This window comes from Sphingomonas sp. BK036 (assembly GCF_004216825.1).
Lineage (GTDB): Bacteria > Pseudomonadota > Alphaproteobacteria > Sphingomonadales > Sphingomonadaceae > Sphingomonas.
Genome location: NZ_SGXR01000003.1, coordinates 1307164 through 1483246, shown reverse-complemented (window position 1 = coordinate 1483246; position 176083 = coordinate 1307164). Strand labels below are relative to the sequence as shown.

Annotated in this window: 163 protein-coding genes and 6 tRNA genes (1 of these 169 cut by a window edge); 97 read left to right on the top strand and 72 right to left on the bottom strand. The window is 67.2% G+C overall.

Annotated features, from left to right (window positions below):
* The first annotated feature begins 260 nt into the window (after positions 1 to 260).
* The 9 genes from thiL (at position 261) to EV283_RS07045 (ending at position 9504) form a co-directional block, all read left to right on the top strand.
* On the top strand, positions 261 to 1154 hold the full coding sequence (gene thiL / locus EV283_RS07085; protein WP_130324029.1) for a thiamine-phosphate kinase: 894 nt from the start codon (positions 261 to 263) through the stop codon (positions 1152 to 1154).
* A gap of 91 nt (positions 1155 to 1245) precedes the next feature.
* Positions 1246 to 3402, top strand: a complete 2157-nt coding sequence (locus EV283_RS07080) for a sodium-translocating pyrophosphatase (protein WP_130323745.1) — start codon at positions 1246 to 1248, stop codon at positions 3400 to 3402.
* A 201-nt stretch (positions 3403 to 3603) separates the two neighbouring features.
* Positions 3604 to 5568: a S9 family peptidase gene (locus EV283_RS07075; RefSeq protein ID WP_242615824.1), complete on the top strand. Its 1965-nt coding sequence runs from the start codon at positions 3604 to 3606 to the stop codon at positions 5566 to 5568.
* 116 nt (positions 5569 to 5684) lie between these two features.
* The gene (locus EV283_RS07070; RefSeq protein WP_130323743.1) at positions 5685 to 7160 is read left to right on the top strand and encodes a DNA methyltransferase; all 1476 of its coding nucleotides are present in this window, start codon (positions 5685 to 5687) and stop codon (positions 7158 to 7160) included.
* A gap of 214 nt (positions 7161 to 7374) precedes the next feature.
* The gene (gene infA / locus EV283_RS07065; protein ID WP_031441079.1) at positions 7375 to 7593 is read left to right on the top strand and encodes a translation initiation factor IF-1; all 219 of its coding nucleotides are present in this window, start codon (positions 7375 to 7377) and stop codon (positions 7591 to 7593) included.
* 78 nt (positions 7594 to 7671) lie between these two features.
* A complete protein-coding gene (locus EV283_RS07060) occupies positions 7672 to 8238 on the top strand; it encodes a nucleoside triphosphate pyrophosphatase (protein WP_130323741.1) in 567 nt (188 codons plus the stop codon).
* Entirely contained in the window at positions 8231 to 9190 is a 960-nt protein-coding gene (locus EV283_RS07055; protein ID WP_130323739.1) for a ribonuclease, read from the top strand. Before EV283_RS07060 ends, EV283_RS07055 begins: the two co-directional genes overlap by 8 nt.
* A complete protein-coding gene (yacG, locus tag EV283_RS07050) occupies positions 9190 to 9375 on the top strand; it encodes a DNA gyrase inhibitor YacG (protein ID WP_130323737.1) in 186 nt (61 codons plus the stop codon). Before EV283_RS07055 ends, yacG begins: the two co-directional genes overlap by 1 nt.
* Positions 9376 to 9428: 53 nt before the next feature.
* Positions 9429 to 9504, top strand: a tRNA-Phe gene (locus EV283_RS07045).
* 350 nt (positions 9505 to 9854) lie between these two features.
* On the opposite strand, the gene EV283_RS07040 is transcribed toward EV283_RS07045, so the two are convergent.
* Positions 9855 to 9929 (bottom strand) — tRNA-Gly (locus EV283_RS07040).
* A 164-nt stretch (positions 9930 to 10093) separates the two neighbouring features.
* Between EV283_RS07040 and EV283_RS07035 the strand changes: the two genes are divergently transcribed.
* The 8 genes from EV283_RS07035 to EV283_RS07000 all read left to right on the top strand — a co-directional run bounded on the left by EV283_RS07035 (position 10094) and on the right by EV283_RS07000 (position 18804).
* A complete protein-coding gene (locus EV283_RS07035; protein WP_130323735.1) occupies positions 10094 to 10927 on the top strand; it encodes a hypothetical protein in 834 nt (277 codons plus the stop codon).
* Positions 10896 to 12365, top strand: coding sequence for a DNA polymerase Y family protein (locus EV283_RS07030; RefSeq protein ID WP_242615842.1), 1470 nt, complete (start codon positions 10896 to 10898; stop codon positions 12363 to 12365). The genes EV283_RS07035 and EV283_RS07030 overlap by 32 nt, the downstream gene beginning before the upstream one ends.
* Before the next feature lie 22 nt (positions 12366 to 12387).
* On the top strand, positions 12388 to 15903 hold the full coding sequence (locus tag EV283_RS07025) for an error-prone DNA polymerase (RefSeq protein ID WP_130323733.1): 3516 nt from the start codon (positions 12388 to 12390) through the stop codon (positions 15901 to 15903).
* Between the two features lie 391 nt (positions 15904 to 16294).
* Complete coding sequence (locus tag EV283_RS07020; RefSeq protein WP_130324023.1) at positions 16295 to 17191, top strand: tetratricopeptide repeat protein; 897 nt, start codon at positions 16295 to 16297, stop codon at positions 17189 to 17191.
* Positions 17188 to 17826, top strand: a complete 639-nt coding sequence (locus EV283_RS07015) for an LON peptidase substrate-binding domain-containing protein (protein ID WP_130323731.1) — start codon at positions 17188 to 17190, stop codon at positions 17824 to 17826. Before EV283_RS07020 ends, EV283_RS07015 begins: the two co-directional genes overlap by 4 nt.
* Positions 17823 to 18011 (top strand): hypothetical protein, encoded by a 189-nt coding sequence (locus EV283_RS07010; RefSeq protein WP_130323729.1) that lies wholly within the window; start codon positions 17823 to 17825, stop codon positions 18009 to 18011. Before EV283_RS07015 ends, EV283_RS07010 begins: the two co-directional genes overlap by 4 nt.
* A gap of 2 nt (positions 18012 to 18013) precedes the next feature.
* Positions 18014 to 18190, top strand: a complete 177-nt coding sequence (locus EV283_RS07005) for a Trm112 family protein (RefSeq protein WP_130323727.1) — start codon at positions 18014 to 18016, stop codon at positions 18188 to 18190.
* The gene (locus EV283_RS07000) at positions 18190 to 18804 is read left to right on the top strand and encodes a DUF2238 domain-containing protein (protein ID WP_130323725.1); all 615 of its coding nucleotides are present in this window, start codon (positions 18190 to 18192) and stop codon (positions 18802 to 18804) included. Before EV283_RS07005 ends, EV283_RS07000 begins: the two co-directional genes overlap by 1 nt.
* Here EV283_RS07000 and EV283_RS06995 read toward each other — a convergent pair.
* Entirely contained in the window at positions 18794 to 20008 is a 1215-nt protein-coding gene (locus tag EV283_RS06995; RefSeq protein WP_130323723.1) for a UbiH/UbiF/VisC/COQ6 family ubiquinone biosynthesis hydroxylase, read from the bottom strand. The two genes, EV283_RS07000 and EV283_RS06995, sit on opposite strands and share 11 nt — an antisense overlap.
* 166 nt (positions 20009 to 20174) lie before the next feature.
* On the opposite strand from EV283_RS06995, the gene EV283_RS06990 reads away from it, so the two are divergent.
* From EV283_RS06990 to EV283_RS06965, 6 genes are all read left to right on the top strand, one after another.
* Positions 20175 to 22487: a DNA translocase FtsK gene (locus tag EV283_RS06990; RefSeq protein ID WP_130323721.1), complete on the top strand. Its 2313-nt coding sequence runs from the start codon at positions 20175 to 20177 to the stop codon at positions 22485 to 22487.
* Between the two features lie 153 nt (positions 22488 to 22640).
* Complete coding sequence (locus EV283_RS06985) at positions 22641 to 24005, top strand: carbohydrate porin (RefSeq protein WP_242615823.1); 1365 nt, start codon at positions 22641 to 22643, stop codon at positions 24003 to 24005.
* A gap of 208 nt (positions 24006 to 24213) precedes the next feature.
* Positions 24214 to 24843: an outer membrane lipoprotein carrier protein LolA gene (locus tag EV283_RS06980; RefSeq protein ID WP_130323717.1), complete on the top strand. Its 630-nt coding sequence runs from the start codon at positions 24214 to 24216 to the stop codon at positions 24841 to 24843.
* Between the two features lie 348 nt (positions 24844 to 25191).
* On the top strand, positions 25192 to 25974 hold the full coding sequence (locus tag EV283_RS06975; protein WP_130323715.1) for an exodeoxyribonuclease III: 783 nt from the start codon (positions 25192 to 25194) through the stop codon (positions 25972 to 25974).
* Entirely contained in the window at positions 25971 to 27017 is a 1047-nt protein-coding gene (gene ribA, locus EV283_RS06970; RefSeq protein ID WP_130323713.1) for a GTP cyclohydrolase II, read from the top strand. The genes EV283_RS06975 and ribA overlap by 4 nt, the downstream gene beginning before the upstream one ends.
* 32 nt (positions 27018 to 27049) lie before the next feature.
* Positions 27050 to 27526 (top strand): YdcF family protein, encoded by a 477-nt coding sequence (locus tag EV283_RS06965; protein ID WP_165391703.1) that lies wholly within the window; start codon positions 27050 to 27052, stop codon positions 27524 to 27526.
* A 186-nt stretch (positions 27527 to 27712) separates the two neighbouring features.
* Here the strand turns inward: EV283_RS06965 and EV283_RS06960 are convergent, their stop codons facing one another.
* Together EV283_RS06960 and EV283_RS06955 are read right to left on the bottom strand one after the other, a co-directional pair.
* Positions 27713 to 28375 carry an HAD family phosphatase gene (locus tag EV283_RS06960; protein WP_130323709.1) on the bottom strand — a complete coding sequence of 221 codons (663 nt, stop codon included), beginning with the start codon at positions 28373 to 28375 and terminating at the stop codon, positions 27713 to 27715.
* Positions 28372 to 29046, bottom strand: coding sequence for a YggS family pyridoxal phosphate-dependent enzyme (locus EV283_RS06955; protein ID WP_130323707.1), 675 nt, complete (start codon positions 29044 to 29046; stop codon positions 28372 to 28374). The genes EV283_RS06960 and EV283_RS06955 overlap by 4 nt, the downstream gene beginning before the upstream one ends.
* 22 nt (positions 29047 to 29068) lie before the next feature.
* Between EV283_RS06955 and EV283_RS06950 the strand changes: the two genes are divergently transcribed.
* Positions 29069 to 29587 carry a thiamine phosphate synthase gene (locus EV283_RS06950; RefSeq protein ID WP_347400207.1) on the top strand — a complete coding sequence of 173 codons (519 nt, stop codon included), beginning with the start codon at positions 29069 to 29071 and terminating at the stop codon, positions 29585 to 29587.
* 214 nt (positions 29588 to 29801) lie between these two features.
* On the opposite strand, the gene EV283_RS06945 is transcribed toward EV283_RS06950, so the two are convergent.
* Positions 29802 to 30509: a hypothetical protein gene (locus tag EV283_RS06945; RefSeq protein WP_207223041.1), complete on the bottom strand. Its 708-nt coding sequence runs from the start codon at positions 30507 to 30509 to the stop codon at positions 29802 to 29804.
* A gap of 291 nt (positions 30510 to 30800) precedes the next feature.
* Here EV283_RS06945 and EV283_RS06935 point away from each other — a divergent pair, with 291 nt between their 5' ends.
* From EV283_RS06935 to holA, 4 genes are read left to right on the top strand one after another with little or no spacing between them, the layout of a single operon-like run.
* Positions 30801 to 31232, top strand: coding sequence for a DUF3576 domain-containing protein (locus EV283_RS06935; protein ID WP_056419732.1), 432 nt, complete (start codon positions 30801 to 30803; stop codon positions 31230 to 31232).
* Positions 31233 to 31242: 10 nt separating this feature from the next.
* On the top strand, positions 31243 to 33834 hold the full coding sequence (gene leuS, locus EV283_RS06930; RefSeq protein WP_130323703.1) for a leucine--tRNA ligase: 2592 nt from the start codon (positions 31243 to 31245) through the stop codon (positions 33832 to 33834).
* Positions 33831 to 34361 carry an LPS assembly lipoprotein LptE gene (gene lptE, locus EV283_RS06925; RefSeq protein WP_056419252.1) on the top strand — a complete coding sequence of 177 codons (531 nt, stop codon included), beginning with the start codon at positions 33831 to 33833 and terminating at the stop codon, positions 34359 to 34361. Before leuS ends, lptE begins: the two co-directional genes overlap by 4 nt.
* A complete protein-coding gene (holA, locus tag EV283_RS06920; RefSeq protein ID WP_130323701.1) occupies positions 34358 to 35377 on the top strand; it encodes a DNA polymerase III subunit delta in 1020 nt (339 codons plus the stop codon). Before lptE ends, holA begins: the two co-directional genes overlap by 4 nt.
* Positions 35378 to 35666: 289 nt before the next feature.
* On the opposite strand, the gene EV283_RS06915 is transcribed toward holA, so the two are convergent.
* From EV283_RS06915 to EV283_RS06890, 6 genes are read right to left on the bottom strand one after another with little or no spacing between them, the layout of a single operon-like run.
* A complete protein-coding gene (locus EV283_RS06915) occupies positions 35667 to 36566 on the bottom strand; it encodes a ParB/RepB/Spo0J family partition protein (RefSeq protein WP_056419246.1) in 900 nt (299 codons plus the stop codon).
* On the bottom strand, positions 36563 to 37345 hold the full coding sequence (locus tag EV283_RS06910) for an AAA family ATPase (RefSeq protein WP_130323699.1): 783 nt from the start codon (positions 37343 to 37345) through the stop codon (positions 36563 to 36565). Before EV283_RS06910 ends, EV283_RS06915 begins: the two co-directional genes overlap by 4 nt.
* The gene (gene rsmG / locus EV283_RS06905) at positions 37342 to 37962 is read right to left on the bottom strand and encodes a 16S rRNA (guanine(527)-N(7))-methyltransferase RsmG (RefSeq protein WP_130323697.1); all 621 of its coding nucleotides are present in this window, start codon (positions 37960 to 37962) and stop codon (positions 37342 to 37344) included. The genes EV283_RS06910 and rsmG overlap by 4 nt, the downstream gene beginning before the upstream one ends.
* The gene (mnmG, locus tag EV283_RS06900) at positions 37959 to 39794 is read right to left on the bottom strand and encodes a tRNA uridine-5-carboxymethylaminomethyl(34) synthesis enzyme MnmG (RefSeq protein ID WP_130323695.1); all 1836 of its coding nucleotides are present in this window, start codon (positions 39792 to 39794) and stop codon (positions 37959 to 37961) included. Before mnmG ends, rsmG begins: the two co-directional genes overlap by 4 nt.
* Positions 39795 to 39848: 54 nt before the next feature.
* Positions 39849 to 41126, bottom strand: coding sequence for a tRNA uridine-5-carboxymethylaminomethyl(34) synthesis GTPase MnmE (gene mnmE, locus EV283_RS06895; protein ID WP_130323693.1), 1278 nt, complete (start codon positions 41124 to 41126; stop codon positions 39849 to 39851).
* Between the two features lie 7 nt (positions 41127 to 41133).
* Positions 41134 to 41367 carry a DUF6489 family protein gene (locus tag EV283_RS06890; RefSeq protein WP_130323691.1) on the bottom strand — a complete coding sequence of 78 codons (234 nt, stop codon included), beginning with the start codon at positions 41365 to 41367 and terminating at the stop codon, positions 41134 to 41136.
* 14 nt (positions 41368 to 41381) lie between these two features.
* On the opposite strand from EV283_RS06890, the gene EV283_RS06885 reads away from it, so the two are divergent.
* The gene (locus EV283_RS06885; RefSeq protein ID WP_242615822.1) at positions 41382 to 41897 is read left to right on the top strand and encodes a methylated-DNA--[protein]-cysteine S-methyltransferase; all 516 of its coding nucleotides are present in this window, start codon (positions 41382 to 41384) and stop codon (positions 41895 to 41897) included.
* Complete coding sequence (locus tag EV283_RS06880; RefSeq protein WP_130323689.1) at positions 41894 to 42595, top strand: dienelactone hydrolase family protein; 702 nt, start codon at positions 41894 to 41896, stop codon at positions 42593 to 42595. The genes EV283_RS06885 and EV283_RS06880 overlap by 4 nt, the downstream gene beginning before the upstream one ends.
* 238 nt (positions 42596 to 42833) lie before the next feature.
* Here the strand turns inward: EV283_RS06880 and EV283_RS06875 are convergent, their stop codons facing one another.
* The 4 genes from EV283_RS06875 to hemE form a co-directional block, all read right to left on the bottom strand.
* Entirely contained in the window at positions 42834 to 43553 is a 720-nt protein-coding gene (locus EV283_RS06875; protein ID WP_207223058.1) for a TerC family protein, read from the bottom strand.
* A 230-nt stretch (positions 43554 to 43783) separates the two neighbouring features.
* Positions 43784 to 45040 carry a transcription termination factor Rho gene (rho, locus tag EV283_RS06870; protein ID WP_031395107.1) on the bottom strand — a complete coding sequence of 419 codons (1257 nt, stop codon included), beginning with the start codon at positions 45038 to 45040 and terminating at the stop codon, positions 43784 to 43786.
* 272 nt (positions 45041 to 45312) lie between these two features.
* Positions 45313 to 45774 (bottom strand): CopD family protein, encoded by a 462-nt coding sequence (locus EV283_RS06865; RefSeq protein ID WP_130323687.1) that lies wholly within the window; start codon positions 45772 to 45774, stop codon positions 45313 to 45315.
* A complete protein-coding gene (gene hemE, locus EV283_RS06860) occupies positions 45771 to 46820 on the bottom strand; it encodes a uroporphyrinogen decarboxylase (RefSeq protein WP_130323685.1) in 1050 nt (349 codons plus the stop codon). Before hemE ends, EV283_RS06865 begins: the two co-directional genes overlap by 4 nt.
* Positions 46821 to 47148: 328 nt before the next feature.
* Between hemE and EV283_RS06855 the strand changes: the two genes are divergently transcribed.
* From EV283_RS06855 to EV283_RS06805, 11 genes are all read left to right on the top strand, one after another.
* The gene (locus tag EV283_RS06855) at positions 47149 to 47964 is read left to right on the top strand and encodes a pyruvate, water dikinase regulatory protein (protein WP_130323683.1); all 816 of its coding nucleotides are present in this window, start codon (positions 47149 to 47151) and stop codon (positions 47962 to 47964) included.
* A complete protein-coding gene (locus EV283_RS06850; protein ID WP_130323681.1) occupies positions 47961 to 48551 on the top strand; it encodes a nucleoside triphosphate pyrophosphatase in 591 nt (196 codons plus the stop codon). The genes EV283_RS06855 and EV283_RS06850 overlap by 4 nt, the downstream gene beginning before the upstream one ends.
* A gap of 292 nt (positions 48552 to 48843) precedes the next feature.
* Positions 48844 to 49656, top strand: a complete 813-nt coding sequence (locus EV283_RS06845) for a shikimate dehydrogenase (protein ID WP_130323679.1) — start codon at positions 48844 to 48846, stop codon at positions 49654 to 49656.
* The gene (coaE, locus tag EV283_RS06840; protein WP_130323677.1) at positions 49653 to 50228 is read left to right on the top strand and encodes a dephospho-CoA kinase; all 576 of its coding nucleotides are present in this window, start codon (positions 49653 to 49655) and stop codon (positions 50226 to 50228) included. The genes EV283_RS06845 and coaE overlap by 4 nt, the downstream gene beginning before the upstream one ends.
* A 15-nt stretch (positions 50229 to 50243) precedes the next feature.
* Complete coding sequence (gene dnaQ, locus EV283_RS06835; protein WP_130323675.1) at positions 50244 to 50936, top strand: DNA polymerase III subunit epsilon; 693 nt, start codon at positions 50244 to 50246, stop codon at positions 50934 to 50936.
* Between the two features lie 61 nt (positions 50937 to 50997).
* Positions 50998 to 51615, top strand: a complete 618-nt coding sequence (gene raiA, locus EV283_RS06830) for a ribosome-associated translation inhibitor RaiA (protein ID WP_130323673.1) — start codon at positions 50998 to 51000, stop codon at positions 51613 to 51615.
* Between the two features lie 101 nt (positions 51616 to 51716).
* Positions 51717 to 52184 carry a PTS sugar transporter subunit IIA gene (locus tag EV283_RS06825; protein ID WP_130323671.1) on the top strand — a complete coding sequence of 156 codons (468 nt, stop codon included), beginning with the start codon at positions 51717 to 51719 and terminating at the stop codon, positions 52182 to 52184.
* Positions 52174 to 52635, top strand: coding sequence for a PaaI family thioesterase (locus EV283_RS06820; RefSeq protein ID WP_130323669.1), 462 nt, complete (start codon positions 52174 to 52176; stop codon positions 52633 to 52635). Before EV283_RS06825 ends, EV283_RS06820 begins: the two co-directional genes overlap by 11 nt.
* Positions 52632 to 52958 (top strand): DUF1491 family protein, encoded by a 327-nt coding sequence (locus EV283_RS06815; RefSeq protein ID WP_130323667.1) that lies wholly within the window; start codon positions 52632 to 52634, stop codon positions 52956 to 52958. The genes EV283_RS06820 and EV283_RS06815 overlap by 4 nt, the downstream gene beginning before the upstream one ends.
* 189 nt (positions 52959 to 53147) lie before the next feature.
* Positions 53148 to 53759 (top strand): cell wall hydrolase, encoded by a 612-nt coding sequence (locus tag EV283_RS06810; protein ID WP_242615819.1) that lies wholly within the window; start codon positions 53148 to 53150, stop codon positions 53757 to 53759.
* A 93-nt stretch (positions 53760 to 53852) separates the two neighbouring features.
* Entirely contained in the window at positions 53853 to 54362 is a 510-nt protein-coding gene (locus EV283_RS06805) for an MmcB family DNA repair protein (protein ID WP_130323663.1), read from the top strand.
* Between the two features lie 116 nt (positions 54363 to 54478).
* Here the strand turns inward: EV283_RS06805 and EV283_RS06800 are convergent, their stop codons facing one another.
* Complete coding sequence (locus EV283_RS06800) at positions 54479 to 55084, bottom strand: ankyrin repeat domain-containing protein (RefSeq protein WP_107956383.1); 606 nt, start codon at positions 55082 to 55084, stop codon at positions 54479 to 54481.
* A gap of 85 nt (positions 55085 to 55169) precedes the next feature.
* Between EV283_RS06800 and EV283_RS06795 the strand changes: the two genes are divergently transcribed.
* The 3 genes from EV283_RS06795 to EV283_RS06785 are packed head-to-tail and all read left to right on the top strand — an operon-like array spanning position 55170 to position 56884.
* A complete protein-coding gene (locus EV283_RS06795; protein WP_130324013.1) occupies positions 55170 to 55763 on the top strand; it encodes an SCO family protein in 594 nt (197 codons plus the stop codon).
* On the top strand, positions 55751 to 56194 hold the full coding sequence (locus EV283_RS06790; protein WP_130323661.1) for a YcgN family cysteine cluster protein: 444 nt from the start codon (positions 55751 to 55753) through the stop codon (positions 56192 to 56194). Before EV283_RS06795 ends, EV283_RS06790 begins: the two co-directional genes overlap by 13 nt.
* A gap of 15 nt (positions 56195 to 56209) precedes the next feature.
* Positions 56210 to 56884, top strand: a complete 675-nt coding sequence (locus tag EV283_RS06785) for a SprT family zinc-dependent metalloprotease (protein ID WP_130323659.1) — start codon at positions 56210 to 56212, stop codon at positions 56882 to 56884.
* On the opposite strand, the gene EV283_RS06780 is transcribed toward EV283_RS06785, so the two are convergent.
* The 6 genes from EV283_RS06780 to EV283_RS19090 form a co-directional block, all read right to left on the bottom strand.
* Positions 56860 to 59046, bottom strand: a complete 2187-nt coding sequence (locus EV283_RS06780) for a PBP1A family penicillin-binding protein (RefSeq protein ID WP_130323657.1) — start codon at positions 59044 to 59046, stop codon at positions 56860 to 56862. The genes EV283_RS06785 and EV283_RS06780 overlap by 25 nt on opposite strands.
* A 45-nt stretch (positions 59047 to 59091) precedes the next feature.
* Positions 59092 to 59502 carry a peptide-methionine (R)-S-oxide reductase MsrB gene (gene msrB, locus EV283_RS06775; protein ID WP_056419196.1) on the bottom strand — a complete coding sequence of 137 codons (411 nt, stop codon included), beginning with the start codon at positions 59500 to 59502 and terminating at the stop codon, positions 59092 to 59094.
* Positions 59503 to 59556: 54 nt separating this feature from the next.
* Entirely contained in the window at positions 59557 to 60645 is a 1089-nt protein-coding gene (locus EV283_RS06770; protein ID WP_130323655.1) for an FAD-dependent monooxygenase, read from the bottom strand.
* Positions 60624 to 61304, bottom strand: coding sequence for a methyltransferase domain-containing protein (locus tag EV283_RS06765; RefSeq protein WP_130323653.1), 681 nt, complete (start codon positions 61302 to 61304; stop codon positions 60624 to 60626). The genes EV283_RS06770 and EV283_RS06765 overlap by 22 nt, the downstream gene beginning before the upstream one ends.
* Positions 61301 to 62401, bottom strand: coding sequence for a type III polyketide synthase (locus tag EV283_RS06760; protein ID WP_130323651.1), 1101 nt, complete (start codon positions 62399 to 62401; stop codon positions 61301 to 61303). Before EV283_RS06760 ends, EV283_RS06765 begins: the two co-directional genes overlap by 4 nt.
* Positions 62402 to 62628: 227 nt before the next feature.
* Positions 62629 to 62790, bottom strand: coding sequence for a hypothetical protein (locus EV283_RS19090; protein ID WP_156359735.1), 162 nt, complete (start codon positions 62788 to 62790; stop codon positions 62629 to 62631).
* 412 nt (positions 62791 to 63202) lie between these two features.
* On the opposite strand from EV283_RS19090, the gene EV283_RS06755 reads away from it, so the two are divergent.
* From EV283_RS06755 to EV283_RS06730, 6 genes are all read left to right on the top strand, one after another.
* On the top strand, positions 63203 to 63664 hold the full coding sequence (locus EV283_RS06755) for a hypothetical protein (protein ID WP_130323649.1): 462 nt from the start codon (positions 63203 to 63205) through the stop codon (positions 63662 to 63664).
* A 232-nt stretch (positions 63665 to 63896) separates the two neighbouring features.
* Positions 63897 to 64910, top strand: coding sequence for a hypothetical protein (locus EV283_RS06750; protein ID WP_130323647.1), 1014 nt, complete (start codon positions 63897 to 63899; stop codon positions 64908 to 64910).
* Between the two features lie 11 nt (positions 64911 to 64921).
* Positions 64922 to 65395 (top strand): DUF11 domain-containing protein, encoded by a 474-nt coding sequence (locus EV283_RS06745; protein ID WP_130323645.1) that lies wholly within the window; start codon positions 64922 to 64924, stop codon positions 65393 to 65395.
* 89 nt (positions 65396 to 65484) lie between these two features.
* A complete protein-coding gene (locus EV283_RS06740) occupies positions 65485 to 66606 on the top strand; it encodes a hypothetical protein (protein ID WP_242615818.1) in 1122 nt (373 codons plus the stop codon).
* 70 nt (positions 66607 to 66676) lie between these two features.
* Positions 66677 to 71695 (top strand): DUF11 domain-containing protein, encoded by a 5019-nt coding sequence (locus EV283_RS06735; RefSeq protein ID WP_130323641.1) that lies wholly within the window; start codon positions 66677 to 66679, stop codon positions 71693 to 71695.
* Between the two features lie 19 nt (positions 71696 to 71714).
* Positions 71715 to 71942, top strand: coding sequence for a hypothetical protein (locus EV283_RS06730; RefSeq protein ID WP_056419170.1), 228 nt, complete (start codon positions 71715 to 71717; stop codon positions 71940 to 71942).
* Positions 71943 to 72284: 342 nt separating this feature from the next.
* Here EV283_RS06730 and EV283_RS19085 read toward each other — a convergent pair whose 3' ends face one another.
* Positions 72285 to 72437, bottom strand: a complete 153-nt coding sequence (locus tag EV283_RS19085; RefSeq protein WP_165391702.1) for a hypothetical protein — start codon at positions 72435 to 72437, stop codon at positions 72285 to 72287.
* Between the two features lie 71 nt (positions 72438 to 72508).
* Positions 72509 to 72595: transfer RNA gene (locus tag EV283_RS06725), tRNA-Leu, on the bottom strand.
* Positions 72596 to 72718: 123 nt separating this feature from the next.
* On the opposite strand from EV283_RS06725, the gene EV283_RS06720 reads away from it, so the two are divergent.
* The gene (locus EV283_RS06720) at positions 72719 to 74119 is read left to right on the top strand and encodes an MATE family efflux transporter (protein WP_242615817.1); all 1401 of its coding nucleotides are present in this window, start codon (positions 72719 to 72721) and stop codon (positions 74117 to 74119) included.
* Here the strand turns inward: EV283_RS06720 and EV283_RS06715 are convergent.
* Positions 74116 to 74958 carry an MJ0042-type zinc finger domain-containing protein gene (locus tag EV283_RS06715; RefSeq protein WP_130323639.1) on the bottom strand — a complete coding sequence of 281 codons (843 nt, stop codon included), beginning with the start codon at positions 74956 to 74958 and terminating at the stop codon, positions 74116 to 74118. The two genes, EV283_RS06720 and EV283_RS06715, sit on opposite strands and share 4 nt — an antisense overlap.
* 164 nt (positions 74959 to 75122) lie before the next feature.
* Here EV283_RS06715 and ftsE point away from each other — a divergent pair, with 164 nt between their 5' ends.
* From ftsE to EV283_RS06695, 4 genes are read left to right on the top strand one after another with little or no spacing between them, the layout of a single operon-like run.
* A complete protein-coding gene (gene ftsE / locus EV283_RS06710; protein WP_130323637.1) occupies positions 75123 to 75842 on the top strand; it encodes a cell division ATP-binding protein FtsE in 720 nt (239 codons plus the stop codon).
* Positions 75839 to 76735 (top strand): permease, encoded by an 897-nt coding sequence (locus EV283_RS06705; protein ID WP_130323635.1) that lies wholly within the window; start codon positions 75839 to 75841, stop codon positions 76733 to 76735. The genes ftsE and EV283_RS06705 overlap by 4 nt, the downstream gene beginning before the upstream one ends.
* The gene (locus EV283_RS06700) at positions 76732 to 77268 is read left to right on the top strand and encodes a YdcF family protein (protein ID WP_056419155.1); all 537 of its coding nucleotides are present in this window, start codon (positions 76732 to 76734) and stop codon (positions 77266 to 77268) included. Before EV283_RS06705 ends, EV283_RS06700 begins: the two co-directional genes overlap by 4 nt.
* Positions 77265 to 77945, top strand: a complete 681-nt coding sequence (locus tag EV283_RS06695; protein WP_130323633.1) for a lysophospholipid acyltransferase family protein — start codon at positions 77265 to 77267, stop codon at positions 77943 to 77945. Before EV283_RS06700 ends, EV283_RS06695 begins: the two co-directional genes overlap by 4 nt.
* A 116-nt stretch (positions 77946 to 78061) precedes the next feature.
* On the opposite strand, the gene EV283_RS06690 is transcribed toward EV283_RS06695, so the two are convergent.
* Both EV283_RS06690 and hisC read right to left on the bottom strand, forming a co-directional pair.
* Positions 78062 to 78970 carry a prephenate/arogenate dehydrogenase family protein gene (locus EV283_RS06690; RefSeq protein WP_130323631.1) on the bottom strand — a complete coding sequence of 303 codons (909 nt, stop codon included), beginning with the start codon at positions 78968 to 78970 and terminating at the stop codon, positions 78062 to 78064.
* Positions 78970 to 80079 carry a histidinol-phosphate transaminase gene (gene hisC, locus EV283_RS06685; RefSeq protein ID WP_130323629.1) on the bottom strand — a complete coding sequence of 370 codons (1110 nt, stop codon included), beginning with the start codon at positions 80077 to 80079 and terminating at the stop codon, positions 78970 to 78972. Before hisC ends, EV283_RS06690 begins: the two co-directional genes overlap by 1 nt.
* Before the next feature lie 266 nt (positions 80080 to 80345).
* Between hisC and EV283_RS06680 the strand changes: the two genes are divergently transcribed.
* From EV283_RS06680 to EV283_RS06665, 4 genes are all read left to right on the top strand, one after another.
* Entirely contained in the window at positions 80346 to 81485 is a 1140-nt protein-coding gene (locus tag EV283_RS06680) for a homoserine O-acetyltransferase (protein WP_130323627.1), read from the top strand.
* On the top strand, positions 81482 to 81916 hold the full coding sequence (locus EV283_RS06675; RefSeq protein ID WP_130323625.1) for a GNAT family N-acetyltransferase: 435 nt from the start codon (positions 81482 to 81484) through the stop codon (positions 81914 to 81916). The genes EV283_RS06680 and EV283_RS06675 overlap by 4 nt, the downstream gene beginning before the upstream one ends.
* Positions 81913 to 82500, top strand: a complete 588-nt coding sequence (gene metW, locus EV283_RS06670; RefSeq protein WP_130323623.1) for a methionine biosynthesis protein MetW — start codon at positions 81913 to 81915, stop codon at positions 82498 to 82500. The genes EV283_RS06675 and metW overlap by 4 nt, the downstream gene beginning before the upstream one ends.
* 97 nt (positions 82501 to 82597) lie before the next feature.
* Positions 82598 to 82978, top strand: a complete 381-nt coding sequence (locus EV283_RS06665) for a response regulator (RefSeq protein WP_056419138.1) — start codon at positions 82598 to 82600, stop codon at positions 82976 to 82978.
* On the opposite strand, the gene EV283_RS06660 is transcribed toward EV283_RS06665, so the two are convergent.
* The 6 genes from EV283_RS06660 to EV283_RS06635 form a co-directional block, all read right to left on the bottom strand.
* Positions 82975 to 84507: a PAS domain-containing protein gene (locus tag EV283_RS06660; protein ID WP_242615816.1), complete on the bottom strand. Its 1533-nt coding sequence runs from the start codon at positions 84505 to 84507 to the stop codon at positions 82975 to 82977. The genes EV283_RS06665 and EV283_RS06660 overlap by 4 nt on opposite strands.
* Positions 84508 to 84512: 5 nt before the next feature.
* Complete coding sequence (gene ssb, locus EV283_RS06655; protein ID WP_130323621.1) at positions 84513 to 85109, bottom strand: single-stranded DNA-binding protein; 597 nt, start codon at positions 85107 to 85109, stop codon at positions 84513 to 84515.
* Between the two features lie 8 nt (positions 85110 to 85117).
* Positions 85118 to 86992 carry a ferrous iron transporter B gene (locus tag EV283_RS06650; protein ID WP_130323619.1) on the bottom strand — a complete coding sequence of 625 codons (1875 nt, stop codon included), beginning with the start codon at positions 86990 to 86992 and terminating at the stop codon, positions 85118 to 85120.
* A gap of 9 nt (positions 86993 to 87001) precedes the next feature.
* Complete coding sequence (locus tag EV283_RS06645) at positions 87002 to 87277, bottom strand: FeoA family protein (protein WP_055874807.1); 276 nt, start codon at positions 87275 to 87277, stop codon at positions 87002 to 87004.
* Positions 87278 to 87450: 173 nt separating this feature from the next.
* A complete protein-coding gene (locus tag EV283_RS06640; protein ID WP_130323617.1) occupies positions 87451 to 88104 on the bottom strand; it encodes a COQ9 family protein in 654 nt (217 codons plus the stop codon).
* The gene (locus tag EV283_RS06635) at positions 88101 to 89057 is read right to left on the bottom strand and encodes a DMT family transporter (protein ID WP_242615815.1); all 957 of its coding nucleotides are present in this window, start codon (positions 89055 to 89057) and stop codon (positions 88101 to 88103) included. Before EV283_RS06635 ends, EV283_RS06640 begins: the two co-directional genes overlap by 4 nt.
* An 84-nt stretch (positions 89058 to 89141) precedes the next feature.
* Here EV283_RS06635 and EV283_RS06630 point away from each other — a divergent pair, with 84 nt between their 5' ends.
* Positions 89142 to 90230, top strand: a complete 1089-nt coding sequence (locus EV283_RS06630; protein WP_130323613.1) for an alkene reductase — start codon at positions 89142 to 89144, stop codon at positions 90228 to 90230.
* 248 nt (positions 90231 to 90478) lie between these two features.
* Positions 90479 to 90973 carry a hypothetical protein gene (locus EV283_RS06625; protein WP_242615814.1) on the top strand — a complete coding sequence of 165 codons (495 nt, stop codon included), beginning with the start codon at positions 90479 to 90481 and terminating at the stop codon, positions 90971 to 90973.
* A gap of 6 nt (positions 90974 to 90979) precedes the next feature.
* Here the strand turns inward: EV283_RS06625 and EV283_RS06620 are convergent, their stop codons facing one another.
* The 10 genes from EV283_RS06620 to EV283_RS06575 all read right to left on the bottom strand — a co-directional run bounded on the left by EV283_RS06620 (position 90980) and on the right by EV283_RS06575 (position 98893).
* On the bottom strand, positions 90980 to 91354 hold the full coding sequence (locus tag EV283_RS06620; protein WP_130323611.1) for a hypothetical protein: 375 nt from the start codon (positions 91352 to 91354) through the stop codon (positions 90980 to 90982).
* Between the two features lie 46 nt (positions 91355 to 91400).
* Positions 91401 to 92216: a DUF1206 domain-containing protein gene (locus EV283_RS06615; protein ID WP_165391701.1), complete on the bottom strand. Its 816-nt coding sequence runs from the start codon at positions 92214 to 92216 to the stop codon at positions 91401 to 91403.
* Positions 92217 to 92554: 338 nt separating this feature from the next.
* Positions 92555 to 92755, bottom strand: coding sequence for a DUF4169 family protein (locus EV283_RS06610; protein WP_130323607.1), 201 nt, complete (start codon positions 92753 to 92755; stop codon positions 92555 to 92557).
* Between the two features lie 9 nt (positions 92756 to 92764).
* The gene (gene ribH / locus EV283_RS06605) at positions 92765 to 93187 is read right to left on the bottom strand and encodes a 6,7-dimethyl-8-ribityllumazine synthase (protein ID WP_056419110.1); all 423 of its coding nucleotides are present in this window, start codon (positions 93185 to 93187) and stop codon (positions 92765 to 92767) included.
* The gene (ribB, locus tag EV283_RS06600) at positions 93187 to 94344 is read right to left on the bottom strand and encodes a 3,4-dihydroxy-2-butanone-4-phosphate synthase (protein WP_130323605.1); all 1158 of its coding nucleotides are present in this window, start codon (positions 94342 to 94344) and stop codon (positions 93187 to 93189) included. The genes ribH and ribB overlap by 1 nt, the downstream gene beginning before the upstream one ends.
* The gene (locus tag EV283_RS06595; RefSeq protein ID WP_130323603.1) at positions 94328 to 94939 is read right to left on the bottom strand and encodes a riboflavin synthase; all 612 of its coding nucleotides are present in this window, start codon (positions 94937 to 94939) and stop codon (positions 94328 to 94330) included. Before EV283_RS06595 ends, ribB begins: the two co-directional genes overlap by 17 nt.
* Positions 94939 to 96009 (bottom strand): bifunctional diaminohydroxyphosphoribosylaminopyrimidine deaminase/5-amino-6-(5-phosphoribosylamino)uracil reductase RibD, encoded by a 1071-nt coding sequence (ribD, locus tag EV283_RS06590; RefSeq protein ID WP_130323601.1) that lies wholly within the window; start codon positions 96007 to 96009, stop codon positions 94939 to 94941. Before ribD ends, EV283_RS06595 begins: the two co-directional genes overlap by 1 nt.
* A gap of 23 nt (positions 96010 to 96032) precedes the next feature.
* Positions 96033 to 96380: a hypothetical protein gene (locus tag EV283_RS06585; protein ID WP_056419098.1), complete on the bottom strand. Its 348-nt coding sequence runs from the start codon at positions 96378 to 96380 to the stop codon at positions 96033 to 96035.
* A 55-nt stretch (positions 96381 to 96435) separates the two neighbouring features.
* A complete protein-coding gene (locus EV283_RS06580) occupies positions 96436 to 97104 on the bottom strand; it encodes a TonB family protein (protein ID WP_130323599.1) in 669 nt (222 codons plus the stop codon).
* 463 nt (positions 97105 to 97567) lie between these two features.
* The gene (locus EV283_RS06575) at positions 97568 to 98893 is read right to left on the bottom strand and encodes a glutamate--tRNA ligase (protein WP_130323597.1); all 1326 of its coding nucleotides are present in this window, start codon (positions 98891 to 98893) and stop codon (positions 97568 to 97570) included.
* 161 nt (positions 98894 to 99054) lie between these two features.
* Between EV283_RS06575 and EV283_RS06570 the strand changes: the two genes are divergently transcribed.
* Complete coding sequence (locus tag EV283_RS06570; RefSeq protein WP_056419089.1) at positions 99055 to 99993, top strand: ribose-phosphate pyrophosphokinase; 939 nt, start codon at positions 99055 to 99057, stop codon at positions 99991 to 99993.
* 74 nt (positions 99994 to 100067) lie between these two features.
* On the opposite strand, the gene EV283_RS06565 is transcribed toward EV283_RS06570, so the two are convergent.
* Both EV283_RS06565 and EV283_RS06560 read right to left on the bottom strand, forming a co-directional pair.
* Positions 100068 to 100397 (bottom strand): PilZ domain-containing protein, encoded by a 330-nt coding sequence (locus tag EV283_RS06565; protein WP_056419086.1) that lies wholly within the window; start codon positions 100395 to 100397, stop codon positions 100068 to 100070.
* A 44-nt stretch (positions 100398 to 100441) separates the two neighbouring features.
* Positions 100442 to 100984 (bottom strand): sterol desaturase family protein, encoded by a 543-nt coding sequence (locus tag EV283_RS06560; protein WP_130323595.1) that lies wholly within the window; start codon positions 100982 to 100984, stop codon positions 100442 to 100444.
* A gap of 208 nt (positions 100985 to 101192) precedes the next feature.
* Here EV283_RS06560 and sucC point away from each other — a divergent pair, with 208 nt between their 5' ends.
* The 4 genes from sucC (at position 101193) to EV283_RS19550 (ending at position 105604) form a co-directional block, all read left to right on the top strand.
* On the top strand, positions 101193 to 102395 hold the full coding sequence (gene sucC, locus EV283_RS06555; protein WP_055874762.1) for an ADP-forming succinate--CoA ligase subunit beta: 1203 nt from the start codon (positions 101193 to 101195) through the stop codon (positions 102393 to 102395).
* Positions 102396 to 102639: 244 nt separating this feature from the next.
* On the top strand, positions 102640 to 103386 hold the full coding sequence (locus EV283_RS06550) for an electron transfer flavoprotein subunit beta/FixA family protein (RefSeq protein ID WP_056018387.1): 747 nt from the start codon (positions 102640 to 102642) through the stop codon (positions 103384 to 103386).
* Positions 103383 to 104312 carry an electron transfer flavoprotein subunit alpha/FixB family protein gene (locus EV283_RS06545; protein ID WP_130323593.1) on the top strand — a complete coding sequence of 310 codons (930 nt, stop codon included), beginning with the start codon at positions 103383 to 103385 and terminating at the stop codon, positions 104310 to 104312. Before EV283_RS06550 ends, EV283_RS06545 begins: the two co-directional genes overlap by 4 nt.
* A 533-nt stretch (positions 104313 to 104845) precedes the next feature.
* The gene (locus EV283_RS19550; protein ID WP_130323591.1) at positions 104846 to 105604 is read left to right on the top strand and encodes an energy transducer TonB; all 759 of its coding nucleotides are present in this window, start codon (positions 104846 to 104848) and stop codon (positions 105602 to 105604) included.
* Between the two features lie 9 nt (positions 105605 to 105613).
* On the opposite strand, the gene EV283_RS06535 is transcribed toward EV283_RS19550, so the two are convergent.
* Positions 105614 to 106705 (bottom strand): acyltransferase, encoded by a 1092-nt coding sequence (locus EV283_RS06535; protein WP_130324005.1) that lies wholly within the window; start codon positions 106703 to 106705, stop codon positions 105614 to 105616.
* A gap of 102 nt (positions 106706 to 106807) precedes the next feature.
* Between EV283_RS06535 and EV283_RS06530 the strand changes: the two genes are divergently transcribed.
* Positions 106808 to 108040: a dipeptidase gene (locus tag EV283_RS06530; RefSeq protein ID WP_130323589.1), complete on the top strand. Its 1233-nt coding sequence runs from the start codon at positions 106808 to 106810 to the stop codon at positions 108038 to 108040.
* A gap of 22 nt (positions 108041 to 108062) precedes the next feature.
* Here the strand turns inward: EV283_RS06530 and EV283_RS06525 are convergent, their stop codons facing one another.
* From EV283_RS06525 to EV283_RS06505, 5 genes are all read right to left on the bottom strand, one after another.
* Complete coding sequence (locus tag EV283_RS06525; RefSeq protein WP_242615812.1) at positions 108063 to 109295, bottom strand: MFS transporter; 1233 nt, start codon at positions 109293 to 109295, stop codon at positions 108063 to 108065.
* Entirely contained in the window at positions 109285 to 110289 is a 1005-nt protein-coding gene (locus EV283_RS06520; protein WP_130323587.1) for a histone deacetylase family protein, read from the bottom strand. The genes EV283_RS06525 and EV283_RS06520 overlap by 11 nt, the downstream gene beginning before the upstream one ends.
* Before the next feature lie 91 nt (positions 110290 to 110380).
* Positions 110381 to 110938: a 2'-5' RNA ligase family protein gene (locus EV283_RS06515; RefSeq protein ID WP_130323585.1), complete on the bottom strand. Its 558-nt coding sequence runs from the start codon at positions 110936 to 110938 to the stop codon at positions 110381 to 110383.
* A 216-nt stretch (positions 110939 to 111154) separates the two neighbouring features.
* Entirely contained in the window at positions 111155 to 112720 is a 1566-nt protein-coding gene (locus tag EV283_RS06510; protein ID WP_130323583.1) for a lysine--tRNA ligase, read from the bottom strand.
* Between the two features lie 57 nt (positions 112721 to 112777).
* The gene (locus EV283_RS06505) at positions 112778 to 113083 is read right to left on the bottom strand and encodes a hypothetical protein (protein WP_130323581.1); all 306 of its coding nucleotides are present in this window, start codon (positions 113081 to 113083) and stop codon (positions 112778 to 112780) included.
* A 333-nt stretch (positions 113084 to 113416) separates the two neighbouring features.
* Between EV283_RS06505 and EV283_RS06500 the strand changes: the two genes are divergently transcribed.
* Positions 113417 to 116116 (top strand): ATP-dependent DNA helicase, encoded by a 2700-nt coding sequence (locus EV283_RS06500; protein ID WP_130323579.1) that lies wholly within the window; start codon positions 113417 to 113419, stop codon positions 116114 to 116116.
* A gap of 8 nt (positions 116117 to 116124) precedes the next feature.
* The gene (locus tag EV283_RS06495; RefSeq protein ID WP_130323577.1) at positions 116125 to 116661 is read left to right on the top strand and encodes a histidine phosphatase family protein; all 537 of its coding nucleotides are present in this window, start codon (positions 116125 to 116127) and stop codon (positions 116659 to 116661) included.
* A gap of 40 nt (positions 116662 to 116701) precedes the next feature.
* Here EV283_RS06495 and EV283_RS06490 read toward each other — a convergent pair whose 3' ends face one another.
* From EV283_RS06490 to bamE, 6 genes are all read right to left on the bottom strand, one after another.
* Positions 116702 to 118372 (bottom strand): DUF87 domain-containing protein, encoded by a 1671-nt coding sequence (locus EV283_RS06490; protein WP_130323575.1) that lies wholly within the window; start codon positions 118370 to 118372, stop codon positions 116702 to 116704.
* A gap of 78 nt (positions 118373 to 118450) precedes the next feature.
* A complete protein-coding gene (locus tag EV283_RS06485; protein ID WP_056419693.1) occupies positions 118451 to 119170 on the bottom strand; it encodes a TIGR02186 family protein in 720 nt (239 codons plus the stop codon).
* 32 nt (positions 119171 to 119202) lie between these two features.
* A complete protein-coding gene (locus tag EV283_RS06480) occupies positions 119203 to 120117 on the bottom strand; it encodes a sulfite exporter TauE/SafE family protein (RefSeq protein WP_056419048.1) in 915 nt (304 codons plus the stop codon).
* 76 nt (positions 120118 to 120193) lie between these two features.
* Positions 120194 to 121138 (bottom strand): hypothetical protein, encoded by a 945-nt coding sequence (locus EV283_RS06475; protein ID WP_242615811.1) that lies wholly within the window; start codon positions 121136 to 121138, stop codon positions 120194 to 120196.
* Positions 121139 to 121185: 47 nt separating this feature from the next.
* The gene (locus EV283_RS06470; protein WP_130323571.1) at positions 121186 to 122646 is read right to left on the bottom strand and encodes a glycosyl transferase family protein; all 1461 of its coding nucleotides are present in this window, start codon (positions 122644 to 122646) and stop codon (positions 121186 to 121188) included.
* A 149-nt stretch (positions 122647 to 122795) separates the two neighbouring features.
* Positions 122796 to 123299 (bottom strand): outer membrane protein assembly factor BamE, encoded by a 504-nt coding sequence (bamE, locus tag EV283_RS06465; protein WP_056419040.1) that lies wholly within the window; start codon positions 123297 to 123299, stop codon positions 122796 to 122798.
* A gap of 133 nt (positions 123300 to 123432) precedes the next feature.
* On the opposite strand from bamE, the gene EV283_RS06460 reads away from it, so the two are divergent.
* Positions 123433 to 123939 carry a ubiquinol-cytochrome C chaperone family protein gene (locus tag EV283_RS06460; RefSeq protein WP_242615810.1) on the top strand — a complete coding sequence of 169 codons (507 nt, stop codon included), beginning with the start codon at positions 123433 to 123435 and terminating at the stop codon, positions 123937 to 123939.
* Positions 123936 to 124460 (top strand): DUF177 domain-containing protein, encoded by a 525-nt coding sequence (locus EV283_RS06455; protein ID WP_056419037.1) that lies wholly within the window; start codon positions 123936 to 123938, stop codon positions 124458 to 124460. Before EV283_RS06460 ends, EV283_RS06455 begins: the two co-directional genes overlap by 4 nt.
* Positions 124461 to 124493: 33 nt before the next feature.
* On the opposite strand, the gene EV283_RS06450 is transcribed toward EV283_RS06455, so the two are convergent.
* On the bottom strand, positions 124494 to 125966 hold the full coding sequence (locus EV283_RS06450) for a M23 family metallopeptidase (RefSeq protein ID WP_130323569.1): 1473 nt from the start codon (positions 125964 to 125966) through the stop codon (positions 124494 to 124496).
* A gap of 228 nt (positions 125967 to 126194) precedes the next feature.
* Positions 126195 to 126872, bottom strand: coding sequence for a DUF6445 family protein (locus tag EV283_RS06445; protein ID WP_130323567.1), 678 nt, complete (start codon positions 126870 to 126872; stop codon positions 126195 to 126197).
* 201 nt (positions 126873 to 127073) lie between these two features.
* Here EV283_RS06445 and EV283_RS06440 point away from each other — a divergent pair, with 201 nt between their 5' ends.
* The 5 genes from EV283_RS06440 to EV283_RS06420 all read left to right on the top strand — a co-directional run bounded on the left by EV283_RS06440 (position 127074) and on the right by EV283_RS06420 (position 136209).
* Complete coding sequence (locus EV283_RS06440; protein WP_130323565.1) at positions 127074 to 129899, top strand: pitrilysin family protein; 2826 nt, start codon at positions 127074 to 127076, stop codon at positions 129897 to 129899.
* Between the two features lie 29 nt (positions 129900 to 129928).
* Entirely contained in the window at positions 129929 to 130228 is a 300-nt protein-coding gene (locus EV283_RS06435) for a hypothetical protein (RefSeq protein ID WP_056419020.1), read from the top strand.
* A 273-nt stretch (positions 130229 to 130501) separates the two neighbouring features.
* Positions 130502 to 132415, top strand: a complete 1914-nt coding sequence (locus EV283_RS06430; RefSeq protein WP_347400205.1) for a CocE/NonD family hydrolase — start codon at positions 130502 to 130504, stop codon at positions 132413 to 132415.
* 138 nt (positions 132416 to 132553) lie between these two features.
* Positions 132554 to 135064, top strand: coding sequence for a DegT/DnrJ/EryC1/StrS family aminotransferase (locus tag EV283_RS06425; protein ID WP_130323562.1), 2511 nt, complete (start codon positions 132554 to 132556; stop codon positions 135062 to 135064).
* Between the two features lie 41 nt (positions 135065 to 135105).
* The gene (locus EV283_RS06420; RefSeq protein ID WP_242615809.1) at positions 135106 to 136209 is read left to right on the top strand and encodes a glycosyltransferase family 2 protein; all 1104 of its coding nucleotides are present in this window, start codon (positions 135106 to 135108) and stop codon (positions 136207 to 136209) included.
* A 22-nt stretch (positions 136210 to 136231) separates the two neighbouring features.
* On the opposite strand, the gene EV283_RS06415 is transcribed toward EV283_RS06420, so the two are convergent.
* Positions 136232 to 136936 carry a murein L,D-transpeptidase catalytic domain family protein gene (locus EV283_RS06415; RefSeq protein ID WP_056419014.1) on the bottom strand — a complete coding sequence of 235 codons (705 nt, stop codon included), beginning with the start codon at positions 136934 to 136936 and terminating at the stop codon, positions 136232 to 136234.
* A 202-nt stretch (positions 136937 to 137138) separates the two neighbouring features.
* On the opposite strand from EV283_RS06415, the gene EV283_RS06410 reads away from it, so the two are divergent.
* Positions 137139 to 137738 (top strand): L,D-transpeptidase family protein, encoded by a 600-nt coding sequence (locus tag EV283_RS06410; RefSeq protein ID WP_242615808.1) that lies wholly within the window; start codon positions 137139 to 137141, stop codon positions 137736 to 137738.
* A 32-nt stretch (positions 137739 to 137770) separates the two neighbouring features.
* On the opposite strand, the gene EV283_RS06405 is transcribed toward EV283_RS06410, so the two are convergent.
* Positions 137771 to 138397, bottom strand: coding sequence for an HAD-IA family hydrolase (locus tag EV283_RS06405; RefSeq protein ID WP_130323992.1), 627 nt, complete (start codon positions 138395 to 138397; stop codon positions 137771 to 137773).
* A 4-nt stretch (positions 138398 to 138401) separates the two neighbouring features.
* The gene (gene ykgO, locus EV283_RS06400; protein WP_003046794.1) at positions 138402 to 138527 is read right to left on the bottom strand and encodes a type B 50S ribosomal protein L36; all 126 of its coding nucleotides are present in this window, start codon (positions 138525 to 138527) and stop codon (positions 138402 to 138404) included.
* Between the two features lie 157 nt (positions 138528 to 138684).
* On the opposite strand from ykgO, the gene EV283_RS06395 reads away from it, so the two are divergent.
* The 5 genes from EV283_RS06395 (at position 138685) to EV283_RS06375 (ending at position 142979) form a co-directional block, all read left to right on the top strand.
* Positions 138685 to 139299, top strand: coding sequence for a DUF4136 domain-containing protein (locus tag EV283_RS06395; protein ID WP_056419010.1), 615 nt, complete (start codon positions 138685 to 138687; stop codon positions 139297 to 139299).
* An 11-nt stretch (positions 139300 to 139310) separates the two neighbouring features.
* A complete protein-coding gene (locus tag EV283_RS06390; RefSeq protein ID WP_130323990.1) occupies positions 139311 to 140429 on the top strand; it encodes a M14-type cytosolic carboxypeptidase in 1119 nt (372 codons plus the stop codon).
* Positions 140430 to 140579: 150 nt separating this feature from the next.
* Positions 140580 to 141266, top strand: coding sequence for a 2,3-diphosphoglycerate-dependent phosphoglycerate mutase (gene gpmA / locus EV283_RS06385; RefSeq protein ID WP_130323560.1), 687 nt, complete (start codon positions 140580 to 140582; stop codon positions 141264 to 141266).
* 178 nt (positions 141267 to 141444) lie between these two features.
* The gene (purE, locus tag EV283_RS06380) at positions 141445 to 141900 is read left to right on the top strand and encodes a 5-(carboxyamino)imidazole ribonucleotide mutase (RefSeq protein WP_056418995.1); all 456 of its coding nucleotides are present in this window, start codon (positions 141445 to 141447) and stop codon (positions 141898 to 141900) included.
* Positions 141901 to 141911: 11 nt separating this feature from the next.
* On the top strand, positions 141912 to 142979 hold the full coding sequence (locus EV283_RS06375; protein ID WP_130323558.1) for a 5-(carboxyamino)imidazole ribonucleotide synthase: 1068 nt from the start codon (positions 141912 to 141914) through the stop codon (positions 142977 to 142979).
* 260 nt (positions 142980 to 143239) lie between these two features.
* Here the strand turns inward: EV283_RS06375 and EV283_RS06370 are convergent.
* Positions 143240 to 143332, bottom strand: a tRNA-Ser gene (locus EV283_RS06370).
* A 237-nt stretch (positions 143333 to 143569) separates the two neighbouring features.
* On the opposite strand from EV283_RS06370, the gene EV283_RS06365 reads away from it, so the two are divergent.
* Complete coding sequence (locus tag EV283_RS06365) at positions 143570 to 144328, top strand: DUF1134 domain-containing protein (RefSeq protein ID WP_130323557.1); 759 nt, start codon at positions 143570 to 143572, stop codon at positions 144326 to 144328.
* A 294-nt stretch (positions 144329 to 144622) separates the two neighbouring features.
* Here the strand turns inward: EV283_RS06365 and EV283_RS06360 are convergent.
* Positions 144623 to 144709: transfer RNA gene (locus EV283_RS06360), tRNA-Leu, on the bottom strand.
* Positions 144710 to 144822: 113 nt separating this feature from the next.
* Between EV283_RS06360 and EV283_RS06355 the strand changes: the two genes are divergently transcribed.
* The 7 genes from EV283_RS06355 to EV283_RS06325 all read left to right on the top strand — a co-directional run bounded on the left by EV283_RS06355 (position 144823) and on the right by EV283_RS06325 (position 154672).
* Positions 144823 to 145785: a complex I NDUFA9 subunit family protein gene (locus EV283_RS06355; RefSeq protein WP_130323555.1), complete on the top strand. Its 963-nt coding sequence runs from the start codon at positions 144823 to 144825 to the stop codon at positions 145783 to 145785.
* Between the two features lie 37 nt (positions 145786 to 145822).
* Positions 145823 to 146632, top strand: a complete 810-nt coding sequence (locus EV283_RS06350; protein ID WP_130323553.1) for an undecaprenyl-diphosphate phosphatase — start codon at positions 145823 to 145825, stop codon at positions 146630 to 146632.
* 151 nt (positions 146633 to 146783) lie between these two features.
* A complete protein-coding gene (locus tag EV283_RS06345) occupies positions 146784 to 148226 on the top strand; it encodes an NAD(P)-dependent oxidoreductase (protein ID WP_130323551.1) in 1443 nt (480 codons plus the stop codon).
* Positions 148223 to 148804 carry a DUF2059 domain-containing protein gene (locus EV283_RS06340; RefSeq protein WP_165391700.1) on the top strand — a complete coding sequence of 194 codons (582 nt, stop codon included), beginning with the start codon at positions 148223 to 148225 and terminating at the stop codon, positions 148802 to 148804. The genes EV283_RS06345 and EV283_RS06340 overlap by 4 nt, the downstream gene beginning before the upstream one ends.
* A 2-nt stretch (positions 148805 to 148806) precedes the next feature.
* Entirely contained in the window at positions 148807 to 153321 is a 4515-nt protein-coding gene (gene gltB / locus EV283_RS06335; protein WP_130323547.1) for a glutamate synthase large subunit, read from the top strand.
* Between the two features lie 330 nt (positions 153322 to 153651).
* Positions 153652 to 154326 (top strand): glutathione S-transferase family protein, encoded by a 675-nt coding sequence (locus EV283_RS06330; protein WP_056418961.1) that lies wholly within the window; start codon positions 153652 to 153654, stop codon positions 154324 to 154326.
* 1 nt (position 154327) lies between these two features.
* The gene (locus EV283_RS06325; protein WP_130323545.1) at positions 154328 to 154672 is read left to right on the top strand and encodes a tRNA-binding protein; all 345 of its coding nucleotides are present in this window, start codon (positions 154328 to 154330) and stop codon (positions 154670 to 154672) included.
* A gap of 44 nt (positions 154673 to 154716) precedes the next feature.
* Here EV283_RS06325 and EV283_RS06320 read toward each other — a convergent pair whose 3' ends face one another.
* The gene (locus EV283_RS06320) at positions 154717 to 155391 is read right to left on the bottom strand and encodes an OmpA family protein (RefSeq protein ID WP_130323543.1); all 675 of its coding nucleotides are present in this window, start codon (positions 155389 to 155391) and stop codon (positions 154717 to 154719) included.
* A 196-nt stretch (positions 155392 to 155587) separates the two neighbouring features.
* On the opposite strand from EV283_RS06320, the gene EV283_RS06315 reads away from it, so the two are divergent.
* Entirely contained in the window at positions 155588 to 156889 is a 1302-nt protein-coding gene (locus EV283_RS06315; RefSeq protein ID WP_107956447.1) for a hemolysin family protein, read from the top strand.
* A 101-nt stretch (positions 156890 to 156990) separates the two neighbouring features.
* Here the strand turns inward: EV283_RS06315 and EV283_RS06310 are convergent, their stop codons facing one another.
* The 3 genes from EV283_RS06310 to purD form a co-directional block, all read right to left on the bottom strand.
* Positions 156991 to 158103 (bottom strand): VacJ family lipoprotein, encoded by a 1113-nt coding sequence (locus tag EV283_RS06310; protein ID WP_242615807.1) that lies wholly within the window; start codon positions 158101 to 158103, stop codon positions 156991 to 156993.
* A gap of 135 nt (positions 158104 to 158238) precedes the next feature.
* Positions 158239 to 158958 carry a hypothetical protein gene (locus tag EV283_RS06305; RefSeq protein WP_130323541.1) on the bottom strand — a complete coding sequence of 240 codons (720 nt, stop codon included), beginning with the start codon at positions 158956 to 158958 and terminating at the stop codon, positions 158239 to 158241.
* A gap of 97 nt (positions 158959 to 159055) precedes the next feature.
* Complete coding sequence (gene purD / locus EV283_RS06300; protein WP_130323539.1) at positions 159056 to 160321, bottom strand: phosphoribosylamine--glycine ligase; 1266 nt, start codon at positions 160319 to 160321, stop codon at positions 159056 to 159058.
* Between purD and xseA the strand changes: the two genes are divergently transcribed.
* The 4 genes from xseA to EV283_RS06280 all read left to right on the top strand — a co-directional run bounded on the left by xseA (position 160320) and on the right by EV283_RS06280 (position 166114).
* The gene (gene xseA / locus EV283_RS06295) at positions 160320 to 161744 is read left to right on the top strand and encodes an exodeoxyribonuclease VII large subunit (protein ID WP_130323537.1); all 1425 of its coding nucleotides are present in this window, start codon (positions 160320 to 160322) and stop codon (positions 161742 to 161744) included. The genes purD and xseA overlap by 2 nt on opposite strands.
* 12 nt (positions 161745 to 161756) lie before the next feature.
* A complete protein-coding gene (locus EV283_RS06290) occupies positions 161757 to 161957 on the top strand; it encodes a DUF2093 domain-containing protein (RefSeq protein WP_055881745.1) in 201 nt (66 codons plus the stop codon).
* Positions 161954 to 162793 (top strand): M23 family metallopeptidase, encoded by an 840-nt coding sequence (locus EV283_RS06285; protein ID WP_130323535.1) that lies wholly within the window; start codon positions 161954 to 161956, stop codon positions 162791 to 162793. The genes EV283_RS06290 and EV283_RS06285 overlap by 4 nt, the downstream gene beginning before the upstream one ends.
* A gap of 276 nt (positions 162794 to 163069) precedes the next feature.
* Complete coding sequence (locus EV283_RS06280; RefSeq protein ID WP_242615840.1) at positions 163070 to 166114, top strand: TonB-dependent receptor; 3045 nt, start codon at positions 163070 to 163072, stop codon at positions 166112 to 166114.
* A gap of 58 nt (positions 166115 to 166172) precedes the next feature.
* Here EV283_RS06280 and clpB read toward each other — a convergent pair whose 3' ends face one another.
* The 3 genes from clpB to EV283_RS06265 form a co-directional block, all read right to left on the bottom strand.
* Positions 166173 to 168752: an ATP-dependent chaperone ClpB gene (gene clpB / locus EV283_RS06275; RefSeq protein ID WP_130323533.1), complete on the bottom strand. Its 2580-nt coding sequence runs from the start codon at positions 168750 to 168752 to the stop codon at positions 166173 to 166175.
* A gap of 242 nt (positions 168753 to 168994) precedes the next feature.
* A tRNA-Thr gene (locus tag EV283_RS06270) sits at positions 168995 to 169069 on the bottom strand.
* A gap of 219 nt (positions 169070 to 169288) precedes the next feature.
* Positions 169289 to 171097 carry an aminopeptidase P family protein gene (locus EV283_RS06265; RefSeq protein WP_130323531.1) on the bottom strand — a complete coding sequence of 603 codons (1809 nt, stop codon included), beginning with the start codon at positions 171095 to 171097 and terminating at the stop codon, positions 169289 to 169291.
* Positions 171098 to 171527: 430 nt separating this feature from the next.
* Between EV283_RS06265 and EV283_RS06260 the strand changes: the two genes are divergently transcribed.
* Both EV283_RS06260 and EV283_RS06255 read left to right on the top strand, forming a co-directional pair.
* Complete coding sequence (locus EV283_RS06260) at positions 171528 to 173582, top strand: S9 family peptidase (protein WP_130323529.1); 2055 nt, start codon at positions 171528 to 171530, stop codon at positions 173580 to 173582.
* Positions 173579 to 173971, top strand: coding sequence for an acyl-CoA thioesterase (locus EV283_RS06255; protein WP_130323527.1), 393 nt, complete (start codon positions 173579 to 173581; stop codon positions 173969 to 173971). Before EV283_RS06260 ends, EV283_RS06255 begins: the two co-directional genes overlap by 4 nt.
* Positions 173972 to 174084: 113 nt before the next feature.
* Here EV283_RS06255 and ppc read toward each other — a convergent pair whose 3' ends face one another.
* Positions 174085 to 176083 carry the 3' portion of a phosphoenolpyruvate carboxylase gene (gene ppc, locus EV283_RS06250; RefSeq protein ID WP_130323525.1) on the bottom strand. 677 nt of this gene lie beyond the right edge of the window, so 1999 of the gene's 2676 nt are visible here — the last part of the coding sequence; its start codon lies beyond the right edge, outside the window — the gene reads right to left on this strand; it ends in the stop codon at positions 174085 to 174087.

Below are 176083 nucleotides of genomic sequence, written 5' to 3'. Positions count from 1 at the left end.
CCCGGCGGCGCCCCGCCTGCCGCGGCCGGCGGGGGGGGGCGGGGGGGGGGGGCGCTCCCCCCCCCCCCCCCCCCCCCCCCCCCCCCACCCCCCCCCCCCCCCCCCCCCCCCCCCCCCGGCCCCCCCCCCCCCCCCCCCGCCCCCCCCCCCCCCCGCCCCGGGGGGGGGGGGGGGGGGGGGGGGCGCCCCCGCCAAGCAGTGCGGCGCCTGGAACGGCCCCTCACCCCAGCCCTCTCCCCGGAGGGGAGAGGGAGCAGACCATGACCGAAGCCGAGTTCATTGCCGCGCTCCGCCGCCTCCCGCTCCACCCGGCGGCGCGTAGTCTCAACGACGACACCGCGCTGCTCGACGCAGGCCCGCTCGTCGTGACCACCGACACGCTGGTCGAAGGCGTGCATTTCCTGCCCAGGGACCCGCCGCAGGATGTCGCGTGGAAGCTGGTCGCGACCAATCTCTCCGACCTCGCCGCCAAGGGGGCGATCCCCGAAGGGATCCTCCTCAACTACCCCTTGCGCGACGACGCGTGGGACCGCGCCTTTCTCGACGGGCTCGCAGACATCCTCGCGGCCTTCGACACGCGGATCATCGGTGGCGATACCGTCACGCTGCCGCCGGGCGCGCCGCGCATCCTGACCGTCACCGCATTCGGCAGCGACGCCGCCGCGCCAGCGCGGGGCGGTGCGCGCGCCGGCGATGCGCTCTACGTCACCGGCACGATCGGCGACGCCGGCGCGGGCCTAGCCATCGCGCTCGGCGAGGATGGCCCACCCGAACTGCTGGCTGCGTACCGGCGCCCGCAGCCCCGCCTCGCCGATGGCCGCATCCTCGCGCCGCATGTCCACGCGATGATGGACGTGTCCGACGGCCTGCTGATCGACGCCGCGCGGATGGCGCGCGCAAGCGGGCTCGCGGTGGCGATCGACCTGGCCGCCGTGCCGTTGTCGCCGGCCTATCGTGCGGTCTCGGGCGACCGGATCGCGGCGGCGACTGCGGGCGACGATTATCAGCTCCTCTTCGCCGCGCCCGAAGAGTTCGTCACGGACGCGACGCGGATCGGCGCCTTCTCGACCGGCGCGGGCCTTACCCTCCACGACTCGGGCACGCCCGTCCCGCTCCCGGCAAGTCTAGGCTATGAGCACGCCCCGCGCGGATAACTTGCGCAATACCCCCGCACTGATAGGCTCCGGACATCGGGACTCGGCAAAGCCGAGACCGGAGGAGGAACTGAAAAAGGGATAGCGCCGTATGACGACCGTCTATTTGGCCATGATCTGCGGCGTCATCGCCGTCCTATATGGGTTCGTCACGAGTCGACAGGTGCTTGCCGCCTCCCCCGGCAATGAAAAGATGCAGGACATCGCCGCCGCCATCCAGGAGGGTGCGAAGGCCTATCTCGGACGCCAATATACCACGATCGCGATCGTCGGCGTCATCGTCGCGGCGATCCTTCTCTTCACGCTCGGCATGATCTCGACGATCGGCTTCGTCATCGGCGCGGTGCTGTCGGGCGTCGCGGGCTATGTCGGCATGAATATCTCGGTGCGCGCCAACGTGCGCACCGCCGAGGCCGCGCGCACGTCGCTGCAGGCCGGGCTGACGATGGCGTTCCGCTCGGGCGCGGTCACCGGCATGCTCGTGGCGGGGCTCGGGCTGCTCGCGATCAGCGCGTTCTTCTGGTATCTCACCGGTCCCGCAGGCCACGCCCCCAACGACCGGATCATCGTCGAGGCACTCACCGCGCTCGCGTTCGGTGCATCGCTGATCTCGATCTTCGCGCGGTTGGGCGGCGGCATCTTCACCAAGGCGGCGGACGTCGGCGCGGATCTGGTCGGCAAGGTCGAGGCCGGCATCCCCGAGGACGACCCCCGCAACCCCGCGGTCATCGCCGATAACGTCGGCGACAATGTCGGCGACTGCGCAGGCATGGCTGCCGATCTGTTCGAAACCTATGTCGTCACGCTTGGCGTCACGATGATCTCTATCGCATTGCTGATCCAGGAGAGCGGCGCCGAGCTGATGCGGCTGATGACTCTCCCGCTGCTCGTCGGCGGCGTGTGCATCGTCACCTCGATCATCGGCACGTACATGGTCCGCCTCGGCGGCGGCAGCATCATGGGCGCGCTCTACAAGGGCTTCTTCACCTCGACGGTCCTGTCGATCCCGGCAATCTATCTCGCCACGCAATATGTGCTCGGCGATCTCCACCGCGTGATCGGCGGCGCCGGCTTCCTCGATCCCGCCACCGACGACCTGACGACGCAGGCCGCGCCGTCGCTGACGCAGAGCTTCACCGGCATGGACCTGTTCTGGTCGATGATGATCGGGCTCGTCGTGACCGGGCTGATCGTGTGGATCACCGAATATTACACCGGCACCAACCACCGCCCGGTCCAGTCGATCGCCAAGGCGTCGGAGACGGGCCACGGCACCAACGTCATCCAGGGGCTCGCGATCAGCCTCGAATCGACCGCGCTGCCGACGCTCGTCATCGTAGTCGCGGTGATCGTCGCGTATCAGCTCGCCGGGATCATCGGCATCGCGTTTGCCGCCACGGCGATGCTCGCGCAGGCGGGGATGGTCGTCGCGCTCGATGCCTACGGCCCCGTCACCGACAATGCCGGAGGCATCGCCGAGATGGCGGGCCTGCCCGACGACGTCCGCCAGCGGACCGACGCGCTCGACGCGGTCGGCAACACCACCAAGGCCGTGACCAAGGGCTATGCGATCGGCTCGGCGGGGCTCGCCGCACTCGTGCTGTTCGGCGCGTACACGACCGATCTCGCGACCTACTTCCCCGACGTCACTGTCGATTTCAGCCTCAGCAATCCGTATGTCATCGTCGGGTTGCTGCTCGGCGCCTTGCTCCCGTATCTGTTCGGCGCGTTTGGGATGACCGCGGTTGGTCGTGCCGCCGGCGCGGTCGTCGAGGAGGTGCGCGAGCAGTTTCGCACCAACCCCGGCATCATGCTCGGCACCAGCCGCCCGAACTATGCGCGCACCGTCGATCTCGTGACGAAGGCGGCGATCCGCGAGATGATCGTGCCCTCGCTGCTGCCGGTGCTGTCGCCACTTGCGGTGTATTTCATCATCACCGCGGTCGCGGGGCAGGCTGCCGGCTTTGCCGCGCTCGGCGCGATGCTGCTCGGCGTGATCGTCTCCGGTCTGTTCGTCGCGATCTCGATGACCAGCGGCGGCGGGGCCTGGGACAATGCCAAGAAATATATCGAGGACGGCCATCACGGCGGCAAGGGATCCGAGGCACACAAGGCCGCGATCACCGGCGACACGGTTGGCGATCCCTACAAGGACACTGCCGGCCCTGCGGTGAACCCGATGATCAAGATCACGAACATCGTCGCCTTGCTGCTGCTCGCCGCTCTGGCTGGCGGCGCGGTCGGCTGACCCGCGTGACACGGGCCGGGCGCGGCCGGGGGGATCGATCCCTCGTGCCCCGCCCGTCACGTAAGAGCGGCGTAACCTCAGCCGAATTTGACGGGATCCTTGCAGCGCCGCGAGGCCATTCCACCTGCGCCTCTTGCCCCGGTGATCGAACGCGATAGTCTGCGCGATCGGTCGTCGGGGGATGGCCGGGGGGAGAGATTTATGACGTGGCGCATGTATACGCTGGCTGGCGTGCTCGTTCCGGCGATGATCGCCGCACAGACCGCAGTCCCTGCACCGACACGGGACATCGCTCCTTCCACCGCGCAGCCAACGCCTGCCGCAACGAACGCTCCCGTCCCGGTCGAAACCTTCGCCAAGCTCCCTGGCATCGAGAACCCGAAGATGTCACCCGATGGTACGCGGATCGCCGCCAAGATGGCGATCGGCGGTCAGCAGGTGCTCGTCGTCGCGCCGTTGTTCCCCGGCGGCAAGCTCGCGGCAGTCAAGGTCGGGGCAACCGTCGACATCAACTGGTGGCGCTGGGTCGGCGACGACTGGCTGGCGGTCGGTGTCGGCTCGCAGGATGTGCTGTACGGCGAGGACATCTATGTCACCCGCACGCTGGGCGTCAAAGCCGACATGACCAAGGTCAACCGGATCGACTGGACGCACTCCGGCGTCCGCGCCGATGAGGTCTTGTGGACGGCAAGCGACGGCACGCCGCGCATCCTGCTGTCCCGACAGACCGGCATCGAGAGCGAAAGCCAATGGTATCCGCAGGTCGCCGAGGTCGATCTGTCGACCGGCCGGACGAAGACCGTCGCCGGCGGCCAAAGCAACGTCTTCGACTGGTATGCCGATGGCGCGGGCGTCGTCCGGATGGGCTATCGCTACGACGACGATTCGCGAAAGAAAGCCTTGCTCTACCGCAGTACGAACCGCGATCCGTTCAAGGTGATCGCCTCCGCACGCGGCAGCCAGACCATCGTCATTCCCATGACCTTTCGCGCCGACGGCACCGCCATCGCAAGTGATGATTCGGGGGGGCGTGATGAACTCTATGAGGTTTCGCTGCCTGATCTGAAGCTCGGGAAGAAACTGTATGGCGCGGACGGCTATGACGTCGACGGGATCGTCGAGAACGCGACCGGCGACGATATCGACGGCATCACGGTCACCGATCGCTTCGGCCATACGATCTGGCTGAACCCGAAGCTGAAGGAGATCCAGGACGCGGTCGACAAGGCGGTCGGCACGCGGCGCGCGCGGATCGTCTCCTGGGATCGCACCCGGTCGAAATTCCTCGTCCAGGTCGGATCGCCGTCACAGGCCGGCGCGCTGTATTTCTACGATCCCGCCAACGGATCGATGCAGCGTTATGCCTGGCAGAACACCGATCTGAAGGGGCGCATGCTGTCGCCGGTGACGACGATCCGGTACAGGGCGCGCGACGGCGTCGAGATCGAGGCGCTGCTGACATTGCCGCGTGGCCACAGCCCCAAGAACCTGCCGCTGATCGTGCTGCCGCATGGCGGCCCGTTCGCGCGCGACTCCGAAGACTGGGACTGGTGGGCGCAATATCTGGCGGAGACCGGCTATGCGGTCGTCCAGCCCAATTATCGCGGATCCTCCGGCTACGGCACCATCTTCGCACGACGCGGCGAAGGACAATGGGGCCTTAAGATGCAGGACGATCTGAACGACGCGATTGTCGACCTTGCAAAGAAGGGCATCGCCGACCCGAAACGCGTCTGCATGGCCGGCGCCTCCTATGGCGGCTATGCGGCGATGCGCGCCGCGCAGCGCGACGGAGCGCTGTATCGTTGCGCCATCTCCTATGCCGGCGTGTCCGACCTGCAGGCGATGCAGCGCTACGACGGCAAGTTCCTGTACGGCAAAACGCGCGGCGACTGGCTGAAGAAGCAGGCGCCAGATTACCGCAGCGTCTCGCCGCGGTTCGGCGCCGCCGATTTCTCGATCCCGATCCTGATCCTCCACGGCCGGGAGGACAAGCGCGTCCCGGTGAAGCAATCGCGGATGATGGCCGCCGCACTGAAGGAGGCGGGCAAGCCCTATGACTATATCGAACAGCCGCTCGGCGACCATCATTTCACGCGCGCCGAAGACCGGCTGGAATTCCTGAAGGCGATGGGGGCGTTCCTGGCGAAGTATAATCCGGCGTAGCGACCACCCGGATCCAACGCGGCCACCGCCCCGGAAGCGCCAGTACGGAGCAAACCCATCGACGACGGATGCATCTCGCTTGGACGAACGCCGGTTTGCCCCGGCATCCTCCAGCAATGCGAAACCGGCCCGAAAACCATCTCTTCTACGGCGACAACCTCGCCGTCCTTCGCAAGGAGGTCGCCGACGAGAGCGTCGACCTGATCTATCTCGACCCGCCGTTCAATTCGAACGCCAATTACGGCATCCTGTTCAAGGAACCCGACGGCAAATCCTCCAACGCGCAGATCGAGGCGTTCGAGGATACCTGGCACTGGAACGAACGTGCCGAGGACGCCTTCGACCAGGTCCAGCGGAGCGGCAACACCAAAGCGTTCGACCTGCTGAACGCGATGCGCGGGTTCCTCGGCGACAACGACATGATGGCGTATCTGGCGATGATGGCGGTCCGCCTGCTCGAGTTGCACCGCGTGCTCAAACCGACCGGCAGCCTGTATCTCCACTGCGATCCGACCGCGAGCCACTATCTCAAGCTGCTGCTCGATGCGACGTTCGGGAAGCGCCATTTCCAGAACGAGATCATCTGGAGCTATCGACGCTGGCCCTCGGTATCGCACCGGTTCCAGCGGATGCATGATTGCCTGCTGTTCTACACGAAGCGCGAATCCGGCAATCTGTTCAACACGCTTACCGTGCCGCCCTCGCCGAGTTCGCAAAAGCGCTGGAAGGGCGCGCTGCAGAAGGTCACGTTCACCGCGGCCGGTGTCCGCAATCCGACGCAGGAATCGGGCGTTTCGCTGGGCGTCGCGATGAACGACGTCTGGGACATCCCGATCATCGCGCCGGTCTCCAAGGAGCGGCTGGGCTATCCCACGCAGAAACCGGTGGCGCTGCTCGAACGCATCATCGCGGCGTCGTCGAACGAGGGCGACGTGGTGCTCGATCCGTTCTGCGGGTGTGGCACTGCGGTGCACGCGGCGGAAAAACTCGGTCGGCAATGGATCGGAATCGACGTCACGCATCTCGCCATCTCGCTGATCGAGAAGCGGATGAAGGACGCGTTTCCCGCCGTCACCTTCACCGTCGAGGGCACGCCGAAGGATCTCGCCTCCGCCTACGACCTCGCGCTCAGGGACAAATACCAGTTCCAGTGGTGGGCGGTGTCGATGGTCGACGCGCTGCCGTTCGGCGGCCGGAAAAAGGGCGCGGACGGCGGGATCGACGGGCTGATCTATTTCAACGACCATGACGTCGCGTCGGGCAAGATGGTCACGCACCGCGCGATCGTGTCGGTAAAGGGGGGGCTCAACCCCGACACCGCGATGGTCGAGACGCTCGCCGCGACGATCGCGCGCGAAAAGGCGCCGATCGGCATCCTGATCATGAACGCCAAGCCGACGCGCGAGATGGAGCGCCGCGCCGCCGCGGTGGGGATCTACCGCGCGGGTGTCGACGAGACGTTTCCCAAGCTCCAGATCCTCACTCTCGCCGATCTGTTCCAGGGCCTGCGTCCGCGCATCCCCAATGTCGACCGCGCCGCCTTCCGTCGCGCCGCGCGGGAAGCGACCGTGTATCAGGCGAGCCTGTTGTGAGTGCGCCGGACTGTCGTGATCGCAATCGCGCCGTCATCCTGACGAAGGGTTGCATAGCGCGCCCTTGTTTCCCGCGTACCGGACGACGATATTTACAGTCCGATCAGCGGCCATGGGCATCGGGCCTGTGACCGTCCTTCGGCCGTGCTTTCCTTTTTCGCGAACCTGCGGTAAGGGCGCTCGTCCCGAAATTCCCCCAATTCAGAGATTATATTTGGCCAAGGAAGAACTGCTCGAGATGCGCGGCCGCGTGGTGGAACTCCTCCCCAACGCGATGTTCCGGGTTCAGCTCGAAAACGACCACGAGATTCTCGGTCACACCGCCGGCAAGATGCGCAAGAACCGCATCCGCGTGCTGGTCGGCGACGAGGTGCTGTGCGAACTCACGCCGTATGATCTGACCAAGGGTCGCATCACCTACCGCTTCAAATAAGCGCGTGGGTGCATCCGCACCCCTGCTTAGATCATAAGGCGCGTGCCCCGGCACGCACCGCTTCCTAACGAGGCACCAATGCTGGTCCTGGCCTCTTCCTCGCCCCGCCGCCGCAATCTGCTCGCGCGGCTCGGCGTTGTGCCGTCGCGCGTGGCATCCCCCGACATCGACGAGGCCCCGCGCAAGGCCGAACCACCCCGCGCCTATGCGCTGCGCCTGGCGGTCGAGAAGGCCTGCGCGGTCGCGCGCGCCGAGGGCGAGATCGTGCTCGCCGGCGATACGACGATCGCGCTCGGCAGCCGTATCCTGCCCCCCGCCGACACGGTGGAGATCCAGCGCGACCTGCTCGGCAAGCTGTCCGGCCGGCGTCACCACTGCCTGTCCGCGGTCTGCGTGATCGACGCGGCGGGCAAGGTGCGGACCCGGATTGCCGACACGGTCGTCGCGTTCAAGCCGCTCTCGGCCGCAGAGATCGACGCGTACATCGCGTGCGGCGAAGGGCTCGGCAAGGCTGGCGGCTATGCGATCCAGGGCCGCGCCGAGGCGTTCGTGCGCTTCCTGTCGGGCAGCCATTCGGGCGTCATCGGCCTGCCGCTGTTCGAAACGCGCGCGCTGTTGAAGACGGCTGGCGTCGCGCTTGCCTGACGCAGGGCCCGTGTGGCTCTACGAAGCCGGCATCGGCGAAGCGCGCGCTGCGCTGGTGCAGGACGACCAGATTATCGAAGCGGCGATCGAGCTCGAAGACGATAGCGCGCTGAAGGTCGGCCTCGTCGCCCGCGCGCGTCTTGTCGAACTGCTGCCGGGTCGGCGTGGCCGCGTGACGCTCGATGGCGGCGACGCGCTGATCAACCACCTTCCCCCCGGAATCACGCAAGGTGCCAGCCTGATCGTCGAGATCGTCCGCGAGGCACTGCCCGAATCCGGCCGCGCCAAGCTCGCCAAGGCGGTCCCGAGCGATTCCCCGCCCTGCCCTGCCCCCACGCTGTACGATCGCCTCGTGGCGACCGGCCTGCCCGTCCTCAGCCCGCGCGCGCACGAACCCGATGCGCTGGAGGCGGCGGGATGGTCAGAATTGCTCGACGAGGCGGTGAGCGGCGAGATCGTCTTTCCGCTCGGCGCGCTGCGTCTGTCGCCGACGCCGGCGATGACGCTGTTCGACGTGGACGGCGCGCCGCCGCTCGACGCGCTGGCGATCGCCGCCGCGCACGCGGTTGCGCGGGCGATTCGCCGGCACGGGATCGGCGGGTCGATCGGCATCGATTTCCCGACCATCGCCGGCAAGGCGCAACGCGGCGCCGTCGCCACCGCGATCGACGAATCGCTGCCACCCCCTTTCGAGCGCACCGCGATGAACGGCTTCGGCTTCCTGCAGATCGTTCGCCCGCGCCCGCGTGCGTCGATCCCCGAGATCCTGCGCGCCGATCCGGTCGGCGCCGCGGTGCGCGCGACGCTGCGTACGCTCGAGCGGACCCCGCCGACCGCGTCGCGCCGCCACACCCTGCCTGCCAGCGTCCACGCACGCCTCATGGCGCGCGCCGAGTGGCTGGCGGAACTCGCGCGCCGCACGGGCGTCGTCCACGAACTGGAGAGCGCCTGATGTCCACGACCGCCACGTCCGTTAAATGCCCGATCTGCGACCAGCCCGCGGTGCCTGAGTACAAGCCGTTCTGCTCGAGCCGGCACCGCGATCGCGATCTGTTGCAGTGGCTGGGCGAAGGCTATCGCATCCCCGGACGCGCAATCTCGCAAACGGGGCTGGACAGCGCCGAAGACGCCGACTAAACGCGCCCTTCCGATCGCAAGGTCGGACCCTCTTCCGGTTCCAGACCGGACGTGCCCGGATAGCTCAGTTGGTAGAGCATGCGACTGAAAATCGCAGTGTCGGCGGTTCGACCCCGTCTCCGGGCACCATTTTTCTTCTAGCGATTTGAATGGGCGACAGCCTCGCCGGGCAGCGCCCGAGCCAGAGGCTCGCACAGCCCCTCCCCGCGCATTCTCATTGGCCGCACTGCCAGCTCCTCGCAGTTCGCTTTGCGTGGCGCCCTATCTGCGAGTGTCGCTGACTTGCGGCGACACTGTCGGCTGGGAACGCGTCGCCAACACCAGGCATGCGGTCGATCGCGTCGAGATCATCGACGGCGAAACCATCACGTACGGAAGCCCGCAGGTCATGACTGAGAGATTGGAGATGTTTGTGGTGACACCACTACGCTAGCCATCCTCGGGATGGACAGTCAGCTTTCCCAATGAATTGGGAAAACTGGAGCGGGCGAAGGGATTCGAACCCTCGACCCCAACCTTGGCAAGGTTGTGCTCTACCCCTGAGCTACGCCCGCTCTGGCGCCTATGTCTCCGGTCTGAAGCGACACGGTGACTGGGTGAGGCGCGCTGTTAGCCCGGGGTTTCGGGATCGGCAAGCACCTTTTCGACTTTAATGTGAAATTCTGTCGAAACGAGATTCCGCTTGGAGTCTCGACCCATAGAACATTACAAGAACACCGTGAACGAGTCGTCCGCCCTGATCGCCCGCCTCAAGCGGATCGCCACGATGGGAATGCCGGTTCAGGCCGACGACCGGTCCGCCGATACTTGGCTGGCACAGGGTATGCCGCCCGCGCAACTGCACGAGGTTTTCGCAACGATGGACGATGCCGCCTGCGGTGCGGGGTTCGCGGTCGCCTGTGCGCTGGTGGGCGGTGCGGCGCCGGTGATGTGGCTGCGTACCGAGGCGAGCGAGCGCCAGGGCGGACGGCTGCATGCCGGCGGGCTGGTCGAGATCGGTCTCGACGTGTCGTCGCTGGTGCTCGGCGTGGTCGAGGACGAGGCGAGCCTGTTGCGCGCCGCCGCCGATGCCGCGCGGTGCCCCGGATTGGGGATGCTGCTGATCGAATCCTGGGGCCGGGCGCCCAAGATCGACCTGACCGCGACGCGGCGGCTGATGCTGGCGGCCGAGGCATCGGGCGTGACGATCCTGAGCCTGCGGATCGGTGCCGACCCGGTCCCGAGCGCGGCGGCGACTCGCTGGCAGGTCGGCGCGCTTCGCTCGCGGCCTCTGGAGGCCGATGCACCGGGCAAGCCTGCCTTCGATATCGAATTGCTGCGTCGACGCGGAGGCCAGGCCGGGCTTCGCTGGCGTGTGGAGTGGGACCGTGACACGTATATCTTCAACAAACTCGCTGCTGAAACCGCCGCCGGCGAAACCGCAGACGCCCCGCTCGCCGTCGTCCCGGTCGGAGCCGGGAATCCCGCGGCGCTATCTCGCGCTGGTGTTTCCGTGGCTGCCGATCGAGCGGCTGCGGACGATGCGGCCGCATCTGTTCGTCGGACGGGATGAGACCCCGGTCGCCTTTGTCGAGACGGTGGCGGGCGGGATCCGGCTGAAGGCACTCGACCGCGCGGCGGTGCGCGCGGGGCTGGAGCCGGGGCTGACGCTGGCGGATGCGCGCGCGCGCGTTCCCGAGCTCGAAGTCTATGACCATGATTCGCATGCCGATCACGAATGGCTCGAGCGACTGGCGGACGGGTGCCAGCGCTATACGCCCTCGGTCGCGCTCGATGCGCCCGACGGGCTGATCCTCGACATCGCCGGGTGCGTGCACGAGTTCGAGGGAGAGCGCCGGCTTGCCGCCGATCTCGAGGACCGGCTGGCGCGGCGCGGGCTGCTGGTACGCCACGCGTTCGGCGACACGCCTGATACGGCGCGCGCGCTGGCACGCTATGCCGGCGCCCCCGCCCCCGATGAAAAGCGCGCGGTCAAGCGGTTGCCGGTCGCCGCACTCGGGCTCGACGAGGATGCGACGACGGCGTTGTGCCGCGCCGGGCTGAAGACGGTGGGCGACGTGATGGCGCGGCCGCTGAGCGTGATCGCCGCGCGGTTCGGCGAGGAGGCGGCGATGATGATCCGCCGGCTCGACGGATCGGTGAAGGGGCCGATCGTCGCGCGGCGCACCGTGGCCAGGATCGGCGTCGAGCGCCGCTTTGCCGAACCGATCACGCGCACCGACTATGCGCTGGAGATACTGGCCGAACTGGCCGCCGAGGCGAACGTCCAGTTGACCGAGCGCCACGAGGGCGGCCGACGGTGGGAAGCGCGGCTGTTCCGGGCGGACGGCCTGGTCCAGCGGCTGCGGATCGAGACGGGCCAGCCGACGCGCGACGTGGCGCTGCTGATGCGGCTGTTCCGCGAGCGGATCGACAGCCTGGCCGATCCGCTCGATCCCGGGTTCGGCTACGACCTGCTCCGGCTCGACGTCGCGCTCGCCGAGACGCTCGATGCGTCGCAGTTGAAGCTGGAGGGCGGCGAGGCGCAGCGGGGCGATGTCGCGCAACTCGTCGACCAGCTCAGCACGCGGCTGGGCCGGACGCGCGTACGCCGGTTCTCGGCGCGCGACAGCCATATTCCCGAACAGGCCGAGTTGATGCTGCCGGCGGCCGAGACCCCTGCCCCGACCGCATGGATCACCCCCGAAAAGGGCGAGCCCCCGCTCCGCCCGATCTATCTGTTCGATCCGCCGCAGCCGATCGAATCGATGATGTCCGAGGTCCCCGACGGCCCGCCGCACCGCTTTCGCTGGCGCCGCACCGTCCACGACGTCGCGCATAGCGAGGGGCCGGAGCGGATCGCGGGCGAATGGTGGCGGCGCGAGGATATCCCGACGCGCGATTATTACCGCATCGAGGACCGGCGCGGCCGCCGCTTCTGGATCTTCCGCCACGGGCTGTATTCGGAGGTGGAGACGCCGCGCTGGTATCTCCACGGCCTGTTCGCGTGATGCGTATCGATCGCCTCGCACCATGACCCGCTTCGCCGAACTGGTCGCGGCGACCAATTTCTCGTTCCTCGACGGGGCCAGCGATGCGGGCGCGATGGTCGGCCGCGCGGTGGAGATCGGGCTCGGCGGGATCGGGATCGCCGACCGCAACACCGTGGCGGGCGTGGTCCGCGCGCATCAGGCGTTGAAGAAGGCGCGCGACGGTTTGCTGGGCATGGCGATGCCGCCGATCGACTTCCGACTCGTGGTCGGCGCGCGGCTCGTGTTCGCGGACGGCACGCCGGACATCGTCGCCTATCCCGCGACGCGACTCGGTTGGGGGCGGCTGACCCGGTTGCTGACGGTCGGCAATCGCCGGGCGGAGAAGGGCGGCTGCATCCTCGGGCTCGGCGACCTGATCGCGCATCACGCGGACATGATGCTGGTGGTGATGCCCGAGAGCAGCGCGCGCGGTGCGACGCCGGTGTCGCCGCTGCCGGAGGGCGACGCGCTGCCCGAACGACGCGAGCGCGATCTGCCGACGGTCCTCCAGGCGGTGAAGCGATTGGGGGCGGAGGCGGTGTGGCTCGGCGTGACGATGCCGCGCGGCGGGCGCGATCGGCGGCGGCTGGCGCGGCTAGGGCGGATCGCGGATGCGGCGGGCGTCCCCGTGCTGGCCACGACCGACGCGCTCTATGCCTATCCCGACGATCGCGACCTGCACGACGTCGTCACCTGCATCCGCGAGCGCACGACGATCCACAAGGCGGGGCGGCTGCTCGCGGCGAACGGCGAGCGGCATCTGAAACCCGAAGAGGAGATCGTGCGGCTGTTCCGCGATCGCCCCGACGCGGTGGCGCAGAGCGCGCGGTTACTCAACCGAATCGCCTTCACGCTCGACGACCTGCGCTACGAATATCCGCACGAGCCGGTGCCCGAGGGATGGACCGCGCAAGACTGGCTCGAGCATATCGTGCTCGAAGCGGCGCGCGCGAAATACCCCGACGGCATACCGGCGAAGATGCACAGCCTGCTCGCCGAGGAGTTTCCGCTGATCCGCGAGCGCAAATACGCCTATTATTTCCTGACGGTGCACGACATCGTCCGGTTCGCACGCGCGCAGGAGCCACCGATCCTGTGCCAGGGGCGCGGCTCCGCGGCCAATTCGGTGGTGTGCTACCTGCTCGGCGTCACGTCGGTCGATCCGATGAAATATGACCTGCTGTTCTCGCGGTTCGTGTCGAGCGAGCGCGACGAGCCACCGGATATCGACGTCGATTTCGAGCATGAGCGCCGCGAGGAGGTGATGCAGTATATCTATCGCCGCTATGGCCGCGAGCGCGCCGCGATCGCCGCGACCGTCATCCATTACCGGCCCAAGAGCACGGTGCGCGAGGTCGGCAAGGCGCTGGGCCTGACCGAAGACGTGACTCAGCGGCTGACGAGCACGGTGTGGGGGAGTTTCTCCAGCCGGTTCCAGGAACAGCGCTTTGCCGAAACCGGGTTCGACGTCGAAAACCCGGAGATCGCGCGGCTGCGCGGGATGGTCGACCGGCTGCTCGAATTTCCCCGCCATCTGTCGCAGCATGTCGGCGGGTTCGTGCTGACGCAGGGGCGGCTCGACGAGATGGTGCCGATCCACAACGGCGCGATGGACGACCGCACCTTCATCGAATGGGACAAGGACGATATCGACGCGCTCGGGCTGATGAAGGTCGACATCCTCGCGCTCGGGATGCTGACGTGTATCCGCAAGGCGTTCGACCTGATGCGCGAGCACGGCCACGGCGATCACCTGCTCGACACGATCGCGGTCGCCGAGGACCCGCGCGTCTACGACATGCTCTGCAAGGGCGACAGCATCGGCGTGTTCCAGGTCGAGAGCCGCGCGCAGATCAACATGCTGCCCAGGCTCAAACCGCGCGTGCTGTACGATCTGGTCGTGCAGGTCGCGATCGTCCGGCCGGGGCCGATCGAGGGCGACATGGTGCACCCCTATCTCAGGCGGCGCAGCAACAAGGAAAAGGTCGAATTCCCCTCGCCCGATCCCAAGTTCGGGCCGCCCGACGAGCTGCAGCAGCTGCTGCGCTTCACCTACGGCGTGCCGCTGTTCCAGGAACAGGCGATGAAGCTGGCGATCGTCGCGGCGGGGTTCACGCCGAACGAGGCGAACCAGCTCCGCAAGTCGATGGCGACGTTCCGCAAGGTGGGCGGCATGGACAATTTCCAGGCCAAGCTGGTCGGCGGGATGGTCGCGCGCGGCTATCAGGCGGAGTTTGCCGAGCGGTGCTTCAAGCAGATCGAGGGGTTCGGCTCGTACGGCTTCCCGGAGAGCCATGCGCTGTCGTTCGCGCGGCTGGTCTATGTGTCGTCGTGGATCAAATGCTTCCACCCTGCGGTGTTCTGCTGCGCGCTGCTCAATTCGCAGCCGATGGGGTTTTATGCGCCCGCGCAGCTGGTGCGCGATGCGGTGGAGCACGGCGTGGCCGTGCTGCCGGTCGATGTGAATGCGAGCGGGTGGGATAATATGCTCGAATCCTCCCCGGCACGGGGAGGGGGACCGCGCGAAGCGGGGTGGAGGGGGGCTTCCGCAGACGGATCGCTTGCGGCCGGGCCCGTTGCGGACGGTGCGTTTGCGTCTGCCACCCTTCCAGGCCGGACGGCCGCGGCGCCCCCCCTCCACCATCCTGCGGATGGTCCCCCTCCCCGTGCCGGGGAGGATTTGCGGCTTGGGTTCCGGCAGGTCGATGGGTTCCGCCAGGACTGGGCCGACGAGATCGTCCGCGTTCGGACCACGCCGTTCGCGAGCATCGAGGACCTCGCGCGCCGCGCGAACCTGCCACAGCGGGCGATGAACCTGCTCGCCGATGCCGACGCGTTCCGGTCGGTTGCCAAGCCGCGGCGCGAGGCGTTGTGGGACGTGCGCCGGACGCCGCCCAAGCAGCTCGCGCTGTTTGCCGCGGCGGAGGTGCCCGAACTCGGCGTGGAGCCCGACGCGCATCTGCCGGCGATGCCGCTGTCCGAACAGGTGGCGGCGGATTACCAGACGACGCGGCTGTCGTTGAAGGCGCATCCGATGAGCTTTCTGCGCGCGCGGTTCGCAGCGGAAGGCATCCTGTCGAGCGCGCAGGCCAACGCGACCAAGGACGGCCGGCGCGCGAAGGTGGCGGGCGTGGTGCTGGTCCGCCAGCGGCCGGGCAAGGGCAATGCGATCTTCGTGACGATCGAGGACGAGACCGGGATCACCAACGGGCTGATGTGGGCGCGCGATTTCGAGGCGAACCGGCGCGCGGTGATGGCGTCGCGGCTGGTGGTGCTGGAGGGCGTGATCCAGCGCAGCGAGGAAGGCGTCACGCACCTGATGACCGCGCGCGTGCAGGATCGCACGGAGATGCTGCGACTCCTGTCGGAGGATCACGCGGTCGACGCGCCGCTGTGTCGGTCGGACGAGGTGGTCCGCCCAGTGCTCGCGCGCAGCCCCGATCCGCGGGCCCAGCATCCGCGCGCGACCCACCCCCGCGATGTGCGCGTCCTGCCCAAGTCGCGCGACTTCCATTGAAGGCAGGGCCGGTGTTGCGCCCACCCCTCTACCGTCCCGCTGTCACTCCAGCGTAAGATAGGGCCTCATGGTGTGGCGCTCGTCACGTGCCACGTGACATACCCCAGCTTTCGCTGGGGTGACGGGTTTGGGACGGTGGATGCCGGCACGGCCTTCTGCCTCTTGTTCTCCTGCGAAGGCAGGAGCCCAGGGTTTCGGGCGCCGTACGCGGGTGGTCTGCTTGGCCCTGGATTCCTGCGTGCGCAGGAAAACGGTACGCCGCCTTTAGGATACCGGGACGGCCTGCGCCGTTTGTGGTGCATGGCGATCCGGCCTAAAGCTGGCATTCGCGGCATGCGCCCCCAAATAGCGCATCTGGATTATACGGGAGTTGAACTTGGCCACGCTTGGAATGTCCCCCGCAGAGAAGGACGCCGTCGAAGCGTTCCGTCGCGATGTCGTCGAACCGTCGATGACGAAGCTCGTGATCATCGATTTCTGGGCGGAATGGTGCGGGCCGTGCAAGGCGCTGACGCCGACGCTGGAAAAGGTCGCCGCGGATTATGCCGACAAGGGCGTCGTGTTGGCCAAGGTCGATACCGACAAGAACCAGTTCATCGCCGCGCAATTCCAGATCAAGTCGATCCCGACCGTCTATGCGATGTTCCAGGGGCAGCTGGTCGCCGACATGACCAGCGCGCGCACCGAGTCGCAGTTGCGCGTGCTGCTCGACCAGTTGCTCAAGCAGCTGCCGATCGAGGCCGAGCCGGCGGATCCGGCCGCCGATGTCGAGCCGCTGATCGCGATCGGCGAAGCGGCACTTGCCGCGGGTGACGGCGAGCGTGCGCTGGGGCTGTTCCGCGAGATCGCCGAGATCGCGCCCGAGCATCCGCAGGTCCATGCCGGCTTCGTCCGCGCGCTGGTCGCGACCGGGCAGCTCGACGAGGCGAGCGACTGGCTGGCGAACCTCGATCCGGCAATCGCCAAGGATCCGGCGATTCACCGCGCACAGGCGGCGCTCGCGCTCGCGCAGTCGGCGCCACCGGTTGCGGACCTGTCGCCGCTGCTCGCTGCGGTCGAGGCCAACCCCGACGACCTGAATGCCCGCTTCGCGCTCGCCAACGGCCAGATGGCGGCGAACGATCGCGATGCGGCGGCGGACACGTTCCTCGGCATCATCGCCACCGAGCGCGACTGGAACGAGGGCGCGGCACGCGCGCAGTTGCTCAAGCTGTTCGAGGTCGTCGGGCTCGAAGACCCCTGGGTCTCTGGACAGCGGCGGCGTCTGTCTGCGATCCTGTTCGGATGACCACCGAGTCGCCCCCCCGCGCCACCACGCGTCTGTCGATCTTCCCGCTGCCGGGGGCCTTGCTGTTCCCGGGCATGCACCTGCCGCTGCACATGTTCGAGCCGCGCTATCGGGCGATGATCAGCGATGCGATGGCGCGCGACCGGCGGATCGGGATGATCCAGCCGCGGGGCGGCCCGCATGACGATGCGGATGCGCTGTACGACATTGGCTGCGTCGGCAAGATCGCCGAGGTCGAGGCGCTCGACGACGGGCGGTACAATGTCGTGCTGGAGGGCATCGCACTGTTCCGGATCGTCCGCGAGCTCGACGTGACGACCGCGTTCCGGCAGGTCGAGGCGGAATTGCTGCCGTTGCCTGAGGATGACGCCTTGTCGCTAGGACGGCGGTCGTCGCTCGAGATGGAATCGCGCCGGTTCGCGGACATGCAGGGCTATGCGGTCGACTGGGATGCAGTCGGGCGGCTCGACGACGAGAGCCTGGTCAACGGCATCGCGCAGATCGCCCCGTTCGATTCGGCCGCCAAGCAGGCGTTGCTCGAGGCGCCGGACATCGAACACCGCGCCGAACTGATCATCCAGCTGATGCAGTTTTTCGGCCGTCACGACGGCGACGAATCGGTGACGTTGCAGTGAAGCCGCACCGCAAGGGGCGCGCGCATGGCGCCGCGATGATGATCGGGATGTTTTTCGCCAATCTCTTCGATCCGAAGAAGATCACGGCGATCGAGCACGTCGCCACGCAACGGCGGATCGGCAGCGAGAGCGGGCGTATCACGCGCGCCGCCGCCGCACCGCCGGCGCCCGGCAAGCTGGTTTGACGATGCTCGATCCCTGGCTGCTCGAGCGCCTGGTCTGCCCGATGACGCGCACACCGCTGCGCTATGACGAGGCCATGCAGGAGCTGGTGTCCGAGGCGGCGGGCCTTGCCTATCCGGTCCGCGACGGCGTTCCGGTGATGCTGGTTGAGGAAGCCCGACGGATCGACGCCCCCGCCTGATGCCTTCGGCCGATCGTCGGTTGCCGGTTCTCGGCGCGGTCTGGGGGATCGGCCTCGTCGCATCGGGCTGGGCACCGTTCGATCGCGCGACGTGGTGGATGGAGATCGCCCCCGTCCTAATCGCGTTCCCGGTGCTGGTCGGTCTCCGCCGCCGCTTCGTCTTCACCGACCTCGCGCTGCTGCTGATCGCGGTGCACGGCCTCGTGCTGATGCTGGGTGGCGCCTACACCTATGCGCGCGTGCCGATCGGGTTTGCGGTGCAGGACTGGCTGCATCTCGCGCGCAATCCCTATGATCGGTTCGGGCATCTGATGCAGGGATTCGTGCCCGCGATCGTCTTGCGCGAAGTGCTCGTGCGGAGCGGCGTGATCGCCGCGGGCCGGGTGCTGGCGATCACCGTGCTCGCCTACTGCCTGTCGGTCAGCGCGCTGTACGAGCTGATCGAGTTCGGGGCCGCGGTCGCGCTCGGCCAGGGCGCGGACGCGTTCCTCGGGACGCAGGGCGACCCCTGGGATACGCAATGGGACATGCTGATGTGCCTGATCGGAGCCGCGCTGGCGCTGATCCTGCTGTCACGGCCTCATGATCGGCAGATCGCCCGCCTCAGATCGTGAGGCCCTGCAACAGCTTGGGCAGATCGCCGCTTTCGCCGCGCGCCTCGGCCATGAACCGATCTTTCAGCGGCGGGATCGCGTTGACCGCGCTGATCCCGAAACGCCGCACCGCGCTGGCGGTCTTGCCCGGCAGGCCGAACAGGCGGGTGAGCGTGTCTGTCGCCGCCGCGGTCATGAACGTGTCGAGCCCGCGCCAGCGCTGGTAGCGCGCTAGCAGCGCCGCATCGCCGAGATCGAGGCCGAGGCGCTTGCCCTCGACCAGCACTTCGGTGAGCGTCGCGACGTCACGGAAACCGAGGTTGAGGCCCTGCCCCGCGATCGGGTGGATGCCATGGCCCGCGTCGCCGACCAAAGCGAGCCGCGTGTCGGTGATGCGCGCGGCGTGGTGGAAGCCGAGCGGGTAGGACGAGCGCGGCGTCGCCATCGACAACGTGCCGAGGAATCCGCCCATGCTCTTTTCCGCTTCGGCGAGGAATGCGCGGTCGCCGAGCTTCAACATGCCGGGGGCGTTCTTCGCGTCGACCGTCCAGACGATCGCGGAGCGGTGGCCGTCGGCGTCATCGGGAAGCGGGAGCAGCGCGAACGGGCCGCTCGCATAGAATATCTCGTAGGCGACGTCGTCGTGCGGGCGTTCGTGGTGGAACGCGGCGATGATCGCGGTGTGCTCGTACGACCAGCGCGCGATGGTGATCCCCGCGGCCTCGCGAGTCGGCGAGTTGCGGCCCTCCGCGGCGATCAGCAGCGGGGCGCGGATCACGGCGCCCGAGTCGAGCGTGACGGTCACGCCCGAGTCGGCGCGGTCGACCGACGTCGCGCGCGTCGTCATGCGCAGGTCGACATTGGCGGCTGCGGTCGCGGCATCGAACAGCGTGCGACGGATCAGCTTGTTCTCGTACATCGTGCCGAGCGCGCCATCGTCGGCGGCGGGGACGAAATCGAGCGCGCCGGGTTCGAGCCCGTCGCTGACTCGGATCTGGCGGATCGCACAGCCCTGCCCCGCCAGCGTCGCGCCGACGCCGATCGCGTCGAGCATCCGGTGGCTCGCGCTCGCCACCGCCGACGCGCGGCCGTCGAAACCGGGCGCCAGCGTCACCGCGGGGTCTGCCGGGTCGATCACGATCGTCGAGATGCCGTGCACGTCGAGCGCCACAGCGAGCGTCGCGCCGACCAGCCCGCCACCGAGGATGATTACATCTGTGTCCATGACGCCGCTCTATCCCGCCAGCCGGTCGCTGCCAACGCCGATCCGGGCGCGGTTTAACCCGTGTTGTCCGCGCGCGACCGCGCATTGCCGACGGGGTCGGCTTGACGTCCGACCAGCCCAGCGCGATGCACTAACCCTATTATAGTGATTCTGGAGAATACGGGTCATGGCCAGCCGCGCGCAGCCAGCCTTGTGGCGTGAGACGGTGAAAGCGGGTGCCGTCCGCAGCGGTGCGCTGATCGCGGCGATCGCGTTGTTCGTCGGCACGCTGCTGATGGCGCTGGCGCTGGCGAGCTATCACCCGAGCGACCCTGCGCTCAACACCGCGTCGGGCGGATCGCCGGCCAATCTGGTCGGGCCGCCGGGCGCGTGGTTCGCCGATATCGCGCTGACTCTGTTCGGCCCCGCGGTGGCGCTGCTGCTGCCGATCGGGCCGGTCCTCGGGCTGCGGCTGTGGCGCGACCTGCCGCTGGGCCACTGGGTGCGAATGCTGCGCGGCGCGGCGATCGGCGTCGCGCTGATGGCGAGCGCGCTGGCGTTCGTCTCTGGCTCGTCGGTGCTCGCGCTGCCGGCCGGATGGGGCGGCGTGATCGGGCTGTCGGTCGCGAGTGCGGTCCACTGGGCGCTCAGCTTTGTCGGCGAGCCGGTCGCCGAGCTCTGGTCCGCGCGCGCGATCGGGCTGGTCGCGGCGATCGCGGGTGCGATCGTCTGGGGCAAGAGCATCGAGATCGATCTCGGCGAGCGCAAATGGCGCTTCCCCCGCCGCAATCGCACCGAGGCGCTCGGCTATGACGGCTTTGCGGAGATCGACGAGGACGACGACGAGCCGCTGACCCTGACGCGCAAGCCGGTCGAGCCGCGCGCGCTTGCCGAGCCCGACCCGCGCCCTGCCCCCGTCATCGCCGATCGCCAGACTGCGCCGAGCCAGGCGAAACCCAAGGAGCGCCAGTCGTCGCTCGACCTGCGTGACAATTTCACGCTGCCCAGCCTCGACCTGCTGACTCCGTCACCGCCGAGCCAGGGCAATGTCGTCGACAAGGCAGGGCTCGAGCGCAATGCGCGGCTGCTCGAGAACGTGCTCGACGATTTCCACGTGAAGGGATCGATCATCGAGGTGCGGCCGGGCCCGGTCGTGACAATGTACGAGCTCGAGCCCGCGCCCGGCATCAAGGCGAGCCGCGTGATCGCGCTGGCCGACGATATCGCGCGCAACATGTCCGCGATTTCCGCGCGCGTCGCGGTGATCCCGGGGCGCAACGTGATCGGCATCGAGCTGCCGAACGCACGGCGCGAGGCGGTGTCCTTGCACGAACTCGTCGGCAGCCAGACGTTCGAGGACCAGTCGGCGCAGCTGCCGATCATCCTTGGCAAGAACATCGCGGGCGATTCGGTGATCGCCGATCTTGCGCCGATGCCGCATCTGCTGGTCGCGGGTACGACGGGCTCGGGTAAGTCGGTCGGCCTAAACAGCATGATCCTGTCGCTGCTGTACAAGCTGACGCCGAACCAGTGCCGGATGATCATGATCGATCCGAAGATGCTCGAGCTGAGCATGTACGACGACATCCCGCATCTGCTGTCGCCGGTCGTTACGGACCCTGCAAAGGCCGTCCGCGCACTGAAATGGGCGGTCGAGACGATGGAGGATCGCTATCGCCAGATGTCCTCGGTCGGCGTGCGCAGCCTTGCGGGCTTCAACGACAAGGTGCGCGGCGCGAAGGCCAAAGGGCAGCCGCTCGGGCGGAAGGTGCAGACGGGCTATCACCCGGATACCGGCGCGCCGATGTACGAGGAGGAGAAGCTCGAATACGACGTGTTGCCGCAGATCGTGGTGATCGTCGACGAGCTGGCCGACCTGATGATGACCGCGGGCAAGGAGGTCGAATTCCTCATCCAGCGGCTCGCGCAAAAGGCACGCGCGGCGGGCATTCACCTGATCATGGCGACGCAGCGGCCGTCGGTCGACGTCATCACCGGCGTCATCAAGGCGAACCTGCCGACGCGCATCAGCTTCCACGTCACCTCGAAGATCGATTCGCGTACCATCTTGGGCGAGCAGGGCGCCGAGCAGCTGCTCGGCAAGGGCGACATGCTCTACATGCCGGGCGGCAAGGGTATCGTCCGCGTCCACGGGCCGTTCGTGACCGATGACGAGGTGCGGCTGGTGGCGGATCACTGGCGTTCGCAGGGGCTGCCCGACTATATCTCGTCGGTGACCGAGGAGCCCGAGGAGAGCTTCGCGCTCGAGGGATCGCCGACGGGCGAGGATTCGGCGGAGGACCAGCAATATCGCCAGGCGATCCAGCTGGTATGCGAGTCGCAAAAGGCGTCGACCTCGTGGCTGCAGCGGCAGTTGCGGATCGGCTACAACTCGGCCGCGCGGTTGATCGAGCGGATGGAGAAGGACGGCATCGTCGGTCGGCCCGATCATGTCGGGCGGCGCGAAGTTCTGCGCGATACCGAGGGGCATGCGATCTAGAATCCTCCCCCTGGCGGGGGAGGATTGGCTGGGACTGTGACCGTCTCGCCGCATGCGACATGACGGAGGGTTTCGGACGAACGAGGTGCGGTCTACGGGGGGAACACAAGTTACGGACGACAGGTGGGATTAATGGGGTATCGGCGGTTGGGCGTGGCGGCGTTGGCGCTCGCTATATCCGGGCAGGGTTGGGCGCAGGACACCGCGAAACAGACCCCCGGCAGCACCGCCACCGATACGCAGCACCGCCCCCGTTCAGGTGTTCGCCGCGACAGCGATCTGTCTCCCTCCGCGCTGACCGCGGATACGCGGCGCACGCCGCCGCCCGGGCTGTTCGCCGACTGGTTCGAAATTCGCAAGAAGCTGGCGGATCGCGGGATCGGGCTCAGCGCGCGCTATGCCTCGGAAAGCGGCTATAATTTTTCCGGCGGGGACCGCAAATTGCTGCGCGAGACCGGGCAGTTCGACGTCGGCATGCTGCTCGATCTCGACAAGGTCGTCGGATTGAAGGGCGGCGCGTTCCAGGCGACGCTCACCTATCGCCGCGGGCGCGATCTGGGTGCCGACGCCAATCTCGGCGTGCTGCAACAGGTGCAGGAGGTCTATGGCCGCGGCCAGACGCTGCGCCTGACGCAATTCTGGTACGAGCAGATGCTGGGCGAGAAGCTCGAACTCAAGATCGGGCGGACCAATCCCGGCGAGGATTTCGCGGTATTCTCCTGCTATTTCCAGAATCTCAGCTTCTGCGGGGCGCAGCCGGGCAATCTGGTCGGCGATTACTGGCAGAACTGGCCCGTCGGGCAATGGGGCGCGCGGCTGCGCTACGACGTCAACGACCATGTCACGCTGAAGACCGCGGCGTATGAGGTGAACCCGCGCAACCTGGAGAAGGACTTCGTGATCGGCCGGTTCCACGGCGCGACCGGCGCGCTGATCCCGGTCGAGGCCGAATGGCGGCGTGGCGATGATGACGGCCGGGTCGGCGCGTATAAGGTCGGCGGCTGGATCAACACGTCGAACGGCAACGACGTGTATTACGACGTGAATCGCCAGCCGATCGCGATCACCGGGCTGAACCCGCTGCGGCGCAGCGCGCGCTACGGCGTGTATTTCAACATCCAGCAGCAGATCACGGGCACGTCGAAGGACGGCAAGTCGGTGACTGGGCTCAGCGTCTTCCTCAACGCGACGCAGGCCGATCGCGCGACGTCGACCACCGACAATCAGGTTGCCGCGGGGCTGTTCTACAAGGGGCTGGTGCCGTGGCGACCGGGGGACATCCTGGGCATCGGCGTCGCGCGGACCAATGTGAACGGGCGAATCGCGAAGGGCCAGGCGCTTGATCCGACGCGGCCGGCGGTGCAGGATGCCGAATATGCATCGGAGATTTATTACAGCGTGCATCCGACCAAGTGGCTGGAATTGCGCCCGAACGTGCAGTTCATCCATAACCCGGGCGGCGTGCATGACGCCCGCGACGTCGGCGTGCTCGGGTTGAAGGGGGCGATCACGCTGTAGGGGGGAACGGTCTTCGTGCCCTCCCCGTCATCCTGACGAAAGTCAGGATCCAGAGTAATATCCGCCGCGCTGCTTGATCCTGGATCCTGCCTTTCGTCAGGATGACGGAGACTGTGATGGCGGACGAGCATTCAACACTGAAGTCACGCCGAATTCAGTGGCGGTTCAAGCGCGGGGCGGCAATCGTCGGCGCTTCAAGGAGATTTCGATGTTCAATACCCGCCCCGCGGTGATCGCGACGATCGCCGCCCTCTCGGTCGCCGCCGTTCCCGCCCCTGCCGTCGCGCAGGCGAGCGGCGATCTCGCTGCCGTCCAGAAGCATCTCCAGTCGGTCGAGACGATGACCGCGAGTTTCTCGCAGGCGGATCGCAACGGCAAGGTGCTGACCGGCGTGCTGACGCTGAAGAAGCCCGGCAAGTTGCGCTTCCAGTACGAGAAGGGCGTGCCGATCCTGATCGTCGCGGAGGGCGGCGCGCTGACCTTCATCGATTATTCGGTCAAGCAGGTGCAGCGCTGGCCGATCAAGAACTCGCCGCTGGGCGTGCTGCTTGATCCGACTCGCGACATCACGCGCTATGCCAAGCTGGTGCCCGGCTATGACCAGCGCATCGTGTCGGTCGAGGCGAACGATCCCAAGCACCCCGAATATGGCCGGATCACCTTGGTGTTCGTGCGCAACGCGGGCGCGCCGGGCGGGCTGATGCTGCAGGGCTGGGTCGCGCTGGACAGCCAGAACAACCGGACGACGATCCGCCTGACCAACCAGAAATTCGGCGAAGCGGTCAGCGACAACACCTTCCGCTGGAACGATCCGCGCCGCACGGGTGGAAGAAAGTAACAAAACTTTCGCGTCATTCATGCCAGCGACAGGTTTCGGGCCCTAGAGAGTGGGCCGCGGATGTGGGGCATTCGGGATTTTTCCCCCTGTTGCCCGGATGGTTTCTCCACAGTCTGCCTGCGTGACGAACGCTGAGTCGGCCCTCGCTCCATGCCCCCGGAGCGGGGGTCATTCGCGTAGAGCGGCAGGCAAAAGCATTTTGCCCGACTCGCTCAAGCGCGGCCGGCGAGCCCCCTCCTTCTCTGGGGCTCGGTCGACGACAGTGGCTTCGCCGATGGCGCCTTCTACCTTCTTCAAAGCTCCAGACGCTTGCTTGTCCCGCCCCCCACGCGACGCTACATCGCGGCTGTGAAAATCGCCTCCTGGAACATCAACTCGGTCCGGTTCCGGATCGCCATCGTCGAACAGTTTCTGCGCGACGAGCAGCCCGACATCCTGTGCCTGCAGGAAACCAAGGTCATCGACGGCGACTTCCCGTTCGAGGCGTTCCGCGCGCTTGGCTATGAGCATATCGTCCTGCACGGCCAGCGGATGCACCACGGCGTCGCGATCCTCAGCCGCGTGCCGATCGTCGAGGACGACCGGTTCGACTGGCAGGCGAACAGCGAGGCGCGCCATGTCGGCGTCCGGCTGCCCAACGGCGTCCGGCTGGAAAATGTCTACATCCCCGCCGGCGGTGACGTGCCCGACCGCGAGGCGAACCCCAAATTCGGCCAGAAGCTCGATTTCCTCGAGCGGATGACGACCTGGTCGGAGACGCTCGCGGGGCCATCGATCCTGGTCGGCGATTTCAACATCGCGCCGCTCGAATCGGACGTGTGGAGCCACAAGCAGCTGCTCGACGTCGTCAGCCATACGCCGATCGAGGTCGAGGCGCTCGCGCGGTTGCAGGCGGCGGGCGACTGGGTCGATCTCGGTCGTCGCTTTCACCCGGCGCCCGCGCGGCTCTACACTTGGTGGAGCTACCGCGCGAAGGATTGGGAGGCGTCGGATCGCGGGCGGCGGCTCGATCACATGTGGGCCACCGGTGCGGCCGCGGACGCCGCGGTCGAGCATCACGTATATGAGCGGTGCCGCAGTTGGCTCAAGCCCTCCGACCACATCCCGATCCTCACCGAGTTCGCGTTTTGAGCGATCCGCGCGCTGCGGCCCGCGCGGTGGATGCGTTGCGGCGCGGGTGGCCGATCGCGATCGACGGGCTGGTCCTGCTCGCGGTCGAGACGGCGGACCCGACGCGACTGGCGGCGTTCGATCCGGACGCGACGGGCGGCGTCCTGATATCGTCGGGGCGTGCCGCGACGTTGAAGCTGGCGAACCAGCTGGCCGCCGCGGATCCGACCGAGCCCGTGCTGGTCGATCGCGCGCCGTGGATCGACTTTGCCGCGGCGACCGCGCTGGCCGATCCGCAATTCGACCTGGCGACGCCGATGAAGGGGCCGTTCCGGACGATCCCGGTCGCCGATCCGCAGGCGGCCGCGGCGGCGCTGCGGCTCGCGCGGATCGCCGGGCTGTTGCCCGCCTTCTTCCTCGGCACCGGCGAGCCCGAGGTCGCGATCGCCCACGCCGACATCGACGCGCACGAGGATGCGACTCGCCTGACTCTCGCGACGCGCGCGCGCCTCCCCGTCGAGGGCGCGGAGGATGCGGAGATCGTGGCGTTCCGCAGCCCCGAAAGCGGCGACGAGCATATCGCGTTGCTGATCGGCCAGCCTAATGGGGAGCCGCCGCTCGTCCGGCTGCACAGCGAGTGCCTGACGGGCGACGTGCTCGGCAGCCTGAAGTGTGATTGCGGGCCGCAGCTGCACGCCGCGATCCATGCGATTCGCGACAGTGGTTGGGGTATCCTGCTGTATCTGCGGCAGGAGGGGCGCGGGATCGGGCTGGTCAACAAGCTGCGCGCCTATGCGTTGCAGGACCAGGGCTATGATACGGTCGACGCGAACACGCGGCTGGGCTTTGCGGTCGATGCGCGCGATTTCGGCGTGGCGGCGCGGATGCTGACGTTGCTCGGGCAGCGCGAGGTGCGGTTGCTGACGAACAACCCGGCTAAGGTCGCCGGGCTGGCGGCCGCGGGCGTGACGGTGATCGAGCGCGTGCCGCATTTCTTGCCGTCCAATCCGCATAACGCGCAGTATCTCGCGACGAAGCGCGATCGCACGGGGCACCAGTTCTGACCGACATCCCGCCTTCCAGACGCCTGATCGTCGTGTTCGGCGCGGCGGTCCGTCCCGACGGCAGCCCGAGCCCGACGCTCGCGCGGCGGATCGCATTCGCGGCGGCGGCGGCGGCGCGCTATGTCGATGCGGACCTGTTCTGCTCGGGCGCGAAGGGCGCGCATGGGCCTTCCGAGGCGTCGGTGATGGCGGAAATGCTGGCCGAGACGGTCGACCGGTCGCGGATCCACCTCGACGAGGCGAGCGTCGATACGTTGCAGAGCGTGGTCGCCGCGACCGCGTTCGCGCGGGCGGGCGACTATGCGCAGTGCATGATCTGTACCGACGGCTATCACCAGCCGCGGATCCGGATGCTGTTCACGATGCTGGGGATGCCCGCGAGCGCGATCCATGTGCCGCATGGCGGGAGCCGTCGGTATCAGCTGAAGATGCGGACTCGGGAGGCAGCGGCGATCCCGTATGACCTGGTCGCGGGGATCGGGGCGATCTGGCGGCGCAAGCGGGGCTAGCGGGCACTGCGGACGCGTTGCGTTTGCGTCGTCCTCAGGCGGGCACCGCCCCGGCCAAGGCCGGGGCCGATGTAACGAAGGTCCGCCCGCCGTTATTGCCGTTCCCCGACTGGACCCCGGCCTTCGCCGGGGGGGGGGTAGCTATCACTGGCTGGCTTGTCCCCGACGTCAAGAACCGGGGCGAGCTTATCCCAGCAGCCGCGCGACGTCGTCGAAGCTCTCTGCCAGCGCGTCGACGCCGATCGCCTTCAGCCGTGCGCCATGTTCCGCGTTGCAATGCGAGCCCGCGGACAGGCCGATGACATAGCCGCCAGACGCCACCGCGCCGGTCGCGCCGACGGGCGAATCCTCGAGGATCGCGGTCCGTGCGATGTCGACGCCGAGCTGGCGCGCGCCGAACAGGTACAGATCGGGCGCAGGCTTGCCGTTCGTCACATGCTCGCGGCCGCTGTAGAGATGGTCGCCGAACGCGTCGCGCAGGCCGATATGCTCGAGATGGCGCGCGATCCAGCTGACCGGGCTCGACGAGACGATCGCCTTGGGCAGGTCGGCGGGGAGCGACCGAACGAACGCCACCGCCCCCTCGATCGCGTCGACGCCCGCGGCCATGACGCGCGCGTCCTCGGCCTGCCGCGCGGCGTAGAAGTCGTCGGGGAGTGGCCGATCGATCCAGCGCTCGACCGCGTCGATGAACTGCGGCCCGGCGAGCCCCATGAAGTTCGCCATCGATTCCTCGGCGGTCGTCGGATGGCCCGCTGCGGTGAGCCACTCGGCGATGTGGCGGTTGCCGACCGCTTCGCTGTCGATCAGGACGCCGTCGAAGTCGAACAGCAGCGCGTCGAACGTCATGCCGCGACGCCCCGCGCACCGAACAGCGCGCTGCCAATGCGGACATGAGTCGCGCCGATCGTCACCGCGGTCTCGAAATCGTCGGACATCCCCATGCTGAGCCCGGTCAGCCCATGGTCGCGCGCAAGCTTGGCGAGCAGCGCGAAATAGGGTGCGGGTTCGATATCGGCGGGCGGCAGGCACATGAGGCCAGCGATCGGCAGCCCGGCGGCGCGCGCCTTTTCGAGCAGCGCGGGCAGATCGGCGATCGCGCAGCCGCCCTTTTGCGGTTCGTCGCCGATATTGACCTGGAGGAAGCAGTCGGGACGGCGATCGCCCGCGGCCATCGCCTTGCCCAGCGCCTCGACCAGCGAGGGGCGATCGACCGCATGGATGCAGTCGAACAGCGCGACCGCCTCGGCGGCCTTGTTCGACTGGAGCTGGCCGATCAGGTGCAGTTCGACGTCGGGATAGGCCGCGCGCAGGGCGGGCCATTTCTCCGCCGCCTCCTGAACGCGGTTTTCGCCGAACACGCGCTGGCCCTGTTCGAGCAGCGGCACGATCGCGTCGGCGGGGTGCGTCTTGGAGACCGCGATCAGCGTGACGTCGGTCACGCGGCGATCGGCGATGTCGGCGGCCTTGGCGATCCGGGTGCGGATGGACTCGAGCGGCGTGGTGTCGTCAGATGTCATGCCCCGCGCTATAGGCAGCGACGTGTCGGTTCGAAAGCCCATCCCCGAGCGCTGGTTGATGACCGACGAGCGGATGGGCGACGCCTTGTGGCCCGCGCTCCGGCGATTGCCGCCCGGATCGGGCGTGGTGTTTCGCCATTACGCGACACCGGCGGCGGCGCGACGCATGCTGTTGCGGCGGATTCGACGGTTGGCGCACGCGCGGCGGCTGGTGCTGGTGGTGGCCGGGACCTCCGCGATTGGCGCCGATGGCGTTCATGGTGGCGCACGCACGCGCGGGATCAGGACATGGCCGGCGCACTCGCGGGTCGAAGCCTTGGCCGGCGAGCGCGCGGGGGCTGATGCGCTGTTCGTGTCACCGGTCTACGCCACGCGATCGCATGAGGGCGCGGTTGGATTGGGTCCGGCGCGGGCCGTTCGGATCGCGCGTGGGCTTGGTGCGAAGGTCGTGGCGCTGGGCGGGATGGACGCGGCGCGGTGGCGGCGGATCCGGCGGTTCGGGTTCCACGGCTGGGCCGCGATCGATGCTTGGATGCGCTAGGGTTGGCGAGGAGGTCGGCTGCTAGCGGCGAGCCCCCCTCCCCCGTCATCCCAGCGCACGCTGGGATCTCGTCGTTTGGCGGGTGTCGCGAGCCACGAGGGATACCCCAGCTTTCGCTGGGGTGACGGGTTTTTCGCTGGGGTGACGGGTTAAGGCGAAGTCACGCCAGATCGCTCTCTGGCCGGCATGCGCTCAACAAGCCGCGCCCCCGCGCTTAGAAGCGGAAGGCGGTGCCCAGATACACGGCCTGGCTGTCGCGACGATCGTCATCGACCTTCACGAAGCGCTCGCGGTCGGAGCGGTAGCGGACGCCGGCGGTCACGGCCAGGTTCCGCGTCAGCGAGTAGGAGCCGCCGAGATCAACCGAGTAGCTCGGCATCTCCTCGATCAGGTGCGGCGTGTTCGCCAGCGGGCGATCGGCGGCAGCCTTGACGGTGCCGCTGAACCGCTTGGCGCTGTAGCTGATCGCCAGATCGGCCGCCTGGCGGCTGCCCGGCAGGCCGCCGAGATCAAGCTTGTTCACGTCACCCGAGATCGCGAACCGCTTCCAGCCGACCGACATGCCGAGATTATACGCGATCGGCGCGATGCCGACGGTCGGCGTCGTCGATGCGAGACTGGCCGTGTTGGCGACACCGCGGTTGGTCTGCGCACGGACCGCGACGGTCACCGCGCGATTGTCCTGCCGCGTTTCGGCGGGGGTGAAGCGGAACCGGCCGGCGTCGAAGCCACCGCGCGCGAACATCGCGGCAAGGCGGGGATCGGCGGCGGCGGGGGTGAAAGAGCCGATGCCGCGGACGGCAGCGACGTTGCGCTTGGCGATCCGAGCAGGCTGTTCGCTGGCGCCGAAGGCGGGCGCGACGAGGGCCGCGGTGGCGACAAGCGCCCCGGCAACCACCCCGACAATACCCCCACGCGTCATCACAACGAATTTGTCCTTCGAATCCCGTAATCGGATCCTGTTAAACAGCACCTAACATGAATTGATCCCTAGCAAAGGCCGCAGACCTACGCATTATCCCCCATCGGCACCGAATTGTCCGACAGTGTTGCAATCAGCACACAGATCGCTGCGATAGCGCTACCGATCGCGGCCGTGTCCGCTGCCGAAGCGATACCCGCGCAGAGGCTCGTCTGCCTAAGTGGCGTCTGCTTGCGGGCGCGCGGGCACGCCTGTAGAGCAAGGGCTGATTTTCTTGCCAGGATGATGCCCATGTTCCGCCGCTCGCGTATCGCAGTCGTGCTGTTTGCCCTGCCTCTCGTCGCATGCGGCGGCGGTTCCGCCCGTCCCAAGGCCGATCTGGCAGCTTCGAAGATCACCACGATCGGCGTGAACAGCTATCTTTGGCGCGCGAGCCTCGACACTTTGGGCTTCATGCCGCTGCTCCAGACCGATTCCAATGGCGGCGTGATCGTCACCGACTGGTACACCAACCCGCAGACCCCGACCGAGCGCATGAAGGTGACCGTGTCGATCCTCGACCAGGATCTGCGCGCCGATGCGCTGCGCGTCGCGGCCCTCCGCGAAGTCAATCGTAACGGCCAGTGGGTGTCGTCGCCGGTCCAGGCCGCGACCACGCAGAAGCTCGAGGATATCATCCTGACCAAGGCCCGCGACCTGCGCCGCGCCTCGATCGCGGGCTGAGGGCAGACTCATGGCGTCGCGTTTCAATGCGTTGAAGGCGGACGCGGCGTGGCAGAAGGTCTGGGACGAACGCAACACGTTCGCCGCTGACGATTCTTCGACCAAGCCGCGCTCGTACGTGCTCGAGATGTTCCCCTATCCGTCGGGGCGCATCCATATGGGGCATGTCCGGAACTACACGATGGGCGACGTGCTCGCACGGTTCCGTCGGATGAAGGGCATGGAAGTGCTCCATCCGATGGGCTGGGACGCGTTCGGCATGCCCGCCGAGAATGCGGCGATGGAAAAGGGCGTGCATCCGGGCAATTGGACGCGCGCCAACATCGCGACGATGAAGGCGCAGCTGAAGCGGCTCGGCTTCGCGCTCGACTGGACGCGCGAACTGGCGACGTGCGAGCCCGACTATTACGGGCACGAGCAGGCGCTGTTCCTCGACCTGTTCTCGGCGGGGCTGGTCTATCGCAAGGAATCGGCCGTCAACTGGGATCCCGTCGACATGACCGTGCTCGCCAACGAGCAGGTGATCGACGGGCGCGGCTGGCGCTCGGGCGCGCTGGTCGAGCGGCGCAAGCTGTCGCAGTGGTTCCTCAAGATCACCGCCTTCGCCGACGAGCTGGTCGACGGTCTCGGCGCGCTCGAGCACTGGCCCGACAAGGTCAAGCTGATGCAGGAGAACTGGATCGGCCGGAGCCAGGGGTTGCAGTTCAAGTTCGCGCTCGCGGGCAATGCGACCGGCATCGACTCGGTCGAAGTGTTCACGACGCGGCCCGACACGATGTTCGGATCGAGCTTCGTCGCGGTCGCTGCGGATCATCCGATCGCGCGCGCGATCGCCGAGACGAACCCCGATGCGGCTGCGTTCATCGAGCTGTGCAAGCGTGGCGGCACCACCGCGGCGGAGCTCGACACGCAGGAGAAGCTGGGCTTCGACACCGGGATCCGCGCGACGCATCCGCTCGACAAGAGCTGGGAGCTCCCGGTCTACATCGCGAACTTCGTGCTGATGGAATATGGCACGGGCGCGGTGTTCGGCGTGCCCGCGCATGACCAGCGCGATCTCGATTTTGCGCGCAAATACGATTTGCCGGTCAAGCGCGTCGTCAGCGAAGGCGATGACGAGGCGCCCGTGTTCGTCGGCGACACCGCCTGGACGGGCGCCGGCAATCTCGTGAACTCGCACTTCCTCGACGGGATGGACATCGAGGACGCCAAGCGCACCGTGATCGAGCGCGCCGAGGGCGAAGGCTGGGGCAAGGGCACGACCGTGTTCCGCCTGCGCGACTGGGGCGTCAGCCGCCAGCGTTACTGGGGCACGCCGATCCCGATCATCCACTGCGACGCGTGCGGCGCGGTGCCGGTGCCCAAGGACCAGCTGCCGATCGTCCTGCCCGAGGACGTCAGCTTCGACATCCCCGGCAACCCGCTCGATCGCCATCCTACGTGGAAGAACGTCCCCTGCCCGTCCTGTGGCGGTAACGCGCGGCGCGAGACCGATACGCTAGACACGTTTGTCGATTCGTCGTGGTATTTCATACGCTTCGCCAGCCAGCCGGACGCCAAGCCGTTCGACCGGAGCGGCGCGGAGAAGTGGCTGCCGGTCAACCAGTATATCGGCGGCGTCGAGCATGCGATCCTGCATCTGCTCTATGCGCGGTTCTGGACGCGCGCGCTGAAGCATATCGGCATGCTCGACATCGCCGAGCCGTTTGCCGGGCTGTTCACGCAAGGCATGGTTACGCACGAGACGTACTACCAAACAAGTAACACTCGGTCTGAGCGTCCAAGCACTGTGAATCCCGACACAGTAGTTACGGAGACATCTTCGGTCCGGACCTGGTTATCGCCCAATGACATCGAACGTCGCGACGGTAAGGTCTTTCGCGTTGGGACCGACGACGAAGTCGAAGTCGGTCGCGTCGAGAAGATGTCGAAATCGAAGAAGAACACGGTCGATCCCGAGCCTATCGTCGACCAATATGGTGCCGACGCGGTACGCTGGTTCGTGCTCTCCGACTCGCCGCCCGAGCGCGATCTCCCCTGGAGCGAATCGGGCATCGAAGGCGCCTGGCGGTTCGTGCAGCGTCTCTGGCGGCTGATAGAGTCCGACGACGCGGCAAAAGCCGAAGGTGAGGACGTCGCGTTACGCAAGCTGTGCCATCGCACCACGGTCGGAATCGAGAGCGATATTAATGCCTTGCAGTTCAACAAGGCCGTCGCGCGGCTGTATTCGCTGTGCAGCGCGATCGAGAAGGCTCCCCCCTCCGCGGATCGCGAACAGGCGGTCCGCACGCTGCTGCTGCTCGTCAGCCCGATGGTCCCGCACGTCGCCGAGGAAGCCTGGGCGACCGCGGGCAATGACGGCCTGATCGCCGACGCCGCCTGGCCGATCGTCGATCCCGCGATGCTCGTCGACGACGAGGTCACGATCGCGGTGCAGGTCAACGGGAAGCTGCGCGATACGCTGGTGTTCCCCAAGGGCGCGCCCAAGGACGATGTCGAAGCGGCCGCGCTCGCCTCGGAGAAGATCGTCCGCCTGCTCGAGGGCAAAGCGCCCCGGAAAGTGATCGTCGTGCCCGACCGTCTCGTGAACATCGTCGCATGAAGCGGCTGGCGATCCTCGGCGCGTTGGCGCTGGCACCGCTCTTGTCCGGCTGCGGGCTGCATCCACTCTATGCGGGCGGCAGCAGCGGCCCGGTCGCGGGCGCGCTCGGGCAGGTCGAGATTGCGCCGATCGCGGGCAAGAATGGCTGGCTGATGGCGACGGCTCTCAGAGATCGCCTGCCCTCGAACGGCGCGCCGGCGCTGTACCGGATCGATATCCGCCTCGACGACCAGATTAGCGGGCTCGGCGTGCGGACCGACGACAGCGTCTCGCGCGAGCGCCGGACTCTGCGTGCGCGCTATCAGCTCGTGCGGATCGGCGACAATTCGGTGCTGCTCGATGCGACCGCGGGATCGGATGCCGGCATCGACGTCGTCCGATCCGAATATGCGACGATCGCGGCCGAGAATACCGCGCTCGAACGTCTGTCGGCGATCGTCGCGGACCAGATCGTCGCGCGCATCGCGCTGTACGCGCGCAATACGCCTGCCGTCGCCGCGGCGCAGGGCACCGCACCGGCGAAGTGAAGGCGTCCGCTGGCCAGATTCGCGGTGCGCTGGCCAAACCGGGTGCGGAGATCCGCCTGTACCTGCTGCACGGCCCCGACGAGGCGGGCGCGAGCGACCTTGCGCGCCTGCTCGCCAAGGCGATGGGGGCGGATGCCGAACGGGTCGATCTCGACGGCGCGACGCTCAAAGGTGATCCCAGCCGACTGACCGACGAGGCTGCATCGCTGTCGCTGTTCGCGGGGGCGCGGTTCGTCCGCGTCGCATCGGCGGGCGAGGAAAGCCTCGAGGCGTTCACCAACCTGCTGGCCGCCGAGCGTGTCGGCAATCCGGTCGTGGCGATCGCGCCGACGGTCAAGTCGACCGCAAAGATCGTCAAGCTCGCGATCGACTCGCCGCGCGCGATGGCGTTCGCGTGCTACGCGCCGACCGCGCAGGATGCCGAGCGGCTGGCGACGACGATCGCGGGCGAGAATGGGCTGCGTCCTGCCCCCGGCGTCGCGCGACGGCTGGTCGACACGACCGGCGGGGATCGCGCGGTCATTTCTCGCGAGATCGAGAAGCTCGCGCTGTACCTCGACGCGGCACCCGATCGCCCGGCGGACCTCGATCATCATGCGCTCGACGCGGTCGGTGCGGACTTGGGCGACGCGGAAATGAGCCGCGCGATCGATGCGGTGATCGAAGGACGCGTCGACGATCTCGGCGCCGAACTGGCCGTGCTCGAAGAAGCGGGGACGTCGCCGATCCCGTGGCTCCGCCAGCTCGTCCGCCGCCTCATCGCGTTGGCCGACATGCGCGGCGAGATCGACCGGGGGGACTCGGTCGATGCGGTGATGAAGCGGCACCGGGTGTTCTTCAAGGAAGAGGCCAGCACCGCGCGCTCGCTGCGCCGCTGGACGCCCGTCATGCTCGCGACGGCGATTCAGAGGGTCCGGACTGCCGAGCGTGCGATCATGGCGTCTGGCAATGCCGGTGGGGTTGTGGCCGAGGCCGCCGTTGTCGCGCTGTCGCAGGCAATCGCCCGGCGTAACTAGATTGCCGGCACGTCGCTCCTTAGTCTTCCTCCCCACAACCACCCCCACCCCGTCATCTCAGCGGAAGCCGGGACCCACGGTTGCGGTCCGCTTCACAAGAGAACGAGCCCTGTCCATGGGTCCCGGCGTGCGCCGGGATGACGGGGGGGGGGGGGGGAGGGAGCGGCCACCATCCGCCGCCCCCTCCCCCCCGTTCGTCCTGAGCGAAGTCGAAGGATGGTCCGATACGCAGGTGCTTCGACTTTGCTCAGCACGAACGGAGGGGGATCGGTCCGGGCTCGCGCGTGACCTAGATCGCGCCACCCGTCAGACGCTGGCAGACCATGTCGAGCTGATCCAACGTCGAGTAACTCAGCGTCAGCGTGCCCCCGGTCTCGGTATGCGCGACGCGCACCTGCAACCCCAGAAGGTCCGCCAGTTGCCGCTCCAGCGCCGCGATGTCCGCGTCCGGGATCCGCGGCTCGGACGGCCCGCCGCTGCGGTTCCGCCCGGGCTTTGCGTCGCGCGCCAGCTTCTCGGTCTCGCGCACCGATAGCCCGCGCGCGACGACCTGATCCGCCAGCGTCTCGACATCGGGCGAGCCGAGCAGCGCGCGCGCGTGGCCCATCGACAGCGATCCGTCGACCACCTGCGACTGGACCTGCGCCGGCAGCTCGAGCAGGCGCAGCAGATTCGCGACATGGCTGCGCGACTTGTGGACGATCTTGGCGAGCACCTCCTGCGTATGGCCGTACTCGCCGGCCAGCCGCTGATACGCCTGCGCCTCTTCGATCGCGTTGAGATCCTCGCGCTGGATGTTCTCGATCAGCGCAATCTCGAGCGTCTCGGCGTCGTCGAAGTCGCGGACGACCACCGGCACCTCGTGCAGCCGCGCGCGCTGCGCCGCGCGCCAGCGACGTTCGCCCGCGACGATCTGATAGTCGTGACCATGCGGCCGGACGACGATCGGCTGGATCAGCCCGCGCGACGCGATCGACGCCGCGAGTTCGTCGAGCATCGCCTCGTCGAAATGCCGGCGCGGCTGATCGGGATGCGGCGACAGCGAACTGACCGGGAGCATCCGGACGCCCGACGACTGCGGCGCGGGCGCGCCATCGGCGGAGACCGGCGTCTCGCGCGCCATCTCGCCGAGCAGCGCGTTGAGGCCCCTGCCCAGCCCCGGCCGTCCGCGCTTGTTACCCTCGCTCATGCGGCCGCCTGCGCCGACGCCGGAAGACGGCTGATCAGCTCACGTGCCAGCGCGATATAGGCCTGCGAGCCTGAGCAGCGGTGATCGTAGATCAGCGCCGGAAGCCCGTGGCTCGGCGCCTCGGACAGCCGCACGTTGCGTGGGATGACCGTTTCGAACACCACTTTCCCCAATACCGCACGGACGTCCGCCGAGACCTGATCGGTCAGTCGGTTGCGCCGATCGAACATCGTCAGCGCGACGCCCAGGATCGACAGGCCCGGATTGAACCGCTGGCGGATCCGCTCGACCGTGCTGAGCAACTGCGACAACCCCTCGAGCGCGAAGAACTCACACTGGAGCGGTACGAGCAAGGAATCCGCCGCTACCATCGCGTTGATGGTCAGCAGCCCAAGCGACGGCGGGCAATCGATCAGCGCGATATCCCACGCCCCCCGCGCGACCTTCATCGCTCGATCGAGACGGTGCGTGCGTGCGTCGAAGTCGACCAGCTCGATCTCGGCCCCCGACAGGTCGACCGTCGCGGGCACGATATCGAGCCGCGGCACGCGCGTATGGACGACCGCATCGTCGATCGATGTCTCGCCGATCAGCACGTCGTAGCTCGACCGCTCGCGCTGCGAATGACCGATGCCGAGCCCGGTCGACGCGTTACCCTGCGGATCGAGATCGACCAGCAGCACGCGCATGCCCGTCGCCGCCAGCGCGGTCGCGAGATTGATTGCGCTGGTGGTCTTGCCCACCCCACCCTTTTGATTGGCGACCGCGATGGTGATCATCGCGCGCTTACCCCATCCAGAACCACGATCGACGACTCCGGGTTCGTGACGCTTTGTTCCACGTGGAACATAAACCGCCAATGCTGCTTGAGCGCGGCCAGCTCTTCCTCATCGAAACGCCCCCGAGGAAGCAGCCACCGCGTCTCCTTTGTGGCGCAGTGCGCCGCGCCACGCAAAAGGTTTTGCAGCGACGCGACCGCGCGCGCCGAAATGATCGCGGCGTCGGCCGTCGCATTCTCGACCTTCGAGGCGTGGACACGGACCTGTCCGCCGAGCCCGAGACGGGCGACGCAGAGCTGGAGGAAGTCCGCCCGGCGACGACGCGGCTCGACGAGATCGACTGGCCCTCCGCGCACGAGCGCGACGACCATGCCGGGAAAGCCCCCGCCCGTGCCGATATCGAGCCAGCGTTTCGCGCCCGTGTCGGCGCCCGCGAGCGGGACGAGCTGGAGCGAGTCGATGACGTGGCGATCCCAGATCGTCGGGATCGTCGACGGCGCGATCAGATTCTGGTGCGGTGTCTCCGCGACGACCATGTCGACGAACGCCGCTAATCGCTCGGTCGCCTCGGGGCCAAACCTGTCGGTGACCCAGGCCTTTGCGTCGTCTTCGGTCATGCGGGCACTCGTTTCGTATGCAGTAGGACCGCCGACAATGCGGCGGGCGTGATCCCGCGGACGCGGGCGGCAGCGGCCAGCGAGGTCGGGCGAGCGGCGCTCAGGCGATCGATCATCTCGTTCGACAGGCCGGGTATGCGATCATAGGCCAAGTCCTCGGGGAGGCGGATCGCCTCGTCGGCACGCAGCCGCGCGACCTCCTGCGCCTGCCGTTCGATATACGGCGCGTAGCGGGCGTCCTCTAAGACTTCGTCAACGACCGCGGTCGGAATAGCATCGGCGGCATCCGGCGCGACATGCGCGAGCGTCACACCGTCAAACCGGAGCCAGTCGAACGCGCTCCGCCGCGCGCCGTCACGACCGATCCCCGCCCCCTGGTCGGCGACGTGGGTCGCGGTGCGTTCGCAGTCGAGCGAGGATCGGAAGCGGGCACGATGCTCGGCCAGCGCATGCTGGTGCGCGAGACGCTCCGAACCGAGGCACCCTGCCGCTTCGGCAATACCGCCAAGCCGCGTTTCGGCATTGTCCGCCCGCAGCGACAGGCGGAACTCGGCGCGTGCGGTGAGCATCCGATAGGGCTCGGTCACGCCCTGCAGCGTCAGGTCGTCGATCATGACGCCCAGATAACTCGACGCGCGATCGAGGATCACCGGTGCCAGCTCGCACGCATGGGCCGCGGCGTTGAGCCCGGCGACGAGCCCCTGCCCTGCCGCTTCCTCATACCCCGTCGTGCCGTTGATCTGGCCGGCGCAGAACACGCCATCGATCGCGCCCAGCGCCAGCCGCGTGTCGAGCGCACGCGGATCGATATGGTCATACTCGACCGCATAACCCGGCATCGTCATCTGCACGCGTTCGAGACCGGGGATGCTCGCGAGCATCGCGGCCTGGACCTCGACCGGGAGCGAGGTCGACAGGCCGTTCGGATAGACCGTCGAGTCATCGAGCCCCTCGGGTTCGAGGAACACCTGGTGCCCGTCGCGATCGCCGAAGCGGTGGACCTTGTCCTCGATCGACGGGCAATAGCGCGGCCCCGCCGCCTCGATCGCACCGGTGAACAGCGGCGAGCGATGGAACGCCTCGCGGATGATCGCGTGCGTCTGGTCGGTCGTGCGCGTGATCGCGCAGGCGATCTGTGGGAGCGGACGTGCGGGAGTCATCGGCGACATCGTCCAGGGGTCGAGGTCGGAGGGTTGCTCGGCGAGTGCACCCCAGTCGATCGTTCGCCCGTCGAGCCGGGGGGGCGTGCCCGTCTTCAGCCGCGCCATCGGCAGGTCGCGGGCGCGGAGCTGGTCCGTCAGCGGCTTGGCCGCACGCTCGCCGATCCGTCCGCCCTCTTCGCGATCGTCGCCGCGGAAGATGCGCCCGCCGAGGAACGTGCCTGTCGCCAGCACGACCGCGCGCGCCTTTACGATGGCGCCGTCCGCCAGTACGACACCCGCCATGCGATCGCCCTCGAAATGGAGCGCGGTGGCCTCCCCTTCGACGATCGACAGCCCCGCGGTCGCTGCCAGCATCGTCTGGATCGCCTGCGAATATCGCCGGCGATCGGCCTGGATACGCGGCCCCTGGACCGCCGATCCCTTGCTGCGGTTGAGCATGCGGTAATGGATCGCGGCGGCGTCTGCGGCGCGTCCGATCAGGCCGTCGAACGCGTCGACCTCGCGGACCATGTGGCCCTTGCCGAGGCCGCCGATCGCGGGATTGCAGGACATGGCGCCAATATGCCGCGCGTCGAACGACACGAGCGCGGTGCGCGCGCCCCTGCGCGCCGCCGCGGCTGCGGCTTCGGTTCCGGCATGGCCACCGCCAACCACCACTACATCGAACATGCCACCGCCCTAGAACGGCGCAGGGAGCGCGTCAAAGATGTTCCACGTGGAACATCACTTGCCGATGCAGAAACGCCCGAACAGCGCGTCGAGCATCTCACCCGTCGCGTCGAGACCGAGCACGCCCGCCAGGATCGCACGCGCCTGGCGGAGATGCTCGGCGACGATGAGTGCATCCGAACCGGGATAGCGCAGCGCGTCGACGGCGAGGCCGCATTGCCGCCGCTGGTGCGCCTTGAGCACGATCGCGTCGCTGCGCGGGAGCATCGCCGCCGCGCGGCCATGCAGGGCGGCCCATAGCCGATCGAGCGAGCCGCGGTCGGTCTGCGCGATGGCGAGCGCGCGGCCTGCCGGGATCTCGCCCCGCCCCGGCAGGTCGGCACGCGCGTGTATCCAGATCGCGTCCGCGCGCGGCGGTGGCGTGTCGGCCAGCCAGAGGACGATGTCCGCAGCGGCAATCGCATCCTCGGCGCGGGTCACGCCGATCGCCTCGATCGGGTCCTGCGTGTCGATCAGCCCCGCGGTATCGGTCAGCACGTAGGCGACGCCGTCGCGCGTCACGGGCAATTCGATCCGGTCGCGCGTCGTCCCCGAGATCGGCGAGACGATCGCCGCGTCGCGCTCGCCGAGCAGATTGAGCAAGGTCGACTTGCCGCTATTGGGTGGGCCACCGATCACGACACGCAGGCCGTCCTTCAACCGCTCGACCGGTGGCGCGGCGACCACTGCCTCGATCTCGGCGGCAAGCGCCCCCACCCCGGCGACGATCGCGTCGAACGCCGCGCTGTCGCTGGCGACGTCGTCCTCGTCGGCAAAGTCGAGTATCGCCTCGATCCGCGCGGACAGCATCGCGACCGAGTCCATCCAGCCGCGCACCGCCTGGCTGACCCGCCCTTCCGCCGCGGTCATCGCCGCAACGCGCTGCCCCTCGGTTTCGGCTTCGAGCAGGTCGGCAAGACCCTCGGCCTCGGTGAGATCGATGCGGCCGTTGGTCAGCGCGCGGCGGGTGAACTCGCCGGGTTCGGCGGGACGAAGCCCGGCGACCGCGGCCAAGGCCTGCTCGACTGCGGCGATCACGGCGCGACCGCCATGGCAGTGGAGCTCGACGAGATCCTCGCCGGTCGCGGTGTTGGGGCCCGGGAAGACGAGGACGAGCGCGCGGTCGAGCAAGGCGCCGCCCGCATCGCGCAAACCCCGCAGGCTCGCGTGACGCGGCGCGGGCAGCGGCCCTGCCAGCGTCTGCGCCGCGGCGAACGCGTGTGGGCCACTCACCCGGACGACGGCGATCGCCGCGGGCGGGCGCCCGCTCGAGACCGCGAAAATCGTTTTCACGGGAAACTCAGCCGCTTTTGGTCGCGGTGTCGAACAGGCGTTTCCACATCGCCATCCCCGCCTCGCCCATGGGCTGCCACCCGCGCATCATCGATTCAAGCATCTCCGGCTTCATCTGGCCGTCGGGGATCGCGTCCATTATCATCGCAACATAGCGATCATGGATCGGCGTCAGATCGGGCAGGCCGACCGCGCGGCGCGCTTCTTCCGGGGTGCATTCGATCTCGATGTTCATCTTCATGTGCGGCACCCCCGATGACGCTTGAGCGGCCGATCGGGGCGCTGCATAGCAAGGCCATGTATGCGCGCGATGCCGCCTCGATCGCAACGCCAATCGGGCTGGTCCGCGTGACCGGTACCGCGGACCGGATCGACTCGATTGCGATACTGGCGGGCGGCGAGGCCGTCCCGAGCGATGCGCCGGCGATCCGCGAGGCGCTGCGACAGATCGAGGCGTATTTCGCGAAGCGACTGACGACATTCGATCTGCCGCTCGCCCCCTCGCCTACCGATCGCGGTGCGATCCTCCGCCAGGGAATCGTCGACACCGGTTATGGCCAGACCGCAAGCTACGGCGCGCTCGCCACAGCGATCGGGTCGAGCCCGCGCGCGATCGGCCAGGCGTGCGCGCGCAATCCGTTTCCGATCATTGTCCCCTGCCACCGAATTCTGGGAGCCGGGGGCAGGCTTGGTGCGTATTCCGCGGGCAACGGCCCCATCACCAAATCCAGGCTGCTCGACCACGAACGGCCGCAAGGAGGATTGCTATGACGAACACCACCACCATCTCGACGCTCGCCGGCGATGGCGACTTCGCCGCGTATCGCGCAACGCCGGCCGGCACGCCCAAGGCTGCGATCGTCGTCATCCAGGAGATCTTCGGCGTGAACGCCGGTATCCGCCGCAAGTGCGACACGCTCGCCGAAGCCGGCTATCTGGCGATCGCGCCCGACCTGTTCTGGCGGCTCGAGCCCGGCATCGAGCTCGATCCCGACATCAAGCCCGAGTTCGACCGCGCGCTCGAACTGATGGGCCAGTTCGACCAGGACAAGGGCATCGCAGATATAGAGGCGAGCATCCGCGCGGCGCGTTCCGAACTGGGTGACGGCAGCAAGGTCGGCGTGGTCGGCTACTGCCTCGGCGGTCGCCTCGCATTCATGACCGCGGCGCGGACCGACGTCGATGCGAGCGTCGGCTATTACGGCGTCGGGATCGACGGCCTGCTGGGCGAGAAGAACGCGATCGCGCATCCGGTGCTGCTGCACGTTCCCGAGGAGGATCACTTCGTCGACAAGAATGCGCAGGCCGCGATGCACGCCGGGCTCGACGATCACCCCAAGGTGACAATCTTCGATTATGCGGGCGAGGATCACGGCTTCGCGACCGAGTTCGGCGAGCGTCGGTCGGACGCGTCGGCGAAGCTGGCCGACGAGCGGACGGCCAAGTTCTTCGCAGAGCATCTGGGCTAAGGGCGCGCCCCCTCCCCCAACAATCGTCATTCCCGCGGAGGCGGGAATCCATACTGGCTGGCGCCGCTTAGAAATCGCCGCCCTTTGAGGTTATGGATCCCCGCCTCCGCGGGGATGACGATGGTGGGGTCTGTGTCGGGGCAAGAAACGCCCGGCATGACGAGCTAGCGACGGACATGAAAAAGGCCTCGCCGGACGATCCCGGCGAGGCCTTTTTGCTATCTCAAAAGCGGCGCGATCAGCCGAGCAGCGAGATGATCCCGAGCGTCTCGCCGGTGCCGACCCAGCCTTCGTAGATCATCTTCACCGCGACCACGAGGATCACCGCGAGGCCGATATAGGCGATCCAGCGATACTTGTTGATGACGCGCGCGATGTAGTTCGCCGCCAGACCCATCATCGCGACCGACAGCAACAGGCCGATGACGAGGATGCCGGGATGCTCGCGCGCCGCGCCCGCGACCGCGAGTACGTTGTCGAGGCTCATCGACACGTCGGCGACCGCGACCGCCCAGGCCGCGCTGGCAAAGCCCTTCGACGACTTGATCCCCGAGCGCTCGTCGCCGTCGATCTCGGCGGACCCGGCATTCTCCGCGCCCTCGCGGATTTCGCGCCAGAACTTCCAGCTGACCCACAGCAGCAGCAGGCCGCCCGCGAAGATCAGACCGACGATGCCCATCAGCCACGTCACGATCAGCGCGAAGAAGATTCGCAGGACGAGCGCCGCGCCGATGCCGATCAGGATGACCTTCTTGCGCTGGTCGGCGGGAAGCCCCGCGGCGAGTGCGCCGACGACGATCGCATTGTCGCCTGCGAGGACGAGGTCGATCATCAGGACCGATCCGAACGCGGCGAGCGCCTTGGGATCACCAAGGTTGGAGAAGTCGGCGACGATGTGCTGCCAGATCTCCAGCGGCGAGCCGGGTCCGGCGACTCCCGATGCGGCGGTGGCCAGCATGGCGATGATACTCAAGATGTCAGCTCCCGGTGACGGGCCACCGCCGGTGCGCGGGGGTGGCGGATTTCGACGGGTTTAATAGCAAAGCGGCACGCGAAAGCCATTGCTCTCGCGTGCCGCTTTGGATCTGCTTGTTAGCGCCGCGGCAAAGCCGCGTCGTCGGTCGGGGCCTTGTCCCGCCGGCCGGATCGATGCGAGTCCCGCTGCAGCGTGCAGCGGGCCGCATTCGATCACTGATTCATGGAATCGAAGAAATTCTCGTTGGTCTTCGAATCCTTCATCTTGTCGAGCAGGAACTCCATCGCGTCGATCGTGCCCATCTGCATCAGGATGCGACGCAGGACCCACATCTTGGAGAGCTTGGCCTTGTCGACCAGCAGCTCTTCCTTGCGCGTGCCGGACTTGCCGACGTCGAGCGCCGGGAAGATGCGCTTGTCCGCGACCTTGCGGTCAAGCACGATTTCCGAGTTGCCGGTGCCCTTGAACTCCTCGAAGATCACCTCGTCCATGCGGCTGCCCGTGTCGATCAGCGCGGTCGCGATGATCGAGAGCGAACCGCCCTCCTCGATATTGCGCGCGGCACCGAAGAAGCGCTTCGGACGCTGCAGCGCGTTCGCATCGACACCGCCGGTCAGGACCTTGCCCGACGACGGCACGACGGTGTTATAAGCACGACCCAGACGCGTGATCGAGTCGAGCAGGATCACAACGTCCTTCTTGTGCTCGACCAAGCGCTTGGCCTTCTCGATCACCATCTCGGCGACCTGGACGTGGCGCTGCGCGGGTTCGTCGAACGTCGAGCTGACGACCTCGCCCTTCACGCTGCGCTGCATGTCGGTGACTTCCTCGGGGCGTTCGTCGATCAGCAGGACGATCAGGAACACCTCGGGGTGGTTGTCGGTGATCGCCTTGGCCATGTTCTGCAACATGACCGTCTTGCCGACGCGCGGCGGGGCGACGATCAGCGTGCGCTGGCCCTTGCCCTGTGGGCTGACGATGTCGATCACGCGCGCCGACTTGTCCTTGACGGTCGGGTCGGCGGGATCCAGCGTCAGCTTGCTCTCGGGATAGAGCGGCGTGAGATTGTCGAAATTGACGCGGTGACGGACGACGTCGGGATCGTCGAAATTGACGGCCGTGAGCTTCACGAGCGAGAAATAGCGCTCGCCATCCTTCGGCCCGCGGATCTCGCCCTCGACCGTGTCACCGGTACGCAGGCCGAACTTCCGCACCTGGTTCGGCGAGATGTAGATGTCGTCCGGCCCAGCCAGATAGTTGCTCTCGGGCGAGCGCAGGAAGCCAAACCCGTCGGGCAGCACTTCGATCGTGCCGAGCCCCATGATCTGGTCGCCATTGTCCGCCTGCACCTTCAGGATCGCGAACAACAGGTCCTGCTTGCGCAGCGTCGAGGCGCTCTCGACCCCCAGTTCCTCGGCGAGCTGGACCAGCTCGGCAGGCTTCTTTTTCTTCAGGTCTTTGAGATGCATGGGGATTTCCGGATAGCGATCAACGGGAACAGGTTCGGTCTGCGCGTGCGCTGGAAAGCGGAACTGGGCGAGCCGAACAGGCAGGACCACACGACCGGGCAGGACGCCAGGAGGCCGTGCTGGGGATCGGGGTAGAATTGAGGGGGCGGTTAGTCAAGCGGAGACGGGGCGACCGCCATCGCCGTCATCCTGGGCTCGACCCAGGATCCAGAGCCACAAGCGGTGTCCTCCGCCGCTCTGGATCCTGGATCAAGTCCAGGATGACGCGGGTGTCAGAACGGCTTCACGATTACCAGCACGACGATCAGCGTCACCGCGAGCGCGGGGATCTCATTGAGCATCCGCAGCTGCTTACCCGTAAGCGTCGGCTTCCCCGCCGCGAGCTTCTTGGCATAGCCGATCGTCCAGCCGTGATAGCCCGTGAGCAGGAACACGAGCAGCAGCTTGAGGTGCAGCCAGCCGAGCCCCGGCGCGCCGTCCGCAAGCCCGAGGTTCAGCGCGAGCGCGATCCCCAGCACCCAGACGACGATCATCGCCGGCGTCAGGATAATATGACGGATCTTGCCCTCGCGCTCGACCCAGTTTGCCGCCTCGGCCGCGTTGCCGGCGGCCAGCGCTTCCTGATGATAGACGAGGTAGCGCGGCAGCATGAACAGCCCCGCCATCCAGAAGATCACGAAGATCAGGTGCGCGGCCTTCACCCAGTCATAGGCCGCTCCGAGAAAACCGCTCATGTCGTGCTCCTGACGCGGGCGATGAGCTGCTCGACATGCGCGATCGGCGTGTCGGGCAGGATACCGTGGCCCAGATTGAAGACGTGCGGCCGCTCGACGAACGCCGCGAGGATCCGGTCGATCGCCGCATCGAGATCCGCGCCGCCCGCGATCAACGCGAGCGGATCGAGATTGCCCTGCACCGGCATGTCGGCGGGTAGCGAGGCATGCGCCCAGACCGGATCGACCGTCTCGTCGAGCCCGATCGCATCGACGCCCGTTTCGCGCGCATAGGCGGGAAGCTTGCCCCCTGCCCCCTTTGGAAAGCCGATCACCGGTACGCCCGGGCAGCGCGCATGGAGGCGCTCGACGATTGACGCAGTCGGCGCGATCACCCAGCGTTCGAACTGCGCGGGGCTGAGGCTTCCCGACCAGCTGTCGAACAGCTGCACCACATCGACGCCCGCCTCGATCTGTCGCGCGAGATACTCGACCGTATTGTCCGCGATCGCATCGATGATCGCGCCGAACGCGGCCGGGTCGGCATAGGCGAAGCGCCGCGTCTCGGACTGATCCTTGGACCCCTTGCCCGCCACCATATAGGTCGCGACCGTCCAAGGAGAGCCAGCAAAGCCCAGGAACGTCGTCTCGGAGGGCAATGCCGCGGCGACCTTGGCAACGGTGCCGTAGACCGGCTCCAGCCGCCCCATGACCGGCTGCAACCGATCAAGCGCATGGTCGACCAGCGCGGGTTCGAGCCGCGGCCCTTCCCCCACCCCGAAGCTCAGATCCTGGCCGAGCGCCCAGGGGATCATCAATATGTCCGAGAACAGGATCGAGCCGTCGAACCCGAACCGGCGGATCGGCTGAAGCGTCACCTCGGCCGCGGCGTCGGGATCGGTCGCCAGCGCGAGGAATCCCCCCTTCTCGGCACGCAACGCGCGATATTCGGGGAGATAGCGCCCCGCCTGCCGCATGAGCCACAGCGGCGGTACGGCCTGACGCTCCCCGCGAAGAGTCGCCAGGAGGGGCTTGGTGGCGGGCGAATTGGAGGTCGGATCGGTCAGCGGAGCACCCTTCTTCTACTATAAGAAGATTCAAGAAATAGGTTGTTGCAGTGGTTGGGCGGTTGAACCCGGGACTTATGCGGTGATCCCGGAATTGCCAACAGCTTGACCCCCGCGCACCGCGACAAACGCGCTGATTCGATTCAAGGCTCCCCATTACCCACAGCCTGTGGATAAAATCCGGCCCTGTGCGCGAGCGTGTGGATAGAATCGGTGTTATCCACGGCACACCGGTCGCTTGGCGGGGGCAGCGAGTTACGCTAGCCGTTTTCCCCATGTTATCCACAGATTCACACCCACGGACCCGCCCGCTGGGGATAAAACGCCCATGATGCGGCTCCATCTGCATTTGTTGTCGGATTCGACCGGCGAGACGCTGGAGAACATCGCGAAGGCGGCGCTGGCGCAATATGATGACGTCGAGACCGTCCGCCATTTCTGGCCGATGGTGCGGACCGAGGCGCATCTCGAGCGGATCCTCCAGGAGATCGCGCAGAACCCCGGCCTGGTCGTGTTCACGCTGGTGAACCCCGCGACCCGGCGGATCCTCGAGCAGCGGTGCCTGACCCTGGGGCTTCCCGCGGTGGCGCCGCTCGACCCGGTCAACGATGCGCTTTCCGGGTTGCTCGGGCAGCAGGCCAAGGCGCGGCCGGGGCGACAACACGTCCTCGACGCCGCCTATTTCGCGCGCGTCGATGCGATCCAGTGGACGATCGCACATGACGACGGGATCGCCTGGGAGGAATGGGAGGAGGCCGATATCGTCCTTGCGGGCGTGTCTCGCTCGTCGAAGACGCCGACCTCGATCTATCTCGCCAACCGCGGCTACAAGACCGCGAACATCCCGATCGTCGTCGAGAGCCCGCCGCCCAAGATCCTCTATGCGCTCCGCAGGCCGCTGATCGTCGGGCTGACGACGAGTGCCGACCGGCTGATCCAGGTGCGGCGCAACCGGTTGCTGTCGCTCCACCAGGCGCCCGATACCTCCTATGTCGAGGAGGAGGCGGTGATGCGCGAGCTCGCCTTTGCGCGGCGGATGTTCGCGGACAATGGCTGGCCGGTGATCGACGTCACGCGCCGGTCGATCGAGGAAACCGCAGCGGCGATCATCGCGCTGTGCAACCAGCGGCAGATCGAAGCATGAGCCTGGTCCTAGCATCGCAAAGCGCCTCGCGCCGGGCCATGCTGACCGCGGCGGGGGTGGCGTTCGAGGCGACCTTTGCGGGCGTCGACGAGGATGCGGCCAAAGCGGCGCTGTGTGACCTGTCGCCGCGCGATCTCGCCGATGCGCTCGCCGAACTGAAGGCGCGCAAGGTGTCCGCGCGGATGCCGGGGCAGCTCGTGCTCGGCAGCGACTCGTTGGTAGCGCTGGAGGACGGCACGATCCTCGACAAGCCGGTCGATCGTGCTGACGCTGCGGCGCATCTGCGGCTGATGTCGGGCAAGCGGCACGATCTGTGGAGCGCGGCGGTGATCGCGGAAAATGGCCAGGCGATCTGGCGGCATGTCGAGCGCACGAAGATGCATGTCCGCCCGCTGTCCGAGGCGTTTATCGAGACGTATCTGGATGCGGAATGGCCGGCAATTGCGGGCTGCGTCGGGTGCTACCGGATCGAGGGGCCTGGCGCGCAGCTGTTCGCCAGGATCGAGGGGAGCCAGTTCACGGTGCTGGGGATGCCGCTGCTGAACGTGCTCGACTTTTTGCGCGTGCGCGGCGAACTGCCGGCGTAATCTTCTCCCTTCTCATTTCTCACTTCCCCCTGCCCCGCACCCGCACCCGCACCCACACCGCCCGCCACATTCACCCGTCACCCCAGCGGAAGCTGGGGTATCTCACGAGACAGACGAGGCCTGCCAAACGGGGAGATCCCAGCTTTCGCTGGGATGACGGGGTGGAGGGGAACGGCGTGGAGGAATGACGCCGCGGACGGAGCAAATGCAGCCCCGTGGCAATTCGACCGCGGTAGACTAAACCGTCTTCCAGACTGGATCCCCGCCGTCGCGGGGACGCACGGAGCCTTGCATGACCCGACCCTATGCCGAAGTGATCGGCGATCCGATCGCGCAGTCGAAATCGCCGCTGATCCACGGCTTCTGGCTCGAGGCGCTCGGGATCGACGCCGACTATCGCCACAAGCTTGTCACCGCCGACGACCTCCCCGCCTATTTCGCCGAGCGCAAGGCGGATCCGAACTGGCGCGGGTGCAACATCACGATGCCGCACAAGCTCGCCGCGCTCGACCACGTCTCCGACCCCGGCGACGTCCGCGGGTCGATCGGCGCGATCAACACCGTGTTTCGCAACCAGGCGGGCGACTGCATCGGCACCAATACCGATGCCGCCGGATTCTGGGCGCCGATCGACGATCTCGACATCGCCGGCCAGCCGGTGACGGTGATCGGCGCGGGCGGCGCGGCGCGCGCGATCCTGTTCGCGCTGTCGCGAATGGGCGTCGGGCCCGTGACGATCGTCAATCGCAATCCGCTGAAGGGCGCGGCGTTGCTGGCGACCTTCGGATTGAAGGGGCAGGCGCTGCCGATCGGTCCCGCCGCCCCGCCCTCGCGGCTTCTCGTCAATGCGAGCGTGCTCGGCATGGCGGGCCAGCCCCCGCTCGAGATCGACCTTGGCGCGCTCGAGCCCGACTCGCTGGTGTACGACATCGTCTATTCGCCGCTCGAGACAGACCTGCTCAAGGCGGCGCGGGCGCGCGATCTGGAAACCGTCGATGGGCTGGAGATGCTGATCGGCCAGGCCGCGGTCGCGTTCGAGATATTGTTCCACGTGGAACCACCGCGCGACCGCGACGAGGAATTGCGGGCGTTGCTGATCCGATGATCATCGGCCTCACAGGATCGATCGGGATGGGCAAGTCCGCCGTCGCCGCGATGTTCGCCGACGAAGCCATCCCGGTGTTCGACGCCGACGCGGCGGTCCACCGGTTGCAGGGAGTCGGCGGTCGGCTGGTGGCGCCGATCGAGGCCGCCTTCCCCGGCACGACCGCAAACGGCGCGGTCGATCGCGCGAAGCTCGGCGCGGCGGTGTTCGGCGACGATGCGGCGATCAAGCGACTCGAAGCGATCGTCCACCCGGCGGTTGGCGAAGAGCGCGCCGCGTTCCTGGCGAAGCATGCCGGCAAGCGAGTCGTGTTCGACGTCCCTCTCCTTTTCGAAACCGGTGGCGACCAGCGAGTCGACGTGATCGTCGTCGTCTCCGCCGCGCCCGACGTCCAGCGTGCCCGCGTCCTCGCGCGTCCCGGCATGACCGCGGAGAAATTCGCCACGATCCTCGCCCGCCAGACCCCCGATGCCGAGAAACGCGCGCGGGCGCACCATGTCATCCATACCGATACGAGCTTCGACGAAACGCGGGCGCAGGTTCGCGCGGTGCTTGCGTCCTTGGAAATCTGAGCCGATACCATGGCGATGCGCGAGATCGTCTTCGACACCGAAACCACCGGCCTAAGTTTTTCCGGTGGCGACCGCATGGTCGAGATCGGCTGCGTCGAGATGCTCAACCGGGTCGAGACCGGGCGCACCTTCCACGCTTATTACCATCCCGAACGCGACATGCCGGTCGAGGCGTTCAACGTCCACGGGCTCAGTCAGGCGTTCCTGTCCGACAAGCCGCGATTCGGCGACGCGGTCGAGGAGCTGCTCGAATTCGTCGGCGATTCGCCGATGATCGCACACAATGCCGGCTTCGATTTCTCGTTCCTCAACGGCGAGCTGACCAAGTGCGGCCGACCGATCGTTCACATGAAACGGATGGTCGACACGCTGCAGATTGCGCGCAGCCGTCATCCGGGTGCCAAGCATTCGCTCGACGCGCTGTGCTCGCGCTTCGGAATCGATCGCAGCCACCGCGTGCTGCACGGCGCGCTGCTCGACGCGCAGCTGCTCGCGCAAGTCTATGTCGAGCTGATGGGCGGTCGCCAGATCGGCCTCGGGCTGCTCAGCGACACTGGCAACAGCGCTTCGACTCCGGTCGTCGCACAGGCGCCTCGGGTCGTTCGCCCGCCGCGGGTTTTCGTGGCGAGCGAGGGAGACCTTGCGGCGCATGCGGCGTTTATGAAGGGGATCAAGGATCCGATTTGGGGGGCCGTGGCGTCCGGATGACGCCGGCAGGGTGGAGCCAACAGGACCGCCCGAAGACAGTAACGTCGACAAGGAGACGAACATGGATATCCGGATTTCTGGTCATCAGGTTGACACTGGCGAAGCGCTGAACAGCCATGTGGAAGACCGACTCCAGGGTATCGCCGACAAGTATTTCGCGCGCGCCATCTCGGCCGAGGTCACGTTCGGCAAGGGGCCGCACGATGCCGGCTTCAAATGCGATATCGTCGCGCATGTGATGAAGGGCCTCGTGCTCAAGGGGCATTCGGACGCCTATGATGCCCGCGCCGCATTCGACGGTGCCGCCGCGAAGATCGAGACCCAGCTCCGGCGCTACATGCGTCGCCTGAAGGATCGCCACGCCGGCGAAGCGGTCGCGATGGCGGCGAGCAACGGCTATGACAATGCCGGCTACACGCTGTTCCAGGAAAGCATCGAGGAGGACGATGTCGCGGACGCACCGCTGATCATCGCCGAGACGCGTGTCGACATCCCCGAGGCGACGGTGTCCGATGCGGTGATGATGCTCGATCTGCGCAATACCGCCGCGTTGCTGTTCATGAATGCGGGCACCGGCGCGCACAACATGGTCTATCGCCGCGGCGACGGCACGATCGGCTGGGTCGAGCCACAACGCGCTGCGGCATCCGCCGCCCCAACCTCCGCTTCGACGCAATAAGAAGCGTCCAATACGGCGTCCGTCTCTCGGCTGCGCCTTTACGCCCCCGTGCAACCCGCTAAGGCGGACGTGCGCGGGGGCGCCTTGAGACAATGTACAGCATGACCGATTTCAGTGATATGTTGCGTCCCGACGCAGTGCAGACGGGCGTTGTCGCCGCGACGAAGAAAGCGGTGTTCCAGCATATCGCGACGATGGCCGCCGAAACCGTCGATGCGGACGTCAAGACGATCAACGAGCGACTGACCGCACGCGAGAAGCTCGGCTCGACCGGGTTCGGCGGCGGCGTCGCGATCCCGCATGCCAAGCTGGACGGGCTCGCGCAGGTGACCGGCGTCTTTGTCCGACTGGCGCAGCCGGTGGATTTCCAGGCGGTCGACGATCTGCCGGTCGATCTCGTCTTCATGCTGCTCTCCCCTACCGATGCGGGGGCGGTCCATCTGAAGGCGCTCGCGCGCGTCTCGCGGCGACTGCGCGACAAGGCGTTTCTCGAAAAACTGCGCGGGGCTGCCTCGCCCGATGCGCTCTACGCGCTGTTCACCGCAGACGAGGTGCGCGATGCCGCCTGAATCGGCTGGCGCAGAGGCGCATTTTCGTGCGCTGGAATCGCTCTACGCGCAGGCGCCGATCAATCGCTTCTTCGAATCCTCGCTCAAAATTCCCGAAGCCGGCGTCGCGCGAATCCATTTCACGATAGACGAACGCCATTATCACGCAGGCGGTGCCGCGCATGGGACGAGCTATTTCAAGATGCTCGACGATGCGGCGTTCTACGCATCGAACAGCCTCGTCACCGATCGTTTCCTGCTGACGACCGCGTTCAACCTTCTGCTCACGCGACCGCTGAAGGTCGGACCGGTGATCGCCGAGGGACGCTGGATCAGCGGCAAACGGCGCGTGTTCGTCGCGGATGCACGGCTGATCGATGCGGATGGCGAGGAGGCTGCGCGCGGCACGGGCACGTTCATGCGCTCGCGGATCGCGCTTGCCGGCCTGCCTGGATATCGCGCCCCGGCATGAGCGGGCGGCTGCCCAGCGGCGTGCTCGTCAGCGCCCTCCTTCGCCGAGTCAATGACGCCGGCGGCTTTGGCGCGGTGATGGCGAAAGGCGACGCTCAGGGGGGCGCGATTCTGGTCATCGCGGTCGATAAAGGGGCCCCTCCCCGCCTGCTCGAACGCGGACTCGGGCCCGATGGACGGACCGTGATGATCGACTCGACTCCGGCCGAAGACCCCGACGGCTATTGGCGGCGGCGACGCGCGCGCGACCCGGATCTATGGGTCGTCGAGGTGGACATCGCAGCGGCGGAACGGTTCGCCGCTGAAACGATCCTCGACGATTGACTCGAAAGCCCCCCCAATAGAGGGGGATTGCAACATTGATTGGCGTTGTGCTGGGACGGGTGCGATCCGGATCAGTTACGCAGTCGGGGGGATGCTCGGACGATTGGCTTGTACGATCGCTTTCGTGGTTCAACCGCATCTGAATAAGTTTGAATGACGATTCTTCAGCGGGCTGCGACAATCGCAGTCATGACCTTCTCTCTCGCCGGCCTGCTCGGCAACAGCGCTCCCGGCAAGGCAACCGGTCTCGATCGCTCGACCACCAATCTCACTGCTCTTGCCAATCTAAACGCCCTCTCCCCGCAGAATGTTCCGCAGATCGCTCCAGTCGCAACGCCCGTTGCTACCGTCGAGCCTGTCGCCCCGAACGCTGCCACGGCCGAAGCCGAAGAATTCGACACGCTCGCCCAGGCCGTCGCCGCGCAGGACAGCGCCGCCGCCGACGATGCGCTCCAGTGCCTTGCCGGCGCGATCTATTTCGAATCCAAGGGTGAGCCGCTGACGGGCCAGCTCGCCGTCGCCGAAGTCATCATCAACCGCGCCAAGTCGGGTCGTTTCCCCGCCGACGTCTGTGCCGTCGTCAAGCAGCGCGGCCAGTTCAGCTTCGTCCGCGGTGGCCAGATCCCCACGATCAACGCCGGCACCGCCTATCGCACCGCGATCGCGGTCGCCAAGGTCGCACTCGCCGACGCCTGGAACAGCCCTGCCGAGAAGGCGCTGTACTTCAACACCGCCGATCGCCGTCCTTCGGTTCGCGCGGTCAAGGTCGCTTCGATCGGCAACCACGTCTTCTATCGCTGAGCGCGTCGCACTCTCGGGCGATCCGTCGCCACTAGCGTTACCACAATCCGTGAATGAGCTTGCCTCGTTCGCGGATTGTTCTATTTCCGGCCCATGCTCGACATGCCACCGGACTCCTGCATCGACAAACCGGGATCACCCCCCGATGCCATGATGTGCGCCGCCGACGTGGCGCGCGGCGTGATCCGGATGTTGCTGCGCCACGACCTTGTAGCGATGACCGAAGTACCGCTCGATGGCGGTCGTCGTGCCGACCTCATGGCGGTCGATGCGCGCGGGCAGATCGTGATTGTCGAGATCAAGGTTTCGCGCGCGGACCTGCTCGGCGACGGGAAGTGGCCCGATTATCTCGCCCATTGCGACCGGTATTTCTGGGCGGTGCCCGCGGGATTCGACACCGCGCCGCTGCACGGCCCGGTGTTCCTGCCCGAGCGCACCGGGATCATCGTCGCGGACCGCTACGACGCGGCGATCGTGCGCGAGGCGCATACCACCCCCCTGCCCGCGCATGTCCGCAAACGGGGGACGCTGGCCTTTGCGCGGCGCGCCGCACGGCGGCTGATCGCGCAGATGGACCCGGATGCGGACGGGTTGGCGTTCTGAGCACGCCCGTCATCCTGACGAAAGTCAGGATCCAGAGGTGTTAGGCATGCGTCCCGTTACTCTGGATCCTGACTTTCGTCAGGATGACGGATGAGGGATTCGTGGCGAGTGCCCGTTCAGAACTTCGGCCCCGAGACCGCCTTCTTCACCTTCTTCGGCGCATCGGCGAGCAGCTTGGTCACGACCGGGTTGCGGCCGTCCTGCTTGGCATAGTCGCGCGCAGACATGCCCGCCATGATGTCCGCCTGGTCGGGATCGGCGCCCTCCGTCAGCAACACCCGGATCATGCCGACGTCGCGACGCTGCACCGCGCGGATCAGCGGGGTTTCGCCCGCCGAGTTGGCAAGGTTCGGGTTCGCGCCCGCGGCGGTCAGGATCGGGATCATCCCCGTTTGCCCCAGCGTCACCGCGAGCAGCAACGGGGTGTTGCCCTTGCCGTCGCGCAGGTTCGCATCGGCGCCCTTCTGCAACAGGAACCGCAGATACACCTCGTCGCTGCGCTTGATGACGATGTGGAGCGCGCCCTCGCCGCTGGTGACGTCGCGCGTGTTGATGATGTTGCTGCCCGGGCGGCCGAGCATCTCGAGCACGTCGTTGTTCTTGGCATCGCGCACCGCGGACAGGAACTTGTATCCCTCCGACTGGCCCTGCGCGAAGGACGGCGTGGCGACGCCCAGCGCCGGCGTGAGGATGGCGGCGGCGAGCATCAGGCGAATACGCATCGAGAGACTTCCTTGGTTCGTCCTGGATATAGGCCGACGCTTGCGCCGCGGTAGCGAACAGATCAAGGCTGGCGGCATCATGACCATGCGTTTCATCCCTTTCGGTGCGCTCGCCCTTGTCGGTGCGCTTGGCGTGTCGGCGTGCAATGCGCCGGCACCGTCCGCAAAACCCCCGCTAGAAGGCGCCCGGATCGGCGGGGCCTTCGCGCTGACGGACCAGAATGGCCAGGCCGTCACCGAGCGGAGTTTCGCCGGCAAATACCGGATCATGTATTTCGGCTACACCTTCTGTCCCGATGTGTGTCCGACGGATGTCCAGGCGATCGGCGCCGCAGTGAAAACGCTCGAGTCGAGCGACCCTGTACTGGCGGCGAAGATCGTCCCGGTGTTCGTGACGGTCGATCCGGCACGTGATACGCCCGCGGTGCTCAAACAGTTCGTCTCGGCCTTCCACCCGCGCATGGTCGGGCTGACCGGCACCGACGCGCAGATTGCCCGGATCAAGACCGACTATGCGGTCTATTCGAGCAAGGGCGATGCGTCCCCTGGCGGCGGCTACCTCGTAAACCACTCCCGCCAGGCCTATCTGATGGACCCGGACGGCAAGCCCCTTGCTTTGCTGCCGCAGGAAAAAGGGCCCGATGCCGTGGCGACAGAGATCAAGCGCTGGGCCCGGTGAGCGCACGCTTCTGGGAAAATACGCCGATCGAGCAACTCGATCGCGGCCAATGGGAGGCCCTGTGCGACGGCTGCGGCAAATGCTGCATCCACAAGCTCGAGGATGAGGAGACCGGCGAGCTCGTTGCGACCAATGTCTCGTGCCGCCTGCTCGACCGCCGCAGCGGGCAATGTTCCGATTACCGGCACCGGCACGCCTATGTGCCCGAATGCGTACGGTTGACGACCGGCAACGTCCACGGGATCGACTGGCTGCCCTCGACCTGCGCCTATCGCCTGCGCGCGGCGGGCGAGCAGTTGCCCGAATGGCATTACCTGGTCTGCGGCGACCGCGAGGCGGTTCACCGCGCCAAGCAGTCCGTGCGCGGCTGGACCGTCAGCGAGGACGAGGCGGGCGAGCTGGAATATCACGTGATCGACCGCGAACTGTAAGCCGGAGCGCGCACGATGATCGAGGGTCTGGAGATCGTCCGTCACCCCCGCGCCCGTTGCGCGCGTCTGTCGATCGATCCCGCAAGCGGCCGCGCGCGGCTCGTGCTGCCCAAGCGGGCGGCGTTGAAGCAGGCGCTGGCCTGGGCGGAGGACAAGGCGGACTGGATCGCCGAACAGCGCGCGTTGCTGCCCCTGCCCCGCCCGTTCGAGCCCGGTGCGGTGCTGACCGTCGCCGACGAGGCGCTGACGATTGCATGGGAGCCGGGCAGCCGCCGGACGGTGGTACGCGATGGCGCGGTCCTGTCGCTGTCGGGGCCGCCCGAAACGATTTCCCGTCGCGTCGAGGCCTGGCTGAAACGCGCGGCGCTGGCCGTCCTGGAAACCGAAACCGCCGAATATGCCGCCAAGGCCAAGGTCAGCGTCGCGCAGGTCGCGGTCGGCGACGCCAAGGGCCGCTGGGGCAGCTGCGCCTCGAGCGGGGTCATCCGCTATAGCTGGCGGCTGATCCTGGCGCCGAGCTGGGTCCGCAGGGCGACCGTCGCGCACGAAGTCGCACACCGCGTCCACATGAACCACGCGCCGGTGTTCCACGCGCTGGTGGAGCAGCTCTATGGCGAAGACCCCACACCCGCGCGCGTCTGGCTACGCACGCACGGCGCGGGGCTTCACTGGTTCGGGCGGTCTTCCTGATCCCGGTCGCTCTGGAAGCGCTGCGTCTGAACCTGGTCGCGCGGCACGTCGCGCTGGAGTGGCTGCCGCCCCGCGGGTGACGGCTCGCGCCGTTCGCGCCCGGTGACACGGTCGATCCAATCCTGGTTCATCTGCTGCGGCGGGACCGCGGGCGGCGCCGGAGTCTCGGGCTGATCCGCATCGGGCCGCGCCAGCGTGTCGCCGGTCTGTGCGTCTGTCGGAACGGGCACGCCGTCCTGCGCGATCGGGTTGCCATCCGCATCGACCGCCATCTGGCCATTGTCGGGCTGGCCGAAATAGCTCTCCTCGTCGGGTTCGAGTTGCCATTCGGGCAACGTCACCTGCGTATCGAACTGTTCGATCGGACGGCTGGCGGTCGCGGGCTTCATGAACGCCGCCCAGGCCTTGGCCGGCGCGGTGCCGCCGTGCAGCCCGGCGATCGGCCTGGCATCGTCGCGACCCATCCACACGCCGGTGGTGATGCCGCTGGAGAAGCCCAGGAACCAGCCGTCCTTCGATGCGCTGGTCGTCCCCGTCTTGCCCGCGACGGGGCGGCCGATCTGCGCGGCACGACCGGTGCCGGTATTGACCGCGGTCTGCAGCAGGTCGGTCATCTCCGCGGCGACATAGGGCGCGACGAGCACATGGCTGCGGTCGACCTCATGCGTGTAGATCGTTTGGCCATTGGCGGTCACGCGCGTGATCCCATAGGGCGTGACCGCGACGCCCTTGTTGGCGACCGAGGCGAAGGCACGCGTCATGTCGATCACGCGCACTTCCGAGGTGCCGAGCACCATCGACGGATGCGTGTTGACCGGCGTCGTGATCCCGAACCGGCGCGCCATGTCCGCCACCGTGGTGAAGCCGACCTCCTGGCCAAGCTTGGCGGCCACGGTGTTGAGCGAATAGGCGAAGGCGGTGCGCAGCGAGACGGCGCCGGAATTACGCCTGGAATCGTTGCGCGGGCTCCAGCCGCTGATCGTCACGGGCTCGTCGACGATCGAATCCGCAGGCTTGTGGCCCGCTTCGAGCGCGGCGAGGTACACGAACAGCTTGAACGACGAGCCCGGCTGGCGGACCGCCTGCGTCGCGCGGTTGTAGATCGACGAGACGTAATCCTTGCCGCCGACCATCGCGCGCACTTCGCCGCCGCGATCGAGCGCGACCAGTGCGCCCTGTGCGCCCGGTGGCGCATTGGCGCGGATCGCCTCGTCCGCCTGGCGCTGCATCGTCAGGTCGAGCGTCGTCCAGACTTCCAGCGGCTCGGTGGTCTCGTCGATCAGCGTATCGAGCTGCGGCAACGCCCAGTCGGTGAAGTAGCGGACGCTGTTCTGCTTGGGCTCGGGCGCGAGCTTGAGGCCCGATATATCGGCATCGGCCGCCTGCGACGCGGTGATCGCCCCCGTCTCGCGCATCGTCTCCAGCACCACGCCCGCGCGGCCCATCGCGGCCTCCGCATCGGCGGTCGGCGAGTAGTTGGACGGCGCCTTGACGAGGCCGGCGATGACCGCGGCCTCGGCCAGGCTCAGATGATCCGCGCCATGGCCGAAGAATTTGCGGCTCGCCGCGTCGATTCCGTACGCGCCGCCGCCATAATAGACCTTGTTCAGATACAGTTCGAGGATCTGGTCCTTGGTGAACTTCCACTCCAGCGCGAATGCCAGGATGCCCTCGCGGAACTTGCGGCCGAACTTCTTCTGGTTGTTGAGGAAGACGGTGCGCGCAAGCTGCTGCGTGATCGTCGATCCACCTTGCGTCCAGTGGCCGCGATCATAGCGCACCTTCACCGACCGCGCGACGCCGACCGGGTCGATGCCGATATGCGAGCGGAACCGGCGATCCTCGACCGAGACGGTCGCGTCGCGCATCACCTGGGGGATCTGGCTATAGGGCAGCCATTCGCCAAAGCTCGGCCCCATCGACACGATCACGGTGCCGTCGGCGGCGTGGACTCGGATCATCTGGCCGTTCGGCGAGGATTTCAGGCTGTCAAAGCTCGGCAGCTGCGACATCGCAACATAGACCGCGATCGCCAGCGCACCAAGTGCGAGCACCGCGATCCCGATACAGAGCTGCAGGGTGACGACCAGCCGCCGCCGCCAGCGTGACGCCGGTGGAGTGGGGGGCCGACGGGACGGGGAAGCAGAACGCGTACGAGCCATGTAGCTCGCGGAATTACGCGCTATGCCCCCGCCCTACAAGCGGGATCAAGCCGCGGCGTTTGCTTTGCGCGGCCGGAATTCGAGCGACAGCGAATTCATGCAGTAACGCTGCCCGGTCGGTGGCGGGCCGTCGGGGAAGACATGCCCCATATGGCTGTCGCAGCGCGCGCACCGCGTCTCGATCCGCGTCATGCCATGGCTGCGATCCGCGTGATCGGTGACCGCATCGGGGCCGATCGGCTGCGTGAAGCTCGGCCAGCCCGAGCCCGAATCATATTTGTCCGCGCTGTCGAACAGTTCGTTCGAGCACGCCGCGCACCGGTAGATGCCATCGGCCTTGTTGTCGTTGAGCGCGCCGGCAAATGCGCGTTCGGTGCCCGCCTCGCGCAGCACGTGATATTGTTCGGGGGTGAGTCGCTTGCGCCACTCGGCTTCGGAAAGATTGAGCTGATCCATGGGTTTGAATCTCGTGCTGGCGGGACGGATTTCAAGATGCCGGGAGGGCGAAGGTCAGGTCTGGCCGATCCGCGTTGCATTGGCGATGATCTGGATCAAGCCAGGGCGCAAAAGCGGGAGCAGCCACGCCGCGCGCCTGCTCTCCGCCACCTGCCGGACGGCGCCGGCGATCCCGATCGGGCGGGCGAGGCGACGCGCGAAATCCTCCTGCCACCGTTCGGCGGATCCGGGCCCGCTGCGGACATAGGCCTGGGCGGCGGCGACCCCGCTGGCGAGCGCGATGCCCATTCCTTCCCCCGCGAGCGACGGGATGACTCCGGCCTGGTCGCCGAGCCGGAACAGCGCATCGACGCCCGCGCGTTGCCGCCAGCCATAGGGGACGTTGGCGATCGCATCGATCGACGCACGTCCGTCGATCAACGCGACCCATTCGCCGAGCGCGGGCATGTCGCGCCCCAGCACCGCCAGCAGCTGCGCGGGCGATCCGGCCGCCTGCAAGCGCGAGCGATGCACCGCGAGGCACAGGTTCGCGGTACCGTCCTCCTGCAAGGCTAGCCCTGCATAGCCGCGATCGAACAGGTGCAATTCGATACCGCCGTCGAGCGCGCGGCGCAGCGTGGGGGAGGGCGCGATCCGGACCCGCAGCCCCAGCGTCGGATCGATACCGCGCGCAGTCTCGGGCCGCGCCATGCCGCGCACGTCCTGCTTGCCGCTCGCGAGGAACAGCGCGTCGGGGGCGAAGGTGGCGCCATCGGCGGTGCGTACCGTCAGGCCGTCAATCTCGCGCACGGCGACGCCGCGCTCGATCGGCGTGCCGAGCCGCGCGGCGTGCGCCAGCATGACGCTGTCGAGGCGGCGGCGCGTGACCGACACCGCAGCATGCGGCAGCGCGGCATCCGCGCGCCGCGTCCCGGCATAGATGCGCGCGCGGGTCACGCGGGTGGGGTTGAGCATATCGGGATCGATGCCGAGCCCCGCCAGCGTCTCCAGCGTGCGCCAGCTCAGGAACCCGCCGCAGATCGCATCGCCGGTCTCGCGCGATCGCTCGACGAGCAGATGCGGCAGGCCCGCGCGCGCGAGCTGAATCGCGGTCGCGGCCCCGGCGAGCCCGCCGCCGACGATCAGCGCAGGCGTTCGACGCATAACCGGAACGGAAAGACGCGGCGGACGGTCGCGGTGGAAATACCGGCATCGGAAAGGATCGGCGGCCATTCGTCGGGGCGATAGCTGCGCGCGATCGACAGCGTGCCGTCATGCCGGACGATCGGGTGCCAGCGCGCCACCGTCGCGAGGATCGGGAAGCCCCAATGCGCAAAACCGTGGCGGTGCAGGTCGTTGACGAACCATCCCGCGCTCGCATGCCGCTCCATGAAGCGCAGGAACGCCACGAGCTGATTGCGGGTCATGTGGTGCGCGACGAGGCTGCTGACGATGACGTCCCACGGCTCGTCGGCAAGGTCGGCATAGTCGCCCGTGACGTAGCGGATATCGCCGCCATGCGCGCGCGCCGCCTGTTCGCTTCGCGGGTTGAGATCGACCCCGACCAGCTCCGCCTCGATGCCGCGCGCGGCGGCCCAGCGCGCGATCCGACGCAGCATGTCGCCATCGCCAAAGCCCACGTCGAGCAGCCGGAAGGTCTTGCGCCCCGCGGTTGCCCGCGCGAGGAAATCGAGCGTCGGGCGGCGCGCCAACGTGACGGTGTTCACGCTCGCCAGATCGCCGACCACATCGGCATAGGTCGCGGCGTCGAGATCGTCCGCGTCCATCAGCTCCTCGGCCTGGCTGCGCGTGGCGAGCGTCATGGCGCGCTTCGGAACCCGAAGCCCTCCGCGGCCAGCCCCGGCCCGAACGCCAGCGCGACGCCGTGGTTGACCGGAGGGCCCTTGAGCAGCGCCTCGAACACGAACATCAGCGTCGCCGACGACATGTTGCCATTGTCCGCGAGCACCCGGCGCGACGCCGCCAGCGCATCGGGGTTCAGGTACATCGCATGCTCGACCGCGTCGAGGATCGACCGGCCGCCGGCATGCACGGCCCAGCCGTCGATCGATTCGGGCGGCCGGCCATCGCTGACGACCGTGCGGAACGCCGCGTCGGACAGCGCGGCGGCGATCCGTCCGGGCACTTCGCCCGACAGATGCATCGCAAAGCCCGCATCGGTGACGTCCCAGCGGATCAGCGTCTCGCTATCCGGCAGCGACGCCGCGAACGGCGCCTCGAGCGCGAACCCGGCTGTATCCGCGGTCACTAGCGCGGCGGCGGCGCCATCGCCGAATTGCAGCATCGCCAGCAGCGCCTCAATATCGTTGGCGGGTTGCAGGTGCAGCGTGGAGAGCTCGACTGTCACCACCAGCACGCGCGCGCTGGGCTCGGACCGGACGATGTGCCGTGCGCTGCGCAGCGCGACGATCGCGGCATAGCAGCCCATGAACCCGATCAGCAGCCGCTCGACGCTGGAGGACAGTTCGAGCCTGCGTGCAATGATCTGGTCGATGCCGGGGGCGACGAATCCGGTGCAGCTCGCGACCACCAGATGCGTGATGCCATCGATCGCGATTCTGTCGCGCAGCGCCGCGATCGCGCGAATCGCCAGGTCGGGTGCGTGCTCGGCATAGAGCGTCATCCGTGCCGCCGTCCCCGGATGCGGCTCGGTCGCGTAGAAGCCGGCATCGTCGACCGGCGACCCGCCGGCCGCGGTCGGCGGCAACACCGACCAGCGATGCGCGATCCCCGACCGCGACGCCATCCGGTCGAAGACCTTGGTCGATCGCGAATCGGTTCGCGCGCGCGCCCAGGCGATGAATGCGGCGTGGATGTCGTGATCGGGAACCGCCGTCCCCACGGCGTTGAGATAAGCGGGCGGAGCGGCTGGGGAGGGGCTGGGCAGGGGAACAGGCATGGAAGCGGGCACAACGTCCTTTCGTCCGCGTGCGATGACACGCGAGTCGACTGCTTAACGCATAGCCGATGCATATAGACGTTGCCGCGGCCGACAATCCGCATGCTGCGCTAAAATCTGGATGTTCCGGTATCCGTGGAGGGCCCGCGGCCGTCGGTCGTCGCGGTCTCTCCAGCGCCTGCCCCTGCCGCCCCTGCGACGAGCGCCTGCGACGCGCGACGGCAGCGTCAGTCGCGGCTGACGCTTTCGAGATGATCGTGTCCGACCCCGTATTTCTCCTCGACCAGCGACATGGCGAACCCGACATAGGCGGCGATCGCGTGATCGTCCGAGGTTTCCAGTGCGGCGCACGCCTCTTGCAGCAACGCATAAATTCGTGACGCGGCCATCCCTGGTCCCCCTTCAAGCTGACGCCGCTCAATAGACATGATCTCGCCCGGCGTCGTAGCGACCTGAGAAAAGTATACCATAGTATTGAATGGCGACAAACGCCGGGATTGCGCAAAATCAATACAAAATAACCCATAATGGGTTTGGGTAACAAAGTAAATGAAACCGGAATGGGTGATAATTGCCGTTTTAAGCGCAATTCTTACTCAGCATTTCGGGGTTATCTCAGGAATGCTGCATTTTTACATGGTAAACGGTGACAATCCTGTCATGCTGTGCACCGATTTGTGAGTAGGGAATTGGCAGTAAGTACGCTGTCCCGGACAGGTGAAACAATGGCGGTGCGAGCGGTCCGGTGAGCTGGAGCCGGAGACCGCGTATCGCGTTGGAGACGGACAGAGGGAGTGATTGGTGAAGAACGAGTCGGTAGTGGATTTGATCAAGGACCTGACCGCCAAGCTTTCGGCGGTTGCGGAAGAATTCAACGGCCGCGTCGCCCATGCTGCCGATCCGGCGCCGACCGGTACCGAACCCAGCGAAACCGATCTGGTCGAACAGGCGCAGGCCGTGCTTGCCGAACGCCGGCTGCGTCGCCGATTCCTGCCGGCCGAGCTGTTCCACGAACCGGCCTGGGACATGATGCTCGCGCTGTTCGTGTCGCGCGACGAACGCCAGCCGATGAACATCAAGGCGCTGGTCAGCATGTCCGACGCGCCGGTGACCACGTCGCAGCGCTGGATCGAGCATCTGCACAAGCTGCGGCTCATCGACCGCGTGATCGATCCGGCCGATCGGCGGCGTGTCGAAATCTCGCTCAGCTATGATGGCGAGCAGGCGATGCGCGGCTATCTCCGGGCGCTGTTCATCCGCTGATCAGTTCATTTTGGGGTAAGTTTGGTTTCGACCGGCGATGTCGCGGCAATGGCGGTCGCATGGCAAACCGGATCAAATGTTAGTTACGAAGCTACTATAACCGGTTTAGTATCAAATCTGCAATTTTTGCTACTAAAACATACCGTTACGATTTTGTAGCATTTGATTAAGCTCGAATGCTCGATTTGTTCCCCAACAACAAGTGGGGGGCACATTGCGTTCAGACGTCGTCTTGAAGGTCCGTGACAGAGCACGCCGGACATGCGCCGACGTCGCCGCGCCGGTAGCGATCGTCATGGCGGCGAGCGTCTTCGCCTTTGCGGTTCGCCCGTCTATAGTCTGTGCGGAGACGCTGGCGGGAACGCCGATCCTCAACACCGCCAATCTCCGCTACGATCTGGAGGGCGCGTCGCGCTCCGTCGCGTCGAACACGGTCACGCTGATCGTGGCCGAGCGCCTCGACACCCGGCTGGTCCGCGAAGGGCAAGGGGCGGTCGTCGTTGCGCCATCGCCCGCGGCGCCGACGATCGTCCCGTTCGTGTTGACCAATGCCGACAACGGCACCGAATCCTTCATCCTCGAAACGCGGCTGTCGTCCCCGGCAATCACGCTGCGGGGGCTGGCGATCGATGCCGATGGCGACGGACGCTATGATCCCGCGGTCGATACGGCGCTGGTCGACGCGACGGTGCCGCCGCTGGTTCCGGGCCGGTCGATCACCGTGTTCGCAATCCTTGCCGGCACGGCGGAGCGCCCCGCGGCGGATGCCACGCTGACCGTCACCGCGCGCGCGCTGACCGGATCGGGCGCGCCCGGTACTGCCTATGCAGGACTTGGCGACGGTGGCGGTGACGCGGTCGTCGGGCCGACCGGGGCCAGCGCCAGCGTCGTCGTTCCGCTGATTAGCGCGATTGCCGGCCCCGCGCTGGTCAAGTCGCAGTCGGTCCGCGCGACCGACGGATCGCAGACCGCAGTGCGCGATTCGGTCATCACCTACACGCTCGAGGCGCGCTTCACCGATGCGGTCAGCGGCGCGCGGATCGCCGATCCGATCCCGGCCGGCACCGCCTTCGTCCCCGGCAGCCTCACCCTCGACGGCGCACCGCTCAGCGACGCCGCCGATGACGATGCGGGCCGCTTCGACGCCGCCGGCGGCACTGCCCAGGGCCCGGGCATAGCCGTCGCGCTGGGGCAGGTCGCGGCCGCGTCGGTCCACGTCGTCCAGTTCAAAACAAAGATCCAATGAGGAGCAAAGTCATGATTACGCGTCCGATGATTGCCGCCGTCCTGGTGGCCACCGCGGCGGTCGCTTCCGCCGCGGCGGGGCCGCTGCAGGTGACCAGCAGCATCCTGGTCGAGGCGCGCGCCGCCGCGGCCGACGGCACCACGCGGATCGCGCTGGTGAAGCCGTCGAAGGTGACGCCGGGCGACAAGGTGATCTTCGTGGTCAGCTACCGCAATACGGGATCGCAGCCGCTGGGCAACGTGGTGCTCGACAACCCGTTGCCGCGGCAGGTCGCATATCGCTCGGCCAATCCAGGGTCGCCCGCGCCCGACGTGTCGGTCGACGGCAAGACTTTCGGTTCGCTCGAAACCCTCCGCGTCCGCAGCCTCGACGGCAGCACGCGCGCGGCGAGCCCGAACGATGTCACCAGCGTCCGGTGGCGCCTCGCAAGCCCGTTGGCGGCCGGTTCGCAAGGTCAATTCGCGTTCCAGGCCGTGCTCAAATGATCGCGTCTCCCACCACCACCACACCACCCACACCAACCACGTAAGAGGTAGATTTAGACATGCATGCAAAAGGGGTAATTCGCACGCTGATGGCCGGTACGGCCGCCGTCGTGGCGATCGGAATCGCGACCGGTACGGCGAGCGCACAGGCGCAGGCACCGGGGCCCGCGGGCACCGCGGCCGGCACGACGGTCACCAACACTGCGCAGGCCAGCTATTCGGTCAACGGCGTCCAGCAATCGGCGACGTCGAACGCGGTCAACTTCGTGGTCGATCGCAAGGTCAACCTGACCGTGACCGCCAACCAGCCCGCCAACACGCCCGTCTCGATCGGCCAGACCGCGGCGGTGACGACGTTCAAGGTGACCAACAACACCAACGGCACGCAGGATTTCCTGCTCTCGCCGACTCAGCTGCCGATCCAGAACCTGTTCGCCGGCGACAATTTCGACGTGGAGAACATCAAGATTTTCGTCGATTCGAACGGCAACGGCACCTATGACGCCGGTGTCGATACCGCGTCGTACATCAACGAACTGGGGGCCGACCTATCGGCGATCGTGTTCATCGTCGCCGACATACCCAACAACCAGGCCAATGTCCTGGCCGGCGTCACGCTGATCGTACAGGTCGCGGCGGGTGGCGATGCGGCGGCGCAGGGGCTGCCGCTGGCGGTCAGCGTCGGCGCGAACAACGACACGGTCGTCGACGTGGTCTTTGCCGACAATGATTCGGACGGTCTCGGTCTCGACGTCGCGCTCAACGGACAGGGCCGCGCGTCGCTCGGCTATGAGATCACCACGCGCAACGTCGCCTTGACCGTCGCCAAGTCGCAGCTGGTGCTGACCGATCCGATCAACCTGGCCATCGCGCCAAAGGCGATCCCGGGCGCGGTCGTGCAATATTGCCTGATCGTCAACAACGGCACGGTCGGCACTCCGGCGTCCAACGTCACGTTGAGCGACGTCATCCCGGCCAACACCACCTATGTCGCCAACTCGATCGCGATCGGCGCGCTCGCGCTCGGCCAGACGTGCCTGCTGACGGGGATCGTCGGCGGCGTGCCGCTGGCGGACGATGGAACGATCACCGTGCCGGTGCTCAACTTCACCGGTTCGTACAATGCGAACACGAAAACGGTGAATGCGACGATCCCGACGCTGCTCGGCGGTACGTCGGTCGCGGCGACCTTCCGGGTCACCATCAACTAAATCCCACCCCTCGCGAACAAGGAACGACCGATCCCGGCGCGTGGCGACGCGTGCCGGGAAAGGGGAACTTATGTCCAGCTCCCGTCGCCTCTTGCGCCTGTGCGCCCTCATTCCGACGCTGTTGCTCGGCCCCGCCCTTGGTGTGGTCCCGGCGACGGCGCAAACCGTCCGTGTCCAGAATACCGCAACGCTGTCGTTCGACGACGCGGCCAGCGACTCTGGCACCCGGACCGTCGCGTCCAACACGGTTTCGCTCGACGTGAACCGCGGCAAGCGTCCGACGACGCTCTCCTTCCGTCTCGCACCGCCCAATTACGCGTTCACCGGGGCAAAGTGTCAGACCGCCCCGACCTATGCCTTCACCCCCGCGCCGATCGACGGGGCCACCTTCGCGGCGGCGCCGCGGGTCGCGGCGCTCGACGTCAAGGCGGACATGATCCTGGTGCTCGACAACCAGGCCGGCAACCGGGATCCCGCGGTCCGTGAAACGTCGATGATCACCGCCGATATCGGCGAGAACAAGGTCATGCTGACGCTGACCGAGACCACGCCCGACAGCGGCATCTTCGCGGGCGGCGTTCCCTCGACCGAAACCGTCCGATATCCCGAACTCGAACCCTGCGAAGTGCGGACGCGCGGCGCCAAGATCACGCTCAGCTTCACCGAGGACGATTTCAGCTTCGGCTCGACCGCGTCGATCCTGATCGATCCCGCCGGCTATACCTTCGATTCGCGTACCGGCGCGCTGGTCGACGGCGCGACCGTGTCGCTGGTCGACGAGGCCGGCCAGCCCGCCATCGTGTTCGGCGACGACGGTATCAGCCGCTATCCCTCGACGATGGTGACGGGCGAGAGCGTCACCGATGCCAGCGGGCGAGTCTATCCCGGCGAAACCGGGCGCTATCGCTTTCCGCTGACCACACCCGGCCGCTATGCGGTGAAGGTCGTGCCGCCCGGCACCTATGTCGCGCCCTCGACCGCCGATCGCGCGGCGCTGGCGGCGCTCAGGGACCCGAAGGGCGCCGCGTTCATCCTCAAGGGCGCCAGTTTCGGCGAGATATTCACGCTGTCGACGCCCGAGCCATTTTCGGCGGACATCCCGCTCGACGCCCCCGGCAGCGGCGCGCTGCTGCTGACCAAGATCGCCTCCGTCCGCGAGGCGGCGCCGGGGGATTTCGTCCAGTATCTGCTGCGCATCACCAACCGCGATTCGGTCCCCGCGCGCGGACTCCGCGTCGCCGACACGCTGCCGAGAGGGTTGCGCTACGAGCGCAATTCCGTCCGCGGTGGTGACGAGCCGACCGTGTCGAGCGACGGCCGCACGCTCGATTTCGTGATCCCCGTGCTCGCCGCGGGGGCCACGACCGAGCTGAAATACGTCGTCAGCATCGCCCCCGGCGCTCCCACCGGCGAAGCGCTCAATCGCGCGCGCGTCATCGGGCCGGGCAGCGTCGCCAGCAACGAGGCGGCGGCATCGGTGCGCCTGCGCCCGCTGCTGTTCACCGACGCGATGACGATCATCGGCCGCGTGACCGAGGGGAATTGCGGCGATCCGGTCGACAAGCGCAAGGGCGTGTCCGGAATCCGCCTGCTGATGGAGGACGGCACATTCGTCTCGACCGATCGGGACGGGCTGTACCATTTCGAGGGCGTCCGCGCCGGGCGTCACGTCGTCCAGATCGATACGTCGAGCATCCCCGCGACGCACGAACCGGTCGCCTGCGACATCGACACGCGCCAGGCGAACAGCCCGATCTCGCGCTTCGTCGAGGGCGATGGCGGCCTGCTCAAGCGCGTCGACTTCCAGCTTAAGCCCACCGGCAAGGCCGCCGCTGCGGACGCCGCGCTGCCGGTCGCGATCGTCGACGACGCCACCGCCGCGGGCAGCCGCGACTGGCTGGGTGCCGGCCAGACTCCCGGAATCGACTGGCTGTTCCCCGCCGCGGACCACAACCCGCGCGCACCGATCGTCCGTGCGGTCGTCAAGCACATGCCCGGCCAGCGTGTCGCGCTCACGATCAACGGCAAGCCGGTCGAGCCGCTCGCGTTCGACGGCACCGACATGCGCGACGGGACCGAGATCGCGGTCTCGCGCTGGACGGGCATCCCGTTGATCGATGGCGACAATCGCCTCCAGGCGCGCGTGCTCGCCGCGGACGGCAGCGTCGTCAAGACGATCGACCGCAGCGTCTATTATGCGGGTGCGGGCGTCCGCGCGGTGGTCGATACGGCCAGCAGCCGGCTCGTCGCCGATGGCCTCACCCGCCCGCTGATCGCGGTGCGCGTCACCGACAAGACCGGCCGTCCGGTCCGCGCCGGTACGCTCGTCCCGTTCACCGTCGACCAGCCCTATACCGCCGCGGTCGAGGCCGAGCTCGAACAGGGCCGCCAGCTTGCCGGTCGCGAACGGTCCTCGACGACCGCGCAGGTGGTCGGCGATGACGGGCTGGCCTTCATCGCGCTACAGCCGACGACCCAGGCGGGCGCAGTCCACGCGATCGTCTCGCTGACCGAAGACAAGGTCGTCCACCGCAACGAGGTTCGCGCCTGGCTCGCCGCGTCTGCAAAGGACTGGGTCGTGGTCGGGTTCGGCGCGGGCTCGATCGGCTACGACATGCTCAGCAAGCGCCAATCGGGCCTGCCGCGCGCGCAGCGGAACAGCGTCGTCACCGACGGCCAGCTCGCCTTCTACGCCAAGGGCCGCGTCAAGGGGTCGTGGCTGGCGACGATCGCCTATGACAGCGACCGCAAATACGATCCGGACCGGGGTCTGCTCGGCACGATCGACCCCGATCGCTACTACACCGTCTATGGCGACGGCTCACGCCAGGGCTATGACGCCGCAACCCGGCGCAAGCTGTACCTGCGGCTCGAGCGTCGCGAATTCTACGCGCTGTTCGGCGACTTCGAGACCGGCTTCACCGACGCGCAGCTGACCCGCTACAACCGTACGCTCAACGGCGTGAAGACCGCCTATGAAGGCAAGCGGGTGCGCGCGACCGGGTTCGCGGCGAATACCGACACGCTGTATTCGCGCGACGAGATCCAGGGCAACGGCCTGAGCGGTCCGTATCGCCTGTCGGGGCGTAACATCGTCCCCAACAGCGACAAGCTGCGGCTGGAGACGCGTGACCGGTTCCGCTCCGAGCTGATCGTCGCGACGACGCAGCTCACCCGCCACATCGACTACGACATCGACACAGGCATGGGCACGGTCCGCTTCCGCCAGCCGATCCTCAGCCGCGACAGCAATCTGAATCCGGTCTTCATCGTCGCGGATTACGAGGTCGAGGGTGGCCGTTCGGCCAAGCTGGCGGCCGCCGCGCGCGTCGCGACCAAGCTGGCCAAGGGCCGTGTCGAGGTCGGCGTCGCCGCGATCCGCGACGAGACCGCAGGCACCAACGCGACCGTCCTCGGCGCCGACATCAAGGCGCGCGTCGGCGCGGGCACCGAATTGCGCGGCGAGATCGCCAAGGGCGGGCGCAGCGGGCTCGGGCAGGGCTTGGCGTATCTCGCCGAAGTCGATCATCACGGGACCAAGCTCGACCTGCTCGCCTATGCGCGCCAGCAGGATTCATCCTTCGGCGTCGGCCAGCAGAATCTGGTCGAGGCGGGCACGCGCAAATTCGGGCTCGACGGCCGGTTGCGGCTGACCGACCGGATCAGCGTGACGGGTCTCGTGTGGCACCAGCAGCAGCTCGCCAGCGCGGGTAACCGGACCGCAGGCGACGTTCGGATCGAATATCGCCGCGACACGGGTACGATCTTCGTCGGCGGGCAATATGCGGCGGATCGCGGTGTCGACGGCAAGGACCGTGACAGCCGGTTGCTCACGCTCGGCGGCACGCAGCTGCTGTTCGACGACAAGGTGACGCTGACCGGGCAGACGCAGTTCGCGCCCGGTGGCGATGCCGACAGCGTCGACTTCCCGGTTCGCCACCAGATTCAGCTCGCCTACCGGATCAAGCCCGGCATCCGCCTGATCGGCGGGTATGAGATCGCCAATGGCGACGGCTATGTCGCGCATACCAAGCAGTTCGGCGTCGACGTCGCGCCCTGGACCGGCGCCAAGTTGATGAGCACGCTCAACCAGCAGGCGATTGGCGAGAATGGCGCGCGGACCTACGCGCAATATGGGCTCAGCCAGTCGGTGCCGCTCGGCAAGAACTGGACGGTCGACGGGACGCTCGACGCCAGCAACACGCTCAAGGGCGCGATTCCCGAGGGGGCAGTCGTCAACGCGTTCCAGCCGGTCACCTCGGGCGGCTATGTCGGGCAGGACCAGACCAATGGCGATTATGCCGCGGTGACGCTCGGCGCGACCTATCGCCAGGCGCGCTGGTCGGTGAACGGCCGGCTCGAATATCGCAACGCCGACAGCGGCGATCGCTGGGGGCTGACCACCAATTTCCTGCGCACGCTGGGGCAGGGCAAGACGCTCGCGTCGAGCATCAAGGCGTACACGATCACCGACCGGAGCGGTGCTGTCGCGACCTATGCCACCGCCGACGTCGCGCTCGCCTTCCGGCCGCTCGACAGCCGCTGGTCGCTGCTCGAACGGCTCGAACTGCGTCACGAAAGCGCGGATGCGGGGTTCTCGGACTCCAACGCACTTGGCGTGCCGGCCTATGGCGGCGGCCAGCAGGTGACGTCGCGGATCATCAACAACCTCGCGGTGAACTATCGCACCGGCCCCGAAGGGCTCGGCCATGGCACCGAGGCGACGCTGTATTACGGCGCGAAATACGTCGCGGGGCGGTTCGCCGACGACACCTATGACGGCTATATCGACGTCACCGGGTTCGAACTGCGCCACGATATGGGCACGCGGTTCGATGTCGGCGTCAGCGGATCGGCGCAGCATGCCTGGTCGCGCGGTGCATGGTCGTGGAGCGGCGGGCCGTCGGTCGGCGTGTCGCCTGCGCAGAACACGTGGATCAGCGCGGGCTACAACGTGTCGGGCTACCGCGACCGCGATTTCGAGGACGACCGGTACACGCGGCAGGGACCGTACGTCACGATGCGGCTGAAATTCGATCAGGCGACGATCGGCGGCGCGACGCGCGCGCTGTTCGGCGGACGGCGATGATCCACAGGGAGAGAGACAGATGACGCCACCGCGCGATTTCGCCGATCACGGCCCGTGCGTCGAGGAGCTTGCCCGCGAATTCGCCAAACAGGATGCGGCGAGCAGCGAGGCGCTGATCGAGACGCTGGCGACTCAGGCGATCCGGCAATGGCGGCTCGACGATGCGACGTTCTGGCAACGGGTGAAGTTCCAGGCCCGGATGATTCGCGCGCGGCATGGGTCGGGGGCTGCGATAAGTCGGCACTAGATCCTCCCCCGCCAGGGGGAGGATTGCAGCGCGACCTAACCTCGTCGGTGGTGAGCTTTACCGGGTTCTCCGTCATCCTGACGAAAGTCAGGATCCAGGGTTCCAGGCGCCGTCCTTCACGGCTCCGGATACTGACTTTCGCCAGGATGACGGTGGTTTGGAACGATGCCGCCACTCTACCGTGCCGTCTATGTCTCGTCGGTGGTCTGCTGGACCGTGTTCTCCGTCATCCTGACGAAAGTCAGGATCCAGGGTTCCAGGCGTCGTCCTTCACGGCTCTGGATCCTGACTTTCGTCAGGATGACAGCGCCCCGAAACGAGGCCGCCACCCTACCGCGCGACCTATACCTCGTCGGTGGTCAGCTTCACTTTGTTGGGAAGCTTCTTCCCCTTGGTCCGGCGCGATGGCAGCTGGACGGGGTTCTTCTTCTTCCACTGCGCGAACGTCATCGGGCCTTCGGGCGTGTCGATGATCGTGTCGTCGATCGAACTCATGGCTGTTCTCCTCCCGAGACCGGAACGAAACGGGTGGCCCCCGAAAGGGATGCTCTATCTGTCAGGAAAAATGGTGCGGCCAAGAAGACTCGAACTTCCACGGGCTTTCGCCCACAACGACCTCAACGTTGCGCGTCTACCAGTTCCGCCATGGCCGCCCATGAAACATAACCGGGCGGACCCGGCAGCTGGTAGGCGAGCGCCACTAGCAAGGCTTTCGGGTTCACGCAACGGCCTTTGCGCGCGCTTTGCGATAAAGTCCGCATCCGGTACCGCAAACCATGCCCAACGTCCTTTTCTCGACCGATACCAGCGCCGAAACGCGACGTTTGCTGGCGCTGGCCTGGCCGGTGATGCTGACCAGCCTCAACTGGACGATCCTGCATGTCACCGACGTGATCGTGGTCGGGCTGGCCGGCGCGCATGAGGTGGCGGCGCTCGGCGCGAGCCGCTCGCTGACGTTCGTCGCGATCGTCACCGGGCTGGCATGGCTGTCGGGCGTGCTCGTCCATGCCGCGCGCGCCGATGGCGCCGGCGATCTGCCGCGTACCGGGCAGGTGCTGCGCGAGGGCCTCGTCCTCGGGCTGCTGCTGGGGCTGGTGGTGGGCGGCATCATGCTCGCTTTCGCGGATCGGATGCTGGCCGGGATCGGCGTCGCGCCCGCGCTGGTCGCGCCGGCAGGGCGAGTCGTGCGCGTGATGGCGCTCACCTATCCGCCGCAATTGATGATCGTCGCCGCCAGCTTCTTCCTGGAGGGCGTCAGCCAGCCGCGCCGGGTCGCGGTGGTCAACCTCTCGATCCTGCCGCTCAATGCGCTGCTCGCCTGGGCGATGTCGGGCGGGCATCTTGGCTTTTCGCCGATGGGCGCGGTCGGTGCCGCGACTGCGACCGCGATCGCCTCGGGTCTCGGCGCGGTCGGGATGATCGCCGCCGCGCTGAGCGTGCCACGCGCGACGGCGCGCGGCGTCCGGCGGCTCGACCTGGCGGCGTGGCGCGGCGTGCCCGCCGGGATCGTCGCGCTTGCGGTGTTCGGGATCGTCCCCGCAATCGCTTCAGGTCTGGAGCTTGCGGGCTTCTCGATCCTGATCGCGCTTTCGAGCCGGTTCGGCGACGATGTCGCGCATGCGTTCCAGATCGTCTTTTCGGTCCACAACGTGACGTTCGCGCTGGCGTTGGGGCTCGGCTCGGCCTGCGGGGTCCGCGTCGGCAACGCGGTGGGCGAGGGGGATCCGAAGGCCGGGAGCGCGCGCGCGCTCATCGCCACCGGCCTGTCGATACTCGCGCTCGGGCTGTGCGGGATCGTCCTGGTCGTCGCGCGCGGGCCTATCGTCGCGGCGTTTCCGGCCGATCTCGCTACCCACGGCGTCGCGCTGGCGATGCTGCCGCTATGGGCGCCGTTCATCCTGTTCGACGGCGCGCAGGTGGTGCTGGTCTATGCGCTGCGCTCGTTCGGCGATCAGGTGGTGGCGGGCGCGAACAGCATCATCGCCTATTTCGTCGTCACCGGCGGCGCGGGCTGGTGGATGGTGCATGCGGGCATCGGACCGATGGCGCTCGTCTATGCCTCGGGGCTGGGCATGGTCACCGCCGCGCTGCTCCACGCAGCCCGGTTCTGGATCGTCCGCCGCCGACTGCAAAGGTCGTCGCCCTCACCCATCGCCGCGGCGAGCGCGGTCGACTAGCGCGTCGCCTCGCCCGCAAAGCTCAGCTCCAGCCGCTTCGAATTCGCCGGCACGTTTAACGTGGCCGAGTTGAAATCGATCGCCCCACCCGGCGCCAGCGTCCGCTGCTGCGGGGTGATCGTCCAGCTGTATACGAGCCTGCCCTGCGCATCGCGGAGTTCGGCGCGGATGTCGGGGACTCGCTGGCGCTGGTCGGAAGGATTAGTGACCTGCCCACTCACCGCGAACAGTTCTGAGCCATTGTCCAGCTCGCGCCGTTCGATCGGGTTGTCGCGAAGCCGGAGCGGCGTTTCGTCGCTCTGGCTGCCGAAGCCGAGCTTGGCCGCAACGCCCGGTGCGCCGAGATAGACGATCGCCGAGGCCGCGATCAGCATCAGCAACCCGGCGAGCACCGCGACGATCGTCCAGCGCCGCGTGGTATTGCGGCGCGGGCGGAACGCAATCTGGTCGGAAATCGGCGAAAATGTCGGCGCGTCATAGCTCGGTGCCGCAAAGGCCGGCGCCTCATAGGACGGCGCTTCATAGGACGGAGGCGCAAAGGCGGCCGGGGTGGCAGGATCGCGCGCCACCGGCGCCGCGGCCACGGGCGTAGCGGCGCCGAACGGCACGAATCGGTCAGCAGGCTCGGTCACCGACGCGCGTGGCAGCGGCGCCAGCGGCGGCGGTGCGGGCGCGAGCGGGGTCGGTTCGGGCAGGTCGAGCGCATCCTCGACCACCGGCGTGGCGGCCTGGAACCAGCTGTGCCGGCAATTGGCGCAGCGCACGGTCCGACCTTCGGTCCCGATCGCGCTGTCGGGCACCAGATAGCGGGTGCTGCACTCGGGACATTGGAGGATCATGGATACGCTTCACCAGCGGCCGCCGGAGCGCGACCGTTCTTGTGCCGAATAAGCACGCTGTCCGCATATGTGGCAAGCTTGAAGCGGCGCGCGCTTTCATGCGAAAGCGCCGATACGGGCATTGGCACGGGCATCAAGCGGGCGAGAGCGGGCGCAACCACGTCATGGCGAATATCGTCCAATTCGAAAATGTCGGGCTTCGCTACGGCACGGGACCGGACGCTGGGCCGGAGACGCTGTCGGACGTCAGCTTCACGTTGCGCAGCGGCGCGTTCTATTTCCTCACCGGCGCCAGTGGTGCCGGCAAGACCTCGTTGCTCAAGCTCCTGTACCTGGCGCAACGCCCGACCCGCGGCGTCATCCGGCTGTTCGGCGAGGATGCGGTGGTGTTGTCGCGCGATCGCCTGCCCGGTTTTCGGCGGCGGATCGGCGTGGTGTTCCAGGATTTCCGGCTCGTCCCGCATCTGTCGACCGGGGACAATATCGCGCTGCCGTTGCGCGTGGCGGGGATGCCCGAGGCGGATATCGAGCAGCCGGTGCGCGAGATGCTCGCCTGGGTCGGGCTCGGCGATCGCGCGGATGCGCGCCCGGCGACGCTGTCGGGTGGCGAGCAGCAGCGCGTCGCGATCGCGCGCGCGGTGATCGCGCGGCCCGAGATCCTGGTCGCGGACGAGCCGACCGGCAATGTCGATCCCGACATGGCCGAGCGGCTGCTGCATCTGTTCGAATCGCTCAACAAGCTCGGCACGACCGTCGTGGTCGCGACTCACGACTTCCACCTGCTCGGGCGGATCCCGGGCGCACAGATGATGCGGCTCGATCGCGGGCGGCTGCTCGATCCGACGGGCTCGCTGCGCTACCCACCGACGCGGCCCGATTCATGAGCGGCGCCACCAGGGCACGGTCCTCGGCCGAGCGGCGCGTGCTCGACGAAGCGGGCGGGCTGCGCGCGATGACGTGGGTGATGGCGATCATGCTGTTCCTGACGATGCTCGCCGCGGCGCTGGGGCTGGCGACCGCGGGCGCGGCGCGGCTACTCGATCGGCAACTGGCAGGGCGGTTGACGGTGCAGGTCGTCGAGGGCGATCCGGTGCGCCGGGACGGTGCCGCCGCGCGGGTGCTCGCGGCGTTGCGGGCGATGCCTGGGGTGGCACGCGCCGTGCCCGTCGACCGCGCGGACCTCACGCGGTTGCTGCAACCCTGGCTTGGTGCGGACGGCGCTGACCCGCAATTGCCGGTGCCGGCGATGATCGACGTCGACCTCGGCGATTCGGGTGATGCGGCCGCCGTGCGCGTCGCCGCCGCGTTGCGCCGGTTCGGGCCGGTGATCCGCGTCGACCGCCACGAAAGCTGGATGTCGCCGGTCAACGACGTGATGCGCACGCTCACCTTCCTCGCGCTCGCGCTGGTGATGCTGATGGCGAGCGCGACCGCCGCGGTCGTCGTCCTCGCCGCGCGCGCGGGGCTCGAGACGCACCGCGCGACGATCGGGGTGATGCACATGCTCGGGTCGACCGATCTCCAGGTCGCGCGGCTGTTCCAGCGGCGGATCGCGCTCGACGCGACGATCGGCGGCGTCGGCGGCGGGCTCGCCGCGTTGCTGGTGGTCGCGTTCATCGGCGTCCGGTTGCACGGCCTCGGCTCCGAACTGCTCGGCGGGGTGACGCTGGGCGGGACCGACTGGATCGCGCTCGCGCTGCTGCCGGTCGCCTTTGTCGTGCTGGCGACGCTCGCCGCGCGCGTCACGATCGTCCGCGCGCTGAGGCATATCCTGTGATCGTCCGGCTGCTTGGCATCATGGGGCTTGCCTGGGCGTTCGGTTTTGCCGTCTTCATGCTGATGCTGCCCGAGCCGTTGAACGGCTTCACCTCCGACGCGATCGTCGTGCCGACCGGCGGGCCGGGGCGGATCGACCGTGGCCTGGCGCTGTTGCGCGATCACCAGGCGAAGCGGATGCTGGTCACCGGCGTCGCGCCTGGCGTGCGACCGATCGACCTTGCGCTTGAATATCGCACGTCGCCGGCGGTGTTCGATTGCTGTGTCGACCTTGGTCGCGAGGCGGTCGATACGCGGTCGAATGCCGAGGAGACCGCGCGATGGGTGCGCGTCCACAAATATCGGTCGGTGCGGCTGGTGACGTCGGACTGGCACCTCGCGCGGGCGCGGATGGAGCTGGCGGCGGCGCTCGACACGTCGGTCGTGATCCTTGGCGACGGGGTGCCCGGCACGCCGCGGCTGGGGACGCTGGTCAACGAATATAACAAGTTGATCCTTCGCCGGATCGCGTTGTGGATAGGATTTGGCGGATGATTTGGCTGCGCAACTGGGCGTTCATGCTCGTTTTCTACTCAGGGTCGGTGCCGATCGTGGTGAGCGTGCCGATCTCGGCGCTGTTCGGGTCGCGCGCGGTGATCGTCCATTCGACGATTTGGACGCGGTTTCACCGCTGGTGCGCGCGGGTGATCCTCGGCGTGCATGTCCGGATCGAGGGGACCAGGCCCACCGAGCCGGCATTCTATGCGTGCAAGCATCAGGCGATGTTCGAGACGCTCGAGTTGCAGCGGATGCTCGACGGCCCGGCGATCGTGCTGAAGCGCGAGCTGGCCGATATTCCGGCCTGGGGCTGGGCCGCGCGGCGCTATGGCGCGATCGTCGTCGACCGCGAGGCGTCGGCCAAGGCGATGCGCAGCATGATGCGCGAGGCGACCGCGGCCAAGGCGACGGGGCGGTCGATCCTGATCTTCCCCGAAGGCACGCGGGTATTGCCGGGGGAGCATCCGCCGCTCAAGCCAGGCTTCGCCGGGCTGTACCGCGCGCTGAAGATGCCGACGGTGCCGATCGCGTGCGACAGCGGGCTGGTGTGGCCCAGAAAGGGGCTGAAGCGGCCGGGGGTGATCACCTTCCGCTTCGGCGAGGTCGTGCCGCCGGGCCTGCCGCGCGAGGAGGCCGAGGAGCGTGTCCATGCGGCGATGAACGCGCTGGATTAACATACCACCACCCCGGCGAAGGCCGGGGCCCAAATGGGGGACGTGGCGAACGGGCGTTGCGCGTCGTCACGTTGGCCTACCCAATTGGGCCCCGGCCTTCGCCGGGGTGGTACATCTCACTCGTGCGTGCGGCCGAAATCCTGGACGTCGTCGTCTTGGCCTTGTTCGACGATGCTGCGGCGGATCGCGCGGGTCCGCGTGAACAGGTCGAACAGCGCATCGCCGTCGCCCCAGCGGATCGCACGCTGGAGCTGGCTTAGATCCTCCGAGAAGCGCTGGAGCATCTCGAGCACCGCCTCGCGGTTGTTGAGGAAGATGTCGCGCCACATCGTCGGGTCCGACGCGGCGATGCGCGTGAAATCGCGAAAGCCGCCGGCGGAATATTTGATGACCTCGGACTGGGTCACCTCCTCGAGATCGCCCGCGGTGCCGACGATCGTGTAGGCGATCAGATGCGGCAGATGGCTGGTCACCGCGAGGACGCGGTCGTGATGCTCGGGCGCCATCGTCTCGACCTCAGCGCCGAGCCGGCGCCAGAATTCGGCGACGCGCTCGACCGCGACCGCATCCGCGCCGTCGGGCGGCGTGACGATGCACCAGCGGTGGCGGAACAGCGTCGCAAAGCCGGCTTCGGGACCGCTGCGCTCGGTGCCGGCGACCGGATGCGCCGGGATCACGATCGCATTCGGCAGCGCGTCGGTCAGCGCGCGGACGATCTCGGCCTTGCAGCTGCCGACGTCGCTGACGATCGCATCCGCGGGGAGCTCGGCCGCGAACTCGCGCGCGACGTCGCCCATGATGCCGACCGGCACGCATAGGATCACGAGGTCGGCGTCGATCACCGCGGCCCCCGCCGAATCCGCGACGTCGTCGCAGAATTGCAGCCGGTCCGCCGCTTCGCGCACGCCCGCATCGGCGTCGTAGCCGGTGACGCGGACCGTGGGCATCGTCGCCTGCACCGCGCGCGCCACCGACGAGCCGATCAGCCCGAGCCCGATGATCGTGACGCGCGCGAAGGGCAGCATCAGCCCCGCTCGACCAGATCGCGCAGCGCCGCGGTGACGCCGCGCGTCTCCTCTTCGGTGCCGATCGTGATGCGCAGCGCGTTGGGCAGCCCCTGGCCGGGCAGCCAGCGGACGATGTAGCCCGCCTCCATCAGCCCGTGATAGGCGGCGTCGGCGGTCAGCTTGCCCTCGAACAGTACCAGCACGAAGTTCGCCTTCGACGGTACGCAGCGAAGCCCCGCATTGCCCATCTGGCCGATCTGCTCGACGAACCAGCCGCGCCACGTGTCGTTGTGCGCGCGGGTCGCGTCGACGAAGCCGGTGTCGGCGAGCGCGGCGACCGCGGCGGCCTGGCCGGCGGTGGTCACGTTGAACGGCGCGCGGATGCGGTGCATCGCGTCGATGATCGGCGCGCAGGCATAGCCCCAGCCAATCCGCTCGGCGGCCAGCCCGTGAATCTTCGAGAAGGTCCGCGTGACGATCACGTTCGCCTCGGTCATCGCCAGCGCGAGCCCCGCATCGTCCTCTTCGGGCGACAGATATTCGGCATAGGCCTGGTCGAGCACGAGCAGCACCGACTTGGGCAGCCCCGCATGCAGCCGCGCGATTTCCGCGCGCGGCGTGAACGTGCCGGTCGGGTTGTTGGGGTTGGCGACGAACACGACGCGCGTACGCTCGGTGACCGCGGCGAGGATCGCATCGACGTCGGTGGCATAGTCGCGGTCGTCGACGATGACGGGCTCGGCGCCGACGCGGCGCGTCGCGATCTCGTAGACCGCGAAACCGTAGCGGACATGGATGATCTCGTCGCCCGGGCCGGCATAGGCGCCCGCGACCAGATGCAGGATTTCGTCCGAGCCGGTGCCGTAGATGACGCGTGCCGGATCGAGGTCGTACTGCGCGGCCAACGCTTCGCGCAATTCGACCGCGCCCGCATCGGGATAGCGTTCGAGCGTCCGGTCGGCGGCATCGAACGCGGCCTTTGCGGCGGGGCTGGTGCCGAGCGGATTTTCGTTCGACGACAGCTTGATCACCTTGCGGCCATCGTCGGTCGTCGAGCGACCGGGCGTGTACGGCGCGATCCCCAGGATCCAGGGCTTGGGCGAGGGGGCGGGCGTGATGTTTGTCATGGCCGCGGGGCATAGCGGGCGCGGTGCCGCGGTGGCAAATGCTTGTGTGTCCCGGTGGCGAAAGGTCGGCGTCGAGCTTCCCTTCTTCTCTCCCGTCATCCTGACGAAAGTCAGGACCCAGAGCCACGAATGTCGGCGCCTGTAACCCTGGGTCCTGACTTCCGTCAGGATGACGGGGGGGGGGGACGATCCTCCCCCTGGCGGGGGAGGATTAGGCGGTGGACGGCGCGCTGGTGTGACGGCGGCTGCTTATGGTAGCGCGCGGCATGCTCGATCCTGCGACCATCGACCCCGTGACCGACCGCCGCTTCGGCCTCGCGCGACGAGTCACCTTGCCGGGGCCGCTCAGGCTCGATGGCGGCGTGCTGCTGTCGCCGGTCGATATCGCGTACGAGACCTATGGCACGCTGAACGCCGACGCCTCGAACGCGATCCTGATCTGCCACGCGCTGACCGGGGACCAGCACGTCGCGTCGAACCACCCGCGCACCGGCAAGCCGGGCTGGTGGACGCGGATGGTGGGGGAGGGCAAGCCGATCGACCCGGCGCGCCACTTCGTCGTTTGCGCCAACGTGCTCGGCAGCTGCATGGGCTCGTCCGGCCCCGCGACGATCAACCCGGCGACCGGGCGGCCCTGGGCAATGGCGTTTCCGGTCATCACGATCCGCGACATGGTCCGCGCGCAGGCGATGTTGCTCGATCATCTCGGCGTCGGCGTGCTCCACGCGGTCGTCGGCGGATCGATGGGCGGTATGCAGGCTTTGAGCTGGCCCGCCACCTTCCCCGAGCGCGTCAAGGCGTGCGTCGTGATCGCTTCGACCGCGCGCCACACCGCGCAGAACATCGCCTTCCACGAGGTCGGGCGGCAGGCGGTGATGGCCGATCCCGATTGGCGCGGCGGTGACTATCACGACGATTCGGCGCCCACCGCGGGGCTCGCGGTCGCGCGGATGGCGGCGCACATCACCTATCTGTCCGAAGCCGGGCTGACCGAGAAATTCGGCCGCCGCCTCCAGGCGCGCGACGCCAAGTCGTTCGGGTTCGACGCCGACTTCCAAGTCGAGAGCTATCTGCGCCACCAGGGGCTCGCCTTCACCGACCGGTTCGATGCGAACTCGTACCTCTACATCACGCGCGCGATGGATTATTTCGATCTCGCCGAGGAGCATGGCGGGCTGCTCGCCAACGCCTTCCGCGCGACCAAATCGCGGTTCTGCCTCGTCAGCTTCGACACCGACTGGCTGTATCCGACGGCGGAGTCGCGCGCGATCGTCCAGGCCCTGAACGCCGCCGGCGCGCCGGTCAGCTTCGTCGAGCTGTCGAGCCCGTACGGCCACGATGCATTCCTGCTCGAGGCACCCGATCTCAACCGGGTCGTCGACGGATTCCTGAGGGCGGGGCGATGACGATCATGCTTTCGGACGATGCGAGCAAGTTGCAGGTCGAGCGCATCCATAGCTGGCTGGCGAGCAGCTACTGGTCGCCGGGGATCGAGCGTGCGCTCGTCGAACGGGCGATCGCGGGATCGCACTGTCTCGGTGCGTATCAGGACGATACGCAGGTCGGATTCGCGCGGATGATTACCGATCATGCGACGTTTGCGTGGCTGGCGGATGTCTGGGTCGAGGAGTCGGTGCGCGGGCAGGGGCTGGGGCGGCGGATGGTCGGCTGGTTCCTCGATCATCCGTCATTTGCCGGGCTGCGGCGGATCGGGCTCGTCACCGCCGACGCGCACGGCGTCTATGCGGGGCTCGGCTTCCACCCGTTGGTCCGCGCGGACCGCTATATGGAGCGCCTCGCCCCCGGGCTTGCCGAACAGTTACGGACCGCACCATGACGTTACGCACCGACCTCGCCGTCATCGCCGAGAACGTCGCGCAAGGTAGCCGCGTGCTCGACATCGGCTGTGGCGACGGCGCGCTGATGGCGGCGCTGCGCGACACGCGCGGCGTCGATGCGCGCGGGCTGGAGATCGATGCGCGCAACGTGGCCTCCGCGGTCGCGCGCGGGCTGTCGGTGATCCAGGGCGATGCAGACATCGATCTGGCAGGCTATCCCGATGCGAGCTTCGACTATGCGATCCTCAGCCAGACGCTGCAGACCGCGCGCGCGCCCGATCTGGTGCTCGATCACCTGTTGCGGATCGGCCGGCGCGCGTTCGTCAGCTTCCCCAATTTCGCGCACTGGCGCGTGCGGCTGTCGCTGCTGTGGGGGGGGCGGATGCCGGTGACTCGGCAATTGCCTGAAAGCTGGTACGACACGCCCAATATCCACCACGTCACGATCGACGACTTCCGCAGCTTCGTAAAGACGCGCGGGATCACCGTCGAGGACGCGTGGTTCCTGTCGGGCGAGAAGCGCACCGGCGCGGGCGCGGCCAATCTGCTCGCCGAACACGCCGTCTTCCTGCTGCGGCGGTGACGACGGTGCCGCTGCAGATGTAACGCAATCTCGATCAACGCTGATCGAAACTTAGATTTACGCGGAACTCCTCGGGCAGCGACTGGTTACTTGGCCGATGACCAACACCGCCCTCATTGTCGAAGACGAGATTTTCGTTGCCCTCGACCTAGAGAGGATCCTGATCGACGCCGGTTACGACGTCGCGGGGATTGCGGCCGATCGCGAGAGCGCGATCGCGGCGGCGCCAGGGTGCAGCTTCGCGTTCGTCGACATCAACCTGCGCGATGGACCGACCGGGCCGGAAATCGCCAAGCGGATGGCCGATGATTACGGTGTGAAGGTCGTCTTCGTCACTGCCAATCCGTCTCAGATCGGCAACGTCGAATGCCTCGGCTATATCCGCAAGCCGTTCAGCGATGCGGCGATCCTTGCGGCGGCTGCGCTCGCTTGTGAAGACCATCCCGTCGTCCATGACGACGTCATTCGCCTCGTCTAGCGGCTGAAGGCAGCTCGCGGGACGGCGAGCACCATGGTCAGCCCTGACTCGTCCCATTTACGTTCGATCGTGCCGCCGAGTTGCCGCACCGCGCTCATTTCGATCAGCTGCGTACCGAAACCTGCCGGCGTCGTCGGTTTCCCCACGCGTGGTCCACCTTCTTCGCACCATGTCAGCGTGACCGTATCCTCGCCTGCTGCGGCCGTGATCCGCACGGTGCCGAGCTCGGTCGAAAGCCCGCCATATTTTGTCGCGTTCGTCGCCAGCTCGTGAAACAGTAGCGCGAGCGGCGTGGCCGAGCGATCATCGATCGTGACGTCATCGCCCGCCACTATCACGCGCATGGCATCCACCCGCTGATAGGGTTCGAACAGCTCGTGCAACAGCCCGTGCAGGCTATTCTGCGCCGCGACGGGACGCGAGTTCGCGCTGTGTGGCCTGACGAAGTCGTGCGCGCGGCCGAGCGCGGTGATGCGGTGACGCAGGTCGGTCGCGATCCCCGCGAATTCGGGCTTCCCGCGCGCGGCGAATGCGATCAGCCCGGCGATCACCGCAAAGATGTTCTTGATCCGGTGACTCAGCTCCTGGCTGATGACCTCGCGCTCTTCATAGGCGAGCTTCTGTTCGTGGATGTCGGTGCAGGTGCCAAACCAGCGCAAGATCGCACCACTCTCGTCGCGGACCGGGAGCGCGCGGCCGAGCACCCAGCGATAGGTGCCGTCGCAATGCCGCAGCCGGTATTCGATGTTGTACGGTTCGCCGGTGTCGAGCGACTGGCGCCAGACAGCCCAGGCGCGGTCCTGGTCTTCGGGATGGAACATGTCGTTCCAGCCCTCGCCATCGGTCGTACCCACGGGGGTGCCGGTAAACTCGTACCAGCGCGCATTGAAATAGTCGTGGAAGCCGTCGGGCAGCGTCGACCACACCATCTGCGGCATGGTGTCGGCCAGCGTGCGGAACTTCAGGTCGCTTGCTTCGAGTGTGCGTCGCGCCTCGGCCTCGGCAACGGATTGCTCGCGCGCGGTGCGGCGATCGTCGAGCCGCCCCATCGCCGCCTTGGCGAGCAGGGTCAGCCCCTCGCGCTGGAACCGTGTCAGCCCCTCGCGCGCGTCGGGTGCCAGCACGCACAGCGCCCCGAGCGGAACGCCTTCGCTCGAAACGAGAGGCGCACCGGCATAGAAGCGGACATACGGCGCGCCGGTCACCAGCGCGTTGTCTGTAAAACGCGGGTCGGTGCGCGCGTCGGGCACCTCCATCACGTCGTGATGGTGCATTGCGTGCGCACAGAACGACATGCTGCGCGGCGTCTGCTCGAGATCGGTGCCGCTGCGCGAGAGGAACCGCTGATATTCCTCCTCGACGAGACTCAGCAACGCGACCGGTGCGCCGCACAATTCGGCCGCGAACGACACGATGTCGTCAAGCTGGCCTTTTGCACGCGCACCGGCGACATCGTAGGCCGAGATCACGCGGGAGCGCTCGGCCTCGTCGAACAAAGCGGTCGTCGGAACGGAATACGGCGTCGTCACGGACCTTAGAACGGCACGTCGTCGTCGAGATCGTCCGAGAAGCCGCCGGTCTGGCCGAAGCTGCCGCCGCGTGCGCCGCCACCGCCGCCCGAGGGCGCGCTGCTGCCACGGCCACCACCACCACCGCCGCCGCCGTAACCGCCGCCGCTGCCCGACGAACCACCGCCGAAGTCGTTGCCGCCACCACCGCCGGCCCAGTCGTCGCCGCCGCCGCGGCTACCCCCGCCGCCACCGCCGCCCTGGCCGCCATTCGGGCCATCGAGCATCGTCAGCACGCTGTTGAAGCCCTGCAGCACGATTTCGGTCGAATACTTGTCCTGGCCCTGCGCGTCCTGCCATTTGCGGGTCTGGAGCGCGCCTTCGATATAGACCTTCGAGCCCTTGCGCAGATATTTTTCCGCGACGTTGGCGAGGCCTTCGTTGAAGATCGCGACCGAATGCCATTCGGTCTTTTCCTTGCGCTCGCCCGACATCTTGTCCTTCCAGGACTCGGATGTCGCGATGCGCAGGTTGACGACCTTGCCGCCGTTCTGGAACGCCTTGCTCTCCGGGTCGCGACCCAGATTGCCGACGATGATGACCTTGTTGACGCTGCCTGCCATGATGCCCCTCAGAGGCCGGCGAACACCGCCAGCCAGTATGTAATGCCAGCCATGATGTAGGCGGCGGCGAACAAATAGCCAACCATGAACGCCGGCCATTTCCACCCGTTTGTCTCGCGACGCGTGACGGCGATCGTCGAAATGCACTGCGGCGCGAACACGAACCACATCAGGAAGGCGAGCGCGGTGGGCAGGCTCCAGCGACCGCGGAGGTTCTCGATCATCGCCTTTCCGCCCTGGTTGCTGTCGGGATCGTCGATCGCATAGACGGTACCGATCGCCGCCACCGCGACTTCGCGCGCGGCCATCGCCGGGATCAGCGCCAGCACGATGTCGCGGTTGAAGCCGATCGGCGCGAACACGGGGGCGATGCCGTTGGCGATGCGCCCGGCGATCGAATAGTCGACCGCGGAGATCTTCGGTGCGCCCGCGGGCTGTTCGGGGGGCTTGGGGAAGCTCAGCAGCACCCACAGGATGATCGTCGAGGTCAGGATGATCCCGCCCGCGCGCTTCAGGAAGATCTGCGCGCGGCTCCACAGCCCGATGCCGACGTCGCGCCACTGCGGCCACTGATATTTGGGCATCTCCATCATGAAGCCCGACGACACGCCCTTGGTCACCGTCCGGCGCAGCACCAGCGCGGCGACGAACGCGCCGACGATCCCCATCACGTAGAGCCCGAGCATCACCAGGCCCTGCAACCCGACGAACGGCAGCACCTGCGTGTTGGGAATGAACGCGCCGATGATCAGCGTGTAGACGGGCAGCCGCGCGGAGCACGTCATCAGCGGCGCGATCAGGATCGTCGTTAGCCGGTCCTTCTCGTCGTCGATCGTCCGCGTCGCCATGATACCGGGGATCGCGCAGGCAAAGCTCGACAGCAGCGGGATGAACGCGCGGCCCGACAGCCCGACGCTGGCCATCACGCGGTCCATCAGGAACGCCGCGCGGACCATGTAGCCGCTCGCCTCGAGGACGAGGATGAAGAGGAACAGGATCAGGATCTGCGGCAGGAACACGATCACCGCGCCGACCCCCGCGATCACGCCGTCGACCAGCAGCGAGCGGAGCAGCGACGGGGCGAGTTCGGCCGTCAGGAACGCCTGCAGCGCGGTGAAGCCCGCGTCGATCGCGTCCATGAACGGCTGTGCCCAGCTGAACACCGCCTGGAACATCAGGAACATGATCGCGAGCAGCAGGATCGGCCCGGCCACCGGGTGCAGCGCGACCGCGTCGAGCATGTGCGTCCAGCGGCGGACGGTCGTTTCTGATACGGTCGCGGCGGTTGCGATCTGGCGCGCGCGGCGCTGGAGCGTGACGATGTCGTCCTGGACGCTTCCATCGGACTTGCGCAGCCGCATCGGGCCGTTGATGACGATGCTGGAGAGCGCGGCCTTGAGTTCGTCGAGACCCCGCTTGCGCACCGCGACGGTCGGGATCACGCGCACGCCGAGTTCGCGTTCGAGCACCTTGGGATCGAGCTTCAACCCGTCGCGCTCGGCGAGATCGACCATGTTGAGCGCGACCACGACGGGCAGGCCGAGCGCGATCAGCTGGAGCGTGAAGCGCAGATGATTGTCGAGATTGGCGGCGTCGACGACGACCACCAGCGCATCGGGCAGGCGCTCGCCATCCTGCGTGCCCGTGACGACGTCGCGCGTGACGCGCTCGTCGGGGGAGGAGGGCTCGAGGCTGTACGCGCCGGGCAGGTCGACCAGTTCGACCGGCCGCCCGTCGTCGAGCATCAGCCGTCCGACCTTGCGCTCGACCGTGACGCCCGGATAATTGCCGACCTTCTGCCGCGCGCCCGTCAGCGCGTTGAACAGCGCGCTCTTGCCGGCATTGGGATTGCCGACCAGCGCGACCAGCGGTGCTGCGTTCATTCTAAAGGATTATTCGGCCGCGGCAGGCATCGGAGAGACCTGGATCGCGCCCGCGACGGCACGGCGGAGCGCGACGGTCATGCGGCCGATCCGGCAGGCGATCGGACCCTGGCCCAGCGTCGCGCGGTGCAGTACCTCGACATCGACACCCTCGTCGAAGCCCAGTTCGCGCAGGCGGCGTGCCTCGGGCCCCGCGAGTCGCGCCCATTCGATGGCGGCGACAATCGCATGCTGCTTGCGCGGCAGGGTTTCGAGGCTGACGGATCGATCGGGGCGGGTGTCCATGATGCGACTGATTATCAGTAACGCTCGGGGAAGGGAAGCCCTAACCACCGCTGGTTACCATCGCCTCGCCGTCCCGACATCCTGACGAAAGCCAAGACCCAGAGCCACTTAGCGCACCCTTCGTGGCTCTGGGTCCTGGGTCGAGCCCAGGAAGACGGGGTTCGGTACCGCGCTCAAGCCGTCGGATAGCGCAGCCGACCGACGAATCGCGATAGGCTGAAACCATGCTCGGTTCGCTTGAGGAAACCGGCCTTGGCCTTTTCGAACTGCATGATGCCGGTGATGCGCCGTCCGAGGAACGCGCGCGTCTCGGCGAGGCCTTCGCTCTCGTCGTCGAGGAAGATCGTGATCGTCGAGGCGTACACGCCGAGCAGGATCGTCCGCTTGGTATAGTAATTATAATCGGTCGCGAGGTCTCCGGCCGCGCGCCAGATCGTATCGACCGTCCGCCAGCCGAACCGCGTCGCCTTGGCCAGGTTCTGCGGGAGCGCGAGGATCGCCAGCGCGCGCCGCAGCGATTCGCGGTCCGCCGACGTCGCATCGAGCCGCGCCTCGACCAGCACGGTGATCTTTTCGCGGATCTTCATCGTTGCGAGGCGTTCGGGGGGCAGCGCGGCGAGCATGACGCTGTCGATATGCGCGAACCATGCGTCGATCATGTCGACCGGCCCGTCCTTGAACGCGAGCGCGGCAACATCGGTGTCGATCCCCTGGGCCTGCGCAGCCATGTCGCGCGCGGCATCGCTCCAGCCGTCGAACGCCGCGTTGGCGGCGATGCCGGGCGCGAGCAGGGCGCGGATTTCGTCGAGCGTAAGGTCCTGGGTCATACCGTCTCCTGCCGTCCAAAATCAGGCGTATCAAGCGCGTCTTCAAGAGGGGGGCCTCGCCGGACGAGCACCAGCGCCGTCGCGACCATCACCACCCCGACCAGATCCGCGGTGCCGAGGCGCTCGCCATAGACGAGCCAGCCGACAATCCCCGCCACCACGGGCTGGATCAGCAGCGCGATGCCGATCACCAGCGGCGTGAAGCGACCGAGCGCGTAGATCATCAGGCCTTGCCCCAGCACCTGGCTGCACAGCGCGAGCCCGATCAGCGGGGTCCAGTGCGTCGGCAGCACGCGCTCGCCCATCGCCAGCGCGAACACGAGCAGCGGCGCGATGCCTGCCAGCGTCGACAGCGTCAGCGCCGAGACCGGGGCGAGCGTCGCGCGGACGCGCGCCATCAGGATGAAGTAGATGGTGTAGAGCACGCCCGCGAGCAGGCAGAACAGATCGCCGGCAAGGTTCTTCGCGTCGAGCTGATATGAGCGGCCGAGCAGCAACGCGCCGCCCGCCGCCGCCAAGGCCAAAGCGAACGCCTGGGTCCGCGTCGGCCAGCTGCGCGCGATGAGGAAGCCGTAGATCGGGAAGATCAGCGTCGCGACGTTGCCGAACAGCGTCGCATTGGCGAGCGTGGTGCGCAGGATCCCGAGATGCCACGTGCCGAGATCGGCGGCGAAACACACCCCGCCCGCGAGCAGCCCGGCCCACAGCTTCCACCCGAGCCGAATCGGCCGCGCGCCCTGCTGGACTGCGAGCACGACGAGAAACGGCACCGCCAGCGTCAGCCGCCAGAACCCCGCGGCGACCGGCCCGACCTCGGTCGCGCGGACGAACCACGGCCCGAACGCCAGCGCGACGTTGGCCACCACCAGCGCCGCGAACGCGATCAGGCCGGGTGCGGCGATGGCCGGCGCGGCAGGCAAACCATGTGGCGTATCGGACGGCGTATCGGGCACGTTAGATAATCTTTGCGGGTCAGGGCGATGCATGCCGCGCTGTAGCCTCCTATCTTTGCCCCGTCAGGCCAATAAGGAGCTTCCATGCCTAGCCTTTTCGATCCGATTACCCTTGGTGCCGTCGACGCGCCGAACCGCATCCTCATGGCGCCGCTCACGCGTGGCCGTGCCGACCGCGACGCGGTCCCGAGCGACATGATGGTCGAGTATTACACGCAGCGTGCGAGCGCGGGCCTGATCATCTCGGAAGCTACCGGCATCAGCCGCGAAGGTCTCGGCTGGCCGTTCGCGCCGGGTCTGTGGACCGACGCGCAGGTCGCCGCCTGGAAGCCGGTCACCGACTCGGTTCATGCGGCGGGTGGCCGCATCATCGCGCAGCTGTGGCACATGGGTCGTCAGGGCCATTCGTCGGTGTACGAAACGCAGCCGGTCTCGTCCTCGGCGACCAAGACCGAAGGCCAGGCGCACACCTTCGAAGGCAAAAAGGATTTCGAGGTCGCGCGTCCGCTCGAGCTGAACGAGATCCCGCGCCTGCTGAACGATTATGAGCTGGCAACCAAGAACGCGCTCGCCGCGGGCTTTGACGGCGTCCAGATTCACGCCGCAAACGGCTATCTGATCGACCAGTTCCTGCGCGACAATGCGAACAGCCGCACCGACGAATATGGTGGCTCGATCGAGAACCGCATCCGCCTGCTCCGCGAAGTCGCCGAGCGCGTCATCTCGGTCGCCGGCGCCGATCGCACCAGCGTCCGCCTGTCGCCAAACGGCGATTCGCAGGGTGTCGACGACAGCAACCCCGAGCCGCTGTTCACCGCCGCCGCCAAGGCGCTGTCCGATCTCGGAATCGCGTTCCTCGAACTGCGCGAGCCCGGCCCCGATGGCACATTCGGCAAGACCGACGTGCCAAAGCTCAGCCCGGCGATCCGCAAGGTGTTCACCGGCGTGCTCGTCGTGAACTCGGATTACGACACGCTCGAGAAGGCGCAGGCCGAACTCGACACCGGCATCGCCGACGCGATCAGCTTTGGTCGCCCGTTCATCGCCAACCCCGACCTGCCCGAGCGGCTGCGCGACGGTGCGCCGCTGGCGAAGGACGATGCCAAGACGTGGTACAGCCAAGGTCCCGAGGGCTATATCGACTATCCGGCGCTCGAGATTGCGAACGCCTAACTCGTCGGGTCTTGCTGCCCTTCTTGCGTTGAACTCCCGCCCAAGACTGTCACCCCAGCGAAAGCTGGGGTATCCCTCGTGGCTCGCGACAGTCGCCCCACGGGGAGATCCCAGCGTTCGCTGGGATGACGGATGGGCGATGGGGAGCACCCGGGGTGGACGGCGCAGCCCCTAGTCACCGGTCACGCCATCGCCTACCAGCGCGCTTCCGCGCCGCTGAGGGCGCACCCGTGACGACAGGATGACGCATGACCGACGGTTGGCCGAGCGGGGGCAGGGGAACGGGGCCGCTGATGCCCGGCACCGCCGACCGTGCTGCGCGGCGTGCCGAGGAGCGCGCGAAGGACCGGGAGCAGCGCGCGAAGGAGCGGCTCGCCGCCTCCGAACAGCGATCCGAATCCCGCGCCGCGCAGCGCGATTTCCAGTCGCAGGAACGCGAGCGCGTGCGCGAGACGCGGCGGATCGAGGAGGGACAGCGTATCCAGGCGCGGCTCGATGCACCGCCGACCAACGACGTCGAGGCGCTGAAGATTTCCAAGCGCCGCCGCTCCGGCGCGCTCGCCCGCAGCGGTGAGGAGACGAAGAAGGAGCGCGATACCCGCAGCTACAAGACCATCGTCGACACCGCGCGGATCCGTACGCTTGCCGATCGAGGCGCGTCGGTGTCGGGGCTGGCCGGCGCGTTCGGCATCACGGTCGAAGAGGTCGAAGCGGCGTTGCGGGATACGGCCCCGCAGGACTAGCCTTTGTCAGGCGGGGTGGTCGTCGCTCGCCAGCCAGGCGCGCGCTGCGTCGATATCGAGGAACGTCCGGCAGTTCGCCGCCTTCAGATAGCGTTCGGTCTGAAGCTTGGCCAGATGCGAGGCGACGACCGCCGCGATCGGCGCTGACGTCACCTTCAACGCCTTGGGCATCATCGCCTCGAGCGCATCGACCACCTTCAACGGCTGGATCGCCGCCTTGCGCAGATCGGCGAGCACGACGAACCGTCCGTGATACAGTCGCGCCGCAGTGCCGCGCGCGAGCAACTCTGCGGAGAACGCTGCGGTCGTTGCGATCGACCAGAATCCCTTGGTAACGATCGTCAGGGTCTTGCTCGGGACGTCGAAACTGATCGTGTACATTTAGCCTTTTGGCATCCGCAGCTTAACAATGTGCTATCGGCTCTTGCTAGTCGGTCCCGGGCAGGTCGACGTGGAGCCGGCGAAAGCGCGCCTCGATGAGCGAATAGGCGCCGAACAGCGCCAGGCCGATCCCGGTCAGCGCGAGCAGCCATTTGCCGCCCGGCTGCGATTGTAGCTTCTCCAGCGCGTCGGCCACACCGCCTGCGTCGCTGGCATGCGCGCTCCATGCGGCAAGGCCGAACAATCCGGCGACGATCAGGAACACGAGCGCGCGCGCGCCGTAGCCGATCCGGCCCATCGTGCAGACATAGCCGGGGGCAGGCGCGTCGCCGCGCAGGTCGTGGATGAAATCGCCGCGCCACGCCTTTTGTCCCTGCTGGAACGCCGCAACCAGCACGCCGATCGCGACCGCGCCGACCAGCAGCCGTCCGGCGGGCTGGTCGAGCAGCAACGCGGTCCAGTCGCGCGCGCTCTCGTCGCCGGGCGAAACCGCCGCGTCGCGCGAGCCGGTCTTCAGCGCGAGCTTGGCGGCGGTCCAGGCGAGGATCAGATGCGCGATCCCGCTGACGACATGGCCGATCCGCTTGAGGCTGCCCTTGACGTCGCGGCCGATCTGCTCGGGGTTCGCCGCAGCCTCGGTCAGCCGCCACACCGCATAGCCGAGCAGTCCGGCGGCGATGATCGCGAGCAGGACCGGCCCGAACGCCTCGTCCGCCATCGACCCGATCGCGCCCTGGTTGTCGGCGATCTCGCCACCCCGCAGTGCGGCGTCGACGGCGAACCAGCCGACGAGGATGTAGACCACGCCGCGCGCGGCAAAGCCGAGCTTGGCGAGCCATGTCGCATTTGCATCCGAGATCATGAGAGCCCCCTTGTTACGCATGCACAACAGTTCGTCGGGCGGGACGTTCCTGCGGAGGGGGCGGGAGGTTTCGACGCCCCCGACCCAAACACGCATGCATGATCCTCCCCCGCCAGGGGGAGGTGGCGCCGGAGGCGACGGAGGGGGCGGACACGGAACATCGGTTTCCCTTTCCTCCCCCTCCGTCAGGCTGACGCCTGCCACCTCCCCCTGGCGGGGGAGGATTGCGGGTTTTTGCGAAGGACCCGCGGGCTCAACACCTTGTGTCGCCGGCTTGGCCGTCGCACGCTACCGATGGGGGAGGGACGGGGCCCGCCGCGGGAAGCGTCAGCGTGCGGTTATTGAACGGGGTTGTCGGGCTCGGGAGTTTCGAGTCGCGCGCCGTCGAGCGTAGCCTCGATCCGCGCGTGCTCGGCTGCGTCCCTCGTTCTTTCCGCCGCCGTCCGGCCAAACAGCTGCCGGTTCTGGTCCGCGCGCGCGGAAGCGTCGGCCCGCGCCCGCTGCTTGCGCGCGCGCCGCAGGTTGATCACCTCACCCACGCACGTACCTCATGCGAGGAAGCGGTCCTTCAACGCCAGCATCGCCAGTGCCGCGTTCGCCGCGCCGCCGCCCTTGTCGCCTTCGGTCGGCTTGGCACGCGTGAGCGCCTGCGCCTCGTTTTCGGTGGTCAGGATGCCGTTGCCGATCGGGAGGCCGTCCATCGTCAGCTGCATGATGCCGCGTGCGCTCTCGCCCGCGACGATCTCGAAATGATAGGTCTCGCCGCGGATCACGACGCCGAGCGCGACGTACGCGTCGAACGTCTCGCTCTCGGCTGCCAGCGCGATCGCACCGGGGACTTCGAGCGCGCCGGGCACGGTGATCGTCTCGTGCGTGTGGCCGGCGGCTTCGATCGCCGCCTTCGCGCCTTCGACCAGGAGGTCGTTGAGGTGATCGTAGAACCGGGCTTCGACGATGAGGAGATGGGCCATCAGTTTGAACTCTCTTCGGTATCCAGGGACGCGATCCGCCGCTCGCCGACGATCGAGAGGCCATAGCCGTCGAGCCCGACCAGCGTGTGATGCGTGTTGGTGATCAGCACCATGTCGTGCACGCCGAGCTCGGTCAGGATCATTGCGCCGACGCCATAGTCGCGCAGTTCTTCCATGTCGGGCGTGATCTCCGCGCCGGCCTTTTTCAGGACCGCCGAGGTGAAGGTGTTGCTGCGCGGGCGGTTGATGACGACGATGACGCCTGCGCCTTCGTCCGCGATCATCTGCATCGAGCGCGCCAGGATACGGCCGCGATCGCCCGATTCGCCGAAGATGTCCGCGAACGGCGACAGCGCATGCATACGGACGAGCGTCGGCGTGGCAGGGTCGATCTTGCCCTTGACCAGCGCGACCTGCTCGGTGCCGGTGGCCTTGTTCCAGAAGGTCAGCGCGGTCCAGTCGCCGCCCCATTCGGAGGTGAACTTTGCCTCGGCGCGCTTCTCGACGAGGTGGTCGTAACGGCGGCGATACGCGATCAGGTCGCGGATCGTGCCGATCTTGACGTTGTGGAACTGTGCGAAGGTGACGAGGTCGTCCATCCGCGCCATCGTGCCGTCCTCGTTCATGATCTCGCAGATCACGCCCGACGGGTTGAGCCCGGCAAGCCGCGCGACGTCGACCGCCGCCTCGGTATGGCCGGCGCGGATCAGCACGCCGCCGTCGCGCGCGACCAGCGGGAAGACGTGGCCGGGGGTGACGATGTCCGGCTTGCCCTTGGTCGCATCGATTGCCACCGCGATCGTGCGCGCGCGATCCGCCGCGGAAATGCCGGTGGTGACGCCCTCGAGCGCCTCAATCGAGACGGTGAACGCGGTTTCGTGACGGGTGCCGTTGTTGCGGCTCATCAGCTCGAGCCCGAGTTCCTCGGTGCGGTCCTTGGTGAGCGCAAGACAGATCAGGCCGCGACCGTATTTGGCCATGAAGTTGATCTTCTCGGGCGTCGCCATCTGCGCGGGGATGACGAGATCGCCCTCGTTCTCGCGGTCCTCGTCATCGACCAGGATGAACATCCGGCCGTTGCGCGCCTCGTCGATGATCTCTTCGGGGCTGGAGAGATAACCGTGCTTCAGACGGGCAAGCTCAGCGGGCAGAGGCACGGTAATGCTCCATTCTTTGGAGGTAGCGGGCGAGGATGTCGATCTCGATGTTGACCGACTGTTCCACGTGGATCGTTCCAAGCGTCGTGACCGCCCAGGTATGCGGGATGATGTTGAGGCCGAATTCGACCTCTCCCTCTACGTCGCGAACGGTGTTGACGGTGAGCGAGACGCCGTCGATCGTGACCGAGCCCTTGGGGGCGATGAACGGTGCGATGTCAGCGCCGGCGCGGATCGTGACGCGGTGCGAGCCACCTTCTTCGGTCACCGCGACGACGGTGCCGAGACCATCGACATGCCCTGTGACGATATGGCCGCCAAGCTCGTCGCCGAGCTTCATCGCGCGTTCCAGGTTGAACTTGCGCCCGTGCGTCCACTGATCCGTGGCGGTGCGGCTGATCGTCTCGCCCGAGACGTCGACCGCGAACCAGTTTGGTCCCTTGTCGACGACGGTGAGGCAGACGCCCGAGCACGCGATCGACGCGCCGAGATCGACGGTGGCGGTATCATAGGCGGTCGAGACGACCACGCGCGTATCGCCGGGCGATTCCACGGTGGTGACGGTGCCGATGTCAGTGACGATTCCGGTAAACATTATCCCTCGTTTCGTTCGCGCTCGTAGACCTCGAGCTGGTCGCTGCCAAGTTGCCGCGAGTCGACCTGTGTCCAGCGTTGGTGCGCCTCGGCCAGATCGGTAAGGCCTATGTCGCGCAGGGCGTGGCAGCCGCCACCGATCAGGATCGGCGCGCGATACATTAGGAGCCGGTCGACGAGATCGGCCGCCAGAAACGCCGACGCTACGGCCGCGCCACCTTCGACGAGGATGTGGTCGACGCGGGGGAGCGTGGCGATGGCGTGTGGCGCGGCGATGACGGTCCAATTCCCGATTTCGTCACCCCAGCGAAAGCTGGGGTCTCCCTGTGGGGCTCGGTCGGGGGTTCCAACCGGGATATTCCGGCTTTCGCTGGAATGGCGGGGGGAGGGGAACGGGGACGGAGTGGCAGTGAGGGTCATGGACAGCAACACGCGCAGAGGTGAGCGATCCTCCAGACCCGGTACGCGCACGTCGAGTCGCGGCGAATCCGCCTCGTAGGTGCCACGCCCGACGAGGATCGCTTCGTGCCGGCTCCGCTCGAGATGCGCGTGCGCGCGCGCCTGGGGGCCGGTGATCCAGCGACTCGACCCGTCCGCCATCGCGATACAGCCGTCGAGCGAAGTTGCGAGCTTCAGGGTGACATGGGGGCGGCCGAGCGCCTGCTGCGTCAGGAAGCCGGCCATTGAACGTCGCGCCTCGGCCGGTCGGATACCGCGCGCCACGGGAACGCCAGCCGCCTCGAGACGGGCAAATCCCTGGCCAGCCGTTCGTGAATCAGGGTCTTCAAGCGCGGCGACAATGCGCGAAACGCCCGATGCGATGAGCAGGTCACTACAGGCGGGGCCGCGTGACGATTGGTGTGCGCACGGCTCCAGCGTGACATAGGCCGTCGCGCAGCGCGCCTTCTCACCCGCCTCGGCGATCGCCATCGCCTCCGCATGCGGTCGGCCGCCTGCTTGCGTCCAGCCGCGCCCGACGATCCGACCGTCCGCCACGATCACGCACCCGACATTGGGATTGGGTGCGGTCCGCCCGCGGGACCGCTCGGCCAGCGCCAGCGCGGCACCCATCCACCGCGCATCCGAAGCGTGCGTCAGATCCCCATCGCCTTGAGCTTGTCGTCGAGCCGCTTGAACGAGGCGCGCTGCGCATCCTCGCGTGCCTTCTGCTCGGCAAGCGCCTTGGCCTTGATCGGGGCGTCGATCTTCTGCTGCGCGATGATTTGCGCATCGGTGCGATCGGCGGGCCATTGTTCGACATAGATGATCTTCGGGCGGTATTCCTGCTCGACGTAGGAATCCTTCATGAACGCGTAGATCAGGAAGGTGGTAACGCAGAGCGCAGCCGCAAGGAAGAAGAACTCGTATGGCTGGCGCTGACTCAGGAAGAGCCGCAGGTCGCGATAGGCGACGATCGGTGAGAAACGACTGAATAAGCCCATGCGCGCCAAGATAGGGGGGCAGGGCCGCCTAGGCCAGCCCTGCCCCCGCGAAGGTTTAGTTCTGCAGCACGAACGTCAGCGCCATCGATCGCCATGCCTCGACCGGAACACCGTCACGCGTCGCCGGCTTGAACCGCCACTTCGCCAGCGCGCGGTCGAGCGTCGCGCGGTAGAAGGTGTCGGTGGTCGCGCTGACCCGCTCGACCTGCTTCACGCGCCCGTCGATCCCGACCAGCACGCGCACGACGACCCTGCCCTCGCGCTCGGCACGACGTTCCTCCGACGGATAGCTTGGCTGGAAATCGGCGGCGTAGCGCGGGTCGATGCCTGGCTGGACGAACACCGGCGCGGGCTTTGGCGGGTCGACCGCGACGGTGCCGGTCCCGGTGCCCTCGACCCCGATCGGCGGCGTGACGGGAAGCGGATCGGGCGTGACGACGAAGCTGGTGTCGGTCGGCGTCGGTACCTGCGGGATCGGTGCATCGGGACGCGGCGCGGGACGCGGTTGCTGGCGGATCAGGGGATCGGCGGGCGGGACCGGCTCGGGCGGCGGCGGCGGCGTATACGGTACATAGGTGATGAGCGGCCCTTCGGGCGGCGTGAACGGCAGCAGTTTCGGCGCTGCAAAGAACAACGCCCCGATCACGGCGCCGTTGACAAGCAGCGCAATGCCAAGGCTGCCGGGATTGAATCCGCCGGCCCGGTTTGGTCGATCCGCGTACATGTCCGTCTCCCCTTCATCTCCTCGAGGTTGGCGGCGCGATAGATACCGCCGATGGGTATGGTACATCATCACATTGGTGGGGCAAGGGGGTTTGAGGAGAGGCATCCTCGACCCGATCCGTGCCCGTGACATGCGCGATCGACATGTTGCGGCGGGCCGGTTTTGCGCATCAACTCCAAGGGGTTGGCAGATTGTGATCCACACCCAAACGCCGCCGAAGGCCGGGGTCCAGTTGGGGGGACGGTGCCAACTTTGGGCAGCGCTCCGTTACTCCGACCTTTCCAACTGGGCCCCGGCCTCCGTTGGGGTGAGGGCGGTGCTTCTCCTGGCTGCCACGAATATCGGGCCGTTTCGCCGATCGCCGGCTCCTTGTTCTCCCGCGAAGGCGGGAGCCCAGTCTGGACTCCCGCCTTCGCGGGAGAACAGGCTTTCCGCAAGGCGACGGGCTTCCGGGAGCGCGCGATTACCGCGCCGCCAGTCGCTCCAAAGCCCGCTCCCGGCCGATCAGCGGCAGCAGCGCCGCCATGTTGGGCCCGTGATCGCGGCCGGTCAGCGCGCGCCGCAGCGGCAGGAAGAGCGCCTTGCCCTTGCGCCCCGTCTCGTCCTTCAACCGCGCGGTCAGCGCGTGCCAGGGATCGCTCGACCAGTCGATCGCCTCAGCCGCCGCCACGGCGCGGTCGAGATACGCGACGTCCGTATCGCCCTCGACCGCGATGGGGCCCTCGATCACGCTCCACCAGTCGGCGGCGTCGGCCAGCGTCACTAAATTGGGCCGCACTGCCTCCCACGCGGCCGTACCCATGCCCGTTGGCAACCGCGTGCCGACATCATCATACGGCAGCGTGTGCAGGATCCGCGCGTTCAGTTGTGCGAGTTCGGCTTCGTCGAACCGCGCCGGCGCGCGACCGAAGCGCGCGAAATCGAACCCGGCGATCAGCGGCGCGGCATCGGCGATCGGCTCGACCGGATCGCTCGTCCCGATCCGCGCGAGCAGCGCACGCACCGCTTGTGGCTCGATCCCGACCTCCCGGAAATGATCGACGCCGAGCGAGCCGAGTCGCTTCGACAGCTTGCCCTCCGCCCCCGTTAGCAACGCCTCATGCGCGAACCGCGGCGGCCCGACGCCGAGCGCAGCGAACATTTGTAACTGGAGCGCGGTGTTCGAGACGTGATCCTCGCCGCGCACGACATGGGTCACGCCCATCTCGGCATCGTCGATCGCCGAGGGGAGCATGTAGAGCCACGACCCGTCCGCACGCCGCACGACCGGATCGCTCATCGTTCTGGCCTCGAAATGCTGGGACCCGCGGATCAGATCGTCCCAGTCGATCGCCGAGTCGTGATCGAGCTTGAACCGCCAATGCGGCCGCACCCCATCCGCCTCGAACTTTGCGCGCTGGGCGTCGTCCAGCGCAAGCGCCGCGCGGTCATAGATCGGTGGCAGGCCGCGCCCGGCCTGGATCTTGCGCTTGAGGTCGAGCTCCTGCGTCGTCTCGTACGCCGGATAGACGTGGCCGCTCGCGACCAGCGCGGCGAACCGCGACTCGTACAGCGCGAACCGGGCCGACTGCCGCTCCTCCGCGTCGGGCGTCATGCCGAGCCAGTCGAGATCGGCGCGGATCGCATCGACGAACCGTTCTTCGCTGCGTTCGGGATCGGTATCGTCGATCCTGAGCACGAACGTGCCGCCGTTCGCGCGCGCGAACATCCAGTTGTGGAGCGCGGTGCGGATGTTGCCGACATGCAGCCGGCCGGTGGGCGAGGGGGCGAAACGGGTGATCACGGTCATGCCGATCGCTGTAGGTAGCCGTGCGCCCACGAGCAAACGCTTCCAGGCCATCCGGCCTACGCGCTGGCCCGCCGCCACGGCCCATCGCCCCGGCACGCAACGCTTCCAACCGGCGATTCGTGCGCCTAAGGGGTGCGCGTGATCGAGCGGGGAAGACTTTCATGAAACTGATGACCGGCAATTCGAACCTGCCACTCGCGCAGGAGATCGCCGCCTATCTCGAGACGCCGTTGACCGACGTCAGCGTCCGGCGCTTCGCCGACGAGGAGGTCTTTGTCGAGATCAACGAGAATGTCCGCGGCGAGGACGTGTTCGTGATCCAGTCGACCGGCTACCCGGCCAACGACAATCTGATGGAACTGCTGATCATGATCGACGCGCTCAAGCGTGCGTCGGCGCGGCGCATCACCGCGGTGATCCCGTATATGGGCTATGCGCGGCAGGACCGGAAGCCGGGCCCGCGCACGCCGATCTCGGCAAAGCTGGTTGCCAACCTGATTACCGTCGCGGGCGCGAACCGCGTATTGTCGGTCGACCTGCATGCCGGGCAGATCCAGGGCTTCTTCGACATCCCGACGGACAACCTCTACGCGGCGCCGGTGATGTCGGCGGACATCCTGGCGCGCTTCGGCGGCAAGAATTTGATGGTCGTGTCGCCCGACGTCGGCGGCGTGGTGCGCGCGCGCGTGCTCGCCAAACGACTCGACAACGCGCCGCTCGCGATCGTCGACAAGCGTCGCGAGCGCGCGGGCGAGTCCGAGGTGATGAACATCATCGGCGAGGTCGAGGGGCGCTTCTGCATTCTGGTCGACGACATCGTCGATTCGGCGGGGACACTGTGCAACGCCGCTGCTGCGCTGATGGAGGCGGGGGCCGAGGGCGTCGTCGCCTATGTCACGCATGGTGTGCTGTCGGGCGGCGCGGTCGCGCGGGTCGAGGGCTCCGAGTTGCGCGAGCTGGTGATCACCGATTCGATCGGCAATCACGACGTCATCAAGGGCGCGCATGGCAAGATCCGCCACCTGCAGATCGCGCCGCTGCTCGGCGAGGCGATCAAGCGGATCGCGGACGAGACGAGCGTGTCGAGCTTGTTCGACTAAGACTGGGGCAGGGTATTTGAACGCGAAGCCGGGGACCCGGACCGGGTTTCCGTCTTTGCGGGAGACCGTCGTGCTTAGCGCTGCGACAGTGCGACGATGTGGTCGAACACCGCGGGATGCAGCGGCTTGGCGAAGGCGCACCCGTATTTGAACTTGTCGCGCCACGCGACCACCGCTTCGAGCGCCGCGAGCCCGGGCAGCGTCAGCCAGACCACCGTTCCGGGCCACAAGGTAAAGCTCGTCTCGGCGCGGAAGCCGGAGAGCGACAGGTCGGTGACCTCGATCTCGAATCGCGTCTGGCCACGGTCGCGCAGATGCGCGCGCATCTTCACGGCCTTGCGGAATGCCTGACGAAGTTCCTCGCCGGTCGAGTCGGCAGGGGGAATGGGGACGGGCTGTGTCATGTCCGGGACACTGCTCCCAAAAGGGTTACTTTTTTCCGAATCCATCATGATTCGACCGCTGGAGCGTGCGTCTCGGCCTGCGTCTTGCGCGGCCGTGAAGGCGCCCGGATGCCGCCACGCGCGCGCCGCTTGAGTTCGGCCTTGAGCGTCTCCGGCTTCGGGGCGACGAGGAAGCCGAAGCTGACATTGCCCTCGCGCGTTTCGACGACGTGGTGCAGCCGGTGCGCCTGGACGATGCGCTTCATGTATTTGGATTTGGGCAGATACCGGGTCGCGATACGCTGGTGCACGATGACGTCGTGGAACCCGAAGTAGATCATGCCGTAGGTCGCGACCCCCGCGCCGATCCAGGCGAAGCCTGGCCACCAGCCAAGGTTCAAGCCGCCGAACACCAACACGAACGACGGTACCGCGAAGATCGCCGCGTACAGGTCGTTCAACTCCCAGTTGCCATGGCGTGCGCGGTGGTGGCTCTCATGCAGGAACCAGCCAAAGCCATGCATGATCCAGCGGTGCGCGGCATAGGCAAACGCCTCCATGCCGATCACGGTGCCGAGAAACAGGAGAAGGCCGAGCCAGATCGCCATTCCCACCATATAGGGTCGCGAAGGCTGCACGGCAAAAGGCGAATTGTCCTAGCAGCGGTTTCGCGAAACCCCTGAAAAACCAGTGTGCGACGCGCTCTATTGAGAACGAGACGCAACTGCAAATGCCTTAAGGGTGGATTTGCGACACGCGCTGTGCTTTACGCCGACCAATTCCCGAGTTTCCCAAAAATTGCGTGGAGCCTTCCCGATGAACATCCATGAATACCAGGCCAAGGAACTGCTGGCCAAGTTCGGCGTCCCCGTCCCTGCCGGTTTCGCGGCGCTGACCGTCGAGGAGGCCGTCGAGGCCTCGAAGAAGCTCCCCGGACCGCTCTATGTCGTCAAGGCGCAGATCCACGCCGGCGGCCGCGGCAAGGGCAAGTTCGTCGAGCTCGGCCCCGATGCCAAGGGCGGCGTCCGCCTCGCCAAGACCGAGGACGAGGTTCGCGCAGCTGCGACCGACATGCTCGGCAACACGCTCGTCACCATCCAGACGGGTGACGCGGGCAAGCAGGTCAATCGCCTGTACGTCACCGACGGCGTCGACATCGACAAGGAATTCTACCTCGCGCTGACGCTCAACCGCACCACCGGCCGGGTAATGATGGTGGCCTCGACCGAAGGCGGCATGGACATCGAAGCGGTCGCGCACGACACGCCCGAGAAGATCCAGTCGATCGACATCGACCAGGCGACCGGCTTCATGCCGCATCACGGCCGCGCCGTTGCTGCAGCGCTCGAGCTGACCGGCGATCTCGCCAAGCAGGCCGCGAACACCGCGTCGAAGCTGTATGACGCGTTCATCGGCACCGATGCCGAGCAGATCGAGATCAACCCGCTCGCAGTCACCAACGACGGCAAGCTGATGGTGCTCGACGCGAAGGTCGCGTTCGACGGCAACGCGCTGTTCCGCCACAAGGACCTGCTCCAGCTGCGCGACGAGACCGAGGAAGATCCCGCCGAGCTCGAAGCGTCGAAGTACGACCTCGCCTACATCAAGCTTGATGGCGACATCGGCTGCATGGTCAACGGCGCCGGCCTCGCGATGGCGACGATGGACATCATCAAGCTCAACGGCATGTTCCCCGCCAACTTCCTCGACGTCGGCGGCGGCGCCAATAAGGAGAAGGTGACGGCGGCGTTCAAGATCATCCTCGCGGATCCGAATGTGAAGGGCATCCTGGTCAACATCTTCGGTGGCATCATGAAGTGCGACATTATCGCCGACGGCATCGTCGCGGCGGCGAAGGAAGTGAACCTGTCGGTCCCGCTGGTCGTCCGCCTCGAGGGTACAAACGTCGAGAAGGGCAAGGAGATTCTCGCGAACTCCGGCCTCGCGATCGTTCCCGCGAACGATCTTGGCGACGCCGCCAAGAAGATCGTCGCAGAGGTGCAGAAGGTCGCAGCGTAACCGCTGCCCACTGCATACTGATTCTGCGAAAAACGGGGCTCGGACGGAAACGTCCGGGCCCTTTTTCGTTGGTGGTGCGACTGGTCCGGTTGGTCGCCCGCCGTGACGCTACGGAACGGTGATGTTTCCATACCGGACTTGCGAAAACGGCGCGAAACCGCCATCTGTCGCGCCAACGCCGTCATGCTGTGACCCATAGCGCGACGGCGATCGAACGATGAGATTCACCTTGGAAGGAACCCCGATGAAGGTGCTGGTGCCGGTCAAGCGCGTGCTTGACTACAACGTGAAGCCTAGAGTGAAAGCGGACGGAACGGGCGTCGATCTGGCGAACGTCAAGATGAGCATGAACCCGTTCGACGAGATCGCGGTCGAAGAGGCGATTCGCCTCAAGGACAAGGGCGTGACGGAGATCGTCGTCGTCTCGATCGGCGAGCAGAAATCGCAGGAAACGCTGCGCACCGCGCTCGCGATGGGCGCCGACCGTGCGATCCTCGTCGTCAGCGAGACCAAGGTCGAGCCGCTGGGTGTCGCCAAGATCCTCGCCAAGATCGTCGAGGAAGAAAAGCCCGACATGGTCATCCTCGGCAAGCAGGCGATCGACGACGACAACAACCAGACCGGACAGATGCTCGCCGGCCTCCTGAACTGGGGCCAGGGCACGTTCGCGTCGAAGGTCGAGATCGCCGACGGCTCGGTCAACGTGACGCGCGAAGTCGATGGCGGCGCGGAGACGGACACGCTCACGCTGCCTGCGATCATCACCACCGATCTTCGCCTCAACGAACCGCGCTATGCGTCGCTGCCCAACATCATGAAGGCGAAGTCGAAGCCGATGGCGCAGAAGACGCCGGCTGATTTCGGCGTCGACGTGACGCCCCGCCTGACCACGCTGAAGGTGGTCGAGCCCGCCAAGCGCTCGGCCGGGATCAAGGTCGCCGATGTCGACGCGCTGGTCGGCAAGCTCAAGGAAATGGGAGTCGCCAAGTGAAGACGCTCGTCTGGGTCGAACATGACGGTCAGGCCGTCAAGGATGCCACGCTGTCGGCCGTCACTGCGGCAAGCCAGCTTGGCGAAGTCCATCTGCTGGTCGCGGGCCAGGGCGTCGACGGCGTCGCGGCCGAGGCTGCCAAGATCGCCGGCGTCGGCAAGGTACACGTCGCCGACGACGCCGCATTCGCACATGCGCTCGCCGAGAACGTCGCGCCGCTGATCGTCGAGCTGATGGGGCATCATGATGCGTTCGTCGCGCCGTCGACCACGCACGGCAAGAACATCGCGCCGCGCGTCGCTGCGCTGCTCGACGTCATGCAGATCAGCGACATCCTGTCGGTCGAGAGCGAGGACACGTTCACGCGCCCGATCTACGCCGGCAACGCGATTGCCACCGTCCAGTCGTCGGATGCCAAGAAGGTCATCACCGTCCGCGGCACGGCCTTCGCGAAGGCCGCGACCGAGGGTGGTTCGGGCGAGATCGAGGCGGTCGCGTCGACCGGCGACAAGGGTCTGTCGACCTTTGCCGGCGCGGAGATCGCCAAGAACGAGCGTCCGGAGCTGACCAGCGCGAAGATCATCGTGTCGGGCGGCCGTGCGCTTGCCTCGAGCGACCAGTTCCATTCGCTGATCGATCCGCTTGCGGACAAGTTGGGTGCGGGCGTGGGGGCCTCGCGTGCCGCGGTCGATGCGGGCTACGCGCCGAACGACTATCAGGTCGGCCAGACCGGAAAGATCGTCGCGCCGGAAGTGTATGTCGCGGTCGGCATCTCGGGTGCGATCCAGCATCTCGCGGGGATGAAGGACTCGAAGGTCATCATCGCGATCAACAAGGACGAGGACGCGCCGATCTTCCAGGTTGCGGACATCGGGCTGGTCGGCGATCTGTTCAAGATCGTGCCGGAGCTGACGGAGAAACTGTAGCCCGAGCAAGGCGTGCAGCGCAGCAGCACGCCGCTGCGAACCAGCGAAGCGCAAGTTCGCAAGCGACAGGCCGGCCGGCGGCGCCATCGCACCGACCGACGCCGCGGGATTTACTCCCGCGGCGCGCGCCAGGAACGGGCGGTGTGACTTCGGTCGCACCGCCCGTTCTCGTATCATCGCCAGCGCACCGTCCGCCCAATCACGCCAAGCGCGTTCCGGTATCCACTGTTCCGCACCAACCCGACATAGGGCTCGGGGAACAATAGCCCCCGACCCCGTCATTGCTTGTCGCCGTCACGCAAGGTCCGGCCGCGTTCGAGCTACAGTCCGCTCCTCCTTGTTCTCCCGCGAAGGCGGGAGCCCAGTCTGGGTCTCCGCCTTCGCGGGGAAACAAGGCTACCGCTGTTCCTGGGGGATAAGGGTCAAGCAAGTCCGGGGGCAGCAGCCCTTGACTGAGACGTATCGCAAGTGCCGGCGGCCCAACCCCAAGGCGCGGAGTTGCCGCCCGCCGCGCCGCTCCCCAATTAGCCGGGATGTACGGCGTCCATCCGAACCCGCGCGATCGCCTGATATCCGCGGGTGGTGCCGCGATCCTGTGTGGCGTCTTGGGCTACGCGCTGATCCTCGGTCTCGGCGTGCGCATGCCCGTCGCCATCCCCGACGCGCTGAAGACGTTCGCAATTGGCCCCGCACCTCCCCCGCCGCCGCCTGAAACGATCATCCCTCGGCCGGCGAAACGCCATCGCCCCGAAGGCGCAGCGGCGCCCGCCAACCTGCGCGCGAAAGCCACCGACACCGTCGCGCCCACGCCGATCGTGCCGCCCCCCGTTCCACCACCGCCGGTGATTGTTGCGCTGAAGCCCGGCCCGGGTAGCGAGGCCACCACGGGCGCCGCGCCCGTCTTGGGCCCCGGAACCGGCGCGGGTGGCGATGGCAACGGCTCGGGCAGCGGCCGCTCCGGGGATGGCGACGGCGCTGGGGGCGCCGAGACCCCGCCAAAGCTGCTCAACGGCCGCTTTAAGACCAAGGACTTCCCCAATGCCGAGGTGGTGATCGGCGCGGGCGGGATCGTCGGCGTGCGCTACACGGTCGAGACCGACGGCAGCGTCACGCACTGCGGGATCATGCGATCGAGCGGCAATGCGGTGCTCGATGCGACCACCTGCCGCCTGATCGAGCTGCGCTTTCGCTATCGCCCGTGGCGCGATGCGGCGGGGCGGCCGGTCCGCTCGACCGTCGTCCGCAACCAGTCATGGGTCAACCAGCGCGGACCGCCGTCGCGCGGCGACTGATCAAACCCTCTACCGCCCGAGCCGTCCCCCGCTCAGGACCCGCGCGGCGGTCGGCGAAACCGCCATCAACGCGCGTCCCAAAACGATCGTGACGCCGAGTACCAGCAACGGCTGGACCAGCAGATACGCCGGATACAGCCCCGAGCCGAGCGCGCCGGTCACCAGCCCGATCACTGGCCCGAACAGCCACAACAGCACGAGGTGATCGCAAAAGGCGAGAAATCCGTAGCGCTCGATTCCCCGCAAGCCCTCTGCGCAGCGGCTCCCCGCCAATGCCCACGCCACACGCCAGAACAGCACCGCCGACGCCAGCCGAAACACGATATCGAACGCTGCCATCGCGTGCGGATGTGCGTCGAAGAAGACATTTCCCAGCAACGCCGTCCAGAGCCGCGGCGCGATCAGCACCACGAACGGCAACGCGCACAGCGCGACCGGCCACCGTACGACCGCCTCCGCGACGCCGAAGCGCCGCGCAGCAATCCCTGCGGTAAAGAACAGCAGGATCTGTGGCCGCAACAGCAGGGGCACGTGCACCCCGGACACGCTCCACGCGACGACCACGATCGCAACCACCGCGAGCCAGCGACTCGACGCACGCACCAGAACCGGCGCGATCATCATCGCGACGAACAGGTCGCGCAGGAACGGCATCTGCACGTTGATGTCGTTGGCATGGACGAGCGGCACGAGCTCGTTGAGCGTCCAGCCGATGCTCGACGGCGTCGGCGCCTTCAGGTTGCCGAACGTCGCCGCGGCACCGACCAGCAGGATCGCGATCGCGTTCCACAGCAACATCGGCAGCAGGATCGTCCGCGCCTTGCCGCGCAGGAACGCGCCGTAAGGCTGGCGCATCGCGGTCGAGACGACCAGCCAGCCCGAGATCATGCCGAGCAGCGGCACGGCGCTGCGCCCGAACACCTCGCCCAGCACGGTCCGCAGGATCGCCTGTCCGCCGAACGCCACCACCGCGAGCTCCTCGGCGGTCCGGCCGGTCCAGGCGTGGACATAGACGATCCCCATGATCCCGATCAGTCGCGCGATCGCGATCGCGGTGGAAAGCCGGCTCTCCGCGCCGCGTGCCGGTTCGGCGGATCCCATGTTCACTTGCGCCCCTCCGCCTCCGTGCTGTTGCGCCTTACCCGGCTTGTCGCGCGCGAACACTGTGTTCAGGATGGAGCGGACGGTACGGGGGACAAAGACATGATCGCCGCATTCCTGCTGATGGCCGCGCAGGCGAGCCCCGACGTGGCCCTATCCCGCCGCGTCGAGCGCGTGCTGGAGCGGAGTCCGGTGATCGATGGCCACAACGACCTCGCCTGGGAGATCCGCGAGCTGCACGAGGCAAAGGTCGAAGCGGTAAATCTCTCGGTGGATACCGCACATCTGCCGAACCCGCTCCAGACCGACATCCCCCGCCTCCGCAAAGGCCATGTCGGCGGCCAGTTCTGGTCGGTCTACATCCCCGCCGACGCGCCGCGCGCGGTGGAGATGACGCTGGAGGAGATCGATATCGTCCGCCGCTTCGTCGCGGCGAACCCGGTGACGTTCGAACTGGCCACCACCGCCGCCGACATCCGCCGGATCGAGAAGGGCGGGCGGATCGCCTCGCTGATCGGCGTCGAGGGCGGGCACCAGATCGACGGGCGGCTCTCCGTGTTGCGCCAGTACCGCGCGCTCGGCGTCGCCTATATGACGCTGACGCACGGCAAGAGCCTGAACTGGGCGGACAGCGCGACCGATGCGCCACGCGCCAACGGGCTCAGCGCGTTCGGGCGGCAGGTGATCACCGAGATGAACCGGATCGGGATGATCGTCGACGTCAGCCACGTCTCGGACGCGACGATGGCAGCGGCGCTCGCTGCGACGAAAGCGCCGGTGATCGCCTCGCACTCCAGCGCTCGAGCAATCGCAGATGCGCCACGCAACATTCCCGACGCCCTGCTCCGCGCGATCGGCGCGAACGGGGGCGTGGTGATGGTGAACTTCTACCCGTCGTTCCTGTCGGGCGCGTGGCGTAGCTGGGACGTCGCGCGAACCGCCTATGCCAAGAGCATCGGCGTGCCGGCGGGGGTGTACGGCGCCAAATCGCCCGCGCCTCTCGTCGCGTGGGACGCCGCGCATCCCGAACCGCAGGTCACCGCCGCGACGGTGGCCGATCATGTCGAGCATATCGTCGCAATCGCTGGTCACGATCATGTCGGGATCGGGGGCGACTTCGACGGGATCCAGGGCACCGGGCCGCTCGGGCTGAAGGGCGTCGACGGCTATCCGCTGCTGTTCGCCGAACTCGCGCGGCGCGGGTGGAGCGATGGCGATCTGGCGAAGCTGTCGGGGGGCAACATCCTGCGCGTCCTCGACCGGGTCGAAGCGATCGCGAAGGGGATGGCCGGCCTGCCGCCGATCGATGCGACCGACGTGGCGTCCCTCGAGTAAGATAACGGCGCGATCGAGTGCGTCAGGGATCCGGCATCCGCTGCGGCGCCGGCGGCTCCACTACCAGCGGCGCCACGGTGCGGAGCATCAGCGCGATCACCAGCGCGGCCACGCCGAGCAGCAGGCAGAACGCGGTCACACCCGGCCAGCCGGCATGCGTCCATGCGAAGCCGCCAGCGGACCCCAGCACGCTCGACCCCATATAATAGAAGAACAGGTAGAACGCCGCCGCCTGTCCACGCGCGCCTTGCGCGCGGCGGCCGACCCACGCGCTGGCGATCGAATGCGCGCCGAAAAAGCCGATCGTCACCACCGCGATCCCCGCGATCACCAGCGCCAGCGGAGTCATCGCGGTCAGCGCGACGCCGAGGATCAGCAGCACCACCGGGATCCAGAAGATCGTCCGCCGCCCGAGCCGCCCGGCCAGCGTGCCGAACTTCGCCGAGCTCACCGAGCCCAGCACATAGAGCAGGAACACCGCCCCGACCGCCGCTTGGCTAAGGCCGTACGGCGCGCGCATCAGCCGGAAGCCGGCATAATTGTAGATCGTCACGAACACGCCCATCAGCAGGAACGCCTCGAGATACAGCAGCGGCATCGCGCGGTCGGTGAACAGCGATCCGGCACTGCGCAGCAACGCACCCGGCCGCCCGACGCTCGGCGTGAAGTTGCGCGAGGGCGGCGCGAGCCGGCGGAACGCCTCCGCCATCGCCAGCCCGGCGATCCCCACCGCGGCGAGCGCCCAGCGCCAGCCTTCGAGATCCGCGACGACGCTGACGACCAGCCGCCCCGCCATCCCGCCAAGTGCACTCCCGGCGATATACAGTCCCATCGCCGCGCCGACCGCGCCCGCATCGACCTCCTCCGCGACATAGGCCATCGCCACCGCGGGCACGCCCGCCAGCGCGACGCCGGTCAGAAAGCGCAGCACGAGCAACCCGCTCCACCCCGGCACGACCGCCGCCGCCAGCGTCAGCGCGCCCGCCGCGAACATCGCCGCGATCATCAGCGGCCGCCGACCGACGCGGTCCGAGACGAACCCCGCGAACAGGATACCGATCGCCAACGGCCCGGTCGCCAGCGACACCGCGAGCGATGCGGCTTCCGCGGTCAGGCCATATTGCGCGGCGAACAGCGGCAGCAACGGCTGCACCGAATAGAGCAGCGAGAAGGTCGAAAAGCCTGCGAACAGCATCGCCAGCGTCAGCCGGCGGTACGCGGGGGTACCCAGCGCAATCGGCGTCTCAGAAGCCACTCAAGAAACTCGCGACGTTGTGCCCCAGCGCGTCGACCGCATAGCCGCCCTCCATGACGATGACGCTCGGCCAGCCACGGGCCGCGATATCGGCGGCGAGCACGGCATAGTCGGGCGTCGTCAGCTTGAAATGCGAGATCGGGTCGCCCTCCCACGTATCCGCGCCGAAGCTGACGACCAGCAGGCCCGGATCAAAGGCGGCGATCGCGTCGAGCGCGGTGGTCTGCGCGGCGCGGAAGGCGTCGATCCGTGTGCCGTGGGGCAAGGGCAGGTTCAGCGTCGTGCCGAGCCCTTCCCCCTCGCCGGTCTCGTCGGCATGGCCCCAGTAGAAGGGATAGTCGGTCTTCGGATCGGCATGGACCGAGGCGTAGAACACGTCGCCCCTGAGCGCGAAAATGTCCTGCGTGCCGTTGCCGTGGTGATAATCGATGTCGAGAATCGCAACTCGCGCGACTCCGGCGTCTCGCGCAGCCTGCGCGGCGATCGCTGCAATGTTGAGATGGCAATATCCGCCGCAATAATCGGCCCCTGCATGATGGCCGGGCGGACGACACAGCGCGAACGCGGCGCGCTCGCCCTCAAGCACCGCGTGCGTGGCGGCGAGCGCGGACTGCGCGCTGCCGTACGAGGCGGCCCAGGCCTCGCGCGTGATCGGCGTTGTGGCATCGAAGCTGTGCGCACCGATCAGCGCGTCGATCCGCGTGAGATCGAGCGGACGGCGGCCGCGGATCGGGAACGCATAGGGGATCGCATCGCCTTCGCGCCCCGCGTCGCGCCACAGCCGCGCGGCATCCTTGAGGAACGTGGCATAGGCGGGCGTATGCACTGCCAGGATCGGCGCCTCGCCGCGATCCTCCGGCGCCTCGACCGAGCCGATCGCGCGGAGGATCGCATCGATGCGCGCGGGCGTCTCCGCATAAGCGGTGAACGCGCCGTTATGCAGTTCGCGCGCTGGTGCATGGGTTCGCTGCGCGTCGTCTAAGAACAGCCGCATGTTTGCTCCTTGGTGCGCGGTCACGAGGGAAGAACCAACCGATCGCGCTGTGGGTCCTACCGGGTCGCGCGCGTTCGACCAATTCGGCAGGCTAGAACAGCGCCAGCTGCCGATCGTCCACGCCGTTCAGGAGCCAGCGACCGATCACGTCGTGCCGCATCTGGCCGACCCGGCTGTGGACGAGCACGAACGCGTCCGCGGTCCAGCCGATCGGCGCGATGTCGTGCGTAAACGGCGCGCCGTCGCGGTAGCCGAGCGTCATCTGCGGACTGAACCGATGGCCTGCGCGCGCCGACAGCCCCGCCGCCTCGCGCGCCACCGCGATCCGCTGGCGCAGTGCGTCGAGCGAGGCGTTCGGGTGGCGCGAACACAGCGCGACGGATCGTTCGGTCCCGACCGCGATATCGAACTGGAGCGCGAACGGTGCAGCCTCGACCGCATCGCCGATCGCCTTGAGGTCGCGCTCGAGCGCGGTCGACACGCGGTCATGCTCGTCGAGGATGTCGATCGTGACGTGCAGATGGTCCGGGCGCAGCTTCTGCCCTTCTGTCTCGAACCACGACGCCGCCTCGGTGATCTGGCGCGCGAGCGGCAGCGGCGGGCGGATCGCGAAGAACAGGCTGTGACGGGCGATCGGTCGATGAAACATGGCCACTTTCCGGGTCGGTGGAGACACGATCGTTGCTATTATGTTCCGGTGCCGGCGTCCAGGTATCGCGCGAAATGCTGTGGATCAAACACCACCCCGGCGAAGGCCGGGGCCCAATTGAAGAGACTGCAGTAACGATACGCTGCCCCCCGTTATGTACGTCCCCAATTGGGCCCCGGCCTTCGCCGGGGTGGATGATCCTTCCAGCGTACGGCCTTACCGCGCCAAGGCCTCCGCGATCAGTTTCCGCGAGTTCGCCACGCCGTACAGCGCGATGAAGCTGCCCATCCGCGGCCCTTGCTCGGAGCCGAGCAGAGTCTCGTACAGCGCCTTGAACCAGTCGCGCAGGTTTTCGAACCCGCCGGTCTTGCCGATCTCGTAGACGATGTTCTGGATGTCCTCGGCACTCGCTTCGGCCGGCAGCGCGGCGAGTTCGGCGTCGAGCCGCTCGAGCGCCGCGACCTCGTGCGCCACGGGGGCGCGACGCTTCAAGGTCGGCGCGACGAAATCGCGGCCATAGGCCAGCGCGTGATCGATCAGCTTGTCGAGCTCGGGATAGCTCTCCGCCGACGCATCGGGGACGTAGTTCGCCAGATAGCCCCAGACCTGCGCCTTGCTCGCATCGCCCATCACGCCGACAAGGTTGAGCAGCAGCCCGAACGTCACCGGCAGCTCGCCCTCGGGGAGCTTGCCGTCATGGATGTGATGCACCGGATTGCCGAGCTTCTGCTTCAGGTCCTGGCCCGCATAATTGCCGCGGAACTGCCAATATTCGTCCACCGCGCGCGGAATCACGCCCATGTGCAGCGACTTGGCCTTTTTCGGCTCGCGATACGCGTAGAACGCCAAGCTCTCCTGCGGGCCATAGGTCAGCCACTGGTCGAGGCTCAGGCCGTTGCCCTTGGACTTCGAGATCTTCTCGCCATTCTCGTCGAGGAACATCTCGTAGTTGAACCCCTCGGGCGGGCGGCCGCCGAGCACGCGCGCGATCTTCGACGACTGAGTCACCGAATCGATCAGGTCCTTGCCCGCCATCTCGTAATCGACGCCGAGCGCAACCCAGCGCATCGCCCAGTCGACCTTCCACTGGAGCTTGGCCTTGCCGCCGAGCACGCTCTGCTCGATCCGCTGGCCCTCATCGTCGAACGCGATCAGCCCGGCCTCGGCATCGATCACCTCGATCGGCACCTGCAGCACGATGCCGCTGGTCGGCGAGATCGGCAGCACCGGCGAATAGGTCGCGCGGCGCTCGGCGCGGAGCGTCGGCAGCATCACGTCCTGGATGCCTTGGAAATGCCGCAGCACGCCCTTCAGCGCCTCGTCGAAGCGGCCGCTGGTGTAGTATTCGGTCGACGACGCGAATTCATAGTCGAAGCCGTAGCGGTCGAGGAATTCGCGCAGAATCGCGTTGTTGTGCGCGGCGAAGCTCGAATGTGTCCCGAACGGATCGGGGATCTGCGTCAGCGGCTTGCCGAGATGCTCGCGCAGCATGTCGCCGTTGGGGACGTTGTCGGGCACCTTGCGCAGCCCGTCCATGTCGTCCGAAAACGCGATCAGCCGGGTCGGCGTGTCGCTCAGCGCATGGAAGGCGTTGCGCACCATCGTCGTGCGCAGCACTTCGTTGAACGTGCCGATATGCGGCAGCCCCGACGGTCCATAGCCCGTTTCGAACAGCACCGGCGCCCCCGATTTGCCGGTCGGATACCGCTTGAGGAGCTTTCGTGCCTCCTCATACGGCCAGGCTTTGGACTCAAGGGCGGCGGTGCGGAGTTCATCGGTCATAGCCCATCGCGACTAGCGCGTGCGCTCGTGTCCGTCACCCCCACCGCCGCATGGGTCTTAGCGGCAACGATCCTTTGCAGTGATTGTCCGGTCGACCGCGCGGCCGCCCAGCGCACCCGCTGCGCCACCGGCGAGCGTGCCGAGCAGGCCACCACCAACGGCGTTACCGAGCACCGCGCCACCGACGCCGCCGGCGACCAGACCGGTCGTGCCGCTCGAATGGCGGCAGCGACGCGCCTGATAGCGACGGTTGTGGCCGCGATATTCATGCCGCGAGCGTGCTTCGGCCTTGCCCGTGGGAATCACGGCGGCGGCGGGAATGGCGAGCGAGAGCGCGCTCAGCGCCATGAGAAACTTCTGCATGTTCATCGTCCCTGTTGATGTAGGTAAAGCTTGGTATCGATAGGGGCGCAACGCACGTGCACCGTACCGGTTGCGTAACGGCGACCTAGGATAATGAGATCGCTGGAAAGGTTCGCGGTTACGTCTTCCGTCGACCTTGATCGCGTCCTGTTGCTGCGAGACTTACCTTCCTCCCGTCATCCCAGCGAAAGCTGGGATATTCGTGGGGCGAGTGCCGCGATCTCCCCGGAAATATCCCAGCGTTCGCTGGGATGACGGGAGGGGCAAAGCGGAGATTGCCGGGCCGCTTCACAAAAGGTTGCCCTTTCGTTCCTCTTGGCACAAGGTCGCGCGGTGCTTCCCTATCCCGCCCTCCACGCCAGCCACGCCGGCATCTGGATCGCGAATGCGGAGGGCGCGCGGCCGATCGGGCGGGGCGAGGCGATCCGGATCGCTGCCGACACGCCTGTCATCATGCTCAACGCGCCGCTGATCGGGCAGCGTCTCGGCTATCCCGACCTGTCGGGGCTCGATTTGCTCGAACTTTACGCGTTCCTGCGGCCTGGGCAGTTCGCGGTACCGACGCCAAAGGGCATCGCGCGGGTCACCGGGCTGGACGTGCCGAGCGAGGATGCCGACGTCGCGTCCTTCCTGCTGCGCGCGGCCGAGGCGATGCTGGCGCTGACCGAGGGCGACTGGCCCGAGCGCGAAGGCGCGTGGACCTCGGCGCAATCGCTGTTCCGCCTGCGCTGGCCCTGGGCGCCGGTCGTCGCCGAGCGGCTGAAGAAGCCGTCCGTCAACGAACGCTGGCTCTTCTCGGTGCTGCCCGAATGGGAGGAGCATGCGCCGCGCCCCGCGCCGCGCACCGTCACGATCGAGCCCGGCGATGCCGAAGCGCGCCTCGTCGACCTTACCGGCCACGGCGCGGAGGAACGTCCCGGCCAGCGCGCCTATGCCGGTGCCGCGACCGCCGCCTTCGCACCGCGTGCGATGCGCGACACGCCCAATCTCGTCCTCGCCGAGGCGGGGACGGGGATCGGCAAGACGCTGGGGTATCTCGCGCCCGCGTCGCTCTGGGCGGAGAAGGCGGGCGGCGCGGTGTGGATCTCGACCTATACCAAGACGCTGCAACGTCAGCTGGGGCAGGAAACCGCGCGGCTCTATCCCGACGCCGCGATCCGCAAGGCCAAGGTCGTCACGCGCAAGGGCCGCGAGAATTACCTGTGCCTGCTCAACCTCGAGGATGCGCTGCAGGGCGGGTTCGCGGGCCGTGCGGCGATCCTGGCACACCTCGTCGCGCGCTGGGCCGCGTATAGCGCCGACGGCGACATGGTCGGCGGCGACCTGCCCGGCTGGCTGCCCACCCTGTTCCGCCGCAACGGCTCGACCGCGCTGACCGACCGGCGCGGCGAATGCGTCTATGCCGGCTGCCCGCATTACCGGAAATGCTTCATCGAGCGCGCCGCGCGCGCGTCTTCGGACGCGGACATCGTCATCGCCAACCACGCGCTGGTGATGGTCAACGCGGCGCGCGGCCGCGAACTCGCGACTCGGCCGACACGCTATGTGTTTGACGAGGGCCATCACATCTTCGACGCCGCCGATTCGATGTTCGCGACCGCGCTGACCGGCGCCGAGACGATCGAACTACGCCGCTGGATCCTCGGCCCCGAATCGGGCGGGCGTGGCCGGCGCCGTGGCCTTGCCGCACGGCTGTCCGACCTCGCGAGCTATGACGAACAGGGCGCGCGCGCGATCAGCGACGCGGTGACCGCGGCGGGGGCGCTGGCGAGCGACGGCTGGCTGCAACGGCTTGGCGAAGGCGCGCCGTTCGGACCGATCGAGACGCTGCTCGCTGCCGTCCGCGGGCTCACCTACGCGCGCGCCGAGCAACCCGGCGACGCGGGCTATGGGTTGGAGACCGAACTCGCCGAACCCGACGCGACGCTGATCGAGGCCGCTGCGCCCGCCGCCGCGGCGCTCGACGCGCTCGTGCGCCCGCTCGTGACGCTCGGCCGCCGTCTCGAAGCGGTGCTTGCCGAAGCGCCCGACTGGATGGACGGCCCCGCCCGCGCGCGCGTCGAGGGCGCTATCGCCTCGATCGGCTGGCGCGCGGAGACGGTCGCGGCGTGGCTGTCGCTGCTCGCGCGCGTCGGCGGACCGGTCGACGGTGATTTCGTCGACTGGCTCGCGGTCGACCGGATCGAGGGCCGCGAGTTCGACATCGGCCTCCACCGCCACTGGCTCGACCCGACGCGGCCGTTCGCCGAGATCGTCCTCAAGCCCGCGCACGGCGCGCTCGTCACCTCGGCGACGCTTACCGGCGGTGGCGACTGGGAGGTGGCCGAAGCGCGCAGCGGCGCGCCGCATCTTCTCCGGCCCGCCGCGCGGTTCGAGGCGAAGAGCCCGTTCGACTATACGCGCCAGGCCGAAGTGCTGATCGTTACCGACGTGAAGCGCGGCGACATCGGCGCCCTCGCCAACGCCTATGCGCAGTTGATCGTCGCCAGCCGCGGCGGCACGCTCGGGCTGTTCACCGCGATCCGGCGGCTGCGCGGCGTACACGGCCGGATCGCCGATCGCCTGGCGCGCGAAGGCCTGCCGCTCCACGCGCAGCACGTCGATCCGATCGATACCGGCACGCTAGTCGACATCTTCCGTGACGATCCGGGCGCGTCGCTGCTCGGCACCGATGCGCTGCGCGACGGCGTCGACGTCCCCGGGGAGTCGCTGCGGCTCGTGGTGATGGAGGGCGTGCCCTGGGCGAAACCGTCGGTGCTCCACGCCGCGCGCCGTCTTGCGGGCGGCGGCTCGGCCTATGACGATCGGCTCGTCCGCGCGCGGCTGGCGCAGGCGTTCGGCCGGCTGATCCGCCGCGCCGACGATTCGGGCGTGTTCGTTATGCTGTCGGCAGCGATGCCCTCGCGCCTGCTCGCCGCGTTCCCGCCGGGCGTGCCGATCGCGCGCGTGACGCTCGAAGAAGCGGTGGCCCGAGTGGCGAGCCGGCTTTCCTCAAGGGCTCCGGTAGGGCATGAAAGCTGCGAACCGGCTTGAGGATTGCCATGAAGACGCTGACGCTGTTGCGCCACGCCAAATCCGGCTGGGACGATCCGGTCGCCCGCGATTTCGATCGCCCGCTCAACGCCAAGGGCAAGCGCGCCGCCGCGATGGTCGGCCGGCACATGCGGTCGCTGGACCTGGCGTTCGACCACGCAATCGCCTCGCCCGCGGTGCGCGTGGTGGAGACGCTTGCGGAGATCGAATCGGGCTATGGTCGGACGATCGCGCCGGCGATGGATCGGCGCGTGTATCTGGCCTCCGCAGTGACGTTGCTCGACGTGGTGCACGCCTTTCCGGCGGAGGCAACGCGCGCGCTGCTGATCGGGCATAATCCGGGGCTCGAAGATCTCGTGCTGATGCTCGTCGCCGACGGTGCGGACCCGCTGCGCGATGCGGTGGAGGACAAATATCCGACCGCGAGCATCGCCGAACTCGAGTTCGAGGGCGACTGGTCCGATCTGGCCGCCGGGACTGCTCGGCTGACCCGCTTCGTCCGCCCGCGCGACCTCGATCCGACGTTGGGTCCCGACGCCGACTGAGACGGCGCGACCCCGCGTGGCGGGGCCGCCTACGCCGCCGTCATTTGCCTTGCGCGCGCCACCGTTGGATCGTTCGGCCGATGATCTGATCCTCGCCGCCGATATCGCGCCATAGCTCGGAGAATAGCGGATCGGTGGAGGCGGGCTGCTTGGCCTCTTCCAGCGTGTCGAAGGCAACGCGGATCGGAATCGTCACGCCTTCGCCGCAGATGATGCATTCGCGGTTGCGCAAGGCCGGGATCGAATCGAGAAAGCCGCGCGCGCCTTCGGGCATGGCGGCGCGGACCAGCGCCTGATCGCGCTCGTTGTTGAGGCGCATCGCGATGATCGTGCCGCACTGCGACAGCACGCCCTCCGCGAGATCCGATGGACGCTGGGTGATCAGGCCGAGCGACACGCCGTATTTGCGGCCCTCCTTGGCGATCCGGCCGAGAATGCGGCCGACCGCGCTGGTCGCTTCCTGCCCCGCGGGAATGTAGCGATGCGCCTCCTCGCAGACGAGCAGGATCGGGCGTTGCGGTTCGTTGCGCGACCAGATCGCGAAGTCGAACGTCATCCGTGCCAGCACCGCGACGACCACCGCGGTGATGTCCGACGGCACGCCTGAGACGTCGATGATCGAGATTGGCTTGCCGTCGCCGGGCAGGCGGAAGATGCGGGCGAGGAAGCTCGCCATCGTGTCCGCGACCAGCATGCCAGAGAACATGAAGCCATAGCGCGGATCGGCCTTGATCTCGTCGATCTTGGTCTTCAGCCGCAGATACGGCGCGGTATCGCCGGCGCGATCCATCTTGCCCATCTCGGCGTTGATGATCGTCGTCAGATCGCTCAGCAGATACGGGACCGGCGCGTCGACCGTGAGCTTGGCGATCTCCTGGCCCAGCCGGCTCTTGGCCTTGGCGGCGAGCAGGCATTTGGCGAGGATATCCCCGTCGAATTGCCGCGCGGAGCCGCTGCTGGTCAGGAAGACCTCGCAATGCTCCTCGAAGTTCATCAGCCAGTACGGCATCTGCAGGTTCGACACGTCGTACAGCGCGCCGTTCGATGCGAATGCCGCGGCATATTCGCCGTGCGGATCGATCATCACGACATGGCCCTGCGGCGCCAGCTCGCAGATCCGGTGGAGGATCAGCGCGGCGGCGGTCGATTTGCCCGTGCCGGTCGACCCGACGAGCGCGAAATGCTTGCCGAGCATGGGATCGACATACAGCGCGGCGGGGATGTCGGCGGTCGGGTACACCGTCCCGATCGTGATGTTCGCGCGATCCTCCGCCGCGTAGACCTGTTGCAGATCCGCGGTAGTGATCGGGAACACCTCGCAGCCCGGCATCGGATACCGGGTTACGCCGCGCCGGAACCGGTCGAGATTGCCGGTCAGCGGCTCCTCGTCGCCCTCGCCGAGAAAATCGATCTCGGCGGCGATACAGGTGCCGGCATTGTCTTCGAGCTTGAGCGACCGGACATTTGCAACCAGCCACGTCGTGCCGACGCGCATCTTGACCTGGCTGCCAACCTGGCCCGCCGCCGCGACGACGCTGTCCGGATCGTCGCACAGCGCACCGATCGAGGCACGATCGAGCAACACGCGGCTGCTCGACCCGGCGATCGCGTACACGACGCCGATCGGGGCAGGCGGCGCCGCAAAGCCCGCAATGCCACCGGTCAGTGGTACGGCGCGCAAAAACGCATCGGGTCCCGGCATTTCACTCATTCTGGCAAGATCTCCAGTCATTTACGCGACCTCTTGCGCGCAAGAGCGTAAACATCCGGTGACGATGGTGAACCGACGCTAAACCCTGCGCGCGATCCAGCCCGCGGCCCAGCCGAGAAACACCGACAGCGCGACCGCGGCCAGGCCATAGACCACCGACGAGCGATCCGCCGCGCGCGCGACGAATCGCTCGAAGCCCGATTTGCGGATGTCGATGTCGCGCACCGCCGCCGCCAGCACGCGCCCGTCGCGGATCAGGAACGTCTCTGCGGTGAAGCGACCGACCGGGACGCGTGCGGGGATCGACACGCGTGCGCGGTAGAGGACGCCGTCGGTAATCTCCACCGCGCGCGGCGCTTCGTAATAGAGGCCGGCATTGCGCTTCAGGTCGACCAGTCCCTTTTGGAACCGGTCCTGCGTGTCGGCGGGCGCGCTGGATGCGGGCGACAATTGCAGGCTGTCGAGCCCGAGTTCGTAGATCGCGCGGGTCCGATCGTCGACGAGCCGGGCGATCGGCTTCGACGAGGCGATCGCGTAGAAGCTGGGGGCGGAGCGATAGCGCAAGCGCGAGGCGTTGACCCAGATCCCGGCGACCTTCTCCTTCTCGCGCATCAGGATCGACTGGGTGGGGCCCTTCACGACGACGACGATGTCGGTGGGCTGCTCGCCGGTCGGCAGCCGGCCGCCGGGATACAGGATCGCGCCGAACAGCAGGAGCTCGGCGCCGGTGAAGCTGTAGGCGATCTCGATATTGCGCTGCGACACGTCTGGGACGAGCACGGGCTTGGCCTGCGCCATCAGCAACGGGGCCAGCAGGACGAGCCAGGCCCTCACGAGAGCGTGACCGAGAAGATTTCCTCCGGGCGCCAGACGAGGCCGAGCAGGATCCGCACGCCGATCAGCAGCACCATCGTCGCGAGTGCCAGCCGCAGATATTCGGGGCGGAACTTGGTCGCGAACCGCGCGCCGATCTGCGCGCCGACGACCGAGCCGAGCAGCAGCAGCCCGGCCAGCACGATATCGACCGCCTTCGTCGTCGTCGCATGCACCATCGTCGCGACCGCGGTGACGAACAGAGTCTGGAACAAGGACGTGCCGACCACCACCGAGGTCGCCATGCCGAGCAGGTAGATCATCGCGGGAACGAGGATGAAGCCGCCGCCGATGCCGAGCAGGATCGTCAGGATGCCGGTGAAGAAGCCGAGCAACAACGGCGCGAGCGGCGAGATATACAGCCCTGAGGCGTAGAAGCGCGTCCGCAGCGGGAGTGCGGCGACGAGCGGGTGATGGCGGCGTTTGCGCGCCTTGGGCGGGCGGCCGGTGCGTGCGCGACCGATCGTGCCGATCGATTCCTTGGCCATCATGCTGCCGATCGACCCGAGCATGACGACATAGACGATCGCGATCACCGTATCGATCTGGCCGCTCTGCTGGAGCAGCCGGAACAGCCAGGCGCCGAAGAACGAGCCGAGGATGCCGCCCGCGACGAGCACCCCGCCCATCTTGGTATCGACACCCTTGCGCCGGAAATGCGCGAACACGCCCGAGACGCTCGCGCCGGTCACCTGGCTTGCCGAGGAGGCGGCGGCGACGGTAGGCGGGATGCCGTAGACGATCAGCAGCGGCGTTGTGAGAAAGCCGCCGCCGACCCCGAACATCCCCGACAACAGCCCGACGCCGCCGCCGAGCAGGATGATGACGAGCGCGTTGACCGACAGGTTGGCGACGGGGAGATACAGATCCACGTGTGCAGCGTTACACCGGATTGCGCGCGCGGGGCTAGGCTCGACTCGGTACCGATCGCGTTGTTGGGGAAAGGCATTAAAAGTCGCTGCCGATTGATAGTGCCGGGCCCGATCCGGGACGCGCATCCCCCGCGATCCGCTCTCGCCAGTCGAGCGTCAGGCGAAGCGATTTGCGCGCGATCGGCACCGTCGCGACGACCGATGGTCCGACATCGAACCGCGCCGCCGCACGCTGCGCACTGCCCCATGCGCCGATCCCGATATCGACGCGCGCCTTGCCGATCGTGCCGAGGGGATGGGTGACGCGCGCAGATGCGTCGATGAATCCCTCAAGCCCCTCGCGCACGATCGCGCCGCCTTGGCCATACGCCTCGATCCGGATGCCCGGTGCGATATTGGACGGGCCATAGCCGGCGATCACGCCGACCGTCGGCCCGCCGCGGCCGCCGTCGAGGACGAAGCGCTGCTCCGCGATCAGGCGGATCGGCAGTCTCAAGGGTTGCCATTCGACGCCGAGCGCGACTTCGCGGCCACGCCCCTTGAGCGGGGCGGCGATACGCGCGGCGAGGGCGACCCGTCGGTGTTGGCCCAGCGCGTAGGTGAACCGTATGCCACCTTGCGATGCGCCGAGCTGGCCGCCCGATACGGTGCCCGCCGGGCCGCCGCGGACGAGCAGCCACGCACTGCCGGTCAGCCGGCTCGTTCCCCGCAGCGGGTTTGGTGGTGCTTGGGGCGATGGGATCGGATCGATCCGACGATCGGGTGCGACACGCGCAGCCAGAATGATGAGACTGGCCTCGGGCTGCCGTTCGACCCGTCGAGGCAGACGCGGCTGCGGCTGCGGCTGCGGGATCGTTATCCGCGGACTGGCGCGAGCATGCTCGGTGGATAGAGCGGCGTGGTGTCGCGCAAGACCGGTGGCTGCGACGTTGGGAACAACAGCCGCGATCAGACGCGGGATGACGTCTGCAGTCGGCACCGCTCTGATCTCGGGTAGGAGCACCGCGATCCGGATCGCCACCCATCCCCCAACGGCCAGCGCAAGGAAACGAAGAGGGCGCCCGCCCGTCATCCCGCGCAGGTGGTGACGACATCGGGGGCTTGCGGATCGACGGAGTCCGGGGCCGTACAGCTCGGTGGCGCAACGACGGGCAGCAGGTCGGGAAATTCGTGACGCGTCTTGTCCCATACCGGTGTGGCACCGCGCAGCATGCCGATATAGCGCAGCACCGCGCGGGGAGCGGCGACCAGCGAAACGAGATTGCCAACGAAGAAGCGCGGCAACGCCCAGATCGCCTCGCGCAGCCCGTAACTTCGCCCCGTGAACAGCATCCGGATCGCCAGCCGCCAGCCGAGCAAGGCGGTGTTGATCATCAACATCCCCGTCATGAGCGGGTTGGCGCGGTCGGTATAGGGCCTCGCCTCGCCCAAAACGCCGTGAAGTATCAGCGATACCCCCCAGACCGGTATTGCGAGATAGGCGACTGCGAGGATCAGGACTGCGAGCGGCGCACGGCGATCACGCATCCGCATCCAGTGATCGGTCAAAGCATAAGGTCGCGCCCAGCCGGTCCGATCCCAGCCGGCCAGCGCGATACCCGTCATCCAGCGGGTCTTCTGGCGGATCGATTCAGCCATCGTCCCCGGAAAATACGCACGGACAGTGACGACGGTACCGGCACCGTCGACCGCAACCCGCGCGAAGATGCCGCGCGCGCCGATCTCGGCCAGGCGAATCCCTAGTTCGTAATCCTCGGTCAGGCTGCTCGCATCGAACGGATCGCCGTCGCGCGCCTGCGCGATCTTCGCGAGCATCGCCGGGCGGATCGCACAACCGGTCCCGGCAAGCGGCATCGCGGCGCCGAGCGCGGTCCTGACGATGATCTGCTTGGCGTGTGATTCGGCGAATTCGTCGGCATAATGCCCGGACACCAGCCGTGCACCGCGATTGACGAGTGGCAGGACGGGCAGTTGCACCACCTCATACCGGTCGATCAGGCTGTCGAAAACGTGCAGCTCTTGGGCGTGCACGACGTCTTCGGCGTCGTGCAGCACGATCGCCTTGCTGTTCCGGCCTTCGCACGCGTCGTCAAGACGCAGCGCGTGCCACAGCGTGTTGAGGCAGTCGGCCTTGGTGGTCGGCCCGTCGCGCGATCCGATGACGAGGCGGACCCGCGAATCGTAGTCGGCAACGCGCTTGGCAGCGTCGATCGTACCGTGGTCATTAGGGTATAGGCCGACATAGATGCGATAATCGTCATGGTCGTAGCGATCGAGCGCGGCGGACAGCATCGCGCCGATCACCGCGACCTCGTCCCACGCCGGGACGAACACCGCGATCGGGCCCGAGCTACGGGGCGGCGGCAAGGTCGCCAGACTCAGCGGGGCCTGACGACCCCGCCGGATCCGGTACGCGATGAAGATGAGGTCGACCAGCAGATCATCGATACCGCCGAGGAACAGTCCTACGCCCGCGAACAGCAAGGTTTCGCGGGCCACGCCGTCGATGATCCATAACGACTCGATCATGCTCACCCCCGATCCGAAGGGTACAGCAGGATAGACCCGTTCCGGATTCAGTCGGATCCAGATCGGATGTTTGCAATAATAGTCACCGCGGCCTCCCTGTTATTACGGAGACCATCTTACCGTTTAGCCGTGCCGCATACCGGTGCAGATTACGGCCGGTCGCGCCCGCCGCCGCCGGTGTTGCCGCCAGCGCCGCCGCCGCCGGCCCCTGCCGCACCGACGGTGCCGATGTTGCCGAACAGATCCTGGAAGAAGCCGCGTTCGCGACCCAGCGTCGGCGTCGTCTTGCCGTACGGCTTGACCGCGGCGACCTGATCGAGCCCACCGCGACGGATCGCGGTGACGGTGCCCTGCTGGTCGAAGCTGATCTGCAGCGTGATCTGCGCGTTGGGCCGCGGGTTGCGGAACGCCAGGTTGCGGCTGTCGCGCGCGAGGTAATACCAGTCGCCCTGGTCGAACTGGCCCGCCAGCGTCGGCTTGCCCAGCGTCTGGAGCACCGACTGGCGGTTATCCACGCCCGGCTGGACCGAATTGACGAGGTCGGTATCGACGACATAGCCCTGGTGCGAGCGCAACTGGGTGCAGCCCGCGCTGGCCAGCGTAACGACCGCGAGGGCGGCGGCGAGACCCGTACGGGCGGAAAACACGCTCATATAAACTCCCAACCGGGGCACGCGAAAACACGTGACGGTTTCGATGCGATTGCATCGGCCGCCGATCGCCTCGATATGCGAGGATGCGCGGGCAAACAAGCCAGAGCGCGGTCGATGGTCGAAGGACGACGTATTGAGCTGGTTGGGAAGACTGTTCGGCGAGAAGCCGGACGAAGCGCTGCCGCTGTATACCGCCGTCGTGACGCGGGCGCGGGCGGCGCATTGGTATCAAGCGGGCGCGGTGCCGGACACCGTCGACGGCCGGTTCGACATGATCGCGACTCTGCTCGCGATCGTGATGCTGCGACTCGAGTCGGAACCCGCTGGCGGCGACCCCGCCGCGCGGCTTGCCGAACGCTTCGTCGACGACATGGACGGCCAGCTGCGTGAAATCGGGATCGGCGACATCATCGTCGGCAAGCATATCGGCAAGATGATGAGCATGCTGGGCGGCCGACTCGGCGCGTACCGCGACGGGCTGGCCGCAGGCGATATCGCGCCGGCGCTCGTGCGCAACCTGTACCGCGGGGCCGCGCCCGATGCTGCCGCGCTGGCGCATGTGCGCGAGTCGCTGATGGCGTTCCATGCCGGACTGACGACCAAATCCCTTCCCGATCTACTTGCTGGAGACCTGCCGTGAGCCCCGAATTCAGCCGTCCGGAACGTCTCGACACGATCGGCGAGCGCGAGCGGATCGTCGAGATCGCCGCCACCGAGAGCGAGCGCGCCGCGCTGGCGAAGCGGTTTTCGCTCGTCTCGATCTCCCGGCTGGAGGCGCGGCTCGGCATCAAGCGCAACGACCGCGGCATCGTGGTGAAGGGCCGCGTGACCGGCGCGGCGGTGCAGGCCTGTTCGGTAACCGACGAGCCGCTCGACACGCGGATCGACGAACCCGTCGAGCTTCTCTTCGTCGAGCGGCTGGTAGCGGAGGGCGACGAGGTCGAACTGTCCGACGACGCGCTCGACACGGTCGCGATCGAGGGCGGCACGATCGATCTGGGCGAGGCGGCGGCAGACACGCTGGCGCTGTCGGTCGATCCGTTCCCGCGCGGGCCCAATGCGGCAGCCGCGCTGGCGGCGGCGGGCGTGATCAGCGAGGACGAGTTCCGCCCCGCCAATGCGTTTGCGGATCTCCAGGCAAGGATGGCGGCCAAGTCGTAAGGCGGGCGCGCGTGCCGGCCCTGGCGGCGTGCCTCAGCCGCCCGGGCGGACGGCCAGCAGCGTCGCCACCTTCGCCTTGAACGCGCGCAGCGATGCGCCCGACAGTTGCGCGACGCCCGCGAACGATACCGCGCGCGGATTGATCGCCGCGCCGTTCTTCCACACTTCCCAATGCAGATGCGGGCCGGTCGACAGGCCGGTCGAGCCGACATAGCCGATCACCTGCCCCTGCCGCACGCGCGTGCCCGACGACACCGCGATCCGGCTCATATGGCCATAGCCGCTCGCCATGCCGCCGCCATGCGTCAGCTTAACGAAATTGCCATAGCCGCCGGTCCGCCCCGCGAACGCGACGACGCCGTCGGTCATCGCGTGGATCGGCGTACCATAGGGCGCGCCGATATCGAGCCCCTTGTGCATCCGCGTGAAGCGCAGCAGCGGATGCACGCGCAACCCGAAGGTGGAGGTGATGCGGCCCGATACGGGCAGGCCGGATACCGCGCGCCGCTCGGTCTGGCCGTTGGCGTCGAACCAGCCGTCCGTCCGCGACGCGCCGGCCCCGTCGCGCTCGCCCTCGCGCTCCGCACCGTCGGGCCCGAAGCGCACGAGCTGCACCTTGCGGCGGCCCTGATCGATCCCGGCGAACAGCAGCTCGCCGATCTGCGTCTCGCCGGTCGCGGCGCGCTGGCGTTCAATGATCAGGTCGAAACTGTCCGCAGCGCCGACATCGCGACCGATCGACAGGCGAGTCGCGAGCGCCTTGATATAGGATTCGACAGCCTTGGCGGGCACGCCTGCCGCGCGCATCGACCGGTACAGGCTCGATCCGACAAGGCCCTGGATCCGCAGCGGCGTCGCGTCGATCGCGATCGGCTTGCGGTGCATCGCCAGCCCGCCCGCGGTGCGCGTCAGCGCGAGCTCGAGATCGAACCGCGCACGCAGATCGAGCGCTTCGAGCGGCCGGGCGACGGTGCGGTCGGGGCGACGACCGAGCGTCAGCGCGATCCGCGTGCCCGCGGCGATGGAATCGAGCGGCACCGCCTGCGCAACCATCGTGGCGGCGGCATTTGCATCGGCACGCCCGACGCCGGCCCGCATCAGGACGCGGTCGAGTCGGTCGCCCTCGCCGAGCGTCGCGGAGAGGTTCACGGTCGGGCGCTCGGGGGCTTCGGTCAGCGGCGCGACGAGGTCGTTGGCGGCCATCCGCCGGCCGGTCGCCGCACCTTGGCCGATCGCGGTGATTCCCTGCGCGCGCGCCTCGTCCCATTCCGCTCCGACGAGCGGCGGAGGTACCGCACCGACCAGCGGCTGGATGCCCGGCGCCAGCGCCCATGTCGCCACGCACAGCGCGGTGCACGTCGCAACGCCGCGCCACCAGTCGAGGCTGCCAATCTGTGCACCCAGGTCCGGAACCCAGTCGATCGACGTCGCCGCGGTGCGCAGCGGGATGCGCGGGCTCGGCGGTGAAGCGGACGACGGCACGCGCAGGCCGCGAGGCCCCTGCATGCCAGCCAGTCCATATTCCGGATCGTCCCGTAGAAACACGCGTGCTGCCTTGGTGGTTGAAGAACATGGTCGAAGCGGCAAGCAGTGTCGTCGACTTAGAGTCACCGACCTGGTTCGCCGTACAAGGGACAGAGGAAACCCCTCTGCCGTAAAATAGGTGAAAGTCGACTTAAGTGGCGCCTTTTGGACCTATGGTCGCGACGAAACGGTGGCGCGTCGCGGCGAGGGCTAGTCGAGCAGCAGGAATGCGGTGATCGTCAGGCGCCCGAGCAGCGGATCGTCGCTGAGCACAGCGTCCGATGCGATTACGCCGCTGTGCAGCGACGCGCTGCGATAGATCACCGCCCGGTTATACCGCGCCTCGACCTGCGCGATCTGCTCGAACTGCGGCGTCGATCCGGCGATATAGGAGGGCGCCGGCGGTGCGCCCTGCGCCAGTTCGGCGTTGAGCCGCGCATAATAGTCCGCCGCCCGCGCGGCATCGAGCGTCTCAGTACCCGTCGCGCGGTGGCGGTAGAACGCGGTGCCGTCGCGGCTTTCGGGGCTGAGATAATGCACCAGCGCGATCCGCCCCGGATCGACCGCATCGACATGCGGCAGTCGCTGCGCCAGCGTCAGGCGATCGGCAGGCGTCGTCACCATCGCATAGCTCGCGTCGATCAGCGCGGCCTCGGCATTATGATAGAAGACGCCCGATAGCACCGCGGCGAGGGCAGGCCCGACCTCAGCGAGATAGTCCGGCGGCAACGCAGCCCGCAGCCCGGGATAATGGTTGCGCCCCGGCTCGAACGTCTGCGCCGCCGCATGGGCACGCAGCGCATCGGGATCGGGGTGGAAGTTGTCGACGATCGCGAGCGGTTGCGCCTGAGTGCCGATCTGGCGCGCAGAAATGGCCGGGCGGATCATTCGCCGCGGCTGCTAGGGCTGATGGTTATCGGTATGTGCGGGTTTCGGCTCGATCGGGCGCAGCTCATGCTGCCGAATACCCCAAGCGTTACCGTACGGCCAACCGATTGCTCCATAACTGATTGGTTTTGTCATCCTTGTTGCCGTCGGGGGCGACGTCTCTATGCTGGCCCAACAGACAGGCTGGGGTGATGAGCGCACATGATTTCGAAGATTTCCGTATTCACCGGCGTGTCGGTCGCCGCGCTTCTGGTCTCCGGCGCGCAGGCGCAGCGCCCGACGCCCGCGGCCCAGGCCGCACCGGTCGCCGCCCTCGTGAAGTCGGTGGATATCCCGTACCAGCAGTTCACGCTGAAGAATGGCCTGCGCGTCGTGGTGCACACCGATCGCAAGGCGCCCGTCGTCGCGGTGTCGGTCTGGTATAATGTCGGGTCGAAGTTCGAACCCAAGGGCAAGACCGGGTTCGCGCATCTGTTCGAACATCTGATGTTCAACGGCTCCGAAAACGCGCCCGGCGATTTCTTCGAACCGCTCAAACAGGTCGGCGCGACCGACTTCAACGGCACCACCTATTTCGACCGCACCAATTATTTCGAGACGGTGCCGACCGCGGCGCTCGATCGCGCGCTGTTCCTCGAATCGGATCGCATGGGCTATCTCACCGGCGCGATAACGCAGGGCGTGCTCGACGAGCAGCGCGGCGTCGTCCAGAACGAGAAGCGCCAGGGCGACAACCAGCCTTACGGGCTGACGCAGTACAAGGTCACCGAGGGGCTGTTCCCCGCGACGCATCCGTACGGCCACACCACGATCGGCTCGATGGCGGATCTCGATGCCGCGTCGCTGCAGACGGTGAAGGACTGGTTCAAGGATCATTACGGCCCGAACAACGCGGTGCTGGTGCTGGCCGGCGACGTCGATGCGGCGACCGGCAAGCGCCTCGCGGAGCAGTATTTCGGCGGCATTCCGAAGGGGCCGGAGAGCGTCGTGCCTGCCGCACCGATCCCGACGCTGCCCGCGCCGGTCAGCGAGACGATCAAGGACCGCGTCGCCGCGGTGATGATCAGCCGCAACTGGGTCGTGCCCGGGCTGAACGACAAGGACGGCACCGCGCTGGACGTCGCGGCGGGCGTGCTGGGCGGCCTTGCCAGCAGCCGGTTCGACACCGCGCTGGTCAAGAAGGAGAAGCTGGTCACGCGGATCTCTGCCGAGAACAGCAGCTTCAGCCAGCTCGGCATGTTCGAGATCCAGGCGATCGTCCGCGAGGGCGTCGACCCGGCGATCGTGACCAAGCGGATCGACGAGATCCTCGCCGATTTCCTCAAGAACGGCCCGACCGCCGATGAGGTCAGCCGGGTCGCGACGACGACGGCGGCGCGCCGGATGGAGGGGCTCGAATCGGTTGGCGGCTTCGGCGGCAAGGCGGTCGCGCTGGCCGAGGGCACGCTGTATTCGAACGATCCCGGCTTCTACAAGAAACAGCTTCTCCAGCTCGCTGCGGAAACGCCGGCGAGCGTGCGGGCGGCGGCGGCCAAGTGGCTGTCGCGGCCGGCTTATTCGCTGACCGTCGTGCCTGGCGCGCGCGATGCCTATGCCAATGCGGTCGTGCCGCCCAAGGCCGTCGTCGTGCCCGCGCCCGAGGCGCCGCCAAAGGGCACGCGCGGACCGCTGCCCGCGGTCGGCCAGATCGCGGGGCTCAGCTTCCCGACGATCGAGCGCACGCGTCTCGCGAACGGGATCGAGCTTGTCTATGCGCAGCGCGACGCGGTGCCGGTGACGCAGGCGGTGCTCAGCTTCGATGCCGGCGTCGCGGCGGATGTTCCGGGAAAGCTCGGCACGCAGAAGCTGACGCTGTCGATGATGGACGAGGGGACCGCGACTCGCGATTCGGTCGCGCTGGCCGAGGCCAAGGAGCGGCTCGGTGCGGAGATCGGCTCGGGCGCGTCGAACGACCGGACATTCCTGTCATTGCAGGTACCGAGCGCGAACTTGGCGCCCGCGGTCGATCTGTTCGCCGACATCGCGCAGAACCCGGCCTTCGCCGATGCCGAGGTCGCGCGCGTCAAGAACCAGCAGCTCGCGCAGATCGCGCAGGAACTGACCAGCCCGCAGGGACTGGCGACGCGCGTCCTGCCGAAGCTGCTCGGGCCGACCTCGCCCTATGCCAAGGCGCAGGGCAGCGGCGATCCCAAGGCGGTCGCGGCGCTGACCCGCGCAGACCTTGTTGCGTTCCAGCAGGCATGGCTGCGCCCCGACAAGGCGAAGATCTTCGTCGTCAGCGATCGTCCGCTCGCCGAGGTGAAGGCGGCGCTCGAGGCGCGGTTCGGGACATGGCGGCCGACCGGTGCGGCGGGCACCAAGGTCTTCCCGGCGACCGTGACGCCGTCCGCGCCGAAGATCGTCCTGATCGACCGGCCGGACAGCCCGCAATCGGTGATCATCGCCGGCGTGCCGACCGGATTGAAGGGCACGCAGGACCTGTTGCCGATCGCAACCGCGAACGACGCGCTCGGCGGCAGCTTCCTCGGTCGCGTCAACATGGACCTGCGCGAGAGCAAGCACTGGTCCTACGGCGTGTCGGGGCGGTTCCAGGCATCGGAAAACGCCGCGCCCTATATCCTGTCGGCGCCGGTGCAGGCGGACCAGACCGGCCCGTCGATCGCCGCACTGCGCAGCGATATCGGCGCGTTCCTCGGCAAGGAGCCGATGACGCAGGCCGAGTTCGATCGCGCCATCAACGGTGCGATCCGATCGCTGTCGGGCAATTTCGAAACATCGGACGCCGTATTGGGGGCGATGCAGCAGAACGACCTGCTCAAGCGGCCCGACGATTATTATGCGACGATTACCCAGCGCTATCAGGGGCTTAACCTCAATCAGCTTAGTAGTGCCATTCAGCAGGCACTCGACCCGAAGAAGACGATCTGGGTCGTGGTCGGCGATGCGAAGACGGTGCGGCCGCAGCTTGACAGCATCGGCCTGCCGGTCGAGGTCATCCCCGCGGCGTCGGTTGCCGGCGCCCAGTAATCAGAGCTGTGATTCAGGAGAGAAATATAATGGCGAACGTCGATGGCAGCTGGGATTGCGTGGTCAAGTCGCCGCTGGGTGACCAGAAGATGACGCTGACCGTGAACAGCGCGGGCGACACGTTCACCGGTGCGGTGTCGGGCGCGATGGGCGGCATGGACGTCACCGGCGAGGTCGAGGGCGACACGATCACCTGGAAGCAGAGCATGACCGTGCCGATGCCGATGACGCTCGACTGCAAGGCGACCGTCGAGGACGACATGCTCAAGGGCAGCGTCGCGGCCGGCGCGTTTGGCAGCTTCCCGCTGACCGGCACGCGGACGGCCTGATGCGCCCGTACGGCGATCAAGGCCCGTACGACGATCAGGGACTGTGAAGCCGTGCCCTCCGCCAACACCGTCATCCCAGCGAACGCTGGGATCTCTCGGTGCGGCGGGTGGCATCTGCCAAGTGGGAGACCCTAGCGTTCGCTGGGGTGACGGCTTTGCAATACGGGTAACCGCGCGTTCGGCATGGTGATCCAAACTATGAGAGAGGCCTGCCTTTCCGACCCGGAAAGGCGGGCCTTTTCTTTTTCGGTCCGGGAGGGAAGGAAAAAGACAATGATATCGATGCCCCGTTTGCTCACCGCCTGCGCGCTGGCCGCGCTCGTCGCCGCTGCAACCGCCCCCGCTACCGCGCAGAACTACGACGAACGCCCCGCCAAGATGGCGCCGCGCGACGTCGGCTACGACTATGTGCGCAAAGTCGTCGAAATCCCGATGCGCGACGGGGTGAAGCTGCACACCGTGATCATTGTCCCCAAGGGCGCGAAGGATGCGGGCATCCTGATGACGCGCACGCCGTACGACGCCGACGGCCAGACCAAGGTCGATAGCGGCACCTATGCGGGGATCCTCGAGCATGGCGACGGCGCGGGCGACGTGATCGCGGCGGCGGGCTATATCCGCGTGATCCAAGACGTCCGCGGGATGCACGCGTCGGAGGGCATCTACATGATGAACCCCGCGCGCGCCGGCACCGCGCAGAACCCGACCAAGACCGACGATTCGACCGACACCTACGACACGATCGACTGGCTGGTGAAGCACGTCCCCGAATCGAACGGGCGCGTGGGGATCAGCGGGATCAGCTATGACGGCTTCCTGCCGCTGATGGCGCTGATCAATCCGCATCCGGCGCTCAAGGTCTCGGTGCCGATGAACCCGATGGTCGATGGCTGGCGCGGCGACGACTGGTTCCACAACGGCGCGTTCCGCGAGGGCATGATGCCCTATATCCTCGGGCAGGAAGCGACTAAGGACGCGGGCACGCCGTGGATCACCGACACCGCGGACGATTACGACTATTATCTCAAGGGCGGCTCGGCCGGCGCGATCGGGAAGGCTCAGGGGCTCGAGCAGCTGGGCTTCTGGCGCAAGATCACGCAGCATCCGGCGTATGATTCGTTCTGGTCGAGCCAGGCGATGGACACCGTGCTCGCGGGCCAGCCGCTCAAGGTGCCGACTCTGATCGTCGGGGGCTTGTGGGATCAGGAGGATATCTACGGCGCGCCCGCGGTCTACCGCGCGCTCGAGCCCAAGGACACCGCCAACGACATGGTCTATCTGTCGATGGGCCCCTGGTATCACGGGCAGGAGGTGCGCGACGGCAGCGCGCTGGGCGCGATCAAATGGGATGCCGACACCGCCAAATGGTGGCGCTGGCACGTGCTCGCGCCGTTCCTCGCGCATTATCTCAAGAGCGACCAGCCGGCGATGGACGTCGCGCCCGTCACGATGTTCCAGTCGGGCCGTAACGAGTGGCAGAAGCTCGACAAGTGGCCGACCGCGCCCGTCGCTGGCACGCCGCTCTATCTCAAGCCCGGCGGCGCGCTCGGCTTCCAGGCGACGGGCGGCGCGGCGACCACTGCGGACTATATTTCCGATCCGGCGGCCCCGGTCAGCTACCGCGTGCGCCCGACGCTGCCGACCTATGCGAGCGGATCGACGTGGAAACAGTGGCTGGTCGACGATCAGCGCGCGGTTTCGGGCCGTCCCGACGTGCTCACCTTCACGACGGATGCGCTGACCACCCCGACGATGATCGCGGGCGTGCCGGAAGTAAACCTGACCGCGTCGACCAGCGGCACCGACAGCGACTGGGTCGTCAAGCTGATCGACGTCTATCCCGACGTCAATCCGGGCGACAAGGCGATGGCGGGCTATCAACTCTCGGTCGCGATGGACATCTTCCGCGGGCGCTACCGCGAAGATCTGGCGGTCGCCAAGCCGATCGCCGCGAACGTGCCGCTGAAATACAAGTTCGCGCTGCCGACGACCAATCACGTGTTCCTGCCGGGGCACAAGATCATGGTGCAGGTGCAGTCGAGCTGGTTCCCGCTCTACGATCGCAACCCGCAAACCTTCGTCCCGAACATCTTTTTTGCACAACCAAAGGATTATGTTCGAGCGACACAGAAGGTGACCGTCTCGGGTTCGGACGAGAGCTTCATCAGCCTGCCGCTGGCCAGGTGACACATCTACATCACCCCGGACGGAATCCGGGGTGATGTAAGAAAAGAACTGTCCTGCGTATATTGGAGTTTGGCAACGTAACTGGTTCTTAGGAGGCGCTGCGGCATACAGCCGTCGCACCAACAGACCGGACCGCCGATGACACGCCTCCCCCTGATCGCGCCGAACCCGCCGCGGCTGAGCGAGCATCTCGACGCGCTGCGCCGGGTCGAGGCATCGGGGGTGTTCAGCAACAACGGCCCCGAGGTCCGCGCGTTCGAGGCAGGCGTCACTCAGGCGCTGTTCGGCGGCCATGGTGCCTGCCTCGCGGTCGGCAACGCGACGCTCGGGTTGATGCTCGCGATCCGGCATGCCTCGGGGATGCGGACCGGGGGGCTGAACCCCAACCAGGGCACGCTCGCGTTGATGCCCGCGCTGACCTTCGCAGCGACCGCACAGGCGGCGGCATGGGCAGGGCTCACCCCGCTGATCTGCGATATCGATCCCGACGACTGGGCCGCATGCGCGTTGGAGGAGGAGCGGCTGCTCGCCCGGCATGGCGAGCGGGTCGGCGTGGTCGTGCCCTATGCGACGTTCGGTAATGCGATCGATCTGGAGCGGTACGTCTATTTCCAGCAGCGCTACGGCGTCGGCGTGGTGGTCGATGCGGCGTCGTCGCTCGGGACGCTCGACGATGCGGGGCTGGGCTTTGGCGCCTGCGCGCCGTTCGCGGTGGTCCATTCGATGCACGCGACCAAGACGTTCGCGGTGGGCGAGGGCGGGTTGATCCACAGCGGCGATATCGATCTGATCGCGACGCTACGGTCGATGGGCAATTTCGGGTTCGAGGGCAGCCGCAACGCGACGCTGCCGGGGATCAACGCCAAGCTGCCCGAAATCACCGCGATCATCGCGCAGGCGAAGCTCGCCGAAATCGATTCGGTCGCCGACCACCGCGCCGCGCTCGAACAGGCCTATCGCGCGGCCTTGCCCGGCTTCCAGTTCCAGTCGGTGTCGGGCCAGCGCCGCGCGATGCAGTTCATGCCGGTGCTGCTGCCCGAGCGGCTCGCGCATCACCGCGATTCGATCGTCGAGAGTATCGAGGCGTCGGGCGTCGGCTGCGGTCGCTATTTCAGCCCGCACCTCGGCGAACAGCCCTGGTTCCAGGCGACCGCGATGATCGAGCCGACCCCGGTCGCGGACAAGATCGCGGGGCGGATGCTGTCGTTGCCGATCACCGATGCGATGTCGGTCGACGATGCGCGACGGGCGTCGGCGGCGCTGACGGATGCGTGCGCGGCGATCCTCCGCCCGCTCGATCGCCGCGCGTTGGTGCGCGGGCCTGGTGATGCGGTGGCGTCGGTGATCGTGATCGGCGGTGGTCCGGCGGGCACCGCGATGCTCACCGCGGCGACCAAGCGCGGCCTGCTTCCCGACTTTGCCGCATCCGGGCTGATGGTGATCGAGCGGAGCGGCGCGATCGGCGGTGGCCGGCTCGGCCGCTATGCGATCACTTCCGATTCGACCGCGCAGACCTTCCTGACCGCAGTGCGCGACAACACGCATCCCGAACTCGCGCGGCTGGTCGATCATCCCGCGGGGCGAGCGGTGGCAGCGCATATCGATGCGCTCGGCGTGCCGCTGACCGAGGTCGGTCCGCTGTTGCGCGCGACCGGCGACCGGCTGACCGACATCGTCCGCGCGAATGGCGGCGTCGTGCTGACCGGGCACGAGGCGTTGGGTGTCCGGCGGGTCGGCGAAGGCGTGTGGAGCGTGCAGCTGCGGCGCTTGTCCGACGGGCATGTGTTCGATCAGTTGGCGCGCAACATCGTCGTCGCGACCGGCGGTCACCAGCCGCTCGACCGGCTTGCGACCCAGCGTGTCGCGGGAGGGCAACTGGCGGACCTCGCAAGCGGGCGGCTGATGCAGTCGGACGACGTGTTGACGGTGGGCGGGTTCGAAAAGGTTGCCGATATCCTTACCGGCAAGCGCAACCCGAGGATCGCGGTCGTCGGCGGGTCGACCAGCGCGCTCACGACGATCGCGCTGCTGCTGAAGCGCCAGCCTGGGCTGCCGCTGGGGGCAGGGGCGATCACCTTGCTCCACCGGCGACCGTTGCGTCCCTTCTATCATTCGGTCGAGGCTGCGCATGCCGAGGGTTTCACCGATTTCGGTCCGGACGACATCTGCCCGGTTTCGGGGTTCGTCTACCGGCTCGCGGGCTTTCGCCTCGAGGCGCGCGACCTGGTGCTGCGGATGCTGCGCGTCGACGGTCGCGCGCCCGATCCTCGCGTGGCGCTGCACCGCATCGCGGCCGACGACGACGCCGCCGCGCGGACGATCATCGAAGAGGCGGACCTGGTCATCGCGGCGCTCGGCTATCGACCGATCGCGGTGCCGATCGCCGACCGCGACGGGCTGCCGATCCCGCTTGCCGCGCAGGACGGGAAGCCGATGGTCGATCGCCATTGCCGGATCGTCGATGGCGACGGCGCACCGATTGCGGGACTATACGGGCTGGGCCTCGCCGCGGGGTTCGTGCCCTGGGGGCCGCTTGGCGGCGAGCCAAGTTTCTCGGGCCAAGCCAACGGCTTATGGCTATGGCAGAATGATGTGGGCCTTATGATCGTCGATCAGGTGATGGCGTCGCAGGTCATGGCGGCAGCGTGAGTTAGACGGGAATGCAGAAGGATATGCGGCAGGATGCGCCCATGGACATGGGGGTAGGCGCGCCGGGGGCGAGCCCCGCGGTCAGTGTCGTGATGGCGGCGTATAACGGCGCGGGACTGATCGGGGAGACGCTCGCCAGCCTTCAGGTGCAGACCTTTACCGATTTCGAGGTGATCGTCGTCGACGACTGCTCGACCGATAACACGCGCGACGTGGTGCGGGCCTGGCCAGATCCGCGCGTGCGACTGGTCGAGATGGCGCGCAATGGCGGTCCGGTGCTCGCACGCAATCGCGGTTTTGCGGAGGCGCGCGGCCGCTACATCGCCGCGCTCGACCATGACGACATCTGCCGCCCCGATCGTTTCGCGCGACAGGTGGCGTATCTCGATGCGCATCCCGACACCGTGTTGCTGGGCACCGCCGCCGATCTGCTGACCGAGGGCGTGGTCGGCCCGTCGCGCTATGCGCCGTCCACCACGCCCGCGCTGGTCGCGTGGCTGACCTGCATCGAAAATCCGCTGGTCTGGTCGTCGACGATGATGCGCACCGCGGTTGCGCGGCGACTCGATCCGGTGACCCGGCCCGAACTCCTCTATGCGGAGGATTTCGACCTGTATCAGCGGATCCAGCATTTCGGCGCGATCGCGCGGCTCGATGCGGCGCTGGTGCTGTACCGGGTTCATCCGGGCGGCGTCTCGAAGCGGTTCGTCGATACGATGGAGGCGGCATCGGTCCGTGTGCTGACCGAGCGCTACGCACGGCTGTTCGACGATCGCGCGGAGCGGGTCGCGACGCTGATCATGCTGCACAACATGGCGAGGCGGCCGGTGCCCGATCGCGCCGCGCTGGCGACGCTGGGGAGTGCGCTGAGCGTGATCCAGGCGGATTTTCTGGCGACGCACGATTGCTCGCCGCACGATATCCGGCTGATCCGCTGGGAAACCGCGCGACGCTGGGGCGATATCGGCCGGGCGGGGTTGCGGGCGGGGACGGTGCGGCTTGCCGACGTACTGGCGGTCAGGCCCGACCATCTGGGGCTTGGCTATGCCGGGCTGGAGGCGTTGCTCTGGTCGGGGCTGATCGGCGGCGTGCGGCGCGCACGCCAGCGTATGGAGCAGAGCCGGATGGCGCAGACCGCGGGCTAGCCCCCGAGTCCGCGCCTGTTTGTCAGACCTTGGCGGCGTAGATCATCCGGCCCGCACCCAGTCGTGCGAACACTTGGTCCAGATCGCGCTCGCCGACCGCGAAGCAACCCTGGCTGCGACCGAGCATGCCGTGGCTCTCGATCATGTCCTTGTTGGCGTACCAAGCCGAATGGACGACGATCGCGCGATCGAGCGCGTTGTCGTTGGTCGGATCGAGGCCGATCAGGCGCTGCGACCGGCCATGCTTGCCGACATAATAATCATCGGTGACGAATGCGCCCTCGGACGAGGCGTTCGAGCCGAAGCGGTTCGAGAAGCGCTCGAGATAGCCGGTATGCGCAGGGTCGGAGCCGCTGCCATGCGCGACCAGCAACGACGTGCTGCGCCCGCTTGCCAGGTCGATAAAGTGGAAACGCGGCTTGCCCGACGGCGCCGCGAAATCGGCGATCGCGATCCGGTCACGGTTCGGGATGCGGCTGCCGTGGCGGCTGAGCGATGCCATCGCCTGGCGCAACAGATCGGGGCGAACGACACGCGGCGAGGTTACCGCGACCGTCGTGCGCGGCAGCGGTGGCTGCGTCATCGGCTTGAGATCACGCGCCGTCAGCGGGCGTCCGAGTCGAGTCGTTGCGGATACCGCCCCCGGTACCGCCAGAGCCCCCGCCAAAACCAAACCGTTCTTCAGAAGCGCGCGTCGTTCGCGCACAAGACCTTGCTCGTCGTGCATCGATTTTCCCGAAATTGCCCCAGTTCCCGTAAGCATCGCTATAACCGATTTTCGGTGAATATTCTGCAACCATTTCCACTGGTTGTGGGTCCGTTCCTTCGAACCACCCCGGCTTGGGGTCGGTTCGTCGACTCATCGCGTCGGCACATTCCCCGCGGTCGAACGTTGACTGGCGGATCGAGACTCGGGAACGGATGGACAGATGAGCGGGATGGCGCGGTCGTTGAAGGCGTACGGGTTGGCGATCGTGCTGGGCATGGGCGCCACCCCGGCGCTGGCCTCGTCCGCCGCGGCCATCGCCGCGATGCCGATCGAGCAGGCCGCGACCGAGCTGTCGCCGAACCAGTTCGTCTGGAAGGACAATGGCTCGGGCGAGCCCGTCAGCATCGTGATCAGCCTGATGGAGCAACGTGCCTTCGTCTATCGCGGGTCGACGATGATCGCGGCGACCACCATTTCCAGCGGCAAGGATGGCAAGGACACACCGCTCGGCACCTATCCGATCCTGCAGAAGAACGCGGTCCACAAGTCGAGCCTGTATAACGATGCGTCGATGCCGTTCATGCAGCGGCTGACCTGGGACGGCATCGCGATCCATGCGGGGCGGAATCCGGGCTTTCCCGATTCGCACGGCTGCATCCGCGTGCCGCTCGGCTTTGCGAAACAGTTGTTTGGGGTGACGACGCTGGGGACGACCGTGACGGTCACGGACGATTTCGAGGGCGGAGTGATGCCGCCCGAGCCCGTCGTGGATCAGGAGACGGCGGTCGCGAATCTCGCCCAGTCGGTCTCGCTACAATAATAAAGGCTAGCGCACCGTCATCCAGAGGCTCGTCAGGATGCGTGCTGTTTCGCGATCGGCAGTCCGAGTGCGACCAACCGCGCGCGGAAATCTGCCGCGGTCGTGAAAAGCACCGATTCGATGCCCAGCGCCTGCGCGGCCGCCACGTTCGCTGCATTGTCGTCGACGAACACCGCGTCCTCCGCGGCCAGCCCGAATCGATCGAGCGCCAGCCGATAGATCGCCGCGTCCGGCTTCACCATCTTCTCCTCGCCCGACACGACGATGTCGCGGAACCGGTCGAACAGCTGCGCTTCGCGCGCGCGGAAGGGTGGCCAGAACTCGTGGCTGAAGTTCGTGATCGCGAACAGCGGGACGCCGGCCGAATCCAGCTCCTCGACGATCGCATGCATGCCTGCGATCCCCGCACCAATGCTCTCGTTGAATCGCGGCCCCCAGGCGGCGATCAACGCGGCATGCTGCGGATACAGCGCGGCAAGCTCCGCCGAGGTGTCGGCGAAGTCACGGCCAGCATCGTGCTGGAAATGCCAATCGATCGTCACGACGTCGCGCAGGAACGCGTCGAGCGCCCGATCGTCGTCGATCAGGCGCTCGTACAGGATCCGGGGATCCCAGTCGTACAGGACACGACCGACGTCGAAGATGACGGCGGTAGTCAGGGCGTTAGCCCTGGCGTGCCTTGAAGCGACGGTTGGTCTTGTTGATGACGTAGGTACGGCCACGACGACGGATCACGCGGTTATCGCGGTGACGATCCTTGAGCGACTTCAGGGAATTGCGGATCTTCATGATCGATTCGCTTCTTTTCAAATCTAGGTGTGCGGAAAGACGGGATCGCCTAATGGCGGGGTGTGTCCAAGTCAAGCAATGGACACGCTCAAGCCATCCGGGAACCCACCCGGCTGGTCCGAGCGTTACTATGGCGCAACATTCTAAGGAAGTCCCGATGGCGGTTCGTTCGATCCTGGTCCTGGCGCTGGCAGGCGCATCCCTCACTGCGTGCGCGACCGGCCCGTCGCTGCCGCCGACCGAGGTGCTGCGCTATCACCTGGGCGAACCGATCGACCGTGGCACGATCGCGGTGCAGCCCCTCACCGGTGGCGGCCCCGCCAGCCTCGAGTTCAAGACCTATGCCGCCGCGGTCCAGGGCGAACTGCTCAAGGCTGGCTATAGCGTGCCGATGGCCGGCGCAAAGCCGTTGCTGGTCGCGACCGTCGGCTTCACGCGGACGACGCAGGCCGGGCCGCCCAAGCGGTCGCCGATCAGCATCGGTCTGGGCGGCGGCGGCTTCAGCGGCGGTCGTGGCGGCGGCGGCGTCGGGCTTGGCGGCGGTGTAGGCTTCCCGATCGGCGGCGGCGGGAGCACCGCGATCCTTGTGTCCGAGCTGTCGGTGACGATCAAGCGCACCGCCGACCAGTCGCCGGTCTGGGAAGGCCGTGCCCAGTCGTTCGCCGATGCGCGCAAGGACGACGCACGGACCGATATCCAAGCCGACAAGCTCGCCCGCGCATTGTTCATGGGGTTCCCCGGCGAGTCCGGTCGCACTATTCAGGTGAAATGAACGCAAACGCCATGAACCCGACCATCAACGCCGCTTTCGATGGCGGCAACATTCGCGTTGTCGCCATCGACGGAGACCGAATCGATCTGGAGATCGTCGCGGATCACCAGTCCGACTTCTTCCAGTGGTTCTATTTCCGGGTGGCAGGGGCGGCCGGGCGGACGCTGACCTATCGCATCCTCAATGCGGGTACGTCGGCCTATCCGTTCGGCTGGCCGGGCTACGAGACGCGCGCCAGCACCGATCGGCAGGCGTGGCGGATGATCGAGACGCGCTATGCGGACGGCGTGCTCGAGTTCGACTTCACCTCGGAGACCGATCTCGCCTGGTTCGCCTATTTCGCGCCGTACACGATGGAAATGCACGAAGCGCTGGTAGCACGCACCGCGTTGCTGCCGGGCGTCGCGCACCGCGAGCTCGGCCAGTCGCTCGACGGGCAGGCGATCGACTGCTTCACGATCGGCAGCGGCCCCAAGCAGGTCTGGATCTATGGTCGCCAGCATCCCGGCGAATCGATGACCGAATGGTGGATGGAAGGCGCGCTCGAGCGGCTGACCGATTCGGCCGATCCGATCACCGCCGACCTGCTGGCGAAGGCGACCTTCAACGTCGTCCCCAACATGAACCCCGACGGCACGCGGCGCGGCCATCTGCGCACCAACGCGGTCGGCGTGAACCTTAACCGCGAATGGCACACGCCCAGCCTCGACAAGAGCCCCGAAGTCCTGTGCGTCCGCAACGCGATGGACCTAACCGGTGTCGACGTCGCGATGGACATCCATGGCGACGAGGCGATCCCGGCGAACTTCATCGCGGGGTTCGAAGGCATCCCGTCTTGGACCGACGCGCACGGCGAGAAATTCTACGACTACGGCCGGCGGCTTGCGGCGCACACGCCCGATTTCCAGACCGAGAAGGGCTATCCTAAGTCCGCACCCGGCACGGCCAACCTGTCGATGTCGACCAACCAGCTTGCCGAGCGGTTCGGCGCGGTATCGATGACGCTCGAGATGCCGTTCAAGGATCACGATGCGAACCCCGATGCCGAGTATGGCTGGTCGCCTGAGCGGTCGAAGAAGCTTGCGCACGCGATGCTCGAAACGCTCGCCGACATGATCGGCGAGATTTGATGTTCTCGCGCCCGTCATCCTGACGAAAGTCAGGATCCAGGGTAACCGATCGCTGGCCCTCTTGGCTCTGGATCCTGACTTTCGTCAGGATGCCGGATAGGGGGCAACCGCCGCATTATCGTTTCATCCTCCCATGTCGCAGGAGCCCGCATGCCGACCCTCGTCCTGATCCGCCACGGCCAGTCCAGCTGGAACCTCGAAAACCGTTTCACCGGCTGGTGGGACGTCGACATGACCGCCAAGGGCGAGGCCGAGGCCAAGGCCGCGGGCGAGCTGATGTCCGCCAAGGGTCTCGACTTCGACCAGACCTTCGTCAGCCTGCAGACGCGTGCGATCAAGACGCTCAACATCGCGCTCGAGGCAATGGGACGGCTCTGGCTCCCGGTCGAGAAGGACTGGCGCCTGAACGAGCGGCATTATGGCGGGCTGACCGGGCTCGACAAGGCCGAGACCGCAGCCAAGCATGGCGACGCGCAGGTCCATATCTGGCGCCGCAGCTTCGACGTCCCGCCGCCCGCGCTGGAGGATGGCAGCGAATTCGACCTGTCGAAGGACCGGCGCTACGACGGCATCGCGATTCCCCAGACTGAGAGCCTCAAGGACACGATCGCACGCGTCCTGCCTTATTGGGACGCACGCATCGCTCCCGCGCTCAAGGGCGGCCAGCGCGTCCTGATCTCCGCGCACGGCAACTCGCTCCGCGCGCTGGTAAAGCATCTGTCGAACATCCCAGACGACGAGATCACGAGCCTCGAAATCCCGACCGGCCAGCCGATCGTGTATGAACTCGACGCCGATCTCAACGCGACCGATCGCTATTACCTGAGCGAGCGCTGAGCCACCCATAGCCCGTCATCCTGACGAAGGTCAGGATCCAGAGCCAAAGGCGTCGGCGTCCGTGGCTCTGGATCCTAGGTCGAGCCCAGGATGAGGGGTAGTTGCCCTAGCCCCCTCCCGTCGCTAGGCACGGCGCTCCTTGGATCAGGGGACGATCGTGGCTCTAGTCGGCATCATCATGGGCAGCACCTCCGATTGGGAGACGATGCGCCACGCTGCCGAGGCGCTCGACACGCTCGGCGTCGCCTACGAGACCAAGGTCGTCTCCGCGCACCGCACGCCGCAACGCCTTTACGACTATGCGACGACCGCCGCCGATCGGGGGCTGAAGGTCGTGATCGCGGGCGCGGGCGGCGCGGCGCATCTGCCCGGAATGGCGGCGTCGATGACGCATCTCCCCGTGCTCGGCGTGCCCGTCGAATCGAAGGCACTCAAGGGCATGGATAGCCTGTTGTCGATCGCGCAGATGCCCGGCGGCATCCCGGTAGGCACGCTGGCGATCGGCAAGCCCGGCGCGATCAACGCAGGCCTGCTCGCCGCCGCGATCCTCGCGACGTCGGACGATGCGCTCGCCACCCGCCTCAAGGCGTGGCGCACCGCACAGACCGACGCCGTCGCCACCGACCCTGCCTGAAGGACCAGAGCATGACGCCGCTTCCCCCCGGATCGACCATCGGCATCCTCGGCGGTGGCCAGCTCGGCCGGATGCTCGCGAGCGCCGCGGCGCAGCTCGGCTATCACACACACGTCCTCGCCCCCGACCAGGAGAGCGTCGCCGCGCAGTCCGCCTCGACGATGACGCGCGCCGATTACCACAACCGCATCGTGCTCGCCGACTTCGCCGACGCGTGCGACGTCGTGACCTACGAGTTCGAGAATATCGACGTCGAGCCGGTCGAATGGCTCGCCGACCGAGTCCCCGTACACCCGAGCCCGCGCGCGCTGCGCGTCGCGCAGGAACGGATCGGCGAGAAGCGCTTCGTCGAGAGCGTCGGCGGGCGTCCGGCGCCCTGGGCGGCGGTCGACAGCCTCGAAAGCCTGCGGGCAGGGCTGGAGGCGGTCGGCACGCCTGCCGTGCTCAAGACCGCGCGGTTCGGCTATGACGGCAAGGGGCAGGTCAAGATCGAGACGCCCGACGCAGCGCAGGCGGCGTGGGATGCGATCGGCGGCCCCGCAGTGCTCGAGGCGTTCGTCCCGTTCGAGCATGAATTCTCGATTCTGATCGCGCGCGGCCTCGACGGCAGCGTTGCGCGGTACGATCCGCCGCTCAACGTGCACCGCGACGCGATCCTCCGCCACTCCACGGTGCCCGCACCCGCCGCCGTACTGGCACAGGCCGCTGAGGCCGCAGCACTGGCCGAACGGATCGCCGCCGAACTTGATTATGTCGGCGTGCTGGCGTGCGAGTTCTTCGTCGGCGCCGACGGTCCGGTGTTTAACGAAATGGCCCCGCGCGTCCATAATTCGGGCCATTGGACGATCGAGGGCGCCGAATGCTCGCAATTCGAAAACCACATCCGCGCGATCTGCGGCCTGCCGCTGGGCACGACGACGCTGACGGCGCGCGCGGTGGCGATGGAAAACCTGATCGGCGACGACGCGGATCGCTGGGCGGAGCTTCTCGCGGAGTCCGGCGCCCATCTCCATCTCTACGGCAAGGGCACCGCACGACCGGGCCGAAAGATGGGCCACGTCACGCGCGTCGTCCGCTGAGGGTGGCCGCGGTAGGCGACCGTTTCACGAAGGCCGCGACGTCGCGCATCGAAGCGCATGTCTGCTTCGAGGCAGCGGACGCGCCAAATCGGCGGTGACGCACGAGTCCTGCTCTTACGTCAGGGTGAGTGAAGTGCGGCAGTGCCGCACCATCATCGGCAAAGCCGGCCAGTTCCGAACAACCATTTCTTCGCCGCCGACACCCGCGCTTCGTGATCGCGGCAGCATCGTATCAGGGAAGCTGAATTTGTGGCAGATATTGGCGGAGACGGAGGGATTCGAACCCTCGGTACCAGTAAACCCGGTACGGCGGTTTAGCAAACCGCTGGTTTCAGCCACTCACCCACGTCTCCGGCTGCAGCAGATGCGAGCCTATAGCGAGGGTCGGCGTAGGGAGCAACGGCTGTAATGATGTCCCCGCGCGAATTGCATCGGACCAGCCGGGGACGAACTGCAAAGTCGGGAAATCGGTCGCTCGTCCCGAATTTACCCGAATTCGACATGCAAACCCCGCTCGTTCATAGCGCGGTAACGTGAACGTCGGTTACTCTACCGGCGGCAGGGTGCCTTGGTAGTGGGGATCGATCGACATGCGTAGCGTCTGGCTTGGCCTGGGTGCCCTAGCGGCAGCCATTTGCGGGGGGGGCGCATCGGCGCAGGTCCGTACGATCGATCCCAATCAGGCGATCGACGGCGATATCTCCGCGCAAGCCTATTCGACGCCGCCGCGCGCGCAGGCGTCAACCCAGCCGTCGCGACCCGCCTATCCGCAAGCACCTGCTCAGTCGGAGCCCGTTCCTGTGCCGCCGCCTCCGGCAAGTCCGCAGGCGGCGGAAACGCGCGCCGAGGCGACGATGCAGGCCGCCGATACCTATGAGCGCGACGATCTGCTCGCGGCGGGCGAAGGCGTCTTTGGCAAGGGCGCGGCCGGACTTGGCGGGCTGCTCGAAAAGATTCTCAAGGATCAGGGGCAACCCAATGCCTATATCGCCGGCCGCGAGGCATCGGGGGCGTTCATCCTGGGCGTACGCTACGGGTCGGGCATCATGAGCCACAAGGTCGAGGGCCAGCAGCCGGTCTACTGGACCGGACCTTCGGTAGGGTTCGACGTCGGCGGCGACGCGAACAAGGTTTTCGTGCTGGTCTATAATCTCTACGACACCGAGGAGCTCTACAAGCGCTTCCCTGCGGTCGAGGGGCGGCTTTATCTCGTGGGGGGCTTCGCTGCGACGTACCTGCGCCGTGGCAATGTCGTGCTGATCCCGATTCGCCTCGGCGTCGGCTGGCGCGCCGGCGTGAACGTCGGGTACATGAACCTCACGCACAAGAGCCGCTGGCTGCCGTTCTGAACCTGCCTCGCCCAGCGCGCTCAAGGGCCGCTGGGCGACATCGCGCCGGCAGGGGCGGCCGATTGCCCGCGTTGGGCCTAAGCCGCCAGCGTGCAAGGCGCGGGTTGTGCAGGCAAGCGTTGGCGGGCGGCGATCCAGTCGCGAATGACTGCAACGTTCACCGTCTCTACGGTATGATGATGGGGCAAATTCCGCCTGCTCGCGGGGCGTTTGGGCACCGATGATCGGTGCACGCTAGGTTGCCGGAGGCCGTGCTGCGAACGGCGTCCATACTCTCCAAACCCAATTGGAAAGTGGTGCCCGGAAGAGGACTCGAACCTCCACGACCTTGCGATCGCCAGCACCTGAAGCTGGTGCGTCTACCAATTCCGCCATCCGGGCACGGGGTAGGAGGGCGCCTCTAGTGGAGGGTACGGATGCTTGTCAACACGCCTCTTGCTGGGGCAAGGGGTTATTCGCGAATGAGCAGGCAAACTAAAGTGGACGGACGGGCGATGAACGACAAACTGGTGACGTTGATCGGGGGCGGCGGTTTCGTCGGCCGCTATGTCGCGCAGGCGCTGCTGGCGACGGGCGCACGCGTCCGCATCGCACAGCGCGATCCGCGGCAGGCGTTTTTCTTAAAGCCGCTCGGCGGGCTCGGCCAGACTCAGTTCGTCGGTGCCGACGTTACCAAGCCCGAGACGATCGCGCATGCGGTCAGCGGCTCGGACGTGGTCGTGAATCTGGTTGGCGTGCTCGCGGGGGATTTCCAGCGTGTGCAGGCGCTGGGAGCACAGACCGTCGCGCAGGCCGCGGCCAAGGCGGGTGTCGGCGCGCTAGTGCATGTCTCGGCGATCGGGGCGGATCCGGAGTCCGCCTCGGCCTATGGCAAGTCGAAGGGGCAGGGCGAGGCGGCGGTGCTGGACGCGTTCCCGACCGCGACGATCCTGCGGCCCTCGATCGTGTTCGGCCAGGAAGACCAGTTCGTGAACCGCTTTGCCGGGATGATCGCCAAGGCGCCGGTCGTCCCCGTGCTGCGCGCAGGGGCGAAGTTCCAGCCGGTGTTCGTCGGCAACGTCGCCGATGCGATCGTCGCGGCGGCAGCGGCGCCCGAGACGTTCGGCGGGCAGACGCTCGAGCTTGGCGGACCCGACATCATCACGATGGGCAATCTGATCCGCTGGATCGCCAGCACGATCGGTCGCACGCCGTCGATCGTCGAGCTTCCCGATTTCGCGGGCGCGCTGATCGCCAGGGCGGGGTTCCTGCCGGGCGCCCCGATCACCAAGGACCAGTGGACGATGCTGCAGAGCGACAATGTCGTCACCGGCGTCGATGGCCTGGCCGCGCTGGGGATCGACGCGACGCCGCTCTCCACGGTCGCGCCGGGCTGGCTGGTGCGGTTCCGCAAGGCTGGACGGTTCGGTCGGCGCGCCGAAACGCATGCGGAAGTGCACGCAGGTGGATCGAACTAGGCTAAGCCTGTCCTGACCTACCGCGCCGGAGCCTTGCTTGACCGAACTTCTGACCGTCATCCTCCTCGGCATCGTCGAGGGGATCACCGAATTCCTGCCCGTTTCCTCGACGGGCCACCTGATCCTGGCCACACGGCTGCTTGGCTATGATGCCGGGCGCTGGGAGGTGTTCAACGTCGTGATCCAGCTGGGGGCGATCCTAGCGATCGTCGTGCTGTACTGGCGGACGTTCTGGGCGGTCGGCATGGGACTGTTCCGCCGCGAGCCGAAATCCTGGTTGTTCCTGCGCAACCTGGTGGTGGCGTTCATTCCCGCCGCGGTGATCGGGCTGGCGCTGCACAAATATATCGAGGCGCTGCTCGGCAATGCTGAGGTCGTGGCGATCGCGCTGGTCGTCGGCGGCTTTGCGATCCTCGCGGTCGAGCGGTTTGCGCCACGCAGCGACATCAGCGGCGTCGCCGACATTCCGCTGAAGACGGTAGTAGGCATCGGCTTCCTCCAGTGCCTCGCGATGATCCCGGGCGTCAGCCGCTCGGGCGCGACGATCCTCGGCGCGCTGGCGTTGGGCGTCGAGCGGCGCACCGCGGCGGAGTTCAGCTTCTTCCTCGCGATCCCGACGATGCTCGGCGCGAGCGCGCTCGAGCTGCTCAAGAACCGCGATGCGATCGTGAGCGGCGGCGGGGTTGGGTTGGGCGCGATCGCGATTGGCGCCGCCGTATCGTTCATCGTCGCGTTGCTGGTGGTGAAGTGGTTCGTCGGTATCGTCACCAAGCACGGTTTCGTGCCGTTCGCGCTCTACCGCGTCGTCGCCGGCTCGGCCGCACTGATCTGGCTGCTGAGCAAGTAAGGCCGATGCGGAACTAATAATACTAATCGGAAAGGATTGGTCGGAAACAACGCGGATCTCAGCCAATTTTACGGCAGCTATACTGACGTAAATGCGTTTTTAGCAGTGACAAGCCCCTGACGGCGCAATAACGCAGCTGTCGGAGGAATGTATGGCGAACGATTCGATGCTAAAGTTTGTCGGGCGAGAGCAATCCTACCCGGCGAAGCGCACCGCGGACGAGCGGCAGGAGGATTTCCGCGAGATCGCGCAGCGATACGCGGTCGAGCCCGCCGAGGAGCAAGCAGGGCGCTGCTCGCAATGCGGCGTGCCCTATTGCTCGGTCCATTGCCCGCTGCACAACCATATCCCCGACTGGCTCCGGCTGACCGCCGAAGGGCGGCTGCGCGAGGCGTATGAGCTGAGTAACGCGACTTCGACAATGCCGGAGATTTGCGGGCGCATTTGTCCACAGGACCGGCTGTGCGAAGGCAATTGCGTCATCGAATTCACGGGGCACGGCGCGGTCACGATCGGATCGGTCGAGAAGTTCATCACCGACACCGCGTGGGAGAATGGCTGGGTCGAGCCGCTCATTCCCGGCAAATCGCGCGGCCAGTCGGTCGGCGTGATCGGTGCGGGGCCGGCAGGGCTGACCGCGGCGGAATATCTGCGCGGGCACGGCTATGACGTCCATGTCTATGACCGCTACGATCGTGCGGGCGGACTGCTCACCTACGGCATCCCCGGCTTCAAGCTCGAAAAGCCGATCGTAATGCGCCGCGTCGAGCGGCTGAAGGCGGCGGGCATCGTCTTCCACGAGGGCTTCGCGGTCGGCCATGACGCGAGCCTCGACGATCTGCGCCAGCGCCACGACGCGATCCTGGTCGCGACCGGCGTGTACAAGGCGCGCGCAATGGACCTGCCCGGCGGCGGGTCGAACGGCGTGGTCGCCGCGCTCGACTTCCTCGTCGCCTCGAACCGCAAGGGTTTCGGCGACGCGGTCCCCGCGTTCGACGACGGCAGCCTCAATGCCGAGGGCAAGGACGTCGTCGTGATCGGCGGCGGCGACACCGCGATGGACTGCGTCCGCACCGCGATCCGCCAGGGTGCCAAGTCTGTGAAGTGTCTCTATCGCCGCGACCGCGCGAACATGCCCGGATCGCAGCGCGAAGTTGCCAATGCCGAGGAGGAGGGCGTCGAGTTCGTCTGGCTGTCGGGGCCGCAGAGCTTCGACGGCGGTGACACCGTGTCGAGCGTCAAGGTGCGGAAAATGCGGCTCGGCGCGCCCGACGCGAGCGGTCGCCGTGCGCCCGAGCCCGATCCCGCCGGTGACTATTCGGTCGACGCGGACCTAGTGATCAAGGCGCTCGGCTTCGACGCCGAGGATCTGCCGACGCTGTTCGCGACGCCTGAGCTTGGGGTCAGCCGCTGGGGGACCGTCCTTGTCGACGGCAAGACACTGATGACCTCGCTCGACGGCGTGTTCGCGGCGGGCGACATCGTCCGCGGTGCGAGCCTCGTCGTCTGGGCAATCCGCGACGGGCGCGACGTCGCCGCAACGATGCACAAGTGGCTGAAGACCAAGGCTGCGAACGCGAAGGTCGCGGCATGATGCACGCTTTTCTCGGGGCGGTGTTGCTGGCGGGCGCGATAATGCCGCCGGCGGCGCATGCGCAGGCACCGGCTGCTGCCGTCGCGGCCCCCGATCCGGCTCGCCTTGCTGCCGCGCGCGAACTGATCGACGTCCTGATGCCGCCCGAATCGCGCGCGCAGATGATCGAGGCCATGATCGCGCCAATGCTGGGCAATCTGCAGCAGGGCATGGCGCAGAGCCCGATGTTCAGCAGTGCGATGGCGGAGCATCCGGAAATGCAGACGCGGTTTGCCACCTTTCTCGAACGGCAGCAGGTTCGCACGATGACGCTGATGCGCGACGGCTTGCCGAGCATGGTCGACGCGATGGCGCGCGCCTATGCGCGCCGCTTCGATGTCGCCCAATGCCGTGACATCAAGGCGTTCTTCGCGACGCCGAGCGGCCGCGCATACATGCAGCAATCGCTGACGATCATGGCCGACCCCGATGTCGCTGCCTGGCAGCGGTCTATGATGGAATCCTCGATGGCGCACATGCAGGCCGATGTCGCCGAATTCGCCAAGCAGGCGGCCACGCCCGCGCAGAAGAAGAAGTGACGATGACCGATTTCACCACCGATCAACGCGCCCGTCTCGCCGAGGAGGGCATGTATCGCCCCGATTTCGAAGGCGATGCCTGCGGCGTCGGGCTCGTCGCCGCCACCGATGGCCGCGCGTCGCGGCGCGTGGTGCAGTCCGCGGTCGATGCGCTGAAAGCGGTGTGGCACCGCGGCGCGGTCGATGCGGACGGCAAGACGGGCGACGGGGCGGGGCTGCACATCGATCTGCCGCTGCGCTTCTTCGACGATGCGGTCGCCGCGTCGGGGCACAAGGTGCGCCCGAACCGGCTCGCGGTCGGCATGATCTTCCTGCCGCGCACCGATCTGGGCGCGCAGGAGGATTGCCGGACGATCGTCGAGAGCGCGATCATCGAGGCGGGCTATACCATCTATGGCTGGCGCCAGGTGCCCGTCGACGTGTCGGTGATCGGCCAGAAGGCGCAGGCGACGCGTCCCGAGATCGAGCAGATCATGATCGCCGGACCGATGCCCGACGAGCAGGACGCCGCCGAGTTCGAAAAGACGCTGTATCTGGTCCGCCGCAGGATCGAGAAGCGTGTGATCGCGGCGCAGATCCAGGGCTTCTACATCTGCTCGCTGTCGTGCCGGTCGATCATCTACAAGGGGCTGTTCCTCGCCGAATCGCTGTCGGTGTTCTACCCCGATCTGTGCGACCAGCGCTTCGAGAGCCGCGTCGCGATCTTCCACCAGCGCTATTCGACCAACACCTTCCCGCAATGGTGGCTGGCGCAACCGTTCCGCTGCCTCGCGCATAACGGCGAGATCAACACGATCCGCGGCAACAAGAACTGGATGTTGTCACACGAGATCCGGATGGCGAGCCTCGCGTTCGGCGACAATTCGGAGGACATCAAGCCGGTGATCCCGGCCGGCGCGTCCGATACCGCGGCGCTCGACGCGGTGTTCGAAGCGATCTGTCGCTCGGGGCGCGATGCGCCGACCGCCAAGCTGATGCTGGTGCCCGAGGCCGCGAGCCCGGACATGCCGCCAGAGCATACCGCGATGTACCAGTATCTCGCCTCCGTGATGGAGCCGTGGGACGGCCCCGCTGCACTGGCGATGACCGATGGCCGCTGGGCGGTCGCGGGGATGGACCGCAACGCGCTCAGGCCGCTGCGCTATACGCTGACGTCGGACGGTCTGCTGATCGTCGGGTCGGAGAGCGGCATGGTCGTCGTTCCCGAATCGACGATCGTCGCGAAGGGCCGCCTGGGACCGGGCGAGATGATCGCGGTCGACCTCGACGAGGGCGTCCTGTTGCAGGACCGCGCGGTGAAGGATCGCATCTCGGGCGAGGCGGATTACGCCGCGATGATCGGCGAATTTCACACACTCGCCGATCTGCCCTCGGTCGAGGACGCGGTCGTGCGTTACGACCGCGCCGAGCTCGCACGCCGCCAGATCGCGGCGGGGCAGACGATGGAGGACATGGAGCTGATCCTGTCGCCGATGGTCGAATCGGCCAAGGAAGCGATCGGATCGATGGGCGACGATACGCCGCTGGCCGTGATTTCGGACAAGCCGCGCCTGATCAGCCAGTTCTTCCGCCAGAATTTCAGCCAGGTGACCAACCCGCCGATCGATCCGTTGCGCGAGCGGCACGTGATGTCGCTGAAGACGCGGTTCGGCAATCTCGCCAACATCCTCGACGTCCGCGACCAGCGCGAGCGCGTGCTGGTGCTGGATTCGCCGGTGCTGACGGGCGAGCATTGGTCGCGGCTGAAGGCGCATTTCGGCAGTGCGGTCGCCGAGATCGACTGCACGTTTGAGGTCGGCGGCGGCCCGGAGAAGCTGCGTGCGGCGATCCAGCGGATCCGCAACGAGGCCGAACAGGCGGTGCGGCAGGGCAAGAGCGAAATCTTCCTCACCGACGAGGCGATCAGCGAAGACCGCGTCGGCATCGCCGGCGTCCTCGCGGTGGCGGCCGTCCACACGCATCTCGTCCGTCGCGGCCTGCGCTCCTATGCGTCGATCAACGTGCGGACCGCCGAATGCCTCGACACGCATTATTATGCTGTGCTGATCGGCGTCGGCGCGACGACCGTGAACGCGTATCTGGCCGAGGCCGCAATCGTCGATCGTCAGTCACGCGGGCTGTTCGGCGATCTGGAGCTGGCCGAATGCCTCCGCCGTCACCGCGTCGCGGTCGAGGAGGGGCTGCTCAAGATCATGTCGAAGATGGGCATCGCGGTCATCTCGTCCTACCGCGGCGGCTATAATTTCGAAGCGGTCGGACTGTCGCGCAGCCTGGTGAACGACCTGTTCCCCGGCATGCCCGCCAAGATCAGCGGCGAGGGCTACAAGTCGCTCCACGTCAACGCGACCGACCGTCACGAAGCGGCGTTCGATCCGGCAGTGGCGACGCTGCCGATCGGCGGCTTCTATCGCCAGCGCCACACCGGCGAGACGCACGCCTATTCGGCGCAGCTGATGCATCTGCTCCAGACCGCGGTCGCGACCGACAGCTATACAAGCTATCTGCAATTCTCGCGCGGCGTGTCCGACCTGCCGCCGGTGTATTTGCGCGATCTGCTCCAGTTCAACTTCCCCGCTGAGGGCGTTCCGGTCGACCAGGTCGAGGCGATCACCGAGATCCGCAAGCGCTTCGTAACGCCGGGCATGTCGCTCGGCGCGCTGAGCCCCGAGGCGCACGAGACGCTCGCGATCGCGATGAACCGGATCGGCGCGAAGGCGGTGTCGGGCGAGGGCGGCGAGGACAAGGCGCGGTTCGTGCCCTATGCGAACGGCGACAATGCCAACTCGACAATCAAACAGATCGCGAGCGGGCGGTTCGGCGTGACCGCGGAATATCTGAACGCGTGCGAGGAGATCGAGGTCAAGGTCGCACAGGGCGCCAAGCCCGGCGAGGGCGGCCAGCTGCCCGGCTTCAAGGTCACCGAGTTCATCGCCAAGCTGCGCCATGCGACGCCCGGTGTGACTCTGATCTCGCCGCCGCCGCATCACGACATCTACTCGATCGAGGATCTGGCGCAGCTGATCTACGACTTGAAGCAAATCAACCCGCGTGCGCGCGTCTGCGTGAAGCTCGTCTCGTCGGCGGGAATCGGTACGGTCGCGGCGGGGGTGGCGAAGGCGCATGCCGACGTGATCCTGATCGCGGGGCATGTCGGCGGCACCGGCGCGAGCCCGCAGACTTCGATCAAATATGCCGGCACGCCGTGGGAAATGGGGCTGTCGGAGGTCAACCAGGTGCTGACGCTCAACGGCCTGCGCGGTCGCGTGCGGCTGCGCACCGATGGGGGCTTGAAGACCGGTCGCGACATCGTGATCGCGGCGATCCTCGGTGCCGAGGAATACGGCATCGGCACGCTGAGCCTCGTCGCGATGGGCTGCATCATGGTGCGCCAGTGCCATTCGAACACCTGTCCGGTCGGGATCTGCACGCAGAACGACGCGCTCAGGCAGAAGTTCGTCGGCACGCCTGAGAAGGTGATCAACCTGATGACGTTCATCGCCGAGGAGGTCCGCGACATCCTCGCGCGGCTCGGCGTGAAGAGCCTCGACGACGTGATCGGCCGCACCGAACTGCTGCGGCAGGTCAGCCGCGGCGCGGAGCATCTCGACGATCTCGATCTCAACCCGATCCTGGCGAAGGTCGATGCCGACGATTCGCAGCGTCGGTTCAGCCTGTCGACGTTCCGTAACGAAGTGCCCGACAGCCTCGATGCGCAGATCATCAAGGATGCCGGCGCGGTGTTCTCGCGCGGCGAGAAGATGCAGCTGACCTATTCGGTGCGCAACACGCACCGCGCGGTAGGGACTCGGCTGTCGAGCGAGATCACGCGGAAGTTCGGGATGTCGACGCTCGCCGACGATCACGTCACGATCCGTCTGCGCGGCTCCGCGGGCCAGTCGCTCGGCGCGTTCCTGTGCAAGGGGATCACGCTCGAGGTGTTCGGTGATTCGAACGACTATGTCGGCAAGGGGCTGTCGGGCGGCACGATCATCGTCCGGCCCGCGGTGAGTTCGCCGCTGGCCAGCCAGGACAACACGATCATCGGCAACACCGTGCTCTACGGCGCGACGAGCGGTCGGCTGTTCGCGGCGGGGCAGGCGGGCGAGCGGTTCGCGGTCCGCAATTCGGGCGCGAACGTCGTCGTCGAGGGCTGCGGTGCGAACGGGTGCGAATATATGACCGGCGGCATCGCGGTGGTGCTGGGCAAGGTCGGCGCGAACTTCGGCGCGGGGATGACCGGCGGGATGGCGTTCATCTACGATCCCGACGGCACGTTCGAGACGCGCGCGAACCCGGAGAACATCACTTGGGACCGGGTGCGGTCGCTCCACTGGGCGGACGTGCTGCTCGACCTCGTGCGCGACCATGCGGATACGACCGACAGCAAATGGTCGAAGGGCCTGCTCGAGGACTGGGACCGCGTGGCGCCGCATTTCTGGCAGATCGTGCCCAAGGAAATGCTGACGCGGCTAAGCCATCCGCTCGACGACAGCGCGGAACTGGTCGCAGCGGAGTAAGTCAAACCCTCACACCACCCCGGCGAAGGCCGGGGCCCAATTGGCAAGGCCACAGTTGCGGAGCGCTATCCTCCGGTAGCGACGTCCCCCAATTGGGCCCCGGCCTTCGCCGGGGGGATAGGGAGGGGCCACGCGGAGACGCGGAGGCGCGGAGCTAGAATCCTCCCTGCTTTTCTTTTCCCGTGATCGGTTATTAAGGAGCTTCGCGCGCTGCGAACGCACCACCTCCGCGTCGCCCCGCCTCCGCGCCTCCGCGTGAACCAAATCTTCTTACCCGCCGCCCAACCGGCGCTAGTGACACACCCGCCCCCCACCGCCTAAACGATAGGCATGTGGCAGCTTTATCAATTCCCCCTGTGTCCCTTCTCGCGAAAGGTGCGCCTGCTGCTGGGCGAGAAGGGGGTCGGCTACGAACTCGTCCGCGAATCGCCGTGGGAACGCCGCGACGAGTTCATGGACATGAACCCCGCCGGCCAGACTCCGGTGATGGTCGACGCGTCGCGCGGCGTCGCGCCGCTCATCGACTCCATGGCGATCTGCGAATTCTTCGAGGAAACCGTCGAGAAGGCCGCGATGATCAACGGCACCGCGACCAACCGCGCGGAAATCCGCCGGCTGGTCACGTGGTTCGACACACATTTCTACCGCGACGTGACCGGCCCGCTGCTCCACGAGCGGATGGTCAAGCGGCTCGCGCACCGCGCCGCGCCCGACGCAAAGGGCCTGCGCGAGGCGATGAAGGCCGCGGTCGGGCATCTCGATTATATGGATTATCTGCTCGATCACCGGAACTGGTTGGGGGGCGCGACGATGAGCCTCGCCGATCTGGCGGCGGCGGCGCAGATTTCGGTCACCGACTATCTCGGTGGGATCGACTGGAAGGGCCACGACCAGACCGCGCGCTGGTATCGCGGGTTCAAGAGCCGCCCGAGCTTCCGCCCGCTGCTGTCCGAACGGATGGAGCTGATCTCGCCGCCGGCGCATTACGACAACGTGGATTTCTGAGATGCCCACCGCTGAAATCGCCTTCCCCGATTTCGAGAAGGTCGACATCCGCGTCGGCACGATCGTCGAGGCAGAACCCTTTCCCGAAGCGCGCAAACCCGCGTTCAAGCTGCGAATCGATTTCGGCGACGCGATCGGCGTGAAGCGCTCGTCCGCGCAGATCACCGAGCATTATACGCCCGAGACGCTGGTCGGTCGCCAGGTCGCGGCAGTGGTCAACTTCCCGTCGCGCCAGATCGGCCCGGTACGCTCCGAAGTCCTGACGCTCGGCTTCCCCGACGCCGACGGCAAGGTTGTCCTGATCTCACCGAGCATGCCGGTCCCCAACGGCGGACGGCTGTTCTAAAGCACAATCCTCCCCCCTGCGGGGGAGGATAAGAGAAGCGCCTCTTACTGGCGCAGGTCGTTCTGCGTGATCGGGACGATCTTTACCTCGACGCGACGGTTTGCCGCGCGGCCGGCATCGGTGTCGTTCGATGCGATCGGCTGCGTCTTGCCGTAGCCGCGCGTGCCGATGCGGGCCGCCTGCACGCCGTGGCCCGACAGATAATCCGCGACCGAGCGTGCGCGGCGCTCCGACAGCGCCTGGTTGTATGCGTCGCTGCCCGTCGAATCGGTGTGGCCGTACACGTCGACATAGGTCTGGTTGTACTGCGCCAGCGTGTCGGCGACCTGGTCGAGCGTGCGCTGGAACTGCGGCTGCACGTTGGCGCTGTCATACGCGAAGGTGATCCCCGACGGGATGTTGAGCACCAGGTCGTCACCCTGGCGGATCACCTGGACGTCGGTGCCCGCGGTGCGTGCGCGGAGGTCGCGCTCCTGCTTGTCCATATACGCGCCGATGCCTGCGCCGGCGAGGCCGCCGATGCCTGCGCCTAGCAGCTTCTCGGTCCGGTCATGCCGCCCACCGACCACGTCGCCCAGCAGATAGCCACCGAGCGCGCCGCCGATACCGCCAAGCGCGGTCTTCGAAATCGTTTGACGCCCCGTTTCCGGATCGGTGGTGCAACCGCTGGTGGCGATCAGTGCGGCGAGTGCTGCGCCTACGAACATATTGGTTTTCATAGATAATCTCCCTGAGACACGACAATTCACGGCTTCATGCCCGATACGGCCGACAACCCGGTGTCGCGACGATTGTTCCGCCTGCGCACTGAACCAAGCATGACCATAGTTCGCGTCCCCCTGTCGAGTATCCACCAGCCCATGTGCAAGGGCGGTTGTGCGAACCGGCGTTGTCCTGCAAAGAGGCGCAGAGCCAATGGCACCGCTTCCCCCCTTCCCATGGATCGACGTTGCGATCATCCTCGCGCTGGTCGCGTTGAACGGCGTATTCGCGATGAGCGAACTCGCGATCGTCTCGGCGCGCAAGGCGCGGCTCGAGGCGATGGCGCGCGCCGGCAAGAAGGGTGCGCGCGCCGCGCTCGTGCTCGCCGCGGACCCCGGCAAGTTCCTGTCGACCGTCCAGATCGGCATCACGCTGATCGGCATCCTTGCCGGCGCCTATTCGGGATCGAGCCTGGGCATGCCGACTGCGGCGCGTTTGCAGGCGCTCGGCCTGTCCGCCTCGACCGCCGAGACCGCCGGGTTCGCGATCGTCATCGGCCTCACGACCTATGCATCGCTGATCATCGGCGAGCTCGTCCCCAAGCAGTTCGCGTTGCGCGCGCCAGAGGCGATCGCCTCGTTCATGGCGCCGGTGATGCGCTGGCTCGCGATCGGTACCGCACCGATCGTGTGGGTGCTCGATTCGACCAGTGCCCTGATCTTCCGCCTGCTCCGCCTCAACCGCGAATCGGAGGAGCATGTCACCGCCGAGGAACTTCACCTGATCGTCGCCGAGGCGTCGAAGTCGGGGATTATCGAGGAGCATGAACGCTCAATCATCTCGGGCGTCGTGCGGCTAGCGGATCGCCCGGTCCGCGAGGTGATGACGCCGAGGACCGACATCGACTGGCTCGACTGCAACTGGGGCCCTGACGAGATCCGCGAGACGTTGCTCGCCTCGCAGCATACGCGGCTGCCGGTCGGCGATGGCTCGATCGACGCGGTCAAGGGCGTCGTCCAGGCACGCGACATCGCCGCCGCGCTGTTCCGCGGCGACCCGCTCGATCTCCGCGCGCTGATGCGCAAGGCACCGGTGGTGATCGACCAGATCGACGCGATGGACGCACTGCTCGCGCTGCGCGAGGCGGAGGTGCCGATGGCGCTGATCCATGACGAATATGGGCATTTCGAGGGGATCGTGACGCCTGCCGACCTGCTCGCGGCGATCGCCGGCGAGTTCAAGTCGGACGCCGACCCTGACGACGCGCCCTCCGTCGTGGTGCGCGACGACGGGTCGCTGCTGGTGGCTGGCACGATGGCGGCCGATTCTCTCGCCGACCGCCTCGGCATCGATCTGCCCGAGGACCGCGACTACGCGACCGTCGCGGGACTTGCCCTGTCGGTCTTCCGCCACCTGCCGGGCGAGGGCGAGAGCTTTGTCGAGCAGGGCTGGAAGTTCGAGATCGTCGACCTCGACGGCCGCCGGATCGACAAGCTGCTGGTCAGCGAAGTCTGAAGCAGGCGTCTCCTGCGAAGGCAGGGGACGGGGCGGCGCAAGCGCCCACAACTCACACGAGCGCGAACGGCGACCGACCGGATTGGTGCCTTGACGCTCCTTTAGTCGGCCGTTGCGGGCACCGTGGCGGAGCTCTCGGTCGCCGGCGCATTGACCACAGGCGCCTCGGCTGCGGGGGTGCCCATAGCAGGGGTCTCTGGAACCGCCCGCGCACCCGGTTCCAGATCCTTCGGCACGAACGGCACGACGCTGGGCGGCGGCCCCGACATGCCCGCGGGATCGCCCTCGGCGCGGCCATGGAGATGGTCGATCTCCGCCTGGCGCCGGTTGAGATAGAAGGACCGGGTCGCCGCATAGGGATCGGGCGAATTGTCGTGCAGATCCTTCAGCGTCTGGTCGAACTCGGACCGGTGGTCGAGTGCGCCGAGGATCCCTGCCGGGATCGTGTAGGTCGCGCTGGTAAATGGCTTGCCGATGCCGACCGGCAGGATCAGCCGATCGATCGCACCGCCGAACAGGTCGCGGATCGTGGTCGGGCCGACCAGCGGCAGGAACAGGAACGCGCCGTTCTTGACGCCGTAATAGCCCAGCGTGTTGGCGAATCCGTTCGAGCGGCGCGGGAGGTGGAACGGCTTGCGCTTGGCGATGTCGATCACGCCGACCGCGCCGATCGTGGAATTGATCGCGAACCGCCCGACCGTCTCTGCCGCCTTGCCCGGCTTGAACTGCAGCAGGAAGTTCAGGAAGACGATCGGCTCGCGCAGATTATAGAGGAAATTGTGGATGCCGCGCCGGATCGGGCTGGGCACGGTCTTCTTGTAGGTTCGCGCGACCGGCCCGATCACCGCATCGTCGACCTTCTGCGTTACCGCGAACGACTCGGCGTTGACCGCGCGCAGCGGATCGCCTGCGGTTTCCTTGCGTCCGGTGACGACGACGTCGCGGTCGGTATTCGGCGTGTTCAGCGGTGCCGGACCGACCGGCGGGATCGTCTGGGTCGGAACCCCCTGCGGCTCGAACGTCACCGCAGGAAGCGACGCGACCAGCGCCAAGGGTGAAACCGCCATCGACAGCGGCATCAGTACCGGCATCGACGCGCTATCGGGAAAATCCCCGGCAAACGGCGACGGCGTCGCACCAAGCCATGCGACCGGCGCTGCCGATCCATGCACCGGCGTTGCGGTCAGCAGCATCGCGCTCATCATTGCCAGCATGTGCACTCATCACCCTGTCTAATGCCGGCCTCATACTTCGAGGTCCGTCGCCGCGTGGCATGCCCGTCGCCGCGAGCCCGGCATAGAGCCAATCGACATTCGTCGCCTGCGGCTGCTGCCAAAGGTCGCCGGAGCTTACAGCTTCCCGAAGATCGCCTCGAAGCCGGCCTTGTCGCCGGCCGCGAGCAGGCGTGCCTGCTCGATCCAGCGATCGCGCCCCATCCGCCCGGTGAAATTGCCGAGTTGCGCATCGATCGACTGCGCCTCGCTCTCGGACAAAGCGGCCATCTCGCCGACCGTCGTGACGCCGAGCGCGCCGAGCTGCGTGGCGACCTTCGGTCCGAGTCCCTTTAGCTGCGTGACCGGGCCATCGGCGAAGGCGGGGGATGATACGGGGGTGTCGACCGGCGTAGGCGGCGCCTTGATTTCAGCAGGTGGCTGAACCGTCGGTGCGATGGCCGGGCTGGGATCTGCCCGCGCCGGCGTGGGCGTGGCCGGAACGGGGGATACGCGCTCGATCGGTGGCGGCGGTGGTGCCGGCGCTGGAGCAACCGTCCGTGTCTGGGTCTGGGACTGCTCGGCCTTGCGCTGCTCGACTGGTGCGGGGGCCGGGGTTGTCGCACGCTGATCGTCCGAGTCGACGGGCGCGGGGGGGACGCCGGCTTCCTCGGCATTGGCGATCACGTCGCGCGACGCCTTCACCCGGCTGCGTTTCGCCTTGATGCCCCAGAGCAGCCCGATCACGACCAAAATAGCCACCACGGCGATGATCGTGAAGTGGATCGCGGTCAGCGTGGCAATGCCGTCGGGCAGCAGGCTGAGGCCCGAGGCGGAAGTCGCGGAAGTTTCGTTCATTCTCTATCAGTAGCGCTGCGCGAGAAATGCGGCGAGAGCTAAATCGGGGGCCTCGTCGCGATAGAGCGCGGCACGATCGGCTGACGCGCAGGCCGCGTCAGGACGCGCGCGCAATCTCCCGCCAGCCGATGTCGCGCCGATAGAAGCCTTCCGCGAAATCGATCGCGTCGACCCCGCGATAGGCGTTGGCCTGCGCCGCCGCCACGTCATCGCCGGTGGCGGTCACCGCCAGAACGCGACCGCCTGACGCGACCAGCCCGCCATCCTCGAACCGGGTGCCGGCGTGAAACACCGTGGCGCCAGCGGCGCGCGCAGAATCGAGGCCGATGATCGACCCACCCGCCTTGGGCGTCCCCGGATAGCCATCGGCCGCCATCACCACCGTCAAGGCGGTCTCGTCGCTGAACGTCGCCGCGGGCATCTCGCCGAGCCGTCCCTCGGCCACCGCCAGCATCGTCGCAAGCAGATCGCCCTGAAAACGCATCATCAACACCTGCGTCTCGGGATCGCCGAACCGCGCGTTATATTCGATCAGCTTGGGCCCCTGCGCGGTGAGCATCAGTCCCGCATACAGCACGCCCGAGAATGGCATGCCGTCTGCGGCCATCGCCGCTACGGTCGGCGCGACGATTTCATCGATGGCGCGCTGTTCGAGCGCGGACGTCAGGACGAGGGCGGGGCTGTACGCGCCCATGCCGCCGGTGTTCGGGCCGGTATCGCCCTCACCGACGCGCTTGTGATCCTGCGCGGAGCCGAACGGCATCAGCGACACGCCATCGGTGAGGACGAAGAGGCTTGCTTCTTCGCCTTCCAGAAATTCCTCGATCACCGCCTCGGCTTCCCCGTCGGCGAACAGCGCATCGAACGCCGCATCGGCTTCGGCTGCGCTGAACGCGATGACGACGCCCTTGCCCGCCGCCAGTCCGTCCGCCTTGATGACGACCGGCAGCGAAAACGTGCGGGCGAGCGCGTTTTCAGCTTCTTCGCGGCTCTTCACGCGGACATAGCCTGCGGTCGGAATCCCCGCGCGCTGGCACAGATCCTTGGTGAAGCCCTTCGAGCCCTCCAGTTGCGCCGCCGCCCTAGAGGGCCCGAACACGGCAATGTCCGCGGCGCGCAACGTATCGGCCAGGCCGTCGACCAGCGGTGCCTCCGGCCCGATCACGACCAGCCCGATCGCCTGTTCCCGCACGAACGCAGTGACGGCGGCGTGATCCGTCGCATCCAGCGGCACGAGCGTCGCGAGTTGCGCGATCCCGGGGTTGCCCGGCGCGGCATACAGCGTATCGAGGCCGCGAGATTGCACCAGCTTCCACGCGAGCGCATGTTCGCGCCCCCCCGAGCCCAGCAGCAGGACGTTCATGCCCGATCCCTTTTTCGATGAAGTGTCGAGTGACATGGGGCGGCTGGTAGCCGAGCCGGTCGCCGGCGACAACGCACTCGCCATGTCGGTCGGCGAACTCGCGTTCAAGCTGAAGCGGATGGTCGAGGGCGAATTCGGGCATGTCCGCCTGCGCGGCGAGATCTCGGGGTGGAAACGCGTCGCGTCGGGGCATTGCTACATGTCGCTCAAGGACGATCAGGCGGTGATCGACGGCGTGATCTGGAAGGGCAATGCGTCGAGCCTCGCCTTCGTGCCGCAGGACGGGATCGAGGTGATCGCGACCGGCAAGCTCACCACCTATCCCGGCCGCTCGAAATATCAGATCGTCATCGAGCGGATGGAGCTCGCCGGCGCGGGTGCGCTGATGGCGCTGCTTGAAAAGCTCAAGGCGAAGCTTAGCGGTGAGGGGCTGTTCGACCGGGCGTGCAAGCAGCAGCTGCCGTTCATGCCGCGGGTGATCGGCGTCGTGACGTCGGGCACCGGCGCGGTGATCCGCGACATCCTCCACCGCCTGGAGGATCGCTGCCCGACGCACGTCATCGTCTGGCCGGTCAAGGTGCAGGGCGAGGGTTCCGCTGCGGAAATCGCCGCCGCGGTCCGCGGGTTCGACGCGATCGTCCCCGGTGGTCCGGTACCGCGCCCCGATCTCGTCATCGTCGCGCGCGGCGGTGGTTCGGTCGAGGATCTGTGGTCGTTCAACGAGGAGGTCGTCGTGCGTGCGGTCGCCAGCTGCACGATCCCGATCATCTCCGCGGTGGGCCACGAGACCGACACAACGCTGTGCGACTTCGCCGCCGACCTGCGCGCGCCGACGCCGACTGCGGCGGCCGAGATCGCGGTGCCGGTGCTCGCCGACCTGCGGCTGACGATCGACAGCCACCGCAATCGGACCGAACGCTGCGCCCGCCGCCATGTCGAGCGCGGTCGCGAGCGGCTCGACGCGCTGTCGCGGTTGCTGCCGAAGCGCGATCAGTTGCTCGGGCCGCAGCGCCAACGCGCCGACGATTTCGGGCAGCGGCTCGATCGCGGGCTCGAGCGGCGCCTGACCATGGCGCGCGGTAGCCTCGATCGATCGGGAGCGGCGCTCCGTCCGGCCACGCTCGATCGCAAGCTCGAAGCGAAACGTGCTCAGCTCGACGCGACGTGGCGGCTCGTCCAGTCGCTCAACCCCGACACGATCCTAGAACGTGGCTATGCCCGCGTCACCGCGCGCCCCGGCGGGGAAACACTCGCCTCGGCCAAGTCCGCACGAGCGGCAGGCACGCTGACGCTTCATTTCCGCGATGGCGTGGTGGACGCGGTGACGGACGCCGGCCTTGAGCGACCCGCCGCCAAAACCTATGCTGCCCCCAAGGCCAAGCCCGCGCCGGACGCCGTGCCTCGCCAGCCTACCCTGCTATAAAAGAGCCCGATCATGCTGATGTCCAACTCCGACCGCGCCGCTCGCCTCCATTATATGGCCAATGGTTTCCGCGTGCTCAGCCCTGGCGATCATGTCGCCTGTGCCGCGACCGGTCACCGCATTGCGCTCGAGGACCTGCGCTACTGGAGCGTTGCGCGGCAGGAGGCCTATGCCACCGCCGCCGCCGCGAGCGAAGCGATGGCGCCACGATGATTCGGGCGGCGGTGCTCGCGCTGTTGGTCGTAACCAGCGCCACTGCCCAGCAAGCGCCGCCCGCGACCACCGCAAGCGCATCCGCATTCCGCTGGACCGGCACGCTGAGCCAAGGCGGGTTGATCCTGGGGACGGCCCCCGCAGGTGCTCGCACGCTCACGCTCGATGGCAAACCGATTGCACTGTCGCCCGATGGCCGCTTCCTTGCCGGCTTTGACCGCGACGCTGGCGCGCCGGCGGTCCTCGCTGCGACATTGGCCGATGGCCGCATCGTCACGCAGCCGCTGACGATCGCGCCTCGGGCTTGGCGGATCGAGCGCCTGAACATGCTGCCAAAATTTCCCGCGCCCGACCCTGTTTTTGCCAAGCTGCGTCCGCCCGAACTCGCGCAGATCGTCGCAGCGCGTGCCCGGATCTCCGATGCGCAAGGCTGGCGACAGGCCTTCGCCTGGCCCGCCACCGGTCGCATCTCCGGCCTGTTCGGCGCGCAGCGCATCTACAAGGGCGAGCCCGGCAGCTATCATTCGGGAACCGACATCGCCAAGCCGACCGGCGCGATCGTTACGGCGCCCGCCGACGGCGTCGTGATCCTGGCAGCCGATCACCCCTTCACGCTGGAGGGCAACCTGCTGATGCTCGACCACGGCATGGGGCTGAACAGCGCGTTCCTGCATCTGTCGCGGATCGATGTGAAGGTCGGCGATCACGTCACGAAGGGGCAGCCGATCGGCGCGGTCGGCATGACCGGCAGGGCGACTGGCCCGCATCTCCACTGGAGCCTGCGCTGGGACGACGCGAAGCTCGATCCGATGCTAGTGGCGGACGCGATGCGGTAACGAAGCAGACTAATTATTGTGCGTTGCAGTACCTCGGTGCTCGTAAATGCGACAGAATGTAAACTTACAAGACAGCTATTGTGTCTATTTTGCTACATGAGATTACGAAAGCGTGACGTAGTCCGGATGCAATCTTTACAGGATGGGACAGCACCTCCATCCCATCGCCATGTCCTTGGGGATCGCATTCAACCGCGATCAAGGGGGGCGCTCAATAACCCGGCGGATCGCGATGCGACCGCCAGGTTCAGGCGAGGAAACGCTTACGTGACCAGTATTTCGACTTTCGCACGCTACGGCCTGCGCGGCAGCACCGCGCTTCACGCGCTTGCGTTGATGGGGGCAGGCGTTGCTTTTGCCGGCTCGGCTTCGGCCCAGACAACACCAGCACCAGCACCAGCACCAGCACCGACGACGGCTCCAGCCGAACTGCCAGCAGATCAGGCAGCACCGGCTGCCGCAGATCAAGGCAATGACATTGTCGTAACGGGTTCGCTGTTCCGCCAGACGGACAATGCGACGCCGTCGCCGGTCACGACGCTGAGCACCGCCAATCTTGACGCACGCGGCATCAACACGGTGCAAGGCGGGATCCAGTCGCTCGCTTCGAACAACGGCCCGGCGCTGACCAACTCGTTCACCGCCAACGGCGCATTCGCCGGTGGTGCGTCGGCCGTGTCGCTTCGCGGTCTGTCGACGAACTCGACGTTGGTGCTGTTCGACGGCCTGCGCGCCGCTTATTATCCGCTGGCCGATGACGCGACGCGCAACTTCGTCGACCTCAATACGATCCCTGACGATATCGTTGACCGCGTCGAGATCCTGCGCGACGGCGCCTCGTCGAGCTATGGCGCAGACGCCATCGCGGGCGTCGTCAACGTCATCACCAAGCGCTCGTTCAACGGCGTTAGCGGCCGCGCCGAGGCCGGTATCAGCCAGCGCGGCGTCGCCGCGAACCAGCGGCTGACGCTGACCGCAGGCACCGGCGATCTCGATGCCAAGGGCTATAACGCCTATGTCAGCGGCTTCTATTATCGCAGCGAGGCGGTTTATAACCGCGACCTGCCAGCGCCGTTCAACTCGTCCGACCAGCGCGGCGTCGGCACCGGTGGCCCGAACAACATCGTCAACGGGATCGGCGGCGACGGCCTGCTGCCGAACAATGGTCCGGTCGCGGGCGCGAACTTCTTTGTGCGTCCTGCCAACGGCACGACCGCAGTCGCCGGATCGCGGTTCCAGCTGAGCTCGCCGGGCTGCCTCAACGGCAACCCCTATGCGACCACGGCCGGGGATCGCGCACAGGCGAACAACGGTGCCATCGCGAACGTCGTCTGCCAGCAGGATCTGGTCAACCAGTACGGCGTCGTTGCCCCGAACATCGAGCGGTTCGGTGGATCGGCAAAGTTCACGGCCAAGGTCGGCGACAATGCCGAGGCGTATCTGCAGGTCAATTTCCAGCAGTCCTCGTCAAGCTATAGCGGCGATCCTTCGGTGATCCGGGGCAACGCGCCTGCCGGCATCAACTTCCAGCAATATTCGACCTCGTCGGCGGCGGCGCAGTATGCGCCCGGCTCCGCACCGCTGTCGTTGCCGGTCTATGTCTGCGCACGCGGCACCGCCGTCTGCAATGCGGGCAACGGCACGCTGAACCCGAACAACCCGTTTGCGGCAGCCGGCCAGAACGCGCTGCTGATCGGCACGCTGCCCGACACGGTCAATGCCAACTCGACGCGCAACCGTGTGTACCGTGCGGCCGCAGGGGTGAAGGGCACGATCGAAGGCGGCTGGGACTATCGCGTCGATGCGACCGCGATGCACAGCGACCTGCGTCGTACGCAGGCGGGCTACGTCTATATTCAGCATCTGCTCGATGTGATCGCCGACGGCAGCTACAACTTCGTAAACCCGGGTCTCAACTCGCAGGCAACGCGCGACTATCTGACGCCGACCAACATCGCCGATTCCAGCTCCGACCTGTACCAGTTGCAGGCGTCGGTTACGAAGGCGCTGTTCACGCTCCCCGGCGGCCCGGCACAGCTGGCTCTGGGCGGGTCGATCTTCTACGAAGCGATCGATGCACCGTCGGCCAACCCCGATATCAACGGCCCGACCCAGCGCTATTTCTCGATCAACGCGTTCGGCACGAGCGGCAACCGCACCGTGTCGTCGGCGTTCGGCGAATTGCAGCTGCCGATCGTCGACCAGTTCTTGATCAATGCCTCGGGTCGTTACGATCATTACTCGTCGGGTCAGAGCAACTTCTCGCCAAAGGTCGGCGCCAAGTTCACGCCGTTCCGCCAGTTGGCGATCCGCGGCACCTGGTCGCGCGGTTTCCGCATCCCGAGCTTCGGCGAGGCTAACGCGCTGCCGACGACCGGCTATGTGACGAACAACGCGACGCTGTTCAACGACGGCTATCTTGCGCAATATGGCTGCACGGTTGCGACCTTCGCGTCGTGCCCGACCTATATCCGCCAGGGCAGCTATGGATCGACGACGCTGGCCAGCCAGAATCTCGAGCCTGAAAAGTCGCGCAGCTTCACCGCGGGCATCGTGTTTGAGCCGATCCGCAACGTGTCGTTCACGGTCGACTTCTTCGACATCAAGAAGACCGGCGCGATCACGTCGCTGACCGCAGGCGACGCGCTGGCAGCGTATTATTCGGGCCAGCAGATTCCTGATGGCTTCACCGTCACACCCGACGCTGTCGGCGTGGGCTTCGAGAACGCCAAGCCGCGGGTCGGCCTGGTGGCATCGCAGCTGGTCAACGCGAACACGATCCATTCGCAGGGCATCGATTTCGGTGGCAGCGCACGGTTCGATCTTACGGACAATGTTCGCTACACGATCTCGGGCGAGGGCAGCCTGCTGCTCGACCTCAGCACCACCTTCCCGGGCGGTCGCAAGGAGAAGTATGTCGGCACGCTCGGCAACTACAACCTGACCGCGGGTTCGGGTACGCCGCGCTGGCGTGCGAATATCACCAACACGATCGACGTGCAGGATTTCAGCCTGAGCGGTACGGTCAACTACGTGGCCGGCTATAACCTGTCGGCTGAGGATCAGGGCGGCGTGCGCGGCGATGGCGGCCTCGCGGTCGACTACCTGCCTGCAAACGTCGACGGCTATATTACGGTCGACATGGTTGGCACCGTGAAGGTCACCGACCGGTTCAGCTTCTACTTGAACGTGCTGAACATCCTCAACGACCTGCCGCCGATCGATCCGGCGACCTATGGCGCGTATCTCTACAACCCCGTCCAGGCGAGCGAGGGTATCTACGGCCGTCAGTTCCGCGCGGGCGTGAAGTTCGGCTTCTAAACCGGGCTTACTGGAATGCGGGAGAGGGCGGCGTCGCGAGACGCCGCCCTTTTCCGTGTCAGGCGATCGCCAGGACCAGCTTGCCGTCGCCTTCGTCGACCCGGACGGTCGAGCCGTCCTTCACCTCGCCGCGCAGGATCATGTCGGCGAGCGGGTCTTGCAGATAGCGCTGGACCGCGCGCTTGAGCGGCCTTGCGCCGTAGACGGGGTCGTAGCCGACACGGCCGAGCCACGCGCGGGCGGCTTCAGTGAGGTCGAGCGTGATCTTGCGATCTGCGAGCAGCTTGTCGACGCGGCTGACCTGGATGTCGACGATTGGCGCCATGTGCGCCTGCCCCAGACGGTGGAACAGGATCACCTCGTCGAGACGATTGAGAAATTCCGGGCGGAAGTGCGACCGGACGATCTCCATTACCTGCGGCTCGACCGACGATACGTCGTCACCCTCCGCCATGTTGGCGAGATACTGGCTGCCGAGGTTGCTCGTCAGGATGATCAGCGTGTTGCTGAAATCCACCGTGCGGCCTTGGCCGTCGGTCAGGCGACCGTCGTCGAGCACCTGGAGGAGCACGTTGAACACGTCGCCATGCGCCTTCTCGACCTCGTCGAACAGGATCACCTGATAGGGACGCCGGCGGACCGCCTCGGTCAGCACGCCGCCCTCCTCATAGCCGACATAGCCGGGAGGCGCCCCGATCAGCCGCGCGACCGCGTGCTTTTCCATGAACTCGCTCATGTCGATGCGGACCATCGCTGACGGATCGTCGAACAGGAACTCGGCGAGCGCCTTGGTCAACTCGGTCTTGCCGACGCCGGTGGGGCCCAGGAACAGGAACGAACCCAAAGGCCGGTTCGGATCCTGTAGCCCCGCACGCGCACGACGGACCGCGGTCGAGACCGCCTTGACCGCATGAGCCTGGCCGATGACGCGCTTGCCGATCGTCGCCTCCATCGCGAGCAGCTTGTCGCGCTCGCCCTGGAGCATCCGCTCGACCGGGATGCCCGTCCAGCGGCTGACGACACCGGCGATGTCGTCCGCGGTGACCTCCTCGCGCAGCATCGCGCCCTTGGTCGCGCCCGCCGCCTCGTCGAGCTGGCGCTGCAGGCCGGGGATCGTGCCGTAGGAGAGCTCGCCCGCCTTTGCGAGATCGCCGGAGCGCTGTGCCTGGTCAAGTTCGAGCCGCGCGGCGTCGAGCTGTTCCTTGAGCCGTGCCTCGGCGTTGATCTTGTCCTTCTCGCCCTTCCAGCGCGCCGTCAGCTCGGCGGACTGCTCCTCGAGATTGACGAGATCGCCCTCAAGCGTGTCGAGCCGGTCAACCGACGCGTCGTCGGTCTCGCGCTTCAGGGCCTCGCGCTCGATCTTGAGCTGGATGATGCGACGGTCGAGATTTTCGATTGCCTCGGGCTTTGACTCGACCTCCATGCGTATGCGCGACGCGGCCTCGTCCATCAGGTCGATCGCCTTGTCGGGGAGGAAGCGGTCGGTGATGTAACGGTTCGACAGCGTCGAGGCGGCGACGATCGCGCCGTCGGTGATGCGGACTCCGTGGTGGAGTTCGTATTTCTCCTTCAATCCGCGCAGGATCGAGATCGTGTCCTCGACGGTGGGTTCGCCGACCATCACCGGCTGGAACCGGCGCTGGAGGGCGGGGTCCTTCTCGACATATTTCCGATATTCGTCGAGCGTGGTCGCGCCGACGCAGTGGAGCTCGCCGCGCGCGAGTGCGGGTTTCAGCAGGTTGCCCGCGTCCATCGCGCCTTCGGATTTGCCCGCCCCGATCAGCTGGTGCATCTCGTCGATGAACAGGATGACGTCGCCCTCGGCGGCCTTCACCTCGTCGAGTACGCCTTTCAGCCGCTCCTCGAACTCACCGCGATACTTCGCGCCCGCGATCAGGCTGCCCATGTCGAGCGACATGAGGCGGCGGTCCTTGAGCGTATCGGGGACGTCGCCGTTCGCGATGCGAATGGCCAGCCCTTCCGCGATAGCCGTCTTGCCGACGCCGGGTTCGCCGATCAGCGCGGGGTTGTTCTTGGTGCGGCGGGCGAGGATCTGGATCGTGCGGCGGATCTCCTCGTCGCGGCCGATCACGGGGTCGAGCTTGCCGTCACGCGCCGCCTGGGTGAGGTCGCGCGCGAACTTCTTGAGTGCGTCATAGCGGTCCTCGGCGCCCGCGGTGTCCGCGGTGCGGCCCTGGCGGACGCTGTTGATCGCGGTATTGAGCCCCTCGGGGGTGACGCCGCCCGCCTTCAACGCCTTGCCCGCGGCGGTGTTGAGCGACAATGCGAGCGCGACGAGCAGCCGCTCGACGGTGACGAAGCTGTCGCCCGCCTTGGTCGCGATCTCCTCGGCCTGGTCGAGCACGCGCACCGCGTCGTTGTCGATGCCCGGCGTGGTCTGCGCGCCCGAGCCCGACACGGCGGGGATCTTGGCGAGCGCGAGATCGGTTTCCGACGTCGCGCGCTTGGCGTCGCCGCCTGCCGCCTTGATCAGCCCGGCGGCCATGCCCTGCTCGTCTTCGAGCAGCGCCTTCAACAGATGCTCGGGTGCGATCCGCTGGTGGTTCATGCGGATCGCGACGGTCTGCGCGGACTGGAGAAAGCCTTTCGCGCGGTCGGTGAATTTGTCGATGTTCATGACGAATCCCTGTGGATTTGCTCGGTGTTGCCCAAAAGATGGTGTTGTATTTGGGCAACACAAGAGGCGGCGCGGCTGCAGCATGGAGTGCCGGCGGCGAAGTTACAAATCCCGCGGGCTGCAACCAGCGCAAGCCGTCGTCCGCGTAGCGCCTATTCGGGGTGGTGTCTGGTGGGGGAGGTGGGTGCCCTCCGCATCGCGCTTTCATCAAAGCGTCCGATGCGGAGGCACAACCGAAAAACTGGTGCTGCCGGTGAGGATTGAACTCACGACCTCAGCCTTACCAAGGATGCGCTCTACCACTGAGCTACGGCAGCACTCGCTGGCATCGCTGCCGGCGGAGAGGGGCTAAGAGACGAGGGCGGGACGATTGTCAAGGCATCCCGCCAGGATGTAGGGCGGATTTATGGATGATCGGGATCGAAAGGCGGCAGAGAAGGCCGAACGCATGGCCGCCGCGCTGCGGGAGAATCTGCGACGGCGGAAGGCGCAGGCGCGGGCAGTTAGTGCCGCGCCTGCCACTGAGGACGAGCCGCTCAAGTAAGTGATGCGCATTTGGCGGCGAGCCAGGCGCGATCCGCCTCGTCGGTCATTTCCGGGGTCAGGACCGCCAGCACCTTTGCGTGATAGTCGTCGACCCAGGCGCGCTCCTGCGGCGTCAGCAGCGAGGGTTCGATCAGCGTGCGTTCGATCGGGCAGAAGGTGAGCGTCTCGAAGCCTAGCATTTCCCGGTCGGCGCCCGGAATGGTGCGTGGCTCGATCAGGATCAGGTTCTCGATGCGGATGCCGTATTCGCCCGCCTTGTAATAGCCCGGCTCGTTCGACAGCATCATGCCGGCACGCAACGGCTCCAGCGCCGCGCCGCCGGGATAGTTGGGCGCGGCGATACGCTGTGGCCCCTCGTGGACCGCGAGATAGGCGCCGATACCGTGGCCGGTGCCGTGCGCGAAATCGAGCCCTGCTTCCCACAGCGGCCGGCGGGCGAAGGCGTCGATCTGCCCGCCCATCGTGCCGTCGGGAAAGACCGCGGTGGCGATCGCGATGTGGCCCTTGAGGACGCGCGTGAAGCGGTCGCGCATTTCCGCGGTGGGATCGCCGATCGGCATGACTCGGGTCACGTCGGTGGTGCCGTCGGCATATTGGCCGCCCGAATCGATCAGATAGAGCTGGCCCGGCTCGATCGGCGCGCTCGATTCCTCGGTGACGTGGTAATGCGGGATCGCACCGTGCGGACCGGTCGCGGAGATCGTGTCGAACGACGTGCCCTTGAGGACGCCGGTTTCCTCGCGGAACGCCAGCAGGCGCGCGGCGGCGCTCAGTTCGGTCTGCCCGCCCTTGATGCATTCGATCTCGACCCAGCGCAGGAACCGCGCGAGCGCCGCGCCGTCGCGCGCCGATGCGGCACGGTGGCCACCGATCTCGACCGGGTTCTTGATCGCCTTGGCCAGCACGACGGGATCGCGCAGTGGCAGCGTCCTGGCGCCACCCGCCTGCAACGCCTGCGTGATCGCGGCGACGGTGCGCTCGGGATCGGCGGCGACCCGCTTGCCCGCATAGCCGCCGAGCGCCGCGGCGAACGCGGTGCGATCATGCAGGCGCACTGCGTTGCCGAGATGCTGGCGCACGCCGTCGTCGATCTTGTCGGGCGCGACGAACAGGTCGGTCGTGCCGTTCGCGCCCACGATCGCGTAGGACAGCGCGACGGGGGTGTGGTCGACGTCGTCGCCGCGGACGTTGAGCGCCCATGCGATCGAATCGAGCGCGGTGAGGACGACCGCGTCGGCCTTGTGATCGGCGAGCCAGTCGGCGATCGCGGCGCGCTTCTCGGCGGAGGAGGCGCCGGTGAACTGGTCGGGCTGGACGGTCAGCGGCGCGGGCGACGGGGCGGGACGGTCGGTCCAGATCGCATCGACCGGATTGGCCTCTACCGCGACCAGCATCGCGTCGCGCTCGGCCAGCGCAGCGGTGGCGGCGACGACCCAGCCATCGGTGTGGAGCCACGGGTCGTAGCCGATCCGGCCGCCAACCGGCGCATGCGTGCCAAGCCAGGCGGCGGGGCTGGTCTGCGGCACCGGCTCATAGGCCCATTGTGCGCCGTCGACCTGCTCGCGCACCTGGATCGTGTAGCGGCCATCGGTGAAGATCGCCGCGCGGTTCGCCAGCACGACCGCGGTGCCCGCCGACCCGCCGAAGCCGGTCAGCCAGGCGAGCCGCTGCGCGTAGCCGCCGACATATTCGCTCATGTGCTCGTCGGTCAGCGGGATGACGAAACCGTCGAGATTATCGGTGGTTAGCTGGGCGCGGAGGGCGGCTAGCCGGGCAGCGGGGCGGGCGTTCGGGGTCATCGGTTCAGGCTCTCGTCAAAAGTGAAGTAGAGAAAGTGCAGACGCTGGCGCGGGTTTGGTGCGCGCTCGATATGGCCTCTGCAGCGGGAGGCGGCGGCGGAGATTCGGGGGTGGATCGGACGGTCTTGGGCCATGCCGGGGGTTTGGCAGAAAGGGGCTGTGTAGGACAGCGGGCTTGGGCGCGCGCGGTCTAGCCGACGAACTCTCCCCACCTCGCCACCTCGCCACCTCGCCACCCCCCATCTCTCCACCTCCCCGGCGGAGGCCGGGGTCCAGTTGGGGGACGTTGCTGACTGAGCGCATCGCGTCGTTACTGCGGCCTTCCCAACTGGACCCCGGCCTTCGCCGGGGTGGTGGACGTGCGTGGGTCGCTTGCCATCTCGATGCCACAGCGTTTGGCTTCCACTCCCGGCGCGGCTAACACATCGGCATGATCACTCCCCCTATCGCCGACCAGCGACCGCATAGCTTCACCACGCACGGCGTGACGATCGAGGATCCCTATGCGTGGCTGAAGGATCCGAACTATCCGGAGGTCGATGACGAAGACGTGCTGGCGTATCTCAAGGCCGAGAACGCGTATTTCGAGGCGCAGATGGCGCCGCATACCGCGCTGGTCGACACGATCTACGAGGAGATGAAGGCGCGGATCAAGGAAGACGAATCCTCGGTGCCGCAGAAGGATGGCGATTGGCTGTACTGGACCGCGTACGAGACCGGCGGGCAGTATAAGAAATGGTGGCGCAAGCCCGTTGCGGGTGGTGACGACGAGCTGTTGCTCGACGAGCCGGCGCTGGCGGAGGGGCATGAATATTTCCGGCTCGGCGCGTTCTCGGTCAGCAATGACGGGCGGTATCTCGCCTATGCGATCGACGATAACGGGAGCGAGCGGTTCGAGGTTCGGGTCAAGGACCTGGATACCGGCGAGCACCTGCCCGACGTGATTCCGGGCATGCTGAGCGAGATCGTGTGGACCGCGGACGATGCGGGCTTCCTCTACGGTCTGGCGAACGAGCAGTGGCGGACGGACAATGCGCGGTTCCACCGGCTGGGAACGCCGATCAGCGACGACGTCGTGCTGTTCCATGAGGAGGACGAGGGCTTTCGCGTCGGTGTGGGCGAGACGAGTTCGCGCAAGTGGATCGTGATTGCGACGAGCGATCATGTGACCAGCGAGATCTACCTGCTCCCCGCGCACGAGCCGCTGGCGGTGCCGATCCTCGTGTCGGCGCGGAAAGTCGGGCGCGAGTACGATGTCGACGAGCATGACGGAACGCTGTTCATCCACACCAACGACGTCGATCCGAACTTCCGGCTGTGCACCGCGCTGGTCGAGGAGCCGGGCGCGTGGACCGAGCTGATCCCGGCATCGCCGCATTTCTACATGACGGGGGTGGAGTGTTATCAGGACTTCTTCGTGGTCGACGGGCGCGAGGACGGGCTCGATCAGATCGCGATCCATCGGTACGAGACGCCGACCGAGGGCAAGCGGATCGAGTTTCCCGAGGCGAGTTATGTCGCGGGGCTGGGTGACAACCCTGAGTACGACATGACGGTGCTGCGGCTTGGGTATGAGTCGATGGTCACGCCGGGGACGGTGTATGATTACGACGTGGATTCCGGTGAGCGGACGATGCTCAAGGTGCAGGAGATCCCGAGCGGATACGACGCGGCGAGCTACGCGACCGAGCGGCTGAAGATCGTCGCGCGGGACGGGACGGAGATCCCGGTGTCGATCGTGTATCCGGCCGGGTTCGTGCGTGACGGGTCGGCGCCCTTGTTCCTCTATGCCTATGGCGCCTACGGCTATGCGATCCCGCCGGGCTTCTCGACCGGGCGGATGAGCCTGCTCGATCGTGGGTTCGCCTATGCGATCGCGCATATCCGCGGCGGCGATGACCTCGGGCAGCAATGGTATCTCGACGGCAAGCTTGAGAAGCGCGCGAACACGTTCAACGATTTCGTCGATGTGGCCAAGGCGCTGGTCGACGCGAAATGGACGTCGGCGGGGAAGATTGCGATCGCGGGGCGGTCCGCGGGCGGCGAGCTGATGGGGGCGGTGGTCAATTCCGATCCCGAGCTGTGGGGTGCGGTGATCGCCGACGTGCCGTTCGTCGACGTGCTCAACACGATGCTCGACGCCGAGCTGCCGCTGACGCCGGGTGAATGGCCCGAATGGGGCAATCCGATCGAGGACGAGGCGGCGTTCGCGCTCATCCGGTCGTATTCGCCGTACGACAACGTCAAGGCGCAGGCCTATCCGCCGATGTTCATTAGCGGAGGGCTCAACGATCCGCGCGTGACCTATTGGGAGCCCGCGAAGTGGGCAGCCAAGCTGCGGCTGATGAAGACCGACGACAACGTCCTGCTGCTCAAGACCAACATGGGGGCTGGGCATGGCGGCAAGTCGGGGCGGTTCGAGTCGCTGCGGGAGGGCGCGGAGGAGCACGCGTTCGTGCTGTGGCAGCTGGGCGTCGCGGGGTGAGCCGGTTCACGCTCTCGATCACCGCCGCGGACGCGGATATCGACGAGCTCGGGCATGTGAACAATGCGGTGTGGGTGCAGTGGATCCAGGCCATCGCCACCGCGCATTGGGAGGCGGTGGCGCCGCCTGCGCACAAGCTGGCCTATGTCTGGGTCGTGACGCGGCACGAGATCGATTATCGCGGGAGCGTGCTCGCGGGGGAGACCGTTGTTGGCGAGACGTGGGTCGAGGGTGGGCCCAAGGGGGCTCGGTTCGATCGGCATGTGCGGTTCGTCGGGGATGCCGGGCGGGTGAAGCTCGAGGCGGTGACGACCTGGGCTTTGCTCGATCGCGCGACGGGGCGGCTGATGCGGGTCCGTGAGGATATCGCCGCGCCGTTTTACTCGTAATTCCCCTCCCGCTTGCGGGAGGGGTTAGGGGAGGGCGCGACGTACGTACTGGCGTCCGGCCGGTGGGGCACGCCCGTCCCCCGACCCCTCCCGCAGGCGGGAGGGGAGCAGCTTTAGCCGCTGTTTCTCAGCGCGGTGGCGATCGCGTTGATTGATAGGAGGATGCCTTCGCCGATGCGGGGGTCGTCCTCGCCGGCGCGGCGGCGTTTGATGAGTTCGATCTGGAGGAGGTTGAGCGGCTCGATATAGGGGAGGCGGAGGCGGATCGAGGCGTCGAGCGCGGGGTGCTTTTCGAGCAGGCGCGACTGGCCGGTGACCTGCAGAAGCCCGTCATGCGTCTGGTGCCAGCCGTCGCGGATCGTCGTGAAGATCGCGCGGAGTGTATCGTCCTCGACCAGCCCCGCATAGCGTTCGGCGATGCCGATGTCGGATTTGGCGAGCACCATTTCGAGGTTGGCGAGCGCGGAGGCGAAGAGCGGCCAGCCCTGCGCCATGTCCTTCAACAGCGCCTTGTCCTCGAAATCGGCGATCGCGCGGCCGACGCCGTACCAGCCGGGGAGCATGACGCGCGCCTGTGCCCAGCTGAAGACCCAGGGGATCGCGCGGAGGTCTTCGATCCGGTCGGACTTGGTGCGGCTGGCGGGACGGCTGCCGATCTTGAGCCCGGCGATCTCGGCGATCGGCGTCATCTGGCGGAAGAAGGTGCGGAAGCCCTCCGTCCCGTAGACGAGGTCGCGGTAGCTGTGGAACGCGGTGGCGCTGAGCGTGTCCATCGCCGCGGAGAAGCTGGCATTGTCGGCGTTGGAGAGGCGTTCGGGCTCGAGGCTGGCGAGCAGCGTGGCGGAGGCGATCGCCTCGAGATTGGTCATCGCCGCGTCGCGCGTGCCGTATTTGGCCGCGATCACTTCGCCCTGTTCGGTGATGCGGATGCGGCCCTGGACGGTGCCGGGCGGCTGCGCACGGATCGCGCGGAACGCCGAGCCGCCGCCGCGCCCGACCGCACCGCCGCGGCCGTGGAACAGTTGCATGCCGACTCCGGCCGCGGCGAAGACGGGCTTGAGCGCGGTCGACGCTTTCGACAGCTGCCAGGTGGAGGTGAGATACCCGCCGTCCTTGTTGCTGTCGGAATAGCCGATCATCACTTCCTGATGGCCGCGCGCGGTCGAGATGGTGGCGATTTCGGGGAGCGCGAACCACGCGGTCATGACGCCGGGGGCGGCTTCGAGATCGCCGATCGTCTCGAACAGCGGGACCGCCATGATCGCGGCGGTGGCGCGCGCGCCGGGGCGGTAGAGGCCGACTTCCTTGAGCAGGAGATTCACTTCGAGCAGGTCGCTGACCGACTGCGCCATCGAGACGATGTAGTTGGTGATGCACGCGGGGCCATAGGCGGCATGCGCGTCGGCGGCGGCCTGGACGATCGCGAGTTCGCCTGCGGTTTCGTCTGTGTAGGCGGCGAAGCGCGAGGTGAGCGGGCGCGCGTTGGCGAGTTCGCGGCGGAGGAGGGCAACGCGCGCGTCTTCGTCGAGCGCGAGGTAATCGCCTTCGACACCGGCGACGTTCAGCAGTTCGGCGACGACGCGTTCGTGGACCGCGCTGTTCTGGCGGAGGTCGAGCGTGGCGAGGTGGAAGCCGAACGTCTCGACTGCGCGGATCAGCCGGCCGAGTGCACCGCCGGTCTTCAGCGCCGAGCCGAGGCCGTGCGCGAGCGTGACGAGATCGGCGCGGAAGTCGGCGGGGCTGGCATAGGGTTTGCCCGTCAGGCGACCGGGGCGCGGCGACGGCTTGCCGGTCAGCGTCTCGTGCGTTGCGGCCAGACGTGCGTAGATGCCAGAAAGCGCGCGGCGATAGGGCTCGTCGCTGCGGCTGGCAGCGTCGTCGCCACTGGCGTCGGCGAGCGCCTGCACCGCGGCGTCGGCGGGGGCGTGTTCGGTCGAGATCGACAGCTCGGCGCCGAGCGCGTGCACCGCCTCGCAATAATAGCCGAGCACGGCTTCGCTCGCCTTGGACAGCGCGGTGCGGAGCGAGTCGGCGGTGACATAGGGGTTGCCGTCGCGGTCGCCGCCGATCCAGCTGCCGGGGCGCAGGAAGCTGGGCGTGCGTTCGCCGAGT

Coding starts and splice junctions, on each gene's coding strand:
- thiL (WP_130324029.1), top strand. CDS start 261: ATGACCGAAGCCGAGTTCATTGCCGCGCTCCGCCGCCTCCCGCTCCAC.
- EV283_RS07080 (WP_130323745.1), top strand. CDS start 1,246: ATGACGACCGTCTATTTGGCCATGATCTGCGGCGTCATCGCCGTCCTA.
- EV283_RS07075 (WP_242615824.1), top strand. CDS start 3,604: ATGACGTGGCGCATGTATACGCTGGCTGGCGTGCTCGTTCCGGCGATG.
- EV283_RS07070 (WP_130323743.1), top strand. CDS start 5,685: ATGCGAAACCGGCCCGAAAACCATCTCTTCTACGGCGACAACCTCGCC.
- EV283_RS07060 (WP_130323741.1), top strand. CDS start 7,672: ATGCTGGTCCTGGCCTCTTCCTCGCCCCGCCGCCGCAATCTGCTCGCG.
- yacG (WP_130323737.1), top strand. CDS start 9,190: ATGTCCACGACCGCCACGTCCGTTAAATGCCCGATCTGCGACCAGCCC.
- EV283_RS07030 (WP_242615842.1), top strand. CDS start 10,896: ATGCGGCCGCATCTGTTCGTCGGACGGGATGAGACCCCGGTCGCCTTT.
- EV283_RS07025 (WP_130323733.1), top strand. CDS start 12,388: ATGACCCGCTTCGCCGAACTGGTCGCGGCGACCAATTTCTCGTTCCTC.
- EV283_RS07020 (WP_130324023.1), top strand. CDS start 16,295: ATGTCCCCCGCAGAGAAGGACGCCGTCGAAGCGTTCCGTCGCGATGTC.
- EV283_RS07015 (WP_130323731.1), top strand. CDS start 17,188: ATGACCACCGAGTCGCCCCCCCGCGCCACCACGCGTCTGTCGATCTTC.
- EV283_RS07005 (WP_130323727.1), top strand. CDS start 18,014: ATGCTCGATCCCTGGCTGCTCGAGCGCCTGGTCTGCCCGATGACGCGC.
- EV283_RS07000 (WP_130323725.1), top strand. CDS start 18,190: ATGCCTTCGGCCGATCGTCGGTTGCCGGTTCTCGGCGCGGTCTGGGGG.
- EV283_RS06995 (WP_130323723.1), bottom strand. CDS start 20,008: ATGGACACAGATGTAATCATCCTCGGTGGCGGGCTGGTCGGCGCGACG.
- EV283_RS06990 (WP_130323721.1), top strand. CDS start 20,175: ATGGCCAGCCGCGCGCAGCCAGCCTTGTGGCGTGAGACGGTGAAAGCG.
- EV283_RS06980 (WP_130323717.1), top strand. CDS start 24,214: ATGTTCAATACCCGCCCCGCGGTGATCGCGACGATCGCCGCCCTCTCG.
- EV283_RS06960 (WP_130323709.1), bottom strand. CDS start 28,375: ATGACGTTCGACGCGCTGCTGTTCGACTTCGACGGCGTCCTGATCGAC.
- EV283_RS06955 (WP_130323707.1), bottom strand. CDS start 29,046: ATGACATCTGACGACACCACGCCGCTCGAGTCCATCCGCACCCGGATC.
- EV283_RS06945 (WP_207223041.1), bottom strand. CDS start 30,509: ATGACGCGTGGGGGTATTGTCGGGGTGGTTGCCGGGGCGCTTGTCGCC.
- EV283_RS06935 (WP_056419732.1), top strand. CDS start 30,801: ATGTTCCGCCGCTCGCGTATCGCAGTCGTGCTGTTTGCCCTGCCTCTC.
- leuS (WP_130323703.1), top strand. CDS start 31,243: ATGGCGTCGCGTTTCAATGCGTTGAAGGCGGACGCGGCGTGGCAGAAG.
- lptE (WP_056419252.1), top strand. CDS start 33,831: ATGAAGCGGCTGGCGATCCTCGGCGCGTTGGCGCTGGCACCGCTCTTG.
- EV283_RS06915 (WP_056419246.1), bottom strand. CDS start 36,566: ATGAGCGAGGGTAACAAGCGCGGACGGCCGGGGCTGGGCAGGGGCCTC.
- EV283_RS06910 (WP_130323699.1), bottom strand. CDS start 37,345: ATGATCACCATCGCGGTCGCCAATCAAAAGGGTGGGGTGGGCAAGACC.
- rsmG (WP_130323697.1), bottom strand. CDS start 37,962: ATGACCGAAGACGACGCAAAGGCCTGGGTCACCGACAGGTTTGGCCCC.
- mnmG (WP_130323695.1), bottom strand. CDS start 39,794: ATGTTCGATGTAGTGGTGGTTGGCGGTGGCCATGCCGGAACCGAAGCC.
- EV283_RS06890 (WP_130323691.1), bottom strand. CDS start 41,367: ATGAAGATGAACATCGAGATCGAATGCACCCCGGAAGAAGCGCGCCGC.
- EV283_RS06885 (WP_242615822.1), top strand. CDS start 41,382: ATGACGCTTGAGCGGCCGATCGGGGCGCTGCATAGCAAGGCCATGTAT.
- EV283_RS06880 (WP_130323689.1), top strand. CDS start 41,894: ATGACGAACACCACCACCATCTCGACGCTCGCCGGCGATGGCGACTTC.
- EV283_RS06875 (WP_207223058.1), bottom strand. CDS start 43,553: ATGCTGGCCACCGCCGCATCGGGAGTCGCCGGACCCGGCTCGCCGCTG.
- rho (WP_031395107.1), bottom strand. CDS start 45,040: ATGCATCTCAAAGACCTGAAGAAAAAGAAGCCTGCCGAGCTGGTCCAG.
- EV283_RS06865 (WP_130323687.1), bottom strand. CDS start 45,774: ATGAGCGGTTTTCTCGGAGCGGCCTATGACTGGGTGAAGGCCGCGCAC.
- EV283_RS06855 (WP_130323683.1), top strand. CDS start 47,149: ATGATGCGGCTCCATCTGCATTTGTTGTCGGATTCGACCGGCGAGACG.
- EV283_RS06850 (WP_130323681.1), top strand. CDS start 47,961: ATGAGCCTGGTCCTAGCATCGCAAAGCGCCTCGCGCCGGGCCATGCTG.
- EV283_RS06845 (WP_130323679.1), top strand. CDS start 48,844: ATGACCCGACCCTATGCCGAAGTGATCGGCGATCCGATCGCGCAGTCG.
- coaE (WP_130323677.1), top strand. CDS start 49,653: ATGATCATCGGCCTCACAGGATCGATCGGGATGGGCAAGTCCGCCGTC.
- dnaQ (WP_130323675.1), top strand. CDS start 50,244: ATGCGCGAGATCGTCTTCGACACCGAAACCACCGGCCTAAGTTTTTCC.
- raiA (WP_130323673.1), top strand. CDS start 50,998: ATGGATATCCGGATTTCTGGTCATCAGGTTGACACTGGCGAAGCGCTG.
- EV283_RS06825 (WP_130323671.1), top strand. CDS start 51,717: ATGACCGATTTCAGTGATATGTTGCGTCCCGACGCAGTGCAGACGGGC.
- EV283_RS06820 (WP_130323669.1), top strand. CDS start 52,174: ATGCCGCCTGAATCGGCTGGCGCAGAGGCGCATTTTCGTGCGCTGGAA.
- EV283_RS06815 (WP_130323667.1), top strand. CDS start 52,632: ATGAGCGGGCGGCTGCCCAGCGGCGTGCTCGTCAGCGCCCTCCTTCGC.
- EV283_RS06810 (WP_242615819.1), top strand. CDS start 53,148: ATGACCTTCTCTCTCGCCGGCCTGCTCGGCAACAGCGCTCCCGGCAAG.
- EV283_RS06805 (WP_130323663.1), top strand. CDS start 53,853: ATGCTCGACATGCCACCGGACTCCTGCATCGACAAACCGGGATCACCC.
- EV283_RS06800 (WP_107956383.1), bottom strand. CDS start 55,084: ATGCGTATTCGCCTGATGCTCGCCGCCGCCATCCTCACGCCGGCGCTG.
- EV283_RS06795 (WP_130324013.1), top strand. CDS start 55,170: ATGCGTTTCATCCCTTTCGGTGCGCTCGCCCTTGTCGGTGCGCTTGGC.
- EV283_RS06785 (WP_130323659.1), top strand. CDS start 56,210: ATGATCGAGGGTCTGGAGATCGTCCGTCACCCCCGCGCCCGTTGCGCG.
- EV283_RS06780 (WP_130323657.1), bottom strand. CDS start 59,046: ATGGCTCGTACGCGTTCTGCTTCCCCGTCCCGTCGGCCCCCCACTCCA.
- msrB (WP_056419196.1), bottom strand. CDS start 59,502: ATGGATCAGCTCAATCTTTCCGAAGCCGAGTGGCGCAAGCGACTCACC.
- EV283_RS06770 (WP_130323655.1), bottom strand. CDS start 60,645: ATGCGTCGAACGCCTGCGCTGATCGTCGGCGGCGGGCTCGCCGGGGCC.
- EV283_RS06765 (WP_130323653.1), bottom strand. CDS start 61,304: ATGACGCTCGCCACGCGCAGCCAGGCCGAGGAGCTGATGGACGCGGAC.
- EV283_RS06760 (WP_130323651.1), bottom strand. CDS start 62,401: ATGCCTGTTCCCCTGCCCAGCCCCTCCCCAGCCGCTCCGCCCGCTTAT.
- EV283_RS19090 (WP_156359735.1), bottom strand. CDS start 62,790: ATGGCCGCGTCACGAATTTATGCGTTGCTGCAAGAGGCGTGCGCCGCA.
- EV283_RS06745 (WP_130323645.1), top strand. CDS start 64,922: ATGATTACGCGTCCGATGATTGCCGCCGTCCTGGTGGCCACCGCGGCG.
- EV283_RS06740 (WP_242615818.1), top strand. CDS start 65,485: ATGGCCGGTACGGCCGCCGTCGTGGCGATCGGAATCGCGACCGGTACG.
- EV283_RS06735 (WP_130323641.1), top strand. CDS start 66,677: ATGTCCAGCTCCCGTCGCCTCTTGCGCCTGTGCGCCCTCATTCCGACG.
- EV283_RS06730 (WP_056419170.1), top strand. CDS start 71,715: ATGACGCCACCGCGCGATTTCGCCGATCACGGCCCGTGCGTCGAGGAG.
- EV283_RS19085 (WP_165391702.1), bottom strand. CDS start 72,437: ATGAGTTCGATCGACGACACGATCATCGACACGCCCGAAGGCCCGATG.
- EV283_RS06720 (WP_242615817.1), top strand. CDS start 72,719: ATGCCCAACGTCCTTTTCTCGACCGATACCAGCGCCGAAACGCGACGT.
- EV283_RS06715 (WP_130323639.1), bottom strand. CDS start 74,958: ATGATCCTCCAATGTCCCGAGTGCAGCACCCGCTATCTGGTGCCCGAC.
- ftsE (WP_130323637.1), top strand. CDS start 75,123: ATGGCGAATATCGTCCAATTCGAAAATGTCGGGCTTCGCTACGGCACG.
- EV283_RS06705 (WP_130323635.1), top strand. CDS start 75,839: ATGAGCGGCGCCACCAGGGCACGGTCCTCGGCCGAGCGGCGCGTGCTC.
- EV283_RS06695 (WP_130323633.1), top strand. CDS start 77,265: ATGATTTGGCTGCGCAACTGGGCGTTCATGCTCGTTTTCTACTCAGGG.
- EV283_RS06690 (WP_130323631.1), bottom strand. CDS start 78,970: ATGCTGCCCTTCGCGCGCGTCACGATCATCGGGCTCGGGCTGATCGGC.
- hisC (WP_130323629.1), bottom strand. CDS start 80,079: ATGACAAACATCACGCCCGCCCCCTCGCCCAAGCCCTGGATCCTGGGG.
- EV283_RS06680 (WP_130323627.1), top strand. CDS start 80,346: ATGCTCGATCCTGCGACCATCGACCCCGTGACCGACCGCCGCTTCGGC.
- EV283_RS06675 (WP_130323625.1), top strand. CDS start 81,482: ATGACGATCATGCTTTCGGACGATGCGAGCAAGTTGCAGGTCGAGCGC.
- metW (WP_130323623.1), top strand. CDS start 81,913: ATGACGTTACGCACCGACCTCGCCGTCATCGCCGAGAACGTCGCGCAA.
- EV283_RS06665 (WP_056419138.1), top strand. CDS start 82,598: ATGACCAACACCGCCCTCATTGTCGAAGACGAGATTTTCGTTGCCCTC.
- ssb (WP_130323621.1), bottom strand. CDS start 85,109: ATGGCAGGCAGCGTCAACAAGGTCATCATCGTCGGCAATCTGGGTCGC.
- EV283_RS06650 (WP_130323619.1), bottom strand. CDS start 86,992: ATGAACGCAGCACCGCTGGTCGCGCTGGTCGGCAATCCCAATGCCGGC.
- EV283_RS06645 (WP_055874807.1), bottom strand. CDS start 87,277: ATGGACACCCGCCCCGATCGATCCGTCAGCCTCGAAACCCTGCCGCGC.
- EV283_RS06640 (WP_130323617.1), bottom strand. CDS start 88,104: ATGACCCAGGACCTTACGCTCGACGAAATCCGCGCCCTGCTCGCGCCC.
- EV283_RS06630 (WP_130323613.1), top strand. CDS start 89,142: ATGCCTAGCCTTTTCGATCCGATTACCCTTGGTGCCGTCGACGCGCCG.
- EV283_RS06625 (WP_242615814.1), top strand. CDS start 90,479: ATGACCGACGGTTGGCCGAGCGGGGGCAGGGGAACGGGGCCGCTGATG.
- EV283_RS06620 (WP_130323611.1), bottom strand. CDS start 91,354: ATGTACACGATCAGTTTCGACGTCCCGAGCAAGACCCTGACGATCGTT.
- EV283_RS06615 (WP_165391701.1), bottom strand. CDS start 92,216: ATGATCTCGGATGCAAATGCGACATGGCTCGCCAAGCTCGGCTTTGCC.
- ribH (WP_056419110.1), bottom strand. CDS start 93,187: ATGGCCCATCTCCTCATCGTCGAAGCCCGGTTCTACGATCACCTCAAC.
- EV283_RS06595 (WP_130323603.1), bottom strand. CDS start 94,939: ATGTTTACCGGAATCGTCACTGACATCGGCACCGTCACCACCGTGGAA.
- ribD (WP_130323601.1), bottom strand. CDS start 96,009: ATGGGTGCCGCGCTGGCGCTGGCCGAGCGGTCCCGCGGGCGGACCGCA.
- EV283_RS06585 (WP_056419098.1), bottom strand. CDS start 96,380: ATGGGCTTATTCAGTCGTTTCTCACCGATCGTCGCCTATCGCGACCTG.
- EV283_RS06580 (WP_130323599.1), bottom strand. CDS start 97,104: ATGTACGCGGATCGACCAAACCGGGCCGGCGGATTCAATCCCGGCAGC.
- EV283_RS06575 (WP_130323597.1), bottom strand. CDS start 98,893: ATGACCGTGATCACCCGTTTCGCCCCCTCGCCCACCGGCCGGCTGCAT.
- EV283_RS06570 (WP_056419089.1), top strand. CDS start 99,055: ATGAAACTGATGACCGGCAATTCGAACCTGCCACTCGCGCAGGAGATC.
- EV283_RS06565 (WP_056419086.1), bottom strand. CDS start 100,397: ATGACACAGCCCGTCCCCATTCCCCCTGCCGACTCGACCGGCGAGGAA.
- EV283_RS06560 (WP_130323595.1), bottom strand. CDS start 100,984: ATGGCGATCTGGCTCGGCCTTCTCCTGTTTCTCGGCACCGTGATCGGC.
- sucC (WP_055874762.1), top strand. CDS start 101,193: ATGAACATCCATGAATACCAGGCCAAGGAACTGCTGGCCAAGTTCGGC.
- EV283_RS06550 (WP_056018387.1), top strand. CDS start 102,640: ATGAAGGTGCTGGTGCCGGTCAAGCGCGTGCTTGACTACAACGTGAAG.
- EV283_RS19550 (WP_130323591.1), top strand. CDS start 104,846: ATGTACGGCGTCCATCCGAACCCGCGCGATCGCCTGATATCCGCGGGT.
- EV283_RS06535 (WP_130324005.1), bottom strand. CDS start 106,705: ATGGGATCCGCCGAACCGGCACGCGGCGCGGAGAGCCGGCTTTCCACC.
- EV283_RS06530 (WP_130323589.1), top strand. CDS start 106,808: ATGATCGCCGCATTCCTGCTGATGGCCGCGCAGGCGAGCCCCGACGTG.
- EV283_RS06520 (WP_130323587.1), bottom strand. CDS start 110,289: ATGCGGCTGTTCTTAGACGACGCGCAGCGAACCCATGCACCAGCGCGC.
- EV283_RS06515 (WP_130323585.1), bottom strand. CDS start 110,938: ATGTTTCATCGACCGATCGCCCGTCACAGCCTGTTCTTCGCGATCCGC.
- EV283_RS06510 (WP_130323583.1), bottom strand. CDS start 112,720: ATGACCGATGAACTCCGCACCGCCGCCCTTGAGTCCAAAGCCTGGCCG.
- EV283_RS06505 (WP_130323581.1), bottom strand. CDS start 113,083: ATGCAGAAGTTTCTCATGGCGCTGAGCGCGCTCTCGCTCGCCATTCCC.
- EV283_RS06495 (WP_130323577.1), top strand. CDS start 116,125: ATGAAGACGCTGACGCTGTTGCGCCACGCCAAATCCGGCTGGGACGAT.
- EV283_RS06490 (WP_130323575.1), bottom strand. CDS start 118,372: ATGAGTGAAATGCCGGGACCCGATGCGTTTTTGCGCGCCGTACCACTG.
- EV283_RS06485 (WP_056419693.1), bottom strand. CDS start 119,170: ATGGCGCAGGCCAAGCCCGTGCTCGTCCCAGACGTGTCGCAGCGCAAT.
- EV283_RS06470 (WP_130323571.1), bottom strand. CDS start 122,646: ATGATCGAGTCGTTATGGATCATCGACGGCGTGGCCCGCGAAACCTTG.
- bamE (WP_056419040.1), bottom strand. CDS start 123,299: ATGAGCGTGTTTTCCGCCCGTACGGGTCTCGCCGCCGCCCTCGCGGTC.
- EV283_RS06450 (WP_130323569.1), bottom strand. CDS start 125,966: ATGCAGGGGCCTCGCGGCCTGCGCGTGCCGTCGTCCGCTTCACCGCCG.
- EV283_RS06445 (WP_130323567.1), bottom strand. CDS start 126,872: ATGATCCGCCCGGCCATTTCTGCGCGCCAGATCGGCACTCAGGCGCAA.
- EV283_RS06440 (WP_130323565.1), top strand. CDS start 127,074: ATGATTTCGAAGATTTCCGTATTCACCGGCGTGTCGGTCGCCGCGCTT.
- EV283_RS06435 (WP_056419020.1), top strand. CDS start 129,929: ATGGCGAACGTCGATGGCAGCTGGGATTGCGTGGTCAAGTCGCCGCTG.
- EV283_RS06430 (WP_347400205.1), top strand. CDS start 130,502: ATGATATCGATGCCCCGTTTGCTCACCGCCTGCGCGCTGGCCGCGCTC.
- EV283_RS06425 (WP_130323562.1), top strand. CDS start 132,554: ATGACACGCCTCCCCCTGATCGCGCCGAACCCGCCGCGGCTGAGCGAG.
- EV283_RS06420 (WP_242615809.1), top strand. CDS start 135,106: ATGGACATGGGGGTAGGCGCGCCGGGGGCGAGCCCCGCGGTCAGTGTC.
- EV283_RS06415 (WP_056419014.1), bottom strand. CDS start 136,936: ATGCACGACGAGCAAGGTCTTGTGCGCGAACGACGCGCGCTTCTGAAG.
- EV283_RS06410 (WP_242615808.1), top strand. CDS start 137,139: ATGAGCGGGATGGCGCGGTCGTTGAAGGCGTACGGGTTGGCGATCGTG.
- ykgO (WP_003046794.1), bottom strand. CDS start 138,527: ATGAAGATCCGCAATTCCCTGAAGTCGCTCAAGGATCGTCACCGCGAT.
- EV283_RS06395 (WP_056419010.1), top strand. CDS start 138,685: ATGGCGGTTCGTTCGATCCTGGTCCTGGCGCTGGCAGGCGCATCCCTC.
- EV283_RS06390 (WP_130323990.1), top strand. CDS start 139,311: ATGAACCCGACCATCAACGCCGCTTTCGATGGCGGCAACATTCGCGTT.
- gpmA (WP_130323560.1), top strand. CDS start 140,580: ATGCCGACCCTCGTCCTGATCCGCCACGGCCAGTCCAGCTGGAACCTC.
- purE (WP_056418995.1), top strand. CDS start 141,445: ATGGGCAGCACCTCCGATTGGGAGACGATGCGCCACGCTGCCGAGGCG.
- EV283_RS06375 (WP_130323558.1), top strand. CDS start 141,912: ATGACGCCGCTTCCCCCCGGATCGACCATCGGCATCCTCGGCGGTGGC.
- EV283_RS06365 (WP_130323557.1), top strand. CDS start 143,570: ATGCGTAGCGTCTGGCTTGGCCTGGGTGCCCTAGCGGCAGCCATTTGC.
- EV283_RS06355 (WP_130323555.1), top strand. CDS start 144,823: ATGAACGACAAACTGGTGACGTTGATCGGGGGCGGCGGTTTCGTCGGC.
- EV283_RS06345 (WP_130323551.1), top strand. CDS start 146,784: ATGGCGAACGATTCGATGCTAAAGTTTGTCGGGCGAGAGCAATCCTAC.
- EV283_RS06340 (WP_165391700.1), top strand. CDS start 148,223: ATGATGCACGCTTTTCTCGGGGCGGTGTTGCTGGCGGGCGCGATAATG.
- gltB (WP_130323547.1), top strand. CDS start 148,807: ATGACCGATTTCACCACCGATCAACGCGCCCGTCTCGCCGAGGAGGGC.
- EV283_RS06330 (WP_056418961.1), top strand. CDS start 153,652: ATGTGGCAGCTTTATCAATTCCCCCTGTGTCCCTTCTCGCGAAAGGTG.
- EV283_RS06325 (WP_130323545.1), top strand. CDS start 154,328: ATGCCCACCGCTGAAATCGCCTTCCCCGATTTCGAGAAGGTCGACATC.
- EV283_RS06320 (WP_130323543.1), bottom strand. CDS start 155,391: ATGAAAACCAATATGTTCGTAGGCGCAGCACTCGCCGCACTGATCGCC.
- EV283_RS06315 (WP_107956447.1), top strand. CDS start 155,588: ATGGCACCGCTTCCCCCCTTCCCATGGATCGACGTTGCGATCATCCTC.
- EV283_RS06310 (WP_242615807.1), bottom strand. CDS start 158,103: ATGCTGGCAATGATGAGCGCGATGCTGCTGACCGCAACGCCGGTGCAT.
- EV283_RS06305 (WP_130323541.1), bottom strand. CDS start 158,958: ATGAACGAAACTTCCGCGACTTCCGCCTCGGGCCTCAGCCTGCTGCCC.
- xseA (WP_130323537.1), top strand. CDS start 160,320: ATGCCCGATCCCTTTTTCGATGAAGTGTCGAGTGACATGGGGCGGCTG.
- purD (WP_130323539.1), bottom strand. CDS start 160,321: ATGAACGTCCTGCTGCTGGGCTCGGGGGGGCGCGAACATGCGCTCGCG.
- EV283_RS06290 (WP_055881745.1), top strand. CDS start 161,757: ATGCTGATGTCCAACTCCGACCGCGCCGCTCGCCTCCATTATATGGCC.
- EV283_RS06285 (WP_130323535.1), top strand. CDS start 161,954: ATGATTCGGGCGGCGGTGCTCGCGCTGTTGGTCGTAACCAGCGCCACT.
- clpB (WP_130323533.1), bottom strand. CDS start 168,752: ATGAACATCGACAAATTCACCGACCGCGCGAAAGGCTTTCTCCAGTCC.
- EV283_RS06265 (WP_130323531.1), bottom strand. CDS start 171,097: ATGACCCCGAACGCCCGCCCCGCTGCCCGGCTAGCCGCCCTCCGCGCC.
- EV283_RS06260 (WP_130323529.1), top strand. CDS start 171,528: ATGATCACTCCCCCTATCGCCGACCAGCGACCGCATAGCTTCACCACG.